Source organism: Mycolicibacter sp. MU0083 (assembly GCF_963378075.1).
Lineage (GTDB): Bacteria > Actinomycetota > Actinomycetes > Mycobacteriales > Mycobacteriaceae > Mycobacterium > Mycobacterium kokjensenii.
The window spans coordinates 4,116,184-4,341,397 of the sequence record NZ_OY726394.1 but is presented as its reverse complement, the minus strand read 5'-3'; the positions used below and the strand labels follow the sequence as shown (position 1 = coordinate 4,341,397).

Sequence of the window (225,214 nt, the reverse complement as noted above, 5' to 3'; positions counted from 1 at the left end):
CGGATGTGGTACGGCAACATGTTATCCACACACTTATCCACAGATGTGGATGAGGTGCGCATTCCGCGGTGAGGCCCCCTGGGCCGGGTGCTCGGCAACGGATACTCCAGACAGAGACGCTGTATCTGAAGCGCCAGCCGCTTCGTCATGTTCGGTTCGTCATCCAAAACCGCTCCGATTCCAGAACGGCGCTGGCAAGCAAGCTAACAGGTTTCGCGGCGGCCGACTACTTGTTTCGGACAGATGAAGTGAACCAAAACGGGCCGAGCCGATACGTCCGAGACGTGTGTGACCACTGTGAATGATGAGTTCGGTTCGATGGGGGTCTGCCGCGGCTGCGGGAGGGGTACGGGGCCGGGGTTTGACCCGGCGAACGCGCATCAGTACCCTCGAACAGTCGCCCGAACGTCGGCGATACGGCAGCGACCGGCCCTCGGCCGGAGACCGCGCCGGTTACGAGCAAGACGCAGAAGTTCACCGAGCTTACCGAGTGCGTCGCGTGCGGCTGGCACATCGGTTTTCCGGTGTGTCGGACATATGCGACACAAGATGCAATAAGGAGAGTGTGCCGTGGCCAAGGGCAAGCGGACCTTCCAGCCCAACAACCGTCGTCGGGCCCGCGTGCACGGGTTCCGGCTGCGGATGCGGACTCGTGCCGGCCGTGCCATCGTCACCGCTCGGCGCAACAAGGGCCGGCGTTCGCTGACTGCCTGAGCACAGGCAGCTCGGCGGTGCTCCCGGCTCAGTACCGGATGAGACGATCGGCCGACTTCGGTGCGACGGTTAGGCAGGGCCGGCGGGCGGTACAGCCCGACCTCGTCCTGTACAGCCGTCGATCAGACGTATCCGGGCGGTCGGCATCGGACGCCGCCGCGATGGCGTCACCCCGGGTGGGGTTGATCATCGCGAAGTCGGTGGGATCGGCCGTTGATCGGCACCGGGTGGCCAGGCGACTCCGCCACGTGCTGCGGGATGTCCTCGAAGAGCTCGATCCCGGTGAGCAGCTGGTGATTCGGGCGTTGCCCGGCAGCAGTGGTGTCAGCTTTGCGGAGTTGACCACGCAGGTGCGTGCCGGCTTGCGGGGAGTACACCGTGTGCCGAGTGCGGTGTGCCGATGACCATGGTCGCTTCGAGGCCGGCGCGCGCGTTGATCTTCGTCATTCAGCTCTATCGAACGATGATCTCCCCGTTGCGGTTGCCCAGTTGCCGATTCATGCCGACGTGCAGTCGCTACGCGGTGGACGCCCTGGGGGAGTACGGGCTGATCCGGGGTGGTTGGCTGGCCGCGGTGCGGTTGGCCAAGTGCGGGCCGTGGCATCAAGGCGGCTGGGACCCCATACCAGAACGATCCCCGGGTACGGCCGTGTGCGGCTGCCCGTCCGGGAACGCCCCGGACAAGCGAGCGGAGGGTGACGACCGTGTCTTTTGATCTCGGCAGCCTGGACTACTTCTATTACCCGGTATCGGGCATTATGTGGTTGTGGTACAAGGCTTTTGGCCTGGTACTGGGCCCCCGTAACTTCTTCACCTGGGCGCTGTCGGTGGTGTTCCTGGTCTTCACGCTGCGGGCACTGCTCTATAAGCCGTTCGTCTCGCAGATCCGGACTACCCGGCAGATGCAGGAGCTGCAGCCACAGATCAAGGCGCTGCAGAAGAAGTACGGCAAGGACCGTCAGAAGATGGCCCTGGAGATGCAGAAGCTGCAGCGCGAACACGGCTTCAACCCGATTCTGGGTTGCTTGCCGATGTTCGCGCAGTTGCCGGTGTTCCTTGGCCTGTTCCACGTGCTGCGCTCGTTCGACCGCACCACCCACGGGGTGGGGCAGCTGGGTCTGAGCCCGGAACTGAACCGCCAACTCGGCAACTACTTCTTCAGTGCTCAGGACGTGGGGAACTTCCTGGACGCGAAGCTCTTCGGTGTCACGTTGGGCGCCAGCATCATCCAGTCCCACGAGAACAGGATGGCGGTCGCGGCGATCGGCGTGCCGATCATGATCGCGGCGGGCATCGCCACCTACTTCAACAGTCGGGCGTCGATCTCCCGGCAGAGTCCGGAAGCCGCCGAGCAACCGCAGACCGCGATGATGAACAAGCTCGCGCTGTATGTCTTCCCGCTGGGCGTGGTGGTCGGTGGACCCTTCCTGCCGCTGGCGATCATCTTGTACTGGTTCTCCAACAACATCTGGACCTTCGCTCAGCAGCACTACGTGTTCGGCATGATCGCCAAAGAAGAAGAGGCGAAGAAGGAAGAGCAACTGCGCCGGCGGTCCGCCAATGCCCCGGCACCGGGTGCCAAGCCCAAGCGCGGGGGTCGCACCGCGACGGCCGAACCGGCTACCGACACCGACACCGCCGCCGACTCCGGTGAGGTGAACGCGGATGCCGACAAGACGACCGAGCGCGATGTGGCCAAGCCCAAGCAGAACCGGCCCGCTGCGGGCGGCAGTCGCCCGGGCGCTGGAAACAAGCCGAAGAAACGCAAGCGGTAACCGACCGCACGAAGCCAACCGGCGCGTGAGCCGCCGGGCACGGAGGGAGACGACATGACCGACATGACCGACGCGGAGACCACCGAGACCACGGTGACCGGCGAGCAGTCGCCGCAGGACAGCGCGCCCGCGGTGGATATGGAAGACCGACTGGTCGCCGAGGGCGAGATCGCCGGCGACTACCTCGAAGAGTTGCTGGATCTGCTGGACTTCGACGGGGACATCGACTTGGACGTCGAGGGCCGGCGCGCGGTGGTCAGTATCGACGGTGGGAACGACCTGACGAAGCTGGTGGGCCGCAAGGGCGAGGTCCTCGATGCGTTGCAGGAGCTGACCCGGTTGGCGGTGCACCAGAAGACCGGTGAGCGCAGCCGCTTGATGCTCGACATCGCCGGCTGGCGTCGTCGTCGTCGGGACGACCTGACCGCTTTGGGCGACGAGGTGGCCCGCCGGGTTCTGGAGAGCGGTGTGGACGAGGAACTGGCTCCGATGAGCCCGTTCGAACGTAAGATCGTCCACGATGCAGTGGCCGCCGTCGACGGAGTACACAGCGAGAGTCAGGGTGTGGAGCCGTCGCGCCGGGTAGTGGTTCGGCGGGACTGATCGGGCTCGGGGCGAAGAATTACAGCAGTGTGATTCTTGGCCGGCGGTTGATTCACGGGAAGCCGGAGGAATGTTTCACGTGAAACATCTCGAACAAGAGTCGATACCCGAACCGCCCCCGGAGGCCGGCGTGGCGTTCGGTGAACGCCTTCCCTTGGCGCGGCGCTATGCCGAGTCGCTGGCCGGTGCGGGCGTGGAGCGTGGACTGATCGGTCCGCGGGAGGTCCCGCGATTATGGGACCGCCACATCCTCAACTGCGCGGCGATCAGTGAGTTGTTCGAACCGGACGAACTTGTCGCCGACATCGGCAGCGGTGCCGGCTTGCCGGGCATACCGTTGGCCATCGCGCGACCGGACCTGTCCATCACGCTGATCGAGCCGCTGCTGCGCCGCAGTGAGTTCCTCCACGAGGTGGTCGCCGAACTCGGACTCGACCATGTCGCCGTCGTCCGCGGCCGCGCCGAGGAACCCGCGGTGCGGGACGAAGCGGGGGACTGCGATGCCGTGGTGTCGCGGGCGGTCGCCAGCCTCGACAAGATCAGCCGCTGGAGCTTCCCACTGTTGCGTGTCGGCGGCCGGATGGTCGCCATGAAGGGGGAGAAGGCGGCGGCCGAGATCGATGAACACCGACGTGTGATGATCGGACTAGGCGCGAACGAGGTGAGGGTGGTGAGATGTGGCGAGAGCTATTTAAACCCGCCCACAACCGTGGTGCTGGCACTGCGGGGAGAGAGCGAGCCGGCGCGCGGGCGACGGCGGAAGTCAGGAAGCCCGGAGCGACGGTCGACCAGGAGGCCCAGATGAGCAGACCCGCCCGCCCGGACTCGGCGCCGCGGCCCAAGGCGACCCACGCCGACCGCGCCGCGGGTGCGGTTTCACGTGAAACATCGCCGGCACCGGTTTCACGTGAAACATCGCCGGATTTCGACACCCCGATCGGGGCTGCCGCCGAACGCGCGATGCAGGTCCTGCACACCAACAAGCGGCTGCCCCGGCCGAGGCGCCGCCGTGTCTTCACGGTCGCCAACCAGAAGGGTGGCGTCGGAAAGACCACCACGGCGGTCAACCTCGCCGCCGCGCTGGCGGTTCAGGGGCTCAAGACCTTGGTGATCGACCTGGACCCGCAGGGCAACGCGAGCACGGCCCTGGGCATCTCCGAGCGGCAGTCCGGGACCCCGTCGTCCTATGAGGTCTTGATCGGCGCCATTCCGGTGGCTTCGGCGCTGCAGCAGAGTCCGCACAACGAGCGCCTGTTCTGCATCCCGGCCACCATCGACCTCGCCGGCGCCGAGATCGAATTGGTCAGCATGGTGGCGCGGGAGAACCGGCTGCGGAACGCGCTGAACGAGTTGGACGGATACGACTTCGACTACGTCTTCATCGACTGCCCCCCGTCGCTGGGCCTGCTGACCGTCAACGCGTTGGTGGCGGCCCCCGAGGTGCTGATCCCCATCCAGTGCGAGTACTACGCCCTCGAGGGTGTCTCGCAGTTGATGCGCAACATCGAGATGGTCCGCTCCCACCTCAACCCGCTGCTCGAGGTCACCACCGTCTTGCTCACCATGTACGACGGCCGGACCAAACTCGCCGATCAGGTCGCCGATGAAGTCCGCCGGTATTTCGGCGACCGGGTGCTGCGCACCGTGATCCCCCGCAGCGTGAAGGTCTCCGAGGCGCCGGGGTACAGCATGACGATCATCGATTACGACCCGGGTTCACGTGGCGCCATGAGCTATCTGGACGCCAGCCGCGAACTCACCGAACGGGATCCGGGTGCCGGTGCGGAGGAGGCGCCGTGATCCGCGTCGACACGGCACGAGCTGTAGTAGGACCCACTGGGGAGCGCCCGGGGTTTCCAGTGATGAGGAGGAGCACCGCAGATGACCGGTCCGTCGCGTAAGAAGGGCGGCCTGGGCCGCGGCCTGGCGTCGCTGATCCCGACCGGGCCCGCCGATGGCGAGACCGGCCCCGCCGATCGCGGTGCGGGCATGGGACCGCGGATGGGGGATGCCGCGGCCGACGTAGTGCTGGGCGGACCGCGCAGCGCTGCGCCGGCCCCGTCCGCGCCCGACGTCGGCGCGGTGTATCGGGAGATCCGGCCCGGTGACATCGAGCCCAACCCCCGGCAGCCCCGTCAGGTGTTCGACGACGAGGCGCTGGCCGAGTTGGTGCATTCGATCCGGGAATTCGGGTTGATGCAACCGATCGTCGTGCGGACCGTCCCCGGTGCCGCTGCCGGAGCCCCGCGCTACCAGTTGGTGATGGGGGAGCGGCGCTGGCGTGCCTCCCAGCAGGCCGGCCTGGAGACCATCCCGGCGATCGTCCGCGAGACCGAGGACGACAACCTGCTCCGTGACGCGCTGCTGGAGAACATCCACCGCGTGCAGCTGAACCCGTTGGAAGAGGCCGCCGCCTATCAACAGTTGTTGGACGAGTTCGGCGTGACACACGACGAGCTGGCCACCCGGATCGGGCGGTCCCGCCCGCTGGTGACCAACATGATCCGGTTGCTCCGGTTGCCGATCGCGGTACAGCGGCGGGTGGCCGCCGGTGTCCTGTCGGCGGGTCATGCTCGGGCACTGCTGTCGCTGGAGGCCGGTTCGGAGGCGCAGGAGGAGCTGGCGGCCCGTATCGTCGCCGAGGGGTTGTCGGTGCGCGCCACCGAGGAAGCCGTCACCCTGGCCAACCGCGGCGGTGGCTCGACGCCCGTTGCGCCGCGGCGGAAGCCCATCCAGATGCCGGGTCTGCAGGACGTCGCAGAGCGGCTGTCGACGACCTTCGATACCCGTGTGACGGTCAGTGTCGGTAAGCGCAAGGGCAAGATCGTGGTCGAATTCGGGTCCGTCGACGACCTGCAACGCATCGTGGCGATGATGGAGACAAAATCGACTTGAGGCCGATGTTCGTCCGGGTCCGGATATACCGGGCCGTTACGTCACTGTGACGGTATTGCCGTCCCGGTCTGCCGGAGGAGGTGAATAGTGTTGATCGGCAACGGATTTCGAATTTCGGCCGAAATCAGCGCGCATCCGGTGCCGGCGGTGGCATCCGATGACGGCACCCTCCTATTCTTGAAGGGCTATCGCCGTCGACAGCACGGGTTGAGGCTGGGAGTTCAGTGTCCGTCCGCATCACACCTCTGAAGCTCGAGGGATTCGATCAGCTTCCCAAGCACGCGCGTCGTTGCGTGTTCTGGGAAGTGGATCCGGCCACCCTCGGCCCCGACGATCACCTCTCGGATCCGGAATTCGAAAAAGAGGCCTGGCTGTCGATGGTGATGCTGGAGTGGGGCTGCTGCGGGCAGGTCGCCGCCCCGTCGGCTCCGGGCGGTGGGGTAGGGGAGTCAGACTGCCTGGGCTATGTGCTCTACGCGCCGCCGCGCGCGGTACCGCGGGCGAACCGGTTCCCGACCGCTCCGGTCTCCGCCGACGCGGTACTGCTGACCTCGCTCGGCGTGGATTCGACGCCGATGGCGGACGGCCTACCCCAGGAACTGGTCTCCCGGGTGGTCGACGAGTTGATGCGACGCGGCGTGCGCGCACTGGAAGCCTTCGGCCGGACACCGGCGGTCACCGAACTACTGGATGCGCCCGCGACCGGACCCGACGCCATCCCGGATGACGTCGCACCGGTGTTGGCAGCCCTGGGGGACTGCACGGTGGAGCACTGCATCATCGAAGCCGACTTCTTGACCGGGGTGGGGTTCACCGTGGTGGCGCCGCACCGGTATTTCCCGCGGCTGCGATTGGAACTCGACAAGGGCCTCGGCTGGAAGGCGGAGGTGGAGGCCGCCTTGGAGCGGCTACTGGAGACCGCGCGGCTGGAACCGTCGATCGGCGCCGGTGCCACCGGTGCCATGCCGGCGGTCAGGACTGGCCGAGTCGACCGGTCTGCTCGACGGACAATTCGTGGGCGAGCAGTTCGGCGAACGTGAACGTTCCGGTGGGACGGTCGTTCTTGCCGAGCAGGTACAGCCGTTTGACGGCGGCGAGCATGCCCTCGGCGATCGCGTCGCGCACCGCCGGGGCGGCCAGCATTCCGCGATCCCGCGGGCTGGTGATGTAACCGACGTCGACCTCGACGGTGGGCATCCGGGTCAGGCGCAGCAGATCCCAGGTGCGGCCATGAGCCCGACAGTCCTGTAATCCCGTGCGGGCCACTATTTCTCGCTGAATGAAATCGGCGAGGTTGCGGCCGATGGTCGACACCGAACCGTGCGAGTTCCCGAAGTGGAACGACGCCACCCCGTTGGCCGTCGGACTGGTATGGGTGGCGCACCGCAGGCTGATCATCAGATCGGCCCCGACCGCGTTCGCCGTGGCGGCACGCTCGGCATCCGAGGGGCTGCGGCCGCTCGGGCGGGACAGGAAGGTGTCCATCCCGATGGCCGTCATCCGGCCCTCGAGACGACTTGCCAAGTCCCACAAGATGTCTGCTTCACTGATCGGACCGGAGGGGGTCTGGGTGATCAGCCCGTGATCGCGTCCCCCGCGGCCCGGGTCGATCACGATGCGCTTACCGGACAACTGCGGTCCGGACCGCCGTACCAGCTCCTCCTCACGGATGGCGTGCGGTGACCCGCCGCTGACCCGCGAAGCCAGAAAGTTCAAGGACCGCAAGGTTTCCGGCCCACAGATCCCGTCGGCGTACAGGCCGTACTCGCGCTGGTAGGACATCAGGGCGTTGTGCGTCTGGATACCGAAGTAGCCGTCGACCATGCCGGTGTAGAACCCGAGGTCCTGCAGGCGGGCCTGCAGGGTCGCCACGTCGTCGCCGTACATCGGCGCACCGAACTGGTGGTTGAGGATCCGCGCACCCAATCGGTACGAGGCCTCCTTGAGGGCCCGGTAGGTGGCCTCGCCGATCACGCCGTCGACCAGCAGCCCACGCTGCTGCTGGAAGGCCCGCACCGCCCGGTCGAGTTCGTCGTCGAAGTAATCCAGCGCCACATGTTTACCGGTGCTGAGGTCGGCGTCGGGGCTGTCGACCAGACCCAGCGCTGCCAGCGCCGCACGGACCTCGACGACAGCGCCGTTGCGGTCACCGCGCCGCAGGCCCGTCTCGGCGCCGCGATGCCGACCCGACATTACTGAGCCCTCCGGATAGTCACTGTTGGCCGTGCAGCCGTCGCCGGCGGTTGCACGGCAGATTAGCCAGCATTGTCGCAGATACCCGGTGAATTGCTGAAACCGTGAAGGCCGAAACCGGCCCGCGTCATCGCCGTCGACGACGCCGGGCGCAGGCCCCCGGGGACACCTAGTCGGTGTCGGCGATCTCCCGCAGCAGCGCCGCCTTGCCCTTGGCCCCCACGATGCGCTTCACCGGCTGCCCGTCCTTGAACAGGATGAGTGTGGGAATCGAAACCACATTGAAGTCACGTGCGGTGTCGGGGTTGGCGTCCACGTCGAGCTTGGCGACGGTGAGCGTCTCACCCCGTTCGGCGGCGATCTCCTCGAGGACCGGGGCGACCATCTTGCACGGTCCGCACCAGGTCGCCCAGAAATCCACCAGCACCGGCTTGCTGCTGGCCAGTACGTCGGCGGCGAAGGTCGCGTCGGAGACGGTCACCGTGCTGTGGTTGTCGGTCACTGGGGTGCTCCCATCAGGGTTTCGGTGCTGTTGTCGTGGGTCGCTTCGGCTGATTCTGCCAGCCAGCGTTCGGCGTCGATCGCGGCCGCACAGCCGGTGCCGGCGGCGGTGATGGCCTGTCGGTAGGTGCGGTCCACCAGGTCGCCGGCGGCGAACACCCCTTCCAGGGAGGTCCGCGATCCCGGCTGCTGGACCAGCACATAGCCGTCGGAGTCCAGGTCCACCTGGTCGCGCACCAGCGCCGACCGGGGATCGTGGCCGATCGCCACGAACACGCCGGTCACCGGCAGCGTGCTCTCGGCGCCGGTGGCGGTGTCGCGCACCCGCAGGCCGGTCACGGTCTCCGAACCCTCGACGGCCACCGGGACGGTGTTGGTGAGGAACCGGATCTTGTCGTTCTCCCGTGCCCGCGCGAGCATGATCTTCGAGGCGCGGAACTCCTCGCGGCGGTGTATCAGCGTCACGCTGCGCGCGAAGCGGGTCAAGAAGGTGGCCTCCTCCATCGCGGAGTCCCCGCCGCCGATCACCGCGATGTCTTGGTCGCGGAAGAAGAAGCCGTCGCAGGTGGCACACGAACTCACACCCCGGCCGAGCAGTTCCTGTTCGCCGGGGATGTTCAGGTAGCGGGCGGCGGCCCCCATCGCCAAGATGACCGCCCGGGCGTGGTGCGTCTCGCCGTCCGCGGTCACCACGGACTTGACCGGACCCCGCAGGTCCACGGATTCGATGTCCTCCATGCGCAGGTCCGCGCCGAAGCGCAGCGCCTGCTCCCGCATCTCGTCCATCAGTTCCGGGCCCATGATGCCGTTGCGGAACCCGGGGAAGTTCTCCACCTCGGTGGTGGTCATCAGGGCGCCCCCGAACGCGGTGCCCTCGAAGACCAGCGGGGCGAGCTGGGCCCGCGCGGTGTAGACCGCCGCGGTGTACCCGGCGGGACCGGAACCGATGATGATCACGTCGTGGATGGTCGGTGCCTCAGACATCGAGAGCCTTTCCGCTGGGATCTGTTACAGGGGCTAGCAACGTCAGCGTAGGCGGAGATGTTCCCCGGGCCGACCCCGACGGTCCCCACGGGGCCGTCACGGACGCCGGATCGCCGTGGTCGCCAGCAACCCGGTGTTCGCGGAACTGCAGTTGGCGGCCACCGCCAACACCGTCAGCAGGTCGGTCGAGGTGTCCGGGAGGACCAGCACGACCCCGCTGCGGCCGTTGATCGTGACTTCGCGGGCACCCAGGATGGGCGTCGCCGCCGGATACCCCAGACCGGTCAGGCAACCGATCCGTCGCCCGGGCTCGGTGAGCGGGCCGTATTCGGGCTCGCGGTCCAGCAGCTCCAGAATCTCCGGGTCGGAGAGCGGCAGGACCGTCGGCGGCTCCGACTCCACCGTGATCGCATCGAAGGATCGCGGACCGCTCGCGGTGTCGCCGGGCAAGCGGGACAGGCCGAAGGCGCCGACCGCCACCGCGATCAGGGCGGCGCCACCGCCGGTGTAGGCCGCGATCCGGTTGAACCGGGGCAGCGGCCGACTGGAATGGGCCGGCGGACCGCTCCGCGGCCGGGGGTTTCGCCCGCCGCCATCCGTTGGCATTCCGCCCCCTCGTCGTCAGGCGCAGTGGTGAACCCGGTGTGCGGGCTGCGCCGTCAAGGCTATCCGGCCGGGGTGCGGACGGCCGAGCAGGACGGCCAGCCGGGCACGACCGCGCGCACAGCGACTCTTGACGGTGCCCGGTGCGATCCCGAGTGCCAGGGCGGCGTCGGCGACCGAATATCCGTGCATGTCGACGGCCACCACCGCGGCGCGCTGACCGGCCGAGAGCCGCCGCAGCGCCGCGCGCACCACCAGCGCGGTCTCCACCTCGGCGGTGCGATCAGCCACCGCGGTGTGGGTGGGCAGCAGTTCGGTGTCGACAATCCTGTTGCGGCGCAACCGATCCAGGCAGGCGTTCACCACGATCCGGTGCAGCCAGCTGCCGACGGCCGCGTTGTAGCGGAACGACCCGGCGGTCCGGTGGGCCGACAGCATCGCCTCCTGCAGGGCGTCCTCGGCGTCCTCCCGACACCGGGTGGTGCGCCGGGCCAGTAGCAACAGCCTGCGGTGGTGACGACCGAACAACTCGCCGAAGGCATCGCGGTCACCGGCGACATGTGCGGCCAACAGTTCGGCGTCGCTGCGTTCCCGCTGTCCCATGGGCGGACAGTAACCACAACGGTTCTCGCCGGCACTTCACCCGACGGGCCACCTGTGTACAGCTTTGGTCAGGACGCGCCGGTGATGGTGATCTCGGAGATCTGGGTGCGGCTCTCGCCGCCGGTGTTGCCCATCGTGGAGATCCACACCAGCAGGTTCGACGTCGGCGCCGACGAGTCGGCGGTGATCTTGTTCGGACCGGGCTGCAGCGCCTTTGCCGGAGCCAGCAGCGTGGTGTCCTCCAGCCGGGTCGGCTTCGGCGTGGACGCCGAGCGCAGCTCGACCCGGGTTCCGGTGCTGGACACGTTGATTGAGACGGTACCGATCACCGTCGGCTTGGGCAGTTGCAGCATCAGCCCGACACCGTTCTTGAAGTTCGGGAAGGGCACCGGATCGGAGTAGGTGTCGGTTCCCCAGAAGGTGCTCGGGTCCCCGTCGATCGCCAGGCCGGCGTCCTGCGGCCGGTCCGCCTCGCCGCCGGGGGAGAAGACCGTCGCCTGTACCGGCTTGACCGTGCCGCCGGGACCGGTCGCGCCCGGCAGCGACGACGTCGTCGGATTGCTCAGGCCCAGCTCGGTCTTGTCGAATCCGTTGACGTCACCGAAGATTCGGTTCAGCACCGAGGCCAGCACCAGCAGCGCGATCAGGATCACCGCGCCACCGATGCCCAAACCGATCAGCACCCGGCGCCGTCGCTCCGCACGAGTCTCTTCGTCGGGAACCGTCGGCTCCCGCCGTGCCGCCGGAGGCGAGTCCTCCAGCGTCCCGATCAGTTCGGTCTGTTCATGCAGTGCGGTGGCCTGCTGAAGCAGATTGGACAGCGTCGACGCACCGCGGATACCGCCGTCGGGCTGAATCGCGTGGCTGGCGGCGGCGGCGATCTGGAACGGGATGTCGGGTTTGACGGCATCGGGCTTGACCGGATTCCCGGTCGAGTCGAGGTCCGCCGGTGCCAGCCCGCTGTCCCCGTCGCCGGGCAGCGGCCACCGGTTGACCAGCAGCGCGTACAGGGTGGCGCCGATGCCGCGGATGTCGTCTTCGGGCCGGGCGTCGGGCATGGTGGCGGGGAAGGCCAGGGTGACGTCGCCGTCGATACTGACCCGCACCCGGGCCGGATGGTCGATCGACAGCGCCACACCGTTGTGGTGCGCCGTCTCGGCGGCCGCGGCCAGGGACCGGATCGCCCGGGCGGCGCCGATCGGCGACGGCTCGGTACCGGCCACCTCCGGCAGGGACGCACCGCGGACCCATTCGGAGACCACCAGGCCACCGGCCCCGATCCGCACCACGTCGAGCACCCGGGCGATCCCGGGGAGGTCGATCTGGCTGAGTCGCTGCGTACGCGACAAGACGCCGGTCAACTGGTCGTCGGACATCGTCTGCTCGGGGTCGACGAACGTCAACGCCACCTGCCGACTCAGCGCGGTGTCCTGCGCCTGCCAGAACTGCAGCACGGCGGTGCGGCCGTGGCGCACCAACAACCGGTAACGGCCGCCCGCAATGGTCAGTCCCGGCGTCAGCAGGCCTTCGTCGGAGGCCGCCTCGGACTCGCGGGTCTCGGCGCCATCGGAAGGAATGTGAGCCACCTCAGCGCCTTTCGGTGTTCCGCCACCGGTATCGGGTCCCGGTGACGTCTGCCGGGCGGGGTCGTTCGACACCTCCCCGGCCGGTGTGGGCAAACGGTTCTGCTCAGCGTACGGGACGACCGGATCCGGAGAAGGCGGGTTGCCCAGGGTTGTTTCCGGGCGCGACGCGCCGAGGCGACGCCGGACCGCGGCGACGGCGGCGACGGCCTCGGGGACCTGTGCGCGCACCATCACCGCCGCGATGATCGGCAACATCACCAGCGTCAACACCAGCAGCCGCAGCATCGAACCGGCGGCACCGTGATCGGTCAGGCCACGCAGCCCCAGCACCCGGTCGAGGATCTCGGCGATCAGCCCGGCCAGCAGCGAAGCCGTCAGGGTGACCAGCACGGTGCGCACCACGTCGCGGCCGAGCAACCGGGTGCGGCCCGGCACGGTCGCCGGCCCACCGGTCGGCAGCAGGGTGCGCTGCAGCAGCACGTGACCGACGATCGCGCCGGCGAGGAAACCCACACCGTTGGCCAGGCCCAGGTAGGCGGCCACCAGGTCGGGATTCTCGGTGAGGTGCGGCGCCAGCAGCGAAGCGCCGATCTTCACCACGGTGATCACCACGATGATGGCGATCGGGATCCAGGGTTGCTCGCGCGCATAGAACACCCGGAGCTGCAGCAGCACCATCGCGTAGGGGATCAGCGTGAACGCCGACAGGGTGACCGCCGCACCCAGATATCCGGCATCGACGTTGCCGAAGTTGCCGTAGGCGAACAACGCACTGCCGATGGCCGGGCCCCCGACCGTCATCAGCGCCACGATCGGGATCAGCGTGATCATCATCAGCCGGGTGGCCAGCGACAGATCGGCCAGCACCGCGGGATCGTCGCCGGCGGCGGCATTGCGGCTCAACCGCGGCATCACCACCGTCAGCACGGTCACGCCGATCATCCCGAACGGGAGTTGCAGCAACAGCCAGGCGTAGTAGTAGATCGCCGGCCCGGAGGCCGCCGAGGTGGCGGCGATCTGATTGGTCACGACCAGCCCGATCTGGCTGATCAGCACGTAGAGCACCATCGCGGCGGCCATTGCGCCGAAACGCTTGAGCCGGTCGTCAATTCCCCACAGCGGACGCAGGCTGATCCGCTCCCGCCGGATCGCCACCAGCAGGACCGCCGTCTGGGCGACCACGCCCGCCGTGGTGCCCAGGCCCAGCACCAGCAGCTTGGCGTTGCCCATCCGTACCGGGTCCACCGACAGTTCGCCCGGCATCAGCAGATACAGCACCAGGGTGGCGATCGCGACCACGTTGTTGACCACCGGCGCCCAGGCCGGTGCCCCGAAGATGTTGCGGGTGTTCAGGATCGCCATGAACACCGAGGACAGCCCGTAGCAGATCACCTGTGGCAGCAGCAGATAGGCGAACGCGATGGTCAGCGGTTCGTTGACCTGCGGATCCCCGCCCAGCATCAATCGGACCAGCAACGGGGCCGCGGCCACCGAGAGCACCGTGGTGGCCAGCAGCAGCGCGGTGGCCAGCGTGATCAGCCGCCGGACGAAGGCCGCACCGCCGTCCGGGTCGTCGCGTTCGGCGCGGGCCAGCACCGGCACGAAGATCGCGGTGAACGTCGCCTCCAGCACCAGGGCGGCGATCTGGTTCGGCAGCTGGTTGGCCACCGAGAATGCGCTGGACAGGGCCGCACCCAGGATCGCGGCCAGCAGCACCACCCGGACGAACCCGGTGATCCGGCTGACCAGCGTCGCCAGCGCCATCCCCCAGGAGCGCGACACCACGGCGGCATCGGTCAGCTCGGGCCGGGCGGGCTGGGCGGGCTGGGCGGGCTGGGTGGACGGCGTGCTCACCGGTCGGCGCCTTCGTCGGCGGGTGGGAGCGCGTCCCCGACCGGGCGCGGGGCGTCCAGATCGGCGCGGTCGGGCTGACCGCGGAAGCGGTGCCAGAGCCGGCGGCCGGTCAGCACGGTGAGTGCGGCGGCGGCGGTCATCGTGATCAGGAACAGCACCATGCCGTAAGCGTTCGAATGCACCGACAGGCGCACCGACTCACCCAGCGGAAGGCCGCCGGGGGTCTGCAGCGCCGCATCGACGACGAAGTGCTGGTTGACCCGGACCTCGACCGGGACGCGCAGCGGCAGATAGCCCGGGGGCAGTTCCAGCTCCCCGACATCGGTGACGGTCATCCCGGGCGGGGCGTCGATGGTCAGTCGCACCCGGATCGGCACCGCCAGATCGTTGCGCAGGGCCAGCGGCAGCGGACTGTGCTCGGTGGCCAGCGTGTAGGAGTCGGCCGGGTGCACGATGGTCACCGCCCCGATCAGATCCGCGACCGTCGCGCCGATGACGGCCAGGCGTTGCGCCGCCAGCCCGTTGCGGACGTCGAGCGGCTCGGACTGGGTCAGCGCCCGCAGCATGCTCTCGGCGATCGGCGCGGTGTACTGACCGCCGGTCAACCGGGTGCGCGTATCGGTGGTCAGGGCGGACGTCAACGCCCACAGCCGCCCGGCGTCACCGGCCACCGCGTCGATGACCTCCGGGCCGAATCCGGCCGCCGGCTGTTGAATCGGCAGGGGATGCGGCGGTGCGGCGGTGACGGCGCGGGATTCGGCGATCACCGCGGTCAGCGGGCGGGGCACCGCCAGCCCGGACCGCAGGGCGGTGCCCAGGGTGGTCAGTATCGCCTGGGCGTCGTCGGCCCGGGGCTTCCAGTACGCCGGCGGCAGCAGGATCTCGTCGCGCACCGCACCGGGGCTCTCCGGCGATTCCAGGCTCCGCCACAACATGGAGCCGAGCGCATCCTGGCGGCGGGCGAGTGCGGAATCGTGGTTCAGGCGCACCGCCAGCGAACCGTCGAGATAACCGGGTGCCGTCGGGTCGGTGCCCAACGCCGCCAATGCCGCGCCGACCGCCGGGTCGTAGGGGGCGACCACCAGCCGCGGGGACAGCCGCCGCGGCGTCGGGTCCGCGGTGGCCGAGGCGCCGGTCATCGAATCCTGGGCCGAACAATCACCGGCGGTGACCACCACGGCGTCGCCCTGGGCGCCGATCAGGTCGGCGGCACCCGCGGTCAGCCGGCCTTCCCCCAGCAGGACCGCGCCGCGGACCGAGCTCACCCCGAGGATGCGGTCGACGATATCGGCGGGCTTGGTCAGCGCCATCTCGTTGAGCCGCGGGTCGCCGACCCGCGCCAGGGCGTCCAGATCCACCTGCGCGTAGGGCGTGGCGGTCACACAGGTGTGCTGCGCCAGCCGGCGCAATCGCTCCAGCCAGCCGGTGGCCGCCTGCCGGCCGGTGCCGGGGTGCGCGGCGGCGTCGTCGGGGGACTCGGCGACCACGTAGTCACCGGTCATCGCGTTCACCGTCACCAACAGATCCGGGTCCACCGCCAGGCACAGCGACCGGTTCAACGCGCCGGTGTCGTCCACCGCCGGACTGGTGGCGAATTCGGCCGCCGACAGCAGGGCCTCCAGGCGGCCACCCGGCGCCAGGGAACTCGCCAGGTCGTCGTCGATCAGCCGCACCGGCAGGGTGCCGCCGGGAGCCCCGGGGGTCAGCCGGGGCCGATCGGCCAGCGGCCACAGCATGGTGAGCCGAACCGGCTGCGAGGTGTCGGGTGACACGACCCCGGCGACGGGCTCGGCGGCAGGATCGGTGCGGGGCAGACCGGTCACCGGAAGCAGGAACCGGGCGTCGTCCAGGCGGGTCGGCTCACCGTAGTCCGGGGTGCCGTTGACGTTGACCAGCACCGGGTAGATCCCGGGCCGGTCGATGTTGAGAGCCGGCTCCCGGGCCGACCGCAGCGGCGCCGACACGGTGAAACGGGCTTCCTGACCGCGCTGGAGTTCGGTCGCCACCGTCTCGAAGGTGCCCACCGGGCGGAACTGGTCGTTGGTGCCGCTGAGGTTGGTCCGCAACCCCGCCGACGACGCGACCGCACCGGCGGACTCCAGGCGCACCATCACATCGCGGACCGGGCGGTCGCCGACGTTGCTGACCGTCCCGGCGACCGTGACGACCGGGACACTGGATGTCGTGACGATGTCCGGGGTCACCCGGTCGATACGGATCTGGACGAACGGCGCCGCGTCGGGTTCGCCCGTCCCGGGACGTGGTGCGGCACCACCGACGGCGGTGCCCAGAATCATCAGCAGGGCGGCCATCAGCGCCAGAGGGGCCGTGAAGCGCCTCGGCAGGCGACGTCCGCCGGTTCGTCGCGCGCGGGTCACGGGTCCAGCCCGCGACCGTTCTTCCGGTCCGGTGACTGCCCGCCGGTCCGAGTCCGGCGGGTCCGCGAATGGGTCTGGGGTCGGCGCCAGGGCGCGGTCACCGGCAGGGGCGGCAGTGCGGCCGGGCCGTCGGCCTGCAGCCGATCGATCAACTCGTCGGCGACCAGGGCCAGCCGGCGCTCGTCGGCATAAGCCAACCGGGACGGCAGCTCGCGGATCGGTACCCACGCCACCTCAGTGACCTCTACATCGTCGTCGCACAGCTCTCCGCTGGAGAACCGCATCAGGTAGTGGTGCACGGTCTTGTGCACCCGGCGGCCCTCGGTGACGAACCAGTAGTCGATGCTGCCCAGAGCGGCCAGCACGTCACCCTGGACGCCGGTCTCCTCGGCGACCTCCCGGATGGCGGTCTGTTCGGCGGTCTCACCGACCTCGATGTGTCCCTTCGGCAGCGACCACAGCATCCGGCCGCGCCGGTCCACCCGGCCGATCAGCGCCGCGACCTGCTCTTCCCGCGGCCCGTCGATGCCGTCGACGACCAATCCGCCGGCCGAGGTCTCGTGCACCGTGCGCAGCCGATCCGGGCCGTGCCGGACGCCGCGGGGCCGACGCTGGGCCGAGCGGGCCGGCGTTGCGGCAGTGCCGGGCGTGGCGTCGGTCGGGGTGGTTTCGGTGTGCCCGGTTTTCGGACCGGACGTGCGTCGACCACGACGCCGCCTGCGGCGCCGTCCCGAATTGGCTTCTCCGCCGTCGGCCGACACCCATGCGATAGTAGCTGGCACACGCGGGTTGACCGGCCTCCCTCGCCGGACTCCGCACATCGCCACGGCCCGCTTCGCCCGGCTTCGCCGCGCTTGCGACCACCGCTAAGCTCATCGAACGTGCCAGATGCCCACCACGACGACGCCGACCTGCTGACGGCGGCAGCCGTCGCACTCAACCGGCACGCCGACGTGCTGCGTGGCCTGGGCGAGATCTTCGCCGATGCCGGACAGCAGCTCTATCTGGTCGGCGGCTCGGTCCGCGACGCCCTGCTGGGCCGGTCGAGCCCGGATCTGGACTTCACCACCGACGCCCGGCCCGATCAGGTCCAGCGCATTCTGCGGGGACGAGCCGAGGCCATGTGGGACACCGGCATCGAGTTCGGCACCGTGGGTGCGGCGCTGGCCGGCCAGCGGGTGGAGATCACCACCTTCCGGGCCGACCAGTACGACCGGGTCACCCGCAACCCCGAAGTGCGGTTCGGCGATTCGCTCGAAGACGACCTGGTGCGCCGCGATTTCACCGCCAACGCCATGGCGGTCCGGATCACGCCGGCCGGGCCGGGGGAGTTCATCGACCCGCTCGGCGGCCTGGCGGCGTTGCGGACCCGGGTTCTCGACACTCCCACCGCGCCGCAGGACTCGTTCGGCGATGACCCGCTGCGGATGCTGCGGGCCGCCCGGTTCGTCTCCCAACTCGGCTTCACCGTGGCCCCCCGGGTGCGCGCCGCCATCGAGGACATGGCGCCGGAACTGGCCCGGATCACCGCCGAACGCGTGGCGGCCGAACTGGACAAACTGCTGCTGGGCGCCGACCCGGTCGCCGGCCTGGACCTGATGGTCGCAACCGGGATGGGCGATGTGGTGCTGCCCGAGGTCGGCGGTATGCGGATGGCGATCGACGAGCATCACCAGCACAAGGACGTCTACCAGCATTCGCTGACCGTGCTGCGCCAGGCCATCGACCTGGAGGACGGCGACGCCGACCTGGTGTTGCGCTGGGCGGCGCTGCTGCACGACATCGGCAAGCCGGCCACCCGCCGGCACGAGGCCCAGGGCGGGGTCAGCTTCCATCACCACGAGGTCGTGGGCGCGAAGATGGCCCGCAAGCGGATGCGCGAGCTGCGCTACTCCAAGCAGATGGTCGACGACGTCTCCCAACTGGTCTATCTGCATCTGCGGTTCCACGGATACGGCGACGGAAAGTGGACGGACTCCGCGGTGCGGCGCTACGTCACCGACGCGGGCCCGTTGCTGAACCGGCTGCACAAGCTGGTCCGGGCCGACTGCACCACCCGCAACAAGCGGCGTGCCGCACGGCTGCAGGCCAGCTACGACCAGCTCGAGGAGCGGATCGCGGTGTTGGCCGAGCAGGAAGACCTGCAGCGGGTGCGGCCGGATCTCGACGGCAACGAGATCATGGCGCTGCTCGGCATCTCCGCGGGTCCGCAGGTCGGCCGCGCCTGGAGTTATCTCAAGGAGCTGCGCCTGGAGCGGGGCCCGTTGTCCCGTGAAGAGGCGACCGCGGCATTGCTGTCGTGGTGGGAGACCCAGGGGAACCGATAGCGCCGGCCCCGCGTCTGAGCGGGGTATGGACTACTGCTTGGGCGACGGTGACGGCTCGGCGACGATGTGGACCGATCCGTTCGATGTGGATCTGGACGGCGACGGTCTGGCCGATGCGTTGAGTCTGGACTTCGACGGCGACGGGCTGCGCGACGACGCGCTGTTGGATCTCGACGGCGACGGCGTGGCCGACCACCTGCTGCTGGACTTCGATGCCGACCGCAATCCGGCGGCCTACTACACCGACGACGGCACCGGCACCTGGGGACACGGGATCGCGGCGAGCACGGCGGACCGTTCCGGCGGGCTGCGCTGGGCCGGCCTCGACGGGGTGGAGCACACCGGCGGGCCGTTGGTCGATTTCGCCGGCACCGGGCGCATCGCGGACCGATTGCTCGACGCCGACGGTGACGGGCGGGCCGACCGGGTGTTGATCGGCGACGGTGCGGGTGGCTACCGCACCGCCTACGTCGATACCGACGGTGACGGGCGGTGGGACGTCAAGCTCACCGACTCCGACGGTGACGGTGCCGCCGACGGCGCCACGGTGCTGTGAGAATCCGGTCGCCGATAAATGCCGTGTCGGGGGATTATTCGCCCTGCTCCGGGTGTCGAATAGGGCCGAAGTCCACGTCCGGAGACGCACAATCGTTCGATTTCGACCGGACTTGTCGACGCTTTGGTGGGAGGGTGGTCTGTGAACATCGAGCGTCGACTGCTTTGGTGAACGGTGTTGCCACGGAAACCGAAAGTGAACGCTCAGACGGATTTGGTTATGTACCGGCCCATAAATATGTAAAGATTCAGTGCCGATAAGGCGGCTTGTCATCGGCGTGACGTGCAAGGGGCTGGGAGGTACCCGTGAAGAAGACGAACGTGGGCGCGATGTTGTTGGCGCCGCTTCTTGTTGCGCCGATGGCGCTCGGATCGGCCGACTTTCCCGCCCAGGCGGCGGCCACCCAGCATATCGAGTACATGCTGACCGACCAGTCCCTGGTCATCATCCCGACGCAGAACCAGAACTACGCCGACCTGGCCGGGATGTACCTGACCGCGGCGGGGTTCCAAAACCCTGACGACGAGCCGATCGGGATCGTCAACATCCCCGAGTACATCCCGTTCAGCACCCTGGCCAACACCGTCGACATCGGTGTGAAGCAGTTGGTCGAGCAGGTCGTCGAACTGTGGGACGACGGAAACGGCTTCAACGGCGACGACCCGCTGTATCTCCTGGGCTACTCCCAGGGCGCGGTCGTGGTCTCCCTGGCCGAGCAGGAGTTCGTAAAGGCCGGCATCCCCCCCGAAGCACTGCATCTGGTGATGATCGGCGACAGCGCGTCGTCGCAGGGCGGCTGGCTGAACTCCTTCCTGACGTCGCTGGAGAGCTGGTTGCCGGAGTGGGTGGTGACCATGGTCCGGCAGAACCTGGTCAGCTGGGGGATCGCCCCGCCGGTGCTGGGGGCGACCACCCCCGACGGCCTGTACGCCACCGACGTCTGGTCACTGTCCGGGGACGGCTGGGCCAACTGGGACGGCGGCAAGGGCCTGGGCGGCATGTTCAACGACCACCTCTGGTACCTGGGCCTGTCGCAGGAAGACATCGATGGGGCAGAGGTCGTGAATCCCGACGCCGTCGGCACGTACGACACCGTCTACCACATGATCGACAGCGATTCGGTGAATGCATTTGAGGCGCTGTGGAATTCGTTCGTGATGGCGGTCGACTTCACCCAGTGGTGAGCCGTTAGCGCCCGGCGCCGGGTGGCCCCGCGAAGGCTTGGGCGATCTCCAGCCAGCGCTGGGCGTCCTCGCCGTGGGCCGTGACATCCAGATCCGCCAGTGCCCGCCGCTGGGTGACCAGGAAACAGAAGTCTTCGGCGCTACCGGTCACCCGCTGCGCGGCGGTCACCGGACCCCACGCCCAGACCCCGCCGCCGGGGGCGTGCAGTTCCACGTGAAACGGTTCCGCCGGCGGCGTCAGGTCATGCACGGTGAATGCGAAATCCCGGGTCCGCACCCCCAGGTGTGCGATCGAACGCAACCGCGCGCCGGCACGCCGGCGCACCCCCAGTGCGTCGGCCACATCAAGACCGTGCGCCCAGGTCTCCATTAATCGGGCGGTGGCCATCGAGGCCGCGCCCATCGGCGGACCGAACCACGGCAGCTTGCGGCCGTCGGCGACGCCGAGCAGGGCCTCGTGCAGTCCGGCCCGGGTGGACCGCCAATCGGCCAACAGTTCCGCGGGCGGCAGGCCGGCGAGCTCGGCGGCGGCCTCGTCGACGAAACCCGTCGGATTCTGCATCGCCGCGGCCTGCGCGTCGTCGAAGCCGGCCTCATCGACGATCGCGGTCAGCGACATCCGGTCCGTCCACAGCAGATGACCGATCTGGTGGGCGATCGACCAGCCCGGCGCCGGAGTGGGCGCCCCCCACTGGCTGTCGGTCAGGGGCGCCACCAGTGCGTCGAGTTCGTCGCTCTCGGCACTCAGGTCGGCGACGATCGATCCGATATCGGCCATGTCCGCTACCTTATGCCCGCCGGCTCGCCTTGCCGCCCGGCCAGCGCGTGGCCGGCCAATCCGGCCAGGTACAGCACCGCCGCCGCCACGATCAGGCCCGGAGCCTGCCCGTCGGCGGGCACCGTCGCCGCCGCGGCACCGACCGCGACGATGAACGACACCCAGAACACCGAGTCCTGAACCGCGAACACGTGGCCGCGCAGCGCGTCGTCGACGTCGACCTGCATGGCGGTGTCGGCGCAGAGTTTGACCACCTGCCCGGCCACGCCCAGCAGGAATCCGCAGGCCAGCAGCACCGGCAGATACAGGCCGATGGTGGCCAGCTGGATCAGTGCGCCCGCCGCCAGTGCACCGTTGGCGGTGGCGTAGCGCCCCCACCGCTGTACCGCCGGCGGTGTCAGCACGGTGGCCAGAAACGATCCCGCCCCGGCCGCGGCGACGAACAACGCGGTGGTTCCCAGGCCGGCCACCGAATGCTCACCGACGTGCCGCACCAGCACCAGCACCAGCAGGGTGTTGATCCCGAAGGCCATCCGGTGTGCGGCCAGCCCGGACAGCGTGGCGGCCACCGTGGGCCGGGTACGCACCGTCCGGATGCCGTGCAGCCAGCCGGTCGTCACCGCGTAGAGCACCGAGCCGTGGATGGCGCGTTTGGTGTCGTCGGGCCCCAGGACATGGGCGGGGAAGCGCAGCGAGAGCACCAGGGCCAACGCCACCGGCAGGGCGACCGCCGCGATGATCGAGGCCGCGCCCCGATCGTCGGCGCCCACCACCCAGCGCGGCACCAGCATGAAGTTGGCGCCCAGGAAGGCCGCCACCGCCCCGGTCGCACTGGCCACCGCGTTCATCGTCACCACCTGAGCGCGCGGGACCACGTGCGGCAGCGCCGCCGACAGCCCCGAGGCGATGAACCGGGTGAACCCGTTGGCGATCAGCGCCGCACACAACACCGGGAGATCGCCGGCGCCGTAGGCCAGCAGGGCCGCGATCCCCAGCACCAGCAGCAGTCGGGCGAGGTTGGCCACCACCAGCACCATGCGGCGGTCCCAGCGGTCCAGCAGGGCCCCGGCGAACGGGCCCAGCACCGAATACGGCAGAAACAACACGGTGAACGCCCCCGCGATCGCCCACGGCGACGCGGCCCGGTCGGGGTTGAACAACAGCGCGCCGGCCAGCCCGGCCTGGAACAGTCCGTCGCCGAATTGGCTGGCGGCCCGCAACTCCAGCAGGCGGCGGAACTCGGTCATCGCGCGCACAGCCCGCCACAGCGATGCAGGTACGCGAGCGTCCACCACTGAACCTCTTCCAGCCTCGGGCGGCGGTGCGGCACCGGCCCCAGACCAGGGTACAAATCTTCCGGGATTGCCCCGACGTTCGGCACAGGCCGGGACGGATGGGTTCGGTGGGTGCCATGATGGGAACGTGGCCCAACCCGAAGAACCCGAGGACGCCGAACAGTTCGTCGCGCCGGCCGCGCACCGGGTACGGGCCGGCACGCTGTTGTTGGCCAACACCGATCTGCTCGAACCCACGTTCCGGCGCACGGTGATCTATGTCGTCGAACACAACGACGGCGGCACGTTGGGTGTGGTGCTCAACCGTCCCAGCGAGACCGCCGTCTACAACGTGCTGCCGCAGTGGGCCGATCTGGCCGCCAAACCCAAGACGATGTTCATCGGGGGCCCGGTGAAACGCGATGCCGCGCTCTGCGTGGGCTTGCTCCGGGTCGGCACGGAAGCCCACGGCGTGCCCGGACTGCGGCACATCGACGGGCGCATGGTGATGGTCGATCTGGACGCCGAACCCGACGCCATCTCACCGCACGTGGAAGCCGTCCGGATCTTCGCCGGTTACGCCGGCTGGACCATCGGCCAGCTCGAAGGGGAGATCGAGCGCGACGACTGGATCGTGCTGTCGGCGCTGCCCTCGGATGTGATGGTGCCGCCGCGGGTCGACCTGTGGGGCCGGGCGCTGCGCCGTCAGCCCTGGCCGACGTCGCTGCTGGCCACCCACCCGATCGACATCAGCCGCAACTGACGCCGCGACGGCCCCCGGTGTCTTAGCCGCAGCCGCAACCGCTGCCGCACCCGGAGGCAGGCTCCGGCGGCGGCGCGGTGTCCCCGCAACCGCAACCCGCCCCGCAGCCCGCCTCGGCCACCGGCGCGGCGTCCCCGCAACCGCAGGCCTGCCCGCAGCAGCCGCCGGCCGGGGCCGCCGCCGCTTGAGCGGAGAGCCGGGCGGCGTAACGGGCACCCTGCCAGGCACCGGCCGCCAGGGTGCCCAGCGCCCCGGTGATCGAGATGATCAGCGCCAGCAGTGCCACCGAGCCGGGCTGGGTCAAGACCAGCACACCGCCGGCCGCCAGGATCACGCCGACGGCGATCTGGGCCGGGGCCACCGCGCGCAACACCAGTTGTTCCGGGTCACCGGTGAGCGGCCGCACCAGGGTGCGCACGCCGAACCCCAACGACACCACCGCTGCAACCAGGCACAAGACACCCATGATCTGCATGGGCTTCACAATACGAGCGCGCGGTCAGTCGGTGGTACCCACCTGGTGCTGGATTCGCGCCGAGGCCGGCGGCAACGGCGGCGCGGGCGGGGCCGGCGGGGTCGGCGGCTGCGGGCCCACCCCGGGTACTTCGACCCGGAAGCCGTTGATGATGCCGTCGGTGGCCGGCGCGTTGCCGATCGCCCGACCGGCCCCGGTGGTGACGGTCAACGAGACCAGGTAGGCGGAGTCGGAGGTCGGGACGATCACATGCCGGCGGGAGGTGTTCAGCGTCATGTCGGCATCGCGGTAGGTCCCTTCGATCACCGCCGACGGGAACCCGTTGAAATCGTTGAGCGACGCGTTGGTGGTCTGCCAGGCCATCTCGTTCTGACTGTCGACGAATCCGTGGGTGATGGCCTCGCGGGGATCGAACTGTCCGACCAGGCGGTAGACCACGACCTGCGCGTTGGGGGTGTACAGCGACCCGCTGCGGCGATCGGCGATCACCGCGAACGCGTCGGGGACGTTGGGGTCGGGCACGTGGGTCCAGCCCCTGGGCATCGGCAGGGTGATGTTGAACGCGGTGAAGCCCGCCGCCTGCTGCGGTTCCAACTGCACCTTCTTGGCCGCGAAGTAGTCCCGCAGGGTGCCCGACGTCGCCGGCAGCGCCGCGCTCGGGGGAGCCGGGGCGTCGGCGGCCCGCGGGAGGGGAGCGGGCAGTGGTGCCATGGGGCGCGGCGCCGCGGGCAGCGGCGCGGTGACCGGCACCGCCGCGGCCTGGGCGGCCGGCCCGTACGGGTTCGTCGGTCCGGGGACCGACGGGTCGGCGGCCGCGGTGGGTATCGCGCCCAGGCCCGCTGCCGCGATGGCGGCGCAGCTCGCCACGAGCTGCCATCGACGCACGGTGTTCGTCATCTCCAGAGGTCCTTCCAGGACTGGCCGAGCGGCGCTGAGCGGCCGTGGATTGACGGTATCCAGCAGGTGAGGCGCCCCGCTAGCGCTGCAACCGACCTGGAACGAAGCCCTCATCGAGCCGCAATCCAACCGATACCAAGCTGTGGCGAGCGGACCCGCTCAGCGCGCCCTTTACCCTGTTGAGGTGAACGAAGCCCCGACCACCCAGGCATCCGGCGACACCGCACCCCGGCATCGCTACACCGCGACGCTCGCCGGGCGCATCGAAGGCGCTTGGCAGGACCACTGGGAGCAGGCGGGCACGTTCGACGTCGCCAACCCGGTCGGCTCGTTGGCACCCACGGACGGCTCGACGGTGCCCGCGGACAAGGTGTTCGTCCAGGACATGTTCCCCTACCCGTCCGGCGACGGCCTGCATGTCGGGCACCCGCTGGGCTATATCGCCACCGACGTCTACGCGCGCTACTTCCGGATGACCGGCCACAATGTGCTGCACGCGTTGGGTTTCGACGCGTTCGGTCTGCCCGCCGAGCAGTACGCGGTGCAGACCGGCACCCACCCGCGGATCCGCACCGAGGCCAATATCGAGAACTTCCGCCGGCAACTGCGTCGGCTCGGTCTCGGACACGACCGCCGCCGGAGCTTCTCCACCACCGACGTCGACTTCTACACCTGGACCCAGTGGATCTTCCTGCAGATCTACAACGCCTGGTTCGACACCACCGCGCAGCGGGCGCGCCCGATCGCGGACCTGATCGCCGAACTCGACGCCGGAACCCGCACCCTCGAGGACGGCCGGGACTGGTCGGCGCTGTCGGCCGGTGAACGCGCCGACGTCATCGACGGCTACCGACTGGTCTACCGCTCCGATTCGATGGTCAACTGGTGCCCCGGGCTGGGCACCGTGCTCGCCAACGAGGAGGTCACCGCCGACGGCCGCAGCGACCGCGGCAACTTCCCGGTGTTCCGGAAGCGGTTGCGGCAGTGGATGATGCGCATCACCGCCTACTCGGATCGCCTGCTCGACGACCTCGACGTGCTGGACTGGCCGGAGAAGGTCAAGACCATGCAGCGCAACTGGATCGGGCGTTCCACCGGTGCGGCGGCGCTGTTCGCCGCGACCACCACCGACGGTGCCGACGCCGACATCGAGGTGTTCACCACCCGCCCCGACACGCTGTTCGGCGCCAGCTACCTGGTGCTGGCACCCGAGCACGAGCTGGTCGACCGGCTGACCGTCGACGCGTGGCCGGCCGGAGTCGACCCCCGTTGGACGTTCGGCGCGGCCAGTCCCGCCGCGGCGGTCGCCGACTACCGCAAGGCGATCGCGGCGAAATCCGACCTGGAACGCCAGGAGAACAAAGCCAAAACCGGTGTGTTCCTGGGCAGTTACGCCACCAACCCGGCGAACGGGCAGCAGGTGCCGATCTTCATCGCCGACTACGTGCTGGCCGGCTACGGCACCGGCGCGATCATGGCGGTGCCCGGCCACGACCAGCGGGACTGGGAGTTCGCCGCGGAATTCGGGCTTCCCGTCGTGGAAGTCATCGCCGGTGGCGACATTTCGGAGTCCGCCTATGCCGGCGACGGCACCCTGGTCAACTCCGGCCCGCTGGACGGCATGAGCGTCGGCGATGCCAAGGAGGCCATGACACGTCGGCTGGAGGCCGAGGGCCGCGGCTGGGCGCGCATCGAATACAAGTTGCGGGACTGGCTTTTCGCCCGGCAACGGTACTGGGGCGAACCCTTCCCGATCGTCTACGACGCCGACGGGCGCGCGCACGCGCTGGACTCGGCCGCGCTGCCGGTCGAACTGCCCGAGGTGCAGGACTACTCGCCGGTGCTGTTCGATCCCGACGACGCGGACAGTGAGCCGTCGCCGCCGCTGGCCAAGGCCACCGACTGGGTGCACGTCGAACTGGATCTCGGCGACGGCCTGAAGTCCTACACCCGCGACACCAACGTCATGCCGCAATGGGCCGGAAGTTCCTGGTACGAACTGCGTTACACCGACCCGCACAACAGCGAACGGTTCTGCGCCCCGGAGAACGAGGCGTACTGGATGGGCCCGCGGCCTGCCGAGCACGGGCCCGACGATCCCGGCGGGGTGGATCTCTACGTCGGCGGCGTCGAACACGCGGTGCTGCACCTGCTGTACTCCCGGTTCTGGCACAAGGTGCTCTACGACCTCGGGCACGTCAGTTCCCGCGAGCCGTACCGCCGCCTGGTCAACCAGGGCTACATCCAGGCCGCCGCCTACACCGACGCCCGCGGCTCGTATGTGCCCGCGGCAGACGTCGTGGAACGGGACGGGAAGTTCTACCTCCCGGGCTCCGACGGCGAGATCGAGGTCTTCGCCGAATACGGCAAAATGGGTAAGAGCCTGAAGAATTCGGTGTCACCGGACGAGATCTGCGAAACCTACGGCGCGGACACCCTGCGGGTCTACGAGATGTCGATGGGCCCGCTGGAGATGTCGCGGCCATGGGCCACCAAGGACGTCGTCGGCGCCCACCGCTTCCTGCAGCGGGTCTGGCGACTGGTCGTCGACGAGGAGACCGGCGACACCCGGGTCCTCGACGACGAACCGGACACCGAGACGCTGCGCCTCCTGCACCGCACCATCGTCGGGGTATCGGAAGACTATGCTGCACTGCGCAACAACACCGCCGCCGCCAAGTTGATCGAGTACACCAACCACCTGACCAAGCAGCACCGCGACGGGGCTCCGCGGGCGGCCGTCGAACCATTGGCCCTGATGATCGCACCGCTGGCACCGCACCTCGCGGAGGAACTGTGGCGGCGGCTGGGCCACCAGACCTCACTGGCGCACGGACCCTTCCCGGTGGCCGACCCGGCCTACCTGGTCACCGACACCGTGGAGTACCCGGTCCAGGTCAACGGCAAGAAGCGGGGACTGGTGACGGTGGCCGCCGACGCCGACTCCGATGCCATCAAGGCGGCGGCGCTGGCCGACGAGAAGGTGCAGGCGTTCCTGGCCGGTGCCGAGCCGAAGAAGGTGATCGTGGTTCCCGGCCGGCTGGTGAACCTGGTGATCTAGCGCGGCCGGAGCACCAGTTCGTGCAGGTGCGCGTCGGCCGGTGTGCGGACGGCGTGGGCCACCGCTTCGGCGACGGTCTCGGCACGCAGGAAGCGGGCCGGGTCGTACTCGCCGCCCTCGTAGGCGACCAGGTCCCGTTGCATCTCGGTGTCGACCCGGCCGGGATAGACCGTGGTGACGCGCAGTGTCGGCTCGTCGGCACGCAGCGAGTCCGCAAACGCCCGCAGCGCGAACTTACTGGCCGAATACGACGCCATGCCGGGTGAAACCTTCTGCCCGGCACCGGAGTTGATGAAGACCACCTGTCCGCGGGCGGCCCGCAACGCGGGCAGCAGTGCCAGCGTCAGTGCGACCGCGCCGAAAACGTTCACTTCGAAGGTGGCCCGCCACTCCTCGAGGTAGGACTCCCCGGTGGCGCCGGGCAGCATCACCCCGGCGTTGTGCACCAGCACGTCGAGTTCGTCGACGATCTCGGTGGCCGCCTCGATCCCGTCGGTGTCGGACAGATCCATCGGCCAGGTGGTGGCGCCCAACTCCTCGGCCACCGCATCCAGGCGTGCGGTCGGCCGACCGGCCAACAGCAGGGTGTGGGTGGGCGCCAGCGCCGCCGCTATCGCCGAACCGATCCCGCCGCCGGCGCCGGTGATCAACGCGGTCGGCATCAGGGGCAATCCGCGGCGCAGTCGGTGTCTTCGGCCGAGCGGGTCTCGACCGCGTCGCAGGTGGCCAGCCGCTCCAGCGGTTCCAGCGCCCGGGTCAGGGTGTCCAGATCCTCCGGGCTGAGTTTGCTCAGCATGGCCGCCAGCGCCGAATGCCGGTTGGCCAGTGATTCGCGATGGCTGGCCAACCCCTCCGGGGTGATGTCGACCAGGACGGCCCGCAGATCCGACGGATCGCGGCTGCGCTTGACCAGACCGATCTTCTCCAGGCGCCGGATCGCCACGGTGGTGGTGGGCGTGCGGACCCGCTCGTGGGCGGCCAATTCCGTCATCCGGATGGGGCCCCGGTCCAGCAGCGTGATCAGGATCGACAACTGCGCCAGCGTCAGCTCGCCGGTGGGTGTGCCCTGATTGATGTCACCGCGTCGCAAGATCGAGAAGAGTTTGGACAGCGAACGGTGCAAGCCTTCCGCGATCGCCGTCACCTGCGGCGTATCGTCTGTGCCCTCCGTCATAGTTCGCCAGTCTAACCGGTGGTCCCGACTAGGGGTGATGGGTCGGCAAACCGGCTATCACAACACCTGGGACAGGAACTTCTGCAGCCGCTCGGTCTCCGCGCCGGCGAAGATCCGATCGGGTGGTCCGGACTCCACCACCCGGCCGCGATCCATGAACACCACGGTGTCCGACGCCGACCGGGCGAAGCCCATCTCATGGGTGACCACCACCATCGTCATGCCGTCGGCGCCGAGCTCGGCGATCAACGCCAGAATCCCCTTCACCAACTCCGGGTCCAGTGCCGACGTCGCCTCGTCGAAGAGCATCACCTGCGGCTGCATCGCCAACGCCCGGGCGATCGCGACCCGCTGCTGCTGGCCGCCGGAGAGCGCCGACGGCCGCGCCGACGCCTTGTTGCGCAGGCCGACCCGGTCCAGCAGGCCCAGCGCGAGTTCGCGGGCGGCGTCCGGTGACATCCCCCGCAGCTTGCGCGGGGCCAGCGTGACGTTGTCCAGGACACTGCGGTGCGGGAAGAGGTTGAAATGCTGGAACACCATGCCGATCCGCTGGCGCAGCTCGTCGGGGTCGTCGGCCAGCACCGACCGGCCGCCCAGCAGGACGTCACCGGCGTCGGGTTCGTGCAGCCGGTTCAGCGTGCGCAGCATGGTCGACTTTCCCGAGCCCGACGGACCGATCACCGCGGCGGTGGTGCCCGCCGGAACATCGAGATCGACCCCGCGCAACACCCGATGCTTGCCGAAGGACAATTCGATTCCCTTGGCCGCCAACGAGACCGGGTCACGGGATGCGGGGGCCGTCACGTCATCTCCTGGCTCGAGATCGCCGGATTCAGTTCGATCGGATCATCGGGGTCGGCCGGCCGGCCACGGCGCAGGCGGTGATCGACGACGTTCACCAGATGCGTCAGGGGAATGGTCAAAGACAGATAGAGCAGGCCCGCCGCGACCAGTGGGGACAGGCTGCCGGTCTGGGCGTTGAAGTCACGGCCCACCTGGAACAGCTCCCGCTGCCCGGCGACCAGTCCCAGGAAGTACAGCAGCGCCGACGCCTTCAGCAACGCGATGAACTGATTGACCAACGCCGGCAGCACCCGCCGGATGCCCTGCGGGATCACCACCAGCCGCATCGCGGCCGGGTAGCCGAAACCCAGCGCCCGTGACGCCTCCAGCTGGCCGGCCTCCACGCTCTGGATACCCGAGCGCAGGATCTCCCCGATGTAGGCCGCCGCGGTCAGGCCCAGCGCGGCGATCCCCAGTGGGTAGGGATTGTTGTGGGTCAGGCCCCCCACCAGCGGCCCCACCGCCAGCCCGATCAGCAAGATGATCAGCACCTCGGGCAGGCCCCGGAAGACGTCGGTGTAGACCCGGGCCGGCCAGCGCAGCCAGCGACTGCGGGAGAGCCCCGCCACCGCCAGCCCCAGGCCGGCCACCAAGCCGATCGCGCCGCCGCTCAACGTCAGCAACACGGTATTGGGCAGGCCGGTCCTCAGCAGGTCCGGCAGGGCCTCACGGTACAGCTGCCAGTCGAAGAAGGAGTCGCGCAGTTGCGCCAGAGTGGATTTGGGCGCATACGCGTCCGATTCGGCGCGGTGATGCCGGGCGGCGATCGCGGCGAAGTCCGGCAGGTGCGGGGTGGCCGCCGATTTGGAGCCCGGTTGCCAGTCCGGCGGCAGCGGTCGCGGCACCCAGTCGGTGAACAGCTTCGGCCAGGTGCCGTCGGCGATGACGGCGTCCAGCCCGGCGTTCAGCGCCGAGATCAGCGCCTGATTGCCCTTGGCCACGGCGTAGGCCTCGAAGCCGGCCGGACTGAACGTGTAGCCGACGATCTGTGCGGGGTCATCGGGTTTCAGCAGTTTCAGCGCGGTCAGCGACGGCGCCACCCAGGCGTCCACCTGACGGCTCTTCAAGCTGGCGTACAGCGTGATCGAATCCGGGAAACGCACCGGTTCCAGCCCCAGGTTGTCGACGGCGTAGGCGTCTTCGACGGTGCCCTGCACCACCGCGACACGGCTACCCGCCGCCAGGCCGTCGAACCCGGTGATCCCCGAACCGGCCGGGACCACCAGGGCCATGTAGCCGAAGTCGTAGCCGTTGGTGAAGCCGACGGTGCGGCGGCGCTCGTCGGTGGCGTTGATCGACGCCGAGCCGACGTCGAAGCGCCCCGACTCCACCTGGGCCAGCAGGCCGAAGAAGTCGGTGCCGATGAACTGCACGCGCAGGCCCAGCTTCGCGGCGATCGCGCGCAGCAGTTCGTTGTCGAAGCCGCTGTAGCGGCCCCGCGCGGTGATGCAGTTCGTCGGGGGACTCTCGGTGAGGGTGCCGACGGTCAGTACCCCGGGCGTGGCCAGGCCGAGCCGGGTCACGTCGATCGAAGTCAGCGGCACCACCCCGGCAGTGGTGTATTTGTCCTCCCGGGGCCGCTTGGCGTTGGCCAGCTTCCCCGGCAATGCGACCGCGGCCTCCTGCCCGGGCGGCGCACACAGATCGGGAGCCGCGCCGGCGGACGGGAGCGCCGCCAGGGCGCCCACCATCCACCAGGTGGCGAAGAACGCCGCCAGCCTTACCGCTGGTCGCGCCATCGGCACAGTGCCTCGGCGGCGGTCAGGTCGTAATCGGGGCCGCTGGCGCCGATGGTCAGCAGGCGTACCCCGAGGTCGGTCAGCGTGTCGGCTTCGGCCAGCAGTTCGGCGACGGTGCCGCGGGTCTGGTCGCCGCCCAGGGCCGCGGAGTGCTCGATGCCGCCCGGGTCGCGGCCCACCGCGGCGCAGTGCTCGGCGAGCACCGCGGCCTTGTGCGGGTAGCTGTCGGCGTCGGCGAAGCTGTGCCACATGTCGGCGTGCTCGGCGACCAGTCGCAGCGTCTTGCGTTCCCCGGCGCCCCCGATGAGCAGGGGCATGTCCCGGGTGGGTGGTGGGTTGAGTTGGGCCAGGCGGCTTTTGATACGCGGCAGGGCACCCGCCAGGTCGTCGAGCCGGCTGCCGGCGGTGCCGAACTCGTAGCCGTATTCGCGGTAGTCCCGGTGCTTCCAGCCCGAACCGATGCCCAGGATCAGCCGGCCGTCGCCGATGTGGTCGACGGTGCGTGCCATGTCGGCGAGCAGTTCGGGGTTGCGGTAGGAGTTGCACGACACCAGCGCGCCGATCTCGATCCGCGAGGTCTGCTCGGCCCAGGCGGCCAGCATGGTCCAGCACTCGAAGTGGGTGCCGTCGCGGTCACCGTAGAGCGGGAAGAAGTGGTCCCAGTTGAAGGCGATGTCGACGCCGATGTCCTCACAGCGCCGGACCGCGTCGCGGATCGCGCCGTAGTGCGTTGCGTGCTGGGGCTGCAGTTGAACGGCGATCCGGATCCGGTGGCCCATCCGGCCACTTTAACCCCGGAAACGCGGTGCCGATATCAGGCGAGCGTCATCCGCAGCAGTTCGACCAGCACCCGCGGCCGGTCGCTTTGCACCGAATGCCCGGCACCGTTGACCACGTGGGTGGTCAGTCCCGGCGAACGCTGCGCGTAGGCGGCGATGTCCTCGGCGTTGACGAACGCCGAGTCGCCGCCGCGGATCAATGTGGTCGGCGCGGTGATCGCCGAGACGTCGGACCACAGTTCGGTGAAATCACCGACCGAGCGGATGGTGTCGTAGCGCCACGTCCAACGGCCGTCGGGCAACCGCCGGGTGTTGTGGAACAGCCCGCGCCGCAACGACTCCGGATCCCGATGCGGGGCCATCGCGGTGGTGACCGCCAGCAACGACTCGAAATCGTCGAAGGTGCGCTCGCCCTGGGCCAGCGCCACCGTGCCGCGGGCGGCTTCGCTCATCTCGGCGTGCCGCTGCAGGGCCGACGGCGTGACGTCGACCAGCGCCAGCCGGCGCACCAACTCCGGGGCCCTGGCCCCCAACCGGATGGCGGTCAGCCCGCCCAGCGACATGCCGACCACCAGTTCGGCGTCCGGCGCCAGTTCGCGCAGCACCGGGGTGATGGCGTCGGCGTTGCGCTGGGGGGAGTAGTCGCCGTCGTCGCGCCAGGCGGACCGGCCGTGCCCGGGCAGGTCCACCGCGAGGGCGGGCTCGCCCAGGCCCAGGACGACGGTGTCCCAGGTGTGCGCGTTCTGCGCGCCACCGTGCAGGAACACCACCCGCGGCGCTTCGGAACCCCAGCGCAGCGCACTGACACCGTCGGTGTCGATGCGCTCCACGCCGGGCAGCGGGCCGTCGAAGCCGGCCTGCTCGGCGTTCTCGCTCAGCAGCGCGAACTCCGAGAGGCCGGCCAGCTCGTCGTCAGTCATGTCCTGGGTCAGCGCCCTAACCGACGATGAACGCTTCGAGTTCGGCGCGCGCGACGTCGTCCGGAAGCTGCTTGGGCGGGCTCTTCATCAGGTAGGCCGAGGCCGGCAGGATCGGGCCGCCGATGCCGCGGTCCTTGGCGATCTTGGCGGCACGTACCGCGTCGATGATGATGCCGGCGGAGTTCGGCGAGTCCCACACCTCGAGCTTGTACTCCAGGTTCAGCGGGGCGTCACCGAAGGCGCGGCCCTCCAGGCGCACGTAGGCCCACTTGCGGTCATCGAGCCAGGCCACGTGGTCGCTCGGGCCGATGTGGACGTTCTTGTCCTCGACCTTGCCGGCCAGCGAGCCGGTCAGGTTGGAGGTGACGGCCTGGGTCTTGGAGACCTTCTTGGACTCCAGCCGCTCCCGCTCGAGCATGTTCTTGAAGTCCATGTTGCCGCCGACGTTGAGCTGGTAGGTGCGGTCCAGGGTGACCCCGCGGTCCTCGAACAGCTTGGCCATCACGCGGTGGGTGATGGTGGCGCCGACCTGGCTCTTGATGTCGTCGCCGACGATCGGGACGCCGGCGTCGGCGAACTTCTTGGCCCACACCGGGTCGGAGGCGATGAACACCGGCAGCGCGTTGACGAACGCCACGCCCGCGTCGATGGCGCACTGGGCGTAGAACTTGTCCGCCTCGTCCGAGCCCACCGGCAGGTAGGAGACCAGCACGTCGACCTTGGCCTCGCGCAGGGCGGCGACCACGTCCACGGCCTCGGCGTCGGAGACCTCGATGGTCTCGGCGTAGTACTTGCCGATGCCGTCCAGGGTCGGGCCGCGCTGCACGATGATGTTGGTCGGCGGCACGTCGGCGATCTTGATGGTGTTGTTCTCCGAGGCGAAGATGGCCTCGGACAGGTCGAAGCCGACCTTCTTGGCGTCCACGTCGAACGCGGCGACGAACTTCACGTCGCGGACGTGGTACGGGCCGAACCGCACGTGCATCAGACCGGGGACCGTCGAGTTGTCGTCGGCGTTCTGGTAGTACTGCACGCCTTGGACCAGCGAGGAGGCGCAGTTACCGACGCCGACAATGGCGACCCGCACTTCCGTCGTTTGCTCAGTCATTTCCGACGTTCTCCTTTTTCTGCTTGCACTGCTGACGTGCTGTGTTGTGGTGTCCCGATGCGGCGGGCCGGATCAGGGTTGTTCGGCCCGGTTTGATGCGGCCGGGTTCGAGGCGCGCTCGGCCGCGATCAGTTCGTTGAGCCAGTTGACTTCGCGCTCACTGGATTCCAGCCCGAGCTGATGCAGCTGGCGGGTGTAGCGATCCAGCGAGCTGCTGGCCCGTGCCACCGCATTGCGGAGGCCCTCCCGGCGTTCCTCCACCTGCCGGCGGCGACCCTCCAGAATCCGCATCCGTGCTTCGGCGGGGGTGCGGTTGAAGAAGGCCAGGTGCACCCCGAAGCCGTCGTCGGTGTAGTTCTGTGGACCGGTGTCGGCCACCAGTTCGTTGAAGCGCTGGCGGCCGGCGTCGGTCAGCCGATAGACCCGCCGGGCCCGGCGCACCGGGGCTCCCGTCGGGGTCGCGTCCTCGGCGATCACTCCGGCCGCCTGCATGCGCCGCAGCGCCGGATACAGCGAGCCGTAGGAGAATGCCCGGAACGCACCCAGCAGACCGGTCAGCCGCTTCCGGAGTTCGTAACCGTGCATCGGTGATTCGAGCAGCAAGCCCAAGATGGCAAGCTCAAGCACTCGAGTCACCTCCTGTGATGAATTCGGCTACTACCGGTCGACGGCTCGCGACATAGTATCGCGCCGATATAACCGGACCCAAGTGCCGGGTGTTCGCCCGATGTTCAGCGCAGGGAAACGCGCAGTTCAGGACGGGTAATTGATGCGTTTGACGCTGCCGTCGCCGGCGAAGTTGATATAGCCGCTGCCGTAGTCGCCGGAGACGTACACCGACAGGGACAGCCCGCCGGGTGCGGTCGGGTCCTTGGCCGGATCGACGATCAGATAGGTGCTCTTCACCTCGGACGGTTTGATCCCCAGCGTCTCGGGCGCCCCGCGCAGGATCCCGACCGCGGCCTTCAGGTCGAACGCGCCGAGGTCCACCAGCACGTCGTCGCTGCGTCGGGCCGAGGTGGACGGGTCGTCCCAGCCGCCCCGGTAGTAGTAGTCGAGTTTGCGGCGTTCCTCGGTGGGATCGGCCCGGTCCATCGAGGCGTAGTCGGGGTAGACCAGCAGCCGGTAGCCCATCGTGTCGCCGAACTTCTGCCGGGCCTGTTCGAGCAGGCCGGACAATCCGCCCAGCGAGTGCAGCCGGCGCGGCGGGGTCAGCACCAGCGGGGCGACACCGTCGGGTTTGGCCCCGGGGTCAGAGGTCAGGCTCAGCGGGGACGTGGTGTTCCCGTACAGGCCCCAGCCGAGCAGTATCCCCACCAGGACCGCGGCGCCCAGGACGCCCAGGGCGGCGAGGATGCGGTGACGAAGGGTGAGCCTCGCCGGTTCGCCCAACGTCGGCAGCGGGCCCGGGGTGCGTTCGACCTGCAGGTCGCCGATGAGTGCACGCAGGTCACCCAGGGTGACGGCGCTGGTCGCCGCACCGATCCGTTCGCGGTGCTCGGTACTGGACAGCTGGCCTTCCACCAGGGCGTTGTCCAGGGCGCGGCAGACGTCGTCGCGGTCGCTGTCTTTCGCCCGGGTACCCGGGGACTGCCGTAGTGCCACGGCGACGATCGTAGAAGATCGGCCCCCGGTGGCGCCCGGAATCCACCGGTGGACCGGGATAGGGGCGTTGATCGCCACGGCCCATGGGGACCCGACGTACTCTGGTCCTCGTGCGATTGCAGCGACAGGTGGTGGACTACGCGCTCCGGCGCCGTTCCCTGCTGGCCGAGGTCTATTCCGGGCGTACCGGGGTCTCCGAAGTGTGCGACGCCAATCCGTATCTGCTGCGGGCCGCGAAGTTCCACGGCAAGCAGAGTGCGGTGGTCTGCCCCATCTGCCGCAAAGAACAGCTGACGCTGGTGTCGTGGGTGTACGGCGATCACCTGGGTGCGGTGTCGGGGTCGGCGCGTTCGGCCGAGGAACTGGTGTTGCTGGCCACCCGCTACCCCGAGTTCTCGGTGCACGTGGTCGAGGTGTGCCGGACCTGCAGCTGGAATCATCTGGTGAAGTCCTACGTATTGGGTATCGCACGCCCGCCCAAGGGATCCCGCGGTCGACGGCCGGCGCGCAGTGGAGCCCGTACCGCCAGTGAGTAGCCACGACGACGACGGGTCCGCTGCGGACCCGGCGCGGCGCTCCGAGGGCGGGGGCCGACGGCCCGCACCGCGGCCCGATGACCGGCCGACCACGATCATCTCGCCGGTCGACGACGCCGTCACCGCAGACCTGCGCGATCCCATCGATGCGGTGCGGGCGGCCCTCGACGGGGCGCCCCGGCAGCGCGACGAGGCACTCAGCGGCAGGCTTCCGCGCCGCGAACCCCCGCCGGACAAACCGGTCGAGCGGGCGCCGCGGCAGCCGGCGTCCTCCGATCACGCCGACCGGCCCGCGATGCCCGATCCGCTGGCGTGGCTGCGGCGGCACCGGCCGAACTGGCGGTTGATCCGGCGCTGCTGCTACATCGCCGCGGTGGTGATGCTGCTGCTGCCGGTGATCACTTTCGCGATGGCCTACTCCATCACCGACGTGCCCTCGCCCGGGGACATCCGGACCAACCAGGTGTCGACGATCCTGGCCAGCGACGGCTCGGAGCTGGCCAAGATCATTCCGCCGGAGGGCAACCGCGTCGACATCGATATCAGTCAGGTCCCGGTGTACGTGCGCAACGCGGTGTTGGCCGCCGAAGACCGGGACTTCTACTCCAACCCGGGCTTCTCGGTGTCGGGATTCGCCCGGGCGATCAAGAACAACCTCTTCGGCGGGGACACCCAGGGCGGTTCGACGATCACCCAGCAGTACGTGAAGAACGCACTCGTCGGGTCCGAGCGGGCCGGCATGGGCGGATTGGTCCGCAAGGCCAAGGAACTCGTGATCGCCACGAAGATGTCCAGCGCCTGGCGCAAGGACGACGTACTGCAGGCCTACCTGAACATCATCTACTTCGGCCGCGGCGCGTACGGGATCGCCGCGGCGTCCAAGGCCTACTTCGACAAGCCCGTCGAGCAACTCGACATCGCCGAGGGAGCACTGCTGGCCGCGCTGATCCAGCGGCCGTCCACGCTGGATCCCGCGGTCGACCCCGAGGGCGCGCTGGACCGGTGGAGCTGGGTGCTCGACGGCATGGTGGAGACCGGGGCGTTGAGCACCGAGCAGCGCGCCGCGCAGGAGTTCCCGGTGACGGTCTCCCCGGAGTTGGCGCGCACCCAGAACATCACCACCGGCCCCAACGGGCTGATCCAGCGTCAGGTCACCAGCGAACTGCTCGAACTGTTCGACATCGACGAGCAGACGCTGAACACCCAGGGCCTGCAGATCACCACCACCATCGATCCGCAGGCCCAGGCTGCCGCCGAGGAAGCGGTGTCCACCTACCTCAAAGACCAGATCCCCAACATGCGCTCGGCGGTGGTGTCCATCGACCCGCGCGATGGCGGGGTGCGCGCGTACTACGGCGGTTCGGATGCGGCGGGCTTCGACTTCGCCCAGGCGGGTCTGCAGACCGGGTCGTCGTTCAAGGTGTTCGCACTGGTGGCCGCGCTGGAGCAGGGCATCGGCCTGGGCTATCAGGTGGACAGTTCACCGCTGACGCTGGAGAACGGGCACGTCAAGATCACCAACTCCGAAGGCGAGAGCTGCGGGGTCTGCAATATCGCCGAGGCGCTCAAGCGCTCCTTGAACACCGCCTACTACCGGTTGATGCTCAAGCTCAAGAACGGGGCGCAGGACGTCGCCGACGCGGCGCACCGGGCCGGGGTGGCCGAGAGCTTCCCCGGTGTCCCGCACACCCTGTCGCAGGACGGCGGGCCGCCCGAGGGCGGGGTGGTGCTGGGCCAGTACCAGACCCGGGTGATCGACATGGCCTCGGCGTACGCGACGCTGGCCGACTCCGGGGTCTACCACCCGCCGCACTTCGTGGCGAAGGTGGTTCGGGCCGACGGCCAGGTGCTCTTCGACGCGCACACCGCCGAAGACACCGGTGAGCAACGCATCCCCAAGGCGGTCGCCGACAACGTCACCGCCGCGATGGCGCCCATCGCCGGGTGGTCACGCGGACACAACCTGGCCGGGGGCCGGCCGTCGGCAGCCAAGACCGGAACCACGCAGCTCGGCGAGACCGGCGCCAACCGGGACGGCTGGATGGTCGGTTACACACCGTCACTGGCGACCGCGGTCTGGGTCGGCACCACCGGCGGCGACGAGCCGCTGGTGAATCAGTGGGGCGCACCGGTTTACGGCGCCAGCATCCCGGCCGACATCTGGAAGGCCACCATGGACGGGGCCCTGCAGGGCACGCCCAACGAGACCTTCCCCACCCCCACCGAGATCGGCGGCTACGCAGGCGTGCCGGCGGCACCGCCGCCCCCGCCGCCGATGGAGGACGGTCCGCCGCCCGCCCCGGAGGAGACCGTCATCCAGCCGACCATCGAGATCGCACCGGGCATCACCATTCCGATCGGTCCGCCCACCACGATCACGGCGGCGCCGCCGGCCCCGTCCGAGATGCCGCCCGCGGGTCAGGCCCCGGCTCCGCAGCCACCCGATCAGGCGGGATCCCCCCAGGTAGAAGTGCCTCCCGCGGCTCCGTAGCTAACTCGTGATCCGGTTTCAATCCGACGGTGTCGGGGCGGACGTACGCTGTGTGGCATGCGAGCGCAGCGACGCGTGGGGGATGACGGGCTGCTGAGAATCCTGCCGGTGGCACCGGCCCGGCCGAACCCACGCCAATGGGGATACCACGGCCGGCGGTGACGACGCGAAACCCGACAGCGCCGGGTGCCGACAGCGCTGCCGAAGACCACTTCTTGACGACGACGGACGCCGAGCCGACCGCAGCGGCCGACGAAGCGGAGCCCGGAGAGTCGGCCGAAGCGGTCAAGGCCGCCATGGAGCGGCCCCGGCCCGACACCGACACGCCGCGACCCGCGACCGACAGGCCGGCCGACGCCGACGAACCCGAACCGACGCGCCGACGGAACTGGGTCCACGTCCGGCGCGGCCTCTACGCCGCGACCGCGGCGATGCTGGTGACCCCGGTGGTGGTCTTCGGGATGGCCTACCGGACGGTCGACCTTCCCGAACCCGGTGACATCCACACCAGCCAGATATCGACGATCCTCGCCGCAGACGGCACGGAACTGGCGAAAATCATTCCGCCGGACGGCAATCGCATCGACGTCACGATCGACCAGATACCGGTCCACGTGCGCGACGCGGTGCTGGCCGCCGAAGACCGCGACTTCTACACCAACTCCGGCTTCTCCCCCTCGGGGATGATGCGGGCGGTCAAGAACAACCTGCTCGGCGGGGACACCCAGGGCGCCTCCACCATCACCCAGCAGTACGTCAAGAACGCACTGGTCGGATCCGAGCGGGCCGGTATGGCGGGCATCGTCCGCAAAGGCAAGGAACTGGTGGTCGCGACCAAGATGTCCGCGGCGTGGCCCAAAGACGAGGTGCTGGAGGCCTACCTCAACATCATCTACTTCGGCCGCACCACCTATGGGATCGCCTCGGCGGCGCGGGCCTACTTCGACAAGCCCGTCGAGGAACTCACCGTCTCCGAGGGCGCGCTGCTGGCGGCGGTCATCCAGCGGCCGTCCGCGCTGGATCCGGCGATCGACCGCGAGCGCGCGGTCGACCGGTGGAACTGGGTGCTCGACGGCATGGTGGCCACCGGAGCGCTCAGCTTCGGCGAGCGGGCCAAGCAGATGTTCCCCACGACGGTCCCACCCGATCAGGCGCGCAACGCCGACCAGACCACCGGCCCCAACGGGCTGATCCAGCGCCAGGTCACCGAGGAACTGCTCGAGATGTTCCACATGGACGAGCAGATGCTGAACATGCAGGGCCTGCAGGTCACCACCACCATCGACATGAGGGCCCAGCGGGCGGTGGAGAAGGCCGTCGGCGCCGCCATGGCCGGACAGAAACCCGCGGTGCGCACCGCGGTGGTGGCCATCGATCCGCGCAGCGGTGCGGTGCGCGCCTACTACGGCGGCGCCGAGGCCGGCGGTTTCGACTTCGCCCAGGCCGGACTGCAGACCGGGTCGTCGTTCAAGGTGTTCGCCCTGGTCGCCGCCCTCGAACAGGGCATCGGTCTGGGCTACGAGGTCGACAGTGCGCCACTCACGGTCGGCCGCACCAAGATCAGCAACATCGGGGGCGCCAGCTGCGGGGTCTGCAACATCGCCGAGGCACTCAAACGATCGCTGAACACCTCCTATTACCGGTTGATGCTCAAGCTCAAGAACGGCCCGGAAGACGTCGCCGCGGCCGCGCACCGGGCGGGGGTGGCCAAGAGTTTCCCCGGCGTCGCGTTCACGCTGTCCCAGGACGGCCGCGGTGGCCCGCCCGAGAACGGCGTGGTGCTGGGCCAGTACCAGACCCGGGTGATCGACATGGCCTCCGCCTACGGCACCCTGGCGAACTCCGGGATGTACCACCGGCCGCACTTCATCCAGAAGGTCGTCGGGTCCGACAACCGGGTACTGTTCGACATCGCAGCGGCCGGCGACACCGGCCAGCAGCGGATTCCGAAAGCGGTGGCCGACAACGTGACCGACGCCATGAAGGCGATTCCGAGCTGGTCGGGCGGACATGATCTGGCCGGCGGCCGCCCGGCCGCCGCGAAGACCGGCACCACCCAGCTCGGCCACACCGGCGCCAACCGGGACGCCTGGATGGTCGGCTACACCCCGACCCTGGCGACAGCGGTCTGGGTCGGCACCGACACCGGAGACGAGCCCCTGGTCAACAAGTGGGGCGGCCCGATCTACGGCGCCGGCCTGCCCGCCGACATCTGGAAGGCCAGCATGGACGGCGCCCTGTGGGGCGACCCGATCGTCGCGTTCCCCAAACCGACCGAGATCGGTGGTTTCGCCGGGGTGCCGGTCGCGCCACCACCCACGGAGTGGTACCCGCCCCCGCAGAACGCGAACCCGCCCCCGCCGCCGCCGGGGTTCGAGGTGCCCGGGCCGTTCCCGCCGCCGTTCCCACCACCGCCGCCACCGCCTCCGCCACCTCCACCACCGCCCCCGCCTCCACCGCCGCCGCCTCCGCCACCTCCACCACCGCCGCCCGAGGTGGTGCCGTGACGGAGGAGGTGACCGAACGCGCGGTGTGCTCGCCGCGGCCGTTGGCCGCCGACCTGCGCAGTGCCGAGCGCCGAGATCTGCCCAGCCGCAACGATGTGATCGGACATGCGTTGTCCAACACCGTCGGTGGGCCGGTGGGGCGCCATGCGTTGATCGGGCGCGGCAGGTTCATGACGCCGCTGCGGGTGATGTTCCTGATCGCCGTGCTGGTCATGGCGCTGGGTTGGGCGACCAAATCGCCGTGCCTGCAGAGCGTCGGGAGCGGCAGCCCCGATCAGCGGACGGCCAACTGGGACAACGAGCGGGCCTACTTCCAGTTGTGCTACTCCGATGTCGTACCGCTCTACACCGCCGAACTGCTCGACCAGGGCAAGTTCCCCTACAAATCCAGTTGGGTGGAGAAGGACGGCTCCGGGCAGGAGCAGATCCGGTACGACGGTCAGCCGGCGGTGCGCTACATGGAGTATCCGGTGCTGACCGGGCTCTATCAGTACGCCGCGATGACGTTGGCCAAGACCTACACGGCGATCACGAAGGTGCTACCGATACCGGCGTTGACCGGTGTCGCCGAAGTGGTGGTGTTCTTCGACATCGTCGCCCTGGGCCTGGCGTTGGCCTGGCTGGCGACGGTGTGGTCGACCGCGGGGCTGGCCGGCCGCCGGATCTGGGACGCCGCACTGGTGGCGGCTTCCCCGCTGGTCGTCTTCCAGATCTTCACCAACTTCGATGCGCTGGCCACCGCGTTCGCCGGTTGCGGGTTGCTGGCGTGGGCGCGACGCCGGCCGGTGGCCGCCGGGGTGCTGCTCGGCCTGGGCACCGCCGCCAAGCTCTATCCGGTTTTGCTGCTGTTCCCCCTGCTGGTGCTCGGACTGCGCACCGGCCGGCTGCGGGAGGTCAAACGCACCGCGGCGGCCACGGCGGTGAGTTGGCTGGTGGTGAATCTGCCGGTGCTGCTGTACGCGCCGCGGGGCTGGACGGAGTTCTTCCGGCTGAACTCCCGTCGCGGCGACGACATGGATTCGCTGTACAACGTGGTCAAGTCGTTGACCGGCTGGCGCGGTTTCGACGGGGATCTGGGCATGTGGCAGCCACCGACTGTGCTCAATAGCGTGGCCGCGGGCCTGTTCGCACTGTGCTGCGCCGGGATCGGCTACCTCGCGCTGACCGCGCCCCGACGACCGCGGGTGGCGCAGTTGGCGTTCTTGGTGGTCGCGGCGTTCCTGCTGACCAACAAGGTGTGGAGTCCGCAGTTCTCACTGTGGCTGGTACCGCTGGCGGTGCTCGCGCTGCCGCACCGCCGGCTGTTGCTGGCCTGGATGACCGTCGACGCCCTGGTCTGGGTGCCGCGGATGTACTACCTGTACAGCGTTGCCGATCGGGGGCTGCCCGAACAGTGGTTCACCGTCACCGTGCTGCTGCGCGATCTGGCGGTCGTGGTGCTGTGCGCCCTGGTGATCCGGCAGATCTACCGCCCCGGGGAAGATCTGGTGCGGGCACACGATTGGGCCGACGATCCGGCCGGGGGTGTGTTCGACCGGGCACCCGATGCGCCGCCGTCCTGGCTGCCGGCCCGGCTGCGGCCGCCCGGATCGGGCCTGGCAGGCGTCGGGGTGAGCACCGCCCAACAGCCTCTTTAAGGGACATCTTAATAACACTTTCTTTCTCACTCAGGTGACTCGAAAGTGTTACTTCGTTGAAGTGCTGCAATGGTGGCGTCTCCGCCGAAGTGGAGAACGGACGTTTACCTGAGGGAATTTTTGTCGTCCGATTGGGGTAGCCTCGCGGGCGCAATGACTACCCCCCGCATCCCCCTCGATGGCCTGCCCACCTCACCGGTCGCCGTGATCGGACTCGCATGCCGCCTACCCGGCGAGATCGATTCGCCGCAACGGCTCTGGGACGCGCTGCTGCGCGGCACCGATCTCGTCGGCGAGATCCCCGCCGACCGGTGGGATGCCGACAGTTACTGCAGCACCGAATCCGCTACACCCGGCGGATCGGTGTCGCGCTGGGGAGCCTTCCTGGCGGACGTCGGCGCGTTCGACGCCGAGTTCTTCGGCATGACCGACGCCGACGCCACCGCGATCGACCCCCAGCACCGCCTGTTGTTGGAGACCTCGTGGGAGGCCGCCGAACACGCCGGCCTGGACCCGGCGAGCCTGGCCGGTTCGCGGACCGGCGTGTTCGTGGGACTCGATCACAGCGACTACGAGCAGCCCGGTACCGGCGGCGGATTCGCCTCCGGGCGGGTGGCGCGGGCACTGGGGTTGCACGGCCCGGCGGTCACGGTGGACACCGCGGGTTCGTCGGGCCTGATGGCCGTACATCAGGCCTGCCGCAGTCTGCAGACCGGGGAGAGCGACCTGGTGCTGGCGGGCGGGGTGTCGGTCCTGCTCGAGCCCCGCCGCTCGGTTGCCGGGTCCGCCCGGGACGTGTGGTCGCCGACCGGGCGATGCCGGGCCTTCGACGCGGCGGCCGACGGATCCGTCTCCGGTGAGGGCTGTGTGGTGCTGCTGCTCAAGCGGCTGCCGGACGCGTTGCGCGACGACGATCGCGTGCTGGCGGTGCTGCGCGGGTCCGCGGCCAGGCACGACGGCGGCTCGCCGTCGGACGAGCCGTCCGCGCAGGTCGCGGTGTACCGGGACGCCCTGGCGGCCGCGAACCTCGAGGCGGCCACCGTCGGCCTGGTCGAGGCAGACGGTGCCGGTACCGCGGCTGCGGACCGGCTCGAATACACCGGCCTGGCCGAGGTGTACGGCACCGCGGGACGCTGTTTCCTCGGTTCGGCCACGACCAACTTCGGCCACTGCCAGTCGGCGGCGGGCCCGTTGGGGCTGGCCAAAGCGATCCTCGCAGTGCAGCACGGCATCGTTCCCCGGAACCTGCACTTCAGTGCCCTGCCCGACCAGCTGGCCGCGATGGCATCCAACCTCACTGTGCCGCAGGAGAATATGCCGTGGCCCGCCACCGAGGAGGACCGGCCGCGCCGGGCCGCGGTGTCGTCGCACGGCTGCTCGGGCACCAACGTGCACGTCATCGTGGAGCAGGCGCCGGAGCCGGCCGGCTCGCCCCCGGATGCCGCACCCGTTGCCGGGACGCCGCAGCTGTTCCCGATTTCGGCGAACTCCCCGGAGCAACTCCGGGCGACCGCGGCCCGGCTCGCGGAGTGGCTCGACCGGCACGGCGCCGAGCTGACCGGCGCGGGCTCGGTGGATCTGGGGTACACCCTCGCGCGCCGCCGCGCCCACCGGCCGGTGCGGACCGCGATCGCCGCCGAGGGAATCGGGGAACTCGGTGACGCCCTGCGTGACCTCGCCGGCGACGACAAGGAGTATCGGCGCGTCCCGGGCCCCGGCGACCGCGGACCGGTGTGGGTGTTCACCGGGCAGGGACTCAACTGGACGGCGATCGGACTGCTCGCAGCGGATCCGATGTTCGCTGCGGCGATCGCCGAGCTTGAGCCGCTGGTCGCCGCCGAAGCCGGATTCTCCCTCGCCGCGGCGATCTCGGCGCCGCAACCGCCGACCGACATCGTGCAACGCCAGGTGACCGTCTTCGCCACCCAGGTCGGACTGGCCCGGGCCATGACGGCGCACGGAGTCCGGCCGGGCGCGGTCATCGGCCACTCGCTGGGGGAGACCGCGGCGGCCGTCGTCGCCGGCGGCCTGGCCCCGGAAGACGGCGTCCGCGTCGTCTGCCGCCGGGCGCAGCTGCTCGCCGGTATCGCCGGCAGCGGTGCGATGGCCGCGGTGGAACTGCCTGCGCAGCAGGTGTTGTCGGAGTTCTCCATCCGCGACGTCACCGACGTGGTGCTCGCGGTCGTCGAAGCGCCGGCATGCACCACCATCGGCGGCAGCGCCGACACCGTGCGGGACCTGGTGGCCGCCTGGCAACAGCAGGGTGTGCCGGCCCGCGAGCTGGCCGTCGACGTCGCCGCGCACTCGCCGCAGGTCGAACCAATCCTCGACGAGCTGACTGCCGCGCTGGCCGACCTGCGGCCCACCGAGCCGCAGGTGCCGTACTACTCGGCGACCCTGTGGGCACCACGCGACCGGCCGGCGTTCGACGCCGACTACTGGGTGGAGAACCTGCGGTACACCGCGAGATTCGCCGCCGCCGTACAGGCCGCGATCAAAGACGGCCACCGGGTCTTCGCCGCGCCGGCAGCGGACCCGCAGCTCACCGACGTCATCGAACGCAATGCCGCCGGACTCGACGCGCCCGTCACCGTCCTGGCGCCGATGCTCGCCGGGGACGGCACGGCCGGCGGGTGCGGTCTGCTCGGCTTCGTCGCCGACCTGTACGGCGCCGGGGCCGCGGTGGACTTCGCCGCGCACTACCCGGTGGGCCGACTGGTGGACGCGCCGCTGCCGCGCTGGGACCACCGGTCGCTGCTGCTGCGCCGCGACAGCGGCGACACCGCACCGCAGGGTGCGGCCGTCCGGGCCGTTCACCCGCTGCTGGGATCGCACGTACACCTGTGGGAGGAGCCCGAGCGGCACGTCTGGGCCGGCGATGTCGGTCTGGTCGCGCACCCCTGGCTGGCGGACCACCTGCTGTACCGGGTGCCCACCCTGCCCGGCGCGGCCTACTGCGAGATGGCCCTGGCCGCGGCGCGTGCCGGCCTCGGCGAAGGCGCGCAGGTCCGCGATCTCCGCTTCGAGCAGGTCTTGCCGCTCGAGGAGCAGACGGCACTGTCCTCGGGGGCGGTCGTGACCGCACCCGGTGTGCTGACCTTCGGCGTGCACACCCACCACGACCGGATTCGTGTGGACCGGGCGACCGCGGTGCTGGAATCGCCGGACAACGACCGCCGCCCCCCGGTCCGCGACATCGCCGCACTGTCAGCGGCGCACCCCGTCTCGATCGACCGCGATGACCTGCGAAAGACATTCGAAGAGGCCGGTATTCAGCACGGCCCGGCCTTCTCCGGGCTGGCCGCCGTGCACCTGGGCGACGGGCCGCACCGCGACGGCGCGACGCTGTTCGCCGAGGTCGCCCTGCCGGGGTCGCTGCGCGCGCAGCAGGCTCCCTACGAGGTGCACCCCGCCGTGCTGGACGCCTGCTTCCAGTCGGCGATGATCCACCCGGGCCTGCCCCGTGCGGCCGACGGCGCACTGCCGCGACCGGTCGGGGTGCGCCGACTGCGCCGGTATCACCCGACCCGCGCCGTGCGGTACTGCCTGAGCACCTTCACCGCGGTAGCAGAGCAGGGCTGCGAGATCGACCTGGAACTGCTGGATGCCACCGGCACGGCGTTGCTCACCGTCGAAGGCCTTCGGCTCGATACCGGTTCCGCCCACGACGCCGCCGAGCGCACCCTCGACGAGCGGTTGCTGACCATCGAGTGGCAGCGCCGCGAACGGCCCGACCCCGCACCGGGGCAGTCGGGCAACTGGTTGCTGCTGAGCATGGCCGCCGCCGCGGATCCGCTGACCGCAGCGCTCCAGGGCGCGCTGAAAGACGCCGGTGCGCAAGCCGACACGGTCGCCGTACCGATCGACGGAGCCGGGCCCGCCGATGCCCTGCCGGAGGCTGCCCTCAACGGCCGCACCGGTGTCGTCGTGGTCACCCCGCCGGCGATCGAGGATGCGGACCCGCAGCGCCGCGGTCGCGACTTCGTGACCTATCTGCTGAGCGTCGTCCACCGGTTGGCCGGCCTTTCCGGCCAGGCCCCGCGGCTCTACCTGGTCACCCGGGCCGCGGCGACGGTCCGCCCCGGTGACCGGGCGAACCTGGAACAGGCCGGCCTGCGCGGTCTGGTCCGGGTGATCGATTCCGAGCACCCGCATCTGAAGGCGACCCAGATCGACGTCGTCGACGATGGCACCCAACCGGATACGGCCCGCGCCGCCGGGATCGCGGCGCAACTGTGCAGCGGTTCGGAGGAAGACGAGACCGCATGGCGGGACGGCGCCTGGTACACCGCGCGACTGCGGTCGGCGCCGCTGGGCCTGGCCGAACGGCGGACCACCGTCGTCGAGCACGGATCGGACGGGATCCGGCTTGCATTCGGCGAGCCCGACGAGATCGAGTCCCTGGAATCGATCGCCCAGCCGCGGATCACCCCCGGCCCCGGCCAGATCGAGGTCGCCGTCGCGGTCTCGGGGGTGAACTATGCGCAGGCGCCGGCCACCGAACGGCCTGCCGCCGAGGAGTATTCGCGGCAATTGGGCACCGATTTCGCCGGCGTGGTCAGCGCCGTGGGACCCGACGTCACCGGGCACCGGGTGGGTGACCACGTCGGCGGCATCGCGCCCGACGGCGGCTGGAGCACGTTCATCACCTGCGACGCCAGGTCCGCGGTCACGCTGCCGGCCGCGTTGTCACCGGCCGAGGCCGCCGCGTTGTCGACCGCCTACGTCACCGCCTGGTACGCGCTGCACGACCTGGCCCGGATCACCGCCGGGGACAAGGTGTTGATCCAGGCGGCCGGCGGTATCGGCCGGGCCGCGATCGCCGTCGCGCAGGCGGCCGGTTGTGAAGTCTTCGCCACCGCCGACAGTCCGCAGCAGCGACAACGGTTGCGCGACATGGGTATCGACGGTGTCTATGATTCCGCGACACCGGAGTTCGCCGACCGGATCCGCCACGACACCGGCGGATACGGGGTGGACGTCGTGCTCAATTCGCTGTCCGGTATCGCCCAGCGGGCCGGCCTGGACCTGCTGAGTTTCGGCGGCCGGTTCATCGAACTGGGCAGACCGGACGGCTCCCGGCAGACCTGGCTGGGGCTGTCCCCGTTCCGCCGCAACCTGTCACTGCACGTCGTCGACCTGGCGTTGTTGGCCCAGAGCCACCCGGAGGTCGTCCACCGCCTGCTGGCCACGGTGTATCAGCGTGCCGCCGACGGCACCCTGCCGCGGCCGCAGACCACGCACTACCCGTTGCTGGACGCCGCCGACGCGCTGCGTCACGACGGCGACGGCGATCGGGCCGGCACCGCGTTGCTGGTCGCGCCCCAGACCGGGGAGAGCGTGGCCGTCATACCGCCGGAGCAGGCCAGGCCTTTCCGTGCCGACGGCGCCTACATCGTCACCGGCGGCACCGGCGGGGCCGGGCTGTTCCTGGCCACCGAGATGGCGGCCGCGGGCTGCGGTCGCCTCGTGCTGAACGGGACATCGGCACCCGACGGTCCGGCGCAACAGGCCATCGAGCGGATGCGCGCCGCCGGCGCCGACGTCCGGGTGGAGTGCGGCGACATCGCCGAGCCCGCGACCGCGCAGCGACTGGTGGCGCTGGCGACCGAGACGGGCCTACCGGTGCGCGGTGTGCTGCACGCGGTCACCGCGGCCGGGGACGCCGCCCTGGCCGACCTCACCGACGCCGTCATCGACCGCTGCTGGACACCGAAGGTCCACGGCGCGTGGAACATTCACCAGGCGTTGCGGGAGGAGACGGCCGACGTTCCGCTGGACTGGTTCTGCGCGTTCTCCTCGACGTCGGCGCTGATCGGCTCCCCGGGGCAGGGTGCGGCCGCGGCCGCCGACAGCTGGCTGGATGCGTTCGGTCGCTGGCGCCGCTCCCGCGGCCTACCCGCCACGGTGATCGGCTGGGGTCCGTGGGCCGACACCGGTACCGCCGCCGCGCCGGCGGACGGTGACGCTCACGCCGCCATCACCTCCACCGAGGGCGCCCGGGTGTTTCAGGCGATGCTGAGCTACGACCGCGCCTACTCCGGGTACGCCCCGATCACCCGGGCGCCGGGACTGACCGCGTTGGCGCACCGCAGCCGGTTCGCCGAGCAATTCCGGGCGACCCGCCGGTCCGGCCCCGACGCCGAGCGGTTCCTGGCGGAGTTGCGGGAACTGCCCCGCGACGAATGGTTCGGCGCGATCTCGCAGTTGGTCTCCGACCAGATCAGCGTGCTGCTGCGCCGCACCGTCGACCCGGATCGGTCGTTGCCCGAATACGGCCTGGATTCGTTGGCCAGCTTGGAGTTCCGCACCCGCATCGAGACCGAGACCGGGGTGCGGGTCGGGCCGGCCCAGCTGACCACGGTGCGGGGTCTGGCCCGGCACGTCTGCGACGAACTGGTGAGCCGGACCGAGGGTGCGGAGTCCCGCGCCGGCAGGTGAGCGCTGCCGGCCTCGCCGCGGCCATGAGTTACCGACCGAAGTGTTGTTCGCCCGAGAAGAGGAGGAAGTGTTGCGGGTAGGTCCATTGGGGCTGGGGACGTTGGGGGATTGGGGGCCCGAGGCGGGTCCGACCGTGGTGTGGGGACCGTCGGCCGCTGCGCTGGCAGCGGCACAGCGCGCGCCGGTGAGCGAGGTGCCGGCCAGCTACATGCAGGAACAGCACATCCGCGGCTACATCGACCAGACCGCCGCCGGACTCGACTACTCGCGACTGATGGTGCTCAGCTGCGATATGCCGGGCCGCTGTGACCGGCGGGCCATCGACTACATCATCAACGCCCACCTGCGGCGGCATGAGACCTACCGCAGCTGGTTCGCGCACGGCGAGGACGGACGCCTGACCCGGCACGTCATCGCCGATCCCGCCGACATCCAATTCGTTCCGGTCGATCACGGCGAGTTGACGCTGCCGCAGGTCCGCGACCTGTTGAAGGAGACGCCGGATCCGTTGCAGTGGGACTGCTTCCGGTTCGGGATCATCCAGGCCAAGAACCACTTCACGTTCTTCGCCAGCATCGACCACGTCCACGTGGACGCCGCGGTCGCCGGGGTCACCCTGATGGAGCTGTACCTGATGTACAACGCGCTGGTGGCCGGCGGCGCCCCGCTGGAGCTGCCGCCGGCGGGCAGCTACAACGACTTCTGTCTGCGCCAGCACCGATTCACCTCGGCGCTCACCGCCGAGTCACCGCAGATCCAGGCGTGGCGCGGCTTCGCCGACAGCAACGGCGGGAGCCTGCCCGGTTTCCCGCTGCCGCTGGGGGATCCGGCACAGCCGTGCGACGCGGCCATGGTCACCGTCCCGATGCTCGACGCCCAGCAGACCATCGACTTCGAATCCTCCTGCACCGATGCACAGGCCCGGTTCGTCGGCGGCGTGCTGGCCTGCTGTGGGCTCGCCCATCACGAATTGACCGGGGCCGGAGAGTATTACGGTCTGACGCCGCGCGACACCCGGGTGTCGCCCACCGATGACCTGACCCTGGGCTGGTTCACCGGCCTGGTCCCGGTCACCGTGCCGATCGGTGGCGCGTCCTTCGCCGAGGCGGCCAGTGCCGCGCAGCTGTCCTTCGACGCCGGGCGCGGACTGGCGGAAGTCCCCTACCAGCGGGTGATGGAACTGGCGCCGGATCTGCGCAAGCCGCCGCCGAACTTCCCCGTCGTCAACTTCCTCGACGCCGGGGCCGCGCCGCTGTCGGCGTTGATCACCGCGGGCCTCGACGACCTCAACATCGGGGTCTACAGCGACGGCCGGTATTCCTACCAGATGTCGCTGTATGTGATCCGGGTCGAGGAGGAGACCGCGGTGACCGCGGTGTACCCGGACAATCCGCAGGCCCACGATTCGGTGGCCCGCTACCTGGCGGTGCTGAAGTCGGTCTTCGAGCGGGTCGCCAACGCCGGCCACTGGGAAAATGTCGCCTGAGGCGGGCACCGCCCGCCGTCTTGATCGGGCACCGTCGGCCGCTGCGGAGGTGACCTCATCTTCCGACGCCTAGGCGAATTCGTCGTCCGGCGCCCCTGGCCGGTGATCGGCCTGTGGGCGCTGCTGGTGGTGCTGCTGCCGGTCTTCGCGCCCTCGCTGACCGAGATGGCCGAACGTCATCCGGTGGCGGTACTGCCCGCCGACGCCCCGTCGGTGCAGGCCGCCGCCCGGGTGGCCGCCGCCTTCGACGAGGACGGCTCGGAGAACGTGCTGACGGTGCTGCTCACCGACGAGGCGGGTCTGGACCGCGCCGACGAGCAGGTGTACCGCACCCTGGTGGACCGGTTGCGGCACGACACCGACGACGTGGTGATGCTGCAGGACTTCCACACCACGCCGGCACTGCGGGAAGTGCTCGCCAGCGATGACGGTCAGGCCTGGATCCTGCCGGTGGGGCTCGCCGGGGACCTGGGCACACCGGAGTCCTACGCCGCCTTCACCCGCGTCGCCGAGATCGTCCGGGACACCGTCGCGGGATCGACGCTGACCGCCGACGTGACCGGACCGGCGGCCACCGTCGCCGACCTGACCGATGCCGGGACCCGGGACCGGCTGGCGATCGAGTTGGCGATCGGCGTCCTGCTGCTGGTGATCCTGGCGGTCATCTACCGCAGCCCGGTCACCATGCTGCTGCCGCTGATCACCATCGGCGTCGCACTGGTGACCGCGCAGGCGGTGGTCGCGGCCGTCTCGAGTGCCACCGGCATGGCCGTCTCCAACCAGGCGATCGTGCTGTTGAGCGCCCTGATCGCCGGTGTGGGAACCGATTACGTGGTCTTCCTGGTCAGCCGCTACCACGATTACGTGCGGTTGGGCACGGGCAGCGCCGACGACGATCGGCGGGCGGTGCGGCGGGCGCTGGCCTCGATCGGCAAGGTGATCGCCGCGTCCGCGGCCACCGTCGCCGTCACCCTGCTGGGGATGGGTTTCGCCAAACTCGGCGTCTTCGCCACGGTGGGCCCGGTGCTGGCGATCGGGATCGCGATCGCGTTCCTGGCCGCGGTGACCCTGCTCCCGGCGATCCTGACCCTGGCCGGACCCCGCGGCTGGGTGGCGCCCCGGCCGGAACGGGCGGCACGGTTCTGGCGTCGGACCGGAGTGCGGATCGTGCGGCGGCCGACGGCATATCTGGTGGGCAGTCTGGCGGTGCTGCTGGCCCTGGCCGGCTGCGCGGGTGTGATCCGGTTCAACTATGACGACCGCAAACAGCTACCGGCGTCGGTGGACAGTTCGGTGGGCTATGCGGCACTGGACCGGCATTTCTCGGTGAACCAGACCATCCCCGAGTACCTGCTGATCGAGTCACCCGATGACCTGCGCACCCCGTGGGCGCTGGCCGACATGGAGCAGATGGCGCACCGGATCAGCCAGATTCCGGGCGTGGCCGCCGTCCGCGGCGTCACCCGCCCGCGGGGCGAGTCCCTCGAAGAGGCGCGGGCGACGCGGCAGGCCGGCGAGGTCGGCGACCAGTTGGGCGACGCGGCGGGCCTGATCGACCGGCGCACCGCCGATCTCGACCGGCTGTCCTCGGGTGCCCGGCAGTTGTCCGACGGTCTCACCGAACTGCGCAACCAGGTCGGCCAGTCCGTCGGCACGGTGCGCAGCCTGGTCGACGCCCTGGTGTTCCTGCAGAACCAGTTCGGCGGCGGCCGGGCACTGGCCGAGTTCGACCAGGCCAACCGCCTGGTCAACAGCATCCGTGCACTCGGCGACGCGATGCAGGTCAGTTTCGCCGGACTGGCGACCAGCTTCGACTGGGTGGACCCGGTGGTGGAGGCCCTCGACGCGAGCCCGATCTGCGACGCCAACCCGGTCTGCGGGACTGCGCGCATCGAATTCCACAAGGTCCAAAACGCCCATGCCGCCGGAACTCTCAACGAGATATCCGCCGTGGCGCGACAGTTGCAGTCGACCCGGTCCGACCAGACCCTGTCCGGGACCGTCGACGGCCTGAGCCGCTCCCTGCAGACCGCCGCGCAATCGCTGCGGTCCCTGGGATTCGACAATCCGCGCACGGCGCAGAAACGCATCATCGAGTTGCAGAACAGCACCAAGGAGATGGCCGGCGCCGGCCGCCAGGTCGCCGACGGGGTGCAACTCCTGGTCGATCAGACCAAAGAGCTGGGATTGGGCCTGACCAGCGCGTCGGCGTTCCTGATGGCGATGGGCCAGGACGCGTCGCAGCCGTCGATGGCGGGATTCAACGTGCCACCGGAGGTGTTGGGCACCGCGGACTTCCGCCGGCTCGCCCAGACCTTCGTCTCACCGGACGGCCATGCGGTGCGGTACTTCATCCAGATCGACGAGGACCCGTTCAGTCCGCGGGCGATGGACCAGGTCAACACCATTCTCGCGACCGCTCAAGCGGCACTGCCGAATACCGCGCTGTCGAATGCGTCGATCTCGATCTCCGGCTATCCGGTGACCCTGCGCGACATCCGCGACTACTACGACCGGGACATCCGGCTCATCGTCGTGCTGACCACCGTGGTGGTGCTGTTGATCCTCGCCGCGCTGCTGCGCTCCGCGGTCGCCCCGGTGTATCTGGTGGGGTCGGTGATCGTGTCCTACCTGTCGGCGATCGGACTGGGCGCACTGGTGTTCCAGGTCATCCTGGGTCAGCAATTGCATTGGAGTGTGCCCGGTTTGGCGTTCGTGGTGCTGGTCGCGGTGGGGGCCGACTACAACATGCTGTTGGCGTCCCGGTTGCGCGACGAAGCACCGGTGGGCGTCCGCACCAGTGTGGTGCGCACCGTGGGCTCCACCGGCGCGGTGATCACCGCGGCGGGCCTGATCTTCGCCTCGGCGATGTTCGGCCTGGTGTTCGCCAGTGTCGGAGCCGTGGTGCAGGGCGGCTTCATCATCGGCGCCGGGATCCTGGTGGACACCTTCGTGGTGCGCAGCATCACGGTGCCGGCCGCCGCGGCGCTGCTGGGCCGGGCCAATTGGTGGCCGACGCGTCCCTGGCTGCGGCGCGGGCCGCAGCAGCCGGCGCCGGCCACCGCCGGGGACAGCGTCTTCGACGCGGTGACCGACGCCTGAGCGGCCGTCAGCCGCCGAACCCGCCGAACAGGTTGCGGATCTTGCCGACGGTGTCCTCGATGGCGCTGTCGGTTTCGGGTCCCAGCACCTCGACGATGTTCATGCCCGCCGGATGCACCGAGACCGGCTTGGTGGCCGGGTCGTCGTTGCGGACGTAGCCGGCGTCGACCTGCGGCTGCAGGAACCCGTCGAGCTGGTCGACCACGTCGTCGGGGACGCCGAGGAACCGCAGCGGCATGGTCAGCGGCAGGTGGTTGATCGGAATCAGATACGACGTGGTGGTGGCGCCACGGGAGTTGACCGTCGAGCGGATGTTCTGCGGCGGCACGTCGGCCGGCGTGGTGAACGCCGCCGGGGTGTGCACGATGGCCGCCCCGACGATGGCGTTGGCGACCGACCACAGGTTGTCGGGCCGGTCGGGGAAGTCGGCCATGCCGTCGTAGGCGGCCACGATCCGGTTGGTGTCGTACTGGCTGTCCACCATCGGCGGCATGGTGTATTCCACCACCGGCATGTGGCTGCCCGGCGGGAACAGCCCGGAGGCGAAACTCGAACCGAAGGCGTGCTTGCCCATCGGGGAACCGAACGTGGAGAACTGCAGCATGTGCGGGGCCGGCGCATTCGGGTCGTCGGCGAGCCGGACCTGCTCCTTGTCCAGGGCCATGGTGCCCTGCGACAGGCCGACGACGGCCGCCGGCTCGGTCCCGCGGCGGATCGCGGTGTCGAGGCCGCGGGTGGCCGCGTCGACGGCCTCGCCCATGGTCAGGTCGTCCCGCGGGTTCTCCGGCGCGAACATCGTGGGAACCCACCGGAACAGCGCACCGGCCGGATAGTCGATGATCTCGCGTTTGGTGTTCGGGAAGTATCCCGAACCGGCACGGCGGGTGTAATCCGCCCACGGGATGCCCGGGGGACGGGCACCGCCGACCGCGTAGACGACGTCCGCCGTCGCCTCCTCACCCACCGGTGACGGGGTCGGGGCGATCCCCGGGGTGTCCATCGGCGGGGTGGGCGCAGCGGCGGCGAGACCGGCACCGATCCCACCGGCCGAACCTGCCAGCCACACCGCGAGGGCTCCGGCGACCAGACGTTTCATCGCTAACTCCTTTGGCCGTCTACGGATTCTGCACGAAACCGCAGCTTTCACAATCTCACAGACCCAGCACTCCCGCCGTGCACAAGACCCCGCCGACGGCGGCCAGCAGCACCGCGACCTGGCCCGGACGCCGTTGCCGCACCCACGCGTTCAGGCCCGTCATGAACCGACGCGTGGCGTCGGGCGCCACCAGGCACGCCAGCAGCGGAATCTCTACCAGCGCAAAGGCCAACACGTTGAACGTCAGCAGCGCGGCCACCCGGGTACCCGGCGGCGCCCCGGACGCCACGATCAGCGCCAACGCGGCCAGATAGTCCACCGACGGCAGCGCGATCCCCAGGCCGGCGGTCGCGGCGACCCACAGCGACCGGCCCTGCAGCAGCCGTCGGGCCCGGGCCGCGGGCCCACCCGAGCCGGCGGCGCCGCGGCGCGGCCGTGGTGATCCGGGGGCGTAGGCGCGTACGGCCAGCACCGCCGCCGTCAGCAGCGCCAGCGCCCCGATGAGGATCTGCACCCGGGGCAGCGTCAGCCCGGACGCTTCGATCACGGTGGGCTGCAACGCGAACAGCACCACCAGACCGCCGGCCGTTCCCATCGCGAACCCACCGCACAGGAACGCCATCAGCTGCAGCACCGGCCGCGGCCGGTTGAGCATCAGCAGCGTCAAGCTGATCCGGACCGGCTCGACGCTGGTTGCGACCGCCATCACCAACAGCGCTATCCACATGCGGCCCTGCGTAACTCGGTGTCCGGATCGCTCAGCCGTCCATCCGGGTGAACTGCTGGCGCTGATACTGATCCACGCAGGCGGCCCGGCGAACCTTGCCGCTGGTGGTGATCGGGATCGAGCCCTGCGGAACCAGCACCACATCGGACACGGTCACCCCGTGCACCTGCGAAACAGCCGCCTGCACATCGTTTCTGATGCTGCGCAGCCGCTGCGCCGCCTCCTCGGCGGATTCGCCGCGGTCCCGGACTTCGATGATGGTGACCAGCTGCTCGATCTGGTCGACCGGAACCGAGATCGCCGCGACCCGACCGCCGCTGATCTCCTGCAGGGTCGCCTCGATGTCCTCGGGGTAGTGGTTGCGCCCGTAGATGATCAGCAGATCCTTCATCCGGCCGACGATGAACAGCTCGCCCTCGGAGATGAATCCGAGGTCCCCGGTCCGCAGCCACGGGCCCGCCGGGGTGTCGGGGGAGGGGTCCGCCAGCGTCGCGGCGAACACCTTCCGGGTCTCCTCGGGCCGCTGCCAGTAGCCGCCGGCCACGTTCTCCCCGGCGGTCCAGATCTCGCCGACCGTCCCGCCGGCGCATTCGGTGCAGGTCTCGGGGTCGACGATGCGCACCGCCGGGGATTTGGGCACCCCGTAGCTGAGCAGCGGGGTGCCTTCGGGCGCCTCGCAGCGCTGCGCGCTGCCCCGGGTCAACTTCTCCGACTCGAAATACACCGTCTGCGGTGCACACTCCACGTCGAGCGTGGCCACGTAGAGCGTCGCCTCGGCCAAGCCGTAGGCGGGGTGCAGTGCCCGCGCCCGGAAGTTGTACGGGGCGAACCGGTTGAGGAACCGGTCCAGGGTCGCGGGGTGGACCCGCTCGCTGCCGCTGACGATGCCCAGCACGTCACCCAGGTCGAGTCCGGCCATGTCCTCGTCGGAGGTCTTGCGCACCGCCAACTCGAAGGCGAAGTTCGGGGCGGCCGAGAACGCCCGCCGGTGGCCGGCCATCGCCTGGATCCACCGGGCCGGCCGCTGCAGAAACGCCACCGGGCTGGTGAGTTCGCACCGGTAGCCGCCGAGCACCGGCGCGATGATGCCCAGGATCAGGCCCAGGTCGTGGTAGAAGGGCAGCCACGACACGATGGTGGTGTCGGCGGGGGCCACACCGTTGAACTCGGGGAAGTAGCCGGCCATGAACTGGCGGAAGTTCACCGCGAGGTTGCGGTGCGAGACCATGACGCCGGCCGGCAGTCGCGTCGAACCCGAGGTGTACTGCAGGTAGGCGACCCCGCCGGAGTCGACGGGACGGCTACCGGAACCGGTGGCGGCGTCCAGGTCCAGCGCGTCGATCTCGACGACGGTCGCCGCGACCCCGGCCTGGCGGACGTATTCGCCGACGAGTTCGGCGGAGGAGGCCGTGGTCAGCACCACCGACGGGGCGGTGTCGGTGAGGACCGCGGCGACCCGCTCGTCGTGGGCGCCGGGCAGCGGCACCGGCAGTGGCACCGCGATGAAGCCCGCCTGCATGGCGCCCAGGAAGGCGGCGACGTAGGCGAGACCCTGCGGCGCCAGGATCACCGCGCGGTCCCCGGCGGCACCGTGCTGCTGCAGTTCCCGGGCGACGTTGAGCACCCGCCGGTAGGTCTGTGCCCACGACAGCGTCTCGGCGACACCGTTCCAGTCCTGGTCGTAGTCGGTGTAGGTGTAGGCGGGGTCTTCGGGGGCCAGCATGGCCCGCTCACGCAACAGGGACAGCAGAGAGGCTTCAGACATGGGCAGGAGGCTACCTTCGCGGTCCGACAGTCCTGCTTCGCAGGCAAAAGTGGATGACGCGCGGCCACGATTTCGTCGGGGTCGGGCCGGTCCGGTAGCCTAGCCCGGTTGCCGACGCAGGCGACCCTCCTGCCGTGGAATCCCCCACGGCCGCACTACGACCATAGGAGGTGATGAGGTTCCCATGCGTCCATACGAAATCATGGTCATCCTTGACCCCACTCTCGACGAGCGCACCGTCGCCCCGTCCCTGGAGACGTTCCTGAACGTGATCCGCAAAGACGGTGGAACGGTCGACAAGGTCGACATCTGGGGCAAGCGCCGCCTGGCCTACGAGATCGCCAAGCATGCCGAGGGCATCTACGCGGTCATCGACGTCAAGGCCGCCCCGGCCACCGTGTCCGAGCTCGACCGTCAGCTGGGCCTGAACGAGTCGGTGCTTCGCACCAAGGTGATGCGCACCGACAAGTCGTAGGCGGCAGTCGGAGCCGTTGCGTAGGCTCAGCTCCACAAGCAGCGCCAACACCGATCCTAGGAGGGCCCCGTGGCTGTAGGTGACACCACGATCACCGTCGTTGGAAACCTGACCGCGGACCCTGATCTGCGGTTTACCCCCTCGGGGGCGGCGGTCGCCAACTTCACGGTGGCGTCCACCCCGCGGGTCTTCGACCGGCAGAGCGGTGAGTGGAAGGACGGCGACGCGCTGTTCCTGCGGTGCAACATCTGGCGTGAGGCCGCCGAGAACGTGGCCGAGAGCCTCACCCGCGGTTCGCGGGTGATCGTCACCGGGCGGCTGAAGCAGCGGTCTTTCGAGACCCGCGAGGGCGAGAAGCGCACCGTCTACGAGGTCGAGGTCGATGAGGTCGGCCCCTCGTTGCGGTACGCCACCGCCAAGATCAACAAGGTCAGCCGTGGCGGCGGCGGAGGCGGTTTCGGCGGGGGCGGCGGTATGTCGGCCCCGGCGGCTCCCTCCGGACCGCCCGCGGAAGACCCGTGGGGCAGTGCTCCGGCGTCCGGCTCCTTCGGTGGCGCCGACGACGAGCCGCCCTTCTGACAAACGAACCACTGCACGAAAAGAGATAGGTAGATGGCCAAATCCAACAAGCGGCGTCCGGCTCCCGAGAAGCCGATCAAGACCCGCAAGTGCGCATTCTGCTCCAACAAGAAGCAGGTGATCGACTACAAGGACACCTCGCTGCTGCGCACCTACATCAGTGAGCGGGGCAAGATCCGCGCCCGTCGTGTGACCGGTAACTGCGTTCAGCACCAGCGCGACATCGCGCTCGCGGTGAAGAACGCTCGCGAGGTCGCGTTGCTGCCCTTCACTTCGTCGGCGCGATAAGCCGGCCACTCAATCCGAGAAAGAACGAAACGATGAAGCTGATTTTGACCGCTGAGGTGGACCACCTCGGGGCGGCCGGAGACACCGTTGAGGTCAAGGACGGATACGGCCGTAACTACCTGCTCCCGCGCGGCCTGGCGATCGTCGCCACCCGCGGCGCGCAGAAGCAGGCCGACGACATCCGCCGGGCCCGCGAGACCAAGCAGGTCCGCGACCTCGACCACGCCAAAGAGATCAAGGAAGCGCTGCAGGCGCTGGGCACGGTCACGCTGCCGGTGAAGACCTCCGGCGACTCGGGCAAGCTGTTCGGCTCGGTGACCGCCGGCGACGTGGTCGCCGCCATCAAGAAGGCCGGTGGGCCCAACCTGGACCGTCGCATCGTCCGCCTGCCCAAGGCGCACATCAAGTCGGTCGGCAGCCACCCGGTGTCGGTGCACCTGCACCACGACGTCAACGTCGACGTGACGCTCGACGTCACCGCGGGCTAAGCCCTTACCTCAGCAGCCCCGGCAGCGCTCCTGGCGCGGCCGGGGCTTTGCTGTGTCGGCAGGTGCGGAACGACTGTTAACGCTGGCTAACTTTTTCTGCGGTGCATAAACGCGGTGCAGGTCATCCCATCGTGGACAGATTGCCACCTCCCGGAAAGGCAACACGCCCGAGACGGTAACTTTCGGCGACACGCCGAAGAGATTGCTTCCACAGTCAAAACATGTCACATAACAGCGTTTACCTGCAGGTATCTCCGGTTTTCGGCGAACAATCCACAAGTCATCCCCACCATCCCAAACAATTGCGGGTGCGGTGTGCACACTTGATCCACAGCTCTATCAACAGGGCCGTTTGGTCGGGCCGCCAGCAACGCCTACGGTCGACCCCGGCACGACGCAACGGGGGGTGTCGGTGGCCGAGGCTAAGGTCCGGGCCAACAGCGTCGAACGGGCGTTCGATCACGGTAGTGGAAGAGGTGGGGCGCATGGCGGTGGTCGACGACCGCGGTCATTCTGAGCTTGAGGAGCCACCGCGCGAGGATGTCGGCCGCCAGCCGCCCCAGGATCTCGTTGCGGAGCAGTCCGTGCTCGGCGGCATGCTGCTGAGCAAGGACGCCATCGCCGACGTGCTGGAGCGGTTGCGGCCCGGTGACTTCTACCGCCCGGTGCACCAGAACATCTACGACGCGATCTTGGACCTCTACGGCCGCGGGGAGCCCGCCGACGCGGTGACGGTGGCCGCCGAGCTGGACCGCCGCGGTCTGCTGCGGCGGGTGGGCGGGGCGCCGTATCTGCACACGCTGATCTCCACGGTGCCCACCGCGGCCAACGCCGGCTACTACGCCGGGATCGTGGGGGAGAAGGCGTTGCTGCGCCGGCTGGTGGAGGCCGGCACCCGGGTGGTGCAGTACGGCTACGCCGGCGCCGAGGGTGCCGACGTCGCCGAGATCGTGGACCGCGCCCAGGCCGAGATCTACGAGGTCGCCGAGCGGCGTACGTCGGAGGACTTCGTTCCCCTCGAAGACCTGCTGCAGCCCACCATGGACGAGATCGACGCGATCGCCTCGCACGGCGGTATCGCCCGCGGTGTGCCGACCGGGTTCACCGATCTCGATGAGGTGACCAACGGCCTGCACCCGGGGCAGATGATCATCATCGCGGCGCGGCCGGGTATGGGGAAGGCGCTGGCGCTCAACACCCCGTTGCCGACGCCGACCGGCTGGACCACGATGGGCGACGTCGCCGTCGGTGACGAGTTGCTGGACGCCGCCGGACGGCCCACCCGGGTGGTCGCGGCCACCGAGATCATGCTCGGACGGCCCTGCTACGAGGTGGAGTTCTCCGACGGCACGGTGATCGTCGCCGACGCTCAGCACCTCTGGCCGACCGGCTCCGGAGTACGGACGACGGCTCAGCTGCGCAGTGGCGCGGACACCATCGCCCCCGCGGGCACCCCGAGCCCTGGCGGCGGCGTGGGGCTGCTCGCGTCGGTGCTGCAGATCCAGTCGGTGCGCCGGGTTCCCAGCGTCGCGGTGCGCTGCGTGCAGGTCGACAATCCCGAGCACCTCTACCTGGCCGGCCGTGGCATGGTCCCCACCCACAACTCCACGCTGGCCCTGGACTTCATGCGGTCGTGCTCGATCAAGAACCGGATGGCCAGCGTGATTTTCTCGCTGGAAATGAGCAAGTCCGAGATCGTCATGCGGTTGCTGTCCGCCGAAGCCAAGATCAAGCTCGGCGACATGCGCTCGGGCCGGATGACCGACGACGACTGGACCCGCCTGGCGCGGCGGATGAGTGAGATCAGCGAGGCGCCGCTGTACATCGACGACTCGCCGAACCTGACCATGATGGAGATTCGCGCCAAGGCCCGTCGGCTCAAGCAGAAGGCCGACCTGCGCCTGGTAGCGGTCGACTACATGCAGCTGATGACGTCGGGCAAGAAGGTCGAGTCGCGCCAGCAGGAGGTGTCGGAGTTCTCCCGGAACCTCAAGCTGCTGGCCAAGGAACTCGAGGTGCCGGTCATCGCGCTCAGCCAGCTCAACCGTGGCCCCGAGCAGCGCACCGACAAGAAGCCGATGCTGGCGGACCTGCGTGAATCCGGCTGCCTGACCGCTTCGACCCGCATCCTGCGGGCCGACAACGGCTCCGAGGTCACCCTGGGTGAGCTCCTGCGCACCGGGGAGCGTCCGCTGGTGTGGTCGCTCGATGACCGGCTGCGGATGGTGGCGCGGCCGATGACCAACGTGTTCCCCAGCGGACACCGCGAAGTCTTCAAGCTGCGGATGGCTTCCGGGCGTGAGGTGGAGGCCACCGCGAACCACCCGTTCCTCACCCTGGACGGCTGGGTTTCGCTGGGCGACCTCAATGTCGGGGACCGGCTGGCGGTGCCGCGGCGGGTGCCGGAGCCGGCTGACACCCAGCGGATGCATGACTGCGAGGTCATGTTGCTGGCGCACATGATCGGCGACGGGTCCTGTGTGAAGGGCCAACCGATCCGGTATGCCTCGATCGACGAGGCGAACCTGACCGCGGTCACGGTGGCGGCTATGCACTTCGGGGTGACCGCGGTGCGCGACGAGTACCCGGCGGCGCGGGTGACCACGCTGCGGCTGCCGGCGCCGTTCCACTTGACGCACGGCAAGCGCAATCCGATCGCGGCGTGGCTGGACGAGCTGGGGCTGTTCGGTAAGCGCAGCCACGAGAAGTTCGTGCCGCACCAGGTTTTCGCCCTGCCGAATGATCAGGTGGCGCTGTTCCTGCGGCACCTGTGGGCCACCGACGGGTCGGTGCGGTGGGACGAGAAGCAAGGGCAGTCGCAGATCTACTACGCCTCGACCAGTCGCCGGCTCATCGACGACGTCGCGCAACTGCTGGCGCGAGTCGGGGTGTTCGGCCGGATCAAGCGGGCGACCAAAGCCGGCTACCGCGATGGCTGGCACCTACACGTCTACGGCGCGGAGAACCAGGTCCGGTTCCTGCACAATGTCGGGGCGCAGGGCGCCAAAGCCGAAGGCGCCAGGCAGGTCTTGGCTCATTTGGCGGGCGTGACGCGCAATCCCAACCTGGACACCGTGCCTAAGGAAGTGTGGGGCCGGGTGCGTGGGGCGCTGGCCGATCAGCAGATGAGCCACCGTGAGTTCGCCGCGGCGATGGGCACCCAGTTCTGCGGGTCGACGATGTGGAAGCACGCGCCCAGCCGGGACCGGCTGCACCGTGCTGCGATGGTGCTCGAGGACGAGGGTGTGCACGCGTTGGCGACCAGCGCGGTGTACTGGGACACCATCGTGGAGATCACCAGTATCGGCGAGCACGACGTGTTCGACGGGACCGTTCCGGGAACACACAACTTTGTGGCGCAGGGGATTTCAGTGCACAACTCGCTAGAACAAGATGCGGACATGGTGATCCTGCTGCACCGGCCGGACGCGTTCGAGCGGGATGACCCGCGCGGGGGAGAGGCCGACCTGATTCTGGCCAAGCACCGAAACGGCCCGACGAAGACGATTACCGTTGCGCACCAACTGCATTTGTCGCGGTTTACGAACATGGCGCATTAGCGGGGGCGGCTGTAGGTTCTCACGGGCGACTTCAAAATCTCATGACTGACTTCAAACGGTTTTCAAGTTTGAAGTTTGGATGAGACACGCCGATGTGCTTGCGGAGGACCCAGGCGAACAGGTGCCACGCTGTGGGCATGACTCTGGACGCACGTCTGACAGAGCGGTAGCAGACGGAACATGGTTACGGCGGCTACGACCGCTGCGACCACCACGGTACGGTTTCGAACCGCCCCGAATGCTGGAGAGTCTTCAACCCCACTAGTTGACGCCGATCCGGATGTCCTTGTGGACGCTCATCCGTGGCGTGAGTTTCGTTGGTACGCAGGCCAAAAGCACTACTCGGGCACGTATTGGTCGGCAACCGAGCGCCGGCACATCATCTACGAGTCCCGGTTGGAGCTGACTCAGTTGCTGTTTGCCGATTTCGATCGGACCGTCCGACGTATCTGCGCGCAACCGTTCATGCTGAGTTGCGACTCCAGGGGCCGCACGACCAGGCACATCCCCGACTACTTGCTGATCACCGATAGTGGGCCGAAAGTTATCGACGTCAAGCCGCGCCGGCGGCTGTCGCAACCGGAGGTCGTGGACACCTTCGCCTGGACTCGATCGGCAATTGAAGACCGTGGGTGGGTCTACGAAGTGTGGACCGAGCCTGAGCCAGTGCTGTTGGCCAACATTCGATTCCTTGCAGGTTTTCGTCGGGAGGCGTGGTTCACGGGGGAGCTCCTGGCAGGGCTGCGGAATTGCTCAATCGACGGCCTTTCAATCGACAGCGTGCTTGACCTGTCGTCGGAATGGCCCCGACCTTTGAGGAGAGCGGCCTTGTTCCACCTGTTGTGGTTGCAGGAACTCCGCGTTGACCTGCGTCAACCCTTGACATCGAGTTCGACACTGAGCCAGGAGAACTGATGAGACGATCTGATTCGGCTGTTCGGATCGGTGTTGGGACGCGGGTTGTTTTCGAGGGCGATGCAGCCGAGGTAGTCGAGCTGCACCCCGGCGACACCGGGGTGAGCCTCACATTGCGCGTCGGCCCCGGAAAGCGATTGTCGCGTATCTCATTACGTGAGCTTCTCGATGGTGGCCGTGCTCGAATCGTGGATGACCGCATCGACGTTGACGGTCAACCGGATGCGGCCGCAGTCATCCTTGCAGAACTCACTGACCTTGAGCTGGACACTGCGCGCACGCGGGCCGCCCACGTTCGGGAGGTCTTGACTGGCTATCGCTCCGGTCACCCAGAACTCGCGGCCCACGACGAACCGCGAACTGAGTTCGATCCTCATCTCCCTTTGATGGAGCGGTACGCCGCGAAGGCTGCCGAGGCCGGCGTCACTTCACGCACGGTCAGCCAGTGGGTCGCGGACTATCGGAAGCATGGTGAGGTAGGACTGGTGCCGAGGCCCACCAAACAGGTTGTCGGCATGCGAAGCAAGGTCGATCCACGCTGGGCCGAGATCGCGGTCGAAGTGATGGTGGAGCACACGGACCAGTCGCGGCCATCGCAGACGGCGGTGATAAAACGTGTCAACGCCAGGGTCGTCGCACGATTCGGCGAAGACGCGGTGGCGTTGCCGTCTCGGGCGACCGCATTCCGTGTCCTGGCTGAGCTAGAGAACCGGTACCCGACGTTTCGGCTGAGCACGAAACGAAACCGCGACATCGCCGACCGTCCCAGCGGTGTGTATGGGAAGCTGCGCCCGACCCGCCCGGGTGAGTACTTGCTGATGGATACCACTCGATTGGATGTGTTCGCGCTAGACCCGATCACCTTGCGGTGGGTGCAGGCGGAGCTGACGGTCGGAATGGACTGGTACACCCGTTGCATCACCGGAATTCGCGTGACGCCGGTGTCTACGAAGTCAGTGGACGCAGCCGCAGTCCTGTACCAGGCGTATCGGCCACGACCGGCCGGCAAGGACTGGCCACCGCACGCGGTGTGGCCCGAGCACGGTGTGCCAAGATCAGTGCTCCTCGACGTCGGCGCCGTCGAACGCCCGGGTGCCGCGGGACCGGCGATCGTGCCGGAAACCATTGTGATTGACCACGGCAAAATCTATGTCTCAGATCATCTGACGAGCGTGTGCCAGCGGATGGGAATCTCGATCCAGCCCGCACGGTTGCGGACCGGCCGGGACAAGGGTCCGGTAGAGCGTTTCTTCCGCACCATCCGAGAGGGCCTGTTGCAGATCTTGCCAGGCTACAAAGGCCCGGACGTGCACTCCCGTGGCTTGGACCCGGAATCGGAGGCCTTCTTCTACCTCGACGAGCTGGAGGCAATCATCCGCGAGTGGGTTGCGGTGGTGTATCACCACCGCCCACACCACAGTCTGATCGATCCGCGCGTTCCCGGCTTCCAGATGTCCCCGGCGCAGATGTTCGAGCATGGGGTCGCGCGCGCCGGCTATATCGAGGTGCCGCGTGATCCCGATTTAGCCTATGAGTTCTTGAAGGTGGAGTTTCGGAAGATCCAACATTACGGGGTGGACCTTGGCCGCCGCTACAACGGAACAGGTCTGGATCCCTACCGCAACATGAGCAGCCCGTACACAGGGAAAGTCAAGGGCCGCTGGCCAATCCACTACGACCCGGATGACGTCACCCGCGCCTATTTCCGTGATCCGGACACCCGCGAGTGGCACACGTTGATGTGGGAGCACGCACCGTCGTTGCAGATGCCGCTCAGCGAGGACGCATTACAGTTCGCGCGCAAGCTCGCCGCATCGAAGTACACCTATCCCGATGACCGAATCGCGGTCGCGGACCTGTTGGAGCGATGGAATCTCGGGTTGGGCACAACACCGGCGGAGCGCCGAATGGCGTTGCGACTTTCGCGCGAAGAAACGATGTTGGACCAGGCCGAGCCCCAAGACCCGGTCACCACCCTGCCCTCAGTCGCACGCGTGCTCGCCACAGCCGAGCCTCCCCCCGCGGAGGACGCAAACCATATCGCTGATGAGCCGGACCCCGAGACGGGCGACGACGACACCGAGGACGACCTCATCGAGACTGACGAGTTCTACGCCGACGCATTGAGGGACGCGTGATGGCGAAGTACGATCTCGCGCCCCACGAGAACAACGCCCGCCTGGACAACCTGACCTTGGCGCGCAAGGAGGGGTGGCAGCGCTTCGTGAACACCGCTGCCCGCATACCACCGGAGCCCCTGAGCCGCGGCCAACTCAGGTCGCTGAGCGAGGAAGCATTCGACGATTACAACCGTCAACGCCGCAAGTGGCACGCCAACCTCGGCCCGATCAGAACACCGCAATTGGCTGCTCTGCATGAGGACCTGTGGGACATCGTCGACAGCAATGCCCAAGACGGGGACAAAGCCAAGGGGGCCGTCGCGATCGAGGCGTTCCCGGGTTTGGGCAAGACCACCTCGGTGCTGGACTTCGCCAAGAAATTCCACCGCCGGGAGGTGAACGAGCAGGGCACCGTAACCGACGCGGGCGCCGAACGCTGGCCGGTGTGCCGAGTGGGCCTGACCGGCAACACCGGCATGGTCGAGTTCAACCGGGCGATGCTGGCGTTCTTCGCCCACCCAGGTACGACTCGCGGCAATGCCGCCCATTTCGCCCACCGCGCGCTGGACTGCGTGCTGTCGTGCGAAACGAAGCTGTTGATCGTCGATGATCTGCACTTCCTGCGATGGCGCAACACCGTCGGCGTGGAGATCAGCAACCACTTCAAGTACATCGCCAACGAGTTCCCGGTCACGCTGGTGTTCGTCGGAGTCGGGCTGACGAAGAGGGGTCTGTTCTCTGAGGGGCATTCATACGAGGACGCGGTGATCGCCCAGACGGGGCGGCGCACCACCAAACTGGACATGCGGTTGTTCGAGATCGACACCGATGACCGGCGTCGGGAGTGGCGCCAGATGCTGCTCGCGATCGAGCAGCGTGTCGTCCTGGCCGAGAAACGCCCCGGAATGCTGGCAGACGAATTGTCGGACTACCTGTTCGCCCGCAGCACCGGGCACATCGGATCCTTGATGACACTGATCAACCGCGGCTGTCAGCGGGCGGTCCGCACCGGTGCTGAGTACCTGTCGCGCGAATTGATGGATCAAGTCAAAAACGATGCCGCCTCGGAGAAGGCTCGGCAGGAACTGGAGGCAGCCTTCAACGCGCAACGGCTGACAACCAGGATCGGCAAAGCCGGATGAGCGCGGTGCGAACGCTCCCGGTCCGCCTCGCCCCAATCCACGGGGAAGCGTTGGACTCGTGGCTTGAAGCGGTCTCGCACCGCACTCAATCCGCGTTTGGCGACTTGCTTTCCGCCGTCGGATTGGACGCATCGCGCTGCGAGCGTCGCGGCCCCTGGATAGTCCAGCTCTCTGCTGCCGCAGGGGCAAGGATCACCGAGGCAACTGGCATCAGCCGAGAGCAGCTGGACCTTATGACGCTGTCCCGGTACTCAGGCGCGGCGTTGCGCATCAATACTGACGCCGGGACGTTGAATCGAGCATTTCCGTGGAGCGCGGGGTACTCATCACGGTTCTGTCCAATGTGTTTGGCACAGACCGGTGGAAGATGGCAATTGGCATGGCGGCTGGGCTGGACGTTCGCCTGCACGAAACACCGCTGCTTGCTTGCCGACGCCTGTCCACGATGCGGCACTGCTCAGCGCCGCCGCACGCACATCAATGACGTAATTCCTCAACCGGGACACTGCGGCCAGCCCTCCGGCGAGGCTGTGGGACGCGGCGCGGACAGGTGCCACGCGGACCTGACGACCGTTCCCGCTACCGAATTCGACGCCGACGACCACCCAGTCGTTCGAGCACAGTTACTGGTGAACGCGGTGATTGACTCCGAGACTGGTGATTTCGGCGTCTATCAGGCGGTGCCGCAGGCCCGGCTTGCTGTGCTGGCTGATATTCGAGCTATCGCCGGGCGGGCGTTGGCCTATGCGACACCAAGAGAACTGAGTACCGTTCTGCCGGCAGACTTGGCCGCAGCGCATCGAGAGGCCAGTGCGCGCGCGCAGCTACCAACTCGTCGTCGCGCGCAGCCCACTGTGCGCCCAGCGCTCGCGGCACCGGCATGGTCTGCGATGACGGCAGCAGGAGTGGTTGTCGCGTTGCAGGTGTTGGAAGCGCCCGACGTGGCGACCGCAGGTGACCGACTGCGCTGGCTCGTCGCCTCATCCCGCGACCGCGGATTTGTCGTGACCGGAACAAGACTGGGTTGGGGACGACGTACCTCAGCAGTGCTGGCGGGAGTGCAGCTTGCCGCCCTCGGGCCGATGCTCAAGGTCAGCGATCAACTTCGCTACCGTGTCGGCGCGCCGATGCCCGCCGTCCCAGAGTGCGAAAGCGCGCCGACTTGCCGACTGCCGGGCGTTCTTTGGGCGGAGTGGTCCCTACGCTTAGCGCATCCCACTTGCCACCAGCGCTACTTAGCCCCTGCGTTGTCGGTTGCGTTGTTGCTTGTCGGTAGCAAGCTGAATCTCAGCGCCGCAGCCCGACTGATCGGCAGTCGGGTCAACAGTTCGGCGGTATCGCGGGTGTTGCAGCTACTCGAAAAACACCCGCAATGGACCGACATTCGCGCTGCTCTACTGCGAATGGCGTCCTACGTGCGCGACCATGACATCCCGATCGACTACGCGCGGCGTCGGCGACTGGATTACGCAGCGCTACTGCCGGACGACGCTTGGGCTCGCATCTGTCGAAGCACTGCTACTCCGGGAGCAAGGCCGGCGCGCGCCAGAATCGCACGCTGTTACATGTTCGAACGGATCAGTGGACTTCCCGCAAGCATTGCGCCATGGGCCGTGGACGAGGAAGGTTTCCGGACTCAAGTCGCAGATTTCCCTCAGTATCTGACTCCAGAATTGGCAACCGCGCTCGACACGAATGCCCGCGAGTATCTGGTCGGCTGCGGAATAGAAATCGAACCACTGACCTGGCATCCGCCGACAAGCTTCCTTGATGGGCTGGATCTTCCAGGTGCGGATCCGAGCGTATTGAGCATTGACGCCCTGCACGGCGCAGTCGCCGCCGCGGGCAAGAGGAAATTGGGTACCGCCGCGACCGAATTGGGAACAAGCCTCGACGTGGTGCGCCATCTCCTCGCCACTTCCCCCGCGCCCCGCCAGGCCCCGCCCGACGGCGTTCGCCTGGCTGCAAACCACAATCGGGCGTACGCGAGGCTCAAGGCAGCGGTCCCGCGGGACCGTTTCATCGAGCTCTATGAACACGAGGGGATGTCGTTAGGGGCTATCGCGCGGGCATTTGGAGTCAGTCGCCAGATAGCGTCCCGACTTGCTCATGATTACCAAATCGTGCTTCGGGCGCGATGCCTGCCGCCCATCGGCCGCGACTGGCTGTACGACCAGTACGTCGTCCGCGGCCGTGCGCTCTCGGATATCGGCCGCGACATTGGCATGAGTGCTGCCAACGTTGCGCGGTGGGCCAAGATTCATGCGATTCCAATGCGTGGGCGGGGAGCCCGAAGCCAGAGTGCCGCGATCGCCGCCCAGAGGTTCGCGGCCACTGCGCCGGCGCTGATCAGGCCGGCGCTAACGGGAATCCGAGGATGGGAACGGCTGCAACGGTTCGCGGCAGCGAGTGACTATGCGAACCTCAGCATCGCCGCGGCCGACCTCGGCGTCGCCACCTGCACACTGAACAACCAGATCAACCAGATAGAACGCGAACTCGGTGTGACATTGCTAGTCCGCGCCTGGCATGAACGCCCGATGCGACTAACCGAAGAGGGTGCGCGCGTGCTCCAAGCGGTTCGCAATCATCAGCAGAGTGGTAGCGCAACTGACTCACAGGATGCTGCTCCTGCGGCACTGGGACCGGTTGCCGCCCGCGCCCGCAGCGGAAGCTGACTACATCCCGGAGGTAGCGTCGGTCGCCATGGGGCCGGAGGATTTCTTCGAAGAGACCGAAACTCATAGTCCTTGGTCCAGCGAACCCACCATCACCACGAACCTGCGGAAGGACTTCCTCAACGGGCTGCGTGCTGGCCCGGTGCTCGGCACGGATGACCTTGACGCCGCGATGGCGTTAACCCACCTCGTGTGGGACGAATTGATCGCGTTTGGGACGGGCGGAGGCAACGCCCTCGACGACAAGGAGATTGCCCTCGCACAGCGGGCACTTATCGCAACCCTGTCGCGTATCGGCGTCACGTTGAGCATCCCGTGGCGGGACTTCAACACGTTTAAGTCACACTGGCTGCGCAACGGCTGCTCGGGCTCATGGCAAGCCCGCCGCGATCTCTTGAACGATCTGTTCGCCCCGGTGCAAGCGGAGCTAGATCGCCAGGAGGAGGCCCAGTTCCGGGCCGCCAACGCAGAGGCGGTGTCGCCACACAGCCAGACGGGCTGGCCGATGGTTGACGAGGAGCTGACCGAGCTGCGTCGGCGCTTCCGCACCGCCAGCACTACGCAGGACTACCGGGACGTGGGTAATCGCGCAGTCGGCGTGCTGGAGGCCCTGAGCCGCATCATCTACGACCCCGCAGTGCACCTCCGCGACGGCGAGGTCGAGCCGCCGGCCGACAAGACAAAGCAGCGGCTCGGCCGATACATCGAGGAATCCTTGGCAGGCAAGGACAACGAGGCGATCCGCGGTGTTGCCAACAAGGTGATCGAGCTCGCCCACAGAGTGAAGCACTCCACGACACCCACTCGGCGGGAGGCGGGTATCACGGCGGATGTGGTGATTATGCTGGCGAACATCCTGCGGCGGGTAGACCAGGACGTCTGAGTGCGGAGGATCCTCGCGAGGTATTGGCGACCCGCAGCGCGGCGCATCGGACGCGGTCGGACCCCGTCGATAGGATTCATCCCACAGATACGCCCCGCTACCAGCGGAGGAGTCCAGCCTGCCCAGGAGAGAGTATGACGACGGCCGCGCATCGCACCTCAAGCTTCAAGGCGGCTAAGGCGGCAAAGAACGACGAGTTCTATACGCAGTGGGCGGACATCGAGCGTGAGGTGAATGCATACCTTGAGTTCGACCCCGACGTGTTCCGGGGGAAGGTGATCTTGCTGCCCTGCGATGACCCGGAGTGGAGCAATTTTGCGAAGTTCTTTGCCCTCCACTTCATGGATTTCGGTCTCAAGAAACTCATCTCCACCTCTTATGCCCCCGACAGTAACCCGGCGAACTTCTCATATGAGCCCACGCTCTTCGAGCTGGACGACCCGAAGTTCGACGCGGCGAAGACCCGCACTAACGGCAAGAAGTTCATCCTCGAGCCGCATGACTTGAACGACGACGGCGTCATCAATATCGACGACTTGCAGTGGGAGTACCTGGAAGGCGACGGAGACTTCCGTAGTGCTGAGGTGACCGCACTACGCGACGAAGCGGATATCGTGATCACGAATCCCCCGTTCTCGCTATTCCGCGAGTTCATGGCATGGCTGATCAAGGCCGACAAGAAATTCTCAATCATCGGCAATCAAAACGCCATCACCTACACCCAGGTCTTCCCTCTAATCAAGGGGAACCGAGTATGGAAGGGCGCGACCGCAAACACCACGGACATGGTGTTTGGCGTCCCTAAGGGAACGAAGGTGAAGCCGGCTGACCAGGCCAAAGCAGAGCGGATGGGGTATCCCTCCGACGAACAGTACGCCTATACCAGGCTCGGCAACTCATGCTGGTTCACGAACATCGAGCACGGTCGTCGTCACGAGCCAATGCAACTCATGACGATGGCCGACAACCTCAAATTCAACAAGAAACTGATAAACAAGCTGGACGGCGGAACCGACTACGTGCGCTACGACAACTACGACGCAATAGAAGTGCCATTTTCGGATGCTATCCCGTCCGACTACGACGGAGTGATGGGCGTACCGATCACCTGGCTCGACAAGTACAACCCCGACCAGTTCGAAATCATCGGCACGAACAGGTACACGACGCCGCACGGAATGTCACAGAAGTTCGTCGACGACTACTATGCATCAGGTCAGAAGGGGCAGATCAGCGAAGGCCACCCCGACCTCTGCTACTACGACTTTCACGGCCGACCCGTCGTGACGTATGACCGCATTCTTATCCGCCACAGGAGGATGTAGAGGTGAAGACCGAGCTGAAGCACTACACGGTCGAGGAGGTCCTGGAGGGCTTCGTTTACAACGAACTGGAGGGCAAGGGCCTGTTCGGGCTCGACGGGAAGCTCGTCATCCAGCCGGAGTACCAACGCAACTACATCTACAACGACGGCAAGCGCGACGTCGCCGTCATCGACTCGTTGCTCAAGGGGTATCCGCTGGGGCTCATCTACTTCAACGTGGAAGGCTTCACGCTCGAAGTCCTCGACGGCCAGCAGCGCATTACCAGCGTCGGCCGCTTCGTCACCGGCAAGTTCGCCATCAAGGTGGACGGCAAGGAGCAGACGTTCTCGTCGCTGCCGATCAACCGCCAGCGCATGATCCTCGACACGAAGCTCGACATCTACGAGTGCGACGGGACAGAGGACGAGATCAAGGCCTGGTTTCAGACCATCAACATCGCTGGCGTCCCGCTCAATAAGCAGGAGCTGCTTAACGCGATCTACTCCGGGCCGTTCATCACGAAGGCCAAGGCCGAGTACAGCAACTCCAACAACGCGAACATGCAGAAGTGGCAGTCCTACGTCAACGGGGACCCAAAGCGCCAGCAGATCCTCGAGGAGGCGCTGGACTGGGTTGCGTCCTCGCAAGGACTGAGCATCGACGCCTACCTCGCTCAGCACCGCCTGGACCCAGACATCGCCCAGCTGAAGACCTATTTCAACTCGGTCATCGACTGGGTCGGGAGCGTCTTCATCCGACCTCCGGACCGGGAGATGCGCGGTCTCGAATGGGGCCGGCTCTACGAAGAGCACCACGGGACCTCCTACAGCGCGACGAAGATTGAAGCCCGCGTCAACGAGCTGCGTGCCGACCCTGCGGTGCACAGCGCGAAGGGGATCTACGAGTACCTGCTCGGCGGTGAGGAGAAGCCGCAGCTGCTCGACATCCGCCTCTTCGACGCGAAGGACAAGCGAGTCGCCTACGAGAAACAGACGGCGAAGGGTAAAGCCGATGGCGTGTCGAACTGCCCACTGTGCGCGCTCGGCGGGGACAACAACAAAGCCCGGATCTACAAGCAGAACGAGATGGACGCCGACCACGTGACCGCCTGGTCTAAGGGCGGCGTGACGGACCTGTCTAACCTGACGATGCTGTGCGTGATGCATAACCGCGCCAAGGGCAACAGGTAGCGTCCCGCCAGGAACTACGTGTCGTGACCCGGGAGGCGTTGACGCTGTGGCGGCTTGAAATCGGGAGGACCTCCTGGCGGAGTGCACGCGTGTAGACGTTAGAGGGTCTTGATCTGGGCATACAGACTTCGGAGGGCGACGTCCGACATATCTATGATCGGCTCGTACATGAATGAATTCACATGAATGTTCTCGGGGGTCATCAGGACCACGCTGTCGAGTGTCGCTGTCGATTGCGACGTCCCGCAACTGCGGTTCTTGAACGTGTTGAAGAGGACTGCAGTCTGATTCCCGGCGATTGCATCCGTGAAGGTCGGGTCGTTCAGCTCCCCGACCATGAACTTCTCCGCCTGCAGCCGCGTCGCGATCGAAAGCACGATCTTGTTCTCGAAGTTCACGCCTTCGTCGGCTTGCAGCGCGAGGTCGGCCTGCGCGTGAATGAGGTCGATCACAGGATCGTTCGCTGCGTCCCACGCCTGAGATTCGTAGCCGGGGAACGTCTCCTGGAAGATGCGGTCGAGGTCTCCGTTCGTGATGCTGAGCGAGTCCTGCTTCCAGTGCAGTAGCGACGTGAGCTTCATGTAGTCCGGGTCGTCGGTGCCCTTCGTGTACTCGAGGATGTTCCGGACGAACGGGATAGACGCCACCCGCTGCATTCCGTCGCTGAAGAAGTTCAGCTTGAACGCCCGGATGAACGGGTTGTTCACGTGCTCGGCCTGACTGAGAACGACCTTCGCGTCACCCCTCTGCGCCATAAAGCACTGCTTGTACGTGACGACGCCACGACTCAGGAGGGTCCGAAAGAAATCGAAATTGTGAGTTAGGAGAATGAGCTTGAAGTTTGCGTGTTCGGCCATTTCCTTGAGGTACTGAATGATCGCGTACTTGTTCTTGTAGTCGAACGAGTCCGCGAGGTCGTCGATCACGAACAGAGTTTCGCGCCCGGAGGCCTTGCGGGCTTCCATCTCGAACAGCACGTTGAGGATATAAAGCGCCTTCTTCTCGCCGTTGCTGAGTACCGAGAGGAGCTCCTCGCGCGCAACGTCCGTCGACTCATCGCCCTCCTCGAACTTGAACACGAGTTTGAGAACGTCCTCCTGACCTAACGTGACCCTGTGCTTGTTCTCGGCGCGGAGCCTGAACGGCACAAAGAACCGGTCGTTGAAGATCTCGATGACCCTCTCCCATTGGGTCCGCTCGTCCGCCGCCGCCTTCTCGATCTCCTTCCGGCGCACCTCGCTATCCGCGAAGCAGGTGACTACACGTGTGAACAGCTCCTCATGCGATTTCAGGTACGACTGCCACACCTTCTGCCGGAAGAGGTTGATGTTCGCGAACTCCGGGAGTAGTTCAACGTGCTCGGAGACGTAGGTGAAGAACTGCCGAGTGCTCTCGTTCCGCTGCAAAGCCTTCTCAAGGAGATTCAGTTTCTTGCGCAACACCTCATCATCGGTGATCCGCCGCTTCTCCTCGGCTACCAACTCCTCGAACTCTTCAGGGCTCGTCACGGTGCGGGACTGGCCCGAGCCCCGGAGGACCAATGAGTGATTAGCCGCGAAGAAGCCGTTGGCTCCCAGGCTCTTCGTGACGTTCTCCGCGTTGTAGTAGCTGAAGGTCTCACGGCTGAAGAACGTGGACTCGTCCAATAGCTCGTTCCAGCGTGTCACGTACTGAGTCAACACAGATTGCAGGTCCTTCGACTGAAGGATCGCGTCGAGCTTGTCGTTAAACAGGACGTCATATGGCAGATCGGAAAACCGGGGCTCGTCGAGGGTGTCAACTTCGTACTTGGTGCGCATGAGCGCCTCGAAGAACTTGTCATCTTCGGGCATGAATGCCTGCGAGACAGTCCGGCTCACGTCCTGCTTCGTCCCAGACTGCGCCTTCAGGGCAGCGACCAGCACCGCGCGGGCAGCGAGCAGATCGGCTTGCAGGGCCTCGTATTCCTTACGCAGCTCGGCGTTGACGAGGAGGGTCGATGCTGACTCGCTCGGGCCGAGATCCTCGTCGTAGGAGAGCACGACTACCACGTCCGCCGGGTCGATCTCTGCGCCGGCCTCATCGGTGATGCTTCGTTGCGACTCCCGGTCGCGGAACATGCGGTCGATAGTTTCACCTCCTTTCGCGAAGTCCTTGAACGTCTGCGCCAGGGAGGTCTTCATCGTGCCGTTGGGCGCGTAGACCGCAACCGCATTGCCAGGCTTGAAGTCGAACGTCACGTTGAGCTCCCGGATGCCGTGACAGTTGGTGAGGGCGACGTCCAGCTTCTTCATGGCCGCCAATGTAGACGGCGGTCCCGACACTTGAAACCGCTCAGCTGCACGTCGAAGCGTCCAGCCGTCATCAACGACGCATCGAGCCAACCGCCGACGACCGGTTTCGGACAAAGGGGAATTACGGTTGAACCACGAAGACCTCCGAGATTGGTGAGCGTTCCTAGACAGCTCGCACTCCACTCGGAGGTCTCGTCTTGTCACCTCACCACGCCGTCACCAACGTCCGTGGTCAATACAGCTAGACCTCAGCTCAGCTGATCGCTATCGCGGGCTGATCTGAACCCGTATGAGGTAGCGGCTAGCATTCGCCCATGCCGTTGCGGATTGGCGAGACGTTCGCCGGATATAGGATCTTGCGGTTGTTGGGGTCCGGCGGGATGGGCGAGGTGTACCTCGTTCAGCACCCCCGGTTGCCTCGCCGGGATGCGTTGAAAGTGCTGCCGTCGTCTTTGACCACCAACGAGGAGTTCCGTCAGCGCTTCGTCCGCGAGGCGGAGCTGGTGGCCACGCTGTTTCATCCCAATATCGTCGGGATGCATGATCGCGGCGAGTGTGACGGGCAGCTCTGGATGTCGATGGACTACGTCGACGGACCCGACACCGCGAAGCTGGTGCGGGAGCGGTATCCGGCCGGCCTGCCCCTCGACGAGGCCATCGCGGTCGCCATCGCGGTCGCTGATGCACTTGATCACGCTCACGAGCGGGGCTTGCTGCACCGGGATGTCAAGCCGGCCAACATCTTGTTGGGCCAGACCGATAGCGGGGGGCAGCAGCGCATCTTTCTGGCCGATTTCGGTATCGCACGCCCACTGGCTGATCCGAGCGGGCTGACGGGGACGAATCTGACAGTGGGCACCGTGTCTTACGCCGCGCCGGAGCAGCTGGCGGGTGAGGAACTCGATGCACGGGCTGATCAGTACGCGCTGGCGGCCAGTATTTTTCACCTGCTGGCCGGGGTGCCGCCGTTTGACAAGTCCAACCCGGTCGCTGTGATCAGTGCGCATCTGAATGCGCCGCCGCCGCAGATCAGTCGCCTGCGCCCGGAGTTGGCCCGCCTCGATGAGGTGTTTTCGACCGCCCTAGCTAAAGACCCCGCCCAGCGGTTCGGGTCATGTCGCGAATTTGCCGCGGCACTGACCGGGCATGCCAGCGCCGAAGGCGAATTCGGCGCTGCCAAGACGCAGCAGGCAATGCCGACAGCCAGCCGGGGTGGCGTCTCTGAAGGTGGCCGAAATCGCCTAGTTGGCAAGACGAGTGCCATCGCTGCGGTTGCAGTGGTCGCAGTGGTCGCGGCCGGGGTTGTCGGTTACACGATGACACGGGACAGTTCACACACACCGGTTCCCGGTGAACGGCCCGGAAGCCTAAACCAGCCAGCCAACCAAGGGCAGCTCGAAGGGACGCAGGCGACTGCTCGAAGCGCCGCGGAGGCGCTGAAGGCGTCGATCCCCGAGATCACCAAAATCGTCGACGTCGACGAGGACAACGACCCGAACGAAGGAATGATGGGCCGGCCGAACGGCTACGTCGCTGCGAGTGTGGTCTATGACTCGCGGTTGGCGTGCTCTGAGCTTGGCATGGAATGCGGGGCCACGATTGAGCAATGGCCAGATCAGGCTGCGGCCCAACGTCGTTCCGCTTACCTCCAGGCAGTCAGACAAGGGGGGATCCTGGGTCGGGAGTGGAACACAATCAGAGGCCCACTGTTGTTGCGGGTTGCCGGTGACATGAAGCCCTCGGAAGCCAAGGAGTACGAGACGGCCTTCTTAAGTGGCGGCACCGGTTCGGCTCCTGCCGCTGCGCCCCAGAGGGTGAGCAAGCCCGAAAACCCGGCGATCGGGACCGTGGGATCCGGGTTCGGGCAGGATGGCAAGAGCGTAATAGGGATCGTGATTGCCACCACGGATAACTTGGGCGCTGTCGGTCAGTTCGCCACAACCTCAATAAACTTTCTGGACCATGCCGGCAACATCATCGATACCAAGGAACAAGTCGAGCGGTTTTCCTGGCCGGGACAACAGCTCGTCTTGCCAACTGCCGTTTTCCTAGAAGACCCTGAGACGACGGTCGCCTCCATCGAGTCCTCGATCTCGATCAGCGACTACTCCGACCGACGTAAAGCACGTCCTGAGCTACCTATGCTCAATGCGGAGTCGATCACCAAGAACGCCACGGGGAAGTGGACCCCGGTTTTCACATTTACCAACTCCACCGCCGAGGATCTTGTTGACCTTCGCATCGGGGTAGTCTGCTACGACGCGACGGGCTCGATCATTGGCGGTGGCTCGGAATATCCGAAACTCGTTGCGGCAGGTAAATCGATCCGGATCGAGCCGAACCGGATCGTTACCAGCGGTGAGCCCACCAGCTGCAAGGCGTTGCTCAACTACGGCCTCTGAGGATGCGGTAGGTGGGACTCCAGTCCACCCGATCTACGAACAGAAGCGGGGTTACGGCCGCCTTGGGGCATAGCGGGCGCGGTTCGAGCGGGGCAGCCACAAGGGAGTGCTTGAGTGGTCCCACGAGACCAATGCGCCGCGCGAAGCCCGAATTGAAGGTGCGAACGGGTGAAGCGAACTAAAACGCGAGTCGGCTCGTTGTCATGCGACTCGACGACGGCCACGCCATCTACAGCTAGTACGTAGTCGTAGGAATGAGGCGGTTCGTGAGACCAACGGCAATGCACCGACAGTGAGACAGACTGGATAGTCGCAGGTCGAAGTGTCAGGCGTTGAAGTGAAAAGTGAGAACCTACACCTGATGTAGGTTCTCACGGAACGTGGCGGAATCTCACCGTTGTTGGCGGAATGATGGCGGATCCGCCAGGTTCGTGAGACAAGAAACGAGACAGCGCAACCTGGAGCGATGCCGGACCGGTAGGCGGTTCCTGGCATCGTCTCGTTTCTCTAGATTTGAGACGGGCGGCGGCGAGGCGAGCATGGCGGGGTTTGGCAGGTCTGTTTATCTGGGGGAGGTGACTGCCGTTGGGGGTTGGTTTGTTGGCGCACGTTGTGGCCACCAGCTTGCTTCGCGGAGGAGTGTGGCGATGGCGGGCACGGTGAGGGTGCGTACGAGGAAGGTGTCGAGCAGTAGTCCGAAGCCGATGATGAGGCCGGCTTGGATCATGATGGCTACCGAGCCGACCATGAGGCCGAACATGCTGACGGCGAAGATCAGGCCGGCGGAGGTGATGACGGCGCCGGTGTTGGCGACGGTGCGCAGCACTCCGACGCGGATGTTGCTTCCGGATTCTTCGCGTAGTCGGGAGACCAGCAGCATGTTGTAGTCGGCGCCGACGGCGACGAGGATGATGAACGCCAATAGAGGTACCGGCCAAGCGATTTCGTGACCGAGGATCCACTGAAATACCAGGACGCCGAATCCGATCGAGGCGAGGTAGTTGAGCAGGACGGTGCCGAGCAGGTAGATCGGTGCCAGTAGTGCGCGTAGCAGCAGCACCAGGATGAGGCCGACAATGACGGTGGTGGCCAGCGCAAGTTGGAAGAAGTCTGCCCAGAGGAATCGTTGGATGTCGGAGTTGACGGCGGGGAAGCCGGCGACCGAGACGGTGGCCTCAGCCAGGGAGGTGTTGGGGCGCGCGGCGTTGGCGACGTCGGTGATCTGGTGGGCGAGGTTCATGGCCTCGACGCTGTAGGGGTCGTAGCTGGTTTCGATCATGAACCGTGCTGTTTTGCCGTCTGGTGAGAGGAATTGTTTCGCGACGTCGGTGAATTGGCGGTTCTCGAAGGCGTTGGCCGGCAGATAGAAACCGCTTGCTGAGTCGGAGTCCTGGGCGGCGCGTGCAGAGTTCTGGAGTTGGGTGGCGATCTGGCTCATCCCGGAGAGCATTTCGATGTTGCTGTCGGCTAGGGTGCGCACACCGGTGGCCAACGCTTGGGCTCCGGAGGCGAGTTGGCCGATCCCGTCTTGGAGGCGGCGCAGGTTGCTGGCCAGGTCAGCGGGGTTTCCCAGCGCCCCGAAAGCGTTGTCCAGCGAGGTGACGGCGTTTTGGACGGTGGTGAGGGTGCCGGCGACGGTGGCATTGCTGGCGGGGTTGTAGCGGTCGCCGAGGTCGGCGATTTGGGTGAAGAATCCGTTGTTGCGCAGGGTGGTCAGGATCTGTACTTGGTCGCGGATCTGGGCGCATTGGGGTGTGGTGGCACACCACGGCGAGGTGTTGAGGGCACCGACGAGCGGGTCCAAGGTGGTGATGGCGTGTTGTGCTTGGTCGGCCAGGGGGCGTAGGCCGGGGCCGGCTTGGATGGCCTGATCGACCGCAGGGGCGGTCGCTGAGAGTTGTTGCAGTAGTGGTCGGAACTGGTTGACCTGAGCGCCGGCGGATTGGGCTTGCGTGAGGATGCCCGCCAGGGGGGTCAGTGCGGTGCGCACGGTGGTGTCGAGTTGGGCCAGTCCGCCGGCGAGTTGATCGGCGCCGTCGGTGAGTTTGGTGAGGTCGTCGCGGCGAGCGTTACCGTCGGCGACCGCGCCGGCCATCTTGTCTCCTATTTGACCGTTTTGCCAGGCCAGTTGCGCTTGATCGAGGCGTTCCCCGGTGGGGCGGGTGACGCCGGAGACTTTGGTGACACCGGGAACCTGGGAGACGCGGGAGGCCATTTCGTCGAGGTCGGCCAGTCCTTTGCCGGTGCGCATGTCGGTGGGGTTCTCGACGACGAGGAATTCGGTGATGACGACGTCTTTGCGGAAGTGGCGGTCCAACAGTTGGTAGCCCTGGTTGCTGGCGGTGGTGGCGGGTTGGCCTTTGCGGTCGTCGTAGCTGATTTTGATGGTCGCGGCTACCGCTGACAGCGCGAGCAGGATGACGAGGCTGACGATCAGCAGTGGCACCGGACGGCGCACCACCGCGACGGCGACACTGTTCCAATAGCGGCGGGTGCGATCGGATTTGGGTTCACCGATGCCCCGTTTAGCTGCCAGTGCCAGCACGGGCGGTAGCAGGGTGACGGTGGCCAGGAAACCGAACAGGACCGCGATGGCGCATGCGGGGCCTAGGGCGGCGAACACGCTCAAGCGGGCGAACACCATGGCCAGGAAGGCCAGGGCCACGGTGGCGGCGGAGGCCAGGATGACGCGGCCGATGCTGGCGGTGGCGTGGATGATGGCCTGCTCGGCCGGTACCTGGGCGCGGCGCTGCTCGTGGTAGCGGCTGATCAGGAACACGGTGTAGTCGGTGCCGGCGCCGAGCAGGATCGCGGTCATGAACGCGACGGTGAATTGTGAGACCGGCATGCCCATCTCGCCCAGCGCGGACAGGACGCCGCGCCCGACGGCCAAGCTCAGCCCGATCACCAGCAGCGGCAGCAGCGCGGTGAACACCGACCGGTAGACGATCAGCAGGATCAGCGCGATCATGGCGGCGGTGGCGATCGAGATCAACAGCAGATCATGCTCGGCGGCGGCGATCATGTCACTGAACGTCGCCGGCGGCCCGGTCACCTGCGCGGTGGTGGACGAACCGGCGAACACTTCTGCGGTGATGTCCCGCACCGCCTGGACGGACTCCGCAGCGGTCGGGTCACCCAGCGTGCCGCTCACTCCCACCGGCAGATACCACGATGTGCCGTCGGCGCTGACAGCCTGGGCTCGGGTGACCGGATCGGCCAGCAGATCCTGCACCAGTAACACGTGCTCGCTGTCTGCGCGCAGTCGTTCCAGAAGGCGGTCGTAGCGCTGTTGGGTCGCCGGGGTCAGACCGGCGGGGTCTTCCATGGCCACGAACAGCATGGTTTTCGACCCCTGCTCGTTGAAGGCGGTACTCAGCCGCTCCACCGTTTGCAGCGACGGGGCGTCGCGCGGAATCAAATCCACCGACTGCTGGCGCACCACCGTTTCCAGCTGCGGGAACAGCAGCGCCAAGACGATCGCGGCGCCGATCCACACCCCGATGGTCAAGGCTTTGTGCCGCACAGTGAATCGTCCCAACGCTGCGAGCCGAGCGCTGTATTCACGGCTGGACGCGGGATCGACGGGAGTCTCGCGCCGGGCAGCGCGGGCCGGTGTTACCGAAGAGCCTGCCGTGCGGTCGGCCACCGAACCCCCTAAACGATCAACGATACTATTGGTATCGCTACGCTACATTATGTAGCGAATATCGGATAGTCGATGGGGTCTGCAGCCAGCGGTGGCTTATCGGTTCACGATGTTGGCGTCGTCGCTTTCGGGGATGTCGTGTCGGACCACGCGGACACGCCCGTGCGGCAGACAGGCCATGTAGCCGTGCCGCTTGCCGTACAGCTCCCACGCGGTGAACTGCTCGTCGGGGTCGACGTCGATGCGGTGACCACGGGAGAAGCCCAGGTGCAACCCCCCGTCGTCACCGGACCAGGCCTGGGTGCACACTGCGCCGGCCAGGTTCAGCAGCGGGCGCTCGTAGACCGAGATCTGCAAGGGATTGATGAGGACTGCCTCGGCGGGAAAGCGATCTGCTGCGGGCAGAGTGAGCAGCAGGGGGCGCGAGATGACGACTTCGTTGTAGTCGTCCAGGTCGAGTACCAAGCCGTCGCGCACCGAAACCCGTTGCACGACACAATCTTCGATCCACTGGGTGTACATGGCGTTCTCCTTCGACGCATCATCGAGTCGCACCCCTAAGGGTACGGCAGGTATCGCTGCGATACTAGGAGTATCGTTACGGTTCCTCGGAGTGCGCGGCGGCGCTGTCGAGTAGCCGATGAACGGCCCGGTCGATGCGGTCACGGGTCTCCTCGGCGGACACCCGCCCGCTGATGAAGGCGAGCAGGTTGGCCAGCCAGATGTCGGAGATGAGGCCGGCGACAACCAGATGTGTCGGTGTCGGCTCGCCCGCGCTGAGGGTGCGGGCCAGCAGCGTGTGGATCGTTGCGGCGGCAGAATCAAGTTCCGCGGCGGCGCGGGTGTCGGCCGCGGCGAAAGCCCGGGTCATGGCGTCGGTCAGCAGCGGCTCGCGCTGCCACCGGCCGTGCAGGTGGCTGGTCAGTCGCTCCAATCGCTGCCGCGGTGTGCCGGCACCGGTTGTCCAGGTCCCGGCGACGTCGAGACGCTGAAATTCTCGACTCAGCGCCGCGACCAGCAGATGGGTTTTGGCCGGGAAATAGCGGTACAGCGTGCCCACGGCCATGCCGACGTGCTCGGCGACCGTCCGCATGTGCACCGCGTCGTAACCGCCGGTGGTAGCTATAGCCAGGGCGGCATCCATGATGGCCTCGCGACGACGGGCCGAGACGCGCGAACGCGGCACCCCGGCTGCGTGAACCTGATCGGCAACCGAATACTCCTCGTCGAGCCCGGTGGGCGTGTCGCTCGCTCGGGCGCTGGCGACGGTCATGGTGTGTGATCGCCGCCGCGGCGCGAGAACTGCTCGAGGATCTCCCCAAAACCGCTGATATCGCCGTGGGCGGCGAAATGTGCGGTATCAACCACGATGAATACGGCCGTCGCGGTGAACCGGGTGGCCCCTTCGCAGGTGCCGGTCGCCGCGACGTGCAACGCCCGACCCTCGCGGGCGCTGATGTGCGCGGTGATCCGGTGGGGCCGGTGCAGCGGTACTGGTTGCAGATACTCCACCGTCAGACTGCGCGTCACCGCAGGCGTGCCGGCGATCCACAGCGTGAAGCCCAGCACGTCATCGCAGGCCGCGGCGACGGCCCCACCGTGCGCCAGGCCGGGGGCTCCGATGTGGCGCTCGTCGAATGTGACATCGGCATACACCGAATCCGCACTGCGGTAGACCTCCACATGCAGGCCGTGCGGATTGTCCGGACCACACCCCATACAGGTCGGGGTATGAGAAGGCAGCCGTTCCGACGGCACCGCACGATCTGACACAGAAACGCTCCCGCTACTTCAAGTTTCGCTGCGCTACTGGTAGTACCACAACTGCTAGACTTCCCGGTGCGACATCGCCGAAATCGACCGCCGAGGTGACCCGTGAGCGACAGCAATCAGCCCTCCCTGCCCGATGATGACGACATCGATCCGCGGCGGATCCGGTCACGGAATCGACTATTGGATGCTGCGGCAACACTGTTGAGCACCGGAGGCGTCGAGGCCGTCACTATCGATGCCGTCACCAAAGCATCCAAGGTGGCCCGCACCACCCTTTATCGGCATTTTCAGAGCTCGTCGCATCTGCTTGCCGCCACCTTCGAGCGGCTACTACCGCAGGTAAGCACACCAGCACCGACCAGCGGTTCCTTACGCGAACAACTGATCGAGCTGCTCAGCCGCCAAGCCGCCCTGTTCAACGACGCCCCGCTGCACGTCACCACCCTGGCATGGCTCTCACTCGGCCCCACCGGCGCCAAAGAAGAGACCGACAACAGTCACGCATCCGGGGCACTGCGGGCCCGCGTCGTCGACCAGTACCGCCAACCGTTCGACGCCATCCTCACCAGCTCGAAAGCCCACACCGAACTCGGCAACATCGACCGCGACCTCGCAATTTGCCAACTCGTCGGACCCCTCGCATTCGCACGCATGACCGGCCTGCGCACCATCACGCGCGACGACTGCACAACCCTCATCGACAACTTCCTCGCAACCCACCGCAGAGCCGCCACCCCCGCAGACGTACGCGAAGTCGTTTGAACGGACCCAGGGTGACATCGCCGGCGGAAGCTCACGACGACGCGTCAAACCACGAGATCTGAGACAAGTAATGATTCGACTCGAATTTCTAGAAAAGAGACAGCACCAATCGAACGATGCGCCGTGCCACTTGGACCGCGTTGTAGGTAATGAAGCGGTTCGTGAGACAAACGGCAAGGCGTCGACAGTGAGACGATCTGGATAGCCGCAGTTCAGAGCGTCAAGCGCATGCAGCGAAAAGTGAGAACCTACACGGCTGTAGTGTAGGGTCTCACCGCTGATGTCACTTTCTCAGCGGTGGTGTCACCTCGGTGTCACCTATCTCAACTCATGTCATGCGGGTGGGGGTATCGGGGCGCCCGATCAGGCGCCCAGCCATTTGTGGGCCTTAGCGAACTGCAGCGCCATTGACCTTCTAGCTAGATTGAAGGTTTAGTGTGCGCGGTGTGACTCGAATGCGGATTTCCCAGCTGGCACAGCGTAGTGAGGTGCCGGCAAGCACGTTGCGGTTTTACGAGTCGGTGGGGTTGCTGCCGGCAGCGCGCACCAAGTCGGGGTATCGGGTTTACGGCGAGGATGCGGTGCAGCGACTGAGCTTCATCCGGGCAGCCAAACGGGTCGGGTTGCCGTTGGACGAGATCCGTGAACTGCTGGTGGTTTGGGATGAGGGTGCCTGTAGGGATGTACGGGCGCGGATGCGACCGATGATGGCTGCCCGTCTCGATGACGTGGCCGCACGGATCACTGAATTGCGCCGGTTCGCCGAGGTTCTCCAGGACGCCCTCGATCATCTCGACGCCCTGCCTGATCGGCCCGAGCCGTGTAATGCCCAGTGCAGCTTCCTGCGCTCGCGGCAGAGCCAGCCGACGGTGGCCGTGCGGTGACCTACGTGACCGCGAAGCCGTGCGTGGACGTCAAGGACCGGTCCTGCGTCGAGGAATGCCCAGTGGACTGGATATACGAGGGCGCCCGGATGCCCTACGTCCAGCTCGACGAATGTGTGGATTACAGGGTCTGCGAACCGGTGTGCTCGGTGGAAGCCATCTTCTACGAAGACGATCTGCCCCAGCGATGGGCGGGTTTCGCCGCGATCAACGCGGAATTCTTTTCCGAGCTGGGCTCACCTGGCGGTGCTGCCAAGACCGGCCCGCCGCCCTTCGACCAGCCCCGGATCAGCGCCCTACCCCACTCAACCGCAAACGACCAACGGTGGCGCTTCGCCCGCCGGGTTCTCCGAAGCGGAGAACACCACATTGGTCACCGATAAATCCTGTACCGAAAGGATATTGGTTCTCCCATGCATATCGTTTCGTGGTTGGAACGCCATCAGATCGCCATCTATCTCGGTGGGCTAGTGGCTGGCGCGGCTGCCGGTGCGGCGGCACCGTCGGCCGGCCACGCGTGGGAGGCTGCGATCTATCCGGTGTTGGGCGCGTTGCTGTATGCCACGTTCCTGCAGGTTCCGTTCACCAAACTAAGTGCAGCGTTCCGTGATGTGCGGTTCCTGGCTGCACTGCTGGTGGTGAACTTCGCGGTGGTGCCGCTGGTGGTAGCCGCGCTCGTCAGCGTGATCTCGCTGCCGCAGGCCGTCCTGCTCGGCGTGCTACTCACCCTGCTGACACCCTGCATCGACTACGTCATCGTGTTCTGTGGTCTGGCCGGAGGAGACGGTCAGCGTCTGCTTGCCGCCGCTCCGCTGCTAATGCTGGCCCAAATGCTGCTACTTCCGGCGTTCCTGTGGCTGTTCGTCGGCCCGCAGCTGGCCAACATCGTCGACGCGGGGCCCTTCATCGAGGCATTCCTCATCTTGATCGTGGTGCCCCTGACCGCGGCGTGGGCCACAGAAGCCTGGTCGGGACGACACCGTAGCGGCCACGCCGTCGCGACAGCGATGAACGCGGCGATGGTCCCACTGATGACTGGCACCCTGTTCGTTGTGGTGGCCAGTCAATTTCCGAAGATCAGTCACGACCTCGACCAGGTGCTGCACGTGATACCGATCTACGCCAGTTTCCTGGCCATCATGGCGGCTATCGGCGTGGGGACCGCCCGGCTTCTCCGGCTCGACACCGGCCGATCCCGTGCCCTGACCTTCTCCGGAGCCACCCGAAACTCACTGGTCGTGCTACCGCTGGCCCTCGCCCTGCCCGAAAACTACGCCCTCACACCGGTCATCGTCGTAACCCAAACCCTCGTCGAGTTGCTTGGCATGGTCGTCTACGTCCGCGTCATTCCTCGCCTTATATCTCGGGAAACTCCAACCCAATAGCGGCCATGGTCGCCCGGCAACTGCGTTCGCCATTCTTGGGCAACCGAACCCTGCTGAACTACCGCAGATCTCGCGTCTAGCCGAATGCGACAGCGGGACACACCATTCAATAGGTCTTGCGTGCAACGCAGCGGACGCCACACCACGGCTGCCGCAGCCGATGGTCCGCTTGTCGTCACGACGAACGTGTCCGTCGACAGGCAGGGCGATCATCAGACCTGGCATGCGACCACCGCGATAGTGCCCCTTGGGATGGTGGACTTCGGATCGGCGTGAGTCACGCGTGGTGATCAACGAGTCGCGGTGAATGCTAGGCGATTTGGCGTTGGTCGGCTAGTGGTTCGGCCGCTAGCTGTTTGGCGGCGATGACTTTGCGCAACTCGGCCATGGAGACCTCGGATAGGTAGCGGCGGGTGACCTGCCATTCGTCGTGGGCTTCGATGACCACGGCAGTGGCCAGGCGCAGGAACGCGGCCGGGTTGGGGAAGATCTCCACGACATCGGCGCGGCGTTTGATCTCCTTGTTGAGCCGCTCAATCGGGTTGTTCGACCAGATCTTCTGCCAGTGCGCTTTCGGAAACGCCGTGAAGGCCAGCACATCGGTCTTGGCGCCATCCATCATGACAGTGACCTTGGGAAACGCCGACTTAAGCGAGGCGGCGACCTGATCCCATTGCGCGGCAACATCGGCGGGGTCGGTGTGGGCGAAGATCGTCTTGACCGCCGCGGTCACCGCCGGGGCATGCTTGGCGGCCACGGCGCCGTGCAGGTTACGCATGAAGTGCACCCGGCAGCGTTGCCAGGCTGATCCGCTGAACTGCTGGGCGACCGCCGCCTTGAGGCCGGCGTGGGCATCGGAGATCACCAAGTGCACCCCGGCGAGACCGCGGGCTTTGAGCGAGGCCAAAAACTCACGCCAGAACTCGAACGATTCACTGTCACCGACGGCGGTCCCGAGGACTTCGCGGGTGCCATCGATAGAGACCCCGGTGGCCACCACCAGGGCTTGGGAGACCACGTGGGCACCGACACGGACTTTGCAGAACGTGGCATCGCAGAACACGTACGGGAACGTCGTGTGGGTCAGGCTGCGGGTGCGAAACGCCTCGATCTCGCGATCCAGACCTGCGCAGATGCGCGAAACTTCCGATTTGGAGATGCCCGAGTCGACCCCGAGAGCACCGACGAGGTCATCGACGTTGCGGGTCGAAACCCCGTGCACGTAGGCCTCCATGATCACCGCGTGCAGGGCCTTGTCGATGCGACGCCGACGCTCCAGCAGAGACGGGAAAAACGATCCGGCCCGCAGCTTGGGGATCTGCACTTCGATGTCACCGGAGGTCGTCGACAGTGCCTTGGGCCGGTGCCCGTTGCGGTGGGTTTGGCGGTCACTGCTGCGCTGGTAGCGGCCGGCGCCGATCTTCTCGGTGGCTTCGGCCTCAATCAGCGCCTGCAGCCCGGCACGAATCAGCTCCGCGAACACCGCACCGGAATCAGCGGCGGTAAGCGCGTCGAGCTGGGCGAGCAAGGCAGAATGATCCTGGGTCATCGCGTCGTGTGTCCTTTGCTTGAGTCACTTTGGTCGGTAACTCACTGACCACTACGCGATGACCCACCCCAAAGCCCCCAACGACACACCAGAGCCAGTCCGCCCCGGTCAACCGCAGGACCGAAACCCCACCACCCCAGGGGACTTACCCACCACCGCAGCCGTAGGTTGACGTCAAGTCTGCTGTTTGGGCCTGATACGCACTGCATTCGTTGACGCATAACTCCACCACGAAGCCCTGATCGCAGCGACCAATGGTCGGGCGTTCGGCCGGGTTCAGGGACGTGTGTGGCGTGTGTCGATCACGTCAGGGGTTTGACCCGGCCGGCGCGTATCCCGTTGGCGATGATGACGACTTCGGCGAGTTCGTGGACCAACACGACTGCGGTCAGCCCGAGGGTTCCGAACACCGACAGTGGCATCAGCACGGTGATGATGCCCAGGGACAGTCCGACGTTCTGCAGCATGATCTGGCGGGCGCGGCGAGCGTGTGCCAGTGCTTGGGGCAGGTGCCGCAGGTCTTGGCCCATCAGGGCGATGTCGGCGGTTTCGATCGCGACGTCGGTTCCCATGGCGCCCATCGCGATTCCCAGATCGGCGGCTGCCAGAGCCGGGGCGTCGTTGACGCCGTCGCCGACCATGGCGGTGGGCCGCTGCGCGCGCAGTTGCCCAATGAGGCGGGCCTTGTCTTCGGGGCGCAGCTCGGCGTGGACGTCCGGGATTCCGGCCTGGGCGGCCAGGGCGACGGCGGTGGCGTGGTTGTCGCCGGTGAGCATCACCACCTGGTAGCCGTCATGGCGCAGCGTAGCGATGACCTCGACGGCTTCGGGACGTAGTTCGTCACGTACGGCGATCGCACCCAGCAGCTGGCCGTCGCGCTCGAGGAGAACCGCGGTGGCCCCGTCTTGTTGCATGTGCGCCACTTGATCTGCGAGGTCACCGGGGCCGAGCCAGCCGGGACGCCCTAGGCGGATCGCGTGTCCGGCGACGGTGCCCGTGAGCCCCGCCCCGGGGACTGCTTGCACGTCGGTGGCGGGGATCCGGGCAGGGACTTCGGCGAGGATGGCGGCGGCCAGCGGGTGTTCGCTGCGGGCCTCTAGGGCGGCCGCCAGCGCGAGCACCTCCTCGCGGGTGGCGGCATCGGTGGTGGCGACGTCGACGACCGTGGGCCGGTTGGCGGTGAGCGTTCCGGTTTTGTCCAGGGCGATGCCGCCGATGGTGCCCAGGCTCTCCAGTGCGGCGCCGCCCTTGATCAGCACGCCGATTTTCGAGGCGGCACCGATGGCGGCTACCACCGTGACCGGCACGGCGATAGCCAGTGCGCACGGCGATGCCGCGACCAGCACCACCAGTGCGCGCTCGATCCAGATCGCTGGGCTGCCGAAAATGCTGCCGAGCCCGGCGATGGCTGCCGCGGCGATCATGATGTTGGGCACCAGCGGGGCCGCGATTCGGTCGGCCAGGCGCTGGCTGGCGCCTTTGCGGGCCTGTTCGGCTTCCACGATGTGCACGATGCGCGCCAGCGAGTTGTTCGCGGCGGTAGCGGTGACCTCCACCTGCAGCACCCCGGTGCCATTGATCGCCCCGGCGAACACCTCCTCGCCGGGACCGGCCTCGACCGGCACCGATTCTCCGGTGATCGCGGAGAGGTCAAGCGCGGTGTGCCCTGCGCGGATGACGCCGTCAGTCGCCAGACGCTCGCCGGGTTTGACGATCATCTGATCGCCGATGCGCAGATCGTCGGTGGCCACCACGGTCTCGGTGCCGTCGCGTATGACAGTGGCCTGATCGGGCACCAGCGAGAGCAGGGCACGCAGGCCGCGGCGGGTGCGCGCCACCGCGTACTCTTCCAAGCCCTCGCTGATGGAGAACAGAAACGCCAGCGCGGCGGCTTCCCCGACCTGGCCGAGCCCGACAGCACCTGCTGCGGCGATCGTCATCAAGGTGCCGACCCCGACGCGACCCTGGGCCAGTCGCCTGAGGCTGGCAGGCACGAATGTGGAGGCACCCACCGCCAACGCAAGGACCTTCAATCCCATTGCGACGGGTCCAAAGGGGGTGACCCAGGCGGTGAGCGCCGATGCGGCCAGCATCGTCCCGGACATGGCGGCGCGCCGCAGCCTGACGACGTCCCAGGGTCGCTGCGGTTCGGGCGCGTTCTCGTCGTGCTCGCAGCAGCCATCGTCCGCGGGCCGGGGTCTGGGTGCAACGCCGGGCGTACCCGACCGGATTCGTTCGCTCCAGTCGATGACCCGCTGAGCAGGGCCTGCCCAGCGGTCCTGTGTCGACCGAGCGGCTATCGCGTCCGTGGTGCCGTACCCGGCATCGGCGATCGCCGAGAAGATGGCGGCGTTGTCGCACTCCCGCGGAGAGAACCAGATCACTACCGACGCGGTACGAGGATAGGCCTGCACGTTCTGCACCCCGGGTACTCGGGTGACCGTGTCCTCAATCGCCGCGGCTCTCGCCGCGTCGAATTGAAATCCTTGGGCGCGTAGACGCATTCGCCCGGTTGTAGACGACACCACGGTCAACTCGACCGCGCTGTCGGGGGAGGCGTCCGTGGTCAGCATCGTCAGGCCTCACTCGCGAATGTCAGCAGCAGTCGTCGTCGGTGCAGGCGCCGGCCGGCGGCGGTGCTTCGGCACCGATGCGGTCGCGAGCCTCGGCGACCACGTCGGCAACTTTGAGCCGGGCCGACTCGGCCGCGATCTCTGCGCGTCGGGTCCCGCGTAGCCCCCACTCCGTCGCCTTTACCGCCGCCCGGTGGACCGGGGCCGCACCCGCGGCTTTGCGCAGCGCCTCATACGCGGTCACCCCGACCAACCCGGTAGCGACCGTCTGGGTCGCCTTGACCCAGAACCCAACCGGAACCATCACAGTCTCCCTTCGCCGTTGTCCAGAAACATGATTCAGCTCGTCGGAGCGTGCTCGGCAACGCAGGGCTGGTCGGTGTCCACCGCTAAGACCACCTGCACCAACTCGCCCAACGCCCGTGCCAAGTGAGCGTCGGCCAATGCGTACCGAACCTGCCGGCCCTCATAGGTCGCGATCACCAGGCCACAACCGCGCAGGCACGACAGATGATTGGACACATTCGACCGCGTCAACCCCAGATGCGATGCCAGCTGTCCCGGGTAGGAAACCCCGTCCAGCAGAGCCACAAGAATCCGGCAGCGCGTCGGGTCGGCTAGCGCCCGGCCCAGTCGTGCGAGCGCCGATTCGCGCATCTCACAGGTCAGCATAGCCAGAACAGTACAGTGATCACTGATATAACGGCAAGGGCAGTGTCGTGTGCGCCCATCCCACGCCGGGCCCGCGAGATTGCCCAACGACAACCATGCAGCTTCGGGCTCGTGGACCTGCGGGCACCGGCCCGAAGAAATGACACGAACTTGAGACAAACCCCGATGACATCGCGTGAGACATCCGGCGTCGCCGCTGGTCAGAACAACGCCATATGACACGGAGCCGGAGACCCTACAGGTGTTGTAGGAGCTCACGCCGCGGGTCATATTCTCCGCGGCGGTGCCATGTTCTTGTCAGGTGTCTCACCTGTCGCGATCGTTCGTGATGGGCTGCTTACGCGCTGAACGTGTTTCGGGTCGTGGTTACCTGACGTTCTCGCTTCGGCACCTTCACTAGGGGCGGGTATGCCGTCACCCGGGGCAGTGCAGTCTGCACCACTACCACCGAAATCTGCGACCGGATGCTGTAGTCGCACGGGCTGAGGTCCGCCCATTCTGGGGACCCAGATCTCAACGACCACAGCAAGGAAGTGTCGCCGCCATGCCTGCAACTGCCACCGCGAAACTACGCACGATCGCCGGTACAGCACCTATCGACGAGATTCTGTCGATCGTCCGCGAGGATGGCGGCGTCATCATCAAAGGGTTTCTCACACCGGATCAGGTCGCACGCTTCAATGCCGAGATCGACCCGGCCCTGCAGGAGCTGAATCCCGGTTCCAAGCACGACAACGAAATCGTCGCTGAATTCCACGGCCGGAACACCAAGCGCCTCACCAACCTAGTCAGCCGAAGCGAAACGTTCCGTCGCGAAGTGATCGATCACGACCTCGTTCATGCGCTGGCCGACGCGGTCTTTCTCGAAGAATCGGGAACCTACTGGATGACGACGGCTCAGGTGATCGAGATCGGTCCGGGCAACGCCGCCCAGATACTTCACCGCGACCTGGAGAACTGGCTTCCGTTCGTCGGCATGGGCCCCGCAGGGCCCGAGGTGACCGTCAACTTCCTGATCGCCCTGACCGACTTCACCGAGGGGAACGGCGCCACCCGAGTGATCCCGGGTAGCCACAAGTGGGATGACTTCGAGGACCGCGGCACGCCTGAGCAGACCATTCCAGCCGAGATGAGCGCTGGCGACGCGCTGTTCTTCAGCGGGAAGACCGCCCACGGCGGCGGCGCGAACCGCACTTCCGACGAGTACCGCCGTGCGGTCAGCTTCGCGCTCAACCCGGGCTTCTTGGTAGGCGAGGAGGCCTACCCGTTCCTCGTCGACCGCGAACTTGCACGATCGCTCCCGCCCCGAGTTCAGAGCCTCATCGGATTCCGCTCGCAGTACCCGACCGGCTCTCCGGGACTTTGGCAGGTCGACTACAGCGAGCTAGCGGACTACCTCGACCTCTGACCGACGAGTGCGATCCAGACGGGCGGAGCCGCTCCGCGTTGCGGCCGGAATCCAACAGCTTTCAGGAGATGTCATGACCATCGAATTCGACGCCGCCGTCTTCCGTACCGCGAATGCGGCACTGACCATCGAAAAAGTCTCGATCCCAGCGACTCCGCCGCCCGGCGACGTACTCGTGCGGATGCAGGCGAGTGGGTTGTGCCACAGCGACCTGCATGTGATCGTCGGTGAATGGGACGTGCCCATCCCCATGATCCTCGGCCACGAGGGCGCCGGGATCGTCGAGAGCGTCGGGGAGGGAGTCACGACGCTGGCGCCCGGCGATCACGTGGTTCTCTCCTGGACGCCCGCGTGCCATCGGTGCCGCTACTGCGTCAGCGGCCGGCCCGTCCTGTGCGACATGGTGAGCCGGCTTTCGGCCAACCACCTCTCCTTCGACGGTCGGTCGCGTGTCACGGATGCGGACGGGGACGTGCTCAGCTTCGCCGGCCTCGGTACGTTCGGTCAGTATGTGATGGTGCCCGAATCGGGTGCGATCGCCATCCGGAACGACGCGCCCTTCGAACCGTCGTCGCTCATCGGCTGCGCAGTCACTACCGGGGTCGGGGCAGCGGTCAACACCGCAAAGGTGCGTCCGAGCGACACGGTGCTGGTCATCGGCTGCGGCGGTGTCGGGCTGAGTGCGATTCAGGGTGCTCGTCTCGTCGGCGCGCAGAAGGTCATCGCTGCCGATATCTCCGACGAAAGACTCAACCACGCAAGCGCTTTAGGAGCCACTGACGTCATCAACAGCGCCCGCGAAGATCTGGCGGCGAAGGTCGCGAAGTTCACCGACGGTCGGGGGGTGGAGGTCGCGATCGAGGCCATCGGACTGCCGCAGACCATCGAGGCCGCTTACGCGGTGTTGGCCCGCGGCGGCACCGCCGTGGTCGCCGGGCAAGTGGCGGACGGCGTGAAGGTCACGATCGATCCGTTTGTCATGTCCGAACAGGAGCTTTCGCTCATCGGCTCGAACTATGGATCGAGCAAGGCCGACGTCGATTTCCCGATGCTCGTCGAGCACTACATGAACAACCGGATCGATCTCGACTCACTCATAACTCGGGTCATCGACCTGGAAGACATCAACGAGGGGTTCGACGAGATGAAGCGCGGCGTCGGAATTCGGTCAGTGATCAAGTACTGACGAACATTTCGTCCGCCCGCCGGAAGCCTGCAGAAGAACAAGCAAGGGGTCGCGCGGTGGCGTCGATCCAGCCGGCAAAGGTGCTGTATCCGATGTTGTGGATGCTCATGACGGTGCGGTCACTTTCTGGTCCGGCTTCGCACCGGCGGACATGTTGTGGGCTTGCATGGCGCGGTAGGCGAGGTAGTAGACCAAGCCCTGGGCGCCCCACGTCGTCAGCGCGGCGGTGTAGAAGATCGTGCGAAGTTCGTCGTCGAAGGGGAGCGGAAAGAAGTCGTAGGTGACCGCGATCACGGTCCCCGCAGCCGTGACCAACGCCGCCCAGCCGGCAAGACGCTTGGCCCCGATCGCCCACAGCCGCGCCACGAAGTACGCGAGGAAAAGCGTGGTGAGCAGGTTCATCACGACGTAGAAGGTGGCGGGGCCGATGTGCAGCGTCGAACGGTCGAACCCGCCCAGGACGAACCCGCCGGCAATGGCGAGTCCGAACGCGCCGACCTCAACCCCCAGGGTCGGCTTGTACCGGTGGGTCACCACCATCAGGCCCAACACCAGGACGAGCGTGAAGCCGAATGACCGCGAGAACGCGTCGAGGAAGAAGGCGACGGAAAACGGGACGGCGCCGGCCTCGGGGCCGAGCAGCGAGCCGACAAGGAAGTTTGTCGCCGATACACCGACGACCAAACATTCAAGGCCGAGCAGCCAGTTGCCGTAGTTGCGGAGGAACTTCCAGCCGCACGAGTAGGCGACGATGATCAACCACACATCGGCCAGGAGGAACACGATGTCCTTCATTGCCAGGGTCCTTTCGAGATTCAGGTGTGGTTACTGTCGCCAGCCGGAGACTGCGGTCGCAACGACACTGTGCACTCGTTCGGGGCGCACCAAGTGCACCGTGCACTCGCTCGTACGAAAGGAGGTGCGCGCTGTCGTAGTGAGCGAAGTCATGCCTCAGCCACTGTGGACGTCACGAAGCCACCGGAACAGCGAGGAGTTGGCAGCCATGACAGCTGACGTGTCGAGTGAGGTCGAGGATTTCGACGTCGTCGTCATCGGAGCGGGAATCTCGGGGATTGGCGCGGCAACGTATTTCAGCCGTGAGCTCCCACACAAGTCCCTCATCGTGTTGGAGGGCCGTGACAACATCGGCGGCACGTGGGATCTCTTCCGCTACCCGGGTATTCGCTCCGACTCCGACCTGCACACCTTCGGGTACGAGTTCAAGCCGTGGCGCCACGAGTCGGCGATCGCCGACGCACACTTGATCCGCGAGTACCTCCAGGAAACGGTCGACGAGAACAATCTGGCGCGTCTCATCAAGTTCCGGCACCGCGTCGTGCAGTCCGAATGGTCCTCGTCGGACTCGAAGTGGACGCTCACCGTTGAAGCGACTGACCCCGTCACCGGCGAGACTGCCACGAAGACTATCCGTACCGGGTGGGTTTTCGCGGCCACCGGCTACTACCGGTACGACGAGGGGTTCGCTCCGGAATTTGCAGGCCGCGACGACTTCGAAGGCCTGGTGGTGCACCCCCAGCACTGGCCCGAGCACCTCGACTACCGCGACAAAAAGGTCGTCATCATCGGCAGCGGCGCGACCGCCGTCACGATGGTGCCGGCGATGTTGACCGGCCCTGGCGCCGCTGGTCACGTGACGATGCTGCAGCGCACGCCGACCTACATCATGCCGATTCCCCGGGTCGACCGTCTCGCCGTTGCACTCACGAAGCTCCTCGGCGCCAAACGCGGCTACGCCGTCACGCGGTTCAAGAACATCTGGATCGAACGCGGGATCGTCAAGGGCCTTCGGATGTTCCCTCGGACGGGACGCCGGCTGATCCGGCGCGAGAACATCAAGCGGCTCCCCAAGGGATTCGACGTCGACAAGCACTTCAACCCGCCCTACAACCCGTGGGACCAGCGGCTGTGTGCGGCGCCCGACGGAGACTTCTTCGACGCGATCTGCTCCGGAAACGCTTCCGTCGTCACTGATTCGATCGTGAGATTCAGCAAGCGCGGAATTGTGCTGCAGTCGGGCGAGGAGCTCCAAGCCGACATCATCGTGACCGCGACCGGACTGAACATGCGGCTCTTCGACGGAATGCCGATCGTGGTCGACGGGCAGACGGTGGACATCGCCGACTCCTTCGCCTATCGCGGAATGCTCCTGAGCGGAATCCCCAATTGGGCCATGGCCATTGGCTATACGACGTCATCCTGGACTCTCAAGGTGAGCCTGATGTGCCGCTACTTCATCGACCTGGTCAAGTACATGGATGCTCATGGCTACGACCGGGCGGTCCCGGTCCCGTTCCCGGGAATGGATCGCAGGCCAGTGATGGACCTCCAATCCGGCTACGCCAAGCGCGGGGCGAAGATCCTGCCCAAGCAGGGCCCGGTCGCCCCATGGCGGATGGCGATGTCCTACCAGGAGGACGCCAGAGCGCTGCGCGGTCCCGTGGCCGACGAGAACCTCGCATTCGGCGCCAGTCAGTCGACTTCACAGCAATCCGCCGAGAGACAACAGGCGCATGCCTGACAACGGCGTCGACCGGTTCGCAACCCTCACGTCCGGGACAACCATCTGCTTCCGCGTCTTCGGCGACGTGGCCGACCCCGCTATGCTGCTCACCGCCGGGCTGGGCGAGGACCTCACCTTCTGGAGCGATTCGTTCGTCAGATCGATTGTCGCCCGGGGATTTCGGGTCATAGCCATGGACAACCGGGACGTCGGCCAGTCGACGTTCGCGGCTACTCCAGCACCTGCACTCTGGCGTCAGGTGATGGGGTGTCCCCGAAGCGACGCCTACTCACTTACGGATATGGCCAACGACTGTGTCGGCCTGCTCGACCATCTGGGAATCGCACAGGCCCATCTCGTTGGGCGGTCCATGGGCGGAATGATCGCGCAAACGCTCGCCGCGACAGAACCCAAGCGAGTGCTGTCGCTGACCTCCATCTACTCGACGACCGGAGCGCGCAATCTCGGTCGGCCGGCGCTGTCGACGATGCGACTGCTCGTCGCTCCTGCGGCGAAGAATCGGACAGCAGCCGTGCGCAATCACCTGCAGATCACCAGACACATTGCCGGAACCGCATACCCCATCGACGACGCAGCGGAAGCGGCCATCGCAGCGCGGGGATGGGATCGCGCCGCCGGTGACCCCGCAGCCGGCGTGGCACGCCAGATCCAAGCGATCCAGTGCTCCGGAGACCGCACTGCCAAGTTGCGCAGAATCACCGCTCCAACGCTGGTCATCAACGGTGACCGGGACTTGATGGTGCATCCCGGTGGCGGCGTCGCAACGGCCAAAGCAATTCGCTCGGCGCAGCACGTCGTCATTCCCGGCATGGGCCATCACATTCCGCAGGCCCTGGTCGACCCCATCACCCGATACATCTCACAACATGCAGACCGCGTGAACCAGGGAGGGCGCCATCTCGAGATCTCGTGAAAACAGTTCCGGCGCCACAACTGTCGATATCGCGGTGCTGTTCTCACCGGCCTGCGGGCCGCAGAACGGGCCGCCGGGCTGGTCAGCGTCGAGGAAATAGCGTCGGTGTAGCCGCCTCGTCCCGCACAGTTAGGGGAGACTTGTCGGCATGGAGGATCTGTGGCCCCTGCCCACCGTCGAGGCCGCCGACGCAATCCGAACACTGTGTCAGCGGCTCTTGATGGAGACGGATGCGATGACCGAGGTCATCGCAGGAGCCGCACTCATGGCGCAGTACGAACCTGCCCTGCTTCCGGATGCGTCGCTGGTCGAGGAGGACCGCCACCTCAACCGCTCCGATCTTGTCCAGTGGCTGACGTCGAACATCCAGCGACCGGGGCGAAGGGTCGAGCCCTACATCGGCCCGAGGATAGCCGAGTACATCCGCGACCTCGTTTCCCGCGGCATCGCACCGGATTTCGCTGGAGGATGGCGGGAGGCACTCGGCGTCGGATGGCGCCGATGGCTCGAAGAATGCGTGGCGCACTGCACAGACCCTGACCTCCTCGTGGAGGTCCTCGACGTGTCGGCGAAGTCGTTGGTGCAGTACGCCCTCGACTCGGTCTCCGCCCTGCGTGAGGCCAGCCTTGCGTCCGCGATGAGTGATGCAAATGCCGACGCGATTGCGCTGATACAACTGATCGCCAGTGGTGCCCCCATGACCGAGGACCTGGCGGAAGGACGGCTGAGGTACCGGTTGGCCCGCTCGCACATGGGTCTCGTCGTATGGACCGACGATCCTCAGCGGGCCAACGCGCTGGACGACGTGGTCGCGGCCGTGCGTTCCGCTTCGACGGGGGGAAGCGCCCTGATAGCCCGCGCAAGTGCCACGTCGCGTTGGATCTGGCTATCCGGGCCCGCGACACCCGACCTCCGCCACGTCGAGAAGATCGTGGCGAAGGCAGAGGATGTTCGAGCGGCCGTCGGACGGCCGGGAAAGGGACTCGACGGGTTCAGGTCCAGCCACCAAGACGCCCTCGCGGCCCAGGCGCTGATCGTTCGGCTCGGATCCGACCGGCGCTTCACGGCGTACGCGGACGTCGAGCTCATCGACAGCATCACAAAGGACCCGGCCAGCGCAAAGCGGTTCGTCACCAAGACTCTCGGCCCATTGGCCGCAGCTGACGAAGCGCTACGGCAGGCGTTGCTGACCTACGTGCAGTGCGGCTTCAACACCACTCGGGCGGCGGCCAACCTCTACGCACACCGAAACACCGTCGAGCGCCGAGTCTCGCGCGCCAACGAACTCTCCGTGGTCAAAGTGGAAGAGAACCCCACACACGTCGCCGCCGCACTCCTGGTGCTGGAGATTGCGCCCGGCATCACGGCGACCACACCCTTCTAAACGCGGCACCGCTGATGTCGTTTCTTCAGCCCTCGGTAGTGGTCTTGCCCGCTGCACGGATCCCTTACCGCCTGACTCCGGGCCCGGAAGATCCCGATTACGCCTGACCCAAACTCGGCCGGTAATCAGCCGCCTCGGACTCGGCAGCAAGCAGCGCACCCAGCTCACCCTCCTGCTGGGCGACAAACACACCGATTACCTGCCGGCATACTTCCGGCACGCTGACCCCACGCATATCCGCAATACGTTTCAGGCCGAGCAGCATCGACGTCGACACATGAAACTGAACAGCGAACTGACCGCACGAACCATCCTCGGGCGGCAACCCCGGACCCACCACTACAGGTTCATCAACCCCGTACTGGCCCAACTCAGCACGCCGAGCCCGCTCGACAACCCCACCGCGATCGCCGCCACCAACGCCGTCGGCCGGATCTCGGAACTCCTCATGACTGAACAGACCCATTCCACCTACGCTAGACCCCGCCGAATTTCACGCATCCTCAGGCGAAGCGCCGGCTCCAATTCCGCGACTCCTCAAGACTTGACCGCGGGCAGCAGATGCGACCAGAGGCTCGGATAGCTCCGACATGGTGGGAGCTCAGCACCGTCAGGTGTCAGAACAAGTCAGACCGCGGCGTCGGCGCAATTGATCTCGGTCGCGCTGGTTAGGTTGGCGACGGGGCACCGCCGCAGAAGTGACACTAGCCTGAGACAAAACGGGGTGACATCACGTGAGACAACCTGCATCGCCGCAGGTCTGAATGTCGTCACATGACACGGAACGTGGGACCCTACAGCAGTGTAGGGTCCCATTCTCCGTGTCATATTCCCAGCGTTGTTGGCATGTCCTTGTCATGTGTCTCACGAACGTGTCATGGGGATATACGCCTATGGCAAGTTGCAGGCCGACCCCTACGGGAGCCAGTGCTGACTGGGGCTGCCGCCGAATTGGGAGTGGTCGTAGCCCGTCTCTGCTGGCGTACTCCCCTGCCCGACTTCGCTTGTGAACGCGGCGCGAGTACATGCCGGTACCGCTGATCAGGTCCGACTCGTGCACCACTCTGCCGAACGCAACCAGTTGGTGGGGTTCTGCCACCGTACCTACCGTCAGGGTCCGGGGCCGACAGGTTGATCTGAGCACCATAGACACGCATGCCGTCTACTAGGTCCTTCAGTCACGTTATTCGGTATAGTGAACGGCATTACCATCTTATGGAGAATTGTTTCATTTGAAAGGAATGCCGGACCGGCGGAGAGGCAGCTAATGCATAATTTCGTAGGACGCCCGCCCAATAGATCGCGTATCGGAGACGTGCCGCCGCGTGGTCTGCAGCGACGGGAGTCGTATCAATGAGATCTAGCCTTCAGGGTTGCCGCGGCTGATGGGCGGCAACTGGAAGGAGCCCCTATCATTTGATTCGACGGATATGTATGGCGACCTGCGTCGGCCTATGACGCACCGTGCGTATCGTGGCGCCGGTCAGGGGGCATTCAGCAGGGCAGTATGTTCGTTGCTTGTTTTGGCAGCGTCCGGCGCGATGTCCCTCGGACTGCTGCTGTTATATCGAATAGACACGGCTGATGGCACTCCCGTACTTCAACCAGATGACATTCAGCACCAACATCAACGAGCGTACGCGCTTATCGGCATCGGATTGGCTACCCTGGCCTTGCGAGTTGCGTTGAGCAGTTGGGCCAAGATTGGCCTTCGAGACGCGCGACTCAACTATGGAGAGCGTTCCATGCTAAATTCAACGTTGGCAATCAACGGTGATGCCTACTCGCGAGCAAAGCACGCCCTCTATAGAGGGTTGGAGATTTATCATGACGAAGAGATCGTAAACGCCTACGTCAGCCTTGCGAACCCGGCGCAATTGAACAGTAGGATCGGACATACATTTCATATCAACAAGGGATTTTACGTCCACAACGTCGTCCGAAAGGTGCGGCGCGGACTGGAGCACTCGACGGTCGATCGAGTCTTTTCGGTCGTTCACCGCGCCAAGAAGGGGGTAATCCTCGACGGATTTTCAATAGAAATTGATGGCCGAGCAGCGAGTTCGCTTTCGCTTCCAGAAAGCAGAGCCCTAACAGCTGTAGCGTTAACTTATAAGTACTTCGAACTGCGGGGCCGCCCCAAAAAATTTCCGGAAGACGATCTTTGGTACACGATTCTGACGGGGGTTTTGTCGGAGTTTCCAACCACTTCAAAAGTGGTGGCACGACGGAAGTTCGATGCCACGCTGCGTGGCGCCTCAACTTTCGAAGATAGTTTGGCAGAACTGCGAATTAGGATCGAGGGAAGCCCGCCTTACAGAGCCGGTAGTGTTTCAGACCGCGATATACGAGTATTTACCTCGCTGGTGAAGGAACTTGGGACCAACCAGGTAATCTGGACCGAGCTGCCGGCCAGTGGATTTTTGCAGAACAAAAAAGTAGGACGGTCCAGTCGTGAAATGTATTCCGACCGTTGGGCGCGGGTACTTGTGCGATATGCTGCACTGCAGAGGACGGCGTGGGGGGCTACCAGTGAATCCGTTCGGATGAAGTTGGGCATGATGCCTAAGAAAGTCGGGATGGAATTACCGCTCGCGAGCGAGTCTCATAGCTACCATCTTGAGGTGATTGCCCCGGACGGTATGTATTTTTATGATTTGAAACCGCATCTTTCGGAAAATCCCTCTGTGGGGGCAACTACTCGGCGAGCATCCGGCGTATGGCCGACTTTTTGGCAGGCGGCGCAGGCCATCTGCTCACGACTCGTTTCTTGGCGCAAATATCAGTGGCGCCGCGTGGTCTACATAGTGCATGTTTGGCGACATGTATTGATCAACAACAAAGGTGATTCAGATATACGATCTGCGATTCAACGACTTAGATCAGAGCGCTTCGAGCAAGATTCTGTTAGCCTTCAAACGCTGAGAACCGATATTTCACCCAGCTATCGCACTAACGAAAGAGGTCTGTCTTCAGCCCACGTCTATACTCGTGCGATCGGCAACCTTTTGGTGTCAAATTCAGGCAACATGGAAGGCGTCCCAGTCGTTCCGCACATTCGTTGGGAGTTACGGGAACGCCCCCCCGGAATACTATTACCTGCCGTTTTCCTAGGGATTTATGTGACATCGCTTGTATGGGCGGTTGGTGCATTGAGGCATGTATTTGATCCCCCGTCTGAATCAGCTTCGGCGATTCTCTTCGGTATCCCCGCTGTTATGTCGGCGTGGGTGCTATCTAAATTTACCGGTGAGCGGGTAGAGCGAGCATCGGTGTTCTCGCTGATAGCCGTTGTGTGGACTGTCCTTAATACCTTGGCGACCACCCTCGGTGCGCTTGCTCTTATGTCACAGAAGGAACCGTGGGCCTTTACGTTTCCGGCCGGATGGCCTCTCGATGTCCTGCACGGTTTTGTGATCGGGGACATCATCTGGCCACTGCTTATGCTTTCAACCGGTACGAACTTGGCCTGTCTGTCGGTGATGCTGGTTGCTCGCATGGGTCGGTATGCGGTACGGCGTACCGGCAAAGTTGATCGCGTGGAATCTCAATTTAGTGTGCCGAAATTTAGATAGCGTTGATAGCCGGGTAAACTGTAAGGTGTGATATGTCGATTGAAGATGGGGCGGACGATGTTATTTCGGAGCAGGGCGTATTAATTGAACGATCCGGTGCGTCATCCCAAGGAGAGTATCGCGCTGACGGTGATTCTGTGCGAGTATCTATCGTCGCGGAGGATGGAGGCCGGTACGCATATTATGACGGGGGGTCGGCGTCTATGACTTATGAAGGTGAAAATATGGGCGGCGATGCGCTGGAATTTTCCCGAGCGAAAGCTAGCGTGGAGGAACTTCGGGCGGTATTGAATGCACGGCTTGAGGCGGGGTAGCGGTGGAGTGGTCGGCGACTTCAGCGTCGGGCTTGTGTCAGGTCACGCGCCTAGGCCCGGGGAGGAGCTGAAGAAATCACCGAAACTTCAGGAACGACCGAACCGAATCCAGGTGAGACGACCGGCACCGCCGCAGCTCAGAACAACGCTTTATCGATCTGGGCGTGAGACTCGACAGGCCACTGGCGGGTCGCCGTCGGGCGCCATGTTCTCGGCGGTGGGGCAGCGTCGTCGTCATGTGTCAGAACAAGGCAGACCGCGGCGTCGGCGCAATTGATCTCGGTCGCGCTGGTTAGGTTGCCGACGGGGCACCGAACCCAGGGCGCCTCGCTTTCTCGGATACTCGGCGAGCCTGAGTGAATCACCCTGGGCTGTGTGGAGCCGAGTCGCGTAGATTCTTTGAAGGCTCAGGCCCAAAGACCCAACCCCCGCACTCAACGAAGGCCATCATGTCCGAGGACCAGAACACCGACGTTCCGCCGAATCACCTCTCCATCGACCCGCGCAGCGCCTTCTACAACGAAGAGGCGCTCCTCCGGGATGTGGGTATTCGCCTCAACGGTGTCGAGACGATCAATGTTCACGAGTACGACGTGGACGAGGGCTGGGTGCGCGTCGAGGTCCCTACCGCCAAGGACCGCCGCGGAAACCCCATGGTCGTCAAGCGCACCGGCACGGTCGAGCCCTATTTCCGAGCAACGGAATAGCACCCTTTTTCAGGCTGTCCCATCTCAATGAGGTGAACCGGCCAGGGTCAGATCACCAGATAGCCCAGCCGTTGCGCCGCGCCGCTGATTCGCCGCGCGAGGCCGGGGTGGGTAAGTGGCAGGGAGAGCGCGGGGCGGTTCGGCATCGCCGTCGCGGCGGGGGCGAATAGCGCGAGGCACGGCTGACCGGCGAACCGGCTGTTGTAGTGCAGGCCGTCGAGGTGGGGGAATGCCTCAGTGATGCGTCGGGCCCAGCGTTGGGCGATCGAGTGCGGGCCGGTCGAGAGGGCGGACGTGCCGCCGGCTCGAGTCGGCCACGCACCCGTGCTGTCGGCGGTCAGATCCAGCAGCCTGACTTCGCGGGTGAATTGCACCGCGGTCAGATAGGGGTCGCCGCGGAAGCGGTCGATGGTGCGCGCGACTTGGAAGGCCTCGGCCAGGGCGGGAGCGGGTTCGGAGGCGCCGTACCAGACGCCGATCCCCGGGTGCTCGCGCGCCGGGATCGGGTGCGGATCGAAGCGCAGGTGGGGGCCGTGCTCGCGGAATGCGTTCCAGGCCAGCACATGCTGGCCGGTGGTGCGGTGTACCCGCCACCACAACTCGTCCGTCGAGACGACGCGGTACTCGGTATCGCGGATGCCGATTTCGCGCAGGCGGTCGATGGGCGGTGGGCCGGGAAGGCGTGCGGTCACGCGGTGTACCAGTCGGTGTTGGCGGCAGCGGTGACGGCCGTGGCGATGTCACCGCCGTCGCGCAGCCACTCGAGCGGGGCCATCGGCCGGTTGTGGAACAGGTCGGGCTGGGGGGTGCGCAGAAACCCGGTGATGGCGATGGGATGAAGGCCGCCGGGCAGCGCTTTGAAGACCTGGTCGAGGCCGCGGATTTGTCGGCCGGGGCCACCATCGGCAGTGACCTCGAATTGGAGAATCGGGAACACCCAGCGCTGGCCGTCGGGGATGGCCCACAGCTCGCCGGCTAACCGCTTCTGCCGTATCCGGGACGTGGTGACGCCCAGGCCGGCGGCTACCTCGTCGGCGGTGAATGCCGTGACGGCCAGGTGGGCGGCGTGGCCGGCGATCTCCGTGGCCGCGGCGAGGTCGGCATCTCGCTCCTCGGGGAAGTGCGCCGCATCCAACAGGCGGGCTTCGTTCTCGGTGAGGGCAGCGGCCCAGGGCTGTAAGGAGGGCAGGGCTTTCAGGGCGGCGACGAAATCGGTGGTGGTGATCGCGTAGCGGTCGCGGAGCAATTGCTCCAGCTCAGGGTTCGCCTGCATGGCACCGTATCCTCTCTAACGAGAACTAACGAGAGTATATAAGCGTTAGGAACCAGTGTCGACCTCGGCGTTCGCTCCGGTTTCTCGCCCTGGGGCCCGGCTACAGGTATCGAACGCGATGGTGGCTGTGGCCCGCACTCGGTCGCTAATCTCGATGTGTGCCGGAATCACTGAACCCCTCATCCCCGGGACAGGGCCCTCGCCAAGGAGCAGTCGCTTCCGACGGCGATTCCCCGAGCCCGATCGTGCTCGACGTGGAGGGCTCCGGCGTCCAACCGCCGGTCGCCCCGCGGGTGCGCCGACTGTTCTGGCTGCTGGAGCGCATCGCGCCCGCAATCGGGTCGCGCTGGGCGGTGGAGCTGTGGTGCACCCCGCCGGTCATCGAGTCCAGTCTGCGGATGCCGCCCGGCGTCGCGCCCGGCGAGCCGCTGGAGGCGCACTGGGACGGGCACCGGATCGTCGGTGAATCCTGGGGGGACGGCCCGCTCGTCTACCTCGTGCACGGCTGGGGTGGGCGCCGCCCGCACCTCGGCATGTTCATCAAACCGCTCGTCGCAGCCGGGTACCGCGTCATCGCCTTCGACCTGCCCAGCCACAACGAGTCCGATCCGGGCGCATTGGCACCCGGTCGCACCACCGCCATCGAGTGCGCCAAGGCGGTGGAGGCCATGATCGGCACACACGGCCCGGCTCACGCGGTGATCGCCCACTCCCTCGGCTCCAACGCGACCGCATTGGCGGCGGCCGGCGGGGCGACGGTCGGACGGCTGGTGTTCCTGGCGCCGATGGGTGAATTCCCGATCTACCTGGACCTGTTCGCCGCCCGCCACAACTTCGGCCGACGGATCCGTGCCGGACTGCACCGCCGACTGGAACGCCGTATCGGCATGCCGCTGGAAGACACCAACATGGTCCGGATCGCGCCACGCACCGACTACCCGCCGTTGCTGGTCATCCACGATCCCGATGACCCCGAGACGCCCTATGTGACGAGCGAGAAGGTCGTCGCGTCCTGGCCGGGCGCGCGGTTGATGACGACGAAGGGCCTCGGCCGGCTGGCGCATTTCCGAATCCTGCGGCACCGCCCCGCGATTCAAGCGGGCGTGGAGTTCATCGGACCCGCGCCGCGGTGAAGAATATTCGGTTGTAAAAAGCAGGATGGTTGGTGGCGGGCAGTCGATCCCCAGCCGGTAGCGTGCCCGACATGACCCCCGACCCCGCCAATCAATGGCGCGGCACCTCGCCGGCCGAGCGGGCCGACGAGCGCCGGCAGCGACTGGTGAGCGCCTGCCTGGAGATCGTGGGCAGCGACGGCTCGGCCGGGTTGGGCGTGCGGGCCGTGTGCCGAGCGGCCAACGTCAGCCACCGCTACTTCTACGAGTTGTTTCCCGACACCGACGCCCTGCTGCTGGCCGCCTACCAGCAGGCGGTGCACGAACTGCTCGCCGCGGTCGGCTCGGCCCTGGCCGGCGGCGGGTCGCAGATCCGCGGACAACTGCACGCCGCCTTCGGCGCCGCCACCGCGTTCCTGGAAGACAACCCGGTATACGGCCGCTTGATCTTTCAGGAGGCGTTGGCCCACGAGGCGTTGCGGCAGCATGCCGCCCCAGCCCTTCCGACCTTTCTGCTCACGGTGCGGGAGCTGGCCGAGCCGGGCCGCGACAAGAGGATTCGTCCGCTGGAGACCGCCCTGATCTCCGGGGGTCTGGCGGCGATTTTCATCGAATGGCTCTCCGGTACCGCCGAGTTCACCAGGACCGAGCTGGTCGACTACTGCACCGACGCCATGATGGCGGTGTTGTTCATCGACCGCGACAAGCGCGGTAGTTGACAGCCGTCAAGTCATAGAACACACTCGTGTCCTATGGCGACGAGTGGCGTACCGGACTGCCTGTCGGGGGAGCGGGGCGATAGCGGCTTCTTCGGTCCGGGTTCGGTGGCGTGGCGGGTCTTCACCGCCCCGGCCACCGCGCTGATGATCGCGCAGGTCACCAACCTGATGGAGGTCCCGCACATCGACTTCCAGTCCGTCCTCGTCGACCACGACCCGCTGTTCCCCACCAACCGCAAACGGCAGCGGGGGCGCGGTGGCGCCCGCAAAGACGGCTACTTCCACGACCGGCTCCGGCGCACGCTGAGCGTTCCGCTGCCGATTCTGTTCGGGGACAAGAAATCCGCGACCGCATGCGCCGACCGACTGATGCAATACCACCGGCCGATGAACGGCCCGGCCGCCGCGGGCGCGCCCGCCTACTCGGCGATCGACCCGGAGACCATGCTGTTCGGGGCGGTCACCATCGCTCACTCCGCGCTGATCGCCTACGAACGGTTCGCCTTCCGGCAGGGCCGGCTGCCGCGGCGGCTCGATGCCGCCGACCGCGACCGCTACTTCGCCGAGATGTCGGTCCTGGCAACGCTGATGGGAGTACCGGCCGCCGACGTCCCGATGACCGCGGCCCAGGTCGACGCCTACTACCGCTCGATCGCCGACAAATTCACCCGCCGCCGGGGCTTCCGTGGCGCGCAGGTCAAAGCCGCCGCGGCACTGATCGTTCCCAGCGGATGGCGTGATGTGCCGAAGACCGTGCGGGACGTGCTGCTGATCGCCTCGGCCGCCGTCGCCGCCGCGGCGCTGCCACGCCCGTCGCGTCGGCTCAACGCCCTTCCCGCCCTTGCCGATCCGCTGCTGGCCGTGCTGTATGCGGCGTGGCTCCCGGTGTTCGCGGTGGTCAGCCTGCCGGGAGTGCGGTCGCTGGCGCTGCGCTGGTATCTGGGTGCCGCAGACACCGCGACGCTCACCCGGGCGCGGCGCAGCCTCGGCGCCCGACCGGACGTCGCATTCGAGGCGGTGGCATGACCGGAGTCAGCCCGTTGCCCGAGGGCACCGGTCCGATCGTCATGCCCGCGGCCGACGCGATGGCGCTGTTCGACTCGCTGCCGCCCTGCCCCGTCGAGACACTGCGCGGCCGCTGGGCCGGCCGCGAGGTGTTCAGCGGCGGCGCCCTCGACGGCGCGTTGGCCAACGTGTCCTGGTACGGCAAGCAGTTCGACGGCGTGAACGCGGTGCACCCGCTGATGGTCCGCGACATCCACGGGCGCCCCTTCGCGTTGAACCCGGCCGCGGTGCCGATGCGGATGATCTCACACCCGATCCGGGCGCCCCGCTGGGTTCCGAGAGTGGCGCCGCGCGCGATGACGCTGCTCAAACCGATTCTGCGGGCACGCGATTACGGGGCCGATCTGACCGCGACGACGTTCCGCGGGGTCGACACCGCGGCGATGGCCTACCGTGACAGGCCGGTCCTCGACGTCTTCCGGCTGCTCGACGAGCACACCGTGCTGGGCCTGATGGACTATCCCGGCATGACCGAGCCGTGTTTCTTTGTGCTGCAACGTGACCCCCAGACACCGTGATCGAAGGAGACGGCCATGTTCGATGAAGCGAAGTTTCAGGAGGCGCTCGCGCAACCCCGCTTGCGGGGCCATGTGCCCGAGTACCTGCACTCCAACCGGGCCGTGCCCATCCGCGTCATTCAGGAACCCGAACTTCAGGCGATGACCAAGCAGTGGTTCGTCGACTTCGAACGCAAACTGGAGCACTACAGCACCAGCTTCGGTACCGATCTGTCCTGGGTCATGACCTGGGCGAAGAAGTACTGGTGGAGCTTCCTGGTCCGCGACATGGACATCAACGACGAGTTGTACGCCCCCGACATCACCTACACCGACGTCACCACGTTCGGCCGGACCATCGTCGGCATCGACGACTTCGTCACCTACAACTTCGCGTTCTTCGAGGCCATCCCGGACTGGCGCTATGACCCGCTGCCGGACCAGGTCTATCTCGACGTCACGCCGGAGGGCAAGGTCCGCACCATGATCCGCTACATCGGCAGCGGCCACTGGACCGGCGGGCTGCGGCTGCACCCCTACGACGAGACGGCACCGGTGGTCTACGGCGACGGCCGATTCATCCAGGCGCCGGCCGTCGACCGCTACCACTTCAACGCCGACGGCCTGATGGAGGAGGGCGAAACCCTCTACGACATCCTGGACGGCCTGCAGCGCGGCGGCGTGCTGCCCCGCGACGACAGTTGGGCGCTGCGCACCCTGTTCTCCGCCTCCAAGATTCCCGCCACCATCAACCGGGTGCGCCGGCGCATCCCGCTGCTGGGTGACCGCACCTGACCGCAGCCCGTCACCGGCTGCCGCAGGCCCGCAAGAAGTTCTCGGTGAAGGTGTCGCAGACGGAGTCTGCGTCAGGGCCGACTCCGGTCGCCCGGGTATCCGGGGTGAGGCGCCAGTCGTAAGGGCCGCACGCCCGACGGGCTCATGCGACATAGGAGTTTGCCCAATCCGAGGGTGTTCTCGTCGGTGAAGTACACCGGCGCGACCCCCTGGGGCATCAGGCAGTGCGCTCGCTGCCTGCGATCAGCTCGAAGCGGATTGCTTCGTCCACTTCTCCGGGGGCCAAGTCATACAGATCGGCTAGTTCATCGCGGCCGGTGCCGGCCCGGTAGTCCTCGGCGAGAGATTCAGTTCTCACGCCACGGATCGCGGGTTGGCCGAAGGCCTTTCGCGGATCCATCACGACGTCCGGGGTTCGGAGGTCCGGCAGCATGTGCGCCACCACGTCATCGGTGTAGCCGACCGCCGATTGGAATTGTTCGGCCGGGACAGCCAGTACCAGTTGCCCATTGCGAACCACAACGAGTTGCAGTGGGCGCTCAAGTCCGACCCGTTCTTGTACGACTCGGACTAGTTCGCGTCCTTCAACGTCGAGAAACGGGCGCGCATGCGCTAGTGGGTAGCGGCCGAATTCACTGCGCAGCGCCACGATCGCCGGGCGGAGCCGCTGCACGGGGACGTCGCGGCTGCGGTACTCGGCGAGCAGCCGAGACTCCACCATCTCGCCCCAGGTGACCGAGTCAGAGCCGGTCGGTTCTTCTCGGAGTACGGGATCGTAGAACTTCCCACCGCGGGTGTAGCCCTCCAGCCATCGTTTGGCTGTGCCTGGATACAGGCCGACAAGGCGATCCACATCGGGGTACGAGTAGATCGCCCGATCGAGTAGCGAACTAAATGCTGTACTGCCGCAACCGCTGTAACCGCCGCATCCCGGCGGCGGCCACCTTCCCCGTACACGGGGCCAGTGCCTGCTCCAGCCGTGCGCGGACGTCGTCGACGTCCAGCCCCGTGCCGATCGCCACCAGGTGACTGCCCGTGGAACCGGCGGGTGCGGTCACCACGTGCACCGAGGTGCCGACGACGTTGACCAGGTAGTGACGCTTGCCGATCGCCACGGTGCCCTTCATCCGGTAGACGCCGGCCGGCGGCCCCTCCAGCAGGTCGATCAGCGGCCCCGGGTCCACCGCACCCTCGCCGACGACGGTCACCGACGACGCGTGCAGATGGTCGCCATGGCCCCCGTGCTCATCGCCGGCGGCCTCGTCGAGCAGCAGTTCCCGAAACGACATCTGGCCGGTCTCGCCACCGTCGTCGACGTCGTAGAGCAGCCGCGGATCCACCCGCCCGCCAATGACACCCACCACATGCGCATCGGGATTGAGCTCACGGACGCGAGCCTCGATCCGGGCCAGCGTCTCGGCGCGCTCATCCTCGGCGATCCGGTCCATCTTGTTGACCACCACCAGCGAGGCCGCACCGTAGCGCGGGGGAGGGATGGATCCGGTGTCGACGGTGGCGAAGTGCTCCACCGCGTCGACGACGTCGACGAGCCCGCCATGGCGGATCCGCTCCACCCCGCTGAACCGGATCATCCGCGACACCGCCGGCGGCTCGGCCATCCCACTGGCCTCGATGATGATCGCGTCCAGGGCCAGCTTGGGGTCGGCGAGCTTCTCCAGCGCGTCGTCCAGTCCGCCGTCGTCGGGCAGGTGGCAGATGCAGCCGCCGGCGATGGACAGCGGCTCGTCGACCTGACCGGTGACCAGGCCGGCGTCGACGTTGAGTTCGCCGAAGTCGTTGATGATGACGCCGATTCGCGCCCCGGGTGCACGCAGCACGTGGTTGAGCAGGGTGGTCTTGCCCGCCCCGAGATAACCGGTCAGGGCGATGACGGGAATGGCGGGCGCGTTGCGGTCGACCATCCGGCCATTATGGCCGGACCCGGCTGAGTCGAACCGACTCAGACGTCCAACGGGAACCAGGCGTCCATGGTCTCCTCGACACCGGACCACTCGATGCCCATCCAGTCCCCGAAGAAGTCCTCGAGGTGACCGAAGGCGTCGTAGATGGAGGCGACCAGCGAGTAGAACAGGCCCTCCCACCAGCCGCTGTCGATCAGCCCGTGGCCCCAGGCGTTGAGCCAGGTGTCGAACTGTTCGGCGGCACCGGAGATGTCGACATCGGTCAGGTTCCCGACGACGGTGGTGTGGTTGTCGGCGACCTGCTCCGGGGTCAGCCCCAGATACATCATGTGCTCGTAGAACAGGCCGAACGTCGACGTCGACTCGTGGTTGGAGACGGGGTCACCGGGAAGCGAGTAGTTGGTGACCGCGAACAGGTCGGTGGGGGTCTGGTTGCCGTGCAGCATCCAGGAGTCGCCGGGCGCCGACGGGTCGGGTTCGCCCGGCGCGTTGGGGTATTCGCCGTCGGCATCGAACGGGTTACCGATGAACACGAAGTGCAACGAGTCCAGGGGGACGCCGTCGTGTGCCAGCTGCACCATCGCCAGGGACCCGGCGGTGGCGCCCTGCGACCAGCCGAAGATCCACAGTGGGTTGTCCTCGTTGTAGGTGTCGGGGTTGGCGTCGAGTTCGGCGTGCACCGCGCGGACGATCTCGGCGGCCCCGACGAAGCTGCTGTGGCCCTGCTGGACCAGGGCGGGGGTGGTCAGCAGCCGCAGCGGTGCATCGCAGTCGCCCAGGCTGACCCGGCAGGCGTCCAGGTCCCCGTCGCCGGTGTCGAAACCGAGGCGCTCCAGATACAGGTCGACCGCGCTCTGGGCGAAGGTCGCCGACGGGGTCGACAGGATCGTCGGGCCGACGAAGAACGCGGTGCCGGAGAGCAGCTCGACGTCGATGTGCGTGGCGTGCGCCGCCGGTGTGGCCAGGAGGCCGCCGGCGACGGTGCCGGCGATCGCGATCGGTGCGAGGGCCTTGGTCAGCTGCATGGGACGCTCCTCCAGCTCAGCAGGTAGCTAAGAATCCCCCGAGTAAAGCACGGATCAGCGCTTACCGCGACGACGACGGCGATCGTCCCCAGCGCCGGTCGAAAGGGGGCGATCCGGGACCGCGAGTGCTCTTTTCGCAGGTGAATCCATTGACCTGCCGCGGCGATGCTGCCAGCATGGGCGGCGACGTGCTCTTGGCTTGTTCATATATATAGGACCGGGGAGTAGTCCGAATGAACCTACGACGAGTGCTCGCGCCGTTCGCCGCCGCCGGCGTGATCGCCACCGGCATCGTGGGAACTCCGCTGGTTCATCCGGTGCACGCGGATGTCGCGCTGCTCGCCGACACCGCGATCATCGTCGGCGGGACCATGTTGACCACCCCCTCGGCGGCGTTCGCGCACACCGTGGCGGACCTCTTTCTGGAGCCGCTGGGCTTCGACGCCGGCGATGACCCGGGCGTGTGCGGGGTCGGCACCGGTGGCTGCGACGACGCGCTGCGGGTGCTGACCGCGCCGCAGCTCATCCTGCAGGGGCACAGCAGTTTCGCGGGGGCGGCCGAGATCGTGCGCGCGGTGCACGCCGAGCTCGACGCCAACCCCGACACCTACGACGCGGACAACCCACTGTGGATCTTCGGCTACTCCCAGGGCGCCACCGCCGGTTCGATCGCGATGGCCCAACTCGCCCACGACGGCATCGACGCGGACCTGCTGCATTTCGTGTTCATCGGAAACCCGTCCGGGGCCGACGGTCGCTGGCCGCACACCGAAGGTGAGTATTCGCCGACCAACGACGACTCGATGCTCTACGGCAATCAGACGCCCAACGACGCCTTCACCACCACCGTCTACACCTTCCCCGGGGACCCGGTCGCCGAGCACGACTCGCCCTCCGTGTTCGGTCGGTTCTGGGAGCACGTCATGTATCTGGGGCTGACCGACGAGCAGGTCGCCGACCACACGGTCAGCACCGACGGCCTGATCACCAACATCGACATCTCCGGTGACATCGATCCGTTCCGTGCCTGGTTCACCGCGTTGACCAGCGGCGGACTGATCGAAAGCGGCGTGCTGGAGGGCCTGTTCAATTCCGTCGTGGAGATGATCTATGCCGCCTTCGGCAGGATCGAGGAGTTCTTCACCGACTGGATGGGCATCGACTGGGGCGGGGTCGAAGAGACCCTGGACGTCTGGTTCCCACTGGACTGACCCGGTGGCGTGGGCGTTGACCTGCTGGTAACGCGACTGCCACTATGAGCACTTCACGTTCTCTCGTTGAGTTCTTACATAACTATCAGGGGTGTTCGGATGGACGTAACAAAGGCTTTCGCGCCGATCGCCGCGGTGGGCGTCGTCGCCGCCGGTATCGCCGGAACTCCGGTCGTCGCGAAGACGCACGCCGATCTGACGCTGCTCGCCGACACCGCGATCTTCGTGGGCGGAACCATGCTGACCACGCCGTCGGCGACCTTCGCCCACACCGCCGCCGACCTGTACCTCAAGCCGTTGGGCTTCGACGAGGGCGACGACGCCACCGTGTGCGTGATCGGCAGTGCCGGTTGCGATTCCGCGCTGCAGGTGCTGACCACGCCGGAACTGTTCATGCAGGGGCACAGCGCCTTCGCCGGCGCGGCCGAGATCGTGCGCGCGGTGCACGCCGAACTCGAGGCCAACCCCGACACCTACGACGCGGACAACCCGCTGTGGATCTTCGGCTACTCCCAGGGCGCTACCGCCGGTTCGATCGCGATGGCCCAGCTCGCCCACGAGGGCATCGACCCGCAATCCCTGCACTTCGTGTTCATCGGCAATCCCAACGGTGAATACGGCGTCTGGTCGGACCCGGCGGGCGCCTCGACCACCGCCGACCTCTACGGGATGCTCAACGGTTTCCAGACCCCGAACGACGCGTTCACCACCACCGTCTACGCCTTCCCCGGCGACCCCGTCGCCGACTACCGGTCGGAATCGGATCTGGGCCTGTTCTGGGAACACGTCATGTATCTGGGGCTGACCCCCGAAGAGGTCGCCAATCAGACGTTCAGCACCGACGGCATGATCACCAACATCGACATCTCCGACGACATCGATCCGTTCACCACCTGGTTCACCGCGATCACCAGCGGCGGCTTGATCGACAGCGGCGTCTGGGTGGGCCTGTTCAACTCCATCGTCGAGGTCATCTACAGCGGCTTCGACAAGATCGAGGAGTTCTTCACCGACTGGATGGGCATCGACTGGGGCGGGGTCGAAGACACCCTCGACGTCTGGTTCCCGGCGGTCTGAGCTGAACCGAGCCGACCGACCTTGACAATCTACAACCAAGTGGTTGTACGATTGCTCGGTGATCAAGCTCGATGACGACGCGGTGGACGCCCTGTTCCACGCGCTGGCCGACCGCACCCGGCGCGACATCATGCGTCGGGTGCTGACCGGCGAGCACTCGGTAACGGAGCTCGCGGTCAACTACGAGATGAGCTTCGCAGCGGTGCAGAAGCACGTCGCGGTGTTGGAGAAATCCGGCCTGGTCACCAAACGTCGCCGCGGCCGTGAGCAATTGGCCAGCGGTGACGTCGCGGCCGTACGTTCGGTGGCGTCCATGCTCGCTGAGCTGGAACAGGTTTGGCGCGGTCGCATCGCCCGGATAGACCAACTCATCTCGTCTGAGGAGACCAAGGAGGACTGACCCATGCCCGTCATCGATGTACAACACGACATCGACGCCTTGACCTTGACTATCACCGCCGACTTCGCCGCGCCGGTCCAGCGGATCTGGCAGATCTATGCCGATCCTCGTCAGCTGGAAAAGATATGGGGACCACCGACTTTCCCCGCAACCGTGGTCGACCACGATTTCACGTCCGGTGGTCGCACCAATTACTTCATGACCGGCCCGGCCGGTGAGAGGTACGCCGGATACTGGCAGACCATCGCCGTCGACGAGCCGCGGAGCTTCACTTTCGACGATGGGTTCGCCGATCTGGACTTCAACCCGGATCCGGGGATGCCGACCTCTAGAAACGTCTATACCTTCACCGAGCACGACGGCGGAACCCGCGCGACGTACGTGAGCACGTTCGCGTCCGCCGCGGACCTTCAGAAGGTGTTGGAGATGGGCGTGGTGGAAGGCGCCAGTTCGGCGTTGAACCAGATCGACACACTGGTCGGCCGCTGAACCGCGGCGCCAAAACGCCGCTGTTCCGTCACGCCCGGGCGGTGCGTCGGATCCCCCCATGAGAAACTCTCGGGGTTTTACCCGGTTGATGCGTCGAGAGGAACCGACAGTGAACGAGCCACGTGGCGTCGTACTGGACCAGCGGACTGGCGCGGGCCCGGGATGGCGCGCCACCACCGCGTTCTCGCCGCACGACATCGCCGACGTTCTGGCCGACATCCGCCGGCCCGTCCACGTGGTGCGCGAGACCGCCACCGGAATGCTGGGCCTGGCCACCGGCGGCGAATTCGTCGACGCCGGCGACTCGGGGATGTCGCTGGTCGGCACCCTGCCGCCGATCTACCCCGAATGGCTCGGCGACCGCGAGTTCTGCGAGGCACACGGTGTGCGCTTCCCCTATGTCACCGGCGCGATGGCGAACGGAATCGCCACCCCGGCCCTGGTGATCGCGATGGCCGAAGCCGGGATGCTGGGCTTCTTCGGCGCCGGCGGGCTGTCCTTCGAGGCGGTGCAGCGCGGGCTCGACGAGATCCAGGCCGCACTCGCCGACCGCCCCGGGCTGGCCTGGGGCGCCAACCTCATCCACTCACCCACCGAGGTCTCCCTGGAGACGCGGGTCGCCGAGTTGTTCATCGCGCGCGGCGTCCCGGTGATCGAAGCCTCGGCGTTCATGAAGCTGACACCCGCGGTGGTGCACTGCGCGTTGGCGGGACTGACCACCGATCCGGCCGGCAACATCGTGCGCCGCCGCCGGGTGATGGCCAAGGTGTCGCGGCCCGAGATCGCCCGGATGTTCATGGAGCCGGCCCCGGCCGCACTGGTGGCGGGCCTGGTCGCCGCCGGCAAGCTGACCGAGCGGGAAGCCGACCTGGCGCGCTACGTCCCGGTCGCCGACGACATCACCGTCGAATCCGACAGCGGCGGGCACACCGACAACCGGCCGCTGCCCGCGCTGTTCGCCGAGATCGCCATGCTGCGCGACACCCTGGCCGACCAGCACGCCCTCGACCGCCGGGTGCGGGTGGGTGCCGCCGGCGGACTCGGGACTCCGCAGGCGGTCGCCGGTGCGTTCGCGATGGGCGCGGCCTACGTGCTGACCGGCTCGGTCAACCAGGCCTGCGTGGAGTCGGGCCTGTCGGCACCCGGGCGCGCCATGCTCGCCAAAGCCGGGATCGCCGACGTGATGATGGCGCCGGCCTCGGACATGTTCGAGATGGGCGTCAACCTGCAGGTGCTCAAGCGGGGCACGATGTTCGCCCCGCGCGGCAAGAAGCTCTACGAGTGGTACGCCGGCAGCCCCGACCTGGCGACCGTGGTCGCCCAGCACGGCCCCGAGCTGGAGAAGATCCTGGGCCGCACCGTCGCCGAGGTGTGGGCGGACACCCAGCGTTACTGGCAACAGCGCGACCCCGGTGTGCTCGAGCAGGCCGGCCGGGATCCCAAATTCCAGATGGCGCTGGTGTTCCGCTGGTACCTCGGCCAGTCCAGCCGATGGGCCATCGAAGGTCTGCCCGAGCGGGTCCTGGACTACCAGATCTGGTGTGGCCCGGCGATGGGGTCGTTCAACAGCTGGGTCGCCGACAGCTATCTCGAGCCGTGCGAGAACCGGCGGGCGGTGCAGGTTGCGCTGAATCTGCTGGAAGGGGCCGCCCGGGTGAGCCGGGCCGGCGCCGCTCGCGCCTGCGGGGTGCCGGTGCCGGCGAAGGCGTTTGCCTACCGCCCCCAGCCGCTGGCGCTCTAACGCCACGGCGCTCCTCCGGGGACGGGCCCGGCGACGTCGCCCTTGCTGTCAGACGGCTGGGAAGCCTGGGTTACAGTGACGGCTGCCCGTGTAACGATGTGACGAATCGGACCTGCTCTCGCCCGATGTGACGATAACGACAGTTCTGATAAGGTCCGGAAAGTTTGACCATTCGGGCTATTGAGTGAAAACCCATTCACTTCCCAAGCCTTAGACGGCCAAACCTAGGCTTCCTATATAGCCTATCTAAGCCGTTACTAAGGAGATCCGTGGTAGCCAAGCACCCACCTGTCGCAGTCGTCGGCGTCAGCGCACTGTTTCCCGGGTCTCCCGAAGCGGAGCGGTTCTGGCGCAACATCGTCGAGGGTGCCGACCTGTTCTCCGACGTTCCTGAGACCCACTGGCGGCCCGAGGACTACTTCGACGCGGACCCCCGCACCCCCGACAAGGTCTACGCCACCCGTGGCGGCTTCCTGCCGCCCGTCGACTTCGCACCGATGGACTTCGGGATCCCCCCGAACGTGGTGCCCGCCACCGACACCGCCCAACTGCTGGCGCTGCGGGTCGCCCAGCAGGTGCTGGAGGACTTTGCCGGCGGCGACATCTCCGGTATCGATCGCGAACGGATCAGCGTGGTGCTGGGCGCCTCCGGCGGCACCGAGATGTCGGGATACATGAGCGGCCGCCTGCACCGGCCGATCTGGGAACGGGGACTGCGCGCCGCCGGCCTGACCGACGACGAACTGACCGCGTTCAGCGACAGCGTCGCATCGGGCTACACGCCCTGGCAGGAGAACACCTTCCCGGGCCTGCTCGGCAACGTCATCGCCGGCCGGATCGCCAACCGCTTCGACCTCGGCGGCACCAACTGTGTCGTCGACGCCGCGTGCGCCAGTTCGCTGGCCGCCATCGAGATCGCCCTGCACGAGCTGTACCTGCGGGAAGCCGACATGGTGATCGCCGGCGGCGTCGACGCCTTCAACGACATCTTCATGTTCATGTGCTTCGCCAAGGTCACCGCGCTGTCGCGCACCGGGGACTGCCGGCCGTTCTCCGACCAGTCCGACGGCACCATGCTCGGCGAGGGCATCTCGATGCTGGCGCTCAAGCGCCTCGACGACGCCGAGCGCGACGGCGACCGGATCTACGCGGTGATCCGCGGCATCGGCACCTCATCGGACGGCCGGGCCAAGAGCATCTACGCCCCGAGCCCCGACGGCCAGGCCAAGGCCCTGCGCCGCGCCTACGACGCCGCCGGTTACGGCCCGGAGACCGTCGGCCTGGTCGAAGCGCACGGCACCGGCACCAAGGCCGGCGACGTCGCCGAGTTCACCGCGCTGCGCCGGGTGTTCGACGAGTCCGGCCGCACCGACCGGCAATGGTGTGCGGTGGGGTCGGTCAAGTCCCAGGTCGGCCACACCAAGGGTGCGGCCGGGGCCTGCGGCTTGTTCAAGACCGTGATGGCCCTGCACCACAAGGTGCTGCCGCCCACCATCAAGATCGACCGGCCCAACCCCGGCCTCGAGATCGAGTCGTCGCCGTTCTACCTGTCGACGGCGACCAAACCGTGGATCGCCGAGCAGAACGTGCCGCGCCGCGCCGCGGTCAGCGCGTTCGGCTTCGGCGGCACGAACTTCCACATCACCCTCGAGGAGTACGCGGGCGTCGGCAACCACGCCCAGCGCTTCCGGTCCTGGGACTCGGAGCTGATCGTGCTGGGCGCCGACTCCGCGACAGCGCTCTCCGCCCGGGCCGCCGAGCTCGCCGCCTCCCTGGTCGACGCACCCGACATGCTCGCCTACGCCGCCCGCAGCACCCAGTCGGCCTACGACGCCGCCCACCCGCACCGCCTGGCCGTGGTCGCCACCGGTGTGGAGAACCTGCGCGCCCTGCTCGGGGAGGCCGCCGAGAAGCTCGCCGCCCCCGGAGTCGAGGCGTCCTTCAACTCGCCCAGGGGCTACTACTACTCCAGCCGCGCCGCCGGACCGGTCGCGCTGCTCTTTCCCGGCCAGGGCAGCCAGTACGTCGGCATGGGCGCCGACATCCCGCAGTTGCACGAGCCCGCGTTGGCGCCCTGGGAGACCGCCCGCGCCGGGCTGCTCAACGCCGACCGCGACCTGCACCAGGTGGTGTGGCCCAAGACGGCGTTCACCGAAGAGGACCGGGCGGCGCAGTCCGCCGAGCTGACCAAGACCGAATGGGCCCAGCCGGGCATCGGCGCGCACAGCCTGAGCCTGCTGTCGGTGGTCCGCTCCCTGGGCATCACCCCGGCCGCGGTCGGTGGACACAGCTTCGGCGAGGTCACTGCGCTGTGTGCCGCGGGCGTCTTCGGCGACGACGCCGCGCTGCTCATCGCCCGCGCCCGCGGTGCCCTGATGGCCCAGGCCGCCGCCAGCAGCGACGGCGCGATGTGCGCGGTGACCGCCTCCGCCGAGGACGTCACCCGGCTGCTGGGCGAGTGGGGCCTGCCGGTGGTGATCGCCAACCACAACGCCCCCAACCAGGTGGTGCTCTCCGGCGACCGCGCGGCCGTCGCCGACGCCGCGCAACGGTTCACCGCCGCGGGCCACAACGCCCGCCTGCTCGACGTCGCCACCGCCTTCCACTCCGAGATCGTCAGCGCGGCGGCCACGCCGTTCGGCGCCTACCTGGCCGGGATCCCGTTCGGGGTGCCGCAGGTGCCGGTCTACGCCAACGCGACCGCGGCGCCCTACACCGGCTCCGCCGAGCAGATGCAGGCAACCCTGGCCAACCAGATCGCCCAGCCGGTGCGCTTCGTCGAGCAGGTCCAGGCGATGTGGGCGGCCGGCGCCCGGACCTTCATCGAGGTGGGACCGGGCAGCGTGCTCACCAACCTGGTCGGCAAGTGCCTGGCCGGCCAGGACCATGTCGCGGTCGCGCTGGACGCCAAGGGCCGCAACGGGATCCGCTCACTGTGGCTGGGGCTGGCGCAACTGGCCGCCGCCGGCGTCCCGATGAACTTCGAGGCGCTGTGGGCCGACTACCGCCACGGTGACGACCCGCGCACCCGCCAGGCACCCAAGCTGCTGCTCAAGCTCAACGGCACCAACTACGGACGGCCCGACATCCACCGGGAACCGGTGGACCGGTCGGCCGAGAAATCAACCCCCCGCAGTGACCACAACGGCCACGCGACTGTAACGGAGTCAACGATGACACCAACCGATCCACTCGTCCCGACGGCGAACGGACTACCGGCGCCGATCCCCACGCACGTTCCGATGCCGGTTCAGCCCGCCGCGGTTCCCATGGTCACCTCCCCGTTGATGTCGGGACCGGGTGCCGAGATGGTGACGCACATGGTCGGCGCGCTGGGCAGCATGCAGCAGACCATCGCCCACCTGCAGGGACTGCTGCAGACGCTGGTGTCCAACACCGGCATGATGCCGATGCCGGTCACCCAGATGACCGTCCCCGGCGCCCCGGTGGTGGTGCCGGCACAGCCGGTGCCCGCCCCGCCGACGCCCTATGGCGCGACCCCGATCCCGACGTCCATTCCGGCACCACCGCCGCCGCCGGCACCGCCGGCCGCCCCCAGTGCGCCGGTGATGCCCGCACCGCCGGCCGCGGCACCGGCGCCCGCACCGGTCGCGACCATGCCGGCCCCGCCGGTGGCGGCACCCGTCGCGGCTGCGGCGCCTGCGCCGGCTCCGGTTGTGGTGGCGCCTGCGCCGGTTGCCGCTGCTGCTCCGGCTGTTGCTCCTGCTGCGGTGGCGGGGGTGGATCTGGTGGGTGACATGTTGGCGGTGGTGGCCGACAAGACGGGTTATCCGGTGGAGATGCTGGATCTGTCGATGGCGCTTGAGGCGGATCTGGGGATTGATTCGATCAAGCGGGTGGAGATTTTGTCGGCGGTGCAGGATCGGGTGCCGTCGTTGCCGGAGGTGGATACCGCGACGATGGCGGCGTTGGTGACGCTGCGCGAGATCGTCGACTATCTGCAGTCGTTGATGGGGCCGGTGGCGGCGCCTGTCGCGGCTGCGGCGCCCGCGCCCGCGCCCGCGCCTGCGCCGGCTCCGGTTGTGGTGGCGCCTGCGCCGGTTGCCGCTGCTGCTCCGGTTGCCGCTCCTGCTGCGGTGGGGGTGGATCTGGTGGGTGACATGTTGGCGGTGGTGGCCGACAAGACGGGTTATCCGGTGGAGATGCTGGATCTGTCGATGGCGCTTGAGGCGGATCTGGGGATTGATTCGATCAAGCGGGTGGAGATTTTGTCGGCGGTGCAGGATCGGGTGCCGTCGTTGCCGGAGGTGGATACCGCGACGATGGCGGCGTTGGTGACGCTGCGCGAGATCGTCGACTATCTGCAGTCGTTGATGGGGCCGGTGGCGGCGCCTGTCGCGGCTGCAGCGCCCGCGCCCGCGCCCGCGCCTGCGCCGGCTCCGGTTGTGGTGGCGCCTGCGCCGGTTGCCGCTGCTGCTCCGGCTGCTGCTCCTGCTGTGGCGGGGGTGGATCTGGTGGGTGACATGTTGGCGGTGGTGGCCGACAAGACGGGTTATCCGGTGGAGATGCTGGATCTGTCGATGGCGCTTGAGGCGGATCTGGGGATTGATTCGATCAAGCGGGTGGAGATTTTGTCGGCGGTGCAGGATCGGGTGCCGTCGTTGCCGGAGGTGGATACCGCGACGATGGCGGCGTTGGTGACGCTGCGCGAGATCGTCGACTATCTACAGTCCCTGATCGGCTCACCACCACCAAACCTGTTGGCGACCAACGGATCATCGGCAGGTGATCGCGCCCCTTTTGAGTTGGCCGGAGCGGAGGTGGCGCGCTACACGGTTAGCGCCACCGCCGCTCCGGTAAGCGGAATGGGCATGCCCGGCCTCTACACCGCCAAGACCGTAGAGATCGTGACCGCGCCGGCCGCCCCGGCCGACTTGGCCGCCACCGGCGACGCCCTGGCCGCGGTGCTGCGCAGCAACGGCATCCGCGCCGCGGTGGTCCCCGCCCCGAGCCCCGCCGCCGAGGCGGTCGTGCATCTGGGCGGACTGCGGCGAACCGCCGACCGGGAACAGGCGCTGGCCCTCAACCGGGAACTGTTCGCCGACACCCAGCACATCGCCGCGCAGTTCGCCGAACGCGGCGGCGTCTTCGTCACCGTCCAGGACACCGGCGGCACGTTCGGCCTGCTCACCGACCCGGGCACACGCGCCTGGTCGGGCGGCATCGGCGCACTGGCCAAGACCGCCGCCCAGGAGTGGACCAGCGCGCAGGTCAAGGCCATCGACCTCGCCGGCGGGCACCGCTCACCGGCGACCGTCGCCGAGCAGATCGCCGACGAGATCCTCGCCGGCGGACCGGAACTCGAAGTGGGCCTGGGTAGTTCGCACGGCCGCATCACCCTCGTCGCGAACGCGCAACAGGTCACCACCGGAACCCGGCGGATCGGCCCGCAGGACGTGATCGTGGTCTCCGGCGGCGCCCGCGGCGTGACCGCCGGATCGGTGATCGCCCTCGCGCAGCAGACCGGGGCGGCGTTCGTGCTGATCGGCCGTACCGAACTCAGCGAGGAGCCGGCCGAGACCCACGGGCTGACCACCGACGCCGAACTCAAACGCGCGCTGCTCGGCAGCGCCGCCGCGCAAGGCCTGAAAGTCACCCCGAAACAGCTGGAACAGCAGGCCCAGCGCATCCTGGCCGACCGTGAGGTCCGCGCCACGCTGGCCGCGCTGACCGCAGCCGGCTCCCGGGTGCGCTACGCCGCCGCCGACGTCCGCGACGCGGCGCAGTTGACGGCGCTGCTCGACGGCGTCCGCAACGACTTCGGCCCCATCACCGGACTGGTGCACGGCGCCGGAGTGCTCGCCGACGCACCGCTGCACAAGAAGACGCTGGACGGCTTCGACCGGGTCTTCGAAACCAAGGTCGGCGGACTGTGCGCCCTGCTGGACGCGACCGCCGGCGATGCCCTCAAGATGATCTGCCTGTTCTCCTCGGTGGCCGCCCGCAGCGGCAACGTCGGGCAGAGCGACTACGCGATGGCCAACGAGATCCTCAACAAGGTGGCGCTGGCCGAGCAGGCCCGCCGTGGACCGTCCTGCCTGGTGCGGGCCCTGGGCTGGGGCCCGTGGGATTCCGGCATGGTCACTCCCGGACTCAAGGCGATGTTCGAGTCCCGCGGCATCTCGCTGATCCCGCTCGCCGACGGCGCCCGCGCATTCGTCGCCGAGATCCTCGACGGCGACACCGCCCATCCCGAGGTGACGCTCGGCGACGGGGTGCTGGCCGGCCTGCCGACGCACCCGATTCCGCCGGAGGGCCGCAGTGCACGGGTCCTGGCGCACGTGACGCGCCAGCCCTACCTGCTCGATCACCGAGTGCAGGGCAATGTGGTGCTGCCCGTGGTGCAGGCACTCGAATGGTTCGTGCGGATGGCGCAGGCATGCCGGCCCGGCTACCACGCCGAACGGATCGTCGACCTCAAGGTGCTGCGCGGCGTCACCCTGCCCGCGTTCGAGAAGCACGGCAACCCGCTGCTGGTGCGCTGCGTGCCCTGCGACGAGCGTCCCGAACAGCTCACGCTGACCCTGTCCGACCTCGACGGGTCCACGACGTACTACTCGGCGAGACTCGAGATGCGTTCGGAGACCACCGACATCCCGGCTGCCCCGGACGCGGTCACCGGGGGACACGCTCTCGACCACGACGCCTGCTACCGCGGCGGGGCGCTGTTCCACGGCCCCGCGTTCGCCGTGCTCGACAGCGTCGACTGCGCCCAGACCACCGCCACCGCCGAACTGTCCGGGCTCTTAGCCGTCGGCTGGGCGGGAGAGGGCTGGGCGACCGACCCCGCCGCGCTCGACGGCTGCCTGCAGGCGGCCCTGGTATGGAGCTACGAACTGTTGGGGCGCAACGTGTTACCGCTGCGCATCGGCGAGATCATCCGCTACCGTTCCGGTGCGCTGGGCACCGGGCTGCGGTGCGTGCTCACGGCCGGTGACGCCAAGACCAGCCGGGCCGTCTGCGACCTGGATCTGCTCGACGCCGACGGCCGGCCGGTGGCCGCCCTCAAGCGACTCGAGCTGTACCCGTACGGCAGCTGACTTTACGGCGGTTGATTCCAAGTGACGTTTGATCCCATCGCGATCGTCGGGCAGGGCTGTGTGCTGCCCGGCGGCCTGAACCCCGCTGAACTGTGGACCACCGTCCGCGACGGACGCGACGCACTGCGGGCGGTCGAACCGGACCACTGGGGCGTCACCCCGGCACGCGTGCTCTGCGACCCGGCCGACCCACCCGAGTTCGACCACACCTGGTCGGACCGGGGCGGCTACGTCCGCGGCTTCGACGGCGTCTTCGACCCGCGCGGGCTGCTGCTGGCCGCCGAGGACCTCGCCGGCCTCGACCCGCTCTACACGTGGGGAGTGGAAGCGGCCCGGCAGGCCCTCGACAGCGCCGGTTGGCGGATCGGCGAACTGCCCGGTGCCGCCGGCATCGTCTTGGGCAACCTCGGCTATCCCACGAAGGGCATGACCGACTTCGCCGAAACCGTCTGGCGCGGCGAAGAACCCGCCACCGATGCGCGCAATCGATTCATGTCGGGGCTGCCGGCGCATCTGATCGCGCAGGCCCTGGGCCTGACCGGCGGCGCCGCCGCACTCGACGCCGCCTGCGCCTCGTCGCTGTACGCGATCAAACTGGCCTGCGACCGCCTGCACGACCGCACCGCCGACATCATGTTCGCCGGCGGCGTCAACGGCGCCGGCGATCTGCTGCTGCACGTCGGCTTCACCGCCCTGCAGGCGTTGAGCCGCACCGGCCGATCCCGGCCCTTCAACAACGGCGCCGACGGACTGGTCCCCGCCGAGGGCGCGGCCATCCTGGCACTGCGGCGACTCGACGACGCCGTCACCGACGGCGATCCCATCCTGGGCGTCATCCGCGGGGTGGGACTGAGCAACGACGGCCGCGGACACGGCTTCCTGGTGCCCTCCCAGGACGGGCAGGAACGCGCGATGCGGCTGGCCTACCAGATGGCCGGCCTGTCACCGGCCGACATCTCCCTGATCGAATGCCACGCCACCGGCACCTCGCGCGGCGACCTGACCGAACTGATGAGCATGGCGCGGATCTTCACCGGGCTGCACGACATCCCGGTCGGATCGCTGAAATCCAATCTGGGCCACTCGATCACCGCCTCCGGCGCGGCGGGAGCCATCAAAGTCCTCGCCGCGATGCGGGCCGGCGTCCGGCCCCCGACGCTGCACGCCGAGGATCCGCTGCCGTTCCTGGCCGACTCGCCCTTCCGGGTGCTCGCCGCCGCCGAACCCTGGGACTGCGACGGACCGCGCCGGGCCGCCGTCAACAACTTCGGCTTCGGCGGCAACAACGCCCATCTGCTGCTCGAAGAATGGGCCGGCGACCGCCCCGCCGCGCCCTACGCGCCGGTCGCCACCCCCCACCCGGAACCGGAGATCGCCGTCGTCGGGCTCAGCGTTCTCCTCGGCGACGGACACGACACCGCCTCCGTCGCCCGGCATCTGAGCACCCGGCAACCGATCCCCACCCGGACCGAGGACGGCCAACTCGGTGCCCGGATGTCGACGATCAGCCTCGATCTGACCCAGACCCGCTTCCCGCCCGCCGACCTCAAACAAACCCAGCCGCAGCAACTGGCCCTGCTCGGCGCGGCCCTCGACGTCGGGCAACAGCTCAAGAACCTGCCCGCCGACACCACCGCCGTCATCGTCGGCATGGGCTGCGACGCCGAGGTCGCCCGCTTCGGGCTGCGCTGGCGACTGGCCGACGACTTCGACGATCCCGACCGGCTCACCCGGGCCCGCGACAGCGTCGTGCAGGGCTGGACCGCCGCCGGCGTGGTGGGCGCCATGCCCAACATCGTGGCGAACCGCCTCAACAGCCAATTCGACCTGCGCGGACCGAGTTTCACGGTCTCGCGCGAGCAACTGTCCGGCACCACCGCACTGGAGCTGGCCGCCCGCGCACTGCGGCGCGGCGAGATCGACGCGGCCGTCGTGGGCGCGGTGGATCTCAGCTGCGAACCGGTGCACCGCAGCGCGGCGCGCACCCTGCTGGCCGCCGAGGAACAGACCGCCGGTGACGCCGCGGTGGTGCTCGTGCTCAAACGGGCCGACGACGCCCGCCGCGACGGCGACACCGTCTACGCGACCCTGGCCGCCGACCCGACGCCGACCGACGACTGTCTGCACCTGGGTACCGCTCCCGGCGCGGTCGATCTGTCCGAACTGCTCGGGCACGCCCACGCCGCATCCGGGCTGTTGCACGTCGCCGCCGGCGTGCTCTACGCCGCCCACGGCATCCGGCCCGACGGCCGGGCCTGGACCGGCGAACAACGCCACGTCGCCGTCGACCTCACCGCGCCGGCCGGCCAGCGCCAGCGCATCGTGCTGAGCTCGGCGGCCACCGCCGCCCAAGCCGCGGCGCTGCTGGCACCCGGTGCCGTCGACACCGGCGGCAAGGCCATCCGGCTGCAATTCCCCGCACACCTGCCCGACGTCCGACTTCCCCGGCGAACAGCGGCGCCATGCCCGACCCCCACCGAGCACCTGGAGCGATTCATGGCAACACAACTCCCGATACCGCCGACGTTGGCAACGGTCGCGGAGTCGCTGGCCCGGCCGCCGCTCGGCGCCGCCGCGATCACGCCGCAGCCCGAAACACGAGCTGCGACAGCGCCTTCAGCCGGCTCCAGTAAGGCCATCCAACCGGTCAAGCCGGCCGGCAAGACGGTCCCCGCACCCACCGTCAAGCGGCAACCGGTCGGACTGCAGCTCGACAAGGACGGCCTGCGCGTGCACGCCTCGGGCAACATCTCCGAGATCTTCGGACCGGCCTTCGCCGAGCAGGACCACTATGCCCGCCAGGTGCGCATGCCCGAACCGCCGCTGCTGCTGGCGGACCGGCTGCTGGGCATCGACGCCGAACCCGCCCAGCACGGCACCGGAACCCTGTGGACCGAGACCGACGTCACCGCCGACTCCTGGTGGCTGCAACAGGGCCGGATGCCCGCCGGGATCATGATCGAAAGCGGCCAGGCCGACCTGATGCTCATCTCCTGGATGGGCGCGGACCTGCTCAACAAGGGGGAGCGGGTCTATCGACTGCTGGGCTGCGAGGTCACCTACCTGGGCGGTCTGCCCGAAATCGGCGACACCCTGCGCTTCGACATCCACGTCGACGGACACGCCCGCCAGGGCGACGTCAGGCTGTTCTTCTTCCACTACGACTGCACCATCGACGGCGTCGAGCGGATGTCCATGCGCAACGGCCAGGCCGGGTTCTTCACCGACGAGGAACTCGCCGCCTCCGGCGGGGTGCTGTGGCGCCCGGAAGACGAGACGGTCACCGGACCGATGGAGGCCACCCCCGCCCAGACCGCCCGCACCTCGCTGCAGCGCGCCGACCTGGAGGCGATGGCTGCCGGCGAGATCTGGCGGACCTTCGGCGCCGGATTCGAACTGGCCGCCAGCCACACCCGTACGCCGAAGATCCACGGCGGCGACATGCTCTTCGTCGACGAGGTCACCGACCTCGACTTCACCGGCGGCCCGTGGGGCCGCGGCTATCTGCGGGCCGTCGCGCCGGTGACACCCGAGAACTGCTTCTTCGCCGGGCATTTCAAGAACGATCCGTGCATGCCCGGCACCCTGATGTACGAGGCGACCATGCAGACCATGGCGATCTACATGACCGCCCTGGGCATGACGCTGGACTGCGACGGCTGGCGTTTCGAACCGGTGCCGTTCGAGACCTACAAGCTGCGCTGCCGCGGACAGGTCACCCCGACCTCCCGCGAGGTGGTCTACGAGGTGTTCGTCCGCGAGGTGATCGCCGGACCCGAGCCGACCCTCTTCGCCGACCTGCTCTGCACCGTCGACGGCCTGCCCGCCTTCCACTGCGCCCGGATGGGCCTGAAGCTCTCCCCGGGCTGGCCGATGGACCTCGGGGTGAAGGAACTCGAGGGCTACGTCGAGCCCAAGCCGGTCGCCGAGGTCAACGGATTCCGCTACGACTACCAGGCCATGCTCGCCAGTGCCATCGCCAAACCCTCGATGGCGTTCGGCCCGCAGTTCGAGAAGTTCGACTCGCCCCGCAAGGCGGCCCGGCTGCCCGGCCCGCCGTATCACTTCATGTCCCGGGTCACCGACCTGACCGGCGAGCCCGGCGTGATGCAGGCCGGCGCCGACGTGGTGGTGGAGTACGACGTTCCCGCCGACGCCTGGTACTTCGCCGAGAACGGGGCCGCGGGCGGCCACGAGACCATGCCCAACGCGGTGCTCATGGAGGTCGCCCTGCAGCCCTGCGGTTGGCTCGCCAGCTACGTCGGCTGCCCGCTGCAAGGCGACGCCGACCTGTTCTTCCGCAACCTCGACGGCACCGGAACCCAGCACCGCGAAGTCACCCCGGCGACCGGAACCCTGCGGATCAGGGTGTCGCTGAAGAGCGTCGCGCAGGCCGCCGGCACCATCATCGTCAGCTTCGACGGTGAGATCACCTGCGACCAGGGATCGGTGTACACCTTCGACACCGTTTTCGGCTACTTCAAACGGGAGGCCCTGCGCAACCAGGTGGGCCTGCCGGTCTCCGACGAACAGCGCGCCTCCCTGACCGTCGCCAGCGCCGCTCCGCAGGTGGACCTGTCCACTCGGCCCGCCGAATTCTTCGGCGCCGGTGCACGATTGGCCGACCCGATGCTGCTGATGGTCGACCGGGTCACCGGCCGCTGGCGCACCGGCGGCGCCGCCGGGCTGGGGCAGTGGCGCGGCGTCAAGGACGTCGACCCCGGCGAGTGGTACTTCAAGGCGCACTTCTTCCAGGACCCGGTCCAGCCGGGGTCGCTCGGCATCGAGATGATGCTGCAACTGCTGCAGTTCGGCATGCTCGACCTCGGACTGGGCGAGGAGGCCGGCCCGGCGGCACGCTTCGAACCGGCGGCGCTGCACGAGGCCATGACCTGGCGGTACCGCGGCCAGATCGTCCCGACCAACAAACTGATCACCGCCCAGGTGGAGATCACCCGGATCGACCGCGAACACGGCGGCATCCTGGCGGTCGCCGAGGCATCGCTGTGGGTGGACGACAAACGGATCTACACCGCGAGCAACCTGGGCATGCGGATCGTCGCCGGGGAGCAGCGGTCGCCGGTCGCCACCGGATCGACCGCCACGCATGCCCCGGCGCCGGCGCCCGCGCCCGCACCGGTCGCGGTCGCCGAACCCGCGGTGATGGACGTCGCCCTGGACCCGGCCGTCGATGCCTGGATCCTCGATCACTGCCCGACCTATGTCATCCCGTCCCTGCCGATGATGTCGGTGATGGACCTGTTCGCGCAGGCCGCGGTGCAGGCGTCGGGCGGCGCCAAGGTCGTCGAGATCACCGACGTGCAGATGGTGCGCTGGGTCGTGGTCGACACCGCGAAGCGGCTGCGGGTGGTGCTCGACCCGGCGCCGGAAGCCGGACGTTTCACCGGGCGCCTGGAGGTGTGGCGCGACGCGCCGCGGGCGGAGTTGTCCCGCTGGGAGATTCACGCCCACGCCGTGGTCGTCACCGCCGCCGCCTACTCCGGTGAACCGGAACCCCCTGCGCCGCTGGCGGATCCGGTGCCCTACGCCGACCCCTATGACGGGACGGTGTTCCACGGGCCGGCGTTCGCGACGCTGACCGACGGCGCCCGGATCGGCCGCAACGGGTCGTCGGGCAGTTTGGCGATCGACCGCTGCGCGGTGCCGGCCGGCGCGCTGCAGCCGGGCCTGCTCGACGGGGCCCTGCACGTGGTACCGCACACCGCGATGAGCGTATGGACCTCTGCGGCCGCCGATCCGGCGTCGTATGCGCAGGCACTCGATCCCGACGTCGGGTTCCCCCGGCGCATCCTGTCCGCACGGTTCTACGCCGACACCCCGGCGCAGGGCACCGTCGACGTCGAAGCCCGCTTCGTCGGGTTCGACGACGACGAGGGCCGGATGCCGACGTTCGACCTGTGGCTCAGTGTCGGCGGCACGCCGTGGGCGCGCATCCGGATGGCCGAGTTCCTGCTGAGCAAGGGACCGCTGGCGCAGGTCGGGGGACCGGAACGCCGGGCGTTCATGGCCCAGCGGCGCCCGGTTCCCGGACTGTCGCTGAGCGAACGGCTCGACCGGGGCGTGCTGGCGCTCGACAGCGCCCGGATGGCGACCCTGGACTGGTTCAAGGGCACCCTGCAGGCGGTCTACGACGTGACCGGCCACGGCGATGCGCTGATGGTCGAGATCGCGACCAAGGAAGCCGTTGCCGACGCCGTGCACAACGTCGTGCACCCGTCGCAGGTCCACGTCGTCGACGGCCGGGTGAGCTGCCCGGCGCTCCCGTTGGAGCGGATCAGCACCGAGGTGCAGATCCCGGGTCCGGGCGTCTGCCGGGTCAGCGCGACTGCCGTCACCGATTGGGAACCGGTCCGCGCCTGGTGGACCGCCGGTGCCGGGATGCCCGACGGCTGGTTCGGCGAACTGGCGCTGGGGGCGGTGCTGTCGCGCTACGTGCGGCACGTGGTGGTCACCGATCCCGCCGCGCTGGCCGCCGTCCGCGGCCGCCCGGTGCTGCTGCTGGCCAATCACCAGGTGCAGGTCGAGTCCCTGCTGGGCACCACGATCGGATCGTGGCTCACCGGCACCAAGGTCGTCACCATCGGCCACGCCAAGCATGAAACCGGTTGGGTCGGAAACCTGTTGGGGATGATCGACACCGCGGCCGGCAAGGAACTGGGGCACCTGCGCTATTTCGACCAGCGGCAGCCGCAGGAGTTCCTGCGCCTGGTCGACGACCTCAAACGTGAGGTCAGCTGTGCGGGCATCTCGGTGATGGTGCACGCCGACGGGACCCGCAGTGTCAGTTCGCGCCAGCGGGTCGAACGGCTGACCTCCACCCTGCTGGACATGGCGATCGCGATGGACATGCCGATCCTTCCGGTGTACTTCGCCGGGGGCCTGCCCGAAGAACCGTTGCCGCACAAGCTCGAAGTGCCCTACGGCCATACCGCACAGGACTACATCTTCGGCCGTCCCATCCTGCCGTCCGAACTCGCCGACCGGCCCTACGCCGAATTGCGGCGCTATGTGATGGACGCCATCAACGGGCTCGCCCCGTTCAGTGACGCACCGAACCCGCCCAACCCCGAGGTGCAGCGCCGTATCGCCGCGGCGGCACCGGATGCGGAACCGCTGGAGTCGGTGTGGCTGTGCATCGAGGACGCCCTGGACGCCCTGCCCGTCGACTGGCGGACCATGATCGCCGAGACCGAATGGGAGACGGCAAGCGCGGCAACCTAATCCGGCGGGGTTCGGTGGTGTCGGGGGGCGAGGGCGTCGAGCAGCCCCTGCAACAGGCGGTCCAGTCGCGCTTCGTCGTCGACCAGCGGGCTGCCCGTCACGAAGCCCATCATCACGCCGTGGACCAGGGTCAGCAGCGCGGTCGTCTGCTCGTCGACCACGGCGGGATCGGGGGGCTCGGATCCGGCATACCAGTGCGTGACGATGGTGCGGGCCAGTTGCCGCATCAGATCGGTGGCGGCTTGCATGGTTGCGCGTAGCTCCGGGTCCCGGCCGGCCTGCAGAGCCAGCTCGTAGCGGGCTTTGGAGCGGGTGAGATAGGGCTCGGTCGCCGAGAGCAGCACGATCTTGGCGAACCCCGCGGTGCCGGCCAGCGGACCGTCCGGGTCACGCAGGGCGTCGACGACGGCCGTCAAGTCGGCCACGTCGAGTTCGGTCATCCGCGCCGCGATGCCGTGGAGCAGGGCCTTGCGGGTGCGGAAGTGCACCGACGTCGTACCGGGCGGCACCCCGGCATGCTGGTCGACCTTCGGGTGGCTCAGCCCCCGGTCCCCGTTCCTGCCGAGCAGCTCGATCGCCGCGTCGCACAGTTCGCGCCGCCGCTGCTGGGGATTGGGTTTCCGGCGTGGGGCAATAACCGGATTCTAGGTGATCCGCATCGGGGAGCGTCGCCACTAAAGGATTAGTGACACGGCGTGACCGGTGCTGTGACCGGCCGCGGTGGCGTCGAAACCCAGTCACTAAAAATTTAGTTTGGGGTCTGTTGCCGGCCGGGCGCGCATGTTACTTTCGGGTAATTCACGGCTGCTGGCTAACCTTTGCTCCGTCAGCGCCCACAGAACCTGTCTGGTCGGCCATTTTCGAGGGGGAACCTCCGGTGCACTACGCGCGCAACCTCTGCTCGGCTGCGGCGGTCGCCGCACTCGGCTCCGTCCTGATCGCACCGGTCGCCCCGGCGGCGCCGACGCCCGCCGCGGCGGCCCCGGAGGTGTCGCTGGCCGCAACCGAATCCCTGGGCGGGGGTACCGCGTTCATCATCGGCGGCAGCGGCCTGGCCACCCCCGGCCCCTCCTACGTCGACGCGGTCCTGAAGCTGTACCTGGAACCGCTCGGCTTCACCGGCACCACCCAGGTGGTGACCACGCCCGAACAGCTCTACCCGTTCCTGGGGCCGTTCGGCGGCACGCTGGACGAGTCGGTGGTGCAGGGCCAGCAGAACCTCTACGAGGCGATCATGGCCGCCTACGACAACGGTGACGTGACCGCCGAGAACCCGGCGGTGGTGTTCGGCTGGTCTCAGGGCGCCATCATCGAGACGATGCTGCAGTTCCAGCTCGCCGACGAGGGCATTCCCAGCGACCTGGTGCACTTCGTGATGGTCGGGGACGTCAACGCCCCCAACGGCGGCATGCTGGAGCGCTTCCTGTTGCCCGACATCTCGAATCCGACCCTGCCGAGCCTGGGGTTGACCTTCAGCGGTGCCGGCGCCTCGGATCTGTACCCGACCGCGGTCTACACCCACGAATACGACGGCTTCGCCGACTTCCCGCAGTACCCGATCAACTTCCTGGCGGTGCTCAACGCCATCTTGGGCATCGCCTTCCAGCACACCACCTACCTGGGGCTGACCGAAGACCAGATCGCCGATGCGATCCTGCTGCCGACCGCGGACCCCGACGGCCTGACCGACTACTACATGATTCCGGCGGCCGGCCTACCGCTGCTGTACCCGCTGCTGTTCTTCGGCAACGGCGGGCAGGCGCTCTACGACCTGTTGGAGCCGGTCACCCGCATCCTGGTGAACCTGGGCTACGGCAACCTGGAGCACGGCTGGAGCCAGGGGCCGGCCGACGTGCCCACGCCGCTGGGTTTCCTGCCGGACTCCGACACCCTCGACGAGCTGCTCAAGGAACTGCCGCAGGCGTTGAGCAACGCGGCGCAGCAAGGGATTTCGAACTTCTTCGACACCATCTTCGACCCCGACGACACCCCGCCGGCATTCCTGGCCCAGATGGAAGGGTTCATCGACGCGATCTCCGACAGCGGGCTGGCGGAATTCCTGTCGACCTTCCCGACCATGGACGACCTGTTCAACACCTTCCCGCCGCACACCGGCATCCCGTTCGTGGACGTCGGCACCGCGCTGTTGTTCAACCTCCCGCAGATCAACTACGAGATCTTCGCCGGGCAGTTGGCCGACGGAAACCTGCTGGACGCGATCGGCCTGCCGCTCGCCCTCGACGTGGGTATCCTGCCGCTGGCGCTGCTCGGCGCGATCATCTGATCGCCGCTCAGTAATCCCAGCCCGCCGGCACGCACCGAAACGCGTCGCCGGCGGGGGCCACGTGGCACACCGACGGGAACGGCAGGTGGGTCGCCACCAGCGCCTCGCCGGTCGCCGCCAGTTCCCGCAGCAGCCCCACCCGGACGGACACCGATTCCTCGGGGTCGTGTTCGAACCCGTTGTGCCACGTCGGGTGTTCGAACCCGACCTCGAAGACGGCGTCCCCGGCGAACGTCAACCGCTCGCCCCGGGACTCCAACCGGACCACGCTGTGCCCGGGAGTGTGCCCGCCGGTGCGTGTGGCCAGCACGCCCGGCGCCACCTCGTAGGCCTTCTCGAAGGGGACCAGCGCGCCCCGGTACTCCGACAGGAACCGTGACGCGATCGACCGAAGCGCGCCCGGCACCGGCGTCGGCATCGTGGTGCCGGAGAAGTCGGGTGATTCCCAGAACTCCGCCTCGGCCGCGGCGACGTGGATCCGCAGGTCCGGTCGCAGCCGGGCCTTGACGCCGTCGGCCAGCAGGCCGCCGACGTGGTCCATGTGCAGGTGGGTCAGCACCACGTCGGTGACGGCGGAGAGGTCGACACCGGCGGCCGCCAATCGACCCACCGCCTGCCCGGCCCGGGGGAAATCCGGGAACTCCGCACCCAGGCCCGCATCGACGAGGACGGTCCGGTCACCGGATCGCACCAGGACCACGTTCAGCGGCCAGTTGATCACCTCGGGCGGCAGGAATCTGTCGTCGAGCCAACCGGCGAGCTCGTGTGAGTCGACGTTGGTGGCCAGCGTCGAGGCGGTGATCGGCAGCACCCCGTCGCTGATCACCAACACCTCGATGTCACCGACGTCGACGGCGTACCGCGACGGAACCAGCTCGGCGCATCCGGATCCCCCGGCTTTGTGCAAGTCATCCCAGCTCATGGGGTCAGCATCCCCGGTCGCCGGTGCGGCCCGAACCCTTGAAACCACGTGGTTGGGCTCTTGTTGACGACGGCTGTGGCGGCCGACTAGCTTAGGGGCGATCGCCGCACGGCCGACCAGCTACGCAGCTGCTCCGATCCCGGCCGCGGCCCGAAGTCCTCGCAGACAGGAGCCCACCCATGACCTCAGCCAGCCTGGGCGTTTACACGTGTGTCGCATGCGTCGTGATGTTGACCGCGGCGGTCTTCCTGGCCAGCGGTTCCTGACCTTCCCGTACGCGCCGAGCGTCCCGGCATCCTCAGGGGTGTAGGTTCCACTGCCCCACATCGGAGGCCAGTGCGTCGCTGACGTCGACTTCCAGCCCGCCGACCAGCGGTCCCGGGGTCGATGCGGTGGCGACGATCCGCTGATAGAGCACCGCGGCGGGATCGATCTGGCCGTGTGACCAGGACCGGGTCTGCCACGCCCACCGCTTGCCCGGGGTGCGCGAGTTGCCGATGACCCCGTCGGCGCCGGCCCACTGGCAGGCCTTGATGCCGCCGTAGATCCCGGTGCGTTGCACGCCGAGCACCGAATTGATGCCGCGGAACCAGGGCAGTGCCAGGGTGTCCCAGGTGTGGCGGTCGATGTCGTCGTCGACGCTGAAGAACACCGGTGCGCTCTGCCCGCCGCCCGCGGCGGTGTGCAGTTGCCAGGCGGTGCGCGCATCGGCGACCCCGCCCGGGAATCCGCGGGTGAAATCCGACGGTGCCGTCCCACCCGGTTTGCCGTACTGGAAGTTGCTGACGATCACCAGGCCCGCGGCGGTCAACGACTGGGCGTAGGGGCGGGTGATCGGCTTGGCGCCGAACGACGACCCCGGACGCGACGTCGACACGTAGTTGATCACCCCGGCATGGCCGGCGGCGCGGATGTGCTCCGCGGGGATCTGGCGCATCGCGAAGTCGATGAGGGTCGGGGCCGCTGCCGAGGCGGTCGGGGCGCCGGCGGTGGCGGCTGCGGCACCCAGCCCGGCCAGCGCCGAGACCGCGGAGGCGTAGCGCAGCGCATCGCGTCGGGAGATCGGGCGGGACAGCGGCGGGCGGCCGCCGGAAGGGGAGTCCTGCATCGCCCGATGTTAACAATGTGGCTGGTGTTAATCCTGTTGTACTCGCCGGGCCGGCCGGACCGTTACCGGTCGGAGACCGAAACGCCGGTGAGGCGCTCGGCCTCGGCCCACAACCGCGCCGCGGCCGCCTTGTCGCGGCCGGTGCGGGGCAGGCCGGCGCGGGTGGCGGCACCCACCAGCCACCACCGCGGCCCGTAGTAGCCGCCGGCGACGGCGTGCGGGCTGGTCGCCGCATACAGCAGCGGCTCGGCGCCCCGCTCCGGTCCTTGCGACGGAATCGCCTTGTAGGCCACCGATTCCAGCAGGCTGGGCCGGTGCCCGCCCAGCTGCGGACCCGAGGTCATCAGGTTGGTGCGGGTGTAGCCGGGGTGCGCGCCCACCGACAGCAGCGGCCAGTCCCGCTCGGCGGCGAGCTCGGCGAGCCGCACCATCATCAGCAGGTCGGCCAACTTGGACTGGGCGTAGGCGCGGTAGGGGCTGTAGTCCCGGGTGGACTGCAGGTCGTCGAAGTCGATGCGGCCGTAGTTGGCGGTGCCGCTGCTCATCGTGGCCACCCGCGGTGCCGGTGCGGCCCGCAGTGCCCCGAGCAGTTCGACGGTCAGCGCGAACGGCCCGAGAAAGTTGCTGGCCAGCTGCAGTTCGAAACCGTCGGCGGATTCCATCCGCTGCGGCACGTTCATCACCCCGGCGTTGTTGACCAGCAGGTCCAGCGGCCGGCCCTCGCCTATGAGGTCCGCGGCGAAGGAGCGCACCGTGGACAGGTCGGCGAGATCGAGCCGGCGGACCTGCAGGCGGGCGTCGGGATGCGCGGCGCGGATCTCCGCGGCGGCCTGCTCGCCCTTGGCCGGGGTGCGGACCGCCAGGATGACGTCCGCGCCGGCCCCGGCCAGCCGCTTGGCCGTCTCCTTGCCGGTTCCGCTGTTGGCGCCGGTGACCACGGCGAGTTTTCCGCGCTGGTCGGGAACGAGGTACATGGCGAGCTCCTTGCTGACGATCCGTTCGGCGCGCTCGTCACAACCTACCGGGGGTCCGGCTCGGTCCTGTCGATGCCGGCCGTCGGTCGGTTCGGCATGGGCCGGGTGGGGGTCGTCGGCGTGGCCCGGGATTTTTCGGGCACGCCCCGCACCCATTGACCTAAGTCAAACGATTGACTTAAATGGGCTAGCGGTCATCGGCCGCGGCGGGTGAGGAGGAACCTGTGCAGACGTCGGCGTCCGAGGTCTCCGCTCGCCCCGACTATCGGGGACCGCTGCGCGGGACCGGCAGCCGACTCGAACGCGCCACGCTCGAGGCTCTCGACACCCTGCAGCAGGTCCTGACCCTGCAACCGCTGGGCGGCGACCGCTTCCAGGCCGGCAACGAGGCGGGCCGATTCGGCCGGATCTTCGGCGGGCAGCTCATCGCCCAGGCGATGACCGCGGCCGCCGCCACCGTGCCGGAGCTGACCGCGCACTCCATCCATGCGTCGTTCCTGCGCCCCGGCGACTCGGCCCTACCGCTGGAGATCACCGTCGACCGAACCCGCGACGGCCGGTCGATGTCGGCGCGGCAGGTCGTCGTCGCCCAGGGCGACCGCACCCTGATGGCCGCCACGGTGTCGTTCGACGCCGCCCCCGACGACGACGGCGATGACGCACCGCCGTCGGGCCCCCGGCCGGCCACCCTGCCGTTGCTGCAGCACTGGGCGCAGCAGGCGCCGCCGGCGCTGGCCGATCGGGCGCGAACCTGGATCGACCGGCCGCCCCCGCTGGAGATGCGCACCGACGACGCGCCGATCTTCATCGGCGGGGCGCAGGCCCCCGGCCCGCGGCGGCACTGGATGAGGCTGCCCCGCGACATCGAAGGACCGCCGCAGCTGCACGCCGTCCTGCTGGCCTACGCCAGCGACTATCTGCTGGTGGACACCGCGTTTCGCGCCCACCCGCAGCCTGTGGACTACGCCACCCACGTCGGGCTGACCTTGGACCACACCGTCTGGGTGCACCGACCGGTGCGGTTCGAGCGGTGGCACCTCTACACCCAGCAGACCGTCGCCACCGCCGGGCACCGCGCCCTGGTGCACGGCACCATGGTCGATGACACCGGCCGGCATGTGGCCAGCACCGCCCAGGAAGTCCTGGTCCGGCCGATCGCGGGGCCGACATGACCGTGCGTCACCGACTGTTCGACCACGCCTGGCCGGCTGGGGAATTCCAGTTCTTCCAGCTGGGGTTCGTGGTGCCCGATCTGCTGCGCGCCGCCGCCGGCTGGGTGGCCGACTTCGGCGTCGGGCCGTTTCACCTGATGCCGCGGGCGCAGAGCACCTGCCGGTACCGCGGTGCGGTCGCCGATATCGATCTCCAGATCGGGGTGGCCCAGGCCGGCCCCGTCCAGATCGAACTGATCTGCGACCACACCGACGGGCACTCGGTCTTCACCGAGATGGCTGCCCGAAAAAGCGGCAATCGCTTCGGTTTCCACCAGATCGCCACCCTGACCCGCGACTACGACGCCACCATCGACCACTACCTCGGCCGAAACCATGAAATCGCCGCCGAGATGGGCCATCCCGGCCAACGCATCGCGATCATCGACACCTTCGCCGAATTCGGTTTCTACACCGAGGTCGTCGAGGACAAACCCAGCTTCCGAACCCACCTCGCCGAGATCGCCCGCACCTGCCGGGACTGGGACGGCGCCGATCCGATCCGAATCCTCACCCGCGACGGGTACCGACTGCCCGACGAACCGCACCCACGAAAGGACGCCCACCGATGACCACCATGATTCCGGTCTACAACCCCTCCACCGAGGAGCAGATCGCCGAAGTCCCCGATTCCGACCAGGCCGCCGTCGACGCCGCGGTGGCCCGGGCGCGGGAGAGCTTCGAATCGGGCGTGTGGCGCAACCTGCCCGCAGCCCGGCGCGCCGAGATCATGTTCCGCGCCGCGGAGATCATCAAGGAGCGCACGCCTGAGCTCGCCGAGATCGAATCCCGCGACAACGGCATGACCGCGATGGGCGCCAGCCAGATCATCAAGGTCTCCCAGGAGATGCTGACCTACTACGCCGGCTGGGTCGGCAAGACCCACGGCGAGTCCTACAACATGGTCTCCGACGGCCTGCTGGGCAATTTCGAGACCTACCACGCCTTCACCCAGCTCGAGCCGGTCGGCGTGGTCGGGCTGATCATCCCCTGGAACGGGCCGTTCTTCGTCGCGATGCTCAAAGTGGCGCCGGCGTTGGCGGCGGGCTGCAGTGCCGTGCTCAAGCCCGCCGAGGAGACCCCGCTGACCGCACTGAAGCTCGAGGAGATCTTCCGCGAGGCCGGTCTGCCCGACGGCGTGCTCAACGTCGTCACCGGCTACGGCGAAACCACCGGCGCGGCACTGACCGCGCACCCGGACGTGGACAAGATCTCGTTCACCGGCTCCACCGAGGTGGGCCGGCTGATCGTCAAGGCGGCCGCCGGAAACCTCAAGCGCCTCACCCTCGAACTCGGCGGCAAGTCGCCGCTGATCATGTTCGACGACGCCAACCTCGACAAGGCCATCATGATGGCCGGCATGGGCCTGCTGGCCGGCTCGGGCCAGAACTGCTCCTGCACCTCGCGGATCTACGTCCAGCGCGGCATCTACGACCAGGTGGTCGAAGGCCTGGCCAACTTCGCCAAGATGCTGCCGATGGGCGGCAGCGACGACCCGAATTCGGTGCTCGGGCCGCTGATCAGTGAGAAGCAGCGCAAGCGGGTGGCCGGCATCGTCGACGACGGGGTGGCCGCCGGCGCGGAGATCATCACCGGTGGCAAGAACTACGACCGCCGCGGCTACTTCTACGAGGCGACGATCATCACCAACACCACGCCGGACATGCGATTGATCCGGGAGGAGATCTTCGGCCCGGTCGGCTCGGTGATCCCGTTCGACGACGAAGACGAGGCGATCGCCGCCGCCAACGACACCGAGTACGGCCTGGCCGGCGCCATCTGGACCGAGAACCTGTCCCGCGCTCACCGGGTGGCGAATCAGCTACGCGGCGGCCAGATCTGGGTGAACTCCGCGCTGGCCGCCGACCCCGCCATGCCGATCTGCGGGCACAAGCAGTCCGGGTGGGGCGGCGAACGCGGCCGCAAGGGGCTGGAGGCCTACTTCAACACCAAGTCGGTCTACATCAGCGTCTAGACCATGGCCCTGTCTCCGGCAGCAGCGGCTCTTGATGGCCGGGTCGCCGTCGTCACCGGCGGCGGCTCGGGCATCGGCCGCGGCATCGCCGAAACCTTCACCGAATTCGGCGCCCGGGTGGTGATCTGGGAGCGCGATGCCGACACCGCCCACCGGACCGCGGCGAAAGTCGGCGGCCATGCCTGCGTCACCGACGTCCGCGACCCGGAGCAGGTCGATGCCGCCCTGGCGGAAACCATTGCCGCCGTGGGCATGCCGACGATTCTTGTCAACAACGCCGGTGGGGTGTTCCGGTCCCCGCTGCTGGAGACCACCCCCAACGGCTGGGACACCCTGATCCGCTCCAACCTCACCCAGGTGCTGCTGTGCACCCAACGCGTCGCGCGGGAACTGGTGCGCGCGCGTGAACCGGGCAGCGTCATCAACATCGCCAGTATCGAGGGCACCCGAGCGGCACCCGGCTACGCGGCCTATGCGGCGGCCAAGGCGGGCGTCGTCAACTTCACCAAGACCGCAGCGCTGGAACTGGCGCCGCACGGCATCCGGGTCAACTGCCTGGCACCGGATCTCACCCTCACCGAAGGTATCGAGCGGGTCGGCTCGCCCGAGATGCTCGACCACGCCGGCTACATGATCCCGATGGGGCGGACCGGCCACGTCGACGAGATGGCCGGGGCGGCGGTCTTTCTCGCCGGCGAGCTGAGCAGCTACGTGACCGGGCAGACACTGCACGTCGACGGCGGCACCCATGCGGCCGGCGGCTGGTATCACCACCCCGACACCGGCGACTACCTGCTCGGGCCGCCGCGGCCGGCCACCCCCTGACCACCCACCGGAAAGAGTCGACATGCGGTTCGCCTTCACCTACCCGATCATCAGCCATCCCTGCGACCCCGAGTTGGTCTCCCCGCACGGCGTCGCCACCATCGCCCGGGCCGCCGAGGCCGCCGGATTCGACGGCATGGGGTTCACCGACCATCCGGCGCCGACCCAGCGCTGGCTGGACGCCGGTGGCCACGACAGCCTGGACCCGTTCGTGGCCATGGGATTCGCCGCGGCGCAGACCCAAACGATCCGGTTCATCCCCAACGTCGTCGTACTGCCGTACCGCAACCCGTTCGTGGTGGCGAAATCCGGGGCGACGCTGGACCTGCTGTCGGGGGGCCGATTCACCCTCGCCGTCGGTGTCGGCTACCTCAAGGGCGAGTTCGCCGCACTGGGAGTCGATTTCGAGGAACGTGCCGCGCTGGTCGAGGAGAGCCTGGACGTGATCCGGGCCATCTGGAGCGGTGACGACGTCTCGTTCGAAGGCCGGCACTTCCGGGCCCGGGGCATCACCGCGCACCCGCGTCCGGTCACCGAACCGCATCCCCCGATCTGGATCGGCGGCAACACCGGAAGGGCGCGCCAGCGGGTCGCCACCCGCGGCGACGGGTGGGCGCCGTTCCCGGCCCCGGCGGGCCTGGCCAGCACCGCCCGCACCGCCGAACTGAGTTCGCTGGAGGCGCTGGGCGCCGGAATCGCCGACCTCAAACGACGCTGCGATGACGCGCAGCGCGACTTCTCCGCGGTCGACATCTGCTTCTCGAACCTGGTCGGCGGCCGCCTCGGGTACGACGACTTCGATGCGGGCGCCTACCTCGACGGCCTGGGCCGCCTGGCCGACCTCGGCGTGACCTGGGTGCAGGTCGCCGTCCCCGGGGACAGCCTCGCCCAGGCGGTGGACGCGATCGGGGAGTTCGGCGAATCGGTGATCAGGAAGCGGTAGCGACGGCGGGGACCGACGCCGTGGGCCCCGGCTCCTAGGGCGGGTGGTCGGGTATGGTCATCGGCGGCGTGCATGTCGATGTCAACGACGTCCCGGTCCCCGACTTCGGTCCATGAGGCCCGGCGCGGATAACAAGGGGACATTCATGATCGGTTCATCCTGGGACGCGGCGCGGGTGGCACGGTGGTCCGGGGTGTCCGGCGTCACGGTGTCGGCCGGTTCCATCCTGAGCTACCCGATCTGGTCTTTCCCCGGCACCCGTACCGCACCGATCGACATCGGCCGGTGGGCGGCCGCCCACCACGACCGGTTGGTGATGACCATGGTGCTCAACATCCTCGGCGTCACGCTCTGCCTGGTGTTCGGCGCGGCGGTGTGGGTGTATCTGCGCGACCGGTTGTCGATGCGCTCGACGCTGCCGAGCTGCTTCGTGGTCGGCTTCACCGGGTCGGCGACTCTGCTACTGGCCGGGTTGACCGCCTTCGATCTGCTGCTCTACCGACGCCGCAGTGCCGACACCTCGGCGCTGCTCTACGACCTGACCTTCGGGCTGCTGGCCATGTCGGGGATGCCCGCGCTGGTCATGCTGGCCACCTTCGCGGTCGCGGTATACACCCGGCGGGTGCTGCCCGCCTACGCCGGGCATCTGGCGCTGGCCGCCGTCGCGGTGCATCCGCTGCTGCTGCTGGCCTTCGTGATCCCCAGCGGCCCGCTGTCGCTGGAAGGCCCCACGATCATGGTGATGCCGGTATTCCTGTGCGCCTGGATCCTCGGCACGGCACTGGCGATGCCGCGCAGTGCCGAGTGACTCACCCGCCCGCCGAGCCGGCGTGGCCGTCCTCATCCCAGGGCGCCAGCAACAATTCGCAGCCGCGGCGCAGGTCGCGCTCGGCCTGCGCCGGCGTGGTCTCACCCATCACCGCCCACGACAGCACCCCGTAGGCGCACTGCTCCACCAGCAGCGCCAGCTGCCGGTCCCGGGCCGACGGCCGGGTGATCCCGGCGACGGCCAGAATCGTGGCGCGCAGGTCGAAGTCGCCGACGGTGCTCGATTCGGCACGCCGGGCGTTGACCGAGGTGATCATCGCGCGGGCCAACCGCGGGCGCGCCAGCATCGACCGGCAGATCCCGGTCATGAGTTCGGTGACGTCGGCGGCGGGGCGTCCCGTGGCGGGCCGCTGCGGGGCGGCGGAGCGGGTGTAGTGCCACAGCAGCGCGGTGAACAGGTGATGCTTGGTCGGGTAATAGCGGTAGACGGTGCTGATCGACACCCCGGCCTGGTCGGCCACGTCCTGCATCCGAACGGCTTCGAGGCCGTCGCGGGCCCCGAGCCGGGCCGCGGTGGCGAGGATCCGCTCGCAGCGCCGGCGCTGGGCGGGTGTGCTGGGGACGGCCGGTTCGCGGTCAGCCGGCGGTCGGGGCATCGGGCTTCCGGGGGGCCGCTGCCAGCAACTTCTGCATCAGCCGGTGTGACGCGAGTACCGCCTGCGCCCGATCGTCGGTGCTGCGCAGCGCCGGGCTGTCGGCGTGGGCGGCGACGACGTGCACCGGGCCGTGCGGGAGCCGCTCGAGCCCTTCGCGGGCCACCTCGGCCGGCTCGGAGACCCGCAGTCCCGGCACGTCGAAGTTCAATCCCGCCCGCGCCATCGCCGGGGTTCTGGTCACCCCCAGCACCAACTCCAGCACGTGCACGCCGTAGTCGCGCAGCTCCAGCCAGAGGCCCTCGGCGTAGATCCGGCCGAACGCCTTCACGCCCCCGTAGACGCTCTGCCGCGCCGATCCCAGATATCCGGTCAGTGACCCGACGAGCAGGACACCGCCGCGCCGGCGGGCGCGCATGGCCGCCCCGAAGTGATGGATGAGGCCCAACGGTGTCGTCACGTTCAGATCGATCACCCGTTGAAAGGCGCTCAGGTCGCCGTCGAGGAACTCCGCACTGTGGGTGTTGGCGCCCGCGTTGTAGATCAGCAGCCCGACCTCGAGGTCCCGGGTCGCCTCGACCACCCGCGCGACGTTGTCCGGGCCGGCCAGATCCAGGGCGAGTTCGCGGACCTGCACGCGGTGGCCACGGCAGCGATCGGCGGTGTGCCGCAGCGGTTCCGGTTTGCGGGCGATCAACACCAGGTGCACCCCGGCCTCGGCGAGCGCCAGCGCGAACTCGGCCCCGACGCCTTCGGATCCGCCGGCGACGACGGCCCACGGCCCGTAGTGGCGGGCCAGGGCGGACGGATCATCGCTGGACACCGGCCACCTCCATAACTAAAATTCATTTTAGTTTCTGATCGACCCGACGCTACCTCACCCTCGCGGCGCGACGGAAGGCATAAGGCCATTGCGGTACAACATTGTTCGGGCCGGGATCCGCTGATGCGACTCGGTCTGGCCACCCCGGTGGTGATCCGGGTTCCCGGTACGGCGTCGGAGTGGGAGGCCGCGGGCGGCGTCGACGACCTCGGCCGGATCGCGGCGGATGCCGACCGGCTCGGCTACGCCTACCTCACCTGTTCCGAACACGTGGCGGTGCCGGTGGAGGCGGCGGCGGTGCGCGGTGGAACCTACTGGGATCCGTTGGCCACCCTGTCTTTTCTGGCGGCGCGCACCGAACGGATCCGGTTGGTGACCTCGGTGCTGGTGCTGGGCTATCACCATCCACTGGAGATCGCCAAACGGTACGGCACCCTCGACCGGCTCAGCGGCGGCCGGTTGACGCTCGGTGTCGGGGTGGGGTCGCTGCGCGAGGAGTTCGACCTGCTCGATTGTGCGTGGGACGACCGCGGTGCGCGCGGCGACGACGCGATGCGGGCGCTGCGGGCGTCGCTGTCGACCACCCGCCCGTCCTTCGACGGCGAGTTCTACCGGTTCGACGGGCTGGTCGTGGAACCGTGCGCGGTGCAGCAACGGGTGCCGCTGTGGGTGGGCGGGCGCACCCGGCGCTCGCTGCGGCGCGCGGTGGAACTGGGCGACGGCTGGACCCCGTTCGGGCTGCGCACCGACGAACTGGCGAAACATCTTGGCTCGGTGGACTATCCGGACGACTTCGCGGTGGTGCTCTCGACCGCTCCGGTGGATCCGATCGGGGCCCCGCAGCGCACACTCGAACAGATCGCGCAGTTGGCCGACATCGGCGCCACCGACGTCAGCGCCGTGATCGCCGCGGACTCCGCAGCGCACTACCGCGAACAGCTGGCCGCCCTGGCCGAACTGGCCGGCCTCGATTCCCGGGAGCGGTCGTGACCGAGCGACGCCTGGCCGAACTGGAACGGCGACTGGCGCAGATCGAGGACGAACGCGCCATCGAGCGACTGATCGCCTCCTACGGCCCGCTGGTCGACGCCGGTGACGCCGAAGCCGTCGCCGGACTCTGGCACGAGGACGGCGTCTACGACGTCGAGAACTGGACGATGAGCGGCCGCGAGGAGATCGCGGCGATGGTGCGCTCGCGGGGCCACCAGGAACTGATCGGCGGCGGATGCACCCACTTCCTGGGTCCCGCGGTGGCCACCGTGCACGGCGATGAGGCCGTCGCGGTGTGTGATTCGACGTTACTGGTCAGACAGGACAACGGTTTTCGTGTCGCACGCGCCGGCGCCAACTACTTCCACCTCCGCCGCGACCCGGAATCTCCGGCGCGGTGGCGCATCGTCCGGCGCGTCACCCGGCTGCTCGACGGCGCCGCCGAGGGCCGGGCGTTGCTGGCCGACGGGATCGCGGGCCGGATCCGGGCCGACCGGCCGCCTCACTCGAAGCGGTAGTTCTCCCGGCCCGGGTCCGACACCGCGGTGACCTCCCGCAGCCAGGCCGGATTGGTCAGCACCGCCAGCACCGCCGCGGCCGCCTGCTCCACGGTCAGCGCGCCGCCGGGACCGTTGGCGTGCAGGTAGCCGCCGGTGCCCCACTCGGCGGCCAGCTCGCCGAGGAGCTCGTGGCTCCAGCTGTCGGTGACGCCGGTGCCCAGCACCGAACCGATCCGCACCGTGGTGAACGCCAGGTCCGGGTGTTCGTGCTGCCACGACGTCACCATGGTCTCCAGGGCCGCCTTGCTGGCGGCGTAGACGCCCATCCCGGGCAGTGGCCGCGGCACCGATGAGGCGCTCAGATACACCGCCCGGCCCTTGGCCGCCTTCAGTCGGGGCAGCGCCGCCCGGGTGATCGATGCCGCACCGAAAACGTTGGTGGCGAACGTATCCGACCAGGTGTCCGGCCCGGCGTCGGCCAACCGGATCAGCACGTCGATGGCGGTGGCGTAGACCAGATGATCCAGCCCGCCCAACGCGTCGGCCGCCGCCGCGACCGCGTCGACGCACTGCGCCTCATCGCGGACATCGCACGCGACGGCGATGTGTCCGGTGCCCGGCGTAGCGGCCACCGCGTCGTCCAACTGTGCCCTGCGGCGGGCCAGGAAGGCGACCGACGCGCCGGCGGCGCCGGCCTGCAGGCCGATCTGCCGGCCGATGCCCGAGGACGCGCCGACCACCAAGACCTTCGCACCGGCCAATGACGTCATCTTCCGAACCCTAGTAGACACGTTGCGGAATCTGTACACTCCGGGCTGTGCAGACTCCCGAGCAGGACGACCGGATGAATGCAGTGCGCCAGTGGCTGTCCGAGCGCCGGGGCGAACCGGTCGAACTGGCGGTGCAGGGCAAACCCGGCAGTGGTTTCTCCGCGGACAATCTGATCTTCACCGCGACCGCCGGGGAGCGCAGCAGCACCCACGTGCTGCGGGTGGAATCGTCGAACGAGCCGCCGTATCCCGAGCAGGCGCCCGGGCTGGGCACCGGCGTGGCATTGCAGACCCGGGTGATGGCGGCGATCGCCGACCGTGTTCCGGTGGCCCCGCTGGTGGGCGTCGAACTGGACCCCGCGGTCCTGGGTGCACCGTTCGTGGTGATGGATTTCGTGGACGGCGTTGTGCCCAAAGAAATGCCACCGTGCACGGCCGAAGGCTTCTACGCCGAGGCGGCACCGTCGCTGCGTAACAACATGATCCGCTCCGGCATCGGCGCGATGGCCGCCCTGCATTCGGTGCCGTGGCGCGACCGCGGACTCACCGACCTGGCGGCGACATCGGGTCCGCGGGGCGCGGCACGGCAGTTCGCGCTGTGGGACGCCCATCTGCGCGCGGGCCTGCGCGGCCGCGACGCCGAGATCTACCGGTCCACCCGGGCCTGGCTGCAGGCCAACATGCCGCCGGAGCCCGCCGACGAGGACCTGGTGCTGTTGTGGGGCGACGCCCGGCTGGGCAATGTCATCTGGGATGCGGAATCCGGAACCCCGGTGTGTGTCACCGATTTCGAGGGAGCCTCGATCGGGGAATGCGAACTCGATGTCGGCTGGTGGCTGATGGCCGACCGCTGGATGCACGAGGGTTCGGGGGTGGCACGCCTCGAAGGCGAGCCCACCCGCGCCGAACAGGTGGCCGTCTACGAGGCCGCCGCCGGGCGCCGGGTCGCCGACCTGCACTGGTATGAGGTGTTCGCCGCATACCGGTTCGCCGTCACCGTCGTGGTGGTGATGAACAACTGGGAGAGTGCCGGTGTGGCACCGAGTGACCACACCGTCTGGCGCGACAATCCGGCCACCGAGCTGATCCCGGCGATCCTGGACGGCGGATCGCGGTGATCGTCGGACCCTACGCGGACACCGACGACGAATTCCATCCCCCGACCGATCCGGCGGACCCGGAATGGACCGAGACCTGCTGGTTCACCTTCACGGTGCCCGAGCGCAGGCTGTCCGGCCAGCTCTACCCCTTCTTCAAACCGACGCTGGGAGTGGCCTCGGCCGGCGCCTACTTCTGGGACGACACCGGCGACCAGATCTGGAACTGCCTGTACGCGAAGAACTTCTGGCATCTTCCGCTCCCCGAACAGCCGCTGTCCGACCTGCGGCTCGGCAACGGGGCGCGCTACGAGGTGCTCGAACCGGGATCGGTGTACCGGATCGGCTACGACGACCCCGACGACGGCGACGAGATTCACGTCGACCTGACCTTCACCGCGATCGCCCCGCCGCACCTGCTCGGCGAGAGCCATCTGGACCAGCCGGGGCGCTACCGCGGTGAGATCGTCCTGCGCGGTGAACGGATCCCGGTGGACGCCTTCGGATTCCGCGACCGGTCGTGGGGGCCGCGCACCCAGCACGGTCAGGGCATCCACGCCACACCCAGCAGACGCGGCGGGTACAGCTACGCCAACGCCGCCGACGGCCAGGCCTTCCACGCGATCACCATGGATTTCGGCGACGGTGTCGCCCACGCCATCCACGGCTACGTCATCGCCGACGGGACCTGGGGCAAGGTGACCCACGGCCGCCGCGACGTGTTGGAGCGCGACAGCGGATGCGGCGCCCCGACGAAGGTCCGGCTCACCGTGACCGACGAGCACGGCCGGGAGATCGAGGCGGTCGGGTCGACGCGCAACCGGCTGGGATTCGCCATCAATCCCAACCTCTGGACGTGGAACTGCCTGACCGAATGGACCTGGAACCAGACCACCGGCTACGGGGAGGACCACGACAACTGGAGCATGGCCGGGCAGCGGGAGTTCGCCCGGGAGTTCCTCAGCGGCGCCGGCCGAGCAGCGTCTCCAGCGCCGGGGTGAGGATCCGCAGGATGTCGTCGGTGTCGACGTCGGCGAGGTCGGGCATCTTGAGCAGGTAACGCTGGCTGGCCACGCCCATCAGCATCGCCTGGAACAGGGCCGCCCGCAGGCGGGCGTCGGGGCCGTCGACGGCGCTGCTGAGCGCATCGGTGGCCTCGGTGGTGACGCGGGTGCGCAGGATCTCGGCGGCGTCCTCGCTGGTCATGCTGGTTCGTAGCAGGACCGCCATCGGGCCGTTGGGGTCGGCCGCCCAGGCGTCGAACATGCCGCGCGCCAGGTTCTCGGCGAGGTGGGCGGGGTCGCGCTCGATCACTTCGGCGGTGGGGATCTTCCAGGTCACCGCTTCGGTGAACAACTGTTGTTTGGTGCCGAAGTACTTGATGATCGACGACTTGTCGACGCCGGCGGCGGTGGCGATACCCCGGATGGTCGCCCGCTCGTAGCCGACGTCGGCGAACACGGCGCGGGCGGTTTCCAGGATTTTCCGGCGGGTCCGGGCGCCCTTGCGTTCGGCCGGCGGGGTGCCGGCGACCGCATCGGGGGTGGAATCTGCCCTGGTCAAACCATGCCTCCCTGCGGATGCGGAATTCGGTTGATCCTATAAGACGGGCAAAAGTAGACAAGCGGTGCGAAACGCGGCACAGTGGGCGGGAGCACCGCCGACGGGCGGCGGGGCGACGAAGGGGAGGGCCGGTCATGTCGACGACAGCGAAATCGGGCCCGGTGGCCGTGATCGGCGCCACCGGCCAGCAGGGCGCGGCGACCGTCGATGCCCTGTTGGAGCGCGGCCGGACCGTGCGTGCGCTGGTCCGCAACCCCGCCGGCGCCGCGGCTCGCGCGCTCGCCGACCGCGGCGTCGAGGTGGTGGCCGCCGATCTGGACGCGCCGTCGTCGATCGAACAGGCCTTCGCCGGTGTCGCCGGGGCCTTCGCGATGACGACCTTCGGCGGCGCCGAGGGAACCGCGGGCGAGGTGCGCCACGGTCGGATCATCGGCGACGCCGCTCGGGCGGCCGGACTGCCGTTGCTGGTCTACAGCTCGGTGGGCGGCGCCGAACGCCGCACGGGGATCCCGCATTTCGACAGCAAGTGGCAGGTCGAGGAGTACCTGCGCCCACTGGTGCCGCTCAACGTGCTGCGGCCGACGTTCTTCATGGAGAACCTGCGCTACCTGGTGCGCCGTGACGGGGACCGGGTGCGCCTCGCGCTGCCGCTGCCCGCCGGCATTCCGCTGCAGATGGTCGCGGTGGCCGATATCGGCCGGACCGCCGCGGCACTGCTGGACGCCGCCGACCCGACCGCTGCTCCCATCGAGATCGCCGGTGACGAACTGACCGGCGAGCAGATGGCCGACGCGATCGGCACCGCACTCGGCATCCCGACCGACTATGCGGCCGCGCCGCTGGACGTGCTGGGCGACGACGAAGACGGCAGGACCATGTTCAGCTGGTTCACCCGGCTGCCGGCCTACCGGGCCGATTTCGCGCGGACCGCCAGGCTGGTTCCCGGCGTCGAGAACTTCGCGGCCTGGCTGCAACGCAACCCGATTCTCGGCTGAGCCCGGTCAGCGCCGGGCCAGCCGGATGACCGGGATCTCCCGGTCGGTCTTCTCCTCGTACTTGGCGAACTGCGGTGCCTCGGTGGTGATCTTCGCCCAGGCCCGCGCGCGTGCCTCGCCGTGCAACTGGGTGGCCACGACGTCGAGGTGCTGCCCGCGAAGCTCGATGCGAACCCGGTCGGGGTGCGCGGCGATGTTGTAGTACCAGGCCGGATTCTTCGGCGCGCCGGCCGCCGACGCCACGATCAGCCAGCCGTCACCGTCGGTGAAGTAGCCCACCGGGTTGGTGCGGGGTTGGCCGCTCTTGGCGCCGACGGTGGTCAGCACCAGGGCGTCGAAACCCATCGCCCGGCCGCCGGTGCGGCGGATCCGATTCATCATGAAGGCGTTGAACCAGCGGGACAGCCGGCCGGCTTTGGGCTGGCGTGCGCCGCGGGTGCCGTTGGCGGAATGGAAGCTCATCGGATCTCCTCAGTGTTCGGTGCGCCGGGGCGGCGCCATGCCGGCGTGGCCGCGCAGCGGCTCCCCGCTCAGGTTCCAGCTCCACGACACCTCCGGCGTGATCCGCAGGTAGGGCCGCGGTCCGCCGACGATCTCGGCGGTGCCGTACACCCGCAGGTAGCGCGGTGTCCACGGCTGGGTGGACGGGAGGTCGTCGATCACGATGGCGACCTTGTCGTGGCCGGCTTCGACGTTGTGATGCCGGCGGGTGGCGGCGGGCCGGAAGCCGCCGACATTGATGTGGGTGCCGTCGAACTCGAAGCCCACCGGCACCACATCGGGTTGCCCGTCGTCGTCGACGGTGGCGATGCGCGCCAGCGGCTGCGAGGTCAGGTAGGCGATCTCTTCGGGGGTGAAACTCATCTCGGGTGTCCTTCCGTGCGGCGCTTCGGCCACAGTCACCCGGAATAAGTATACGTGCGTCTACTTTTATTCCCGGCCCGCGTCAGACCCGCTCCACCCCGACATAGCTCGAACTCAGCGGAGACGTCTGCGACAGCGGATCCACCGACTCGCCGGCGACCAGCAGGTTGCGGTTGACGCCGAACGACTCCGGCTGCCGGCCACCGCGCGGGTCGAAGATCCGCGATCCCCAACCGTGGTCGACGATCACCATGCCGCGACGCGGCCGCTCCGACACCGCCGCGGCCAGCACGATCTCGCCGACCGGTGAGAAGACCCGCACCAGGTCGCCGTCGGCGACACCGAGATCGGCGGCGTCCTTGGCGTTGATCAGCACCTCGTTGTGCTTGCCGGAGCGGTGCAGGCCGGGCAGTTCGTTGAGCCACGAATTCATCGAATGCCGATTCCGGCGATTGCCCAGCTGGAACGGGTAGCCCTCCGGCGCGGCGGGACCGGGCGCGGCCAGCAGTTCCCGGGTGCGGGCCAAAAACTCCGGCGGCGCGGCGTGCACCAGCTTGTCCTCGGTGCGCAGCGCGTCCTTGAAGTGGCCGAACTCGCGCGGCCCCAGCACCATTCCGTGCGGATGCGCCATCAACTCCCGCCAGGTCAGCCGGCGCCCGTTGATCTTGCGGGACATCCGGACGAACAGCCGGTCGAGCCAGTGCGGGCCGAAGGCCAGTGCGGGCCGGCGCGTCAACGCCGCGATCCGCCGGGTGGCCCGGATGAAGGTGTTGAAACCCCGCACCCCGAACAGCGGCCGGCGCATCGCCAACGCCAGATCGACGAAGATCTCCCACTCCTGCCGCACCCCGGGCGGGGGATCGACCACCTTCGCGCCGTACTGCACATACGGCTCGTCGTGCATGTTGCTGGTGAACGCCATCAGGTCGTCGCGTTCGAGCCAGTGCGCAGCGGGCAGCAGCCAGTGCGCGTGCCGGTGACTCTCGCGCTGCACCAGGTCGATCACCACCAGCAGATCGAGCTGGGCCAGTGCCCGGTCGAGCTTGCCGCCGTCCGGGCCCGAGATCACCGGGTTGCCGCAGTTGATCAGCATGGCCTTGATCTGGCCGCGCCCCGGCGTGGTGATCTCGTCGGGCAGTTCCGCCAGTGCATGCGCCCCGGCGACCATCGGGCGCCCGGCCACCCGGCTCAGATGCGGTTCGGTCTTGGCCAGCTCGGCCAGCTTGAGCGCATCGAAGTAACCCGGCTCGAACCGTCGTCCGCCCGGACGGTCCATCCGGCCGGTGATCACGTTGAGCACATGACCGAGCCATTCGCCGACGGTGCCCGCCTCATGCTGGGACACCCCGGTGCGGGTCACCACCATCGCTCCGCGGGCCGCGGCGAAGTCCCGGGCGGTGCGTTCGATCAGCTCCCGGTCGATGCCGCAGCGGGCCGCGAGGTCGTCGAGATCGGCGTCGGCCACCAGCCGCTGCAACTCGCCGACGCCGGTCGCCAGCTCGGCACAGTCCTGCCGGTGCTGGAGGCCCTCGTCGAGGATCACCTTGACCATGGCCAACAGCAGCGCCCAGTCTTGGCCCGGCCGAACCGCCAGGTGCACGTCGGCCTTCTCGGCGGACTCGGTGCGCATCGGATCCACCACCACGATGGTGGCCCCGCCCGCCTGACGGGCCAGGGCGCGGCGCCACCCGCCGGGCACCGACTCCAACCAGACCCAGCCGCTCACCGCGGGATTGGTGCCGACCAGCAGGAAGTAATCGCAGTTGTCGACGTCGGAGACCGGCACCATCAACGACGAGCCGTACATCGCCTCGGCCACCACGTGCAGGGCGTTCTGGTCGACCGAACCCACCGCGAACCGACTGTTGGTGCCGATGGCGTCCATCCAGGCGTTCATGAACATCACGTTCGACGACGAGTGCCCCGACGGGTTGCCGTAGTAGCTGCCGATCGCGTCGGGGCCGCCCTCGGCGATCAGCGCGTTCATCCGGGCGGCGATGTCCGTCAGCGCCGCCTCCCAGGTGTCCTCCACATAGGTGTCGCCCACCCGGCGCATCGGCGCCAGGATCCGGCGCGGATGCGCCACCATCTGATCGGCGGTGCGCCCTTTGGCGCAGAAATCGCGCCAGCTGTGCGGGTTGGCCTTATCGGCGGAGATCTTGCGAATCCGGTTGTCCTCGACCGTCACCTCCAGGCCGCACGAGCACATGCAGTACCGGCAGAAGGTGTGCACCGTCTTCGGCGCTGAGGGCTCCGGAGTGGACTCGGTCACGATGTCATGGTGCCCGACAACCGCATGGGCGTCCGTCGAATCGAAATGAGCAGACCGCTTGATCGGGGCGGCACCGCGGCGGGCGCGGAACGCCCGGGGCGAACCCGGCGGTTACACTGCGCGAACAACGCCTATCCGCCGGCACGGCAGGGGAGACACATGGATCTGCGGTGGTCGGAGGAAGACCGAGCTTTTCAAGCCGAGGTACGCGAGTTCCTCGATCAGAAGCTGACACCGGAACTGCGCCGCGCGGGCCGATTGATGACCAGCGTCTACGCCGACCATGAGGCCAGCATGGCGTGGCAGGCCATCCTGCACGAGCGGGGCTGGGCCGCACCCGCCTGGCCGGTGGCCCACGGCGGCTGCGACTGGAGCTTGACTCAGCACTACATCTTCAGCCGCGAATCGACGCTGGCCGGCGCCCCCGCGCTGTCGCCGATGGGCATCCGGATGGTCGCGCACGCGATCATCCGCTACGGGACCGAAGCGCAGAAGGACTACTTCCTGCCGCGGATCCTCACCGGCGAGGTGTTCTTCTGCCAGGGCTACTCCGAACCGGAGGCCGGATCGGACCTGGCCGCGCTGACCATGGCGGCGGTTTCCGACGGCGACGACCTGGTCTGCACCGGCAGCAAGATCTGGACCACCCACGCCGGCGAGGCGAACTGGATGTTCGCCCTGGTGCGCACGTCGCGCGGCGCGAAGAAGCAGCAGGGCATCACCTTCGTGCTGATCGACATGACCTCGCCCGGTATCGAGATCCGGCCGTTGGTGATGACCTCCGGCGAAGAGATCCAGAACCAGGTGTTCTTCGACGAGGTCCGGGTGCCCAAGAGCAATGTGATCGGTGAGATCGACAGCGGCTGGACCGTCGCGAAGTACCTGCTGGAGTTCGAGCGCGGCGGCGGCGCGGTGGCACCGGCCCTGCAGGTCGCCGCCGAGGAGATCGCCACCGCCGCCAAGGCCCAGCCCGGCCCCGGCGGCGGAAAGCTCGCCGACGACGTCGCGTTCATGCACAAACTGGCCGACGCCCGTATCCGCGCCGAAGTGCTGGAGGTGCTCGAATACCAGGTGCTCGCCGCGGTGGCCGAGGGACGCAACCCCGGAGCCTCGTCGTCGATGTTGAAGATCCTCGGTACCGAACTGAGCCAGGAACTGACCGCACTCGCCCTCGAGGCGGCCGGACCGCGCGGCCGGATCTACCAGCCGCACGTCACCGCACCCGGCGGCCCGATCGCCGACTACCAGCCGCCCGCCGACGGGTATGCATCCGGTGAACCCTGGCAGGCGGTGGCGCCACTGCGGTACTTCAACGACCGGGCCGGCTCGATCTACGCCGGCAGCAACGAGATTCAGCGCAACATTCTGGCCAAAGCGGCATTGGGGCTGTAAATGGACTTCCACGTGAACAATGAGCAGCAGATGCTGCGCGACGGGATCACCAAGTTCCTGGCCGCGCGCTACGACCTGGAGACCAGCCGTGCGGCCGCCAAGACCGGTGCCGGTTGGCAGCCCGAGATCTGGCGGGCCTTCGCCGGCGAGCTGGGCATCCTGGGTGCCACGCTGCCCGAAGAATTCGACGGCATCGGCGGCGGCGCCGTGGAACTCATGGTCATCACCGAGGCACTCGGGCACGCGCTGGTGATCGAACCCTACGTCGACACCGTCGTCGTCGCCGGTGGGCTGCTGCGCCGTTCGGGCAGTCCGGCCGCGGCCGGACTGCTGACCGGGATCGTCGCCGGGGACACGATCGTGGCATTGGCCGCCGCGGAACCCGATTCCGGTGACCGCTGGCAGGATGCGGCGACCGTCGCGGCCGCCGACGGTGCCGGCTGGGTGCTCAACGGATCGAAGATCACCGTGTTGGCGGCGCCGTTGGCGACGCATCTGCTGATCACCGCGCGGGTCGCCGGCGACGACGGGATCTCGCTGTTCCTCACCCCGGCCGATGCCCCCGGCATCGAACTGCACCCCTATCGCACCATCGACGACCGCAGCGCGGCCGACGTGACCATCACCGATCTGCGGCTGCCCGCCGATGCGCTGCTCGGCGAACGGGGCGGGGCGTGGCCGTCGCTGGCTCGGGCCCGCGACGAGGGTGCCGCGGCGGTCTGCTCCGAGGCGGTCGGCTGCATGCGGAAAGTCTTGGCGGACACCGTCGAATACTGCAAGCAGCGCCAGCAGTTCGGTCAGCCGATCGGTGGTTTCCAGGTCCTGCAGCACCGCATGGTGGACATGTTCATGGAGGTGGAGCAATCCGCCGCGGCCGTCTACCTGGCGATCCTCAACCTCGAGGCCGACGACGCGACCCGGGCCCGGGCGGTCTCGGCGGGCAAGGCCACCATCGGCCGCGCGGCGCGCTTCATCGGCCAGCAGGCGGTCCAGCTGCACGGCGGCATGGGGATGACCGAAGAGCTGGCCATCGGCCATTACTTCAAGCGGCTCACCGCGATTCAGTACGAGTTCGGCACCACCGACGCCCACCTGGCACGCTACGCGGAGCTGACGAAGTAGACCCGCGAGGCTACTTCGTCAGCTGGTGCGGGCAGTAGGCGTTCGCGGCCAGTGCGGTGAACTGCGCTGCGCCGTCCATGGTCAGCCCGGGATTGTCCGTCTTGGCGCGCCGGACCACGTGCAACCCCGTCTCGCCGTTGTCGATCAGGTTGCACACCGCGTGACCGGCGGCGATCACCTGGCCGTCGTCGTCGAAGTTGAGGCCGGCCGCTCGCAGCGATGCCAAAAAGGCGGCGTCGGCCGAGACGGTGTCGACGGGTGCGGGATCGGCCGATGCCGGTGCGGCGCAACCGATGGCGGCGACGACACCGACGACCGACAGGATCCGGCGGGTTCTCATGGTGCGCAGCCTCTCGTCACTGTCCGGAGATCAGGTGGGCGATCTCGATGTAGAGCGGGATACCGATGGTGACGTTATAGGAGAACGTCAGGCCCAGCGACGCGGCCAGCGGCAGGCTGGGGCTGGCCTCGGGGATCGCCAGTCGCTGGATCGCCGGCACCGCGATGTAGGAGGCGGCGCCGCAGAGCACCGCGAACAGCACATAGCTACCCAACTCGAAGTGGACCCCGGTCAGCTGTGCGTAGCTGTGCGCCACGAACATCCCGATGGTGGCGAAGATGTTGGGCGCCACCACACCGAACACGATGAAACCGCGACCGGCGGACTTCAGGTCCTTGAGCTTGCGGGCCGCGGTGAGCCCCATCTCCAGCAGGAACAGGCACAGCGCGCCCTGGAACGCCGTCACGAACACCGGGTCGTCGACGCCGGTGACCTTCGAACCCTGCAGCCCGCTGATGAAACCGATCGCGATGCCGCCGAGCAGCAGGCAGATGCCCGGGTTGAGGAACACCTCGCGCAGCAACTCCGGGCTCAGCAGGCGCTCCTTGCCGGGTCGGTCCGCCTCCAGGTGACTCTCCGAGGTCATGTCGAGGGCCAGGCCGGTGGAGTCGGCGGCGTTCGGGGCGCCCACCACCGCATGCATCGCGCCGGCGGGCACGGTGTATCCCGGCTCGTGCGGCATGTTGCCGGCGGCGTCCAGGCCCTTGTGCCGCAGTCGCGCCACCAGGAACAGCGCCACCAGGCAGCCGGGGATCTCCATGATCGCCAGCATCACCGGCATGTAGGCGTCGATGGCGATGCCGACGGTCGACAGCACACCCAGGCAGGTGGCGAACGTTCCGGCCGAATCCGAGCCGTAATAGCCCGAGACGGTCGCCCGGTCGATCTCGCGCATCTTGGTCAGATGCTTCAACAGGTAATAGGCCAGGCAGCCGATCAGGAAGTTCAGCACGAAACCGGTGACGATGAAGCCGAGGATCCCGCCGAACTGGGTGAACTCGATACCGGCGAGTTCTTCGCCACCGTGCCATCCGATGGCGATCAGCAGGTACATGGTCAGGCCCTGATAGACCGCGTTCGGAAACTCGAACGGCACCTTCAGCAGCGCCAGCAGGAAACCGAAGTAGAAGAACAACAACAGCGGTTTGAACAGGTTGTGCGTGAAGTTGGTCCAGAACTCGAGAAGCATCTTTGTCTCTTTCGCGAGGGGGTGCTCGACCGGCTACCGGCGTCAGTTGTGGGGGGTCGCGGACTTCTTGCCGCCCTTGAGGTGCACGGCGTGCACCCCGGGTTTTCGGGACAGCTCTTCGAGCAGCTCGTCGAGCCCGGCCTGGTCGACGTTCCAGTGCTGGACGGCTTCGGGCTGGCTCTGCAGCTTGGCGATGACGGCGTCGAGCTTGACCGGGGTCTTGGCCTTGCCGCCCTGGATCCGGATCCGCCCGCTGCCGCCGGTGGCGGCCCGCGGCCGGGCGGCGCCCAGCGCCCCGCCGGCCATGCTGCCCAGCGCGGCCTGGTTGAGCAGGCCACCGGCCATCCCGGATGCCGGTGCGGCGGCCAGGGCGGCGGCCGGCGCCCCGGTGGCCGCCAGGCGGATCGCCGGGCTGGCCGAAGCCCAACTCGGCGGGACGGACAGGTTGCCCACCAGGTTCGCCTCCGACATGGTGGCCGACACCGTCGAGCTCAGGCCGGCGCCCAGTCCGCCCCGCAGCCCGGCGCCCAGCCCGCTCGCCGGGATCTCCATGAAGGCCCGGCCCAGCGGGGTCCCGAACTTGAGGAAGTTCTGGATCGGGAAGTTGACCAGCAGCGAGACGTCGTTGAACGGCGTGGTCAGCCCCGTCGGGCCTTTCATTGCGCTGAACAGTGTGGCGACGGTGCTGGCGGCATTGGGATTGCCGGTGATCGCGTTGAGCGCGTTGTTGACGAACTCGTTGTACTGGGTGAGCAGGCTGTTCAGGCCGTCCCCGATCGAGCCGGCGCCCGAACCGGCCGCCGCCGACCCGGCGGAGGCCGCCGAGGTGGCCGACGTGGCCCCGGTGGTGGTCTGCGGAGGCTCGGTGAACGCGGTGGTCTTGGTGGCCGCCGCGGCCGCCGCGGCGTAGGTCTGCATGGCCGCGGCGTCCTGCGCCCACATCTCCAGGTACTGGGCTTCGTTGGCGGCGATCGCCGCGAGGTTCTGGCCCAGGAAGTTCGTGGCGTACAGCATCTGGTTCTGGGTGCGGTTGGCCGTGACGACCTCGGGCGGCACGGTGGCCGCGTGCGCCGCTTCGTAGGCGGTGGCGGCGGCCTGGGCCTGACTTGCGGTCTGGGCGGCGACGGCCGCGGTGGTCGACATCCAGGTGATGTAGGGCTGGGCGGCGGCCATCATCGCCGCGGCCGACGGCCCGATCCACGATTCGCCGGTGAGCGACGACAGCACCGCTTCGTATTCCGATGCGGCGGAGCTCAATTCGCCGGCGAGGCGCCCCCAGGCCGTGGCGGCGGCGATCATCGAGGCCGATCCGGGGCCGGCGTAGATGTTGGCCGAGTTGATCTCGGGCGGTATCAGCGAGAAATACATGTCGACACCCTTATCTGGTCGCGCACGACGGGGGCAGCGGAGCGGGGGAGCGGTTTCGTCATCGTCGGGTCACTCGTCGAGGGCCGGGATCACGATGATGGTGGCCGCCGCGGGATCGGCTTCACCGGGCGGAATGGGGCCGAAGGCGTCCGCCCCGCCGCTCTTGCGCAGCGAGCGGGTCGCCGAGCCGACGGTCTGGTTGGCCGTGCCGCCGAGACCGCGCCCCAGCAGGCTGGCCATGGCCATCTGGCCGAACATCGCGTCTTGACCCGCGACCGCGGCCATCGGGGCGGCCTCCACGGTCGCCGGAAGCGACGACGCCATGCTGACCAACTTGGTCGCCGGTGCCGCCACCGCCCAGGACGCGGGCACCGACAGCTTGCCGACCGACGCCGCGCTGCCCAACGTCCCCGTCGCGCTGGCCAGGCCGGCGACATTGGGGAGCGGCAGCGCCAGCGGTGCGAGCGGGATGAGGGCACCGCTGATGGCCTTGGGGCCGGCGAAGTACGCGGACGCGGCCATCCCGTTCATGATCCAGGAGTACAGCTGCCCGAACGCCAGCCACCAGCCGCCGGGGATCGTCGACCAGCCGAGCGGGGTGGTGGGGCCGGTCAGGGTGGCGAAGAGCAGGTTCCAGGTGTCGATGAACGAGCTGGACGTCGCCGCCGCGGTCCCCACCGGGTTGGTCGCCGCCTGCAGCGCCTGCGGCATCGCGTGGATCAACTGGGCGGCCTGCTGGGCGATGTTGGAGCCCGCGGAGTTCCCGGTCGCCTGGGCGGCCGCGGCCAGTTGATTGGCGGCGCCGGTCGGATTGGTGGTCTCCGGCGGTTCGCCGAACGGCGTCAGCCGGGTGGCCGCCGCCGAGGATCCCGCGTAGCCGTACATCGCACCGGCGTCCTGCGCCCACATCTCCGCATAGTGGATCTCGGTGGCCGCGATGGCGGCGGTGTTCTGACCCAGGAAGTTGGTGGCGACCAGCGTGGCCAATTGCGCCCGGTTGGCCGCGATCACCGGCGGCGGCACGGTGGCGGCGAAGGCGGCTTCGTAGGCGGCCGCGGCGGCCCGGGCCTGGTTGGCGGTGAACTCGGCTTGCGCGGCGGTGGTGTTCATCCAGGCCACGTACGGCTCGACCGCGGCGATCATGGTGGTCGCCGACGGGCCGGACCATTCCCCGGCCAGGCTTGAGACGATCGATTCGTAGGAGGATGCGGCAGTCCCCAGCTCGGCGGCGAGTGCGTCCCATGCCGACGCAGCCGCCAGCAGCGGAGCGGAACCCGCTCCCGAGTACATCCGACCGGAGTTGATCTCCGGCGGGAGTGCAGCAAAGTCCATCTCGGGTGACTCCTAACGTCACGCATCCTGGCCGTCGACGCTCGAACTCGCCGTCGGAACCCCAAACCCTAGACCGGAGTTGTCTGTTCCGGGTTCCTCTCATGTAAACAGCGTGCGACATTCTTCAGTTGACAGTGATACCGGCAAATCCTTGAAACCTGTTGTGAGGCAGCCGTCATCAACCTCGCCGCAAGGTAACGTCAGCTAATTTCGTTGATTGGCAGCGCTTTTGGCGCATCCTTGACGCCGTCTCCAAGCAGGTTTACGCGGGTTGCGGACTAGGAGCCGCGGCACCGCCACTGCCGGTGTCGTCGACGGTATCGGTCGATCTCGTCGCGATCGGCCGGAATCTGCTTGCGGAAGTGCGGATTCCGCAAACCGACGCCGGTCGAGGCGGGCTCGATCCGATCGTGCGCGCCGCCGGTTTCGGGCGTGCGGTGGTGGGTGGGAGCGGCAGCCGACTCAACACGGTCCGCGCGGGCCCGTGCCAACCAACCAGCACTCGTAGTCACCATCTCAATTGACAGATGCTACCCAGGGTTTGCTGGAGATTTGCTGTCAATTTTCTGGCGCATGACTGCCGACTCGGTCCGGGTGGCCTGTCAGGGTCGGCGGGATCCCGGAAACGGCGACGGCACGCCCCGGCCGGTATGTCGGTGGGGCGGCAGGTGCGGTCAAGCGCAGGGGGTGGCGACCTGCGGATAGGTCAGCGGAACCGGACGTCCAAGGTGGCGAGACCGAAGATCTTGCGGTTCTCGGACTTCGCGGCGACCAGGATGACACCGGAGCGGGTCTCGGGATTCAGCGACTTGATCTTGCCGCTGAACTCGATGTCGGCGCCCTCCTTGGCGGACACGATGGCCGGCGCCGACAGCCGCACCGCGTATCGGGTGACCGCACCGGGGTCTCCGGTCCAGGACGAGGCGAATCCTGCGCCGAGGCCCATGGTGAGCATGCCGTGCGCGATCACATCCGGCAGACCGGCCAGCTTCGCGATGTCCTCGTCCCAGTGGATGGGGTTGGCGTCACCGGCGACACCGGCGTAGTTGACCAGGTCGCCGCGGGCCAGTCGGGTGTGGCGTACCGGCAGGACGTCACCGACCTTGACGTCGTCGAAGGACGGCGTCGCAGGGGTCCGGGTCGATCCGCCGTCGGAGATCCGGATCTCGCCCTCCGGGCGGACCGTCTTCTGGTAGGCGGCAGCGGATTCACCGACGTCGAGGATGTTGACGTCGTGCATCATCGCGTTGTGCACCGCGATCTTGACGGTCGGGTCGATGTCCTCGGCGGTCACGCCGACCACGGTGGTGTGCAGGGTGTGCACCCGTTCGCCGGCGGTATCGGTGAAGGTGTTGGTCACCGTGATCAGGTCGCGGCCGGCGATCCGGCGTACCGAGGTCAACTCGACGTCGATCTTCAGTTCGTCGCCGTCGACGATCGGGCGATGCTGCTCGAAGACCTCTTCGGTCTGCATATAGGTGTCGTAGCCGACGACCACGGACTCGAACATGCGCCGATTGCAGTTCATGCCGGGGACCGAGGTGAACGTCAACGGCGCGACCAGCCCGGTGTAGCCCATCTCGGCGGCGGCGGCGACGTCCCAGTGCGCGGGGTGGTAGTCCTGCACGGCGCGCGCGTACTCGCGCACCTTCTCGCGGCCCACCAGATAGGTGCCGTCCATCTGGTAGTAGTGGCCGACCCGCGATTCCAATGCCGAGGCTTCTGCTGCGGTCATGAGTTGACTCAACCGTTCTATCGGCGGGTTTGGATGCCGATTCCACGTACCCTAGCGCGCCGGTTTGCCGGACTCCGGTTCTGCCGCGCGACCCCGACGGGGCGGCGGCGAACCGTTCTGCTGCCCGCCGGTGATGCGGTACTGTCCTCACCGGCTTTTACGGAACCCGGGTTCCGTCTAGGGCCGGCCCTGCGCGCGGTGGCCCCTGCTCGCTCGCGGAAGCCCACGGTTGAAGGAGACGCTGCGTGTTCGGACTGGTCAAGAGGTTCTGGATACCGCTGCTCCTGGTCGTGGTGGTGGCCCTGGGCTCCTACGTGGTGGTGCGGGTCCGGGACAGTTTCGGTGTCGGCGTCCGGGTGGAGGCCTCCGACGCCAATGCCGACGAGACGAAACCGTTCAACCCCAAATACATCACCTATGAGCTGACCTCCCCCGACGGCGGCACCGTCAACATCAACTTCCTCGACGAGAACGGTCAACCGCACCTCGTCGAGGACGCGCCGCTGCCGTGGTCGCACACCATCGTCACCACACTGCCGTCGATGTCGGCCAACATCGTCGCGCAGGGCGACACCGGGATGAACCACCTGCGCTGCCGGGTCATCGTCGACGACAAGGTCCGGGACGACCGCAGCATCGACGAATACAAGCCCTTCATCTACTGCTTGGTGAAATCCGTATGAGCAATCAGCTGCCGCGCCCGCCGCGCTCCCGCTTCGCCCGCTTCCTGTGGACCATGGCGGTGCCGATCATCCTGTTCTGGCTGCTGATCGCGGTCGGAACCACGGTGTTCACCCCGAAACTGGCCGTGGTGGCCGGCAAGCACTCGGTGCCGATGGCGCCGCTGGACGCGCCGGCGTTCAAAGACATGATGACCATCGGTCACAAGTTCGAGGAGTTCGACACCGACTCCACGGCCATGGTGGTGCTCGAGGGCGACGACAAGCTCGGCGACAGCGCGCACGAGTACTACAACGAGATCGTCGCCAAGCTCAAGGCCGACCGGCACGTGCAGAACGTGCAGGACTTCTGGAGCGACCCGCTGACCGCCGCCGGCTCGCAGAGCCCGGACGGCAAGGCCGCCTACGTGCAGGTGTTCCTCGACGGCGCCCAGGGCACCACACCCAGCCACGAATCGGTGGCCGCGGTGCGCAAGATCGTCGACGGGGTGCCGGCACCGCCGGGCGTGCAGGCCCACGTCGCCGGCAACACGGTGCTCAACACCGACACACTGATCGCCGCGCACAACAGCATGGAACTGATGACGGCGGTGACCATCGGCGTCATCTTCTTGATGCTGCTGGTGCTCTATCGCTCGTTGAAGTCGGCGATCGTCGCGCTGATCCTGGTCCGGTTCGAGCTCTATGCCGCCGAGGGCATCGTGGCCACCGCCGGCAACCTCGACATCATCGGCCTGACCCCGTACGCGGTCAGCATGGTCACGATGCTGACCATCGCCGCGGGAACCGACTACTTCATCTTCCTGCTCGGCCGCTATCACGAGGCGCGCTCCCGGGGCCAGGACCGCGAAGACGCGTTCCACACCGCCTATCACGGGGTGCTGCACGTCATCATCGGATCGGGCCTGACCATCGTCGGCGCCTGCCTGTGCCTGACCGCGACCAAGCTCCCGTACTTCCAGACCATGGGTGTGCCGTGTGCCATCGCCCTGATCGCGACCATGCTGGCCGGCCTGACCCTGGCACCGGCGGTGCTGGTGGTGGCGTCGAAATTCGGCATCTTCGACCCCAAACGCAAGGTCTCGGAACGGGGTTGGCGACGCGTCGGCACCCTGGTGACCCGCTGGCCCAAGCCGGTGATCGTCGTGACCACCTTTATCGCCGCGATCGGGTTCGTCTCGCTGGCGACCTACGTGCCGAACTACAACGACCGGCACTTCACCCCGGAGGACATCCCGGCCAACGTCGCGCAGACCGCCGCCGAACGGCACTTCTCGCAGGCCCGGATGAATCCCGAACTGCTGATGGTCGACGCCGGTCGTGACCTGCGCAATCCGGCCGACATGCTGGTGATCGACCGGATCGCCAAGAGCGTCTTCCACGAACGCGGCATCGGCCGGGTGCAGACCATCACCCGCCCGCTCGGCGCGCCGATCGAACACAGCTCCATCCCGTTCCAGATCGCCATGCAGGCCTCGGGTCAGTTGCAGACCGCGAAATTCATGAACGATTCCATGGCTTCGATGCTCGAGCAGGCCGACGAGATGGGCCGGACCGTGGCCACCATGGAGCACATGTACGAGATCATGGCGCAGGTCGTCGACAACACCCACGACATGACCGAGCACATGCACGAACTGCAGCTCGACATCGAGACCGTGCGCCAGCACGTGTCGGACTTCGACGACTTCTTCCGGCCGATGCGCAGCTACTTCTATTGGGAACCGCACTGTTTCGACATCCCGATCTGTACCGCGATGCGATCGATGTTCGACATGCTCGACGACGTGGACGTCATGACCGACGACATGGGCGTCACCGTCAAGGACATCGACCGGCTCGACGTGCTGATGCCGCAGATGCTCGAAGACCTCCCCAAGACCATCGAGTCGATGAAGAAGATGCGCGGCTTCATGCTGGCCACGCACAGCTCGATGTCGGGCATCCAGCGGCACCTGCAGGAGAACGCCGAAGGATCGACCCTGATGGGTAAGTTCTTCGACGAGGCCAAGAACGACGACTCGTTCTACCTGCCGCCGGAGGTCTTCGACAACCCCGACTTCATCCGCGGCCTGAAGATGTTCGTCTCGCCCGACGGCCATGCGGTGCGCTACATCATCACCCACCAGGGCGACCCGGCGTCCGTCGACGGCATCAAGCACGTCCAGGGCATCCACGAAGCCGTCGCCGACGCGGTCAAGGGCACCCCGCTGGAGGGCTCCAAGGTCTCGCTGGCCGGCACCGCCTCGATGTACAGCGACATGCAGGACGGCGTGAAGATCGACCTGATGATCGCCGGCCTGTCCACGCTGATCCTGATCTTCTCGATCATGCTGATGATCACCCGCAGCCTGGTGGCCTCACTGGTGATCGTCGGGACGGTGCTGGCATCGCTGGGGACGGCCTGCGGCCTGTCGGTGCTGCTCTGGCAGGACATCCTGGGGCTGGGCCTGCAGTGGATCGTGCTGCCGCTGACCGTGATCATCCTGTTGGCCGTCGGCTCGGACTACAACCTGCTGCTGGTCTCCCGGCTCAAGGAGGAGATCGGCGCCGGCCTCAACACCGGGATCATCCGCGGCATGGGGGCCTCCGGCCGGGTGGTCACCGCGGCCGGGGTGGTGTTCGCCGCGACCATGGCGTCGATGATGGTCAGCGACCTGCGGGTGATCGGGCAGCTGGGCACCGCGATCGCGCTGGGCCTGCTGGTCGACACGTTCATCGTCCGGGCGCTGATGACCCCGTCGATCGCGGCGGCGTTGGGCCGCTGGTTCTGGTGGCCGCTGAACACCTTCGCGATGAAGGACCGGCCCGCCCCCGAACCGGCCGCCGACACCGCACCGATCCCGCAGCCGACGACGGTGTGATCGTGACGGAGTCCAGGCTGCGGCAGCGCACCGAGGGGCGGCTGGACCGCTCGCGCGACCCCGCGATCCTGGATGCCGCGCTGGCCGTGGTCTCCGAGCACGGTTATGACGCCGCCAATATGAACGACATCGCGGCGCGTGCCGGGGTGGGCAAGGCCGCGATCTACCGGCGCTGGTCGTCGAAGGCGGCGCTGGTCACCGACGCGCTCATCTACTGGCGGCCCGACCTGATGACCCGGAACACCCCCGATACCGGCAGCCTGGCCGGCGATCTGGATGCCTTCGTCGAGGAGATCGGGCGCAAGGACGCCGAACCGTTCCCGAACGATCTGGTGCTGCGGGTCGCCCTGGAGGCGGTGCACGATCCGGACCTGGCGGCCGCCGTCGACGATCTGGTGCTGGTCAAAGGCGAAGGCATGGTGGCCAAGATCGTGGCGCAGGCCGCGGCCCGGGGTGAGATCGACGCCGACCGGGACTGGTCGCTGGTCTCCGATGTGGTGCTGGCGATGGGATTGCTTCAGGTGGTGCGCGGCCAGACCCTGGACGCCGGTTTCGTCCGGGCGGTCCTCGACCAGGTGGTGTTGCCGGCGCTGCGGGCGCCCGACTGACCCCGGCCCGGTCGGCTGCTACGCGTCGAACCGGACCTGTGTCGGCGCCATGGTGCGGAACGGCTCCAGGCGCTCCAGGCTGCGGAACCCGCACAGCTTCCAGATGCCACGCCCCGCGGGCAGCGGCAGTTTGTGTACGTGATTCACCCCGGGCACCGTGTCGGGCAGCTTCCGGCTCTGCGCCGAGGAGAGGCTGAACGGCATGGGCGGCAGCGTGTAGTCCTTGGACAGCTTCAGTCCCCGCAGCGTCCGGCGGCTGTAGCTGGGCGGGATCGAGTCGAAGATCATCTTGCCGCCCGGAAAACGTCGGGCGCAGTCGGCGATCAGGTTCAGCGCCACGTCCGGGGGCAGATACATCAGCAGGCCCTCCGCGGTGATCAGGACCGGCCGGTCGCCGTCGATGCGATCCATCCAGGTGCGGTCCAGTGCGGACGCAGCGACGTTGCTGAGCCGGGCATCGGTGGGCAGCAGCTTCTCGCGCAGCGCCATCACCGGCGCAAGATCGACGGAGTACCAGTGGGATCCGGCGTCGTGCAGCGCCGACTGCAACCGCCAGAAGCTGGTCTGGAACCCCTCGGCCAGTGAGACGACGGCGGCGCCGGGATGCTGCCGCAGGAAATAGTGGATGTACCGGTCGAAGGCCAGCGCACGCACCACGTGATAGTGGGTCGGCTTCCCGAACATCGCGTAGTCGAACGCGATCGAGTCGAAGAGGTGCTCGGCCCACGGGTCGTGAAGTACGCCGTCGGGCCGTTGGGACTCCAGTGCGCGACTGCGCAGGGTCCACAGCGCGGTCGCCGACACACCCTCCAACACGCTGCCGTCGATCTTCGTCACGCCGTGCCTTTCTCTGCCGTCCCGTCGGTGATCGCCGGCGCCACCCAGCGCCGCAGGAATGCGCGGAGCTCACCGCCCCGGCGGGGTGGCCGGCCCGGGTCGATCACCAGCGACTGCAGCACCCGCAACATGAACTCGACCAGTTGGTCCAAGTCGGCGCCGGTGAAACCCGCTGCATCCCAATCGACGTCGAACCGATCGACGATCGCCCGCCCGAATGTTAGCGCGACATCGGAGGTGACACCGGCGGAGAAGGCGCTGGCCTTGCCCGGGGCCAACAGCAGGCTCATGTAGCGCTCCTCGGGCAGCCGCTCCAAGGTCAGCGCGATGCCCTCGACGACGGCGTCGGCCGGGTCGTGGATACCGCGCAGGTGCCGGGCCAGGCGATCCAGGAACGGGTCGACTTCGGTGACCGCGGCGGCGATGAGCAGCGCTTCGGTGCTGGGGAAGTAGCGGTACACGGTCTGGCGGGTGACGCCGACGTCCTTGGCGACATCGGAGATGCCGAAGCTCATCCCGGAGCTGTCGATGCGCCGTCGAGCGGCCTCGAGGATCCGGGCGGCGGCCTCCCGGTCGTCGGCGGGCTTGGCGCCCGACCAGCCGTGAGTCCGCATGAGCGAACGTTACCGCGCCGCGTCCCCGCACCCTGGACCATACATATTGATCAAGTGTATGGTCTGGGCCGTGACGTCGAAAGGGCAGCCGATGACCGTTCCCCCGCAGCCGCAGGCCGGCGCCGTGGATACCGAATTGACCCGGCGGGCACTGCAGTTGGTGCGCGACAAGACCACCGACATGGCCGCCGACGTGCTGCGGGTACCGCTGCACTACTACCGCGATGCGAAGGTCACCGAACTCGAGGAATCCCAGATCCTGCGCCGCACCCCGCTGGCGATCGTCGCGAGCGCACAGGTCGCCGCACCCAACGACTACGTGGTGCGATCGGTGCTGGGCGATTCACTCCTGGTCACCCGCGACAAGGACGGCCGCAGCCACGTCTTCCTCAACTACTGCCGGCACCGCGGCGCGAAACCGGCCTGCGGGTCCGGCAGCGCCACCCGGTTCACCTGCCCCTATCACGCCTGGACCTACCGCAACGACGGGAAGCTGCTGACCGTGCCGGGCGGCAACGGATTCTGCGGCATGGACAAGGACGACTACGGCCTGGTCGAGCTGCCCAACCAGGAGCGGCACGGCTTCATCTGGGCGGTGCTCACCGCCGGCGCCGAGATCGACGTCGATGCGCACCTCGGTGACCTCGGACCCGAACTGGCGGGCCTCGACTACGCCACCTTCGGTTACCACGACCACCGGGAATTCGAGTCGGAGGTCTCCTGGAAGGGCGCCCTGGAGGCGTTCGCCGAGAGCTATCACTTCCCGTTCGTGCACGGCGAGAGCCTGATCGGCCAGAACACCGTCGCCAACACCTCTATCCACGACCGGTTCGGCCGGCACCACCGGATGGGCTTCCCGTTCAACTGGATCACCAACCTGGACGCCGACCCCGGCGGCTCGTGGGACGTCCGCGACAACATGGGCCTGATCTACTGGATCTATCCCAACCTGATCCTGGCCAACAGCCCGGTGGGCGTGGAGGTCATCGACATCCTGCCCGCCGGATCCCCGACCCGGTGCACGGTGCGGCACAGTTGGCTGGCCCGGATGCCGGCCACCGACGACGCCACCCGTGCCGGCTACGACACCATCTTCGCCGCGGTGCACGCCGCGGTGCGCGACGAGGACTTCGCCATGCTGCCGCAGTGCGGCGAGGGTGTGCGGCGCGGCCAGCACGACCATATGGTGATCGGCCGCAACGAGATCGGCGTCCAGCACATGATCCGGGTCTTCGCCGACGAACTCGGTATCGCACTGAGCTGAGCTGGGCCACCGACCACTAGGGGTCTTCTTTCTCGTCGTTGTCGGGGGGTTTGTTGAGGAGTTCTTCGGGGTGGTGGAGGTGGTTGATTGCTGGTGGGGTGGTGCCGTCGGTCCAGGCGAGGCGGCCTTGGTCGGTGACTTGGGTGTGGAGTTGGCCTTGGGTGGTGGTGGTGTGGTCGCAGCCGCAGGCGAAGTGGAGTTGGTCGGGGTTGGTTTGGCCGCCGTTGTTCCAGTCGGGGGTGTGGTGGACTTCGCAGTGGTAGCCGGGGGCGGGGCAGCCCGGTCGGGTGCAGCCGCGGTCGCGGGCGTGGCAGATGATGCGGTGGTCGAGGGTGGCGAGGCGTTTGCTGCGGCCGAGGTAGAGGGGTCGGTTGGAGTGGTCGTCGAAGACGGCGAGGTAGTGGATGGAGTCGGCGGCCATGGTGATCAGGTCGCGCAGGGGGAGGCGGCTACCGCCGCCGGTGGTCGCGGGGCCGGGCATGGGAATCGCGGGGTCGCGGGTGGCGTGGAGGGCTTGGTTGAGTTCGGCCAGGGTGGTGGTGGCGATGACGGTGACGGGCACGCCGCGGTGGGTGCCCAACTCCCCGGAGGCGATGCCGGCGCGGAGGGTGAGTTTGAGGGCGTCGTGGTTGCGTTGGCCGTTGGAGCGTAGGTCGGGTCCGGTGGTGTCGGTGCCGGGGGTGTTGGGTCGGCGGTGGCCGGGGCGGACGGCGGCGAGGGCGGTTTCGAGGTAGGCGCGGGTTTCGGGGTCGAGGCAGCCGGTGAGGGTGCTCATGCCGTCGGGGCCTTGGCGGCCGAGGCTCAGGGTGCGGCGTCGTGCCCGGTCGTGGTCGGTGAAATTACCGTCGGGGTTGAGGTGGTCGGTGATGCGCTGGCCGGCGATTCTGAGGAAGTCGGCGTCGTGTTCGCGGCCGTGGCGGACGAGGGTGTGTTCGGCGCGGTCGCGGTCGGCGGATGTGACGGTGGTGGGTAGGTGATCCAGGGTGGTGGTGATGGTTTTGAGGTGGTCGTCGCCGAGGTGTCCTGCTTCGATGGCGGTGGCCAGGTGGGGTAGTTCGGGTGGGCGTGGTGGTCCGGTGAGATTGCGGCGGGGGCGGATGCGGGCGGCGATGCGGATGCGGCGGCGGAGTTCGGCGCGGGGGATGCGCAGTGTCTGCCAGAGCAAGTCGAGGGTGGCGGTGCTGGTGGGTTGGTCGGGGCCGTCGGTGGGGTCGGCGATTTCGCCGAGGATGCGGTAGGACAGGCCGCGGTTGGTCCGGTGTTGGGTTTCGAGGCGTTCGGCGACCTCGATGCGGAAGGTGTTGCCGACGATGTCGGTGTCGAGGGCGCGTAGTCGGGCGTGGGCGGTGTCGATGCGGTCCAGTTCGGCGCGGACCGCGGCGCGGGCGGTCTCGGCGGGGGTGAGGACCTGTTCAGCCATGACCCCAACGTATCGAACAAACGTACGAATCAGGGGTGTCGAACCCCGGCCTGTGGATCAAACAGGCAACTGGGGATAAACCGACCTCAGAACACCTTCTGCTCCACCAGCACGTCGGCGAACGTCGCCAGGTCCGCGGCGAACAACTCCGGCTGCTCGAACGCCGCAAAGTGCCCCCCGCGTTCTTGGACGCTGTAGTGCACCAGGTTGTACCGGTCGGCGGCCCAAGCCCGCGGGGTCTGCAGCAGTTCGAACGGATACACCGCGTAACCGGTGGGCACCGTGACGTGACCGTCCCACTTGCCGAGCGGGCCCCTGCCCGCGCGGGCGGACTCGCAGTACAGCCGCGCCGCCGACGTCCCGGTCGCGGTCAGCCAGTAGAACATCAGGTTGTCGATGAGCCGGTCGGTGCTGATCGGCATCCCCTCGCGGATGTCACACCAGGCGTGGAACTTCTCCAGAATCCAGCCGGCCAGCCCCACCGGGGAGTCGTCGAGGCCGAAGCCCAGCGAATGCGGTCGGGTGGCCTGCTGATTCAGGTAGGCCGTACCGTCGGCGGTGCGTTGCACCGAGTCGATGATCGCCGCCTGCTCGGCTTCGGTCACCGCGGTCGCCAATTCGGGCTTGTCGTGATCCGGCGGCGCGAAACACATGTTGGTGTGGATGGCCGCGACCCGTCCGGCGTAATGCTCACCGAGCGTGCGGGTGACGATCGAGCCCCAGTCGCCGCCCTGGGCGACATAGCGGTCATAACCCAGCTGCCCCATCACGTCGTCGGCACAGGCCGCCACCGCGGCGACGTCGACCCCGGTGCGGCGGGTGGGCCCGGAGAACCCGTACCCGGGCATCGAGATCGCCACGACGTGGAATCGCTTCCGCAGCAATGGCAGAACGTCGAGAAACTCCACGATCGACCCCGGCCAGCCGTGGGTGATCAGCAGCGGAATGGCGTCGGGATCCGACGACCGCGCATGCAGGAAATGCACCCGCTGCCCGGCGGCCTCGGTGACGAACGAGCCGAAGTCGTTGACCTCGGCCTCCACCCGCCGCCAGTCGTAGCGGTGCAGCCAGTGCTCCACCACCGAGCGCAGGAACCCCTGATCGGTGCCGTAATCCCAGCCCGCGCCGTCGATCTCGGCCGGCCAGCGGGTCATCGAAAGTCGATGGCGCAGGTCCTCGAGTTCGGCCTCGCCGACGGCAAGGGTCAGGGGTGCGGGACTGGTCACGGGGATCCTCCACTCAAGCCGTCGATGATGTGGTCGCGCACGAACCGGCGTACGGCGCGCGGACTGTCCAGGTTCACCCGCATCGGCGGGAGTAGTTCGAAACTGAACAAGATCCGCACGATCCATTCGCCCGCCCGGCCCGCGTCGACGGTATCGCCGACCTCGCCGCGGCGCTGGGCGGCGCGCACCAGCGGGCGCCACAGTTCCACCGAGCGTTGCATCAGGTCGTCGCCGCCGTGTTCGAGCAGCAGCACCAACACGCTCTGATCGACCGTTCGGGCCGCCGAGGCGCGCCGATGCGCCGCGATCAGCACCGCCGCGGCCGCCACCTGGTCGGCCAACGAATCCAGCGCCTGCACTTCGGCGGCCATGGTCGCGATGAACGCCGTGGACAACTGGTCCAACGCGGCGGCGATGGCGTGGTCGCGGGTGCCCAGGATGTTGTGCGCGGTCCCGCGGGATACCCCGGCGGCTTCGGCGACCGCGGTGAGGCTGAAGTGCCGGGGGCCGAGTCGGCGAAGGGTGTCGGCGGCCGCCGACAGCAGTGGCGCCGGGATCTTCGACGCCGTGTCGCCAAGCACTTGCACACATTATCGAGATGTGTACAAATTGATCAATACCGACGAACCCCGGGAGTCGCTTGTGTATGACCTCACGATCACCGGCGGCACCGTCGTCGACGGAACCGGCGCCGACCGCTACCCCGCCGACGTCGGCATCAAGGACGGCCGCATCGTCGCCGTCCATCGCCGCACCGGATCCGACGACCCGGGCTTGACCGGCGCCGCGGCCGAAACCATCGACGCCACCGGCAGGATCGTCGCCCCCGGATTCGTCGACATCCACACCCACTATGACGGCCAGGTCAGCTGGGACAACCTGCTGGAGCCGTCCAGCGGCCACGGCGTCACCACGATCGTCAGCGGCAACTGCGGAGTCGGATTCGCCCCGGTGCGGCCCGGACGCGAAGAGTGGCTGATCAAACTCATGGAGGGTGTCGAAGACATCCCCGGCACCGCGCTGACCGAGGGCATCACCTGGGAGTGGGAGAGCTATCCCGAGTACCTCGATGCGCTGGAGAAGAAGAGCTACGCCGTCGACGTCGGCAGCCAGGTCGCACACGGGGCGATCCGCGCCTACGCGATGGGCGAGCGCGGCGCCCGCAACGAACCGGCCACTCCCGATGACATCGCCGCCATGAGCGCGCTGGTGCAGGAGGCGATCGAGGCCGGCGCACTGGGCTTTTCGACGTCGCGCACCATCACCCACCGGGCGATGGACGGCGAACCGGTGCCGGGCACCTTCGCCGCCGAGGACGAACTGTTCGGCCTGGGCCGCGCGATGGCCGCCGGCGGGCGGGCGGTCTTCGAACTGGCGCCGCAGGGCACCGCCGGTGAGGACATCGTCGCGCCGAAGAAGGAACTGGAGTGGATGCGGCGCCTCGCCGGGGAGATCGACCGCCCGGTGTCGTTCGCACTGATCCAGGTCGACGCCGACCCGAACCTGTGGCGTGAGCAGTTGGAGATCTCCGCCGACGCACACCGGGCCGGCAGTGCCCTGTATCCGCAGGTGGCTGCGCGCCCGTTCGGGATGCTGCTCGGCTTCCCCGGCCACCACGCCTTCACCCACCGCCCCACCTACCGGCGATTGGCCGCCGAATGCAGCCGCGACGAACTCGCGCGACGGCTCGCCGACCCGGCCGTCAAAGCCGCGATTCTGGCCGAAGACGATCTGCCGGTGGACACTTCGCTGCAGTTCGACGGGATGTTCGCCCTGGTGCAGCACTCCCTGCACCGCATCTACGACCTGGGCGACCCGCCGGACTACGAGCCCACCCCGGACCGTTCGGTGGCCGCGATCGCCGAGCAGCGCGGCGAGGATCCGCTGTCGACGCTCTATGACCTGATGCTGGCCGCCGACGCGGGCGCGATGCTGATGCTGCCGTTCTTCAACTACGCCGACGGCAATCACGACGCCATCCGTGAAATGCTCACCCATCCCGCCGGGGTGCTGGGCCTGTCCGACGGCGGGGCCCACTGCGGATTGATCTGCGACGCCTCCTATCCCACGTTCCTGCTCACCCACTGGGCGCGCGACCGGCACCGCGGCGACAAGCTGCCGCTGGAGTATGTGATCCGCAAGCAGTGCCGCGACACCGCGCAACTGTTCGGCCTGACCGACCGGGGCACCATCGAGACCGGCAAGAAGGCCGACCTCAACGTGATCGACATGGATGCGCTGACCCTGCTGCCGGCGCGGATGGCCTACGACCTGCCCGCCGGCGGTCGCCGGCTGTTGCAGGGGGCCAGCGGATACGACGCCACCGTCGTCAGCGGTACGGTGACCCGGCGCCACGGCGTCGACACCGGCGCGCGCCCCGGACGCCTGGTCCGCGGGGCGCGCTGAGCAGCGCCGAACGGCGCCGAAAAGCACTGAAAGGAAACACCGTTTTGTCTCGGATGTACCCCTGCGAGAAAGTCGGACTCGATTTTCTGCAGCAGGCGCCGCAGAAGTTCAGCAACAGCGTCGAGCTGGCCGTCACCCCCGAGCAGGTCTGGGAGGTGCTGGCCGACGCGGCGGCCTGGCCGCGCTGGGCCAGCGTCATCACCAACGTCACCTGGACCAGCCCCGAGCCGTACGGGGTGGGGACCACCCGGGTGGTCGACATGCGCGGCGGCATCGTCGGCGACGAAGAGTTCCTGGCCTGGGAACCCGCACAGCACATGGCATTCCGGTTCAACGCGAGCTCTACCAAGGCGCTGGCGGTGTTCGTCGAGGACTACCGGATCGTGCCGACCGCGCAGGGTTGCCGGCTGACCTGGACCCTGGCCAACAAGCTGACCGGGCCGGCCGCCTGGTTCTCCCCGGTCAGCGGGCCGCTGATGAACCTGGGATTCCGCAGATTCCTGGCCAACCTGCGGCGCTACACCGATCAGCGGTTCGCGGGGTAGCGCGCGAACAAAGGACATGTTCTTGCCCATGCCGCACGGCACCCAAAATTGGTATGCAGACGTCGGTGCTGGTCTAGCGGGCCCGATCCCGCGCGGGCGTGCGCGCCGCATCCACCGCCGGGGCGATCCAGCGGCGCAGCAGCCGACGTAGCTCGGTGCCCGAGGCGGGCAGCGGCGCCAGGATGAACGACTGCAGCGTGCGCAGCACCATCTCGATGATGTCGTCGGTGGCCTGTGCGTCGAAGCCGGTCCAGTCCACGTCCAGCCGCTGCAGCAGGGAATGACCGAAGTCGCGTCCGGTGTCGGTGGTGACGGTGACGGCGAACTCGCTGGCCTGCTGGGTGCGCAGCAGCAGACCGACGTAGGGATCGTGCGGCAGGCGCTCCAGGGTCAGCGCGACGCCCTCGGCGACCGCCTCGCCGGGATCGGTGATCCCGGCGAGGGCGTCGGCGAGCTGATCGAGGAAGGCTCCCGCTCCGTCGGTGGCGGTGGCACTGAGCAGTTCTTCGGTGCTGGGGAAGTAGCGGTAGACGGTCTGGCGGGTCACTCCGAGGGTGCGTGCCACATCGGCGATGCTGGTCTGCTCGCCGCGGGCGTCGATGGTGCGTCGGGTGGCCTGCAGGATCCGCGCGACGGCCTCGTCGTCGCTGGCGGGCACATCGCCGCCCCAACCACGAGTTCGCATCAGTTCCTCCGTTCCATGGCCGCAACCGTAATCGACCCGGCCGGCCGGCCAGAAGACGCCTCCCCGGCGGCGAGGCTCTCCAGGGTGTCGGCCAGCGTCAGCACTGAGACCGCCAGCAGCACAACGTCCTTGAGGAGGAACTGCCCCGTCATGGACAGCAGTGGAAAGCCGCCGGCCCCGGATTCCCCGACTCCCGGGGTGGTGACGAGGAAGGACAGCGTGCTGACGAACAACACGATCGCCAGCGCGCTCCCCAACAGCGAGGTCTTCGGGAACCACGGCTTGACCATCAGCAGCACGGCGGTGACGATCTCCACCACCCCGAGCAGGCAGGAGAAGAACTCCACGCTGCACAGGCCGTAGAGCCAGCCCATGAAGGGGCTGTTGGAGACCAACGGCGCGATGTTGTGGGCCTCGTAGGCGTGGAACTTCAACACGCCGATCCATCCGATTATGAGGGCCAGGCCGTAACGGGCGAGATTGTCGCCGATCGACCGGACGGTCGACGAGGCGACCAGCGCGGCGGTGGCAAGGGTGTTCTTCTCGGTGATCATGGCGGTGACGACCTTTCAGGCGAAGGTGAAGATCTGGTCGGATTGCAGGCGTGAGATGGGGTTGCGGTAGGTCTTCGTCGGATCGGGGTAGCCCAGCGCCAGCAGTACCGTTGTGGTGTAGCCGGTTTCGCGGATCTTGAAGGCCGCATCGACGACGGCCGGATCGAATCCTTCCAACGGGGTGGCGTCGAATCCGAGCTCGGCGGCGGCCATCATGGTCATGCCCAGCGCGAGGTAGGCCTGCTTCTCCATCCAGTGACCGAGGTCCTTGTAGCCGTAGGTGCGCAGGTTGAGGAAGTCGCGGGTCATCGATTCCCAGTGCGCCTGCTTGGCCGGGTCGGGAAACCGGCCGTCGGCCTTCTCCCGGCCGAAAACCTGCTGCAGGTGGCTGTCCGGCACGTCGACTCGGGTGGTGAAGATGATGACGTGTGAGGCGTTGCGGATCTTTTCACCGTTGTCGGCGAAGCGTTCTCCGAGATTGTCGGCCAGTCGACCCTTGCCCTCCGGTGTCTCGAGCACGTGGTAGCGGCTGGCTTGGACGTTGACCGACGACGGTGTGGAGCGCAGAAACCGCAGTAGCCGTTGCAGCGATTCGGCCGGGATGGTCCGGCCGGTGTCGAAGTACCGGGTGAGGTGCTTGCTCATGAGGTCGTCGAGATTCATGTCGATTCGCTTTCTGTGCAGGTGCTCGCCGGGATGGTCGGGCGTTATCAGATTTGGGCTATGCGACCCATTTTTGAAGTAGACACCCACATTGAATGGGTTGTCAAGCCCATTTTTGTTAGGATCGGGACCATGGCCACCGCGACTGCAGCTCAGGAGCCCAGAAAACTGACCGCGAAAGGGCTGGCGACGCGGGCGCGCATTCTCGAGTGCGCCGCGGACCTCATCCACACCCAGGGGGTGGCCGCGACGAACAACGAGCAGCTCCGACGCGTCGCGGGCGTCAGCGGATCGCAGCTCAACCACTACTTCCCGACCAAGGAGAGTCTGGTGGTGGCCGTCATCGAATGGCAGGCCGAGCGGGTGCTGCGCTTCTACGGCGACGAACGGTTCGCCGGCTTCGACACCGTCGAGGCGTTGCGGGCCTGGGTGGAGTATTACGTCGGCCACGAGGAGGCCTACCGGGACGGCTGCACGCTCGGTTCGCTGGCGAGCCAGATCGTCAAGTCCGACCTCGACGTCCACGACGAGTTGGCGCGCGCGTTCTCCCGCTGGCGCGGCATCTTCCGGGACGGGCTGCAGCGCATGCAGCACCTCGGCCGTCTCGACGCCGGGGCCGATCCCGGGCGGCTGGCGGATCTGCTGCTGGCGGCGTTTCAGGGCGGCATGCTGCTCGCCCAGGTCGCCCGGGACGTCGGCCCGCTGAACAACGCGTTGGACGCGGCCATCGACCACGTGCAGACGCTCACGATTTAGTCGCTCGATCAGCGCGGGACCGTGTCGACTGTTGACCCCGCTGCGCCCGGAATGCTAAGCAGGTGCACAGCATCTCTGTCGCCGTGACCAGAAGGGCCCGCCCATGTCAGTGCAGTCGGTAATCGAAGATCTCGCGAAGCGGCCCGGTACCGGTGAGGTCATCCCGGTCATCGACCCGGCCACCGAAGAGCAGATCACCGAGTTCCGCGACGCCGGACCCGATGCCGTCAACGACGCCGTCGCGCGCGCCAAGGCGGCCTACGAGTCCGGGGTGTGGACCGACATCCCGGCACGTCAGCGGGCCAAAGTGCTGTGGCGCCTCGCCGACCTGATGGACGAGCACGCCAAGGAGTTCGCCGAACTGGAGTCCCTGGACGCCGGCATGCCGCCGGCGCAGGCCGAGATGATCGTCTCCACCTGTGCGGAGTTCTACCGCTACTACGCCGGCTGGTGCACCAAGATCAACGGCACCAGCTACCAGGTGCAGATGGAAGGCGGCGTCAACAGCACCCACGCCAACATGCACGCCTACACCCTCAAGGAGCCCTACGGGGTGGTGGGCCTGATCTACCCGTGGAACGGCCCGCTGTTCAACGCCTGCGCCAAGATCGCCCCGGCGCTGGCCGCCGGCTGCAGCAGCGTCATCAAGCCGGCCGAGGAGACCCCGCTGTCGGCGGTGCTGCTGGAGAAACTGATCGCCCAGGCCGGGGTGCCCGACGGCGTCGCCAACTTCGTCATCGGCTACGGCGCCACCGCGGGTGCGGCGATCACCGCCCACCCGGATGTGGAGAAGGTCGCCTTCACCGGCTCCACCGAGGTCGGCAAGGAGATCATGCGCGGTGCCGCGGACAACCTGAAGAAGGTCACCCTCGAACTCGGCGGCAAGTCCCCGGTGCTGATCTACGAAGACGCCGACCTGGACATGGCGATCATGATGGCCTCGATGGGCATCTTCGTGCACTCCGGACAGGGTTGCGTCTGCGGATCCCGGATCTTCGTGCAGCGCAGCGTCTACGAGCGGGTGGTGGCCGGCATCTCGATGATCGGCGAGAACCTGGTGCTCGGCGGACCCAAGGACGAGGGCGCGATGATCAGCCCGCTGGTCAGCGCGAAGCAGCTCGACCGGGTGATGGGCTACATCGACCAGGGCAAGAAGGACGGCGCCGAGATCGTCAGCGGCGGTTACCGATTGGACCGTAAGGGCTACTTCATCAAGCCCACCGTGGTCACCGGCGTCGACCCCGCCACCAGCCGGCTCTACAAGGAGGAGATCTTCGGCCCGGTCGTCACAATCCTGCCGTTCGACGACGACGACGAGGCCGTTGCGATGGCCAACGACACCAGCTACGGCCTGGCCGCCACCGCCTGGACCACCAACCTGGCGCGCGCCCACAACCTGGGCAAGCGCCTGCAGGCCGGCATGGTCGGCCTCAACTGCCAGCTGACGTTCGACCACAACGTGCCCTTCGGCGGCTACAAGCAGTCCGGCATGGGCAAGGAATTCGGCTACGAGGGCATCGACGGCTACCTCAAGACCAAGTCGATCTGGGCGGCGCTGTAAGGATCAGCGCGGCGGGCTCGGCCACCAGATCCGGTCACCGATCACGGCGAACAATGCCGGAATAACCAGGGTTCGAACGACGAAGGTGTCCAACAGGATTCCGAGTCCGACGATGATGCCCAGCTGAGTCAGCACGATCAGCGGTAGCACTCCGAGCACGCAGAACACCGCGGCCAGCACCACGCCGGCACTGGTGATCACCGCACCGGTGGCCGACACCGCACGCACCATTCCCGCGCGGGTGCCGTGCTGCGGCGTCTCCTCCCAGGCCCGGGTCACGAGGAAGATGGTGTAGTCGACACCCAGCGCGACCAGGAACAGGAACGCGAACAGCGGAGTGCTGTTGTCCAGCGCCGGGAAACCGAACAGGTGCAGGCTGGCCCAGCAGCCCAGCCCGAGGGCGGCCAGGGCGCTGAGCACCGTCGCCGCCACCAGGACCGGCGGTGCGATGAGCGCCCGGAGCAGCACGAACAGCACCGCGAGCACGACCAGCAGGATCAGCGGGATCAGCACTTCGCGGTCGCGCACCGCACCGTCGCGGACATCGAGGGCCTGCGCGTCGGCGCCGCCGACCAGCGCCCGCGAATCGACCCCGCCGACCGCATCGCGCACCCCGGTGACGACCCGGAAGGCTTCCTCGGTGGCCGGGGCGGCGTCGATCACCACCGACCACCGGGTCCGCCCGGTCTCGGTCCCGCCGGTCTGCACCGCCGAGACGACGCCGGGGACGCCCGTGATCGCCGCGGTGAGTTCCCGGGTCTTGGCGGTCGGGCCGATCACCACCGCGGGGCTCGCCGCACCCTCGGGAAAGTGCGCCGCCAGCGTCTCGAAGCCGGCCACCGAGTCGGCCTGTACCCGGAACTGTTGGGTCTGCGACAACCCGATCCTGGCCCCGGAGAGCCCGGCGGCCGACGCCGCCAGCACGGCGACCGCCGCGAGGCACACCAGCACCGGACGCCGCGACACCGCGTCGGCGACACGGTGCCAGGGACCGGCCGTCGTCGCCGCGCCCTCAGCGCCGGGGGAGGGGGTGGGAATGAACGGCCAGAACACCTTTCGGCCGCACACCGCCAGCAGCGGCGGCAGCACCGACAGCACGAAGACGGCGGCCACCACCAGCCCGCAGCCCGCGCAGATCCCCAGGCTGCGGGTGCTCGGGGTGAGCGCGAGCAGCAGCGTCGACAGGGCCAGCACCACCGTGGCATTGCTGGCCAGGATCGCCGGGGCCGCAGCGGCCACCGCGCGGGCCAGCGCGCCGCGATGCGCGGCGTCGGCGTACAACTCCTCGCGGTAGCGCGAGATCAACAGCAGCGCATAGTTGGTCCCCGCCCCGAAGACCAACACGCTGGTGATCCCGGCGGTGGAGCCGTCGAACGTCACCCCCGCGGCGCGTGCGACGTCGGCGCCCACCACCGCGGCCACCCGGTCGGCGAACGCGATCACCAGCAGCGGCACCAGCCACAACACCGGTGAGCGATAGGTGATGATCAGCAGCAGCGCCACCACCAGAGCGGTGACCGCCAGCAACGTGACGTTGGCGCCGGTGAAAGCGTCGGCGATGTCGGCGCCGAACGCCGGGCCGCCGGTGATGTGGGTCGACAGTGCGGCGGGCAGATCGGTGGTGGCGGCGGTCCGCATGGCCGTGACGGCGTCGGTCAGCTCGAAACCGGAGAGCCCGGGGTCCAGCGGGAGCGTCGCCAGCGCCGCCCGGCCGTCGGCCGAGGGCGCCACCGCGGCGGGCGTACCGCCCAAGACCTGCGGCACTGCCGCGGCGCGCGCGTGCGCCGCGTCGATCGCGGCGAGGTCGTCCGGGGTCAGCGGACCGCCGTCGGTGCGGGTGGCCACCAACAGCACCGTGGCCTGTTCCCCGCCGGCGAAACCGGACAGCGCCGCGGCGGCCCGTGCGGATTCGGCGCCGGCCGGCAGGGTTTCGGGGGACCGGGTCGCCTCGGCGTCACCGCCGGCGGCCGCCATCAACGCGACGGCGATCAGGACCGGGACCAGCGCCACCAGCCAGCAGCGCCGACCGGTGAGTACGGCCGCACATCGCTGCCACCCCATCCGGCGAGCATGCCAGCCCACCGCCCGGCCGAACAGCAGAACAGCCGCATCGAGGTCAGCGGTCCGGGACCGGCTGGTCGTCGTCACGGGGACCGAACACGCCGAAGCCGTCGACGAGGTGCGCCGCCGGCGCCGGCGACCAGTCCCACCCGGCGATCTGGCGCCGCGACCGCCGGCTGAACAGGCCGCGCAGCAGCTCGTAGCAGTCGGCGCGCACTTCGGTGACGGATTCACCGGTGCCGCAACGCCATTGCTGCCCCCGCTCGTCGGTGACGACCAGGGTCGCGGTGTCGCCCAGTCGCCGGCCGGGCAGGTGGCCCAGGACATCGAGGAACGGCTGCCAGTGTTCGCGGTCGGGACGGGCCAGGCCGAGCGCCTCGTGCAGGTCGCCCTCGTGGCAGATGGCATCGGCGGCCAGATTCGGGCCGGTGAAGCGCTCTGGCAGGGTCGCTTCGGCGGCCGGCGAGGCGTTCGCCCATTCGGCGAGCAGGTCGGCGACCGGACGGCCGCGGCGTTCGGCTACATGCCGTGCGGTCCACGCGTCGCCCGGGACCCCGTCGAGTCGCTGCGCCAGGACGTCCGCGGCGCCACCCGCCAGGCGCGCCAGCACGTCGTGCACCGACCAGGCGGGGGTGGCGGGCACCGGCAGGCGCAGTTGCTCGGCGCTCAGGTCCACGGCCAGCGCGCCGATCCGGTCGCGGGCCCCGCGGTAGCTGTCGGCGAGCATCCGGGAATCCATGGCACGACCCTCTCCCTAGCGCGAGAGGCCCACGATACACCTAGATTAAGAAATATAAGACAATCTTGGCGTAACGCTAAGACCGTTAGCCGGCGGGGACGGGCATCCCCGGCGCCGGGCCGAGCGCCGAGCCCAGCGCCGGACGGGCGGCGGGCGCCTCGACGGCCGGGGCGGGGTCGCCGGCCGGTCGCCGGTGCACGTTGATCGGCCACCAGAACCAGCGGCCGAGCAGCGCCGCGATCGACGGCGTGATCAGGCTGCGGACGATGAAGGTGTCGAACAGCAGGCCCAGCCCGATGGTGGTGCCGATCTGGCCGACCGACCGCAGGTCGCTGGCGATCATCGCGATCATCGTGAACGCGAACACCATGCCGGCCGCGGTCACCACCTTGCCGGTGGCGCCCATCGCCCGGATCAGCCCGGTCCGCAGACCGGTCCCGCCGTTGAGCTCCTCCTGCATGCGGGAGACCACCAGCAGGTTGTAGTCCGAGCCCACCGCCAGCAGCACGATCACGCTCATCGCGATCACCAGCCACTGCAGTTCGATGCCGAACACGTACTGCCACAACAGCACCGAGAGCCCGAACGAAGAGGCCAGCGACAGCACCACGGTCCCCACGATCACGATCGAGGCCACCAGCGCACGGGTGATCAGCAGCATCACCACGAAGATCAGCACGATGGCCGCGACCGCGGCGATCAGCAGGTCGTAGTGGGCGCCGGTCGCGATGTCGGCGTAGGTGGCGGCGGTCCCGCCCAGGTAGAACTTCGCCTTGGCCAGCGGGGTGCCCTTGACGGCCTCCTTGGCGGCCTGCAGTTCGGCGTCGACGTGCGAGATGCCCTCGACGGTCGCCGGATCGGTCGCGTGGGTGATCAGGATGCGGGCGGCCTGGCCGTCCGGCGACATCATCAGCTCCATCCCGCGCTGGAAGTCCGGGCTGTCGAACGCCTCCGGCGGCAGGTAGAACATGTCGTCGTTGCGGGCGTCGTCGAACACCTGGCCCATCACCGCCGCGGTGTCGGTCATCTCCTCCAGTTGGGTGACCACCTGGCTGAAGCTGCTGTGCATGGTCAGCATCAGGTCGCGCATGTTGGTGGTGAGGGTGATCATCGGCGGGATCTGGTCGGCGATCGCGGGCGTGATCTCATCGACCCGGTCCATCTGTGCGGCCAGTGCGGTGGCGTTCTCCGCCAGCTTGTCGAAGCCGTCGGTGGCGTCGTAGATGGACCGCACCGCGTTGCAGACGCCGATGTTGATGCAGTGCGGCTCCCAGTAGAAGTAGTTGCGCAGCGGGCGGAACTGGTCGTCGAAGTCGGCGATGCTGTCGCGGACCTCGGCCATGGTGCCCGCCATGTCGTGGGTGGCCCCGTCGGTGCCGTGGGTGGCGTCGGCCAGTTGCAGGCTCAGGCCGTGCAGCCTGTCGAGCACCGTGGCCATCGACGACAACTGGTCGGCCATCGTCGCGGTGTCGTCGAGGCGGGCCTTGAGGAACTGCAGGTTCTCCCGCATCGTCACGCCCTGCGCGCTGATCTGGAACGGCACCGAGCCGTGCTCCATGGGCGGTCCGAGCGGGCGGGTGATGGACTGCACCCGTTCGATGCCCGGCACCCGGAAGATGTTGCGGGCGATCCGGTCCAGCACCAGCATGTCGCGCGGATTGCGCATGTCGTGGTCGGACTCGACCATCAGCATGTCGGGGTTCATCCGCGCCGAGGTGAAGTGTTTCTCGGCGGCGGCGTACCCGACGTTGGACGGCACGTCGGCCGGGATGTAGTGCCGGTTGTCGTAGCTGGTCCGATACCCGGGCAACACCAGCACGCCCACCGCGGCGACCGCGCCGGCGGCGGCCAGGATCGGCACCGGCCACCGCACCACGGCGGTGCCCACCTTGCGCCATCCGCCGGCTCCGGTGGCCCGTTTCGGGTCGAGCAGCCCGAACCGGCTGCCGACGGCCAGCACCGCGGGCGCGAACGTCAACCCCATCAACAAGATGGTGAACATGCCCAGCGCGCAGGGCACGGCGAGGGTGTTGAAGTAGTTCAGCCGGGTGAAATGCAGGCACAGCATGGCGCCGGCGATGGTCAGCCCGGAGCCCAGGATGACGTGGCTGACGCCGGCCAGCGTGGTGTTCTGCGCGGTCTCGCGGTCCTCGCCGGCGTTGCGCGCCTCGTGGTAGCGCCCGATGAGGAAGATCCAGTAGTCGGTGCCGGCCGCGATGGCCAGCGCGGTCAGGATGCTGACCACGAACGTCGAGATCGCGAAGACGCGGGCGTCGCTGAGCACCGCGATCAGCCCGCGGGCCATGCTCATCTCGGTGACGACCACCAGCAGCCCGATCAGCATGGTCCCCAGCGAGCGGTAGACCACCAGCAGCATCACCGCGATCACCGCCAGGGTGATGCCGGTCATCTTCACCATGGAGGCGTCCCCGGCCTCGTTGGTGTCGGCGACCAGGGCGGCCTGGCCGGTCACGTAGGGCCGCAGGCCGACCGGCGGGTCGGAGTGCTCGACGAGTTCGCGCACCGCGTCGACCGATTCCACGCCCTGCGCCGACCCCTGATTACCGACCAGATGCACCTGCACGTAGGCGGCGCGGCCGTCTTCGCTCTGCGATCCCGCCGAGGTGACCCGGTCGCCCCAGAAGTCCTGCACGTGTTCGACGTGGGCGGTGTCGGCCTGCAGGCTCGCCACCAGCCGGTCGTAGTAGTGGTGCGCGGCTCCGTCGGTGTCGCCGAGCGGTTCGTCACCTTCCAGCACGATCATCAGCACGCTGTCGGAGCTGAACTCGCCGAACTTCTCGCCGATGTGCTTCATCGCGATCACCGACGGCGCGTCCTGCGGAGACAGCGAGACGGCGTTGTGGGCGCCGACGATCTCCAGTTGCGGGACCAGCAGGTTGGTCGCGGCGGTCGCGGCGACCCAGAACGCGATGATCGGGATCGCGCAGGCGCGGATCAGCCGGGCGAATCGGGGCGCTCCGGTGCTGCGGGCGCTGCGGTGGCCGCTCATGCCGCCTTCACCACGCAGAACGTCGCGGCGTGGTGGCCGTCGGTCCGGTGCTCGTCGCGCAACTCGCCGTTGACGGTGATCCGGCAGCCCAGTGCGGGGCCGTCGCCCTGGGCCATCACGTTGGCGAACACGCTGGGTTGCGTGGTGGTCAGCGTGATCGACCACGGCAGTGCGCCGAACTGTGCCTCCCGGGACTGGGCGCGCTCGTCGACGTAGCTGATCATTCCGGCGGTGTTCTCGGGGCCGTAGACCTCGTAGGTGACGTATTTGGGGACGGTGGAGACGATCTCCCCGCCGGTCCCGCCGGCGACGGCCGCGCCGTCCGCGCCGAAGACGCCGTGGAAGCGCTGGATGGTCAGTGCGGCGACGGCGGCGACCGGGACGATCACCAGTACGACCCAGAGTCGCTGCAGGAGTCCGCGAAGGCGGCGTGGCTTTTGCGGTGCGTTCATGGCTGCTAACCTTACGGCTGTAAAGAAACGCGTGTAAAGTTAGATTGGCTCAGTTCATATCTGGATATCGGCTGTTATTCAGAACACACACGGCAACAACTCACAGACCGTTAGGATCACGGCGTGCCCACCCCTACCCGTCGGCGCAATCTGCGAGGTCACGGCGCGCTGCTGCGCGACGAGATCTTGGCCGCGGCCGCCCGCGTCATCGACGGTGCGGCCAGCGAGGCCGAGGTGTCACTGCGGCGCATCGCCCGCGAGGCCGGCATTGCGGCGCCCTCGGTGTATGCGCACTTCGCCGATCTGGAACGGGTACTCGAGGCCGTCACCGAATCGAGCTGGGTCCAGGTATCCGACGAGATCGCCGAGAACGTCCAACGCGCCGTCGATCCGCGTGAGCGCCTGCTGATCGGCTGCCGGGTCTACGTCTCCTTCGCCCAACGCCATCCGCTGCGCTACGCCCTGATGACCCAGGACGGCCAGACCCCACCCGCCGCCCGTCGCGCCCTGGAGGCTGTGACCAGGGGATTGTTGGCCTGTCGGGGGCAGGTGCCGGACAGCGAATCCGATCCCGCATCCGACCGGATCGCCGCCACACTGGCGGTGGCGCTGCACGGCGTCGCGATGCTGCACCGCAGCGATGCGCCCAACCTGTGGCTCAGCGATTTCACCACCGACGAGGTGATCCGCACCCTGGTCGACGGTGCGACGTTGCTGCTGGCCGACCCCGAACGGGTCTGAGCCGACCGCCGCTGCCGGGGGCTACTGCCCGGCGGGTGCGGGGGCCGGAGCGGCCGGCCGCGGCTGCGGGACGAAACCCTTGAGCACATCCGGCAGGCCGGCGGACTGCTGCGGCACCGGGGCGCAGGTGGGCGGGCACTGGACCTGCTGCCAGGTCTGGCAGCGATCGGTCCGGAACGCGGTGTCACTCGGCTCGATGAGCACGATCTGGGGCTTCTTGGTCATCGCGCTGTCGAGGGTCTTGCCGTCGCCCATCCGGCGCCAGTAGCAGGCGGCGCCGTCCCGCGGCCCCTCGGAACGGTAGGTGCCCGGGGCGATCTCGGTCCCGACGGCGAACGTCCCGTCGCCGTCGATGACCTGCTTGGGAGCGGGCGCGGGCGGGGGAGTCGGGTCCGCCCCGGCGGCGCCGGCGGCCGCAGACCACGCCACCAGCGCGATCGCCGCGGCCCCGGCCAACTTCATCGGTCTCATACCCAACGAAGGTACCGCGCCCCGGCCCGGGCCCGGCGGCTACGGCTTGACGCCGACTGTGATCAGGTCCGACACCGCCAGCGTCCAGGCCGGCCGGGCGACCCGATGCTGGTCGGCAACGGTGAAGCCGGCATCGGTGAACAGCGCGCTCATCTCACTGGGGGTCGGCTGGCGAGCCGGATTCCACCGGATCCCGGTCAGCGCGTGGATCGGATCCGACAGCCGGGGACTCATCGCGGTGACCGCCGCCATCCCGCCCGGCGCCAGGACCCGGTGGAACTCGGCTACCGCTGCGGGCTGGTTGAAGAAGTGAAACGCCGAGCTGCAGACCACCGCATCGAGTTCCCCGTCGCCGAACGGCAACTGTTCGGCGGCACCGGTCAGCCACCGCACCCGTGACGAGCGCGCCCGGGCCTCGGCGAGCATGCCGTCGGACATGTCCACCCCGTAGACCGCCTCGGGCGCCAGTTCGCGTTCGATGCGGTCGGCCAGGATGCCCGTGCCGCAGGCGATATCGGCGACCCGGGCCGGGCGGCGGGCGCGCAGCGCGGCGATCAGCTCGTCCTGGGCGGGGCGATACACCCACCGCTGCAGAAACCGGGTGTCGTAGGCCGGGGCCGCGAAGCTCCAGAATCCGGTGACGACGTCGTTGAACGGTTGGCGAGGTGCCCGGGGTGCCATTGGATGAAATCTACCGGTGCCGCTCTGAGAAGGTATAGCCATGACCGTCTGCTACCGGCACCCCGACCGGGCCACCGCGCTGCGCTGCACCCGGTGTGACCGTTACATCTGCGCTGACTGCATGCGCACCGCCGCGGTCGGCCAGCACTGCGTGGACTGCGCGCAGGCCGGTGCCGCGTCGGTACGCCGGGCCCGGCCGGTGGTGCGGGCGGCCTCGGGTGTTCCGGTGGTCACCTACGCGCTGATCGCGCTGAGCGTGCTGGCCTTCGGTGCGCAGGTGTCGTCCCACCAGTTGGAGTCCGACCTGGTGCTGTGGACGCCGGCGGTGGCCCACGGCCAGGTGTACCGGTTGCTGACCTCGGCGTTCCTGCACTACGGGTTGCCGCACCTTTTGCTCAACATGTGGGCGCTGTACGTGGTGGGTCCGCAACTGGAGGGCCTGCTGGGCCGGGTGCGGTTCAGTGCGCTGTATTTCCTCAGCGCGCTGGGCGGCTCGGTCGCGGTCTACCTGTTGGCACCGATCACCGCGGCGACCGCCGGCGCCTCGGGTGCCATTTTCGGGCTGTTCGGCGCCACCTTGGTGGTGGGCCGTCGGCTGCGGATGGACGTCCGTGCGATCGGCGCGGTGATCGTGGTCAACCTGATCTTCACCTTCACCATTCCCAACATCAGCTGGCAGGGCCACCTCGGCGGGCTGATCACCGGGTCGTTGGTGGCGTGGGCGTATGTCTATCCGGGTCCGGCGGCCCGCGACCGGATCCAGCTCGCGGTGAGCCTGGGGCTGCTGGCGCTGTTCATCGCGCTGATCTGGTGGCGCACTGCCGAATTGGTCTCCTGACCTCGAGCGTGTCATCCCGCTGAGACGCCGGTCGGCCGCCTAAGATTTCGGTGGTCCACCAGCGAGAGGATCGACCAATCGGCGCCAACGGCGACCACGATGTCTTGAGTGGACCGGCCGGGAACCCGACTCGCCGGGCCACCTCGATGCGCACCTCGGGTAAATCCCGTTGGGTTGCGCCGGCCCCGCGTTCCGCCCGGTTGACCACCGCGCGCGCCACGGACCGGATTCGACGCGAACGGCGACGCCCGGGCATCCACGCCCTCGACGGCCTGCGTGCGCTGGCCGTCGCCCTGGTGCTCGCCGACCACGGCGGCATCCCCGGCCTGTCCGGGGGCTTCATCGGCGTCGACCTGTTCTTCGTGCTGAGCGGATTCCTGATCACGTCGCTGCTCATCGACGAACTCGGCCGGACCGGGCGCATCGACCTCGGCGGATTCTGGATCCGCCGTATCCGCCGACTGCTGCCGGCGCTGGTGCTCATGGTGCTGACCGTCGCCGTCGCCCACGAACTGCTGCCGCCGGAAGCGGTGGCGGGCCTGCGCGAGGATGCCATCGCCGCCTTCTTCTGGGTGGCCAACTGGCGGTTCGTCGCCCAACACACCGACTACTTCACCGAGGCCGGCACGCCGTCGCCGCTGCAGCACGCCTGGTCGCTGGGGGTGGAGGAGCAGTACTACTTCGTCTGGCCGCTGGTGTTGATCGCCGTCGCGCTGCTGCTGGCCGCCCGCGCCCGCCGACGCGGCGGGTGGGCCACCGTCGGCGGCGTGCGCCTGACCGTCTTCCTGCTGGCCAGTGCCGGCGCGGCGGCCTCGGCGGCGGCCGCGGAGATGCTGGCCTCGGACGCCAACCGCGACCGGGTCTACTTCGGTACCGACACCCGCGCCCAGGCATTGCTGATCGGCGCCGCGGCGGCGGCCCTGCTGGTCGGGGACTGGCCGGCGCTGACCGCGGGCTGGTCGGTGGTGCGGACCGGTCGGGCCCGCTGGGTCGCGCGGCTATCACCCCTGGTCGGTCTGGCCGTCCTGGCGGTGGCGGCCCACCGCGCCACCGGCAGCGCGGCGGAGTTTCGCGGCGGGCTGCTCACGCTGGTGGCGTTGGCCGCCATCGCGGTGATCGCCCCGGTGGCGCTGCATCAGAGCGGCCTGATCGCCCGGGCGTTGGCCTGGTCGCCCCTGGTCTGGCTGGGCACCATCTCCTACGGCGTGTATCTGTGGCACTGGCCGGTCTTTCTGGTCCTCAACGGGCAGCGCACCGGCTGGTCGGGGTGGACGCTGTTCGCGGTGCGGTGCGCCGCCACCCTGGCGATCGCCGCGGTGTCGTGGTGGGCCATCGAGGAACCGATCCGGCGGTGGCGGCCGGCGCGGGTGCCGCTGCTGCCGTTGGGCGCCGCGGTCAGCTGCACTGCGGTGGCGGTCACCGTGCTGGTGGTGCCGGTGGTGGACCTGCCCAGCGCCGAGAACGGCGTCACCCCCGATGTCGCCGCGGCGGCCGCGGTGTCGCCGTCGCCGCCGGCCCGGGTCACGCCATCCGCCGGACCGCGGCCCCAGCCGGCGCGGCGCGACCCGAACCGGCCCCGCACCGTCTCGGTGTTCGGCGACTCGATCGGCTGGACGCTGATGCACTACCTGCCGGAGACGCCCGGCTACGACTTCATCGATCACACCGTCGTCGGCTGCAGCATCGTGCGGGCCGGGCCCTACCGCTGGGCCGGTAAGACCATCGAGCAGGGGGCGGAGTGTGACGGTTGGCCGGCCCGCTGGACCCGGCAGGTCAAAGCCGACCAGCCCGACGTCGTGCTGTTGTTCGTCGGCCGCTGGGAGACCGTGGACCGGGTCAACGAGGGCCAGTGGAGCCACATCGGCGACCCGACCTTCGACGCCTACCTGATCGCCGAGCTGCGCCGGGCGCTCGACGTCCTGGAGTCCGCGGGCAGTCGCGTGGTGGTGACCACCGTGCCCTACAGCCGCTACGGCGAACGGCCCGACGGCAGCCTGTGGCCCGAGGACGACCCGCGGCGTGTCGACCTCTGGAACGCCCTGCTGCGCGCCGAGGTCGCCGGGCGTGACGCCGTGACCGTGATGGACCTGAACAAGAAATTGGCGCCCGAGGGCGTCTACACCGCCAAAGTGGACGGGATCAAGGTGCGCAGTGACGGCATCCACCTCACTCCCGAAGGCGTGAAGTGGCTGCTCCCGTGGCTGGAGGAATCCCTGAGCTGACCCGCTCCGGGCAAACATTTCTGAGGTCAACGTCACAGGGCGCCAGCGACCTAGAATCAATTAGTTTTGCTAACGTAGTTTACATCGACGCAGATTGCGCCAGGTAAATCACTTTCGCGAGATAGCAATTAGAGGTCAAGAAATGTCGAACGCTTCCCCTTTGCCGGCCGAAGAGCAACTAGCCGGCCGGATCGCCGAGCTCGTCGCCCACGACCCGCAGTTCGCCGCCGCCCGCCCCGACCCCGCCGTCACCGCCGCGGTCGAAGCCCAGCCCCGGCTGGCGCAGGTCGCCCGGACCGTCTTCGAGGGCTACGCCGAGCGGCCGGCCCTGGGGCAGCGCGCCGTCGAGTACGTCACCGACCCGGCCACCGGCCGCACCACCGCCGAACTCCTGCCGCGCTACCAGACCATCACCTACGGCGAGGTCGGGGAGCGGGTCCGCCGGCTGGCCGCCGCCCTGGTCGCCGGCGCGGTGCGCCCCGGAGACCGGGTCGCGGTGTTGGGCTTCACCAGCGTCGACTACACCGTGATCGACGTTGCGCTGGGCCAGATCGGCGCCGTCGCCGTACCGCTGCAGACCTCCGCGGCGGTGAGCACCCTGACCCCGATCGTCGCCGAGACCGAGCCCCGGGTGATCGCGGCAGCCGTCGATTCACTGCCCGACGCGGTGGATCTGGTCCTGGCCGGGCCGGCCCCCACCCGGCTGGTGGTCTTCGACTACCACGAGCAGGTCGACGACCACCGTGACGCGCTGGCCGACGCCCGCGCCCGGCTGGCCGGCGTCGAGATCGTCGTCGAACCGCTGGCCGACCTGCTGGCCCGCGGCGCGGCGCTGTCCTTCGTCGACCCGCCGGCCGATGCCGACGCCGACCCGCTGGCCCTGCTGGTCTACACCTCGGGCAGCACCGGCGCCCCCAAGGGCGCGATGTACCCGGAGCGCAACGTGACCCGGATGTGGGTGCGCTCGGCCAAGCACTGGTTCGGCCCGACCGCCGTCTCGATCACCTTGAACTTCATGCCGATGAGCCACATCATGGGCCGCGGCATCCTGTACGGCACCCTGGGCAACGGCGGCACCGCCTACTTCAGTGCCCGCAGCGACTTGTCCACCTTCCTCGAAGACCTCGCCCTGGTGCGGCCGACCGAACTGAACTTCGTGCCCCGCATCTGGGAGATGCTCTACCAGCACTACTGCAGCGAAGTCGACGGTTTCGCCGGCGACCCGGCCGACGCCGAAGCGCAGGTCCTGGCGCGGCTGCGCACCGAATTGCTCGGCGGGCGTTGCGTCTTCGCGATGACCGGCTCCGCCCCGATCTCCGACGAACTGCGGTCCTGGGTCGACGAGCTCACCGAGCAGCACGTGCTCAACGGGTACGGCTCCACCGAGGCCGGCATGGTGCTCTTCGACGGCGAGGTGCAACGGCCGCCGGTGCTCGACTACAAACTGGCCGACGTCCCCGACCTGGGCTACTTCAGCACCGACACCCCGCACCCGCGCGGGGAACTGCTGCTCAAGACCGAGAACCTGTTCCCCGGCTACTACCGCCGGCCCGAGATCACCGCCGAGGTCTTCGACGCCGACGGCTACTACCGGACCGGCGACGTGGTGGCCGAGGTCGCCCCCGACCGGCTGGTCTACGTCGACCGGCGCAACAACGTGCTCAAGCTCGCGCAGGGTGAGTTCGTCACCCTCGCCAAGCTGGAGGCGGTGTTCGGCAACAGCCCGCTGGTGCGCCAGATCTACGTCTACGGCAACAGCGCCCAGCCCTACCTGCTGGCCGTCGTCGTCCCCACCGAGCAGGCGCAGGGCCGCTTCGCCACCGAGGCGGAACTGAAGGCGGCGATCGCCGAGTCGCTGCAGCAGGTGGCCAAAGACGCCGACCTGCAGTCCTACGAGGTGCCGCGCGACCTGATCATCGAGACCGAACCGTTCACCCTGGAGAACGGCCTGCTGACCGGCATCCGCAAGCTGGCGTGGCCGAAGCTGAAGGCGCGCTACGGTGATCGGCTCGAACGCCGCTACGCCGAACTGGCGCAGGGGCAGGCCGGCGAACTCAGCGAGCTACGCCGGCACGGCGCGCAGCGGCCGGTGGCCGAGACCGTCGCCAGGGCCGCCGCGGCGCTGCTGGGCGCCTCGGCCGGCGACCTGTCGCCACAGGCGCACTTCACCGACCTCGGCGGTGACTCGCTGTCGGCGCTGACCTTCGGGAACCTGCTGCGCGACATCTTCGGTGTCGACGTGCCGGTCGGTGTGATCGTCAGCCCGGCAAACGATCTCGCCGCGATCGCCGACTACGTGACCGCCGAGCTGGCCGGTGCCGGATCCAAGCGGCCGAGCTTCGCCTCGGTGCACGGACGGGACGCCCTCGAGGTCGCCGCCGCCGACCTGACCCTGGACAAGTTCCTCGACGAGGCCACCCTGGCGGCGGCACCGGGGCTGCCCGGGCCGTCCGAGCAGGTCCGGACCGTACTGCTCACCGGCGCAACGGGATTCCTCGGCCGCTACCTGGCGCTGGAATGGCTGGAGCGGTTGGCCCCGGTCGGCGGCACACTGATCTGCCTGGTGCGGGCGCGCTCCGACGAAGACGCGCGGCGCCGGCTCGACGACGTCTTCGACAGCGGAGACCAGCGTCTGCTGGCCCGCTACACCGAGCTGGCCGCCGACCACCTGCACGTCATCGCCGGTGACAAGGGCGAGGCGGATCTCGGCCTGGCTCACGACGTCTGGCAGCGCCTGGCCGACACCGTCGACGTGATCGTCGACCCGGCGGCCCTGGTCAACCACTTGCTGCCCTACAGCGAGCTGTTCGGCCCGAACGCGGTCGGCACCGCCGAGCTGATTCGGATCGCGCTCACCGGAAAGATCAAGCCGTTCACCTACTTCTCCACCATCGGTGTCGGCGACCAGATCCCGCTCGGGAAGTTCACCGAGGACGCCGACGTGCGGGTGATGAGCCCGGTCCGCGCCATCAACGACGGCTACGCCAACGGTTACGGCACCAGCAAGTGGGCCGGTGAGGTGCTGCTGCGCGAGGCCCACGACCTGTGCGGCCTGCCGGTGGCGGTGTTCCGCTGCGACATGATCCTGGCCGACACCAGCTATGCCGGTCAGCTCAACCTGCCCGACATGTTCACCCGGATGATGTTCAGCCTGGTCGCCGCCGGTGTGGCGCCCGGTTCGTTCTACGAGTTGGGTGACGACGGCCGCCGGCGGCGTGCGCACTACGACGGGCTGCCGGTGGAGTTCATCGCCGAGGCGGCCACCGAGTTGGGCGCCGCGGCGGGCGGCGGGTTCACCACCTACCACGTGATGAACCCCTACGACGACGGCCGGGGGATGGACGAGTTCGTCGACTGGCTGATCGAGGCCGGCTACCCGATCCAACGGATCGACGACTACGGCGACTGGTTGCAGCGGTTCGAGACCACCCTGCGGGCGCTGCCTGAGCAGCAGCGCCAGGCCTCGCTGCTGCCGCTGCTGCACAACTACCAGAAGCCGCAGGTTCCGATCTGCGGGTCGATCGCACCGACCGACCGGTTCCGGGCCGCCGTGCAGGCCGCCGGACTCGGGCCCGACCCCGAGCATCCGGACATCCCGCACGTCACCCGCGAGGTGATCGTCAAATACATCACCGATCTGGAGCTGCTCGGGCTGCTCTGAACCGGGTTCCGACGCGCCCGCCTCGGTCGGGTTGCGTTTGACTCCTGTTCATTTGGATGTAACCTTGGTGGCAATTGCCCAGGCATGCCCGTGTGTCCCGGCCGGAAGGAGGTGAGGGCGAAGTGAGTTCCAGTGACGGTCCGCATCCGTATCCGTGCTCGAAGATCGATCAATCCCTCACCGGCTCCGGCGTCTGCGCCGCGGCCTGAACCGCCAGTAGGCTCGGCCCTTTTCGGGGCGCGAGCGGCCGGTGAGTTTCCCGGCAGGAGAAAAATCATGGCTTTCGTTCCCACCAGTGTCCTGACGGTCAACGGCACCGCCGAAGACCGGGAGACCACCGTGCTGGCCACTCGGCTGCGCCGCTACCTGGCCACCCGCCGCGAGGTGCGCGGCGCCAAGCGCGCCACGCGTTACGTGCAGAACCTGCCCATCGCGGTGCTCGGCGATCGCTGAGGTACCTCGTGCGGCTTACGCCTGCACGATGATCGGGTCGCCCAGGTGCACGGTGTTGAAGTACCAGGCGGCGTCCTCGGGGCTCAGGTTGATGCAGCCGTGGCTGACGTTCGAGTAGCCCTGCGAACTCACCGACCAGGGTGCCGAGTGCACGTAGACGCCGCTCCAGGTGACCCGCACCGCGTACTCCCCGTTCAGCAAATAGCCCTCCGGGTCGTTGAGCGGAATACCGATGGTGCGTGAATCGAACTTGAGGGTGCGCTCTTTCGACAATGCGGTGAACGAACCGATCGGGGTGGGGCGCTTGGGCTTACCCATGGACGCGGCCATGATCCGCTGCACGTCGCCGTTGATGCTGACCGTGAAGGTGTGATCGGAGATGTCGGCCAGCCCCACCACCGCATCGCCGGTTTCGAAGCCCGTCGACATGCCGTGGGCATCCACGCTGATCGTGCTGTGCGGAGACCAGTAGCCGTCCGGAATCCACTGCACGACATCGTCGCCCGACCACTCGAAATGTCCGGCGGAGTTACCGGTCGAGGTGATGTGGATACCGCGCTCGGCGGCGGCCCGGTCGGCCACCGGCCCGGTGAACGTCACGATCACCGGGTAGGCCACGCCCACCACCGAGCCGGATGCCGGCTCGATCCCCGCGACGACCGGTCCCGGAGCCGGCACCGGAACGGCGGCTTGGCTCACGGCCCCCGGCACCCCCAGTGCCAGTGCTACCGACCCGGCCACCGCCAAAATTCCCCGCCTCACGTTGCGCATGCCGTCCATTGTGCCAACAGCAACGTCGGTGGTGCAGGTTTAACGGTCCTCCGCCGGGGTGAGCAGGCTGCCCCAGGCCGCCTTCGTACCGGTGGAGCCGATCGTGTGGATGGCGAACATCGACCCGCCGGCCAGTGCGATCACCACCGCCAGAACCCCCAGCCGCGGCAGCATTCCGACGTTCTTGCCCCGGCTCGCCGCCACGTGCAGGCCGGCCAGCAGGGCCGCGGCCGCGGCCAGCGCCAGTGCCATGTAGAGGCCGTACTCCCCGGCGGTCATATGAGCGTCGAGTTCGGGCGACGGGGCGAACTTGCCGGTATCGGCCAGCCACTCGCCCGCGCTGACCGTCAGCGGTGTCGCCAGCAGGGTGAGGCCGGCGAACACGGCCACCAGCCAGACCAGCCGCCGGCGGGCCGCCGGCCACACCGCGCACACGACCAGCAGGATGGCCGTCACCGGCGCCAGCGCCACCACCAGATGCAGTAACACGACGTGCGCGGGCAACCCGGCGATGGTCGACATGACTGTCCTTTCGATCCGGCGACGCAACCTCTCGAGTCCCAAGCCTCCCCGCCGGGGCTCGTCCGCACAAGCCCCACCGGCGCCCGGCATTGATAGGGCGAACCGGCGGTTCCGGTACGCTTGCGATGCTTGTTTGACGAATCCACCGTCTCGGTACCGCCCGGACGTGCTGGGTTGACAGACGCCTGGATCCTGACCTCAGGAGGTAGACGGATGAGCGGAGCGCATCGCCCCAACCGGTGGCGGCAGCTCGGCATGGCCAAGGTCTCGAAGGTCTCCAAGGTCTCGGTGACCGCGGTGACGGTGCTGGCCACCGCCGGTCTGCTGGCGGCGCCGGTCCAGGCGGCACCCGCGATTCCCGCACCCCCGCTCGACCCGGAGGGCATGCTCGCGCAGGTCGGCCCCGCGGTGGTCAACATCGACGCCCAGATGGGCTACCAGAGCGCCGTGGGCGCCGGAACCGGAATCGTGCTGGACTCCGGCGGCGTGGTGCTGACCAACAACCACGTCGTCGCCGGCGCCACCGGGCTCACCGCGGTCTCGGTCGCCAACGGCCAGAGCTACGCGGTCGACGTACTCGGCTTCGACCGCAGCCACGACGTCGCGGTGCTGCAGCTGCGCGGCGCCGAAGGCCTGCCCGCCGCCAACATCGGCAGCTCGTCACGGGTCGCCGTCGGCGATCCGGTGGTCGCGATGGGCAACGCCGGCGGCCACGGCGGTGCGCCCAGTGTGGTGCCCGGCCGGGTTATCGGCCTGAACCAGACCGTCTCGGCCGCCGACGAACTCACCGGCACCACCGAGACGCTGACCAACATGATCAAGTCCGACACCGCGATCCGGCCCGGCGACTCCGGCGGCCCGCTGGTGAACGCCGCCGGCCAGGTGATCGGGATGAACACCGCGGCTTCGGACAACTACAAGTTCGCCCAGCCCGGCGGCGAGGGGTACGCGATCCCGATCGACCAGGCGATGGCCATCGCCAACCAGATCCGCGCCGGCATCCCGTCGAACACCGTGCACATCGGTGAGACCGCCTTCATGGGTGTGGGCGTGATCGACGACAACGGCAGCGCGCGGGTCGCCCAGGTGCTCGACGGCACCCCGGCCGCCGCCACCGGTATCGCCAAGGACGACATCATCACCTCGGTCAACGGCAAGCCGGTGAACTCGGCGTCCGACCTCACCGATGTCCTCGACCAGCGCCACCCGGGCGACACCGTCACCCTGACCTGGCGCAACCAGTTCACCGGTGAGCACCGTGCCGACGTGACCCTGGTGCCCGGACCGGTCGGCTGAGGTAACCACCGCCACGTGATCATTCGCCAATACGACAGTGAAACCAAACTGTCGTGGGTGCTGGCGGGCCTGGCCGGGGTACTGGCCGCCACCGCTTACACCCACTCCGAGGGATACTTCGTCACGTTCATGACCGGCAACGCCGGCCGCGCGGTGCTGGGTCTGTTCACCGAGAACCAGTGGCTGTCGATCTCGGCGGCCGCCCTGCTGGTGGCCTTCATCTCCGGGGTGGTGGTCGCCTCGCTGTGCCATCGGCACCTCTGGCGCAGCCGGCCGCACGGCGCGCTGCGACTGACCGCGGCGTCGCTACTGGCCGCGACCGTCGTGGACTGGATCGAGGGCGGCCCGACGCTGCCGGTGCCGCTGCTGCCGATCCTGCTGGTGGCGTTCGGGGTGGGCGCGCTGAACACCACGTTCGTCCGCAACGGCGAGGTGTCCATCCCGTTGAGCTACGTGACCGGCACGGTGGTGAAACTGGGGCAGGGCATCGAACGCCATATCAGCGGCGGCACCGTGCACGACTGGTTCGGGCATTTCATGCTGCTGGGCGGCTACATCGGCGGCGCGGTCGCCGGCGGTTTCATCAGCCTGGTGGCCGGCGGTACCTGGATGCTGGCCATCGCCACCGCGGTGTGTGTTGTGTCGTCCTGGTACAGCTATCGCTACGTCGACCGCCGCGGCAGCTGGCGCTGACCGGCTCCCGATACGCCGAAACCGACGTTGTGCAGCTCCGCTCTCGCGGGAAGTCTGCACAACGTCGGTTTCGGGTTGGGGGGTCGATCAGGTCGGGTCGATGCCCGCACCCAGCACCCGCTGGATGTCCGGCTTCATCGCGACCAGCTGCTCGTTCCAGTAGGGCCAGTCGTGCGTCCCGTTGGCCGGGAAGTTGAACACGCCGTTGTTGCCGCCCGCGGCCAGGTAGTTCTGCTGGAACTGCTGGTTGGTGCGCAGCGTCAGGCTCTCCAGGAACTTGGCCGGCAGGTTGTTGCCGCCCAGGTCGTTGGGCGTGCCGTTGCCGCAGTACACCCAGACCCGGGTGCGGTTGGCCACCAGCCGCGGGATCTGCAGCATCGCGTCGTTGCGCTTCCAGGCCGGGTCCGACGACGGGCCCCACATGTTGGTGGCGTTGAAACCACCGGCATCGCTCATGGCCATGCCGATCAGCGTCGGCCACCAGCCCTCGGACGGGTTCAGGAAGCCCGAAAGCGCTGCGGCGTAGGCGAACTGCTGCGGGTAGTAGGAGGCCAGCACCAGCGCCGAACCGCCGGCCATCGACAGGCCCACCACGGCGTTGTTGTAGGGCGAGACGCTCCGGTTGGCCTGCAGCCAGGTGGGCAGCTCCCGGGTCAGGAAGGTCTCCCACTTGTAGGTCTGGCAGCCGGCCTTACCGCACGCCGGCTGGTACCAGTCGGAGTAGAAGCTGGACTGCCCGCCGACGGGCATCACCACCGAGAGGCCCGAGCCGTAGAACTCCTCGAAGGCGGGGGTGTTGATGTCCCAGCCGTTGAAGTCGTCCTGGGCGCGCAGCCCGTCGAGCAGGTACACCGCGTGGCTGCCACCCGGCTGGAACTGCACCTTGATGTCGTGGCCCATCGCCGCCGAGGGCACCTGCAGGTACTCCACCGGCAGACCCGGGCGGGAGAACGCCGAGGCGCTGCCCGAACTGCCGACCGCCCCGACGAGGCCGCTCAGCAGCGCGGCCCCCACCGCTGCGACCATCAGTCGGCGGGGTAGCCGACGTGCCGCGCTACGCAACTTCTCAACGCTCTTCATAACCCTTTTCCCATCCCGATGTCGTGCGGTCAAGCCCTTCTGCACGGAGTCAAACACGGGGCGCCGGTGTGTTCCGTTCGCCGCCACGGGGTTTCAGATCGCGGTTCGGCAACGATTGAGATTCGGGGCGGACTCGCCGCAGGCCGGGCGGGGTGTTCGGGTAGACATATAGTCGTCGTTGTCGTCGACGGAGGGGCGGGTCATGCAGGCGGGTGCTCGGGTCTTGGAAACTGCCGGGGCTCCGTTGGCCGGGGTGCGCGTCATCGAGATCGCCAGCTTCGTCGCGGTCCCGCTGGCCGGGATGACGCTCGCACAGCTGGGCTGCGACGTGGTGCGGATCGATCCGGTCGGCGGTGCGGCCGACTACCGGCGCTGGCCGGTGGCCGACGGCGGGGAATCCATCTACTGGACCGGCCTGAACAAGGGCAAACGCTCCGTGGTCGCCGATCTGCGGTCACCCGACGGGCAGCGTGTGGTGCAGCGACTGATCGCCGATAGCGGCGTGCTGGTGACGAACATGGCGGGCCGCCAATGGCTTTCCTACGACGTGCTGGCCGGTATGCGGCCCGACCTGATCCATCTGGAGGTGCTCGGGCGAGCCGACGGCGGTACCGCGGTCGACTACACCGTCAACGCCGGGGTGGGATTTCCGCTGGTGACCGGGCCCGCCGACCACGCCGCACCGATCAACCACGTGCTGCCGGCGTGGGACATCGCCTGCGGCCTGCACGCCGCGCTGGCCGTCGCCGCCGCGCTGCGCCGCCGCGACCGCACCGGTGCGGGCAGCCGGATCAGCGTGGCGCTGGACGACGTCGCCCTGGGCACCGCCAGCGCGTTGGGGTTCCTCACCGAGCCGATGGTCACCGGTGCCAGACGGGAGCGCATCGGCAACGCGGTCTACGGCACCTACGGGCAGAGCTACACCAGCGGTGACGGGCAGGCGTTCATGATCGTCGCCCTGACCGACCGGCATTTCCGCGACCTGGCCGAGCTCACCGGATCGACGAAAGTCCTTGCCGCCCTTGCCGAAGCGCGCGGTATCGACTTCAGCGACGAGGGTCAGCGCTACCTGCACCGCGAGCTGCTGACCGGACTGTTCGGCGGGTGGTTCGCCGAGCACACGGCGGACCGGATCGAGGCCGCACTGGCGCAGACCTCGCTGTTGTGGGAGCGCTACCGCAGTTTCGCCGAGGTGGCGGCCGGCGAGCGTGTCCGGGACAACCCGATGTTCACCGAGCTGCACCAGGCCGGGGTGGGGGACTACCTGGCGGCCGGGCTGCCGGCGTCGATCGACGGCGCACACCCGCCGGCGGTCGCGGCCCCGGCACTGGGTGCCGACACCGCCGATGTGCTGGCCGATCGGCTGGGCATGACACCCGAAGACATCGACCGACTGCGCCAAAGCGGCGCGGTGGCAACGGAATAACAGAAAGTAGGGGTAGATGCGTACTTTCGGATCGATCGAGGAACTCGCCGCCTGCCAGGGCGAGCTGATCGGTACCAGCGACTGGGTGACCATCACCCAGGACGCGGTCAACCTGTTCGCCGACGCGACCGGTGACCATCAGTGGATCCACGTCGACCCGGTACGGGCCGCCGACGGCCCGTTCGGGACCACCATCGCCCACGGCTACATGACGCTGGCCATGCTGCCGCAGTTGATGCAGCAGATCTCCCGCCTCGACGGGGTCAAGCTGGCGATCAACTACGGCCTGAACAAGGTGCGCTTCCCGGCGCCGGTGCCGGTCGGGTCGAAGATCCGCGCCGAGACGTCGGTGCTGGAGGTCGCCGACGTCGGCGGCGGCGCCCACCAGGTGACCTACTCGACCACGGTCGCCATCGACGGCCAGGCCAAGCCGGCGTGCGTGGCCGAGAGCGTCGTCCGCTACATGCTCTGAGGCCGACCGGGCCGGTGCTCCCGACCGGGGGGCCGGGCCGCGAAGTAGCGGGAGATGATCGCCGCGATCTGCAGGAACCGCAGGCGGGTCGCCGGCGCCATCTCCTGCATCACGTCGATCACCCCGCCAGGGCGCAGGTGCGGGTCGAACGGCACCTCGACCACCGCCTGACCGTGCTGCAGGAACTGCGCGGTCAGTGCGGCGCGGGTGCGTTTGTCCGCGTGCCCGTCGGAGTCGTTGAGCACCACCACGGTGCGCTGCAGCAGTCCGCCCTGCCCGCGGTCGGCCAGCCACTCCATGGTCTTGGCGGCCGCGCCGGCACCGTCGGCCCACGGTGAGGAGACCACGATCAGGGCGTCGAGGTCGCGCAGCGCCTCCTGGGTCACCGGCGAATCCATCGTCGAACCGCAGTCGATGATCGAGATCGTGAAATGGCGGTCCAACCGCAGCACGGCCTCACGGTAGAGCGCCGCGTCCAGGGTCCGGCGCCGCCCCGCGGCCGGTTCGCCCACCAGCACGTAGAGTCCCGCGGCGTTGGCGCCCACCCGGCTGGTGATGTCGGCGAAGGATTGGATGCCCGGCTCGGTGGCCAGATCCCAGTAGGAACTGGTGGCGCGGGGATCGATGCGGCTGCCCAACCGGCCGAACGCGGTATCGGCATCGAGGGCCACCACGTGGTCGGCCCGGCGCAGCGCGGCGAACACCGATCCGACGCTGGCCGCCACGGTGGTCTTGCCGACACCGCCCTTACCGAGGACACCCACCTTGTAGGCGCCGTTCGGCATTCCGCGGATCGCGAACTGGTAGGCGGTCTCCTCGCGTTCGGCGGCCGACGGACCCAGGTTGATCAACCCCAGCGTCGCCGACAGCACGGCGCGCCGCCAGCCGCGGGTGGGCTGCGGGCGGGCCGCCGGGGGCGGCGGGAGGTAGGCCGCGGGCGGCGCCGGCTGCGGCGGGCCGACCCAGGGTTGCGGCGACGGCGCAGGCTGCCCGGCCTGCGGCGGTTGCGCGGCCTGCGCGGGTTGTGCCGGTTGTGCCGGTTGTGCCGGTTGCGGCGGCACCCGGTTGCGCAGGAAGTCGTCCCGCCGGAGGTCGTCGTCGGCGTTCATAGGCTCCTCGAGGCAAACGACAGCGGCATGGCCAGATGGCCCGATAACCCTGCAGCTTAGCCGTGGCGGCCCCCGGCGCCGATGAACCCGGCGGGAGACTTCCGGGCTCAAGGTGAGCGGCGCTCAGCAGTCGTAGTACAGCGCGAACTCGTAGGGGTGCGGGCGCAGATCAACCGGGGTGATCTCGTTGTCCCGCTTGTAGCCGATCCAGGTCGAGATCACGTCCGGCGTGAAAACCCCACCCTCGGTGAGGTACTCGTGATCGGCCTCCAGATTGTCCAGCACCGCGGCCAGGCTGGTCGGGGCTTGCGGAATGGCGGCGGCCTCGTCGGGCGGCAGCTCGTAGAGGTCCTTGTCGACCGGGGCGGCCGGCTCGATCTTGTTCTTGATGCCGTCGATGCCGGCCATCAGCATCGCCGAGAACGCCAGATAGGGATTGCCCGAGGAGTCCGGGCAGCGGAACTCCAGGCGCTTGGCCTTCGGGTTGGTGCCGGTGATCGGGATGCGCACGCACGCCGACCGGTTGCGCTGGCTGTAGACCAGGTTGATCGGCGCCTCGTAACCGGGGACCAGCCGCTTGTAGGAGTTGATCGTGGGGTTGGTGAAGGCCAGCAGCGACGGGGCGTGATGCAGGATGCCGCCGATGTAGTGCCGGGCGGTGTCGGAGAGCCCGGCGTAGCCCATGTCGTCGTAGAACAGCGGATCACCGTCCTGCCACACCGACTGGTGCACGTGCATGCCCGAGCCGTTGTCGCCGAACAGCGGTTTGGGCATGAAGGTGACGGTCTTGCCGTGCGCCCACGCGGTGTTCTTGATGATGTATTTGAACAGCATCAGGTCGTCGGCGGCGTGCAGCAGCGTGTTGAACCGATAGTTGATCTCGGTCTGGCCGCCGGTGCCGACCTCGTGGTGGGCGCGTTCGACGGCGAAGCCGGCGCCGGCCAGGTTGGTCGCCATCGCGTCGCGCAGGTCCACGTACTGGTCGGCGGGCGCCACCGGAAAATATCCGCCCTTGGGCCGAACCTTGTAGCCGCGGTTGGGGGTGCCGTCGGCCTCGGTGGGCGATCCGGTGTTCCACCACCCGGAGGCCGAGTCGACGTGATGGAACGACCCGTTGATCTGCGAGTCGAACCGCACCGAGTCGAAGATGTAGAACTCGGCTTCGGCGCCGAAGTAGGCGGTGTCGGCGATTCCGGTGCTGGCCAGGTAGTTCTCCGCCTTACGGGCGATATTGCGGGGGTCGCGCGAGTAGGGCTCGCGGGTGAACGGGTCGTGCACGAAGAAGTTCAGGTTCAGCGTCTTCGCCGCCCGGAACGGATCGATGCGGGCCGTCTCCGGATCGGGCAGCAACAGCATGTCCGACTCGTGGATGGACTGGAAGCCGCGGATCGACGAACCGTCGAACGCCAATCCCTCGGAGAAGACGCTCTCGTCGAACGCGGCGGCGGGAATAGAGAAATGCTGCATGACGCCGGGCAGGTCGCAGAATCGAATATCGATGTATTCGACCGACTCGTCGGAGACGAGCTTGAAAATGTCGGCGGCCATCGCGGTCTCCTTTGCATGCAGACAGCCAGACGATAGGCAGCGCATATTTCCTGGACATCATCCGGTTATTGCGTTGGTGTTACACAACGCTCGATGAATCCCAATTGGCCTGCGCGGTAGCACGCACGGTGGATCCGGGTATATCGTGACGTTGCCTGCTGAAAATTTTCAGGCAGGCCCGCCGTTCAACGTCGCACGGATCAATCCCTTGGCTGTTCGCCCGAAATCAGGTCATATCGGGCGAATGGCACCGACGTGCGAAGGGTCAGGTGACTCAGGTGGCTATGACGCCCGGCCGGGTGGGGCTCTACAACCCCGCATTCGAACACGGCGCCTGCGGCGTCGCCATGGTGGTCGACATCCACGGCCGCCGGAGCCGCGACATCGTGGACAAGTCGATCACCGCGCTGATCAACCTCGAACACCGCGGTGCGGCCGGGGCCGAGCCGAACAGCGGCGACGGTGCCGGCATCCTGATTCAGGTTCCGGACGGATTCCTGCGTGCGGTAACCGATTTCGACCTCCCTCCCGAAGGTTGCTATGCCACCGGGATCGCGTTCCTGCCGCAGTCGGCCAGGGAATCGGCGGCGGCCTGCGCCGGCGTGGAGAAGATCGTGGAGGCCGAGGGACTGCAGGTGCTCGGCTGGCGCGAGGTGCCGATCGACGACTCGTCGCTGGGGGCGCTGTCCCGCGATGCGATGCCCGGCTTCCGCCAGCTGTTCATCGGCGGCGCCTCCGGGATGGCCCTGGAGCGCCGGGCCTACGTGGTGCGCAAGCGCGCCGAACACGAACTCGGCAGCAAGGGGCCGGGGCAGGACGGCCCGGGACGCGAAACGGTCTACTTCCCAAGCCTTTCCGGAAAGACCATGGTGTACAAGGGGATGCTGACCACCCCCCAGCTCAAGGCGTTCTACCCCGATCTCGCCGACGAGCGGATGTGCAGCGCGCTGGGCATCGTGCATTCGAGGTTCTCCACCAACACCTTCCCGTCCTGGCCGCTGGCGCACCCGTTCCGGCGTATCGCGCACAACGGCGAGATCAACACCGTCACCGGCAACGAGAACTGGATGCGCGCCCGGGAGGCGTTGCTCGGCACCGAGGTCTTCGGCCCCGGCGCCGCCGACAAACTCTTCCCGATCTGCACGCCGGGTGCCTCCGACACGGCCCGCTTCGACGAGGTGCTCGAACTGCTGCACCTCGGCGGCCGCAGCCTGCCGCACGCGGTGCTGATGATGATCCCCGAGGCCTGGGAACGCCACGAGAGCATGGACGCGCCCACCCGGGCGTTCTACGAGTACCACGACTCGCTCATGGAACCCTGGGACGGCCCGGCGTCGATGACGTTCACCGACGGCACCGTGGTGGGTGCGGTGCTGGACCGCAACGGGCTGCGGCCCTCGCGGATCTGGGTCACCGACGACGGCCTGGTGGTGATGGCCTCCGAGGCGGGCGTGCTGGATCTGGATCCGGCCACCGTGGTGCACCGGCAGCGGCTGCAACCGGGCCGGATGTTCTTGGTGGACACCGCGGCCGGGCGGATCGTCTCCGACCGCGAGATCAAATCCGGCCTGGCCGCCGAGCGCCCCTATCAAGACTGGATCGACGAATCCCTGATCGGCATCGACGAGCTGCCCCCCGGTGACGCACCGCGGATGGAGCATCACCGGGTCCTGTTGCGCCAGCAGATCTTCGGCTACACCTACGAAGAACTCGACCTGGTGGTGGCGCCGATGGCGCGCACCGGTGCCGAACCGATCGGTTCGATGGGCACCGATACCCCGGTCGCGGCGCTGTCGGCGCGGCCCCGCCTGCTGTTCGACTACTTCCAGCAGATGTTCGCCCAGGTCACCAACCCGCCGCTGGACGCGATCCGCGAAGAGGTGATCACCAGCCTGCAGGGTGCGCTCGGCCCGGAGGGCGACCTGCTCAACACCGGCGAGCCGACCTGGCGGCAGATCGTGCTGCCGCAACCCATCCTGAGCAACGACGACCTGGCCAGGCTGCGGGCGCTGCGCCCGGACCAGCGGATCGGATCCCGCGGCCCGCACGGTCTGTCCACGGCCGTCATCGGCTGCCGGTATCCGGTGGCCGAGGGCGGGGCCGGGTTGCGCAGCGCGCTGCAGCAGATCTGCGACCGTGCCTCGGCGGCCATCGCCGACGGGGCGAGTTTCCTGGTGATCTCCGACCGCGAGTCCGACGAGTCGCTGGCCCCCATTCCGTCGCTGCTGGCCATCTCCGCGGTGCATCACCATCTGGTCGCCGAGCGCACCCGCACCAAGGTCGGCCTGGTGGTGGAGTCCGGCGACGCCCGGGAGGTGCACCACATGGCGGCGCTGATCGGTTTCGGCGCCGCGGCCGTCAACCCGTATATGGCATTCGAATCGGTGGAGGACATGTGCGGGCGCGGCCTGATCGAGGGCCTCGCGCGGGACAAGGCACTGGCCAACTACGCCAAGGCCGCCGCCAAGGGCGTGCTCAAAGTCATGTCGAAGATGGGGATCTCGACCCGGGCGTCCTACACCGGAGCGCAGCTGTTCCAGCCGATCGGTGTCTCCCAGGACGTGCTGGACGAGTACTTCGCCGGCCTGTACTGCCCGATCGGCGGGATCACGCTCGACGACATCGCCGCCGACGTCGCCGCCCGGCACGCGCTGGCCTACCTCGAGCGCCCCGAAGAACGCGCGCACCGGGAACTCCCGGTCGGCGGTGAATACCAGTGGCGCCGCGAGGGCGAATATCACCTGTTCAACCCGGAGACGGTGTTCAAGCTGCAGCACTCCACCCGCACCGGCCAGTACGCGGTGTTCAAGGAGTACACCGCGCTGGTCGACGACCAGAGCGAGCGGCTGGCCACCCTGCGCGGGCTGCTGCGGTTCAAAACCGGCCGGCGGCCGGCGATCCCGATCGAGGAGGTGCAACCGGCCACCGAGATCGTGAAACGGTTCGCCACCGGCGCCATGAGCTACGGGTCGATCTCCGCGGAGGCGCACGAGACGCTGGCCATCGCGATGAACCGGATCGGCGGACGGTCCAACTGCGGGGAGGGCGGCGAGCACGCCGGCCGCTTCGTCCCCGACGCCGACGGATCCTGGCGGCGCAGCGCGATCAAGCAGGTCGCCTCGGCGCGCTTCGGGGTGACCAGTGACTACCTGGTCAACTGCACCGACCTGCAGATCAAGATCGCCCAGGGCGCTAAACCCGGTGAGGGCGGGCAGTTGCCGGGCAACAAGGTCTACCCGTGGATCGCCGAGGTGCGGCACGCCACCCCGGGTGTCGGGCTGATCTCCCCGCCGCCGCACCACGACATCTACTCCATCGAGGACCTCAAGCAGCTCATCTACGACCTGAAGAACGCCAACCCGGTGGCCCGTATCCACGTGAAACTGGTCGCCGAGAACGGGGTCGGCACCGTGGCGGCGGGAGTGTCCAAGGCGCATGCCGACGTGGTGCTGATCTCCGGGCACGACGGCGGCACCGGTGCGGCGCCGCTGACCTCGCTCAAACACGCCGGAGCGCCCTGGGAGCTGGGGCTGGCCGAAACCCAGCAGACGTTGCTGCTCAACGGACTTCGGGATCGCATCGTGGTGCAGGTGGACGGTCAGCTCAAGACCGGCCGCGACGTGGTGATCGCCGCACTGCTGGGTGCCGAGGAGTTCGGATTCGCCACCGCCCCGCTGGTGGTGTCGGGCTGCATCATGATGCGGGTCTGCCATCTCGACACCTGCCCGGTGGGGGTTGCGACCCAGAACCCGGAGCTGCGCAGCCGCTTCTCCGGCCGGCCCGAGTTCGTCGAGAACTTCTTCTGGTTCATCGCCGAAGAGGTCCGGGAATACCTTGCCGCACTGGGATTCCGCAGCATCGACGAGGCCGTCGGCCAGGTCGACGCGCTGGACACCACGCTGGCCCGGGCGCACTGGAAGGCACACGGGCTCGATCTCACCCCGGTGCTGCACGAGCCGGAGTCGGCGTTCATGAACCAGGCCCGGTACTGCACGTCGGGCCAGGACCACGGGCTGGACAAGGCCCTGGACCGGGAGCTGATCGCGCGGAGCCGCGCGGCACTGGATTCCGGAGCCCGGGTGCAGTTCAGCAGTCCCATCTCCAACGTCAACCGGACCGTCGGCACCATGCTCGGTTACGAGGTCACCAAAGCCTATGGCGCCCAAGGACTGCCGACGGACACCATCGACATCACCTTCACCGGATCGGCGGGCAACAGCTTCGGGGCGTTCCTACCGGCCGGTATCACGCTGCGGGTCCACGGCGACGCCAACGACTACGTCGCCAAGGGACTCTCCGGTGGCCGGATCGTGGTCCGGCCACCGCTGGATGCGCCCGACGGCTATGTCGCCGAGGACAACATCATCGGCGGCAACGTGATCCTGTTCGGCGCCACGTCGGGGGAACTGTTCCTGCGCGGCGTGGTCGGCGAGCGCTTCGCCGTCCGCAACTCCGGGGCGCACGCGGTGGTGGAGGGCGTCGGCGACCACGGCTGCGAGTACATGACCGGTGGCAAGGTGGTGGTGCTGGGCCCGACCGGCCGCAACTTCGCCGCCGGCATGTCGGGGGGCGTGGCCTACGTCTACGACCCGGACCGCGAACTGGGCGGCCGGCTCAACACCGAGATGGTCGACCTCGACACGTTCGACACCTTCGGCGACGACGACGTGTCCTGGCTGCGCGAGATCCTCGCAGCGCACATCGCGGCAACCGATTCGGTTCCCGCACAAACGATCCTGGCCGACTGGGCCCGGCTCGGCACCAACTTCGTCAAAGTGATGCCGCGCGACTACCGGCGGGTGCTCGCCGCGATCGCGGAGGCCGAGGCCGACGGCACCGATCCCGAGGAGGCGATTATGGCGGCGGCTCATGGCTGACCCGAGAGGATTTCTCACCCACACCCAGCGCATCCTGCCGTTGCGGCGGCCGGTCTCCGAGCGGGTGACCGACTGGCACGAGGTCTATCAGGAGTTCCCCGAGGACTCGGTGCGCCAGCAGGCCGGACGCTGCATGGACTGCGGTATCCCGTTCTGCCACAACGGCTGCCCGCTGGGGAACCTGATCCCGGAATGGAACGACCTGGTGCGTACCGGACGCTGGCGGGAAGCCTTCGACCGGCTGCACGCCACCAACAACTTCCCGGACTTCACCGGGCGGCTCTGCCCGGCGCCGTGCGAACCCGCGTGCGTCTTGGGCATCAACCAGCCGCCGGTCACCATCAAGCAGGTCGAGTACGAGATCGTCGAACGCGGATTCGCCGAGGGCTGGGCACAACCCGTGCCGCCGTCGGTGCGCACCGGGAAGTCCGTCGCGGTGGTGGGCTCCGGGCCGGCCGGGCTGGCCGCCGCCCAGCAGTTGACCCGCGGCGGGCACGCGGTGACGGTGTTCGAGCGCGACGACCGGATCGGCGGTCTGCTGCGGTACGGCATCCCCGAGTTCAAGATGGAGAAACGCATCCTGGACCGGCGGCTGGAGCAGATGACCGGTGAGGGAACGGTGTTCGAGACCGGCGTGCATGTGGGCGTGGATGTGACGGCGGCACGGCTGCGTGCCGACTTCGACGCGGTCGTACTGGCCGGCGGCGCCACCGCCTGGCGGGACCTGCCGATCCCGGGGCGCGACCTCGACGGCATCCACCAGGCGATGGAGTACCTGCCGTGGGCGAACCGGGTGCAGGCCGGTGACCTGACCGAGCCGCCGATCATCGCGCACAACAAGAAGGTGATCATCATCGGCGGTGGGGACACCGGCGCCGACTGCCTGGGCACCGTGCACCGCCAGGGTGGCACCTGCGTGCACCAGTTCGAGATCATGCCGCGGCCCCCGGAGATCCGTGACCCGTCCACCCCGTGGCCGACCTATCCGCTGGTCATGCGGACCACCTCCGCCCACGAGGAGGGCGGCGAGCGGGTGTTCGCGGTGAACACCGAGGAGTTCCTCGGCCGCGACGGCCGGGTGACCGGACTGCGGGCGCACGAGGTGCGCCGCCACGGCGGCCGGTTCGAGAAGGTCGACGGTACCGACTTCGAACTCGACGCCGACCTGGTGTTGCTGGCGATGGGGTTCGTCGGGCCGGAACGCTCGGCGTTGCTGGCCGACCTCGGGGTGGAGTTCACCGAGCGCGGCACGGTGGCCCGCACCACGGAGTTCGCCACCGCGGTCCCGGGCGTCTACGTCGCCGGCGACATGGGCCGCGGGCAGTCCCTGATCGTCTGGGCGATCGCCGAGGGGCGGGCCGCGGCGGCGGCGGTGGACCGCTATCTGATGGGCCGCACCGCACTGCCGTCGCCGATCACCGCGACGGCGGCACCGATCCGCTGATCGGGACGGCCCCGCCCCGACCACGGAAATCCCATCCGTCACTCACGCGACTTCTGTCCCAGTTGTCGGCGCGTCGGGCGGCGTTTGCCACCGGCCGGGTGTCTAATGGTCGATCAGGGAATATGCGTTAACGACGTGTTAACATGGTCCACATTATTCCAATCTGGTTCGAACCGGGGCGGGGGGTAGCGCCGTGTACATCAACTCGATATACCGATTCCGGATGGGCCGTATGGCCTGGTCACTCTTGCGTCATCCGCGTCGGAGTCGCGAGTTCCCGGCCAAGAACGAGCGATTGGTCACCGCCGCCGACGTCGTGCGCTTCGTGACCTGAGCCGGCGGCCCCCAACGGTCCCGGTCGGCGGAAGCCCGCCGGGAAAGTTTGCTGGGAGCTAGCGGCCGGTGCTCAGTAGTCCGGAGGCGCGGATCGCATCGGCCAACGGTTCCAGCACCGCCGGGTCGTGCGGGACCGGCAGATACACGATCGCCAGGTCCAGGCCTTCGGCGCCCAGTGCCGCGGCCTCCTCGACCAGCCGGCGGTAGTCGCCGTCGGGCTGCAGCCTCAGGTGCGCCGAGAGGGTGATCTCCTGTGGATCGCGCCCGATATCGGCGCAGTGCCGCGCCAGCACCTCACGCTTGCGGGCGAACTCCGCGGGGGTGCCGCCGACGAAGTTCCAGTGCTGGGCGTATTTGGCGGCGATCTTCAGGGTGCGTTTTTCGCCGTTGCCGCCGATGCAGATCGGGGGGTGCGGGCGCTGCGGGCCCTTGGGTTCGTTGCGGGCCTCGGTGAGCCGGTAGTAGTCACCGGAGAAAGTCGTGGTCTCCGCGCTGAGCAGGCCGACCAACACCTGGCAGGCCTCCTCGAAGCGGTCGAAACGCTCCCGGATACTGCCCAATTCGATGCCATAGGCCCCGGATTCCTCTTCGTTCCAGCCCGCGCCGATGCCCAACTCCAGTCGGCCGCCGGAGATGATGTCGAGCGACGCGGCCATGTTGGCCAGCACCGCGGGGTGGCGGTAGTGGATCCCGGTGACCAGGGTGCCCACCCGGAGTCGGGTGGTGGCCTGCGCCAGGGCGGTCAGGGTGGTCCAGCCCTCCAGACACGGGCCGGTCGGATCGGAGAAGATCGGGTAGAAGTGGTCGAAGGTCCACCCGGACTCGTAGACGTCGATGTCGTCCGCGGCCCGCCAGACCGCCAGCATGTCGGACCAGGTGGTGTTCTGCGGCGAGGTCTTGAACGCGAAACGCATGCCTCGACGGTATCCGCCGCCGGCGACGCCGGTGGTGGTGGCGCGGAGATGAGAAAGATCGGATCACGACGTAAGATCACCCGGTGGCCGTGACTCTGGACATCGACACCAAGGTGACCTTGCTGTCGGCGGGGCTGATCTTCCTGCTCGCGCTGGTGCTCGGGGTATGGAAGTACCAGCAGATCGCGACCTCGGAGAATCACCGGGCGCACGTCTACGTCGACATCGCGCACCGCGCGGCGTTGATGTACTCCTTCGCGACCCTGCTGGTCGCGGTGTTCGTCCAATTCAGCGCGTGGCCCACCTGGGTGAACATGGTCGCCGCGATGGTCATCGTGTTCTTCTTCGTCACCGCGATCGGCAGCTACATGCTGCACGGCGCGTTGCGCGACACCACCAATCAGTTCGAGACACCGACCTGGCGGTTGCACGCCGGGATGGTGTTGCTCATCCTCGGTGAGATCGGCGGCTTCGCGGTGTTACTGGCCGGATTCGGCGTCGGGGAGTTCTGACCGGCCGCTCGCGGCGCCGCCGGGGATCAGGACGCTTCGCCGTAGATGCTGGTGACCCAGATGTGGGCCAGGGTGTTGACCACGTCGTCGTGCGGGAGCGCGGACTGCTCGCCGGCCAGCGTCGCCATCATGGTGCGCTCGTTCATCTGATTCAGCGCGGTGGCCAGGTGCAGGGCGTCGATGGTGTGCGGCGCCGCGCCGCGGTCGCGTTCGGCGCGGATCAGGGCCGCGGTCTGCTCGATCCAGCGTTGCATGAAGCCGTTCCACATCGCCCGGAACTCCGCGCTGGTGGCCAGCGCCTCGGTGCCGGCGCGGGCGATCGCCCGATGCGAACCGAACGCGGTGAAGAACGCCTTGATGCCGCCGCGCCAGACCCGGCGCGGGTCGGCCGGCAACCGCTGCACCGCCCCGACGAACTCCGAGTCGGCGGCCGCGATCATCGGCTCGAGCAGCGAGAGCAGCACCGCGTCCTTGGATTTGAAGTAGAAGTAGAACGTCGGCCGCGAGATGCCGGCGCCCTTGGCCAGGTCGTCCACCGAGATCTCGCCGAGCGAACGCTGCTCCAGCAGGCGCTCGGCGGTGGCCAGAATGGCCTGCTCGCGGTCGTCGCCGGAGGGGCGCTTGGCGCGACGGCTACGACTGGCGGTCGGGACGGGGCTGGTCACAGCCGGTAGTTTACACGGTGTCGAGAAAATCAACAGCATGTCGAAAGATTTTGCCGACCCGTTGGCTAGGCTGAATGCCCGTGGCCGAACACCTCGACGTCGTGGTCGTCGGCGCCGGGCTGTCCGGCATCAGCGCTGCGTGGCACCTGCAACGGCACTGCCCGGCGAAGACTTACGCCGTCCTGGAGTGCCGCGCCGACCTGGGCGGCACCTGGGATTTGTTCCGCTATCCCGGTGTGCGTTCGGACTCGGACATGTTCAGCTACGCCTTCCGGTTCAAGCCGTGGACGGCGGACACCACGATCGCCGACGGTGCCACGATCCTGAACTATCTGCGCGAGACCGTCGAGGAGAACGGCATCGACGCGCACATCCGCTACGGCCACCGGTTGGTGGCGGCCGACTGGAGCGACGCCGACGCGGTGTGGCGCCTGACCGTGCAGCGCGACGGCGAAACCGTCGAGATCAGTTGCGGATTCCTGGTCGCCTGTAGCGGTTACTACGACTACCAGCACCCCTGTGCGCCGGAGTTCCCGGGCGCCGAGGACTTCGCCGGGCCGCTGATCCACCCGCAGCACTGGCCGGCCGGTTTGGACTGCACCGGTAAGAAGATCGCGGTGATCGGGTCGGGCGCCACCGCGGTGACCCTGATCCCGGCGCTGGTGGAGGCGGGAGCGGGCCACGTCACCATGGTCCAGCGGTCCCCGGGTTATATCGGGCTGCTGCGGTCGGTCGATCCGATGGCGCGACGGCTGAACCGGTTGCTGCCGGCACGACTGGCGGCCGCGCTGAACCGCTGGGGCTACATCGTCGGACAGGTCGGCGTCTACCAGGCCAGCCGCCGGTTCCCGGCGATCATGCGCCGGGCGCTGCAGGCGATGGCGCGGCGCCGCCTGCCCGCGGACTTCGATGTCGGCACCCACTTCGGTCCGCGCTACCAGCCCTGGGACCAGCGATTGTGCCTGGCGCCCGACGGCGACCTCTTCGCGGCGCTCAGCGCCGGGCGGGCCGATGTCGCCACCGGCGAGATCGAGCGGTTCACCGCCGCCGGGATCCGGCTGCGCTCCGGGGTCGAGGTGCCCGCCGACCTGATCGTCACCGCGACCGGGCTGAATCTGCGACTGCTCGGCGGGGCGCAGCTGTGCCGCAACGGGGTGCCGATCCGTCTCGCCGACACGGTCGCCTATCGCGGGATGATGCTGAGCGGGGTGCCGAACTTCGCCTTTACCCTGGGCTACGGCAACGCGTCGTGGACCCTGAAGGCGGACTTAGTTTCGGGGTTCGTCTGCCGGGTCCTGAATCACCTGGACTCGCGTGGATGCGCTACCGTCATTCCTCAGGAACCAGAACCGGGCGTCCCACGTCGCCCGATGGTCGCGCAGCTCTCCGGTTATGTGCTCCGGGGGCTCGGGGAGCTGCCGCGGGCGAGCTCGCGGCATCCGTGGCGGTTGCATGAGAACTACCTGCTGGACACGGTCCTGATCAGGTATTACGCGATCGATCGTCGGCATCTGCGGTTCGCCTGATCGGTAGCTGCGACGCCCTGCGGTGGCGCAGGCCGCTCGCGGGGACGGCGGTATCGCACGGCGGCCGCGGCCGCTGCCCGGTGGGTATGTACAGCCGCTTCATATATGACTCGCGGTATGTTCACCAGCCGTTAAATATGGAAAATGGACAACTTAACTCCTCTTTTGTTACCTTCAGTTCGACTTAACGCAGCATGAAAAATGCTCCCACCGCTGATTGCCATGACGGTGGCTCCGGAGTCGACAGAGGGGAAATCGCATGTCAGATCGTCAGCACCGCCGAGGGGCGCGGACTAGTCGTAGGTTGATCGGCGCGGTGTCGTCGGTCGGCGCGTTCCTGGCGCTCGGGATGTCGCCGCTGGCGGCCGCTCCGGCGCAGGCGGACTTCGACTGGCTGGACCCGTTCGGGTTGTTCGACGCCGGCGTCGAGACCGGGGTTCCCGGTGCCGCCGACTTCAGCGACATCGACTGGGGCGGCCTGTTCGTCGGTGACTCCGAGGCCTGGACGAACTTCGACGACATCGTGTTCCAGTCGATCTACAACCCGATGCAGGAGATGCTCGGCGACGACGACTTCGTCGCGATGCTCGCCCCGCTCAACGACATGTTCGCCACCGCGGACTCCTGTGGCGTGATCTGCAACGGTTCCGACGCCTATCTCAACGACGACGGTGACCTGGTCGCCGCCCAGAACGGTGGCGCCTGGTTCGGTGACGGCGGCAACGGCCTGGACGGCTCCGACGGCGGCGCGGCCGGCTTCATCGGCAACGGAGGTACCGGTGGCGACGCGGCCGCGGGTGTGACCGTGGACGTCGACGGTGTGCTCTACGCCGGTTCCGGCGGTGACGGTGGCGCCGGTGGCTCGTGGATGGGCTACGGCGGCCTGGGTGGCAACGGTGGCAACGCGTTCGTCGACGGCGACGGCACCGTGGTGCTGGCCGGCAACGGCGGCAACGGCGGCGACGCCGCGGGCTACTGGGGCATCGGCAACGGTGGCGACGGCGGTATCGGCGGCGCCGGCCTGGACGGAACCCTCGACAACGCGGCCACCGCCGGTGGTAACGGCGGCAACGGTGGTAACGCCGGTCCGCACACCGGTAACGGCGGTAACGGTGGCGCCGGTGGCGTCGGCGGCCAGGGACTGGCGGGCGAGACCGACGCCAACGGCAACGGCACGATCGGCGGCGAGGGTGCTGCCGGTGGTAACGGCGGCACCGGTGGTCTCGGTGGCGAGATCTTCGGCAACGGCGGTAACGGTGGCGCCGGTGGCGCCGGCGGCCAGGGCGGTACCGGCGGCGCCGGTGCCAACGGTGAAGACGGTGACTTCGAAACCGGCGACGGCAACGGCACCGACGGTGGCGACGGCGGCGCCGGCGGTAACGGTGGCGTCGGCGGTAACGGCGGCGCGGCCGGCCTGAACTTCAAGGAAGGCAGCGGTTCGGCCGGTGCCAACGGTGTCGGCGGCAACGGTGGCAAGGGCGGCGACGTCGGCCTCGGTGGCAACGGCGGCAACGGTGCGGCCGGCACCGCGGACAACCCCGACGGCGGCAACGCCGGTAACGGCGGCGACCCCGGTGACGCCGCGGGCCTCGGCGGCGCGGGCGGCGTGGGTGCCGGCACGGGCGACAGCAAGGCCGACGACGGCGCGGCCGGTGCCGACGGCACCATCACCGCGATCGTCTCCGGCAACGGTGGCCAGGGTGGCGCCGGTTACGACGCGGCGGCCGACGCCAACGCGGCCGCCGGGACCTCCGGTGGTTCCGGTGGCGCCGGTGGTAACGGCGGTAAGTGGGGCAACGGTGGCAACGGTGGCGCCGGTGGCAACGGTGTCGAGGGTGCGGCCGGTACCGCGAACGACCTGAACGGCACCAACGGCGGTAACGGCGGTAACGCCGGTGCCGGCGGTGACTCCGGTGAGCTGGACGAGAACGTCGCCGGTAACGCGGGTCTGGCCGGCAACGGCGCCGACGGCGGTGCGGGTGCCAACGCCACCGTCGCGGGTGCCAACGGCGGCAACGGCGGTTCCGGTGGCGACGCCGGTAACGGTGCGGCCGGCGGTGCGTCGGCCAACGGCACGGCGGGCACCGACAGCGACGGCGGTGTGGCCGGTAACGGTGCCATCGGTGGTGACGGTGCAAAGGGCACCGACGGTGTCGGCACCACGTCGGCGTTCGACGCTGCGTCCGATGGCCAGGCCGGCGGTAGCGGTGGCCAGGGTGGTAACGGTGGCGCCGGTGGCGCCGGTGGCGGCGAGAACGGTGTGGGCACCGACGGCGGTAACGGTGCGGCCGGTGGTAACGGCGCCGACGGCGGTGTCGGGGGCTACACCACGCACGGGGACGACCTCGGACACCCGGAGCAGGTGCACAACATCGGTATCGGCGGTCAGGGCGGCGCCGGCGGCGACGGCGGTAGCGGCGGCGCGGCCGGTGCCGGCACGGCCAACGGTGCCGGCGGCAACGCCGGTAACGGTGGTAACGGCGGCACGGGTGGTACCGGTGGCAGCGGTGGCGACCTCACCGACACCGGGTACATCGACAGCGCCGGTAACACCAGCCTGGGTAACCCGGCCAACATCGCCGGTGCCGGTGGCGCCGGTGGTAACGGTGGCGACGGCTTCGTCGCCGGTAACGGCGGTAATGGCGGTGACGGCGGCAACGACGACTTCGCGGCCGGTTCCAACGGTGGCCAGGGTGGCGCCGGTGGTGACGGCGGCGACGGCATCGGCGACGGCAGCGTCGGTGGTGACGGCGGTGCCGGCGGTAACGGTGGCGACGGTAGCGACATCCGCTGGGGCTACCCCGGCCCGGGTGCTCCGCCGTCGAGCATCAGCAACGGCACCACCAGCACCTCGGGTCCGGTCGACAACGCCCAGGGCGGTGACGGCGGGGACGGTGGCAACGGCGGCGTCGGCGACGCGGCCAACGGCACCGGTGGTACCGGCGGTGAGGGCGGCACGGTCATCACCCCCGACCTGCCGACCGGTCCGGGATCCATCGGCGCCCACGACGGTGAGATCAACGGTGGCGCGGGTGCCACCGGCGGCACCGGCGCGACCAACGGCAGCAACGGCGCCGACGGCAACGACGGCGCATAAGTTCGACAATTCGGGAGAGCCCCACACGCCTGGCGTGTGGGGCTCTCCTGGTTTTCGGCGCAAACGTCGTCTACGTCGCGTCGAGATAGTCAACAGGGTGTTGACCGGCTCGACACACCGTTGATAGCCTGTCGCCATGACTGAACACTTCGATGTTGTGATCGTCGGTGCCGGCATCTCCGGCATCAGCGCGGCCTGGCACCTGCAGGACCGCTGCCCGAACAAGAGCTACGTCATCCTGGAAGGCCGGGAGAACCTCGGCGGCACCTGGGATCTGTTCAAATACCCCGGCATCCGGTCGGACTCGGACATGTTCACCCTCGGCTTCCGGTTCAAGCCGTGGCGCTCCGCCCAGAGCATCGCCGACGGGGCATCGATCTGGAACTACATCAACGAGGCCGCCACCGAGAACGGCATCGACAAGAACATCCGCTACCGGCACAAGGTCACCTCGGCCGACTGGTCCGATGCCGACAACCTGTGGACCGTCACCGTCGACAACAACGGCGAACAGCAGCAGATCACCGCGTCGTTCGTCTTCGCCTGCAGCGGCTACTACAACTACGAGCAGGGCTACTCGCCGGAGTTCCCCGGTTCGGACGACTTCGGCGGCACCATCGTGCACCCGCAGCACTGGCCCGAAGACCTCGACTACGCGGGCAAGAAGATCGTCGTCATCGGCAGTGGCGCCACCGCGGTGACCCTGATCCCCGCACTGGCCAACTCCGGCGCCGGCCACGTCACCATGCTGCAGCGCTCCCCGACCTACGTCGGCGCACTGCCCCTGGTGGACCCGGTCGCGGTGCAGGCCAACCGGTTCCTGCCGGACAAGCTCGCGCACTTCGTCAACCGCTGGAAGGCCATCGGCTTCTCCACCGCGCAATACCAGCTGGCCCGCAAGTTCCCGAAGTACATGCGCAAGACCCTGCTGACCATGGCCAAGCATCGGCTGCCCGAGGGTTACGACGTGCAGAAGCACTTCGGGCCCCGCTACAACCCGTGGGACGAGCGACTGTGTCTGGCCCCCAACGGCGACCTGTTCAAGACCATCCGCGACGGTAAGGCCGACGTCGTCACCGACACCATCGACACCTTCACCAAGACCGGCATCCGGCTGAACTCCGGCCAGGAACTCGACGCCGACATCATCATCACCGCGACCGGCCTGAACATGCAGCTGCTCGGTGGCGCCACCCTGCTGCGCAACGGCGAGCCGATCGACCTGCCCAAGACCATGACCTACAAGGGCCTGATGTTCTCCGGGGTGCCCAACGCCGCCGTCACCTTCGGCTACACCAACGCGTCGTGGACCCTCAAGGCCGACCTGGTATCGGAATTCGTCTGCCGGGTGCTCAACTACATGGACGAGCACGGTTACGACCGGGTCGAGCCGCAGCACCCCGGTGCCGCGGTGAAGGAAGAGCCGTTCATGGACTTCAGCCCCGGCTACTTCCGCCGGGCGATGGACGACCTGCCGCGGTCGGGTTCGGAGGCGCCGTGGCGGCTCAAGCAGAACTACCTGCTGGACCTGCGGCTGATCCGGCACGGCAAGGTCGACGAGAAGTCGCTGAAGTTCAGCAAGCACCGCGCCGCGGTGAACGCTTAGTTCTTCTCGGGCCAGTAGTAGGAATCGGGGTAGGGTCGGGCGCCGAACAACGACGTCCCGATCCGCACCTCGGTCGCCCCTTCGGTGATCGCCAACGCGAAATCACCGCTCATCCCCATCGACAGCCGCGGCAGATCGTGGCCGGCCTCGGCGGCGGTGTCGCGCAACCGCCGCAACCGGGCGAAACAACCGCGGACCCGCTGCGGGTCGGTGGTGTTGATGGCCAGCGTCATCAACCCCCGGACCCGCAGCGTTGGGTAGCCCGCCAGCTCGTCGAGGAAGGGCAGCAGCAGGTCGGGTTCCAGGCCGTACTTGCTGGGCTCGTCGGAAGTCTTGATCTGCACCAGCACGTCGATGGCCCGGTTCTCGGCGCGCAGGTGCCGATCCAGCGCCGCGGCCAGCTTGGGCCGGTCCAGTGATTGCACCTCGGCGGCCAACCGCGCCACCACCCCGGCCTTGTTGGTCTGCAGGTGCCCGATCATCACCCAGTCGATCTCCGGAGCGGGCTCCTGGCTGCCGAACACCGCTGCCTTGTCCTTGATCTCCTGGACCTTGTTCTCCCCGAACCGGTGCAGGCCCAGATCCAGCGCCTCCCGGATCAGGTCGGGGCCGAAGGTCTTGCTCACCGGCAGCACCCGCACCTCGCCGGGATCGCGGCCGGCGGCACGGCAGGCGTCGTCGACGCGGGCCCGGAGCGTCTCCCACCGCTCCCGCAGCGTGGTGTCCATCGGCGTCAGACGACGACGATGCCGTCGTCGTCGCTGTAGGCGATCTCGCCGGGGACGAACGTGATTCCGCCGAACTCGACGACGACGTCGCGTTCGCCGGCGCCGGTTTTGGTGCTCTTACGCGGATTGGTGCCCAGCGCCTTGATCCCGATGTCGAGCGTGCGCAGGGTCGCGGCGTCGCGCACCGCGCCGTGCACGATCAGCCCCGCCCAGTCGTTGATCCGGGCCAGCTCGGCGATGACGTCGCCGACCAGCGCGGTGTGCAGCGAGCCGCCGCCGTCGATCACCAGCACGCCGCCGTCGCCCGGGCCGGACAGCACCGACTTGAGCAGTGCGTTGTCTTCGAAGCAGCGCACCGTGCTGATCCGGCCGGCGAACTCCGGCCGGCCGCCCAACTGGCGGAACTGCAGGTCGCAGCTGCGTACGTCGGCGCCGATGTCGTCGACCAGGTCGGCGGTGGGCCGGAATTCCGCGGTCACCGGCGGATCAGCCCTTGCGGGCGTGCAGCAACCGGCGCAGCAGCAACAGCACGAACATCGCGACGACACCGGCGGCCACCAGCTGACCGGTGGATCGTTGCGTCGCCGCCGGCACCGGGCTGATCGGGTTGGGGGCGGTGTCCACCGTCGACTTCGCCTGCGCCGCGGCCTCTTTGGCACGCTCGGCGAGCTGGCCCGAACCGTTGGTGGCGGCCGAGGGCGTGACCGCGACGGGCGGCTTGGTGTCGGCGGGCTTGGTGTCCGCGACCGGCTTGGCGGGCGCCTTCTTCGCCGGTGCCTTCTTGGCCGGGGCTTTCTTGGCGGGCGCCTTCTTGGCGGCGGCCTTGGCGGGTGCCTTCTTGGCCGGGGCCTTCTTCGCGGGCGCCTTCTTGGCCGGCGGCTGCTGCGGCGCAGGGGCCGGGTCGGGCTGGTCGGCTCCGGTCGGCGCGGCGGATTCGGGGTCGGGCTGGCCTTGCGGTTCGGTCATACGGCAGCTCCTCTAGCGGGGTTCTCGTCTCGGACGACTCGGCGACACCGGCAACGTTCCCATCATGCCAGCTCCCGGAAGTGCGGGCCGGTGACCGGCGGTCAGGACCGTGGCCGGTTGAACCACAGGCCGGCGGCGACCAGCGCCACCGCGCCGGCCACGAACGGCCAAACCGGCAGGTCCTCCTGCGGTTCGCCCGGGCGAACGGGCAGCGGGGAGCGCGTGTCGTCGCGGCCGGTGACCGCCGGGCCGGGCTCGCCGTCACCGGCGACGGTCAGCTGGAACGACCACGAACCGGACACCACATGCCCGTCGGCGGAGGTGACCCGATAGTGCACGGTGTAGGTGCCGGCCGGCCCCAGCGGCCGCACCGCGACGCCGGCGACCGCGCCCTTGACCTCGGTGTCCCCGGTGGACCACAGGTGCTGGTCGGGGCCGACGACCGTCATGGCGGCGAACCGGGGCTGCAGCTGCTCGTTGAACGTCGCGCTGACCCGCTTCGGGCCGACGGTCAGTTGCGCGTCGCGGGCCGGGTCGCTGGCCACCAGGACGGCGTGCGCCGCGGCCACGCCGGTCGCGGCGAACAGCATTCCCAGCGCGAAGATGCCCGCGACCGCCCACCGCAGCACGCGGATCATGCCCGCCGCCTACCCAGCGCGACCGTGGCGGCACCCGCCGCGACCAGCAACGCAGCCCCGCCCAGCAGCCGGGCCGGATTGTCGGCCTGCGGGCCGGCAGCGGCTTCGGGGCCGGATTCCGGTGCCGCCGAGACGACCGGCTCCGAGTGCCCGCCGTGATGCTCGGACGCCGACGCCCGGCCGGCGGCCAGCGCCAGCGTGGGTACCGGGCGTTCGGCCTCGCCGCCGTCCGCCGGCGGCGACTGGTCCCACCGCACCACGGTTCCGTCGGCGTACCGCTGTGCCGCGGGGAAGTCCACCGTGTCGGTGTCGGGCATCTTCATCTTGATCTGGAACTGGCCGAACTCGTCGGCGCCGATCCCGCCGGCGGTCGCGGTCCACGTCACCGACCGCACCGCGCCGGTGGCCGCGTCGCGGTCCAGTCGGGCCGTCCAGCCCGGTTTGGTCTCGGTGCGCGCCGAGGCGACGTCGGGCAGCGTCACGGTGAGTTCGGTTGTGGCAGAACCGGTCGGCGACTCATTGGGGACCTCGAAGGTCACGATCGCCATCGCGCCGCGGACCGCACCGGGACTGTTGGCGTGCACATGCGCCCACACCGGCGCGGCGCCGGCGAACGAGCCGGCCGCGATCACGCCGGCGACGGCTGCGGCGCGGAACCCGGCGCTTATGCGGCGGTTCCAGCTTCGCCTCTCCTCCGTCGTGCCTCGCTGAACCGCCGGCCTCATGACGGCAACCCCAGTCGGGCCATCAGATCGGCGTCGATCCCGTCGAGCTGGTCGCTGATCGAGATCGCGGCGAGCCGGCGGCGGTCCGCCGGCATGTTCTCGATGGCGGTGACGGCCGTCGCGAGGTCCGCCAACCGTTCGGTGATCGCCGCGACGAACTGCTTGGTCTCGGGATCCTTGGGCCTGCGATCGGCCACCGAGCGCAGGGTCTTCTCGGCCCCGGCGATCCGTGCCGACAACCGGGGCACATTCCCGGAGAACTCCCCGATGCGGGCCAGCGGCACCCCGAGACCGGCGGCGCGCTGCTCGTCGATCAGGCCCCGCACCGCCATCGCGGCACGGTAGGCCAGCGGTACCACGACCGGCGCGAGCATCCGGGTGACGGTCAGCACCCGCCGGATCCGGGCCGGCGACAGCACCCGGCCGTCGCGGGCGGCCTTCAGCTGGCTCTCGGCGGCCTTCACGGTGGCGCGATCGCGGCTGCGGTCGGACTTGACCTGGGCTTTCAGGGCCCGGGCCTCCGCGCGTTGGGAGGCCTTGAAACGCTTGGCCTCGCCCTTGGCCGACAGGCGTGCCTCGAGCTTGGCGCGGGCTTTGAGTGCACGCGCCTCGGCCCGTCGGGTCGCGCGGCTCTTGCGTTTTCTGAACAGGCCCATCGCGGCCGCCTCCCCGGTGTCTCGCTGGAACCGATCACGCCACCCTAATCGGCGGCACCGAGTCCTCAGGCGCTGAGGTGCTCCTTGCCGCGGAGTTCGTCGATGTGGGCCAGCACTTCCTGCTGGGCTTCCGGCGACAGCCCGATCGCCCGGGTCGCGATGCGGCGTACCCCTTCGTCGCGAACGGCTTCCAGCCAGGACAATTCGGCGTCGAGCTTGGTGTAGTAGTCGTCGTCGGTGAAGAACGCGGGCTTGATCCGGAAGAAGTTGGCCAACGCGGCCATCGTGGTGGTGGACGGATTCGTCCGGTTACCCGAGCGGAGCTGGGACAGATAGGGAGCCGACATCGTGACACCTTCGGCTTTGAGTGCCGCGATCACTTCGGCGGACGTGTGCGGCCCGCGACCGGGTGGGTAGACCACATCGAAAAGACGGTTGAGTCGGACCGCGAACGTCGCGCTCATCTATAGGACCTCCAAAGGGGTGGAAGCGGCCGGCAGGCGCCCGAATAGAGGGTGAGGGGAGGCGCCTGATGATTTGCTGATCATCGTAGCGATAGACGCCGACACAACCAAGGGTGTACCCGCCGCGAATTCGATCTTGATTTACCGGCCCGGGCTCGCACGAGTTCAGCCATCGATCCGGAGAGCCGTAGATGCCGGATTCTGTTGTCGTAGCGGGAAGAATTGCGTCGCCAACGGTGAACGAAAAATTCTGCAATGGCGGGCGCGATGGTCCTCGACTTCGGACACTGCTCCGGCGAAGTGAAGTTTGCACCGTGTGCCCGCCGATTCGAGGGCTTTGCTAGCGGGCACCGGAAGCGTCCCCGGAGGGCGCCGTGGAGCGGCGGCGACCGGCCCGCAGAACCGCCGTCGCGGCGGTCACCGCCGCCAGCGCGGCGAGCGATGCGACCGCCGCCGGGCGACAGCACAGGGCTTCGTCGAGCAGGATCCACAGACCGAACGCCAAGAAGAGCAGTCCGGCCATGGTGTGCAACAGATGCGCGGGCAGCCGGCGGTGCAGCACCGTGCCGACGGCGATCGCCACCGCATCGGCCAGCACCATGCCGGCGGTGGCCCCCAGCCAGACGCCGAGCCAGTTGCGGTCACTGGCCAGGGCCACCGTCGCCAGCATCGTCTTGTCGCCGAGTTCGGCCAACAGCACCGAGGACACCACCGCGAACAGCACGAAGCGGGGCTCGCGGACCGCCGTCTCGCCCGGCGCCGAACCGATGCCCTCCCGCCACGTCCATGCCGCGAAGCCCAGGAAGGCGACACCGGCGACCGCCGCGATCGGGCGTGCGGGCAGGGTCAGCCCCAGGAAGTGCCCGACCGTGACCGAGATGCCGTGGATGGCGAACGCGGCGATCGCCACCCCGCTGAGCACCACCCACCACCGGTGCCGCAGCGCATAGGTCATGGTGATCAGCTGGGACTTGTCGCCGAGCTCGGCGAGGAACACCACCCCCGCGCTGATCAGCATGGCGGCAAGCATGCGAGACGCCCTTTCGTCAGCTGCCGACGTTAACCACTGCGTGGTTCGCCCGCCAGAGCGCGGCCGAATTTCGGGCGGCCGAATCGATTGATCCGGCCGACGGACACGTCGCGTCGAATTGCTTTACGCGGCAAGCAGCATGGCCAGGATCGCGGTGTCGGGATGGCTGACCGGATCGAGGCCGACCCGGCTCACCATCGAGGTGACGGTGCCGTCGGACTCGGCCTCGACCCACGCCGCCCGGTGTTGCAGGCCCAGGTAGGGCAGGCCGGGCAGCAGCACGCATCCCGAAGCGGCGCCGCGGCATTCGGGCAGTGAGGGAACGGTCTCCGACGGCGGATGCAGCATCAACAGCGCCGACGGCTGGTGGCCGGCGAAGTATCCCGGCGCGATCGCCGCGGTACCGGTAACGGTGCCCTCGGCGAGCAGGAATCCGACGGTGCCCGGTCCGGGATCGTCGGGGAGTTCCTCATGGGTTCCGAATACCGTTGTGGTGGACAACAACCCGGGCAGCGACGCGACCCGGACGGTGATGCTGAGCAGTTGGGCCCATTCCTTGGTCGAATCCGGCCACCGGCCGAACACCACGAAACCGTGCAGCTCTCCGCGGGAGTGAAAGGGGGCGACCTCGATCGCCCGGCCAGACCCTGTCGTCTCCATCGCGCACCCTCCGCGACTTGGTGTTTCCCGATTGCAGTCGAGCGATTGGGCTATTACCGCAGCATGCGGCAGCGGTGCACGCCGTGCAAGGGGACACGTCGCGGCGGCGGATAACGAAACGGTGAAAAAGCCGGATAAAACAAGTGGGGCGTCGCACCGTCGGTGCGACGCCCCACCCGGGTCGAGGACGCGGCTAGAAGATCAGCCCCGAAGTCTTCGAGGTGGCCGCGGCGAACCGAGCCTGTACGTCGGCCCAGTTGACGACGTTCCAGAACGCCTTGACGTAGTCCGCCTTGACGTTCTTGTACTGCAGGTAGAAGGCGTGCTCCCACATGTCGACCTGCAGCAGCGGGATGATGCCCAGCGGCACGTTGGCCTGCTGGTCGTAGAGCTGGAAGGTCAGCAGCTTGCCGCCCAGGGTGTCGTAGCCGAGCACCGCCCAGCCCGAGCCCTGCAGGCCGTTGGCCGCGGCGGTGAACTGCGCGCGGAACTTGTCGAACGACCCGAACGCGTCGTCGAGGGCCGCGGCCAGCTCGCCGGTGGGCTTGTCGCCACCGTTGGGCGACAGGTTCTTCCACCAGATCGAGTGGTTCACGTGGCCGCCCAGGTGGAAGGCCAGGTTCTTCTCGTTCAAGAAGATCGCGGCGTGGTCGTCGTTGGCGCGGGCCTCTTCGAGCTTCGCCAGGGCGCCGTTGACGCCGGCGACGTAGGCGGCGTGGTGCTTGCTGTGGTGCAGTTCGTTGATCTGACCCGAGATGTGCGGCTCAAGGGCTCCGTAATCCCAGTCCAGGTCCGGCAAGGTGTAGTCGGCCACGGGGTTCCTTCCTTCGATCAGTGCTGATCCGGTGTCGGTCACCGTTGATCATCGTCGACATGCGTTGACTCGCGTGTGGCGCCCCACGCTCACCGAGGTCACGGCGTGGCGGGGCCACCTCGATCAACATTGCTCCACTGTGCGGAGGACCGCAACCACGGGGTGGGTAAACAGCCGGTGGCCGCCGACATGCCGGGCGGGCGGCCCGGGCTCAGGTCAGGACGAGCGCGAGCAGAACGGTCAGCAGCACCAGGGCGACCACGCCGGCGCGCAGCGATGCGAGCAGGTAGGCGCGCTTGTAGGTGGACGATCCCGCGTGCCAGTTCGCACCCGTGGAGACGGATCCGGGTCGAAGCGAACCCGCCGTCATTGCCCTGCCCTCAACATCCCGATGCCCCCAACTTCGCCGTGCACCCCACCCCCGTGAGGCGCATCACAGTAGTTCTGTGACGGTGATCATAGCGTCTCGCGCGCGGAGTGGAAAAATCCGGGCAATAACCCGACTTACCGGCAGTGATACCCGTCCGGCGACGCCCGGCCCCGATCGTGGGCGGGGGCAGCTGGTTAGCAGATCAACCGATTTCGCTCGGCGTTGTTAGTCGGTTCACTGTGGCGTCGCCTCGTTATCCACAATCGGTGGGTCCGCCGGTGCGCTAAAGCCACTTCAGCCCGTCCACGACCGTCGACGTAACTGTGGATAAACCTGTGGAAACTGTGGATAGTCGACGGTAGCTGGCCGGGTCGTAAGCCGACCGTGATGCAGTGTTTGCGGTTTCGATGCCCGGCGTTCACTCAGCGGTGACCCGAGCGCGGTCCGCTCCGTCGACCTTGCCCGCACGGCTAGGCTGGTCCGGTGATCCAGGTGTGTTCCCGCTGCAATACGCGATGGAACGTGCGCGACCGACAGCGGGCGTGGTGCCCGCACTGCAACGGTGCCCTGTGGGCGCCGTTGACACCGGAGCAGGAAGCCGAGCTGCAGCGGTCGGCGTCCGGCCCGCCCGCGGCCGGTCCCGCCGCGCCGCCCGCCGCCGGCGGACCACCGCCGGCGCAGCCCCGGTCCGGACCCGGATACCGGTGGATCGCGGTGCGACCGGGCCCGCCGCCGCCGCAGCCGCCCCCGCAACGTCCACCGGGGCCCACGCCGCGCTACGCGACGATCCCGCGCTGGACCCTGATGGGCGCCCCGGCCCCGGCCGCGGCGCCGGCGAAGTCGGCCGGGCCCGTCGCTCCGGAACCGCGCACCATGGAGCGGGCGCTCGGCGGCGCCATCGCCGCGCTCGGTATCGCCGCGCTGGTGCACGCCCTGATCTATGCGTTGATGCTGATCAACCGGACCACGCTGCTGAATCCCTGGATCGCCGGCGGCGCGGTGTGGCTGGGCCGGCTGGCCGGGCTCGCCGCGATCGCCGCGGTGTTCGGGTGCGCGGTGGTGTTGACCCGGTGGCTGCTG

General features: G+C 68.2%; 185 protein-coding genes and 1 pseudogene (1 of these 186 cut by a window edge). 97 read left to right on the top strand and 89 right to left on the bottom strand.

Annotated features, from left to right (window positions below; all coding sequences use genetic code 11):
* Positions 1-570: 570 nt before the first annotated feature.
* The 9 genes from rpmH (at position 571) to RCP38_RS19900 (ending at position 7,027) form a co-directional block, all read left to right on the top strand.
* Positions 571-714, top strand: coding sequence for a 50S ribosomal protein L34 (rpmH, locus tag RCP38_RS19940; protein ID WP_046283926.1), 144 nt, complete (start codon positions 571-573; stop codon positions 712-714).
* Positions 715-731: 17 nt separating this feature from the next.
* Complete coding sequence (gene rnpA / locus RCP38_RS19935) at positions 732-1,118, top strand: ribonuclease P protein component (RefSeq protein ID WP_308474639.1); 387 nt, start codon at positions 732-734, stop codon at positions 1,116-1,118.
* Positions 1,115-1,429 carry a membrane protein insertion efficiency factor YidD gene (gene yidD, locus RCP38_RS19930; protein ID WP_308474637.1) on the top strand — a complete coding sequence of 105 codons (315 nt, stop codon included), beginning with the start codon at positions 1,115-1,117 and terminating at the stop codon, positions 1,427-1,429. The genes rnpA and yidD overlap by 4 nt, the downstream gene beginning before the upstream one ends.
* 43 nt (positions 1,430-1,472) lie before the next feature.
* Positions 1,473-2,489 (top strand): membrane protein insertase YidC, encoded by a 1,017-nt coding sequence (gene yidC / locus RCP38_RS19925; protein WP_373692534.1) that lies wholly within the window; start codon positions 1,473-1,475, stop codon positions 2,487-2,489.
* A 63-nt stretch (positions 2,490-2,552) separates the two neighbouring features.
* Complete coding sequence (locus RCP38_RS19920) at positions 2,553-3,092, top strand: Jag family protein (protein ID WP_308477435.1); 540 nt, start codon at positions 2,553-2,555, stop codon at positions 3,090-3,092.
* Positions 3,093-3,162: 70 nt separating this feature from the next.
* Entirely contained in the window at positions 3,163-3,897 is a 735-nt protein-coding gene (gene rsmG, locus RCP38_RS19915; protein ID WP_308474633.1) for a 16S rRNA (guanine(527)-N(7))-methyltransferase RsmG, read from the top strand.
* Positions 3,894-4,892 (top strand): ParA family protein, encoded by a 999-nt coding sequence (locus RCP38_RS19910; protein ID WP_308474632.1) that lies wholly within the window; start codon positions 3,894-3,896, stop codon positions 4,890-4,892. Before rsmG ends, RCP38_RS19910 begins: the two co-directional genes overlap by 4 nt.
* 81 nt (positions 4,893-4,973) lie before the next feature.
* The gene (locus tag RCP38_RS19905) at positions 4,974-5,987 is read left to right on the top strand and encodes a ParB/RepB/Spo0J family partition protein (protein WP_308474630.1); all 1,014 of its coding nucleotides are present in this window, start codon (positions 4,974-4,976) and stop codon (positions 5,985-5,987) included.
* A gap of 224 nt (positions 5,988-6,211) precedes the next feature.
* Positions 6,212-7,027 (top strand): acetyltransferase, encoded by an 816-nt coding sequence (locus RCP38_RS19900; RefSeq protein ID WP_308474629.1) that lies wholly within the window; start codon positions 6,212-6,214, stop codon positions 7,025-7,027.
* Here RCP38_RS19900 and RCP38_RS19895 read toward each other — a convergent pair.
* From RCP38_RS19895 to RCP38_RS19860, 8 genes are all read right to left on the bottom strand, one after another.
* Positions 6,960-8,180 carry an N-acetylmuramoyl-L-alanine amidase gene (locus RCP38_RS19895; RefSeq protein ID WP_308474627.1) on the bottom strand — a complete coding sequence of 407 codons (1,221 nt, stop codon included), beginning with the start codon at positions 8,178-8,180 and terminating at the stop codon, positions 6,960-6,962. The two genes, RCP38_RS19900 and RCP38_RS19895, sit on opposite strands and share 68 nt — an antisense overlap.
* A gap of 169 nt (positions 8,181-8,349) precedes the next feature.
* Positions 8,350-8,682: a thioredoxin gene (trxA, locus tag RCP38_RS19890; protein WP_308474626.1), complete on the bottom strand. Its 333-nt coding sequence runs from the start codon at positions 8,680-8,682 to the stop codon at positions 8,350-8,352.
* The gene (gene trxB / locus RCP38_RS19885) at positions 8,679-9,665 is read right to left on the bottom strand and encodes a thioredoxin-disulfide reductase (RefSeq protein ID WP_308474624.1); all 987 of its coding nucleotides are present in this window, start codon (positions 9,663-9,665) and stop codon (positions 8,679-8,681) included. The genes trxA and trxB overlap by 4 nt, the downstream gene beginning before the upstream one ends.
* Before the next feature lie 96 nt (positions 9,666-9,761).
* Positions 9,762-10,271: a hypothetical protein gene (locus tag RCP38_RS19880; RefSeq protein WP_308474622.1), complete on the bottom strand. Its 510-nt coding sequence runs from the start codon at positions 10,269-10,271 to the stop codon at positions 9,762-9,764.
* A gap of 15 nt (positions 10,272-10,286) precedes the next feature.
* Positions 10,287-10,871, bottom strand: coding sequence for an RNA polymerase sigma factor SigM (sigM, locus tag RCP38_RS19875; RefSeq protein WP_308474620.1), 585 nt, complete (start codon positions 10,869-10,871; stop codon positions 10,287-10,289).
* 68 nt (positions 10,872-10,939) lie between these two features.
* Positions 10,940-14,311 (bottom strand): murein biosynthesis integral membrane protein MurJ, encoded by a 3,372-nt coding sequence (murJ, locus tag RCP38_RS19870; RefSeq protein WP_373692407.1) that lies wholly within the window; start codon positions 14,309-14,311, stop codon positions 10,940-10,942.
* Positions 14,308-16,623, bottom strand: a complete 2,316-nt coding sequence (locus RCP38_RS19865) for a hypothetical protein (RefSeq protein ID WP_308474619.1) — start codon at positions 16,621-16,623, stop codon at positions 14,308-14,310. The genes murJ and RCP38_RS19865 overlap by 4 nt, the downstream gene beginning before the upstream one ends.
* A 62-nt stretch (positions 16,624-16,685) precedes the next feature.
* Positions 16,686-17,450, bottom strand: a complete 765-nt coding sequence (locus RCP38_RS19860; protein ID WP_308474618.1) for an NUDIX hydrolase — start codon at positions 17,448-17,450, stop codon at positions 16,686-16,688.
* Positions 17,451-17,570: 120 nt separating this feature from the next.
* Here RCP38_RS19860 and RCP38_RS19855 point away from each other — a divergent pair, with 120 nt between their 5' ends.
* From RCP38_RS19855 to RCP38_RS19845, 3 genes are all read left to right on the top strand, one after another.
* Complete coding sequence (locus tag RCP38_RS19855) at positions 17,571-19,016, top strand: CCA tRNA nucleotidyltransferase (protein WP_308474616.1); 1,446 nt, start codon at positions 17,571-17,573, stop codon at positions 19,014-19,016.
* A gap of 25 nt (positions 19,017-19,041) precedes the next feature.
* The gene (locus RCP38_RS19850; protein ID WP_308474615.1) at positions 19,042-19,572 is read left to right on the top strand and encodes a pullulanase; all 531 of its coding nucleotides are present in this window, start codon (positions 19,042-19,044) and stop codon (positions 19,570-19,572) included.
* Between the two features lie 305 nt (positions 19,573-19,877).
* On the top strand, positions 19,878-20,756 hold the full coding sequence (locus tag RCP38_RS19845) for a PE-PPE domain-containing protein (RefSeq protein WP_308474614.1): 879 nt from the start codon (positions 19,878-19,880) through the stop codon (positions 20,754-20,756).
* 4 nt (positions 20,757-20,760) lie between these two features.
* Here RCP38_RS19845 and RCP38_RS19840 read toward each other — a convergent pair whose 3' ends face one another.
* Both RCP38_RS19840 and RCP38_RS19835 read right to left on the bottom strand, forming a co-directional pair.
* Positions 20,761-21,534: a TIGR03084 family metal-binding protein gene (locus RCP38_RS19840; RefSeq protein ID WP_308474612.1), complete on the bottom strand. Its 774-nt coding sequence runs from the start codon at positions 21,532-21,534 to the stop codon at positions 20,761-20,763.
* Between the two features lie 5 nt (positions 21,535-21,539).
* Positions 21,540-22,781: an MFS transporter gene (locus tag RCP38_RS19835; protein ID WP_308474611.1), complete on the bottom strand. Its 1,242-nt coding sequence runs from the start codon at positions 22,779-22,781 to the stop codon at positions 21,540-21,542.
* A gap of 175 nt (positions 22,782-22,956) precedes the next feature.
* On the opposite strand from RCP38_RS19835, the gene RCP38_RS19830 reads away from it, so the two are divergent.
* Positions 22,957-23,571 carry a YqgE/AlgH family protein gene (locus RCP38_RS19830; RefSeq protein WP_308474609.1) on the top strand — a complete coding sequence of 205 codons (615 nt, stop codon included), beginning with the start codon at positions 22,957-22,959 and terminating at the stop codon, positions 23,569-23,571.
* Positions 23,572-23,593: 22 nt separating this feature from the next.
* On the opposite strand, the gene RCP38_RS19825 is transcribed toward RCP38_RS19830, so the two are convergent.
* Both RCP38_RS19825 and RCP38_RS19820 read right to left on the bottom strand, forming a co-directional pair.
* Entirely contained in the window at positions 23,594-24,046 is a 453-nt protein-coding gene (locus RCP38_RS19825; protein WP_308474608.1) for a hypothetical protein, read from the bottom strand.
* 24 nt (positions 24,047-24,070) lie between these two features.
* Positions 24,071-24,943, bottom strand: a complete 873-nt coding sequence (locus RCP38_RS19820; RefSeq protein WP_308474607.1) for an LpqN/LpqT family lipoprotein — start codon at positions 24,941-24,943, stop codon at positions 24,071-24,073.
* A 184-nt stretch (positions 24,944-25,127) separates the two neighbouring features.
* On the opposite strand from RCP38_RS19820, the gene leuS reads away from it, so the two are divergent.
* Positions 25,128-28,004, top strand: coding sequence for a leucine--tRNA ligase (gene leuS, locus RCP38_RS19815; RefSeq protein ID WP_308474605.1), 2,877 nt, complete (start codon positions 25,128-25,130; stop codon positions 28,002-28,004).
* On the opposite strand, the gene RCP38_RS19810 is transcribed toward leuS, so the two are convergent.
* The 9 genes from RCP38_RS19810 to RCP38_RS19770 all read right to left on the bottom strand — a co-directional run bounded on the left by RCP38_RS19810 (position 28,001) and on the right by RCP38_RS19770 (position 36,172).
* On the bottom strand, positions 28,001-28,666 hold the full coding sequence (locus RCP38_RS19810) for an SDR family oxidoreductase (RefSeq protein WP_308474604.1): 666 nt from the start codon (positions 28,664-28,666) through the stop codon (positions 28,001-28,003). The two genes, leuS and RCP38_RS19810, sit on opposite strands and share 4 nt — an antisense overlap.
* Positions 28,666-29,178, bottom strand: coding sequence for a MarR family winged helix-turn-helix transcriptional regulator (locus tag RCP38_RS19805; protein ID WP_308474603.1), 513 nt, complete (start codon positions 29,176-29,178; stop codon positions 28,666-28,668). The genes RCP38_RS19810 and RCP38_RS19805 overlap by 1 nt, the downstream gene beginning before the upstream one ends.
* A 57-nt stretch (positions 29,179-29,235) precedes the next feature.
* Positions 29,236-29,982 (bottom strand): amino acid ABC transporter ATP-binding protein, encoded by a 747-nt coding sequence (locus RCP38_RS19800; protein WP_308474601.1) that lies wholly within the window; start codon positions 29,980-29,982, stop codon positions 29,236-29,238.
* On the bottom strand, positions 29,979-31,760 hold the full coding sequence (locus RCP38_RS19795; protein WP_373692406.1) for an ABC transporter substrate-binding protein/permease: 1,782 nt from the start codon (positions 31,758-31,760) through the stop codon (positions 29,979-29,981). The genes RCP38_RS19800 and RCP38_RS19795 overlap by 4 nt, the downstream gene beginning before the upstream one ends.
* On the bottom strand, positions 31,742-32,539 hold the full coding sequence (locus tag RCP38_RS19790; protein ID WP_308474600.1) for an LLM class F420-dependent oxidoreductase: 798 nt from the start codon (positions 32,537-32,539) through the stop codon (positions 31,742-31,744). The genes RCP38_RS19795 and RCP38_RS19790 overlap by 19 nt, the downstream gene beginning before the upstream one ends.
* A 35-nt stretch (positions 32,540-32,574) precedes the next feature.
* Positions 32,575-33,459 carry an alpha/beta fold hydrolase gene (locus RCP38_RS19785; protein ID WP_308474599.1) on the bottom strand — a complete coding sequence of 295 codons (885 nt, stop codon included), beginning with the start codon at positions 33,457-33,459 and terminating at the stop codon, positions 32,575-32,577.
* Between the two features lie 16 nt (positions 33,460-33,475).
* Positions 33,476-34,567 carry an inositol-3-phosphate synthase gene (locus RCP38_RS19780; RefSeq protein ID WP_308474598.1) on the bottom strand — a complete coding sequence of 364 codons (1,092 nt, stop codon included), beginning with the start codon at positions 34,565-34,567 and terminating at the stop codon, positions 33,476-33,478.
* Positions 34,568-34,639: 72 nt separating this feature from the next.
* A complete protein-coding gene (locus tag RCP38_RS19775; RefSeq protein WP_308474596.1) occupies positions 34,640-35,194 on the bottom strand; it encodes a PadR family transcriptional regulator in 555 nt (184 codons plus the stop codon).
* A 126-nt stretch (positions 35,195-35,320) separates the two neighbouring features.
* Complete coding sequence (locus RCP38_RS19770; RefSeq protein ID WP_308474594.1) at positions 35,321-36,172, bottom strand: DUF1707 SHOCT-like domain-containing protein; 852 nt, start codon at positions 36,170-36,172, stop codon at positions 35,321-35,323.
* Between the two features lie 110 nt (positions 36,173-36,282).
* Between RCP38_RS19770 and RCP38_RS19765 the strand changes: the two genes are divergently transcribed.
* From RCP38_RS19765 to RCP38_RS19735, 7 genes are all read left to right on the top strand, one after another.
* On the top strand, positions 36,283-36,708 hold the full coding sequence (locus RCP38_RS19765) for a DUF5318 family protein (protein WP_308474593.1): 426 nt from the start codon (positions 36,283-36,285) through the stop codon (positions 36,706-36,708).
* Positions 36,701-39,199, top strand: coding sequence for a transglycosylase domain-containing protein (locus RCP38_RS19760; RefSeq protein ID WP_416223207.1), 2,499 nt, complete (start codon positions 36,701-36,703; stop codon positions 39,197-39,199). The genes RCP38_RS19765 and RCP38_RS19760 overlap by 8 nt, the downstream gene beginning before the upstream one ends.
* A 137-nt stretch (positions 39,200-39,336) precedes the next feature.
* Entirely contained in the window at positions 39,337-41,706 is a 2,370-nt protein-coding gene (locus tag RCP38_RS19755) for a transglycosylase domain-containing protein (protein ID WP_308474592.1), read from the top strand.
* Positions 41,703-43,343 carry a glycosyltransferase family 87 protein gene (locus RCP38_RS19750; RefSeq protein ID WP_308474591.1) on the top strand — a complete coding sequence of 547 codons (1,641 nt, stop codon included), beginning with the start codon at positions 41,703-41,705 and terminating at the stop codon, positions 43,341-43,343. Before RCP38_RS19755 ends, RCP38_RS19750 begins: the two co-directional genes overlap by 4 nt.
* A 153-nt stretch (positions 43,344-43,496) precedes the next feature.
* Complete coding sequence (pks2, locus tag RCP38_RS19745; RefSeq protein ID WP_308474589.1) at positions 43,497-49,784, top strand: sulfolipid-1 biosynthesis phthioceranic/hydroxyphthioceranic acid synthase; 6,288 nt, start codon at positions 43,497-43,499, stop codon at positions 49,782-49,784.
* Positions 49,785-49,854: 70 nt separating this feature from the next.
* Positions 49,855-51,270, top strand: a complete 1,416-nt coding sequence (locus tag RCP38_RS19740) for a condensation domain-containing protein (RefSeq protein ID WP_308474588.1) — start codon at positions 49,855-49,857, stop codon at positions 51,268-51,270.
* Positions 51,271-51,327: 57 nt separating this feature from the next.
* Positions 51,328-54,372: an MMPL/RND family transporter gene (locus RCP38_RS19735; protein ID WP_308477431.1), complete on the top strand. Its 3,045-nt coding sequence runs from the start codon at positions 51,328-51,330 to the stop codon at positions 54,370-54,372.
* A 7-nt stretch (positions 54,373-54,379) separates the two neighbouring features.
* Here the strand turns inward: RCP38_RS19735 and RCP38_RS19730 are convergent, their stop codons facing one another.
* Genes RCP38_RS19730 through RCP38_RS19720 form a run of 3 tightly spaced genes read right to left on the bottom strand, consistent with a single transcriptional unit; the run spans position 54,380 to position 57,960 of the window.
* The gene (locus RCP38_RS19730) at positions 54,380-55,468 is read right to left on the bottom strand and encodes a PE-PPE domain-containing protein (protein WP_308474587.1); all 1,089 of its coding nucleotides are present in this window, start codon (positions 55,466-55,468) and stop codon (positions 54,380-54,382) included.
* A gap of 55 nt (positions 55,469-55,523) precedes the next feature.
* Positions 55,524-56,195: a GAP family protein gene (locus RCP38_RS19725; protein ID WP_308474585.1), complete on the bottom strand. Its 672-nt coding sequence runs from the start codon at positions 56,193-56,195 to the stop codon at positions 55,524-55,526.
* 31 nt (positions 56,196-56,226) lie between these two features.
* Positions 56,227-57,960 carry an AMP-binding protein gene (locus RCP38_RS19720; RefSeq protein ID WP_308474584.1) on the bottom strand — a complete coding sequence of 578 codons (1,734 nt, stop codon included), beginning with the start codon at positions 57,958-57,960 and terminating at the stop codon, positions 56,227-56,229.
* Positions 57,961-58,144: 184 nt separating this feature from the next.
* On the opposite strand from RCP38_RS19720, the gene rpsF reads away from it, so the two are divergent.
* The 6 genes from rpsF to RCP38_RS19690 all read left to right on the top strand — a co-directional run bounded on the left by rpsF (position 58,145) and on the right by RCP38_RS19690 (position 64,265).
* Positions 58,145-58,435: a 30S ribosomal protein S6 gene (gene rpsF / locus RCP38_RS19715; RefSeq protein ID WP_224974541.1), complete on the top strand. Its 291-nt coding sequence runs from the start codon at positions 58,145-58,147 to the stop codon at positions 58,433-58,435.
* Between the two features lie 69 nt (positions 58,436-58,504).
* Positions 58,505-59,014 carry a single-stranded DNA-binding protein gene (locus RCP38_RS19710; protein WP_308474582.1) on the top strand — a complete coding sequence of 170 codons (510 nt, stop codon included), beginning with the start codon at positions 58,505-58,507 and terminating at the stop codon, positions 59,012-59,014.
* 33 nt (positions 59,015-59,047) lie between these two features.
* Positions 59,048-59,302 (top strand): 30S ribosomal protein S18, encoded by a 255-nt coding sequence (rpsR, locus tag RCP38_RS19705; RefSeq protein ID WP_019736050.1) that lies wholly within the window; start codon positions 59,048-59,050, stop codon positions 59,300-59,302.
* 32 nt (positions 59,303-59,334) lie between these two features.
* Complete coding sequence (gene rplI, locus RCP38_RS19700; RefSeq protein WP_308474580.1) at positions 59,335-59,790, top strand: 50S ribosomal protein L9; 456 nt, start codon at positions 59,335-59,337, stop codon at positions 59,788-59,790.
* 485 nt (positions 59,791-60,275) lie between these two features.
* Complete coding sequence (locus tag RCP38_RS19695) at positions 60,276-63,350, top strand: replicative DNA helicase (protein ID WP_308474579.1); 3,075 nt, start codon at positions 60,276-60,278, stop codon at positions 63,348-63,350.
* A gap of 288 nt (positions 63,351-63,638) precedes the next feature.
* Positions 63,639-64,265, top strand: a complete 627-nt coding sequence (locus tag RCP38_RS19690) for a TnsA-like heteromeric transposase endonuclease subunit (RefSeq protein WP_085110056.1) — start codon at positions 63,639-63,641, stop codon at positions 64,263-64,265.
* A gap of 152 nt (positions 64,266-64,417) precedes the next feature.
* Here RCP38_RS19690 and RCP38_RS19685 read toward each other — a convergent pair whose 3' ends face one another.
* Entirely contained in the window at positions 64,418-64,642 is a 225-nt protein-coding gene (locus RCP38_RS19685) for a hypothetical protein (RefSeq protein WP_308474577.1), read from the bottom strand.
* 9 nt (positions 64,643-64,651) lie between these two features.
* Here RCP38_RS19685 and RCP38_RS19680 point away from each other — a divergent pair, with 9 nt between their 5' ends.
* The 6 genes from RCP38_RS19680 to RCP38_RS19655 all read left to right on the top strand — a co-directional run bounded on the left by RCP38_RS19680 (position 64,652) and on the right by RCP38_RS19655 (position 73,582).
* A complete protein-coding gene (locus RCP38_RS19680) occupies positions 64,652-66,403 on the top strand; it encodes a helix-turn-helix domain-containing protein (RefSeq protein WP_308474575.1) in 1,752 nt (583 codons plus the stop codon).
* Positions 66,403-67,527 (top strand): AAA family ATPase, encoded by a 1,125-nt coding sequence (locus RCP38_RS19675; RefSeq protein WP_085110058.1) that lies wholly within the window; start codon positions 66,403-66,405, stop codon positions 67,525-67,527. The genes RCP38_RS19680 and RCP38_RS19675 overlap by 1 nt, the downstream gene beginning before the upstream one ends.
* The gene (locus tag RCP38_RS19670) at positions 67,524-70,205 is read left to right on the top strand and encodes a TniQ family protein (protein ID WP_308474574.1); all 2,682 of its coding nucleotides are present in this window, start codon (positions 67,524-67,526) and stop codon (positions 70,203-70,205) included. The genes RCP38_RS19675 and RCP38_RS19670 overlap by 4 nt, the downstream gene beginning before the upstream one ends.
* On the top strand, positions 70,150-71,088 hold the full coding sequence (locus tag RCP38_RS19665; protein WP_234808133.1) for a hypothetical protein: 939 nt from the start codon (positions 70,150-70,152) through the stop codon (positions 71,086-71,088). Before RCP38_RS19670 ends, RCP38_RS19665 begins: the two co-directional genes overlap by 56 nt.
* Before the next feature lie 134 nt (positions 71,089-71,222).
* Positions 71,223-72,413, top strand: a complete 1,191-nt coding sequence (locus tag RCP38_RS19660) for an adenine-specific methyltransferase EcoRI family protein (RefSeq protein ID WP_085111335.1) — start codon at positions 71,223-71,225, stop codon at positions 72,411-72,413.
* A gap of 2 nt (positions 72,414-72,415) precedes the next feature.
* Positions 72,416-73,582, top strand: a complete 1,167-nt coding sequence (locus tag RCP38_RS19655; RefSeq protein WP_085111334.1) for a GmrSD restriction endonuclease domain-containing protein — start codon at positions 72,416-72,418, stop codon at positions 73,580-73,582.
* Positions 73,583-73,680: 98 nt separating this feature from the next.
* Here the strand turns inward: RCP38_RS19655 and RCP38_RS19650 are convergent, their stop codons facing one another.
* Positions 73,681-75,855, bottom strand: a complete 2,175-nt coding sequence (locus RCP38_RS19650; protein WP_308477430.1) for an ATP-binding protein — start codon at positions 75,853-75,855, stop codon at positions 73,681-73,683.
* A gap of 314 nt (positions 75,856-76,169) precedes the next feature.
* On the opposite strand from RCP38_RS19650, the gene RCP38_RS19645 reads away from it, so the two are divergent.
* Positions 76,170-78,257, top strand: a complete 2,088-nt coding sequence (locus RCP38_RS19645) for a serine/threonine-protein kinase (protein ID WP_085107270.1) — start codon at positions 76,170-76,172, stop codon at positions 78,255-78,257.
* 562 nt (positions 78,258-78,819) lie between these two features.
* On the opposite strand, the gene RCP38_RS19640 is transcribed toward RCP38_RS19645, so the two are convergent.
* The 4 genes from RCP38_RS19640 to RCP38_RS19625 form a co-directional block, all read right to left on the bottom strand.
* Positions 78,820-81,906, bottom strand: coding sequence for an MMPL/RND family transporter (locus RCP38_RS19640; protein ID WP_069404055.1), 3,087 nt, complete (start codon positions 81,904-81,906; stop codon positions 78,820-78,822).
* A gap of 96 nt (positions 81,907-82,002) precedes the next feature.
* A complete protein-coding gene (locus RCP38_RS19635) occupies positions 82,003-82,428 on the bottom strand; it encodes a DUF6188 family protein (protein ID WP_069404066.1) in 426 nt (141 codons plus the stop codon).
* Positions 82,429-82,504: 76 nt separating this feature from the next.
* Positions 82,505-83,179, bottom strand: coding sequence for a TetR/AcrR family transcriptional regulator (locus RCP38_RS19630; protein WP_069404054.1), 675 nt, complete (start codon positions 83,177-83,179; stop codon positions 82,505-82,507).
* A complete protein-coding gene (locus tag RCP38_RS19625) occupies positions 83,176-83,625 on the bottom strand; it encodes a PaaI family thioesterase (RefSeq protein WP_051562215.1) in 450 nt (149 codons plus the stop codon). Before RCP38_RS19625 ends, RCP38_RS19630 begins: the two co-directional genes overlap by 4 nt.
* Before the next feature lie 156 nt (positions 83,626-83,781).
* Here RCP38_RS19625 and RCP38_RS19620 point away from each other — a divergent pair, with 156 nt between their 5' ends.
* The 4 genes and pseudogenes from RCP38_RS19620 to RCP38_RS19605 all read left to right on the top strand — a co-directional run bounded on the left by RCP38_RS19620 (position 83,782) and on the right by RCP38_RS19605 (position 86,710).
* Positions 83,782-84,441 carry a TetR/AcrR family transcriptional regulator gene (locus RCP38_RS19620; RefSeq protein ID WP_069404053.1) on the top strand — a complete coding sequence of 220 codons (660 nt, stop codon included), beginning with the start codon at positions 83,782-83,784 and terminating at the stop codon, positions 84,439-84,441.
* Between the two features lie 488 nt (positions 84,442-84,929).
* Positions 84,930-85,325 (top strand): MerR family DNA-binding protein, encoded by a 396-nt coding sequence (locus RCP38_RS19615; protein ID WP_373692405.1) that lies wholly within the window; start codon positions 84,930-84,932, stop codon positions 85,323-85,325.
* A pseudogene (fdxA, locus tag RCP38_RS19610) lies at positions 85,322-85,627 on the top strand (ferredoxin); the annotation flags it as partial. The gene RCP38_RS19615 and the pseudogene fdxA, both read left to right, overlap by 4 nt.
* Before the next feature lie 111 nt (positions 85,628-85,738).
* A complete protein-coding gene (locus RCP38_RS19605; RefSeq protein WP_308474566.1) occupies positions 85,739-86,710 on the top strand; it encodes a bile acid:sodium symporter in 972 nt (323 codons plus the stop codon).
* A gap of 310 nt (positions 86,711-87,020) precedes the next feature.
* Here RCP38_RS19605 and RCP38_RS19600 read toward each other — a convergent pair whose 3' ends face one another.
* The 4 genes from RCP38_RS19600 to cmtR form a co-directional block, all read right to left on the bottom strand.
* Positions 87,021-88,259 carry an IS256 family transposase gene (locus RCP38_RS19600; protein ID WP_308474565.1) on the bottom strand — a complete coding sequence of 413 codons (1,239 nt, stop codon included), beginning with the start codon at positions 88,257-88,259 and terminating at the stop codon, positions 87,021-87,023.
* Between the two features lie 302 nt (positions 88,260-88,561).
* Positions 88,562-90,832: a heavy metal translocating P-type ATPase gene (locus tag RCP38_RS19595; protein WP_308474563.1), complete on the bottom strand. Its 2,271-nt coding sequence runs from the start codon at positions 90,830-90,832 to the stop codon at positions 88,562-88,564.
* 22 nt (positions 90,833-90,854) lie between these two features.
* A complete protein-coding gene (locus tag RCP38_RS19590; RefSeq protein WP_308474562.1) occupies positions 90,855-91,136 on the bottom strand; it encodes a DUF1490 family protein in 282 nt (93 codons plus the stop codon).
* A gap of 35 nt (positions 91,137-91,171) precedes the next feature.
* Positions 91,172-91,504 (bottom strand): Cd(II)/Pb(II)-sensing metalloregulatory transcriptional regulator CmtR, encoded by a 333-nt coding sequence (cmtR, locus tag RCP38_RS19585; protein ID WP_308474560.1) that lies wholly within the window; start codon positions 91,502-91,504, stop codon positions 91,172-91,174.
* Positions 91,505-92,048: 544 nt separating this feature from the next.
* Between cmtR and RCP38_RS19580 the strand changes: the two genes are divergently transcribed.
* Positions 92,049-92,912, top strand: a complete 864-nt coding sequence (locus RCP38_RS19580; protein ID WP_308474558.1) for a phytanoyl-CoA dioxygenase family protein — start codon at positions 92,049-92,051, stop codon at positions 92,910-92,912.
* 73 nt (positions 92,913-92,985) lie between these two features.
* On the top strand, positions 92,986-94,098 hold the full coding sequence (locus tag RCP38_RS19575) for a Zn-dependent alcohol dehydrogenase (RefSeq protein ID WP_308474557.1): 1,113 nt from the start codon (positions 92,986-92,988) through the stop codon (positions 94,096-94,098).
* Between the two features lie 105 nt (positions 94,099-94,203).
* Here the strand turns inward: RCP38_RS19575 and RCP38_RS19570 are convergent, their stop codons facing one another.
* On the bottom strand, positions 94,204-94,893 hold the full coding sequence (locus tag RCP38_RS19570; RefSeq protein WP_308474555.1) for a transporter: 690 nt from the start codon (positions 94,891-94,893) through the stop codon (positions 94,204-94,206).
* A 208-nt stretch (positions 94,894-95,101) separates the two neighbouring features.
* Between RCP38_RS19570 and RCP38_RS19565 the strand changes: the two genes are divergently transcribed.
* The 3 genes from RCP38_RS19565 (at position 95,102) to RCP38_RS19555 (ending at position 98,937) form a co-directional block, all read left to right on the top strand.
* Positions 95,102-96,637 (top strand): flavin-containing monooxygenase, encoded by a 1,536-nt coding sequence (locus tag RCP38_RS19565; RefSeq protein ID WP_308474553.1) that lies wholly within the window; start codon positions 95,102-95,104, stop codon positions 96,635-96,637.
* Positions 96,630-97,553 carry an alpha/beta fold hydrolase gene (locus tag RCP38_RS19560; protein ID WP_308474552.1) on the top strand — a complete coding sequence of 308 codons (924 nt, stop codon included), beginning with the start codon at positions 96,630-96,632 and terminating at the stop codon, positions 97,551-97,553. The genes RCP38_RS19565 and RCP38_RS19560 overlap by 8 nt, the downstream gene beginning before the upstream one ends.
* 148 nt (positions 97,554-97,701) lie before the next feature.
* Positions 97,702-98,937, top strand: coding sequence for a PucR family transcriptional regulator (locus RCP38_RS19555; RefSeq protein WP_308474551.1), 1,236 nt, complete (start codon positions 97,702-97,704; stop codon positions 98,935-98,937).
* A gap of 97 nt (positions 98,938-99,034) precedes the next feature.
* Here the strand turns inward: RCP38_RS19555 and RCP38_RS19550 are convergent, their stop codons facing one another.
* Positions 99,035-99,403, bottom strand: coding sequence for a hypothetical protein (locus tag RCP38_RS19550; protein WP_308474549.1), 369 nt, complete (start codon positions 99,401-99,403; stop codon positions 99,035-99,037).
* 907 nt (positions 99,404-100,310) lie between these two features.
* Between RCP38_RS19550 and RCP38_RS19545 the strand changes: the two genes are divergently transcribed.
* The 3 genes from RCP38_RS19545 (at position 100,311) to RCP38_RS19535 (ending at position 103,533) form a co-directional block, all read left to right on the top strand.
* Entirely contained in the window at positions 100,311-102,512 is a 2,202-nt protein-coding gene (locus RCP38_RS19545; RefSeq protein WP_308474548.1) for a hypothetical protein, read from the top strand.
* A gap of 32 nt (positions 102,513-102,544) precedes the next feature.
* On the top strand, positions 102,545-102,826 hold the full coding sequence (locus RCP38_RS19540; RefSeq protein WP_308474547.1) for a hypothetical protein: 282 nt from the start codon (positions 102,545-102,547) through the stop codon (positions 102,824-102,826).
* A gap of 449 nt (positions 102,827-103,275) precedes the next feature.
* Complete coding sequence (locus RCP38_RS19535; RefSeq protein WP_308474546.1) at positions 103,276-103,533, top strand: DUF3297 family protein; 258 nt, start codon at positions 103,276-103,278, stop codon at positions 103,531-103,533.
* Between the two features lie 47 nt (positions 103,534-103,580).
* On the opposite strand, the gene RCP38_RS19530 is transcribed toward RCP38_RS19535, so the two are convergent.
* A complete protein-coding gene (locus tag RCP38_RS19530) occupies positions 103,581-104,225 on the bottom strand; it encodes an RES family NAD+ phosphorylase (protein WP_308474545.1) in 645 nt (214 codons plus the stop codon).
* On the bottom strand, positions 104,222-104,806 hold the full coding sequence (locus RCP38_RS19525; RefSeq protein WP_308474544.1) for a hypothetical protein: 585 nt from the start codon (positions 104,804-104,806) through the stop codon (positions 104,222-104,224). The genes RCP38_RS19530 and RCP38_RS19525 overlap by 4 nt, the downstream gene beginning before the upstream one ends.
* 242 nt (positions 104,807-105,048) lie before the next feature.
* Between RCP38_RS19525 and RCP38_RS19520 the strand changes: the two genes are divergently transcribed.
* The 5 genes from RCP38_RS19520 (at position 105,049) to RCP38_RS19500 (ending at position 108,994) form a co-directional block, all read left to right on the top strand.
* A complete protein-coding gene (locus tag RCP38_RS19520; protein ID WP_308477429.1) occupies positions 105,049-105,939 on the top strand; it encodes an alpha/beta fold hydrolase in 891 nt (296 codons plus the stop codon).
* 71 nt (positions 105,940-106,010) lie between these two features.
* A complete protein-coding gene (locus RCP38_RS19515; RefSeq protein WP_308474543.1) occupies positions 106,011-106,637 on the top strand; it encodes a TetR/AcrR family transcriptional regulator in 627 nt (208 codons plus the stop codon).
* Positions 106,638-106,670: 33 nt separating this feature from the next.
* Positions 106,671-107,663 carry an oxygenase MpaB family protein gene (locus RCP38_RS19510; RefSeq protein WP_308474542.1) on the top strand — a complete coding sequence of 331 codons (993 nt, stop codon included), beginning with the start codon at positions 106,671-106,673 and terminating at the stop codon, positions 107,661-107,663.
* Positions 107,660-108,220, top strand: coding sequence for a GXWXG domain-containing protein (locus tag RCP38_RS19505; protein WP_308474541.1), 561 nt, complete (start codon positions 107,660-107,662; stop codon positions 108,218-108,220). The genes RCP38_RS19510 and RCP38_RS19505 overlap by 4 nt, the downstream gene beginning before the upstream one ends.
* A 15-nt stretch (positions 108,221-108,235) precedes the next feature.
* A complete protein-coding gene (locus tag RCP38_RS19500; protein ID WP_308474540.1) occupies positions 108,236-108,994 on the top strand; it encodes a nuclear transport factor 2 family protein in 759 nt (252 codons plus the stop codon).
* Between the two features lie 217 nt (positions 108,995-109,211).
* Here the strand turns inward: RCP38_RS19500 and RCP38_RS19495 are convergent, their stop codons facing one another.
* Genes RCP38_RS19495 through RCP38_RS19485 form a run of 3 tightly spaced genes read right to left on the bottom strand, consistent with a single transcriptional unit; the run spans position 109,212 to position 111,941 of the window.
* Positions 109,212-109,847: a DUF433 domain-containing protein gene (locus RCP38_RS19495; protein ID WP_308474539.1), complete on the bottom strand. Its 636-nt coding sequence runs from the start codon at positions 109,845-109,847 to the stop codon at positions 109,212-109,214.
* Between the two features lie 37 nt (positions 109,848-109,884).
* Complete coding sequence (locus RCP38_RS19490) at positions 109,885-110,916, bottom strand: CobW family GTP-binding protein (RefSeq protein WP_308474538.1); 1,032 nt, start codon at positions 110,914-110,916, stop codon at positions 109,885-109,887.
* 38 nt (positions 110,917-110,954) lie between these two features.
* Positions 110,955-111,941: a PE-PPE domain-containing protein gene (locus RCP38_RS19485; RefSeq protein WP_308474537.1), complete on the bottom strand. Its 987-nt coding sequence runs from the start codon at positions 111,939-111,941 to the stop codon at positions 110,955-110,957.
* Positions 111,942-112,174: 233 nt separating this feature from the next.
* Between RCP38_RS19485 and RCP38_RS19480 the strand changes: the two genes are divergently transcribed.
* The 7 genes from RCP38_RS19480 to RCP38_RS19450 all read left to right on the top strand — a co-directional run bounded on the left by RCP38_RS19480 (position 112,175) and on the right by RCP38_RS19450 (position 131,162).
* A complete protein-coding gene (locus RCP38_RS19480) occupies positions 112,175-113,152 on the top strand; it encodes a PE-PPE domain-containing protein (protein ID WP_308474536.1) in 978 nt (325 codons plus the stop codon).
* Between the two features lie 99 nt (positions 113,153-113,251).
* Positions 113,252-114,229 (top strand): PE-PPE domain-containing protein, encoded by a 978-nt coding sequence (locus RCP38_RS19475; RefSeq protein WP_308474535.1) that lies wholly within the window; start codon positions 113,252-113,254, stop codon positions 114,227-114,229.
* 58 nt (positions 114,230-114,287) lie between these two features.
* The gene (locus RCP38_RS19470) at positions 114,288-114,629 is read left to right on the top strand and encodes an ArsR/SmtB family transcription factor (protein WP_308474534.1); all 342 of its coding nucleotides are present in this window, start codon (positions 114,288-114,290) and stop codon (positions 114,627-114,629) included.
* A 3-nt stretch (positions 114,630-114,632) separates the two neighbouring features.
* On the top strand, positions 114,633-115,118 hold the full coding sequence (locus RCP38_RS19465) for an SRPBCC family protein (protein ID WP_308474533.1): 486 nt from the start codon (positions 114,633-114,635) through the stop codon (positions 115,116-115,118).
* A 109-nt stretch (positions 115,119-115,227) separates the two neighbouring features.
* Positions 115,228-116,859 (top strand): PfaD family polyunsaturated fatty acid/polyketide biosynthesis protein, encoded by a 1,632-nt coding sequence (locus RCP38_RS19460; RefSeq protein WP_308474532.1) that lies wholly within the window; start codon positions 115,228-115,230, stop codon positions 116,857-116,859.
* A gap of 269 nt (positions 116,860-117,128) precedes the next feature.
* Positions 117,129-123,920 carry an SDR family NAD(P)-dependent oxidoreductase gene (locus RCP38_RS19455; RefSeq protein WP_308474531.1) on the top strand — a complete coding sequence of 2,264 codons (6,792 nt, stop codon included), beginning with the start codon at positions 117,129-117,131 and terminating at the stop codon, positions 123,918-123,920.
* Between the two features lie 21 nt (positions 123,921-123,941).
* Positions 123,942-131,162 carry a beta-ketoacyl synthase N-terminal-like domain-containing protein gene (locus RCP38_RS19450; RefSeq protein WP_308474530.1) on the top strand — a complete coding sequence of 2,407 codons (7,221 nt, stop codon included), beginning with the start codon at positions 123,942-123,944 and terminating at the stop codon, positions 131,160-131,162.
* Here the strand turns inward: RCP38_RS19450 and RCP38_RS19445 are convergent.
* Positions 131,159-131,671: a TetR/AcrR family transcriptional regulator gene (locus RCP38_RS19445; protein WP_308474529.1), complete on the bottom strand. Its 513-nt coding sequence runs from the start codon at positions 131,669-131,671 to the stop codon at positions 131,159-131,161. The two genes, RCP38_RS19450 and RCP38_RS19445, sit on opposite strands and share 4 nt — an antisense overlap.
* A 368-nt stretch (positions 131,672-132,039) precedes the next feature.
* Between RCP38_RS19445 and RCP38_RS19440 the strand changes: the two genes are divergently transcribed.
* Entirely contained in the window at positions 132,040-133,446 is a 1,407-nt protein-coding gene (locus RCP38_RS19440) for a PE-PPE domain-containing protein (RefSeq protein WP_308474528.1), read from the top strand.
* A gap of 7 nt (positions 133,447-133,453) precedes the next feature.
* Here RCP38_RS19440 and RCP38_RS19435 read toward each other — a convergent pair whose 3' ends face one another.
* The 3 genes from RCP38_RS19435 to RCP38_RS19425 form a co-directional block, all read right to left on the bottom strand.
* Positions 133,454-134,368, bottom strand: coding sequence for an MBL fold metallo-hydrolase (locus tag RCP38_RS19435; protein WP_308474527.1), 915 nt, complete (start codon positions 134,366-134,368; stop codon positions 133,454-133,456).
* A gap of 298 nt (positions 134,369-134,666) precedes the next feature.
* Positions 134,667-135,476: a DUF1906 domain-containing protein gene (locus tag RCP38_RS19430; RefSeq protein ID WP_308474526.1), complete on the bottom strand. Its 810-nt coding sequence runs from the start codon at positions 135,474-135,476 to the stop codon at positions 134,667-134,669.
* A 62-nt stretch (positions 135,477-135,538) separates the two neighbouring features.
* Positions 135,539-136,450: an SDR family oxidoreductase gene (locus RCP38_RS19425; RefSeq protein WP_308474525.1), complete on the bottom strand. Its 912-nt coding sequence runs from the start codon at positions 136,448-136,450 to the stop codon at positions 135,539-135,541.
* Between the two features lie 224 nt (positions 136,451-136,674).
* On the opposite strand from RCP38_RS19425, the gene RCP38_RS19420 reads away from it, so the two are divergent.
* The 6 genes from RCP38_RS19420 (at position 136,675) to RCP38_RS19395 (ending at position 142,212) form a co-directional block, all read left to right on the top strand.
* Positions 136,675-137,622 carry an acyl-CoA thioesterase gene (locus RCP38_RS19420; protein ID WP_308474524.1) on the top strand — a complete coding sequence of 316 codons (948 nt, stop codon included), beginning with the start codon at positions 136,675-136,677 and terminating at the stop codon, positions 137,620-137,622.
* Complete coding sequence (locus RCP38_RS19415) at positions 137,619-138,233, top strand: VOC family protein (protein ID WP_308474523.1); 615 nt, start codon at positions 137,619-137,621, stop codon at positions 138,231-138,233. Before RCP38_RS19420 ends, RCP38_RS19415 begins: the two co-directional genes overlap by 4 nt.
* A complete protein-coding gene (locus RCP38_RS19410; protein ID WP_308474522.1) occupies positions 138,230-139,636 on the top strand; it encodes an aldehyde dehydrogenase family protein in 1,407 nt (468 codons plus the stop codon). Before RCP38_RS19415 ends, RCP38_RS19410 begins: the two co-directional genes overlap by 4 nt.
* Positions 139,637-139,639: 3 nt before the next feature.
* Positions 139,640-140,461, top strand: coding sequence for an SDR family NAD(P)-dependent oxidoreductase (locus tag RCP38_RS19405; RefSeq protein ID WP_308474521.1), 822 nt, complete (start codon positions 139,640-139,642; stop codon positions 140,459-140,461).
* A 22-nt stretch (positions 140,462-140,483) separates the two neighbouring features.
* A complete protein-coding gene (locus RCP38_RS19400; RefSeq protein WP_308474520.1) occupies positions 140,484-141,404 on the top strand; it encodes an LLM class F420-dependent oxidoreductase in 921 nt (306 codons plus the stop codon).
* 145 nt (positions 141,405-141,549) lie between these two features.
* Complete coding sequence (locus RCP38_RS19395; protein WP_308474519.1) at positions 141,550-142,212, top strand: hypothetical protein; 663 nt, start codon at positions 141,550-141,552, stop codon at positions 142,210-142,212.
* Position 142,213: 1 nt separating this feature from the next.
* Here RCP38_RS19395 and RCP38_RS19390 read toward each other — a convergent pair whose 3' ends face one another.
* The gene (locus tag RCP38_RS19390; protein WP_308474518.1) at positions 142,214-142,828 is read right to left on the bottom strand and encodes a TetR/AcrR family transcriptional regulator; all 615 of its coding nucleotides are present in this window, start codon (positions 142,826-142,828) and stop codon (positions 142,214-142,216) included.
* Positions 142,809-143,648, bottom strand: coding sequence for an SDR family NAD(P)-dependent oxidoreductase (locus tag RCP38_RS19385; RefSeq protein ID WP_308474517.1), 840 nt, complete (start codon positions 143,646-143,648; stop codon positions 142,809-142,811). Before RCP38_RS19385 ends, RCP38_RS19390 begins: the two co-directional genes overlap by 20 nt.
* Before the next feature lie 123 nt (positions 143,649-143,771).
* On the opposite strand from RCP38_RS19385, the gene RCP38_RS19380 reads away from it, so the two are divergent.
* Positions 143,772-144,638: an LLM class F420-dependent oxidoreductase gene (locus RCP38_RS19380; protein ID WP_308474516.1), complete on the top strand. Its 867-nt coding sequence runs from the start codon at positions 143,772-143,774 to the stop codon at positions 144,636-144,638.
* Positions 144,635-145,156, top strand: a complete 522-nt coding sequence (locus RCP38_RS19375) for a nuclear transport factor 2 family protein (protein WP_308474515.1) — start codon at positions 144,635-144,637, stop codon at positions 145,154-145,156. The genes RCP38_RS19380 and RCP38_RS19375 overlap by 4 nt, the downstream gene beginning before the upstream one ends.
* On the opposite strand, the gene RCP38_RS19370 is transcribed toward RCP38_RS19375, so the two are convergent.
* A complete protein-coding gene (locus RCP38_RS19370) occupies positions 145,141-145,908 on the bottom strand; it encodes an SDR family NAD(P)-dependent oxidoreductase (RefSeq protein ID WP_308474514.1) in 768 nt (255 codons plus the stop codon). The genes RCP38_RS19375 and RCP38_RS19370 overlap by 16 nt on opposite strands.
* 47 nt (positions 145,909-145,955) lie before the next feature.
* Here RCP38_RS19370 and RCP38_RS19365 point away from each other — a divergent pair, with 47 nt between their 5' ends.
* On the top strand, positions 145,956-147,026 hold the full coding sequence (locus tag RCP38_RS19365) for a phosphotransferase family protein (protein ID WP_308474513.1): 1,071 nt from the start codon (positions 145,956-145,958) through the stop codon (positions 147,024-147,026).
* Entirely contained in the window at positions 147,023-148,006 is a 984-nt protein-coding gene (locus RCP38_RS19360) for a DUF7064 domain-containing protein (protein WP_308474512.1), read from the top strand. Before RCP38_RS19365 ends, RCP38_RS19360 begins: the two co-directional genes overlap by 4 nt.
* Here RCP38_RS19360 and RCP38_RS19355 read toward each other — a convergent pair.
* Positions 147,966-148,568 carry a TetR/AcrR family transcriptional regulator gene (locus RCP38_RS19355; RefSeq protein WP_465270693.1) on the bottom strand — a complete coding sequence of 201 codons (603 nt, stop codon included), beginning with the start codon at positions 148,566-148,568 and terminating at the stop codon, positions 147,966-147,968. The two genes, RCP38_RS19360 and RCP38_RS19355, sit on opposite strands and share 41 nt — an antisense overlap.
* Before the next feature lie 134 nt (positions 148,569-148,702).
* Here RCP38_RS19355 and RCP38_RS19350 point away from each other — a divergent pair, with 134 nt between their 5' ends.
* A complete protein-coding gene (locus tag RCP38_RS19350) occupies positions 148,703-149,563 on the top strand; it encodes an NmrA family NAD(P)-binding protein (RefSeq protein ID WP_308474511.1) in 861 nt (286 codons plus the stop codon).
* A gap of 6 nt (positions 149,564-149,569) precedes the next feature.
* Here RCP38_RS19350 and RCP38_RS19345 read toward each other — a convergent pair whose 3' ends face one another.
* The 3 genes from RCP38_RS19345 to RCP38_RS19335 all read right to left on the bottom strand — a co-directional run bounded on the left by RCP38_RS19345 (position 149,570) and on the right by RCP38_RS19335 (position 152,699).
* Positions 149,570-150,025, bottom strand: coding sequence for a nitroreductase family deazaflavin-dependent oxidoreductase (locus RCP38_RS19345; RefSeq protein WP_308474510.1), 456 nt, complete (start codon positions 150,023-150,025; stop codon positions 149,570-149,572).
* A 9-nt stretch (positions 150,026-150,034) separates the two neighbouring features.
* Positions 150,035-150,427, bottom strand: a complete 393-nt coding sequence (locus RCP38_RS19340) for a PPOX class F420-dependent oxidoreductase (protein ID WP_308474509.1) — start codon at positions 150,425-150,427, stop codon at positions 150,035-150,037.
* 82 nt (positions 150,428-150,509) lie between these two features.
* Positions 150,510-152,699: a molybdopterin-containing oxidoreductase family protein gene (locus RCP38_RS19335; protein ID WP_308474508.1), complete on the bottom strand. Its 2,190-nt coding sequence runs from the start codon at positions 152,697-152,699 to the stop codon at positions 150,510-150,512.
* Positions 152,700-152,858: 159 nt separating this feature from the next.
* On the opposite strand from RCP38_RS19335, the gene RCP38_RS19330 reads away from it, so the two are divergent.
* Positions 152,859-154,091, top strand: a complete 1,233-nt coding sequence (locus tag RCP38_RS19330) for an acyl-CoA dehydrogenase family protein (RefSeq protein ID WP_308474507.1) — start codon at positions 152,859-152,861, stop codon at positions 154,089-154,091.
* Positions 154,092-155,213, top strand: coding sequence for an acyl-CoA dehydrogenase family protein (locus tag RCP38_RS19325; protein ID WP_308474506.1), 1,122 nt, complete (start codon positions 154,092-154,094; stop codon positions 155,211-155,213). It begins immediately after the preceding gene.
* Positions 155,214-155,223: 10 nt separating this feature from the next.
* Here RCP38_RS19325 and RCP38_RS19320 read toward each other — a convergent pair whose 3' ends face one another.
* The 4 genes from RCP38_RS19320 to RCP38_RS19305 all read right to left on the bottom strand — a co-directional run bounded on the left by RCP38_RS19320 (position 155,224) and on the right by RCP38_RS19305 (position 159,442).
* Positions 155,224-155,553 carry a DUF732 domain-containing protein gene (locus tag RCP38_RS19320; RefSeq protein WP_308474505.1) on the bottom strand — a complete coding sequence of 110 codons (330 nt, stop codon included), beginning with the start codon at positions 155,551-155,553 and terminating at the stop codon, positions 155,224-155,226.
* Between the two features lie 16 nt (positions 155,554-155,569).
* Positions 155,570-156,742: a sodium-dependent bicarbonate transport family permease gene (locus RCP38_RS19315; RefSeq protein WP_308474504.1), complete on the bottom strand. Its 1,173-nt coding sequence runs from the start codon at positions 156,740-156,742 to the stop codon at positions 155,570-155,572.
* Between the two features lie 42 nt (positions 156,743-156,784).
* Positions 156,785-158,110 carry a PPE family protein gene (locus RCP38_RS19310; RefSeq protein WP_308474503.1) on the bottom strand — a complete coding sequence of 442 codons (1,326 nt, stop codon included), beginning with the start codon at positions 158,108-158,110 and terminating at the stop codon, positions 156,785-156,787.
* A gap of 69 nt (positions 158,111-158,179) precedes the next feature.
* Positions 158,180-159,442, bottom strand: coding sequence for a PPE family protein (locus tag RCP38_RS19305; RefSeq protein ID WP_308474502.1), 1,263 nt, complete (start codon positions 159,440-159,442; stop codon positions 158,180-158,182).
* 305 nt (positions 159,443-159,747) lie between these two features.
* On the opposite strand from RCP38_RS19305, the gene RCP38_RS19300 reads away from it, so the two are divergent.
* Positions 159,748-159,966 (top strand): hypothetical protein, encoded by a 219-nt coding sequence (locus tag RCP38_RS19300; protein WP_308474501.1) that lies wholly within the window; start codon positions 159,748-159,750, stop codon positions 159,964-159,966.
* Between the two features lie 182 nt (positions 159,967-160,148).
* Here the strand turns inward: RCP38_RS19300 and RCP38_RS19295 are convergent, their stop codons facing one another.
* The gene (locus tag RCP38_RS19295) at positions 160,149-161,177 is read right to left on the bottom strand and encodes a fused (3R)-hydroxyacyl-ACP dehydratase subunits HadA/HadB (RefSeq protein ID WP_308474500.1); all 1,029 of its coding nucleotides are present in this window, start codon (positions 161,175-161,177) and stop codon (positions 160,149-160,151) included.
* Between the two features lie 245 nt (positions 161,178-161,422).
* Here RCP38_RS19295 and RCP38_RS19290 point away from each other — a divergent pair, with 245 nt between their 5' ends.
* From RCP38_RS19290 to RCP38_RS19280, 3 genes are read left to right on the top strand one after another with little or no spacing between them, the layout of a single operon-like run.
* Positions 161,423-161,860: an MmpS family transport accessory protein gene (locus tag RCP38_RS19290; protein WP_308474499.1), complete on the top strand. Its 438-nt coding sequence runs from the start codon at positions 161,423-161,425 to the stop codon at positions 161,858-161,860.
* Positions 161,857-164,721 carry an MMPL/RND family transporter gene (locus RCP38_RS19285; protein WP_308474498.1) on the top strand — a complete coding sequence of 955 codons (2,865 nt, stop codon included), beginning with the start codon at positions 161,857-161,859 and terminating at the stop codon, positions 164,719-164,721. Before RCP38_RS19290 ends, RCP38_RS19285 begins: the two co-directional genes overlap by 4 nt.
* Before the next feature lie 2 nt (positions 164,722-164,723).
* A complete protein-coding gene (locus RCP38_RS19280; protein ID WP_373692403.1) occupies positions 164,724-165,329 on the top strand; it encodes a TetR/AcrR family transcriptional regulator in 606 nt (201 codons plus the stop codon).
* Positions 165,330-165,347: 18 nt separating this feature from the next.
* Here the strand turns inward: RCP38_RS19280 and RCP38_RS19275 are convergent, their stop codons facing one another.
* A complete protein-coding gene (locus RCP38_RS19275; protein ID WP_308474496.1) occupies positions 165,348-166,166 on the bottom strand; it encodes a class I SAM-dependent methyltransferase in 819 nt (272 codons plus the stop codon).
* Positions 166,163-166,780 (bottom strand): TetR/AcrR family transcriptional regulator, encoded by a 618-nt coding sequence (locus RCP38_RS19270; protein WP_308474495.1) that lies wholly within the window; start codon positions 166,778-166,780, stop codon positions 166,163-166,165. The genes RCP38_RS19275 and RCP38_RS19270 overlap by 4 nt, the downstream gene beginning before the upstream one ends.
* A 91-nt stretch (positions 166,781-166,871) precedes the next feature.
* On the opposite strand from RCP38_RS19270, the gene RCP38_RS19265 reads away from it, so the two are divergent.
* On the top strand, positions 166,872-168,044 hold the full coding sequence (locus tag RCP38_RS19265) for an aromatic ring-hydroxylating oxygenase subunit alpha (protein ID WP_308477427.1): 1,173 nt from the start codon (positions 166,872-166,874) through the stop codon (positions 168,042-168,044).
* A 16-nt stretch (positions 168,045-168,060) separates the two neighbouring features.
* On the opposite strand, the gene RCP38_RS19260 is transcribed toward RCP38_RS19265, so the two are convergent.
* The 3 genes from RCP38_RS19260 to RCP38_RS19250 form a co-directional block, all read right to left on the bottom strand.
* Positions 168,061-169,464 (bottom strand): HNH endonuclease signature motif containing protein, encoded by a 1,404-nt coding sequence (locus tag RCP38_RS19260; RefSeq protein ID WP_308474494.1) that lies wholly within the window; start codon positions 169,462-169,464, stop codon positions 168,061-168,063.
* Between the two features lie 86 nt (positions 169,465-169,550).
* Positions 169,551-170,690 carry an epoxide hydrolase family protein gene (locus RCP38_RS19255; RefSeq protein ID WP_308474493.1) on the bottom strand — a complete coding sequence of 380 codons (1,140 nt, stop codon included), beginning with the start codon at positions 170,688-170,690 and terminating at the stop codon, positions 169,551-169,553.
* Complete coding sequence (locus RCP38_RS19250) at positions 170,687-171,271, bottom strand: TetR/AcrR family transcriptional regulator (protein ID WP_308474492.1); 585 nt, start codon at positions 171,269-171,271, stop codon at positions 170,687-170,689. Before RCP38_RS19250 ends, RCP38_RS19255 begins: the two co-directional genes overlap by 4 nt.
* Before the next feature lie 61 nt (positions 171,272-171,332).
* On the opposite strand from RCP38_RS19250, the gene RCP38_RS19245 reads away from it, so the two are divergent.
* Together RCP38_RS19245 and RCP38_RS19240 are read left to right on the top strand one after the other, a co-directional pair.
* Positions 171,333-173,096, top strand: coding sequence for an N-acyl-D-amino-acid deacylase family protein (locus tag RCP38_RS19245; protein WP_308474491.1), 1,764 nt, complete (start codon positions 171,333-171,335; stop codon positions 173,094-173,096).
* 53 nt (positions 173,097-173,149) lie between these two features.
* Positions 173,150-173,641: an SRPBCC family protein gene (locus RCP38_RS19240; protein WP_308474490.1), complete on the top strand. Its 492-nt coding sequence runs from the start codon at positions 173,150-173,152 to the stop codon at positions 173,639-173,641.
* Positions 173,642-173,714: 73 nt separating this feature from the next.
* Here the strand turns inward: RCP38_RS19240 and RCP38_RS19235 are convergent, their stop codons facing one another.
* The 3 genes from RCP38_RS19235 to RCP38_RS19225 are packed head-to-tail and all read right to left on the bottom strand — an operon-like array spanning position 173,715 to position 175,543.
* A complete protein-coding gene (locus RCP38_RS19235) occupies positions 173,715-174,326 on the bottom strand; it encodes a TetR/AcrR family transcriptional regulator (protein ID WP_308474489.1) in 612 nt (203 codons plus the stop codon).
* The gene (locus RCP38_RS19230) at positions 174,326-174,880 is read right to left on the bottom strand and encodes a YkgB family protein (RefSeq protein WP_308474488.1); all 555 of its coding nucleotides are present in this window, start codon (positions 174,878-174,880) and stop codon (positions 174,326-174,328) included. The genes RCP38_RS19235 and RCP38_RS19230 overlap by 1 nt, the downstream gene beginning before the upstream one ends.
* Positions 174,881-174,895: 15 nt before the next feature.
* Entirely contained in the window at positions 174,896-175,543 is a 648-nt protein-coding gene (locus RCP38_RS19225; RefSeq protein ID WP_308474487.1) for a nitroreductase family protein, read from the bottom strand.
* A gap of 132 nt (positions 175,544-175,675) precedes the next feature.
* Here RCP38_RS19225 and RCP38_RS19220 point away from each other — a divergent pair, with 132 nt between their 5' ends.
* Positions 175,676-176,299, top strand: a complete 624-nt coding sequence (locus RCP38_RS19220; RefSeq protein ID WP_308474486.1) for a TetR/AcrR family transcriptional regulator — start codon at positions 175,676-175,678, stop codon at positions 176,297-176,299.
* A gap of 103 nt (positions 176,300-176,402) precedes the next feature.
* Complete coding sequence (locus tag RCP38_RS19215) at positions 176,403-177,860, top strand: aldehyde dehydrogenase family protein (protein ID WP_308474485.1); 1,458 nt, start codon at positions 176,403-176,405, stop codon at positions 177,858-177,860.
* A gap of 3 nt (positions 177,861-177,863) precedes the next feature.
* On the opposite strand, the gene RCP38_RS19210 is transcribed toward RCP38_RS19215, so the two are convergent.
* The 4 genes from RCP38_RS19210 to RCP38_RS19195 form a co-directional block, all read right to left on the bottom strand.
* Positions 177,864-179,921, bottom strand: a complete 2,058-nt coding sequence (locus tag RCP38_RS19210) for an MMPL family transporter (protein WP_308474484.1) — start codon at positions 179,919-179,921, stop codon at positions 177,864-177,866.
* 55 nt (positions 179,922-179,976) lie between these two features.
* Complete coding sequence (locus tag RCP38_RS19205; RefSeq protein ID WP_308474483.1) at positions 179,977-180,660, bottom strand: maleylpyruvate isomerase N-terminal domain-containing protein; 684 nt, start codon at positions 180,658-180,660, stop codon at positions 179,977-179,979.
* An 85-nt stretch (positions 180,661-180,745) separates the two neighbouring features.
* Complete coding sequence (locus RCP38_RS19200; RefSeq protein ID WP_308474482.1) at positions 180,746-183,670, bottom strand: MMPL/RND family transporter; 2,925 nt, start codon at positions 183,668-183,670, stop codon at positions 180,746-180,748.
* Positions 183,667-184,122, bottom strand: a complete 456-nt coding sequence (locus RCP38_RS19195; RefSeq protein ID WP_308474481.1) for an MmpS family transport accessory protein — start codon at positions 184,120-184,122, stop codon at positions 183,667-183,669. The genes RCP38_RS19200 and RCP38_RS19195 overlap by 4 nt, the downstream gene beginning before the upstream one ends.
* Before the next feature lie 123 nt (positions 184,123-184,245).
* Between RCP38_RS19195 and RCP38_RS19190 the strand changes: the two genes are divergently transcribed.
* Complete coding sequence (locus RCP38_RS19190) at positions 184,246-184,863, top strand: TetR/AcrR family transcriptional regulator (RefSeq protein ID WP_308474480.1); 618 nt, start codon at positions 184,246-184,248, stop codon at positions 184,861-184,863.
* Between the two features lie 21 nt (positions 184,864-184,884).
* Here RCP38_RS19190 and RCP38_RS19185 read toward each other — a convergent pair whose 3' ends face one another.
* Together RCP38_RS19185 and RCP38_RS19180 are read right to left on the bottom strand one after the other, a co-directional pair.
* Positions 184,885-185,325, bottom strand: a complete 441-nt coding sequence (locus RCP38_RS19185) for a hypothetical protein (RefSeq protein WP_308477426.1) — start codon at positions 185,323-185,325, stop codon at positions 184,885-184,887.
* 48 nt (positions 185,326-185,373) lie between these two features.
* Positions 185,374-186,015: a class I SAM-dependent methyltransferase gene (locus RCP38_RS19180; protein WP_308474479.1), complete on the bottom strand. Its 642-nt coding sequence runs from the start codon at positions 186,013-186,015 to the stop codon at positions 185,374-185,376.
* A 40-nt stretch (positions 186,016-186,055) separates the two neighbouring features.
* Between RCP38_RS19180 and RCP38_RS19175 the strand changes: the two genes are divergently transcribed.
* The 4 genes from RCP38_RS19175 to RCP38_RS19160 all read left to right on the top strand — a co-directional run bounded on the left by RCP38_RS19175 (position 186,056) and on the right by RCP38_RS19160 (position 193,189).
* Entirely contained in the window at positions 186,056-186,853 is a 798-nt protein-coding gene (locus RCP38_RS19175) for a rhomboid family intramembrane serine protease (RefSeq protein WP_308474478.1), read from the top strand.
* A gap of 146 nt (positions 186,854-186,999) precedes the next feature.
* Positions 187,000-189,075 (top strand): SGNH/GDSL hydrolase family protein, encoded by a 2,076-nt coding sequence (locus tag RCP38_RS19170; protein WP_308477425.1) that lies wholly within the window; start codon positions 187,000-187,002, stop codon positions 189,073-189,075.
* A 142-nt stretch (positions 189,076-189,217) separates the two neighbouring features.
* A complete protein-coding gene (gene car / locus RCP38_RS19165) occupies positions 189,218-192,736 on the top strand; it encodes a carboxylic acid reductase (protein ID WP_308474477.1) in 3,519 nt (1,172 codons plus the stop codon).
* Between the two features lie 276 nt (positions 192,737-193,012).
* Positions 193,013-193,189 (top strand): hypothetical protein, encoded by a 177-nt coding sequence (locus RCP38_RS19160; protein WP_308474476.1) that lies wholly within the window; start codon positions 193,013-193,015, stop codon positions 193,187-193,189.
* Between the two features lie 15 nt (positions 193,190-193,204).
* Here RCP38_RS19160 and RCP38_RS19155 read toward each other — a convergent pair whose 3' ends face one another.
* Together RCP38_RS19155 and RCP38_RS19150 are read right to left on the bottom strand one after the other, a co-directional pair.
* Positions 193,205-193,960 carry a L,D-transpeptidase gene (locus RCP38_RS19155; RefSeq protein WP_373692401.1) on the bottom strand — a complete coding sequence of 252 codons (756 nt, stop codon included), beginning with the start codon at positions 193,958-193,960 and terminating at the stop codon, positions 193,205-193,207.
* Positions 193,961-193,999: 39 nt separating this feature from the next.
* Complete coding sequence (locus RCP38_RS19150) at positions 194,000-194,482, bottom strand: hypothetical protein (protein ID WP_308474475.1); 483 nt, start codon at positions 194,480-194,482, stop codon at positions 194,000-194,002.
* Between the two features lie 255 nt (positions 194,483-194,737).
* On the opposite strand from RCP38_RS19150, the gene RCP38_RS19145 reads away from it, so the two are divergent.
* Both RCP38_RS19145 and RCP38_RS19140 read left to right on the top strand, forming a co-directional pair.
* Positions 194,738-195,778 carry a S1C family serine protease gene (locus RCP38_RS19145; protein WP_373692533.1) on the top strand — a complete coding sequence of 347 codons (1,041 nt, stop codon included), beginning with the start codon at positions 194,738-194,740 and terminating at the stop codon, positions 195,776-195,778.
* Positions 195,779-195,793: 15 nt separating this feature from the next.
* Positions 195,794-196,471: a YoaK family protein gene (locus tag RCP38_RS19140; RefSeq protein WP_308474473.1), complete on the top strand. Its 678-nt coding sequence runs from the start codon at positions 195,794-195,796 to the stop codon at positions 196,469-196,471.
* An 87-nt stretch (positions 196,472-196,558) separates the two neighbouring features.
* Here RCP38_RS19140 and RCP38_RS19135 read toward each other — a convergent pair whose 3' ends face one another.
* Positions 196,559-197,551, bottom strand: a complete 993-nt coding sequence (locus RCP38_RS19135; RefSeq protein ID WP_308474472.1) for an esterase family protein — start codon at positions 197,549-197,551, stop codon at positions 196,559-196,561.
* Between the two features lie 202 nt (positions 197,552-197,753).
* Here RCP38_RS19135 and RCP38_RS19130 point away from each other — a divergent pair, with 202 nt between their 5' ends.
* Together RCP38_RS19130 and RCP38_RS19125 are read left to right on the top strand one after the other, a co-directional pair.
* The gene (locus RCP38_RS19130; protein WP_308474471.1) at positions 197,754-198,977 is read left to right on the top strand and encodes a CoA transferase; all 1,224 of its coding nucleotides are present in this window, start codon (positions 197,754-197,756) and stop codon (positions 198,975-198,977) included.
* A 16-nt stretch (positions 198,978-198,993) separates the two neighbouring features.
* Positions 198,994-199,449, top strand: a complete 456-nt coding sequence (locus RCP38_RS19125; RefSeq protein ID WP_308474470.1) for a MaoC family dehydratase — start codon at positions 198,994-198,996, stop codon at positions 199,447-199,449.
* On the opposite strand, the gene RCP38_RS19120 is transcribed toward RCP38_RS19125, so the two are convergent.
* The gene (locus RCP38_RS19120) at positions 199,437-200,558 is read right to left on the bottom strand and encodes a MinD/ParA family ATP-binding protein (RefSeq protein ID WP_308474469.1); all 1,122 of its coding nucleotides are present in this window, start codon (positions 200,556-200,558) and stop codon (positions 199,437-199,439) included. The two genes, RCP38_RS19125 and RCP38_RS19120, sit on opposite strands and share 13 nt — an antisense overlap.
* 123 nt (positions 200,559-200,681) lie before the next feature.
* Entirely contained in the window at positions 200,682-202,106 is a 1,425-nt protein-coding gene (glnA, locus tag RCP38_RS19115) for a type I glutamate--ammonia ligase (RefSeq protein ID WP_308474468.1), read from the bottom strand.
* A 284-nt stretch (positions 202,107-202,390) separates the two neighbouring features.
* Between glnA and gltB the strand changes: the two genes are divergently transcribed.
* Complete coding sequence (gene gltB / locus RCP38_RS19110; RefSeq protein WP_308477423.1) at positions 202,391-206,983, top strand: glutamate synthase large subunit; 4,593 nt, start codon at positions 202,391-202,393, stop codon at positions 206,981-206,983.
* The gene (locus tag RCP38_RS19105; protein WP_308474467.1) at positions 206,976-208,427 is read left to right on the top strand and encodes a glutamate synthase subunit beta; all 1,452 of its coding nucleotides are present in this window, start codon (positions 206,976-206,978) and stop codon (positions 208,425-208,427) included. The genes gltB and RCP38_RS19105 overlap by 8 nt, the downstream gene beginning before the upstream one ends.
* A 392-nt stretch (positions 208,428-208,819) precedes the next feature.
* Here RCP38_RS19105 and RCP38_RS19100 read toward each other — a convergent pair whose 3' ends face one another.
* Positions 208,820-209,677: an LLM class F420-dependent oxidoreductase gene (locus tag RCP38_RS19100; protein ID WP_308474466.1), complete on the bottom strand. Its 858-nt coding sequence runs from the start codon at positions 209,675-209,677 to the stop codon at positions 208,820-208,822.
* An 89-nt stretch (positions 209,678-209,766) separates the two neighbouring features.
* On the opposite strand from RCP38_RS19100, the gene RCP38_RS19095 reads away from it, so the two are divergent.
* Positions 209,767-210,189: a hypothetical protein gene (locus RCP38_RS19095; RefSeq protein ID WP_308477422.1), complete on the top strand. Its 423-nt coding sequence runs from the start codon at positions 209,767-209,769 to the stop codon at positions 210,187-210,189.
* Positions 210,190-210,215: 26 nt separating this feature from the next.
* On the opposite strand, the gene RCP38_RS19090 is transcribed toward RCP38_RS19095, so the two are convergent.
* Positions 210,216-210,893, bottom strand: a complete 678-nt coding sequence (locus RCP38_RS19090; protein WP_308474465.1) for a TetR/AcrR family transcriptional regulator — start codon at positions 210,891-210,893, stop codon at positions 210,216-210,218.
* A 41-nt stretch (positions 210,894-210,934) separates the two neighbouring features.
* On the opposite strand from RCP38_RS19090, the gene RCP38_RS19085 reads away from it, so the two are divergent.
* The 3 genes from RCP38_RS19085 (at position 210,935) to RCP38_RS19075 (ending at position 217,083) form a co-directional block, all read left to right on the top strand.
* Positions 210,935-212,380, top strand: coding sequence for a flavin-containing monooxygenase (locus RCP38_RS19085; RefSeq protein WP_308474464.1), 1,446 nt, complete (start codon positions 210,935-210,937; stop codon positions 212,378-212,380).
* Positions 212,381-212,696: 316 nt separating this feature from the next.
* Entirely contained in the window at positions 212,697-215,477 is a 2,781-nt protein-coding gene (locus tag RCP38_RS19080; protein ID WP_308474463.1) for a PE family protein, read from the top strand.
* Between the two features lie 136 nt (positions 215,478-215,613).
* On the top strand, positions 215,614-217,083 hold the full coding sequence (locus tag RCP38_RS19075) for a flavin-containing monooxygenase (protein ID WP_308474462.1): 1,470 nt from the start codon (positions 215,614-215,616) through the stop codon (positions 217,081-217,083).
* Here the strand turns inward: RCP38_RS19075 and RCP38_RS19070 are convergent.
* The 11 genes from RCP38_RS19070 to RCP38_RS19020 form a co-directional block, all read right to left on the bottom strand.
* Positions 217,080-217,811 carry a YggS family pyridoxal phosphate-dependent enzyme gene (locus RCP38_RS19070; RefSeq protein ID WP_308474461.1) on the bottom strand — a complete coding sequence of 244 codons (732 nt, stop codon included), beginning with the start codon at positions 217,809-217,811 and terminating at the stop codon, positions 217,080-217,082. The genes RCP38_RS19075 and RCP38_RS19070 overlap by 4 nt on opposite strands.
* Before the next feature lie 5 nt (positions 217,812-217,816).
* The gene (gene rraA, locus RCP38_RS19065; protein WP_308474460.1) at positions 217,817-218,290 is read right to left on the bottom strand and encodes a ribonuclease E activity regulator RraA; all 474 of its coding nucleotides are present in this window, start codon (positions 218,288-218,290) and stop codon (positions 217,817-217,819) included.
* Between the two features lie 7 nt (positions 218,291-218,297).
* Complete coding sequence (locus RCP38_RS19060; RefSeq protein WP_308474459.1) at positions 218,298-218,777, bottom strand: nucleoid-structuring protein H-NS; 480 nt, start codon at positions 218,775-218,777, stop codon at positions 218,298-218,300.
* Between the two features lie 101 nt (positions 218,778-218,878).
* The gene (locus RCP38_RS19055) at positions 218,879-219,415 is read right to left on the bottom strand and encodes a copper resistance CopC family protein (protein WP_308474458.1); all 537 of its coding nucleotides are present in this window, start codon (positions 219,413-219,415) and stop codon (positions 218,879-218,881) included.
* Entirely contained in the window at positions 219,412-220,047 is a 636-nt protein-coding gene (locus RCP38_RS19050) for a YcnI family protein (protein ID WP_308474457.1), read from the bottom strand. The genes RCP38_RS19055 and RCP38_RS19050 overlap by 4 nt, the downstream gene beginning before the upstream one ends.
* 89 nt (positions 220,048-220,136) lie before the next feature.
* Positions 220,137-220,796, bottom strand: a complete 660-nt coding sequence (locus RCP38_RS19045; protein ID WP_308474456.1) for a DUF6474 family protein — start codon at positions 220,794-220,796, stop codon at positions 220,137-220,139.
* A gap of 65 nt (positions 220,797-220,861) precedes the next feature.
* Complete coding sequence (locus tag RCP38_RS19040) at positions 220,862-221,260, bottom strand: transcriptional regulator (RefSeq protein ID WP_308474455.1); 399 nt, start codon at positions 221,258-221,260, stop codon at positions 220,862-220,864.
* A 340-nt stretch (positions 221,261-221,600) separates the two neighbouring features.
* A complete protein-coding gene (locus RCP38_RS19035) occupies positions 221,601-222,290 on the bottom strand; it encodes a TMEM165/GDT1 family protein (protein ID WP_308474454.1) in 690 nt (229 codons plus the stop codon).
* Between the two features lie 123 nt (positions 222,291-222,413).
* Entirely contained in the window at positions 222,414-222,950 is a 537-nt protein-coding gene (locus RCP38_RS19030; RefSeq protein WP_308474453.1) for a peptidase, read from the bottom strand.
* A 193-nt stretch (positions 222,951-223,143) separates the two neighbouring features.
* Positions 223,144-223,764, bottom strand: coding sequence for a superoxide dismutase (locus tag RCP38_RS19025; RefSeq protein ID WP_308474452.1), 621 nt, complete (start codon positions 223,762-223,764; stop codon positions 223,144-223,146).
* 211 nt (positions 223,765-223,975) lie between these two features.
* Positions 223,976-224,134: a hypothetical protein gene (locus RCP38_RS19020; RefSeq protein WP_308474451.1), complete on the bottom strand. Its 159-nt coding sequence runs from the start codon at positions 224,132-224,134 to the stop codon at positions 223,976-223,978.
* A 483-nt stretch (positions 224,135-224,617) separates the two neighbouring features.
* Between RCP38_RS19020 and RCP38_RS19015 the strand changes: the two genes are divergently transcribed.
* On the top strand, positions 224,618-225,214 hold the 5' portion of the coding sequence (locus RCP38_RS19015; protein WP_373692400.1) for a DUF4328 domain-containing protein. Its footprint extends 513 nt past the window's final position; the window shows 597 of its 1,110 coding nt (coding positions 1-597); its start codon is at positions 224,618-224,620; its stop codon lies off the right edge, out of view.

Bases quoted from the DNA above. Each gene is read 5' to 3' on its own strand.
- RCP38_RS19380 (WP_308474516.1), top strand. From the start codon at position 143,772: ATGCGACTCGGTCTGGCCACCCCGGTGGTGATCCGGGTTCCCGGTACG.
- RCP38_RS19840 (WP_308474612.1), bottom strand. From the start codon at position 21,534: ATGGCCGATATCGGATCGATCGTCGCCGACCTGAGTGCCGAGAGCGAC.
- RCP38_RS19425 (WP_308474525.1), bottom strand. From the start codon at position 136,450: ATGTACCTCGTTCCCGACCAGCGCGGAAAACTCGCCGTGGTCACCGGC.
- rplI (WP_308474580.1), top strand. From the start codon at position 59,335: ATGAAGCTGATTTTGACCGCTGAGGTGGACCACCTCGGGGCGGCCGGA.
- RCP38_RS19330 (WP_308474507.1), top strand. From the start codon at position 152,859: ATGGATCTGCGGTGGTCGGAGGAAGACCGAGCTTTTCAAGCCGAGGTA.
- RCP38_RS19510 (WP_308474542.1), top strand. From the start codon at position 106,671: ATGGCGACGAGTGGCGTACCGGACTGCCTGTCGGGGGAGCGGGGCGAT.
- RCP38_RS19670 (WP_308474574.1), top strand. From the start codon at position 67,524: ATGAGCGCGGTGCGAACGCTCCCGGTCCGCCTCGCCCCAATCCACGGG.
- RCP38_RS19390 (WP_308474518.1), bottom strand. From the start codon at position 142,828: ATGCCCCGACCGCCGGCTGACCGCGAACCGGCCGTCCCCAGCACACCC.
- RCP38_RS19685 (WP_308474577.1), bottom strand. From the start codon at position 64,642: ATGAGGATCGAACTCAGTTCGCGGTTCGTCGTGGGCCGCGAGTTCTGG.
- RCP38_RS19880 (WP_308474622.1), bottom strand. From the start codon at position 10,271: ATGCCAACGGATGGCGGCGGGCGAAACCCCCGGCCGCGGAGCGGTCCG.
- RCP38_RS19505 (WP_308474541.1), top strand. From the start codon at position 107,660: ATGACCGGAGTCAGCCCGTTGCCCGAGGGCACCGGTCCGATCGTCATG.
- RCP38_RS19895 (WP_308474627.1), bottom strand. From the start codon at position 8,180: ATGTCGGGTCGGCATCGCGGCGCCGAGACGGGCCTGCGGCGCGGTGAC.
- RCP38_RS19035 (WP_308474454.1), bottom strand. From the start codon at position 222,290: ATGCTTGCCGCCATGCTGATCAGCGCGGGGGTGGTGTTCCTCGCCGAG.
- RCP38_RS19525 (WP_308474544.1), bottom strand. From the start codon at position 104,806: ATGCAGGCGAACCCTGAGCTGGAGCAATTGCTCCGCGACCGCTACGCG.
- RCP38_RS19625 (WP_051562215.1), bottom strand. From the start codon at position 83,625: ATGGGGTGTGGTCCGGACAATCCGCACGGCCTGCATGTGGAGGTCTAC.
- RCP38_RS19480 (WP_308474536.1), top strand. From the start codon at position 112,175: ATGAACCTACGACGAGTGCTCGCGCCGTTCGCCGCCGCCGGCGTGATC.
- RCP38_RS19285 (WP_308474498.1), top strand. From the start codon at position 161,857: ATGAGCAATCAGCTGCCGCGCCCGCCGCGCTCCCGCTTCGCCCGCTTC.
- RCP38_RS19180 (WP_308474479.1), bottom strand. From the start codon at position 186,015: ATGGCACCCCGGGCACCTCGCCAACCGTTCAACGACGTCGTCACCGGA.
- RCP38_RS19820 (WP_308474607.1), bottom strand. From the start codon at position 24,943: ATGACGAACACCGTGCGTCGATGGCAGCTCGTGGCGAGCTGCGCCGCC.
- RCP38_RS19395 (WP_308474519.1), top strand. From the start codon at position 141,550: ATGATCGGTTCATCCTGGGACGCGGCGCGGGTGGCACGGTGGTCCGGG.
- RCP38_RS19435 (WP_308474527.1), bottom strand. From the start codon at position 134,368: ATGAGCTGGGATGACTTGCACAAAGCCGGGGGATCCGGATGCGCCGAG.
- RCP38_RS19020 (WP_308474451.1), bottom strand. From the start codon at position 224,134: ATGACGGCGGGTTCGCTTCGACCCGGATCCGTCTCCACGGGTGCGAAC.
- RCP38_RS19040 (WP_308474455.1), bottom strand. From the start codon at position 221,260: ATGAGCGCGACGTTCGCGGTCCGACTCAACCGTCTTTTCGATGTGGTC.
- RCP38_RS19650 (WP_308477430.1), bottom strand. From the start codon at position 75,855: ATGAAGAAGCTGGACGTCGCCCTCACCAACTGTCACGGCATCCGGGAG.
- RCP38_RS19220 (WP_308474486.1), top strand. From the start codon at position 175,676: ATGGCCACCGCGACTGCAGCTCAGGAGCCCAGAAAACTGACCGCGAAA.
- RCP38_RS19060 (WP_308474459.1), bottom strand. From the start codon at position 218,777: ATGACCGAACCGCAAGGCCAGCCCGACCCCGAATCCGCCGCGCCGACC.
- rpsF (WP_224974541.1), top strand. From the start codon at position 58,145: ATGCGTCCATACGAAATCATGGTCATCCTTGACCCCACTCTCGACGAG.
- RCP38_RS19075 (WP_308474462.1), top strand. From the start codon at position 215,614: ATGACTGAACACTTCGATGTTGTGATCGTCGGTGCCGGCATCTCCGGC.
- RCP38_RS19100 (WP_308474466.1), bottom strand. From the start codon at position 209,677: ATGCGTTTCGCGTTCAAGACCTCGCCGCAGAACACCACCTGGTCCGAC.
- RCP38_RS19465 (WP_308474533.1), top strand. From the start codon at position 114,633: ATGCCCGTCATCGATGTACAACACGACATCGACGCCTTGACCTTGACT.
- RCP38_RS19320 (WP_308474505.1), bottom strand. From the start codon at position 155,553: ATGAGAACCCGCCGGATCCTGTCGGTCGTCGGTGTCGTCGCCGCCATC.
- RCP38_RS19310 (WP_308474503.1), bottom strand. From the start codon at position 158,110: ATGTATTTCTCGCTGATACCGCCCGAGATCAACTCGGCCAACATCTAC.
- RCP38_RS19790 (WP_308474600.1), bottom strand. From the start codon at position 32,539: ATGGGCCACCGGATCCGGATCGCCGTTCAACTGCAGCCCCAGCACGCA.
- RCP38_RS19825 (WP_308474608.1), bottom strand. From the start codon at position 24,046: ATGCAGATCATGGGTGTCTTGTGCCTGGTTGCAGCGGTGGTGTCGTTG.
- RCP38_RS19150 (WP_308474475.1), bottom strand. From the start codon at position 194,482: ATGTCGACCATCGCCGGGTTGCCCGCGCACGTCGTGTTACTGCATCTG.
- RCP38_RS19210 (WP_308474484.1), bottom strand. From the start codon at position 179,921: ATGGGGTGGCAGCGATGTGCGGCCGTACTCACCGGTCGGCGCTGCTGG.
- RCP38_RS19565 (WP_308474553.1), top strand. From the start codon at position 95,102: ATGACAGCTGACGTGTCGAGTGAGGTCGAGGATTTCGACGTCGTCGTC.
- RCP38_RS19810 (WP_308474604.1), bottom strand. From the start codon at position 28,666: ATGCCGACCGCGTTGATCACCGGCGCCGGCGGCGGGATCGGTTCGGCG.
- RCP38_RS19350 (WP_308474511.1), top strand. From the start codon at position 148,703: ATGTCGACGACAGCGAAATCGGGCCCGGTGGCCGTGATCGGCGCCACC.
- RCP38_RS19515 (WP_308474543.1), top strand. From the start codon at position 106,011: ATGACCCCCGACCCCGCCAATCAATGGCGCGGCACCTCGCCGGCCGAG.
- gltB (WP_308477423.1), top strand. From the start codon at position 202,391: ATGACGCCCGGCCGGGTGGGGCTCTACAACCCCGCATTCGAACACGGC.
- RCP38_RS19215 (WP_308474485.1), top strand. From the start codon at position 176,403: ATGTCAGTGCAGTCGGTAATCGAAGATCTCGCGAAGCGGCCCGGTACC.
- RCP38_RS19835 (WP_308474611.1), bottom strand. From the start codon at position 22,781: ATGACCGAGTTCCGCCGCCTGCTGGAGTTGCGGGCCGCCAGCCAATTC.
- RCP38_RS19535 (WP_308474546.1), top strand. From the start codon at position 103,276: ATGTCCGAGGACCAGAACACCGACGTTCCGCCGAATCACCTCTCCATC.
- RCP38_RS19405 (WP_308474521.1), top strand. From the start codon at position 139,640: ATGGCCCTGTCTCCGGCAGCAGCGGCTCTTGATGGCCGGGTCGCCGTC.
- RCP38_RS19230 (WP_308474488.1), bottom strand. From the start codon at position 174,880: ATGATCACCGAGAAGAACACCCTTGCCACCGCCGCGCTGGTCGCCTCG.
- RCP38_RS19475 (WP_308474535.1), top strand. From the start codon at position 113,252: ATGGACGTAACAAAGGCTTTCGCGCCGATCGCCGCGGTGGGCGTCGTC.
- sigM (WP_308474620.1), bottom strand. From the start codon at position 10,871: ATGGGACAGCGGGAACGCAGCGACGCCGAACTGTTGGCCGCACATGTC.
- RCP38_RS19695 (WP_308474579.1), top strand. From the start codon at position 60,276: ATGGCGGTGGTCGACGACCGCGGTCATTCTGAGCTTGAGGAGCCACCG.
- RCP38_RS19130 (WP_308474471.1), top strand. From the start codon at position 197,754: ATGCAGGCGGGTGCTCGGGTCTTGGAAACTGCCGGGGCTCCGTTGGCC.
- RCP38_RS19270 (WP_308474495.1), bottom strand. From the start codon at position 166,780: ATGCGGACTCACGGCTGGTCGGGCGCCAAGCCCGCCGACGACCGGGAG.
- RCP38_RS19605 (WP_308474566.1), top strand. From the start codon at position 85,739: ATGCATATCGTTTCGTGGTTGGAACGCCATCAGATCGCCATCTATCTC.
- RCP38_RS19135 (WP_308474472.1), bottom strand. From the start codon at position 197,551: ATGAAGAGCGTTGAGAAGTTGCGTAGCGCGGCACGTCGGCTACCCCGC.
- RCP38_RS19570 (WP_308474555.1), bottom strand. From the start codon at position 94,893: ATGAAGGACATCGTGTTCCTCCTGGCCGATGTGTGGTTGATCATCGTC.
- yidD (WP_308474637.1), top strand. From the start codon at position 1,115: ATGACCATGGTCGCTTCGAGGCCGGCGCGCGCGTTGATCTTCGTCATT.
- RCP38_RS19370 (WP_308474514.1), bottom strand. From the start codon at position 145,908: ATGACGTCATTGGCCGGTGCGAAGGTCTTGGTGGTCGGCGCGTCCTCG.
- RCP38_RS19665 (WP_234808133.1), top strand. From the start codon at position 70,150: ATGCTGCTCCTGCGGCACTGGGACCGGTTGCCGCCCGCGCCCGCAGCG.
- RCP38_RS19340 (WP_308474509.1), bottom strand. From the start codon at position 150,427: ATGAGTTTCACCCCCGAAGAGATCGCCTACCTGACCTCGCAGCCGCTG.
- RCP38_RS19500 (WP_308474540.1), top strand. From the start codon at position 108,236: ATGTTCGATGAAGCGAAGTTTCAGGAGGCGCTCGCGCAACCCCGCTTG.
- RCP38_RS19145 (WP_373692533.1), top strand. From the start codon at position 194,738: ATGGCCAAGGTCTCGAAGGTCTCCAAGGTCTCGGTGACCGCGGTGACG.
- RCP38_RS19030 (WP_308474453.1), bottom strand. From the start codon at position 222,950: ATGGAGACGACAGGGTCTGGCCGGGCGATCGAGGTCGCCCCCTTTCAC.
- RCP38_RS19045 (WP_308474456.1), bottom strand. From the start codon at position 220,796: ATGGGCCTGTTCAGAAAACGCAAGAGCCGCGCGACCCGACGGGCCGAG.
- RCP38_RS19345 (WP_308474510.1), bottom strand. From the start codon at position 150,025: ATGAGCTTCCATTCCGCCAACGGCACCCGCGGCGCACGCCAGCCCAAA.
- RCP38_RS19195 (WP_308474481.1), bottom strand. From the start codon at position 184,122: ATGAACGCACCGCAAAAGCCACGCCGCCTTCGCGGACTCCTGCAGCGA.
- pks2 (WP_308474589.1), top strand. From the start codon at position 43,497: ATGACTACCCCCCGCATCCCCCTCGATGGCCTGCCCACCTCACCGGTC.
- RCP38_RS19910 (WP_308474632.1), top strand. From the start codon at position 3,894: ATGAGCAGACCCGCCCGCCCGGACTCGGCGCCGCGGCCCAAGGCGACC.
- RCP38_RS19055 (WP_308474458.1), bottom strand. From the start codon at position 219,415: ATGATCCGCGTGCTGCGGTGGGCGGTCGCGGGCATCTTCGCGCTGGGA.
- RCP38_RS19645 (WP_085107270.1), top strand. From the start codon at position 76,170: ATGCCGTTGCGGATTGGCGAGACGTTCGCCGGATATAGGATCTTGCGG.
- RCP38_RS19850 (WP_308474615.1), top strand. From the start codon at position 19,042: ATGGACTACTGCTTGGGCGACGGTGACGGCTCGGCGACGATGTGGACC.
- RCP38_RS19325 (WP_308474506.1), top strand. From the start codon at position 154,092: ATGGACTTCCACGTGAACAATGAGCAGCAGATGCTGCGCGACGGGATC.
- RCP38_RS19720 (WP_308474584.1), bottom strand. From the start codon at position 57,960: ATGTCTGAAGCCTCTCTGCTGTCCCTGTTGCGTGAGCGGGCCATGCTG.
- RCP38_RS19630 (WP_069404054.1), bottom strand. From the start codon at position 83,179: ATGACCGTCGCCAGCGCCCGAGCGAGCGACACGCCCACCGGGCTCGAC.
- RCP38_RS19785 (WP_308474599.1), bottom strand. From the start codon at position 33,459: ATGACTGACGACGAGCTGGCCGGCCTCTCGGAGTTCGCGCTGCTGAGC.
- RCP38_RS19200 (WP_308474482.1), bottom strand. From the start codon at position 183,670: ATGAGCGGCCACCGCAGCGCCCGCAGCACCGGAGCGCCCCGATTCGCC.
- RCP38_RS19485 (WP_308474537.1), bottom strand. From the start codon at position 111,941: ATGCAGCTGACCAAGGCCCTCGCACCGATCGCGATCGCCGGCACCGTC.
- RCP38_RS19225 (WP_308474487.1), bottom strand. From the start codon at position 175,543: ATGAATCTCGACGACCTCATGAGCAAGCACCTCACCCGGTACTTCGAC.
- RCP38_RS19235 (WP_308474489.1), bottom strand. From the start codon at position 174,326: ATGCGAACTCGTGGTTGGGGCGGCGATGTGCCCGCCAGCGACGACGAG.
- RCP38_RS19295 (WP_308474500.1), bottom strand. From the start codon at position 161,177: ATGACCGCAGCAGAAGCCTCGGCATTGGAATCGCGGGTCGGCCACTAC.
- RCP38_RS19260 (WP_308474494.1), bottom strand. From the start codon at position 169,464: ATGGCTGAACAGGTCCTCACCCCCGCCGAGACCGCCCGCGCCGCGGTC.
- RCP38_RS19920 (WP_308477435.1), top strand. From the start codon at position 2,553: ATGACCGACGCGGAGACCACCGAGACCACGGTGACCGGCGAGCAGTCG.
- RCP38_RS19540 (WP_308474547.1), top strand. From the start codon at position 102,545: ATGTCGATTGAAGATGGGGCGGACGATGTTATTTCGGAGCAGGGCGTA.
- trxB (WP_308474624.1), bottom strand. From the start codon at position 9,665: ATGTCTGAGGCACCGACCATCCACGACGTGATCATCATCGGTTCCGGT.
- RCP38_RS19865 (WP_308474619.1), bottom strand. From the start codon at position 16,623: ATGGCCGCCCTGCTGATGATTCTGGGCACCGCCGTCGGTGGTGCCGCA.
- RCP38_RS19805 (WP_308474603.1), bottom strand. From the start codon at position 29,178: ATGACGGAGGGCACAGACGATACGCCGCAGGTGACGGCGATCGCGGAA.
- RCP38_RS19155 (WP_373692401.1), bottom strand. From the start codon at position 193,960: ATGCGCAACGTGAGGCGGGGAATTTTGGCGGTGGCCGGGTCGGTAGCA.
- RCP38_RS19600 (WP_308474565.1), bottom strand. From the start codon at position 88,259: ATGACCCAGGATCATTCTGCCTTGCTCGCCCAGCTCGACGCGCTTACC.
- RCP38_RS19415 (WP_308474523.1), top strand. From the start codon at position 137,619: ATGACCGTGCGTCACCGACTGTTCGACCACGCCTGGCCGGCTGGGGAA.
- RCP38_RS19730 (WP_308474587.1), bottom strand. From the start codon at position 55,468: ATGAAACGTCTGGTCGCCGGAGCCCTCGCGGTGTGGCTGGCAGGTTCG.
- RCP38_RS19305 (WP_308474502.1), bottom strand. From the start codon at position 159,442: ATGGACTTTGCTGCACTCCCGCCGGAGATCAACTCCGGTCGGATGTAC.
- RCP38_RS19185 (WP_308477426.1), bottom strand. From the start codon at position 185,325: ATGAAGTTGGCCGGGGCCGCGGCGATCGCGCTGGTGGCGTGGTCTGCG.
- RCP38_RS19590 (WP_308474562.1), bottom strand. From the start codon at position 91,136: ATGGTTCCGGTTGGGTTCTGGGTCAAGGCGACCCAGACGGTCGCTACC.
- RCP38_RS19575 (WP_308474557.1), top strand. From the start codon at position 92,986: ATGACCATCGAATTCGACGCCGCCGTCTTCCGTACCGCGAATGCGGCA.
- RCP38_RS19555 (WP_308474551.1), top strand. From the start codon at position 97,702: ATGGAGGATCTGTGGCCCCTGCCCACCGTCGAGGCCGCCGACGCAATC.
- RCP38_RS19550 (WP_308474549.1), bottom strand. From the start codon at position 99,403: ATGGGTCTGTTCAGTCATGAGGAGTTCCGAGATCCGGCCGACGGCGTT.
- rpsR (WP_019736050.1), top strand. From the start codon at position 59,048: ATGGCCAAATCCAACAAGCGGCGTCCGGCTCCCGAGAAGCCGATCAAG.
- RCP38_RS19125 (WP_308474470.1), top strand. From the start codon at position 198,994: ATGCGTACTTTCGGATCGATCGAGGAACTCGCCGCCTGCCAGGGCGAG.
- RCP38_RS19410 (WP_308474522.1), top strand. From the start codon at position 138,230: ATGACCACCATGATTCCGGTCTACAACCCCTCCACCGAGGAGCAGATC.
- RCP38_RS19315 (WP_308474504.1), bottom strand. From the start codon at position 156,742: ATGCTTCTCGAGTTCTGGACCAACTTCACGCACAACCTGTTCAAACCG.
- rsmG (WP_308474633.1), top strand. From the start codon at position 3,163: ATGTTTCACGTGAAACATCTCGAACAAGAGTCGATACCCGAACCGCCC.
- yidC (WP_373692534.1), top strand. From the start codon at position 1,473: ATGTGGTTGTGGTACAAGGCTTTTGGCCTGGTACTGGGCCCCCGTAAC.
- RCP38_RS19560 (WP_308474552.1), top strand. From the start codon at position 96,630: ATGCCTGACAACGGCGTCGACCGGTTCGCAACCCTCACGTCCGGGACA.
- cmtR (WP_308474560.1), bottom strand. From the start codon at position 91,504: ATGCTGACCTGTGAGATGCGCGAATCGGCGCTCGCACGACTGGGCCGG.
- RCP38_RS19675 (WP_085110058.1), top strand. From the start codon at position 66,403: ATGGCGAAGTACGATCTCGCGCCCCACGAGAACAACGCCCGCCTGGAC.
- RCP38_RS19755 (WP_308474592.1), top strand. From the start codon at position 39,337: ATGGGGATACCACGGCCGGCGGTGACGACGCGAAACCCGACAGCGCCG.
- RCP38_RS19400 (WP_308474520.1), top strand. From the start codon at position 140,484: ATGCGGTTCGCCTTCACCTACCCGATCATCAGCCATCCCTGCGACCCC.
- RCP38_RS19595 (WP_308474563.1), bottom strand. From the start codon at position 90,832: ATGCTGACCACGGACGCCTCCCCCGACAGCGCGGTCGAGTTGACCGTG.
- RCP38_RS19240 (WP_308474490.1), top strand. From the start codon at position 173,150: ATGTACCCCTGCGAGAAAGTCGGACTCGATTTTCTGCAGCAGGCGCCG.
- RCP38_RS19660 (WP_085111335.1), top strand. From the start codon at position 71,223: ATGACGACGGCCGCGCATCGCACCTCAAGCTTCAAGGCGGCTAAGGCG.
- glnA (WP_308474468.1), bottom strand. From the start codon at position 202,106: ATGGCCGCCGACATTTTCAAGCTCGTCTCCGACGAGTCGGTCGAATAC.
- RCP38_RS19160 (WP_308474476.1), top strand. From the start codon at position 193,013: ATGGCTTTCGTTCCCACCAGTGTCCTGACGGTCAACGGCACCGCCGAA.
- RCP38_RS19725 (WP_308474585.1), bottom strand. From the start codon at position 56,195: ATGTGGATAGCGCTGTTGGTGATGGCGGTCGCAACCAGCGTCGAGCCG.
- RCP38_RS19265 (WP_308477427.1), top strand. From the start codon at position 166,872: ATGACCGTTCCCCCGCAGCCGCAGGCCGGCGCCGTGGATACCGAATTG.
- car (WP_308474477.1), top strand. From the start codon at position 189,218: ATGTCGAACGCTTCCCCTTTGCCGGCCGAAGAGCAACTAGCCGGCCGG.
- RCP38_RS19430 (WP_308474526.1), bottom strand. From the start codon at position 135,476: ATGCAGGACTCCCCTTCCGGCGGCCGCCCGCCGCTGTCCCGCCCGATC.
- RCP38_RS19905 (WP_308474630.1), top strand. From the start codon at position 4,974: ATGACCGGTCCGTCGCGTAAGAAGGGCGGCCTGGGCCGCGGCCTGGCG.
- RCP38_RS19580 (WP_308474558.1), top strand. From the start codon at position 92,049: ATGCCTGCAACTGCCACCGCGAAACTACGCACGATCGCCGGTACAGCA.
- RCP38_RS19170 (WP_308477425.1), top strand. From the start codon at position 187,000: ATGCGCACCTCGGGTAAATCCCGTTGGGTTGCGCCGGCCCCGCGTTCC.
- RCP38_RS19680 (WP_308474575.1), top strand. From the start codon at position 64,652: ATGGAGCGGTACGCCGCGAAGGCTGCCGAGGCCGGCGTCACTTCACGC.
- RCP38_RS19795 (WP_373692406.1), bottom strand. From the start codon at position 31,760: ATGGCGCGACCAGCGGTAAGGCTGGCGGCGTTCTTCGCCACCTGGTGG.
- RCP38_RS19090 (WP_308474465.1), bottom strand. From the start codon at position 210,893: ATGCTGTTGATTTTCTCGACACCGTGTAAACTACCGGCTGTGACCAGC.
- RCP38_RS19070 (WP_308474461.1), bottom strand. From the start codon at position 217,811: ATGGACACCACGCTGCGGGAGCGGTGGGAGACGCTCCGGGCCCGCGTC.
- RCP38_RS19205 (WP_308474483.1), bottom strand. From the start codon at position 180,660: ATGGATTCCCGGATGCTCGCCGACAGCTACCGCGGGGCCCGCGACCGG.
- RCP38_RS19105 (WP_308474467.1), top strand. From the start codon at position 206,976: ATGGCTGACCCGAGAGGATTTCTCACCCACACCCAGCGCATCCTGCCG.
- RCP38_RS19175 (WP_308474478.1), top strand. From the start codon at position 186,056: ATGACCGTCTGCTACCGGCACCCCGACCGGGCCACCGCGCTGCGCTGC.
- RCP38_RS19635 (WP_069404066.1), bottom strand. From the start codon at position 82,428: ATGTACACCCAGTGGATCGAAGATTGTGTCGTGCAACGGGTTTCGGTG.
- RCP38_RS19120 (WP_308474469.1), bottom strand. From the start codon at position 200,558: ATGAACGCCGACGACGACCTCCGGCGGGACGACTTCCTGCGCAACCGG.
- RCP38_RS19490 (WP_308474538.1), bottom strand. From the start codon at position 110,916: ATGGTCGACCGCAACGCGCCCGCCATTCCCGTCATCGCCCTGACCGGT.
- RCP38_RS19780 (WP_308474598.1), bottom strand. From the start codon at position 34,567: ATGACTGAGCAAACGACGGAAGTGCGGGTCGCCATTGTCGGCGTCGGT.